The 229,669-nt window shown below is 62.0% G+C and carries 227 protein-coding genes and 1 riboswitch (2 of these 228 cut by a window edge); of the genes, 102 read left to right on the forward strand and 125 right to left on the reverse strand.

What is annotated here, in order from left to right; genetic code table 11:
• On the forward strand, positions 1-284 hold the 3' portion of the coding sequence (locus tag KYT97_RS10620; protein WP_045063896.1) for a DUF2505 domain-containing protein. It extends 217 nt beyond the left edge of the window; the window shows 284 of its 501 coding nt (coding positions 218-501); its start codon lies beyond the left edge, outside the window; its stop codon occupies positions 282-284.
• 6 nt (positions 285-290) lie between these two features.
• Positions 291-1,079, forward strand: coding sequence for a hypothetical protein (locus KYT97_RS10625; RefSeq protein WP_033235520.1), 789 nt, complete (start codon positions 291-293; stop codon positions 1,077-1,079).
• A gap of 72 nt (positions 1,080-1,151) precedes the next feature.
• On the opposite strand, the gene KYT97_RS10630 is transcribed toward KYT97_RS10625, so the two are convergent.
• The 3 genes from KYT97_RS10630 to KYT97_RS10640 form a co-directional block, all read right to left on the reverse strand.
• Positions 1,152-3,179 carry an Ig-like domain-containing protein gene (locus tag KYT97_RS10630; protein WP_116101755.1) on the reverse strand — a complete coding sequence of 676 codons (2,028 nt, stop codon included), beginning with the start codon at positions 3,177-3,179 and terminating at the stop codon, positions 1,152-1,154.
• A gap of 83 nt (positions 3,180-3,262) precedes the next feature.
• Positions 3,263-4,702, reverse strand: a complete 1,440-nt coding sequence (locus KYT97_RS10635; RefSeq protein WP_219112217.1) for an Ig-like domain-containing protein — start codon at positions 4,700-4,702, stop codon at positions 3,263-3,265.
• A 147-nt stretch (positions 4,703-4,849) separates the two neighbouring features.
• A complete protein-coding gene (locus KYT97_RS10640; RefSeq protein ID WP_092803323.1) occupies positions 4,850-5,428 on the reverse strand; it encodes a type IV toxin-antitoxin system AbiEi family antitoxin domain-containing protein in 579 nt (192 codons plus the stop codon).
• A 126-nt stretch (positions 5,429-5,554) separates the two neighbouring features.
• On the opposite strand from KYT97_RS10640, the gene KYT97_RS10645 reads away from it, so the two are divergent.
• Together KYT97_RS10645 and KYT97_RS10650 are read left to right on the forward strand one after the other, a co-directional pair.
• The gene (locus KYT97_RS10645; protein WP_033235524.1) at positions 5,555-6,325 is read left to right on the forward strand and encodes an LmeA family phospholipid-binding protein; all 771 of its coding nucleotides are present in this window, start codon (positions 5,555-5,557) and stop codon (positions 6,323-6,325) included.
• 79 nt (positions 6,326-6,404) lie between these two features.
• Complete coding sequence (locus KYT97_RS10650; RefSeq protein ID WP_219112218.1) at positions 6,405-7,913, forward strand: HNH endonuclease signature motif containing protein; 1,509 nt, start codon at positions 6,405-6,407, stop codon at positions 7,911-7,913.
• Between the two features lie 38 nt (positions 7,914-7,951).
• On the opposite strand, the gene deoC is transcribed toward KYT97_RS10650, so the two are convergent.
• Positions 7,952-8,617: a deoxyribose-phosphate aldolase gene (deoC, locus tag KYT97_RS10655; protein WP_033235526.1), complete on the reverse strand. Its 666-nt coding sequence runs from the start codon at positions 8,615-8,617 to the stop codon at positions 7,952-7,954.
• A 64-nt stretch (positions 8,618-8,681) separates the two neighbouring features.
• Here deoC and purU point away from each other — a divergent pair, with 64 nt between their 5' ends.
• On the forward strand, positions 8,682-9,569 hold the full coding sequence (gene purU / locus KYT97_RS10660) for a formyltetrahydrofolate deformylase (protein ID WP_033235527.1): 888 nt from the start codon (positions 8,682-8,684) through the stop codon (positions 9,567-9,569).
• Between the two features lie 28 nt (positions 9,570-9,597).
• On the opposite strand, the gene KYT97_RS10665 is transcribed toward purU, so the two are convergent.
• The 6 genes from KYT97_RS10665 to KYT97_RS10690 all read right to left on the reverse strand — a co-directional run bounded on the left by KYT97_RS10665 (position 9,598) and on the right by KYT97_RS10690 (position 14,866).
• On the reverse strand, positions 9,598-10,629 hold the full coding sequence (locus KYT97_RS10665) for an alpha/beta fold hydrolase (protein WP_033235528.1): 1,032 nt from the start codon (positions 10,627-10,629) through the stop codon (positions 9,598-9,600).
• A gap of 50 nt (positions 10,630-10,679) precedes the next feature.
• Positions 10,680-11,615, reverse strand: coding sequence for an AurF N-oxygenase family protein (locus tag KYT97_RS10670; RefSeq protein WP_219112220.1), 936 nt, complete (start codon positions 11,613-11,615; stop codon positions 10,680-10,682).
• A gap of 105 nt (positions 11,616-11,720) precedes the next feature.
• Positions 11,721-12,014, reverse strand: coding sequence for a DUF2516 family protein (locus KYT97_RS10675; protein WP_033235530.1), 294 nt, complete (start codon positions 12,012-12,014; stop codon positions 11,721-11,723).
• Between the two features lie 93 nt (positions 12,015-12,107).
• A complete protein-coding gene (locus KYT97_RS10680; protein WP_219112222.1) occupies positions 12,108-12,977 on the reverse strand; it encodes a heparin-binding hemagglutinin in 870 nt (289 codons plus the stop codon).
• Positions 12,967-13,476, reverse strand: coding sequence for a helix-turn-helix domain-containing protein (locus KYT97_RS10685; RefSeq protein WP_245006067.1), 510 nt, complete (start codon positions 13,474-13,476; stop codon positions 12,967-12,969). Before KYT97_RS10685 ends, KYT97_RS10680 begins: the two co-directional genes overlap by 11 nt.
• A gap of 106 nt (positions 13,477-13,582) precedes the next feature.
• Positions 13,583-14,866, reverse strand: a complete 1,284-nt coding sequence (locus tag KYT97_RS10690) for a DUF445 domain-containing protein (RefSeq protein WP_033235788.1) — start codon at positions 14,864-14,866, stop codon at positions 13,583-13,585.
• 136 nt (positions 14,867-15,002) lie between these two features.
• Between KYT97_RS10690 and KYT97_RS10695 the strand changes: the two genes are divergently transcribed.
• The gene (locus tag KYT97_RS10695) at positions 15,003-15,737 is read left to right on the forward strand and encodes a TetR/AcrR family transcriptional regulator (protein WP_033235533.1); all 735 of its coding nucleotides are present in this window, start codon (positions 15,003-15,005) and stop codon (positions 15,735-15,737) included.
• A 49-nt stretch (positions 15,738-15,786) separates the two neighbouring features.
• Positions 15,787-16,641 carry a polyphosphate kinase 2 family protein gene (locus KYT97_RS10700; RefSeq protein ID WP_033235534.1) on the forward strand — a complete coding sequence of 285 codons (855 nt, stop codon included), beginning with the start codon at positions 15,787-15,789 and terminating at the stop codon, positions 16,639-16,641.
• 29 nt (positions 16,642-16,670) lie between these two features.
• On the opposite strand, the gene KYT97_RS10705 is transcribed toward KYT97_RS10700, so the two are convergent.
• A complete protein-coding gene (locus tag KYT97_RS10705) occupies positions 16,671-16,892 on the reverse strand; it encodes a hypothetical protein (RefSeq protein ID WP_033235535.1) in 222 nt (73 codons plus the stop codon).
• A gap of 100 nt (positions 16,893-16,992) precedes the next feature.
• On the opposite strand from KYT97_RS10705, the gene KYT97_RS10710 reads away from it, so the two are divergent.
• Positions 16,993-17,571, forward strand: a complete 579-nt coding sequence (locus KYT97_RS10710) for a DUF2231 domain-containing protein (RefSeq protein WP_045063917.1) — start codon at positions 16,993-16,995, stop codon at positions 17,569-17,571.
• Between the two features lie 55 nt (positions 17,572-17,626).
• Here KYT97_RS10710 and KYT97_RS10715 read toward each other — a convergent pair whose 3' ends face one another.
• Positions 17,627-18,055 carry a DUF6292 family protein gene (locus tag KYT97_RS10715; protein WP_045063918.1) on the reverse strand — a complete coding sequence of 143 codons (429 nt, stop codon included), beginning with the start codon at positions 18,053-18,055 and terminating at the stop codon, positions 17,627-17,629.
• Positions 18,056-18,173: 118 nt separating this feature from the next.
• Here KYT97_RS10715 and KYT97_RS10720 point away from each other — a divergent pair, with 118 nt between their 5' ends.
• On the forward strand, positions 18,174-19,445 hold the full coding sequence (locus KYT97_RS10720) for a glycosyltransferase (RefSeq protein ID WP_095886755.1): 1,272 nt from the start codon (positions 18,174-18,176) through the stop codon (positions 19,443-19,445).
• 79 nt (positions 19,446-19,524) lie between these two features.
• On the opposite strand, the gene KYT97_RS31165 is transcribed toward KYT97_RS10720, so the two are convergent.
• A complete protein-coding gene (locus KYT97_RS31165) occupies positions 19,525-20,064 on the reverse strand; it encodes an STAS domain-containing protein (RefSeq protein WP_342393910.1) in 540 nt (179 codons plus the stop codon).
• Between the two features lie 355 nt (positions 20,065-20,419).
• Between KYT97_RS31165 and KYT97_RS10730 the strand changes: the two genes are divergently transcribed.
• Both KYT97_RS10730 and KYT97_RS10735 read left to right on the forward strand, forming a co-directional pair.
• Positions 20,420-20,851: an ATP-binding protein gene (locus KYT97_RS10730; protein WP_033235536.1), complete on the forward strand. Its 432-nt coding sequence runs from the start codon at positions 20,420-20,422 to the stop codon at positions 20,849-20,851.
• Positions 20,848-21,660 (forward strand): SigB/SigF/SigG family RNA polymerase sigma factor, encoded by an 813-nt coding sequence (locus KYT97_RS10735; RefSeq protein ID WP_033235537.1) that lies wholly within the window; start codon positions 20,848-20,850, stop codon positions 21,658-21,660. Before KYT97_RS10730 ends, KYT97_RS10735 begins: the two co-directional genes overlap by 4 nt.
• Positions 21,661-21,679: 19 nt before the next feature.
• Here the strand turns inward: KYT97_RS10735 and KYT97_RS10740 are convergent, their stop codons facing one another.
• The 4 genes from KYT97_RS10740 to aceA all read right to left on the reverse strand — a co-directional run bounded on the left by KYT97_RS10740 (position 21,680) and on the right by aceA (position 27,554).
• Complete coding sequence (locus KYT97_RS10740) at positions 21,680-22,720, reverse strand: NAD(P)-dependent alcohol dehydrogenase (RefSeq protein WP_033235538.1); 1,041 nt, start codon at positions 22,718-22,720, stop codon at positions 21,680-21,682.
• Positions 22,721-22,785: 65 nt separating this feature from the next.
• Positions 22,786-25,092, reverse strand: a complete 2,307-nt coding sequence (gene metE / locus KYT97_RS10745; protein WP_033235539.1) for a 5-methyltetrahydropteroyltriglutamate--homocysteine S-methyltransferase — start codon at positions 25,090-25,092, stop codon at positions 22,786-22,788.
• Positions 25,093-25,182: 90 nt separating this feature from the next.
• Positions 25,183-26,079: a 3-hydroxybutyryl-CoA dehydrogenase gene (locus KYT97_RS10750; protein ID WP_033235540.1), complete on the reverse strand. Its 897-nt coding sequence runs from the start codon at positions 26,077-26,079 to the stop codon at positions 25,183-25,185.
• 185 nt (positions 26,080-26,264) lie between these two features.
• On the reverse strand, positions 26,265-27,554 hold the full coding sequence (aceA, locus tag KYT97_RS10755; protein ID WP_003941533.1) for an isocitrate lyase: 1,290 nt from the start codon (positions 27,552-27,554) through the stop codon (positions 26,265-26,267).
• 519 nt (positions 27,555-28,073) lie between these two features.
• Here aceA and KYT97_RS10760 point away from each other — a divergent pair.
• The 3 genes from KYT97_RS10760 to ramB are packed head-to-tail and all read left to right on the forward strand — an operon-like array spanning position 28,074 to position 31,118.
• Complete coding sequence (locus KYT97_RS10760) at positions 28,074-28,361, forward strand: FmdB family zinc ribbon protein (protein ID WP_072782287.1); 288 nt, start codon at positions 28,074-28,076, stop codon at positions 28,359-28,361.
• Between the two features lie 28 nt (positions 28,362-28,389).
• Positions 28,390-29,649, forward strand: a complete 1,260-nt coding sequence (fmdA, locus tag KYT97_RS10765) for a formamidase (protein ID WP_219112224.1) — start codon at positions 28,390-28,392, stop codon at positions 29,647-29,649.
• A gap of 56 nt (positions 29,650-29,705) precedes the next feature.
• Positions 29,706-31,118 (forward strand): acetate metabolism transcriptional regulator RamB, encoded by a 1,413-nt coding sequence (gene ramB, locus KYT97_RS10770; RefSeq protein WP_033235543.1) that lies wholly within the window; start codon positions 29,706-29,708, stop codon positions 31,116-31,118.
• A 10-nt stretch (positions 31,119-31,128) separates the two neighbouring features.
• On the opposite strand, the gene KYT97_RS10775 is transcribed toward ramB, so the two are convergent.
• The 9 genes from KYT97_RS10775 to KYT97_RS10815 all read right to left on the reverse strand — a co-directional run bounded on the left by KYT97_RS10775 (position 31,129) and on the right by KYT97_RS10815 (position 40,422).
• Positions 31,129-32,151, reverse strand: coding sequence for an alpha/beta hydrolase (locus tag KYT97_RS10775; protein ID WP_245006068.1), 1,023 nt, complete (start codon positions 32,149-32,151; stop codon positions 31,129-31,131).
• A gap of 132 nt (positions 32,152-32,283) precedes the next feature.
• Positions 32,284-33,234: an alpha/beta hydrolase gene (locus KYT97_RS10780; protein ID WP_242484602.1), complete on the reverse strand. Its 951-nt coding sequence runs from the start codon at positions 33,232-33,234 to the stop codon at positions 32,284-32,286.
• Positions 33,235-33,347: 113 nt separating this feature from the next.
• Complete coding sequence (locus tag KYT97_RS10785) at positions 33,348-34,994, reverse strand: class I adenylate-forming enzyme family protein (protein WP_141484845.1); 1,647 nt, start codon at positions 34,992-34,994, stop codon at positions 33,348-33,350.
• Between the two features lie 9 nt (positions 34,995-35,003).
• On the reverse strand, positions 35,004-35,708 hold the full coding sequence (locus KYT97_RS10790) for an ABC transporter ATP-binding protein (protein WP_045063940.1): 705 nt from the start codon (positions 35,706-35,708) through the stop codon (positions 35,004-35,006).
• Entirely contained in the window at positions 35,692-36,486 is a 795-nt protein-coding gene (locus KYT97_RS10795; RefSeq protein WP_045063942.1) for an ABC transporter ATP-binding protein, read from the reverse strand. The genes KYT97_RS10790 and KYT97_RS10795 overlap by 17 nt, the downstream gene beginning before the upstream one ends.
• Positions 36,483-37,487 carry a branched-chain amino acid ABC transporter permease gene (locus KYT97_RS10800; RefSeq protein ID WP_033235549.1) on the reverse strand — a complete coding sequence of 335 codons (1,005 nt, stop codon included), beginning with the start codon at positions 37,485-37,487 and terminating at the stop codon, positions 36,483-36,485. Before KYT97_RS10800 ends, KYT97_RS10795 begins: the two co-directional genes overlap by 4 nt.
• A complete protein-coding gene (locus tag KYT97_RS10805; RefSeq protein ID WP_033235550.1) occupies positions 37,487-38,362 on the reverse strand; it encodes a branched-chain amino acid ABC transporter permease in 876 nt (291 codons plus the stop codon). The genes KYT97_RS10800 and KYT97_RS10805 overlap by 1 nt, the downstream gene beginning before the upstream one ends.
• Before the next feature lie 15 nt (positions 38,363-38,377).
• A complete protein-coding gene (locus KYT97_RS10810; protein WP_092802227.1) occupies positions 38,378-39,562 on the reverse strand; it encodes an ABC transporter substrate-binding protein in 1,185 nt (394 codons plus the stop codon).
• 116 nt (positions 39,563-39,678) lie between these two features.
• Positions 39,679-40,422, reverse strand: coding sequence for a TetR/AcrR family transcriptional regulator (locus KYT97_RS10815; RefSeq protein WP_219112226.1), 744 nt, complete (start codon positions 40,420-40,422; stop codon positions 39,679-39,681).
• A 320-nt stretch (positions 40,423-40,742) separates the two neighbouring features.
• On the opposite strand from KYT97_RS10815, the gene urtA reads away from it, so the two are divergent.
• The 9 genes from urtA (at position 40,743) to KYT97_RS10860 (ending at position 49,061) form a co-directional block, all read left to right on the forward strand.
• A complete protein-coding gene (gene urtA, locus KYT97_RS10820) occupies positions 40,743-42,005 on the forward strand; it encodes an urea ABC transporter substrate-binding protein (protein ID WP_033235553.1) in 1,263 nt (420 codons plus the stop codon).
• A gap of 48 nt (positions 42,006-42,053) precedes the next feature.
• Complete coding sequence (gene urtB / locus KYT97_RS10825) at positions 42,054-42,938, forward strand: urea ABC transporter permease subunit UrtB (RefSeq protein WP_219112227.1); 885 nt, start codon at positions 42,054-42,056, stop codon at positions 42,936-42,938.
• Positions 42,935-44,041: an urea ABC transporter permease subunit UrtC gene (gene urtC / locus KYT97_RS10830; protein ID WP_033235555.1), complete on the forward strand. Its 1,107-nt coding sequence runs from the start codon at positions 42,935-42,937 to the stop codon at positions 44,039-44,041. Before urtB ends, urtC begins: the two co-directional genes overlap by 4 nt.
• Positions 44,038-44,856 (forward strand): urea ABC transporter ATP-binding protein UrtD, encoded by an 819-nt coding sequence (gene urtD / locus KYT97_RS10835; RefSeq protein ID WP_033235556.1) that lies wholly within the window; start codon positions 44,038-44,040, stop codon positions 44,854-44,856. The genes urtC and urtD overlap by 4 nt, the downstream gene beginning before the upstream one ends.
• A 3-nt stretch (positions 44,857-44,859) precedes the next feature.
• Positions 44,860-45,552, forward strand: coding sequence for an urea ABC transporter ATP-binding subunit UrtE (urtE, locus tag KYT97_RS10840; RefSeq protein WP_033235557.1), 693 nt, complete (start codon positions 44,860-44,862; stop codon positions 45,550-45,552).
• A 1-nt stretch (position 45,553) separates the two neighbouring features.
• Entirely contained in the window at positions 45,554-46,255 is a 702-nt protein-coding gene (locus tag KYT97_RS10845; RefSeq protein WP_033235558.1) for a GntR family transcriptional regulator, read from the forward strand.
• 103 nt (positions 46,256-46,358) lie between these two features.
• Positions 46,359-47,348 (forward strand): LLM class flavin-dependent oxidoreductase, encoded by a 990-nt coding sequence (locus KYT97_RS10850; RefSeq protein ID WP_045063958.1) that lies wholly within the window; start codon positions 46,359-46,361, stop codon positions 47,346-47,348.
• A 10-nt stretch (positions 47,349-47,358) separates the two neighbouring features.
• Positions 47,359-48,531: an MFS transporter gene (locus tag KYT97_RS10855; protein ID WP_219112229.1), complete on the forward strand. Its 1,173-nt coding sequence runs from the start codon at positions 47,359-47,361 to the stop codon at positions 48,529-48,531.
• Positions 48,528-49,061, forward strand: a complete 534-nt coding sequence (locus tag KYT97_RS10860; RefSeq protein WP_033235561.1) for a carboxymuconolactone decarboxylase family protein — start codon at positions 48,528-48,530, stop codon at positions 49,059-49,061. The genes KYT97_RS10855 and KYT97_RS10860 overlap by 4 nt, the downstream gene beginning before the upstream one ends.
• Before the next feature lie 7 nt (positions 49,062-49,068).
• Here KYT97_RS10860 and KYT97_RS10865 read toward each other — a convergent pair whose 3' ends face one another.
• Positions 49,069-49,644 carry a TetR family transcriptional regulator gene (locus KYT97_RS10865; protein ID WP_116101775.1) on the reverse strand — a complete coding sequence of 192 codons (576 nt, stop codon included), beginning with the start codon at positions 49,642-49,644 and terminating at the stop codon, positions 49,069-49,071.
• Between the two features lie 68 nt (positions 49,645-49,712).
• Between KYT97_RS10865 and KYT97_RS10870 the strand changes: the two genes are divergently transcribed.
• Positions 49,713-51,311, forward strand: a complete 1,599-nt coding sequence (locus KYT97_RS10870; protein ID WP_092802254.1) for an MFS transporter — start codon at positions 49,713-49,715, stop codon at positions 51,309-51,311.
• A gap of 52 nt (positions 51,312-51,363) precedes the next feature.
• On the opposite strand, the gene KYT97_RS10875 is transcribed toward KYT97_RS10870, so the two are convergent.
• Positions 51,364-52,215 carry an SDR family oxidoreductase gene (locus tag KYT97_RS10875; RefSeq protein ID WP_172936339.1) on the reverse strand — a complete coding sequence of 284 codons (852 nt, stop codon included), beginning with the start codon at positions 52,213-52,215 and terminating at the stop codon, positions 51,364-51,366.
• Between the two features lie 118 nt (positions 52,216-52,333).
• Between KYT97_RS10875 and KYT97_RS10880 the strand changes: the two genes are divergently transcribed.
• Positions 52,334-52,747, forward strand: a complete 414-nt coding sequence (locus KYT97_RS10880; protein ID WP_033235565.1) for a winged helix-turn-helix transcriptional regulator — start codon at positions 52,334-52,336, stop codon at positions 52,745-52,747.
• A 41-nt stretch (positions 52,748-52,788) separates the two neighbouring features.
• On the opposite strand, the gene KYT97_RS10885 is transcribed toward KYT97_RS10880, so the two are convergent.
• From KYT97_RS10885 to KYT97_RS10895, 3 genes are all read right to left on the reverse strand, one after another.
• Positions 52,789-53,781 carry an iron-siderophore ABC transporter substrate-binding protein gene (locus tag KYT97_RS10885; RefSeq protein WP_095886771.1) on the reverse strand — a complete coding sequence of 331 codons (993 nt, stop codon included), beginning with the start codon at positions 53,779-53,781 and terminating at the stop codon, positions 52,789-52,791.
• Positions 53,782-53,918: 137 nt separating this feature from the next.
• Positions 53,919-55,322, reverse strand: coding sequence for a dihydrolipoyl dehydrogenase (gene lpdA / locus KYT97_RS10890; RefSeq protein ID WP_033235567.1), 1,404 nt, complete (start codon positions 55,320-55,322; stop codon positions 53,919-53,921).
• A 49-nt stretch (positions 55,323-55,371) separates the two neighbouring features.
• Positions 55,372-56,358: a dipeptidase gene (locus tag KYT97_RS10895; RefSeq protein WP_033235568.1), complete on the reverse strand. Its 987-nt coding sequence runs from the start codon at positions 56,356-56,358 to the stop codon at positions 55,372-55,374.
• 223 nt (positions 56,359-56,581) lie between these two features.
• On the opposite strand from KYT97_RS10895, the gene KYT97_RS10900 reads away from it, so the two are divergent.
• The 3 genes from KYT97_RS10900 (at position 56,582) to KYT97_RS10910 (ending at position 60,987) form a co-directional block, all read left to right on the forward strand.
• Complete coding sequence (locus KYT97_RS10900) at positions 56,582-57,628, forward strand: alpha/beta hydrolase (RefSeq protein WP_092802266.1); 1,047 nt, start codon at positions 56,582-56,584, stop codon at positions 57,626-57,628.
• A 176-nt stretch (positions 57,629-57,804) separates the two neighbouring features.
• A complete protein-coding gene (locus tag KYT97_RS10905; protein WP_033235570.1) occupies positions 57,805-58,851 on the forward strand; it encodes an alpha/beta hydrolase in 1,047 nt (348 codons plus the stop codon).
• 84 nt (positions 58,852-58,935) lie between these two features.
• Positions 58,936-60,987, forward strand: a complete 2,052-nt coding sequence (locus KYT97_RS10910) for a prolyl oligopeptidase family serine peptidase (RefSeq protein ID WP_245006069.1) — start codon at positions 58,936-58,938, stop codon at positions 60,985-60,987.
• A 4-nt stretch (positions 60,988-60,991) separates the two neighbouring features.
• Here KYT97_RS10910 and KYT97_RS10915 read toward each other — a convergent pair whose 3' ends face one another.
• Positions 60,992-61,825, reverse strand: a complete 834-nt coding sequence (locus KYT97_RS10915; RefSeq protein ID WP_033235572.1) for an alpha/beta hydrolase family protein — start codon at positions 61,823-61,825, stop codon at positions 60,992-60,994.
• 44 nt (positions 61,826-61,869) lie between these two features.
• The gene (gene ppk2, locus KYT97_RS10920; RefSeq protein ID WP_033235573.1) at positions 61,870-62,784 is read right to left on the reverse strand and encodes a polyphosphate kinase 2; all 915 of its coding nucleotides are present in this window, start codon (positions 62,782-62,784) and stop codon (positions 61,870-61,872) included.
• 138 nt (positions 62,785-62,922) lie between these two features.
• On the opposite strand from ppk2, the gene KYT97_RS10925 reads away from it, so the two are divergent.
• On the forward strand, positions 62,923-63,126 hold the full coding sequence (locus tag KYT97_RS10925; RefSeq protein ID WP_033235574.1) for a PspC domain-containing protein: 204 nt from the start codon (positions 62,923-62,925) through the stop codon (positions 63,124-63,126).
• 68 nt (positions 63,127-63,194) lie between these two features.
• Here KYT97_RS10925 and KYT97_RS10930 read toward each other — a convergent pair whose 3' ends face one another.
• The 5 genes from KYT97_RS10930 to KYT97_RS10950 form a co-directional block, all read right to left on the reverse strand.
• The gene (locus tag KYT97_RS10930) at positions 63,195-63,338 is read right to left on the reverse strand and encodes a hypothetical protein (RefSeq protein ID WP_165826256.1); all 144 of its coding nucleotides are present in this window, start codon (positions 63,336-63,338) and stop codon (positions 63,195-63,197) included.
• A gap of 59 nt (positions 63,339-63,397) precedes the next feature.
• On the reverse strand, positions 63,398-63,691 hold the full coding sequence (locus KYT97_RS10935; protein ID WP_092802275.1) for a hypothetical protein: 294 nt from the start codon (positions 63,689-63,691) through the stop codon (positions 63,398-63,400).
• An 82-nt stretch (positions 63,692-63,773) separates the two neighbouring features.
• The gene (locus KYT97_RS10940) at positions 63,774-63,917 is read right to left on the reverse strand and encodes a hypothetical protein (protein WP_165826254.1); all 144 of its coding nucleotides are present in this window, start codon (positions 63,915-63,917) and stop codon (positions 63,774-63,776) included.
• Between the two features lie 59 nt (positions 63,918-63,976).
• Complete coding sequence (locus KYT97_RS10945; RefSeq protein ID WP_045063985.1) at positions 63,977-64,168, reverse strand: hypothetical protein; 192 nt, start codon at positions 64,166-64,168, stop codon at positions 63,977-63,979.
• 220 nt (positions 64,169-64,388) lie between these two features.
• Positions 64,389-65,831, reverse strand: coding sequence for a wax ester/triacylglycerol synthase domain-containing protein (locus KYT97_RS10950; protein WP_219112232.1), 1,443 nt, complete (start codon positions 65,829-65,831; stop codon positions 64,389-64,391).
• A gap of 282 nt (positions 65,832-66,113) precedes the next feature.
• Between KYT97_RS10950 and KYT97_RS10955 the strand changes: the two genes are divergently transcribed.
• Positions 66,114-66,911, forward strand: coding sequence for an IclR family transcriptional regulator (locus KYT97_RS10955; protein ID WP_092802281.1), 798 nt, complete (start codon positions 66,114-66,116; stop codon positions 66,909-66,911).
• Here KYT97_RS10955 and KYT97_RS10960 read toward each other — a convergent pair.
• From KYT97_RS10960 to KYT97_RS10985, 6 genes are all read right to left on the reverse strand, one after another.
• On the reverse strand, positions 66,893-67,444 hold the full coding sequence (locus KYT97_RS10960) for a VOC family protein (RefSeq protein ID WP_092802284.1): 552 nt from the start codon (positions 67,442-67,444) through the stop codon (positions 66,893-66,895). The two genes, KYT97_RS10955 and KYT97_RS10960, sit on opposite strands and share 19 nt — an antisense overlap.
• Positions 67,445-67,663: 219 nt before the next feature.
• Positions 67,664-69,124, reverse strand: coding sequence for a wax ester/triacylglycerol synthase domain-containing protein (locus tag KYT97_RS10965; protein WP_219112233.1), 1,461 nt, complete (start codon positions 69,122-69,124; stop codon positions 67,664-67,666).
• A 404-nt stretch (positions 69,125-69,528) separates the two neighbouring features.
• Positions 69,529-69,723 (reverse strand): hypothetical protein, encoded by a 195-nt coding sequence (locus KYT97_RS10970; protein ID WP_219112234.1) that lies wholly within the window; start codon positions 69,721-69,723, stop codon positions 69,529-69,531.
• A 1,756-nt stretch (positions 69,724-71,479) separates the two neighbouring features.
• Complete coding sequence (groL, locus tag KYT97_RS10975) at positions 71,480-73,102, reverse strand: chaperonin GroEL (protein WP_033235579.1); 1,623 nt, start codon at positions 73,100-73,102, stop codon at positions 71,480-71,482.
• Between the two features lie 245 nt (positions 73,103-73,347).
• Positions 73,348-73,905, reverse strand: a complete 558-nt coding sequence (locus KYT97_RS10980) for a DUF6764 family protein (protein ID WP_080711786.1) — start codon at positions 73,903-73,905, stop codon at positions 73,348-73,350.
• 80 nt (positions 73,906-73,985) lie between these two features.
• Positions 73,986-74,771, reverse strand: a complete 786-nt coding sequence (locus tag KYT97_RS10985) for an HAD-IIA family hydrolase (protein ID WP_095886776.1) — start codon at positions 74,769-74,771, stop codon at positions 73,986-73,988.
• A 72-nt stretch (positions 74,772-74,843) separates the two neighbouring features.
• On the opposite strand from KYT97_RS10985, the gene KYT97_RS10990 reads away from it, so the two are divergent.
• Positions 74,844-75,989: a PucR family transcriptional regulator gene (locus tag KYT97_RS10990; RefSeq protein ID WP_116101794.1), complete on the forward strand. Its 1,146-nt coding sequence runs from the start codon at positions 74,844-74,846 to the stop codon at positions 75,987-75,989.
• A gap of 140 nt (positions 75,990-76,129) precedes the next feature.
• Positions 76,130-77,383 carry an NAD(P)/FAD-dependent oxidoreductase gene (locus KYT97_RS10995; RefSeq protein WP_116101795.1) on the forward strand — a complete coding sequence of 418 codons (1,254 nt, stop codon included), beginning with the start codon at positions 76,130-76,132 and terminating at the stop codon, positions 77,381-77,383.
• Here KYT97_RS10995 and KYT97_RS11000 read toward each other — a convergent pair.
• Positions 77,349-78,779, reverse strand: a complete 1,431-nt coding sequence (locus KYT97_RS11000) for an amino acid permease (protein ID WP_371851293.1) — start codon at positions 78,777-78,779, stop codon at positions 77,349-77,351. The genes KYT97_RS10995 and KYT97_RS11000 overlap by 35 nt on opposite strands.
• A gap of 159 nt (positions 78,780-78,938) precedes the next feature.
• On the opposite strand from KYT97_RS11000, the gene KYT97_RS11005 reads away from it, so the two are divergent.
• The 8 genes from KYT97_RS11005 (at position 78,939) to KYT97_RS11040 (ending at position 86,856) form a co-directional block, all read left to right on the forward strand.
• A complete protein-coding gene (locus KYT97_RS11005; protein WP_033235583.1) occupies positions 78,939-79,406 on the forward strand; it encodes an SRPBCC family protein in 468 nt (155 codons plus the stop codon).
• Positions 79,407-79,440: 34 nt separating this feature from the next.
• On the forward strand, positions 79,441-79,887 hold the full coding sequence (locus KYT97_RS11010; RefSeq protein ID WP_116101797.1) for a hypothetical protein: 447 nt from the start codon (positions 79,441-79,443) through the stop codon (positions 79,885-79,887).
• The gene (locus tag KYT97_RS11015; protein ID WP_245006070.1) at positions 79,877-80,899 is read left to right on the forward strand and encodes a DNA polymerase III subunit beta family protein; all 1,023 of its coding nucleotides are present in this window, start codon (positions 79,877-79,879) and stop codon (positions 80,897-80,899) included. The genes KYT97_RS11010 and KYT97_RS11015 overlap by 11 nt, the downstream gene beginning before the upstream one ends.
• A 280-nt stretch (positions 80,900-81,179) precedes the next feature.
• On the forward strand, positions 81,180-81,335 hold the full coding sequence (locus KYT97_RS11020) for a hypothetical protein (protein ID WP_181932985.1): 156 nt from the start codon (positions 81,180-81,182) through the stop codon (positions 81,333-81,335).
• Between the two features lie 87 nt (positions 81,336-81,422).
• On the forward strand, positions 81,423-82,136 hold the full coding sequence (locus KYT97_RS11025; RefSeq protein WP_033235586.1) for a phosphatidylserine decarboxylase: 714 nt from the start codon (positions 81,423-81,425) through the stop codon (positions 82,134-82,136).
• A gap of 56 nt (positions 82,137-82,192) precedes the next feature.
• Positions 82,193-83,029 carry a CDP-alcohol phosphatidyltransferase family protein gene (locus tag KYT97_RS11030; RefSeq protein WP_219112899.1) on the forward strand — a complete coding sequence of 279 codons (837 nt, stop codon included), beginning with the start codon at positions 82,193-82,195 and terminating at the stop codon, positions 83,027-83,029.
• Between the two features lie 21 nt (positions 83,030-83,050).
• The gene (locus tag KYT97_RS11035; protein WP_045064000.1) at positions 83,051-85,225 is read left to right on the forward strand and encodes an AAA family ATPase; all 2,175 of its coding nucleotides are present in this window, start codon (positions 83,051-83,053) and stop codon (positions 85,223-85,225) included.
• Positions 85,226-85,233: 8 nt separating this feature from the next.
• Complete coding sequence (locus tag KYT97_RS11040; protein ID WP_219112236.1) at positions 85,234-86,856, forward strand: amidohydrolase; 1,623 nt, start codon at positions 85,234-85,236, stop codon at positions 86,854-86,856.
• 9 nt (positions 86,857-86,865) lie between these two features.
• Here KYT97_RS11040 and KYT97_RS11045 read toward each other — a convergent pair whose 3' ends face one another.
• The 3 genes from KYT97_RS11045 to KYT97_RS11055 form a co-directional block, all read right to left on the reverse strand.
• On the reverse strand, positions 86,866-87,882 hold the full coding sequence (locus KYT97_RS11045; RefSeq protein ID WP_141484866.1) for a DUF2804 domain-containing protein: 1,017 nt from the start codon (positions 87,880-87,882) through the stop codon (positions 86,866-86,868).
• A 2-nt stretch (positions 87,883-87,884) separates the two neighbouring features.
• Positions 87,885-88,637, reverse strand: a complete 753-nt coding sequence (locus KYT97_RS11050; protein ID WP_045064005.1) for an isocitrate lyase/PEP mutase family protein — start codon at positions 88,635-88,637, stop codon at positions 87,885-87,887.
• 91 nt (positions 88,638-88,728) lie between these two features.
• Complete coding sequence (locus KYT97_RS11055) at positions 88,729-89,997, reverse strand: cytochrome P450 (RefSeq protein WP_116102023.1); 1,269 nt, start codon at positions 89,995-89,997, stop codon at positions 88,729-88,731.
• A 117-nt stretch (positions 89,998-90,114) separates the two neighbouring features.
• Here KYT97_RS11055 and KYT97_RS11060 point away from each other — a divergent pair, with 117 nt between their 5' ends.
• From KYT97_RS11060 to KYT97_RS11070, 4 genes are read left to right on the forward strand one after another with little or no spacing between them, the layout of a single operon-like run.
• Positions 90,115-90,729 carry a TetR/AcrR family transcriptional regulator gene (locus KYT97_RS11060; RefSeq protein WP_033235591.1) on the forward strand — a complete coding sequence of 205 codons (615 nt, stop codon included), beginning with the start codon at positions 90,115-90,117 and terminating at the stop codon, positions 90,727-90,729.
• Between the two features lie 26 nt (positions 90,730-90,755).
• The gene (locus tag KYT97_RS30870) at positions 90,756-91,022 is read left to right on the forward strand and encodes a hypothetical protein (protein ID WP_245006071.1); all 267 of its coding nucleotides are present in this window, start codon (positions 90,756-90,758) and stop codon (positions 91,020-91,022) included.
• Entirely contained in the window at positions 90,938-92,122 is a 1,185-nt protein-coding gene (locus KYT97_RS11065) for a hypothetical protein (RefSeq protein WP_245006072.1), read from the forward strand. Before KYT97_RS30870 ends, KYT97_RS11065 begins: the two co-directional genes overlap by 85 nt.
• A 13-nt stretch (positions 92,123-92,135) precedes the next feature.
• Entirely contained in the window at positions 92,136-93,479 is a 1,344-nt protein-coding gene (locus KYT97_RS11070; RefSeq protein WP_245006073.1) for a hypothetical protein, read from the forward strand.
• Here the strand turns inward: KYT97_RS11070 and KYT97_RS11075 are convergent.
• On the reverse strand, positions 93,436-93,849 hold the full coding sequence (locus tag KYT97_RS11075; protein WP_230590259.1) for an NUDIX hydrolase: 414 nt from the start codon (positions 93,847-93,849) through the stop codon (positions 93,436-93,438). The genes KYT97_RS11070 and KYT97_RS11075 overlap by 44 nt on opposite strands.
• Positions 93,850-94,042: 193 nt before the next feature.
• Between KYT97_RS11075 and KYT97_RS11080 the strand changes: the two genes are divergently transcribed.
• Genes KYT97_RS11080 through mnhG form a run of 6 tightly spaced genes read left to right on the forward strand, consistent with a single transcriptional unit; the run spans position 94,043 to position 100,340 of the window.
• Positions 94,043-96,877, forward strand: a complete 2,835-nt coding sequence (locus KYT97_RS11080) for a Na+/H+ antiporter subunit A (RefSeq protein WP_045064013.1) — start codon at positions 94,043-94,045, stop codon at positions 96,875-96,877.
• A complete protein-coding gene (locus tag KYT97_RS11085) occupies positions 96,874-97,491 on the forward strand; it encodes a Na(+)/H(+) antiporter subunit C (protein WP_033235595.1) in 618 nt (205 codons plus the stop codon). The genes KYT97_RS11080 and KYT97_RS11085 overlap by 4 nt, the downstream gene beginning before the upstream one ends.
• A 17-nt stretch (positions 97,492-97,508) precedes the next feature.
• Positions 97,509-99,164, forward strand: coding sequence for a Na+/H+ antiporter subunit D (locus tag KYT97_RS11090; RefSeq protein ID WP_415395517.1), 1,656 nt, complete (start codon positions 97,509-97,511; stop codon positions 99,162-99,164).
• Positions 99,161-99,730, forward strand: a complete 570-nt coding sequence (locus tag KYT97_RS11095) for a Na+/H+ antiporter subunit E (RefSeq protein ID WP_033235597.1) — start codon at positions 99,161-99,163, stop codon at positions 99,728-99,730. Before KYT97_RS11090 ends, KYT97_RS11095 begins: the two co-directional genes overlap by 4 nt.
• A complete protein-coding gene (locus tag KYT97_RS11100) occupies positions 99,730-99,999 on the forward strand; it encodes a monovalent cation/H+ antiporter complex subunit F (protein WP_202026106.1) in 270 nt (89 codons plus the stop codon). The genes KYT97_RS11095 and KYT97_RS11100 overlap by 1 nt, the downstream gene beginning before the upstream one ends.
• Entirely contained in the window at positions 99,996-100,340 is a 345-nt protein-coding gene (mnhG, locus tag KYT97_RS11105) for a monovalent cation/H(+) antiporter subunit G (RefSeq protein ID WP_033235598.1), read from the forward strand. Before KYT97_RS11100 ends, mnhG begins: the two co-directional genes overlap by 4 nt.
• Here the strand turns inward: mnhG and KYT97_RS11110 are convergent.
• From KYT97_RS11110 to napA, 5 genes are all read right to left on the reverse strand, one after another.
• Complete coding sequence (locus tag KYT97_RS11110; RefSeq protein ID WP_219112239.1) at positions 100,306-101,685, reverse strand: phosphatase PAP2 family protein; 1,380 nt, start codon at positions 101,683-101,685, stop codon at positions 100,306-100,308. The two genes, mnhG and KYT97_RS11110, sit on opposite strands and share 35 nt — an antisense overlap.
• A gap of 83 nt (positions 101,686-101,768) precedes the next feature.
• Complete coding sequence (locus KYT97_RS11115; RefSeq protein WP_033235600.1) at positions 101,769-102,893, reverse strand: glutamate--cysteine ligase; 1,125 nt, start codon at positions 102,891-102,893, stop codon at positions 101,769-101,771.
• 87 nt (positions 102,894-102,980) lie between these two features.
• Complete coding sequence (gene sodC / locus KYT97_RS11120) at positions 102,981-103,685, reverse strand: superoxide dismutase[Cu-Zn] (RefSeq protein WP_033235601.1); 705 nt, start codon at positions 103,683-103,685, stop codon at positions 102,981-102,983.
• Positions 103,686-103,774: 89 nt separating this feature from the next.
• Positions 103,775-104,344: a LytR C-terminal domain-containing protein gene (locus KYT97_RS11125; protein WP_033235602.1), complete on the reverse strand. Its 570-nt coding sequence runs from the start codon at positions 104,342-104,344 to the stop codon at positions 103,775-103,777.
• A gap of 71 nt (positions 104,345-104,415) precedes the next feature.
• Positions 104,416-104,769 (reverse strand): nucleoid-associated protein NapA, encoded by a 354-nt coding sequence (gene napA, locus KYT97_RS11130; RefSeq protein ID WP_033235603.1) that lies wholly within the window; start codon positions 104,767-104,769, stop codon positions 104,416-104,418.
• A gap of 182 nt (positions 104,770-104,951) precedes the next feature.
• On the opposite strand from napA, the gene KYT97_RS11135 reads away from it, so the two are divergent.
• Genes KYT97_RS11135 through KYT97_RS11145 form a run of 3 tightly spaced genes read left to right on the forward strand, consistent with a single transcriptional unit; the run spans position 104,952 to position 107,243 of the window.
• Complete coding sequence (locus KYT97_RS11135) at positions 104,952-105,542, forward strand: peptide deformylase (RefSeq protein WP_033235604.1); 591 nt, start codon at positions 104,952-104,954, stop codon at positions 105,540-105,542.
• Positions 105,543-105,547: 5 nt separating this feature from the next.
• Positions 105,548-106,423 (forward strand): GNAT family N-acetyltransferase, encoded by an 876-nt coding sequence (locus KYT97_RS11140; RefSeq protein ID WP_425332402.1) that lies wholly within the window; start codon positions 105,548-105,550, stop codon positions 106,421-106,423.
• 16 nt (positions 106,424-106,439) lie between these two features.
• Positions 106,440-107,243 (forward strand): exodeoxyribonuclease III, encoded by an 804-nt coding sequence (locus KYT97_RS11145; RefSeq protein WP_033235606.1) that lies wholly within the window; start codon positions 106,440-106,442, stop codon positions 107,241-107,243.
• A gap of 18 nt (positions 107,244-107,261) precedes the next feature.
• On the opposite strand, the gene KYT97_RS11150 is transcribed toward KYT97_RS11145, so the two are convergent.
• Complete coding sequence (locus tag KYT97_RS11150; RefSeq protein ID WP_371851292.1) at positions 107,262-107,657, reverse strand: GNAT family N-acetyltransferase; 396 nt, start codon at positions 107,655-107,657, stop codon at positions 107,262-107,264.
• A gap of 244 nt (positions 107,658-107,901) precedes the next feature.
• Between KYT97_RS11150 and thiC the strand changes: the two genes are divergently transcribed.
• Positions 107,902-109,527 carry a phosphomethylpyrimidine synthase ThiC gene (thiC, locus tag KYT97_RS11155; protein WP_219112240.1) on the forward strand — a complete coding sequence of 542 codons (1,626 nt, stop codon included), beginning with the start codon at positions 107,902-107,904 and terminating at the stop codon, positions 109,525-109,527.
• Positions 109,524-110,366: a bifunctional hydroxymethylpyrimidine kinase/phosphomethylpyrimidine kinase gene (gene thiD / locus KYT97_RS11160; RefSeq protein WP_092802335.1), complete on the forward strand. Its 843-nt coding sequence runs from the start codon at positions 109,524-109,526 to the stop codon at positions 110,364-110,366. Before thiC ends, thiD begins: the two co-directional genes overlap by 4 nt.
• A 5-nt stretch (positions 110,367-110,371) precedes the next feature.
• Here the strand turns inward: thiD and KYT97_RS11165 are convergent, their stop codons facing one another.
• The 7 genes from KYT97_RS11165 to thiO all read right to left on the reverse strand — a co-directional run bounded on the left by KYT97_RS11165 (position 110,372) and on the right by thiO (position 116,725).
• On the reverse strand, positions 110,372-111,229 hold the full coding sequence (locus tag KYT97_RS11165) for an adenylate/guanylate cyclase domain-containing protein (RefSeq protein WP_095886789.1): 858 nt from the start codon (positions 111,227-111,229) through the stop codon (positions 110,372-110,374).
• A gap of 42 nt (positions 111,230-111,271) precedes the next feature.
• Positions 111,272-112,729, reverse strand: coding sequence for a M28 family peptidase (locus tag KYT97_RS11170; RefSeq protein WP_172936353.1), 1,458 nt, complete (start codon positions 112,727-112,729; stop codon positions 111,272-111,274).
• Positions 112,730-112,839: 110 nt separating this feature from the next.
• The gene (locus tag KYT97_RS11175; protein WP_033235609.1) at positions 112,840-113,607 is read right to left on the reverse strand and encodes an ABC transporter permease subunit; all 768 of its coding nucleotides are present in this window, start codon (positions 113,605-113,607) and stop codon (positions 112,840-112,842) included.
• The gene (locus KYT97_RS11180) at positions 113,607-114,581 is read right to left on the reverse strand and encodes an ABC transporter ATP-binding protein (RefSeq protein ID WP_033235610.1); all 975 of its coding nucleotides are present in this window, start codon (positions 114,579-114,581) and stop codon (positions 113,607-113,609) included. The genes KYT97_RS11175 and KYT97_RS11180 overlap by 1 nt, the downstream gene beginning before the upstream one ends.
• A gap of 107 nt (positions 114,582-114,688) precedes the next feature.
• Positions 114,689-115,441: a thiazole synthase gene (thiG, locus tag KYT97_RS11185; RefSeq protein WP_033235611.1), complete on the reverse strand. Its 753-nt coding sequence runs from the start codon at positions 115,439-115,441 to the stop codon at positions 114,689-114,691.
• The gene (thiS, locus tag KYT97_RS11190; protein ID WP_033235612.1) at positions 115,434-115,649 is read right to left on the reverse strand and encodes a sulfur carrier protein ThiS; all 216 of its coding nucleotides are present in this window, start codon (positions 115,647-115,649) and stop codon (positions 115,434-115,436) included. Before thiS ends, thiG begins: the two co-directional genes overlap by 8 nt.
• A complete protein-coding gene (thiO, locus tag KYT97_RS11195; protein WP_219112241.1) occupies positions 115,646-116,725 on the reverse strand; it encodes a glycine oxidase ThiO in 1,080 nt (359 codons plus the stop codon). The genes thiS and thiO overlap by 4 nt, the downstream gene beginning before the upstream one ends.
• Before the next feature lie 175 nt (positions 116,726-116,900).
• Between thiO and thiE the strand changes: the two genes are divergently transcribed.
• Entirely contained in the window at positions 116,901-117,593 is a 693-nt protein-coding gene (gene thiE / locus KYT97_RS11200) for a thiamine phosphate synthase (protein ID WP_033235613.1), read from the forward strand.
• A gap of 209 nt (positions 117,594-117,802) precedes the next feature.
• Positions 117,803-117,934 (forward strand): hypothetical protein, encoded by a 132-nt coding sequence (locus tag KYT97_RS31075; RefSeq protein WP_255285215.1) that lies wholly within the window; start codon positions 117,803-117,805, stop codon positions 117,932-117,934.
• A gap of 140 nt (positions 117,935-118,074) precedes the next feature.
• Here the strand turns inward: KYT97_RS31075 and KYT97_RS11205 are convergent, their stop codons facing one another.
• On the reverse strand, positions 118,075-118,665 hold the full coding sequence (locus tag KYT97_RS11205; protein WP_045064023.1) for an NUDIX hydrolase: 591 nt from the start codon (positions 118,663-118,665) through the stop codon (positions 118,075-118,077).
• A 151-nt stretch (positions 118,666-118,816) separates the two neighbouring features.
• On the opposite strand from KYT97_RS11205, the gene KYT97_RS11210 reads away from it, so the two are divergent.
• Genes KYT97_RS11210 through KYT97_RS11220 form a run of 3 tightly spaced genes read left to right on the forward strand, consistent with a single transcriptional unit; the run spans position 118,817 to position 123,508 of the window.
• A complete protein-coding gene (locus KYT97_RS11210) occupies positions 118,817-120,181 on the forward strand; it encodes a hypothetical protein (RefSeq protein ID WP_095886790.1) in 1,365 nt (454 codons plus the stop codon).
• A gap of 53 nt (positions 120,182-120,234) precedes the next feature.
• Positions 120,235-121,164 (forward strand): glutamate ABC transporter substrate-binding protein, encoded by a 930-nt coding sequence (locus tag KYT97_RS11215; RefSeq protein WP_245006161.1) that lies wholly within the window; start codon positions 120,235-120,237, stop codon positions 121,162-121,164.
• A gap of 7 nt (positions 121,165-121,171) precedes the next feature.
• Positions 121,172-123,508: a serine/threonine-protein kinase gene (locus KYT97_RS11220; RefSeq protein WP_219112242.1), complete on the forward strand. Its 2,337-nt coding sequence runs from the start codon at positions 121,172-121,174 to the stop codon at positions 123,506-123,508.
• Between the two features lie 23 nt (positions 123,509-123,531).
• On the opposite strand, the gene KYT97_RS11225 is transcribed toward KYT97_RS11220, so the two are convergent.
• The 6 genes from KYT97_RS11225 to KYT97_RS11250 all read right to left on the reverse strand — a co-directional run bounded on the left by KYT97_RS11225 (position 123,532) and on the right by KYT97_RS11250 (position 129,607).
• On the reverse strand, positions 123,532-124,734 hold the full coding sequence (locus KYT97_RS11225) for an acetate kinase (RefSeq protein WP_095886792.1): 1,203 nt from the start codon (positions 124,732-124,734) through the stop codon (positions 123,532-123,534).
• Between the two features lie 2 nt (positions 124,735-124,736).
• On the reverse strand, positions 124,737-126,815 hold the full coding sequence (gene pta / locus KYT97_RS11230; RefSeq protein WP_095887950.1) for a phosphate acetyltransferase: 2,079 nt from the start codon (positions 126,813-126,815) through the stop codon (positions 124,737-124,739).
• 147 nt (positions 126,816-126,962) lie between these two features.
• On the reverse strand, positions 126,963-127,976 hold the full coding sequence (gene fgd / locus KYT97_RS11235; protein WP_033235619.1) for a glucose-6-phosphate dehydrogenase (coenzyme-F420): 1,014 nt from the start codon (positions 127,974-127,976) through the stop codon (positions 126,963-126,965).
• A 91-nt stretch (positions 127,977-128,067) separates the two neighbouring features.
• Positions 128,068-128,415, reverse strand: a complete 348-nt coding sequence (locus tag KYT97_RS11240; protein ID WP_033235620.1) for a YidH family protein — start codon at positions 128,413-128,415, stop codon at positions 128,068-128,070.
• On the reverse strand, positions 128,412-128,888 hold the full coding sequence (locus KYT97_RS11245) for an RDD family protein (RefSeq protein ID WP_033235621.1): 477 nt from the start codon (positions 128,886-128,888) through the stop codon (positions 128,412-128,414). The genes KYT97_RS11240 and KYT97_RS11245 overlap by 4 nt, the downstream gene beginning before the upstream one ends.
• Positions 128,888-129,607: a hypothetical protein gene (locus KYT97_RS11250; protein WP_245006075.1), complete on the reverse strand. Its 720-nt coding sequence runs from the start codon at positions 129,605-129,607 to the stop codon at positions 128,888-128,890. The genes KYT97_RS11245 and KYT97_RS11250 overlap by 1 nt, the downstream gene beginning before the upstream one ends.
• A gap of 173 nt (positions 129,608-129,780) precedes the next feature.
• On the opposite strand from KYT97_RS11250, the gene KYT97_RS11255 reads away from it, so the two are divergent.
• Complete coding sequence (locus tag KYT97_RS11255) at positions 129,781-130,689, forward strand: alpha/beta hydrolase (RefSeq protein WP_045066596.1); 909 nt, start codon at positions 129,781-129,783, stop codon at positions 130,687-130,689.
• 106 nt (positions 130,690-130,795) lie between these two features.
• Here KYT97_RS11255 and KYT97_RS11260 read toward each other — a convergent pair whose 3' ends face one another.
• The 14 genes from KYT97_RS11260 to KYT97_RS11320 form a co-directional block, all read right to left on the reverse strand.
• Positions 130,796-131,935, reverse strand: a complete 1,140-nt coding sequence (locus KYT97_RS11260) for an LLM class flavin-dependent oxidoreductase (protein ID WP_095886794.1) — start codon at positions 131,933-131,935, stop codon at positions 130,796-130,798.
• Between the two features lies 1 nt (position 131,936).
• Positions 131,937-132,743: a DUF1684 domain-containing protein gene (locus KYT97_RS11265; RefSeq protein WP_092802356.1), complete on the reverse strand. Its 807-nt coding sequence runs from the start codon at positions 132,741-132,743 to the stop codon at positions 131,937-131,939.
• Positions 132,740-134,110 (reverse strand): NtaA/DmoA family FMN-dependent monooxygenase, encoded by a 1,371-nt coding sequence (locus KYT97_RS11270; protein WP_045064039.1) that lies wholly within the window; start codon positions 134,108-134,110, stop codon positions 132,740-132,742. The genes KYT97_RS11265 and KYT97_RS11270 overlap by 4 nt, the downstream gene beginning before the upstream one ends.
• Positions 134,111-134,135: 25 nt before the next feature.
• A complete protein-coding gene (locus KYT97_RS11275; protein WP_219112244.1) occupies positions 134,136-135,254 on the reverse strand; it encodes an LLM class flavin-dependent oxidoreductase in 1,119 nt (372 codons plus the stop codon).
• Complete coding sequence (locus KYT97_RS11280; protein ID WP_219112246.1) at positions 135,241-136,863, reverse strand: dipeptide ABC transporter ATP-binding protein; 1,623 nt, start codon at positions 136,861-136,863, stop codon at positions 135,241-135,243. Before KYT97_RS11280 ends, KYT97_RS11275 begins: the two co-directional genes overlap by 14 nt.
• Positions 136,860-137,750: an ABC transporter permease gene (locus KYT97_RS11285; RefSeq protein WP_219112248.1), complete on the reverse strand. Its 891-nt coding sequence runs from the start codon at positions 137,748-137,750 to the stop codon at positions 136,860-136,862. Before KYT97_RS11285 ends, KYT97_RS11280 begins: the two co-directional genes overlap by 4 nt.
• The gene (locus KYT97_RS11290) at positions 137,743-138,741 is read right to left on the reverse strand and encodes an ABC transporter permease (RefSeq protein WP_219112249.1); all 999 of its coding nucleotides are present in this window, start codon (positions 138,739-138,741) and stop codon (positions 137,743-137,745) included. Before KYT97_RS11290 ends, KYT97_RS11285 begins: the two co-directional genes overlap by 8 nt.
• A 3-nt stretch (positions 138,742-138,744) precedes the next feature.
• On the reverse strand, positions 138,745-140,385 hold the full coding sequence (locus KYT97_RS11295; RefSeq protein WP_219112251.1) for an ABC transporter substrate-binding protein: 1,641 nt from the start codon (positions 140,383-140,385) through the stop codon (positions 138,745-138,747).
• A gap of 167 nt (positions 140,386-140,552) precedes the next feature.
• Entirely contained in the window at positions 140,553-140,642 is a 90-nt protein-coding gene (locus tag KYT97_RS31255; RefSeq protein WP_317823110.1) for a putative leader peptide, read from the reverse strand.
• Positions 140,643-140,651: 9 nt separating this feature from the next.
• Positions 140,652-140,746: riboswitch (SAM riboswitch) on the reverse strand.
• 87 nt (positions 140,747-140,833) lie between these two features.
• Entirely contained in the window at positions 140,834-141,367 is a 534-nt protein-coding gene (locus KYT97_RS11300) for a GNAT family N-acetyltransferase (protein ID WP_033235630.1), read from the reverse strand.
• A 32-nt stretch (positions 141,368-141,399) separates the two neighbouring features.
• Positions 141,400-142,509, reverse strand: coding sequence for an FAD-dependent oxidoreductase (locus KYT97_RS11305; RefSeq protein WP_219112252.1), 1,110 nt, complete (start codon positions 142,507-142,509; stop codon positions 141,400-141,402).
• A 10-nt stretch (positions 142,510-142,519) separates the two neighbouring features.
• A complete protein-coding gene (locus tag KYT97_RS11310; RefSeq protein ID WP_033235632.1) occupies positions 142,520-143,491 on the reverse strand; it encodes an ABC transporter substrate-binding protein in 972 nt (323 codons plus the stop codon).
• 33 nt (positions 143,492-143,524) lie between these two features.
• Entirely contained in the window at positions 143,525-144,310 is a 786-nt protein-coding gene (locus tag KYT97_RS11315; RefSeq protein WP_045064053.1) for an amino acid ABC transporter ATP-binding protein, read from the reverse strand.
• Positions 144,307-145,281, reverse strand: coding sequence for an amino acid ABC transporter permease (locus tag KYT97_RS11320; protein ID WP_095886802.1), 975 nt, complete (start codon positions 145,279-145,281; stop codon positions 144,307-144,309). The genes KYT97_RS11315 and KYT97_RS11320 overlap by 4 nt, the downstream gene beginning before the upstream one ends.
• Positions 145,282-145,789: 508 nt before the next feature.
• On the opposite strand from KYT97_RS11320, the gene KYT97_RS11325 reads away from it, so the two are divergent.
• The 8 genes from KYT97_RS11325 (at position 145,790) to KYT97_RS11360 (ending at position 152,323) form a co-directional block, all read left to right on the forward strand.
• Positions 145,790-146,557 carry a sulfite exporter TauE/SafE family protein gene (locus KYT97_RS11325; protein ID WP_033235636.1) on the forward strand — a complete coding sequence of 256 codons (768 nt, stop codon included), beginning with the start codon at positions 145,790-145,792 and terminating at the stop codon, positions 146,555-146,557.
• Between the two features lie 37 nt (positions 146,558-146,594).
• Positions 146,595-147,404 (forward strand): HAD-IIA family hydrolase, encoded by an 810-nt coding sequence (locus tag KYT97_RS11330; RefSeq protein ID WP_219112254.1) that lies wholly within the window; start codon positions 146,595-146,597, stop codon positions 147,402-147,404.
• A 287-nt stretch (positions 147,405-147,691) separates the two neighbouring features.
• Complete coding sequence (locus tag KYT97_RS11335; protein WP_033235638.1) at positions 147,692-148,276, forward strand: alternate-type signal peptide domain-containing protein; 585 nt, start codon at positions 147,692-147,694, stop codon at positions 148,274-148,276.
• Between the two features lie 12 nt (positions 148,277-148,288).
• Positions 148,289-148,873 (forward strand): hypothetical protein, encoded by a 585-nt coding sequence (locus KYT97_RS11340; protein WP_219112255.1) that lies wholly within the window; start codon positions 148,289-148,291, stop codon positions 148,871-148,873.
• 11 nt (positions 148,874-148,884) lie between these two features.
• Positions 148,885-149,541: a signal peptidase I gene (locus KYT97_RS11345; RefSeq protein WP_072782284.1), complete on the forward strand. Its 657-nt coding sequence runs from the start codon at positions 148,885-148,887 to the stop codon at positions 149,539-149,541.
• 22 nt (positions 149,542-149,563) lie between these two features.
• Entirely contained in the window at positions 149,564-150,136 is a 573-nt protein-coding gene (locus KYT97_RS11350; RefSeq protein ID WP_245006076.1) for a SipW-dependent-type signal peptide-containing protein, read from the forward strand.
• Positions 150,137-150,143: 7 nt separating this feature from the next.
• Positions 150,144-151,772, forward strand: coding sequence for a signal peptidase I (locus KYT97_RS11355; RefSeq protein WP_219112258.1), 1,629 nt, complete (start codon positions 150,144-150,146; stop codon positions 151,770-151,772).
• Positions 151,769-152,323: an alternate-type signal peptide domain-containing protein gene (locus KYT97_RS11360; protein ID WP_052683305.1), complete on the forward strand. Its 555-nt coding sequence runs from the start codon at positions 151,769-151,771 to the stop codon at positions 152,321-152,323. The genes KYT97_RS11355 and KYT97_RS11360 overlap by 4 nt, the downstream gene beginning before the upstream one ends.
• Positions 152,324-152,383: 60 nt before the next feature.
• Here the strand turns inward: KYT97_RS11360 and KYT97_RS11365 are convergent, their stop codons facing one another.
• Genes KYT97_RS11365 through KYT97_RS11375 form a run of 3 tightly spaced genes read right to left on the reverse strand, consistent with a single transcriptional unit; the run spans position 152,384 to position 154,487 of the window.
• Positions 152,384-153,607, reverse strand: a complete 1,224-nt coding sequence (locus KYT97_RS11365; protein WP_175393502.1) for an O-succinylhomoserine sulfhydrylase — start codon at positions 153,605-153,607, stop codon at positions 152,384-152,386.
• Complete coding sequence (locus KYT97_RS11370; protein WP_033235808.1) at positions 153,604-154,023, reverse strand: rhodanese-like domain-containing protein; 420 nt, start codon at positions 154,021-154,023, stop codon at positions 153,604-153,606. The genes KYT97_RS11365 and KYT97_RS11370 overlap by 4 nt, the downstream gene beginning before the upstream one ends.
• 38 nt (positions 154,024-154,061) lie before the next feature.
• On the reverse strand, positions 154,062-154,487 hold the full coding sequence (locus KYT97_RS11375) for an Rv0361 family membrane protein (RefSeq protein WP_219112260.1): 426 nt from the start codon (positions 154,485-154,487) through the stop codon (positions 154,062-154,064).
• Between the two features lie 231 nt (positions 154,488-154,718).
• Here KYT97_RS11375 and KYT97_RS11380 point away from each other — a divergent pair, with 231 nt between their 5' ends.
• Both KYT97_RS11380 and KYT97_RS11385 read left to right on the forward strand, forming a co-directional pair.
• Positions 154,719-156,113, forward strand: coding sequence for an FAD-dependent oxidoreductase (locus KYT97_RS11380; RefSeq protein WP_033235643.1), 1,395 nt, complete (start codon positions 154,719-154,721; stop codon positions 156,111-156,113).
• Positions 156,114-156,231: 118 nt separating this feature from the next.
• On the forward strand, positions 156,232-157,014 hold the full coding sequence (locus KYT97_RS11385; protein ID WP_219112905.1) for an amidohydrolase family protein: 783 nt from the start codon (positions 156,232-156,234) through the stop codon (positions 157,012-157,014).
• Positions 157,015-157,021: 7 nt separating this feature from the next.
• Here KYT97_RS11385 and KYT97_RS11390 read toward each other — a convergent pair whose 3' ends face one another.
• The 6 genes from KYT97_RS11390 to KYT97_RS31090 form a co-directional block, all read right to left on the reverse strand.
• The gene (locus KYT97_RS11390; protein ID WP_045064067.1) at positions 157,022-157,504 is read right to left on the reverse strand and encodes a DUF456 domain-containing protein; all 483 of its coding nucleotides are present in this window, start codon (positions 157,502-157,504) and stop codon (positions 157,022-157,024) included.
• Positions 157,501-158,736 (reverse strand): formate-dependent phosphoribosylglycinamide formyltransferase, encoded by a 1,236-nt coding sequence (gene purT / locus KYT97_RS11395; RefSeq protein ID WP_219112261.1) that lies wholly within the window; start codon positions 158,734-158,736, stop codon positions 157,501-157,503. Before purT ends, KYT97_RS11390 begins: the two co-directional genes overlap by 4 nt.
• Before the next feature lie 62 nt (positions 158,737-158,798).
• The gene (locus KYT97_RS11400; RefSeq protein ID WP_245006077.1) at positions 158,799-160,229 is read right to left on the reverse strand and encodes a GGDEF domain-containing protein; all 1,431 of its coding nucleotides are present in this window, start codon (positions 160,227-160,229) and stop codon (positions 158,799-158,801) included.
• Between the two features lie 173 nt (positions 160,230-160,402).
• Positions 160,403-160,528, reverse strand: a complete 126-nt coding sequence (locus KYT97_RS31080; RefSeq protein ID WP_257013114.1) for a hypothetical protein — start codon at positions 160,526-160,528, stop codon at positions 160,403-160,405.
• Between the two features lie 378 nt (positions 160,529-160,906).
• Positions 160,907-161,029 (reverse strand): hypothetical protein, encoded by a 123-nt coding sequence (locus KYT97_RS31085; protein WP_255285213.1) that lies wholly within the window; start codon positions 161,027-161,029, stop codon positions 160,907-160,909.
• A gap of 214 nt (positions 161,030-161,243) precedes the next feature.
• Positions 161,244-161,366, reverse strand: a complete 123-nt coding sequence (locus KYT97_RS31090; RefSeq protein ID WP_255285212.1) for a hypothetical protein — start codon at positions 161,364-161,366, stop codon at positions 161,244-161,246.
• Positions 161,367-161,677: 311 nt separating this feature from the next.
• On the opposite strand from KYT97_RS31090, the gene KYT97_RS11405 reads away from it, so the two are divergent.
• The 3 genes from KYT97_RS11405 to KYT97_RS11415 all read left to right on the forward strand — a co-directional run bounded on the left by KYT97_RS11405 (position 161,678) and on the right by KYT97_RS11415 (position 166,781).
• Complete coding sequence (locus KYT97_RS11405; RefSeq protein WP_033235645.1) at positions 161,678-163,411, forward strand: ABC transporter ATP-binding protein; 1,734 nt, start codon at positions 161,678-161,680, stop codon at positions 163,409-163,411.
• A complete protein-coding gene (locus KYT97_RS11410; RefSeq protein WP_095886810.1) occupies positions 163,408-165,573 on the forward strand; it encodes an ABC transporter transmembrane domain-containing protein in 2,166 nt (721 codons plus the stop codon). The genes KYT97_RS11405 and KYT97_RS11410 overlap by 4 nt, the downstream gene beginning before the upstream one ends.
• A gap of 107 nt (positions 165,574-165,680) precedes the next feature.
• A complete protein-coding gene (locus KYT97_RS11415) occupies positions 165,681-166,781 on the forward strand; it encodes a CaiB/BaiF CoA transferase family protein (RefSeq protein WP_033235812.1) in 1,101 nt (366 codons plus the stop codon).
• Between the two features lie 84 nt (positions 166,782-166,865).
• Here the strand turns inward: KYT97_RS11415 and KYT97_RS11420 are convergent, their stop codons facing one another.
• On the reverse strand, positions 166,866-167,906 hold the full coding sequence (locus KYT97_RS11420) for a class I SAM-dependent methyltransferase (protein WP_245006162.1): 1,041 nt from the start codon (positions 167,904-167,906) through the stop codon (positions 166,866-166,868).
• A 155-nt stretch (positions 167,907-168,061) separates the two neighbouring features.
• Positions 168,062-169,537, reverse strand: a complete 1,476-nt coding sequence (yczR, locus tag KYT97_RS11425) for a MocR-like transcription factor YczR (RefSeq protein WP_219112265.1) — start codon at positions 169,535-169,537, stop codon at positions 168,062-168,064.
• A gap of 325 nt (positions 169,538-169,862) precedes the next feature.
• Here yczR and KYT97_RS11430 point away from each other — a divergent pair, with 325 nt between their 5' ends.
• Complete coding sequence (locus KYT97_RS11430; RefSeq protein ID WP_219112267.1) at positions 169,863-170,333, forward strand: 5' nucleotidase, NT5C type; 471 nt, start codon at positions 169,863-169,865, stop codon at positions 170,331-170,333.
• Between the two features lie 54 nt (positions 170,334-170,387).
• Here the strand turns inward: KYT97_RS11430 and KYT97_RS11435 are convergent, their stop codons facing one another.
• Positions 170,388-171,677: an adenylosuccinate synthase gene (locus KYT97_RS11435; protein WP_033235650.1), complete on the reverse strand. Its 1,290-nt coding sequence runs from the start codon at positions 171,675-171,677 to the stop codon at positions 170,388-170,390.
• Between the two features lie 305 nt (positions 171,678-171,982).
• On the opposite strand from KYT97_RS11435, the gene KYT97_RS11440 reads away from it, so the two are divergent.
• The 3 genes from KYT97_RS11440 (at position 171,983) to KYT97_RS11450 (ending at position 173,989) form a co-directional block, all read left to right on the forward strand.
• On the forward strand, positions 171,983-172,642 hold the full coding sequence (locus tag KYT97_RS11440) for a hypothetical protein (protein WP_033235651.1): 660 nt from the start codon (positions 171,983-171,985) through the stop codon (positions 172,640-172,642).
• On the forward strand, positions 172,639-173,409 hold the full coding sequence (locus KYT97_RS11445; RefSeq protein WP_219112269.1) for a site-2 protease family protein: 771 nt from the start codon (positions 172,639-172,641) through the stop codon (positions 173,407-173,409). Before KYT97_RS11440 ends, KYT97_RS11445 begins: the two co-directional genes overlap by 4 nt.
• Before the next feature lie 88 nt (positions 173,410-173,497).
• Positions 173,498-173,989, forward strand: coding sequence for a GNAT family N-acetyltransferase (locus KYT97_RS11450; RefSeq protein WP_033235653.1), 492 nt, complete (start codon positions 173,498-173,500; stop codon positions 173,987-173,989).
• Between the two features lie 117 nt (positions 173,990-174,106).
• On the opposite strand, the gene KYT97_RS11455 is transcribed toward KYT97_RS11450, so the two are convergent.
• Entirely contained in the window at positions 174,107-175,447 is a 1,341-nt protein-coding gene (locus tag KYT97_RS11455; RefSeq protein ID WP_219112271.1) for an HNH endonuclease signature motif containing protein, read from the reverse strand.
• A 16-nt stretch (positions 175,448-175,463) separates the two neighbouring features.
• On the opposite strand from KYT97_RS11455, the gene KYT97_RS11460 reads away from it, so the two are divergent.
• Positions 175,464-175,694: a hypothetical protein gene (locus KYT97_RS11460; RefSeq protein ID WP_146153428.1), complete on the forward strand. Its 231-nt coding sequence runs from the start codon at positions 175,464-175,466 to the stop codon at positions 175,692-175,694.
• An 894-nt stretch (positions 175,695-176,588) separates the two neighbouring features.
• Here the strand turns inward: KYT97_RS11460 and KYT97_RS11465 are convergent.
• Positions 176,589-177,254 carry a TetR/AcrR family transcriptional regulator gene (locus KYT97_RS11465; protein ID WP_219112273.1) on the reverse strand — a complete coding sequence of 222 codons (666 nt, stop codon included), beginning with the start codon at positions 177,252-177,254 and terminating at the stop codon, positions 176,589-176,591.
• A 121-nt stretch (positions 177,255-177,375) separates the two neighbouring features.
• Here KYT97_RS11465 and KYT97_RS11470 point away from each other — a divergent pair, with 121 nt between their 5' ends.
• Together KYT97_RS11470 and KYT97_RS11475 are read left to right on the forward strand one after the other, a co-directional pair.
• On the forward strand, positions 177,376-178,071 hold the full coding sequence (locus tag KYT97_RS11470; protein WP_245006078.1) for a hypothetical protein: 696 nt from the start codon (positions 177,376-177,378) through the stop codon (positions 178,069-178,071).
• On the forward strand, positions 178,068-178,877 hold the full coding sequence (locus KYT97_RS11475; protein ID WP_033235656.1) for an SDR family oxidoreductase: 810 nt from the start codon (positions 178,068-178,070) through the stop codon (positions 178,875-178,877). The genes KYT97_RS11470 and KYT97_RS11475 overlap by 4 nt, the downstream gene beginning before the upstream one ends.
• 39 nt (positions 178,878-178,916) lie before the next feature.
• On the opposite strand, the gene KYT97_RS11480 is transcribed toward KYT97_RS11475, so the two are convergent.
• Complete coding sequence (locus KYT97_RS11480; protein ID WP_045064086.1) at positions 178,917-179,414, reverse strand: winged helix-turn-helix transcriptional regulator; 498 nt, start codon at positions 179,412-179,414, stop codon at positions 178,917-178,919.
• A 58-nt stretch (positions 179,415-179,472) separates the two neighbouring features.
• Between KYT97_RS11480 and KYT97_RS11485 the strand changes: the two genes are divergently transcribed.
• Positions 179,473-180,819, forward strand: coding sequence for an MFS transporter (locus KYT97_RS11485; protein ID WP_219112275.1), 1,347 nt, complete (start codon positions 179,473-179,475; stop codon positions 180,817-180,819).
• Positions 180,820-180,910: 91 nt separating this feature from the next.
• On the opposite strand, the gene KYT97_RS11490 is transcribed toward KYT97_RS11485, so the two are convergent.
• Entirely contained in the window at positions 180,911-181,591 is a 681-nt protein-coding gene (locus KYT97_RS11490) for a class I SAM-dependent methyltransferase (protein WP_033235658.1), read from the reverse strand.
• A 239-nt stretch (positions 181,592-181,830) separates the two neighbouring features.
• Between KYT97_RS11490 and KYT97_RS11495 the strand changes: the two genes are divergently transcribed.
• Positions 181,831-182,772 (forward strand): DUF808 domain-containing protein, encoded by a 942-nt coding sequence (locus KYT97_RS11495; protein WP_033235659.1) that lies wholly within the window; start codon positions 181,831-181,833, stop codon positions 182,770-182,772.
• Here the strand turns inward: KYT97_RS11495 and KYT97_RS11500 are convergent.
• Positions 182,769-183,722, reverse strand: coding sequence for a helix-turn-helix transcriptional regulator (locus tag KYT97_RS11500; protein WP_219112276.1), 954 nt, complete (start codon positions 183,720-183,722; stop codon positions 182,769-182,771). The two genes, KYT97_RS11495 and KYT97_RS11500, sit on opposite strands and share 4 nt — an antisense overlap.
• Before the next feature lie 64 nt (positions 183,723-183,786).
• On the opposite strand from KYT97_RS11500, the gene KYT97_RS11505 reads away from it, so the two are divergent.
• Positions 183,787-184,251 carry a pyridoxamine 5'-phosphate oxidase family protein gene (locus KYT97_RS11505; RefSeq protein ID WP_219112909.1) on the forward strand — a complete coding sequence of 155 codons (465 nt, stop codon included), beginning with the start codon at positions 183,787-183,789 and terminating at the stop codon, positions 184,249-184,251.
• On the opposite strand, the gene KYT97_RS11510 is transcribed toward KYT97_RS11505, so the two are convergent.
• The 3 genes from KYT97_RS11510 to KYT97_RS11520 form a co-directional block, all read right to left on the reverse strand.
• A complete protein-coding gene (locus KYT97_RS11510; protein ID WP_033235660.1) occupies positions 184,241-185,170 on the reverse strand; it encodes a cation diffusion facilitator family transporter in 930 nt (309 codons plus the stop codon). The two genes, KYT97_RS11505 and KYT97_RS11510, sit on opposite strands and share 11 nt — an antisense overlap.
• An 84-nt stretch (positions 185,171-185,254) precedes the next feature.
• A complete protein-coding gene (locus KYT97_RS11515) occupies positions 185,255-186,400 on the reverse strand; it encodes an FUSC family protein (RefSeq protein ID WP_033235661.1) in 1,146 nt (381 codons plus the stop codon).
• Positions 186,387-186,803 (reverse strand): DUF3151 domain-containing protein, encoded by a 417-nt coding sequence (locus KYT97_RS11520; RefSeq protein ID WP_033235662.1) that lies wholly within the window; start codon positions 186,801-186,803, stop codon positions 186,387-186,389. Before KYT97_RS11520 ends, KYT97_RS11515 begins: the two co-directional genes overlap by 14 nt.
• A 123-nt stretch (positions 186,804-186,926) precedes the next feature.
• On the opposite strand from KYT97_RS11520, the gene KYT97_RS11525 reads away from it, so the two are divergent.
• A complete protein-coding gene (locus KYT97_RS11525; protein ID WP_033235663.1) occupies positions 186,927-187,712 on the forward strand; it encodes an Rv0361 family membrane protein in 786 nt (261 codons plus the stop codon).
• An 80-nt stretch (positions 187,713-187,792) separates the two neighbouring features.
• On the opposite strand, the gene fbaA is transcribed toward KYT97_RS11525, so the two are convergent.
• Positions 187,793-188,830 carry a class II fructose-bisphosphate aldolase gene (fbaA, locus tag KYT97_RS11530; protein WP_033235664.1) on the reverse strand — a complete coding sequence of 346 codons (1,038 nt, stop codon included), beginning with the start codon at positions 188,828-188,830 and terminating at the stop codon, positions 187,793-187,795.
• A 182-nt stretch (positions 188,831-189,012) separates the two neighbouring features.
• Here fbaA and KYT97_RS11535 point away from each other — a divergent pair, with 182 nt between their 5' ends.
• Together KYT97_RS11535 and KYT97_RS11540 are read left to right on the forward strand one after the other, a co-directional pair.
• On the forward strand, positions 189,013-189,747 hold the full coding sequence (locus KYT97_RS11535) for a VTT domain-containing protein (RefSeq protein ID WP_219112278.1): 735 nt from the start codon (positions 189,013-189,015) through the stop codon (positions 189,745-189,747).
• Positions 189,748-189,778: 31 nt separating this feature from the next.
• Entirely contained in the window at positions 189,779-190,441 is a 663-nt protein-coding gene (locus KYT97_RS11540) for a DedA family protein (protein WP_033235666.1), read from the forward strand.
• 35 nt (positions 190,442-190,476) lie between these two features.
• Here the strand turns inward: KYT97_RS11540 and KYT97_RS11545 are convergent, their stop codons facing one another.
• From KYT97_RS11545 to KYT97_RS11570, 6 genes are all read right to left on the reverse strand, one after another.
• Complete coding sequence (locus tag KYT97_RS11545; protein ID WP_033235667.1) at positions 190,477-191,598, reverse strand: glycoside hydrolase family 76 protein; 1,122 nt, start codon at positions 191,596-191,598, stop codon at positions 190,477-190,479.
• A gap of 67 nt (positions 191,599-191,665) precedes the next feature.
• Positions 191,666-192,346: a TrmH family RNA methyltransferase gene (locus KYT97_RS11550; RefSeq protein WP_172936387.1), complete on the reverse strand. Its 681-nt coding sequence runs from the start codon at positions 192,344-192,346 to the stop codon at positions 191,666-191,668.
• Entirely contained in the window at positions 192,346-192,939 is a 594-nt protein-coding gene (locus tag KYT97_RS11555; RefSeq protein ID WP_095887955.1) for a DUF6636 domain-containing protein, read from the reverse strand. Before KYT97_RS11555 ends, KYT97_RS11550 begins: the two co-directional genes overlap by 1 nt.
• A 74-nt stretch (positions 192,940-193,013) precedes the next feature.
• The gene (locus KYT97_RS11560) at positions 193,014-193,796 is read right to left on the reverse strand and encodes an SDR family oxidoreductase (protein ID WP_219112280.1); all 783 of its coding nucleotides are present in this window, start codon (positions 193,794-193,796) and stop codon (positions 193,014-193,016) included.
• On the reverse strand, positions 193,789-194,499 hold the full coding sequence (locus tag KYT97_RS11565; RefSeq protein ID WP_219112281.1) for a lysoplasmalogenase family protein: 711 nt from the start codon (positions 194,497-194,499) through the stop codon (positions 193,789-193,791). The genes KYT97_RS11560 and KYT97_RS11565 overlap by 8 nt, the downstream gene beginning before the upstream one ends.
• A 63-nt stretch (positions 194,500-194,562) precedes the next feature.
• On the reverse strand, positions 194,563-195,243 hold the full coding sequence (locus KYT97_RS11570; protein ID WP_033235671.1) for a lysophospholipid acyltransferase family protein: 681 nt from the start codon (positions 195,241-195,243) through the stop codon (positions 194,563-194,565).
• Positions 195,244-195,307: 64 nt separating this feature from the next.
• On the opposite strand from KYT97_RS11570, the gene KYT97_RS11575 reads away from it, so the two are divergent.
• Positions 195,308-195,862 carry a TetR/AcrR family transcriptional regulator gene (locus KYT97_RS11575; protein ID WP_219112283.1) on the forward strand — a complete coding sequence of 185 codons (555 nt, stop codon included), beginning with the start codon at positions 195,308-195,310 and terminating at the stop codon, positions 195,860-195,862.
• Between the two features lie 63 nt (positions 195,863-195,925).
• Positions 195,926-196,375, forward strand: a complete 450-nt coding sequence (locus KYT97_RS11580) for a MarR family winged helix-turn-helix transcriptional regulator (protein WP_033235673.1) — start codon at positions 195,926-195,928, stop codon at positions 196,373-196,375.
• 43 nt (positions 196,376-196,418) lie between these two features.
• On the opposite strand, the gene pyrE is transcribed toward KYT97_RS11580, so the two are convergent.
• From pyrE to clpB, 5 genes are all read right to left on the reverse strand, one after another.
• Positions 196,419-196,952 (reverse strand): orotate phosphoribosyltransferase, encoded by a 534-nt coding sequence (pyrE, locus tag KYT97_RS11585; RefSeq protein WP_033235674.1) that lies wholly within the window; start codon positions 196,950-196,952, stop codon positions 196,419-196,421.
• A 56-nt stretch (positions 196,953-197,008) separates the two neighbouring features.
• Positions 197,009-197,809, reverse strand: a complete 801-nt coding sequence (locus KYT97_RS11590; RefSeq protein WP_045066607.1) for an SDR family NAD(P)-dependent oxidoreductase — start codon at positions 197,807-197,809, stop codon at positions 197,009-197,011.
• Between the two features lie 50 nt (positions 197,810-197,859).
• Complete coding sequence (locus tag KYT97_RS11595) at positions 197,860-198,813, reverse strand: type III secretion system chaperone family protein (protein ID WP_245006163.1); 954 nt, start codon at positions 198,811-198,813, stop codon at positions 197,860-197,862.
• 145 nt (positions 198,814-198,958) lie between these two features.
• Positions 198,959-199,852 carry a hypothetical protein gene (locus KYT97_RS11600; protein ID WP_245006079.1) on the reverse strand — a complete coding sequence of 298 codons (894 nt, stop codon included), beginning with the start codon at positions 199,850-199,852 and terminating at the stop codon, positions 198,959-198,961.
• A 189-nt stretch (positions 199,853-200,041) separates the two neighbouring features.
• Positions 200,042-202,594: an ATP-dependent chaperone ClpB gene (gene clpB / locus KYT97_RS11605; protein ID WP_033235677.1), complete on the reverse strand. Its 2,553-nt coding sequence runs from the start codon at positions 202,592-202,594 to the stop codon at positions 200,042-200,044.
• 224 nt (positions 202,595-202,818) lie between these two features.
• Here clpB and KYT97_RS11610 point away from each other — a divergent pair, with 224 nt between their 5' ends.
• Positions 202,819-203,997: an FAD-binding oxidoreductase gene (locus KYT97_RS11610; protein ID WP_233364085.1), complete on the forward strand. Its 1,179-nt coding sequence runs from the start codon at positions 202,819-202,821 to the stop codon at positions 203,995-203,997.
• Between the two features lie 16 nt (positions 203,998-204,013).
• On the forward strand, positions 204,014-204,760 hold the full coding sequence (locus tag KYT97_RS11615) for an FAD-binding oxidoreductase (RefSeq protein ID WP_045064105.1): 747 nt from the start codon (positions 204,014-204,016) through the stop codon (positions 204,758-204,760).
• Positions 204,761-204,763: 3 nt separating this feature from the next.
• On the opposite strand, the gene KYT97_RS11620 is transcribed toward KYT97_RS11615, so the two are convergent.
• Positions 204,764-205,924: a globin domain-containing protein gene (locus KYT97_RS11620; RefSeq protein WP_033235679.1), complete on the reverse strand. Its 1,161-nt coding sequence runs from the start codon at positions 205,922-205,924 to the stop codon at positions 204,764-204,766.
• A gap of 236 nt (positions 205,925-206,160) precedes the next feature.
• Here KYT97_RS11620 and KYT97_RS11625 point away from each other — a divergent pair, with 236 nt between their 5' ends.
• Positions 206,161-207,345 (forward strand): nitric oxide synthase oxygenase, encoded by a 1,185-nt coding sequence (locus KYT97_RS11625; RefSeq protein ID WP_172936391.1) that lies wholly within the window; start codon positions 206,161-206,163, stop codon positions 207,343-207,345.
• Between the two features lie 6 nt (positions 207,346-207,351).
• Here the strand turns inward: KYT97_RS11625 and KYT97_RS11630 are convergent, their stop codons facing one another.
• Complete coding sequence (locus KYT97_RS11630; protein ID WP_219112285.1) at positions 207,352-208,734, reverse strand: CitMHS family transporter; 1,383 nt, start codon at positions 208,732-208,734, stop codon at positions 207,352-207,354.
• Between the two features lie 95 nt (positions 208,735-208,829).
• The gene (locus KYT97_RS11635; RefSeq protein WP_219112286.1) at positions 208,830-209,870 is read right to left on the reverse strand and encodes a tripartite tricarboxylate transporter substrate binding protein; all 1,041 of its coding nucleotides are present in this window, start codon (positions 209,868-209,870) and stop codon (positions 208,830-208,832) included.
• Positions 209,871-209,983: 113 nt separating this feature from the next.
• Between KYT97_RS11635 and KYT97_RS11640 the strand changes: the two genes are divergently transcribed.
• A complete protein-coding gene (locus tag KYT97_RS11640) occupies positions 209,984-211,627 on the forward strand; it encodes a sensor histidine kinase (protein ID WP_245006082.1) in 1,644 nt (547 codons plus the stop codon).
• Positions 211,624-212,292: a response regulator gene (locus KYT97_RS11645; RefSeq protein ID WP_033235681.1), complete on the forward strand. Its 669-nt coding sequence runs from the start codon at positions 211,624-211,626 to the stop codon at positions 212,290-212,292. Before KYT97_RS11640 ends, KYT97_RS11645 begins: the two co-directional genes overlap by 4 nt.
• 54 nt (positions 212,293-212,346) lie before the next feature.
• Here KYT97_RS11645 and KYT97_RS11650 read toward each other — a convergent pair whose 3' ends face one another.
• The gene (locus KYT97_RS11650; RefSeq protein WP_095886829.1) at positions 212,347-213,021 is read right to left on the reverse strand and encodes a GntR family transcriptional regulator; all 675 of its coding nucleotides are present in this window, start codon (positions 213,019-213,021) and stop codon (positions 212,347-212,349) included.
• A gap of 273 nt (positions 213,022-213,294) precedes the next feature.
• On the opposite strand from KYT97_RS11650, the gene KYT97_RS11655 reads away from it, so the two are divergent.
• Both KYT97_RS11655 and KYT97_RS11660 read left to right on the forward strand, forming a co-directional pair.
• Positions 213,295-214,713 carry an MFS transporter gene (locus tag KYT97_RS11655; protein ID WP_219112288.1) on the forward strand — a complete coding sequence of 473 codons (1,419 nt, stop codon included), beginning with the start codon at positions 213,295-213,297 and terminating at the stop codon, positions 214,711-214,713.
• Between the two features lie 2 nt (positions 214,714-214,715).
• On the forward strand, positions 214,716-215,417 hold the full coding sequence (locus tag KYT97_RS11660) for an aspartate/glutamate racemase family protein (protein WP_219112290.1): 702 nt from the start codon (positions 214,716-214,718) through the stop codon (positions 215,415-215,417).
• Between the two features lie 115 nt (positions 215,418-215,532).
• Here the strand turns inward: KYT97_RS11660 and KYT97_RS11665 are convergent, their stop codons facing one another.
• The 3 genes from KYT97_RS11665 to KYT97_RS11675 form a co-directional block, all read right to left on the reverse strand.
• Positions 215,533-217,107, reverse strand: coding sequence for an AMP-binding protein (locus KYT97_RS11665; RefSeq protein WP_033235685.1), 1,575 nt, complete (start codon positions 217,105-217,107; stop codon positions 215,533-215,535).
• 164 nt (positions 217,108-217,271) lie between these two features.
• A complete protein-coding gene (locus KYT97_RS11670) occupies positions 217,272-219,485 on the reverse strand; it encodes an arylsulfatase (protein ID WP_219112292.1) in 2,214 nt (737 codons plus the stop codon).
• An 11-nt stretch (positions 219,486-219,496) separates the two neighbouring features.
• The gene (locus KYT97_RS11675) at positions 219,497-220,321 is read right to left on the reverse strand and encodes an SDR family NAD(P)-dependent oxidoreductase (RefSeq protein WP_219112293.1); all 825 of its coding nucleotides are present in this window, start codon (positions 220,319-220,321) and stop codon (positions 219,497-219,499) included.
• A 291-nt stretch (positions 220,322-220,612) separates the two neighbouring features.
• On the opposite strand from KYT97_RS11675, the gene KYT97_RS11680 reads away from it, so the two are divergent.
• The 5 genes from KYT97_RS11680 to bphC all read left to right on the forward strand — a co-directional run bounded on the left by KYT97_RS11680 (position 220,613) and on the right by bphC (position 225,877).
• Complete coding sequence (locus tag KYT97_RS11680; RefSeq protein WP_106939692.1) at positions 220,613-221,167, forward strand: hypothetical protein; 555 nt, start codon at positions 220,613-220,615, stop codon at positions 221,165-221,167.
• A 58-nt stretch (positions 221,168-221,225) separates the two neighbouring features.
• On the forward strand, positions 221,226-222,434 hold the full coding sequence (locus KYT97_RS11685) for an alpha-hydroxy acid oxidase (RefSeq protein ID WP_219112295.1): 1,209 nt from the start codon (positions 221,226-221,228) through the stop codon (positions 222,432-222,434).
• A 106-nt stretch (positions 222,435-222,540) separates the two neighbouring features.
• Complete coding sequence (locus KYT97_RS11690) at positions 222,541-223,713, forward strand: 3-ketosteroid-9-alpha-monooxygenase, oxygenase component (protein ID WP_033235827.1); 1,173 nt, start codon at positions 222,541-222,543, stop codon at positions 223,711-223,713.
• 52 nt (positions 223,714-223,765) lie between these two features.
• Positions 223,766-224,947, forward strand: a complete 1,182-nt coding sequence (locus KYT97_RS11695) for an acyl-CoA dehydrogenase family protein (RefSeq protein WP_033235689.1) — start codon at positions 223,766-223,768, stop codon at positions 224,945-224,947.
• A gap of 18 nt (positions 224,948-224,965) precedes the next feature.
• Positions 224,966-225,877 carry a biphenyl-2,3-diol 1,2-dioxygenase gene (bphC, locus tag KYT97_RS11700; RefSeq protein ID WP_219112297.1) on the forward strand — a complete coding sequence of 304 codons (912 nt, stop codon included), beginning with the start codon at positions 224,966-224,968 and terminating at the stop codon, positions 225,875-225,877.
• Positions 225,878-226,036: 159 nt separating this feature from the next.
• Here bphC and KYT97_RS11705 read toward each other — a convergent pair whose 3' ends face one another.
• Positions 226,037-227,377 (reverse strand): HNH endonuclease signature motif containing protein, encoded by a 1,341-nt coding sequence (locus KYT97_RS11705; protein WP_219112299.1) that lies wholly within the window; start codon positions 227,375-227,377, stop codon positions 226,037-226,039.
• Between the two features lie 272 nt (positions 227,378-227,649).
• Here KYT97_RS11705 and KYT97_RS11710 point away from each other — a divergent pair, with 272 nt between their 5' ends.
• Positions 227,650-228,453, forward strand: coding sequence for an IclR family transcriptional regulator (locus KYT97_RS11710; protein ID WP_219112301.1), 804 nt, complete (start codon positions 227,650-227,652; stop codon positions 228,451-228,453).
• Positions 228,454-228,489: 36 nt separating this feature from the next.
• Here KYT97_RS11710 and KYT97_RS11715 read toward each other — a convergent pair whose 3' ends face one another.
• Positions 228,490-229,176 carry a PadR family transcriptional regulator gene (locus tag KYT97_RS11715; RefSeq protein WP_033235691.1) on the reverse strand — a complete coding sequence of 229 codons (687 nt, stop codon included), beginning with the start codon at positions 229,174-229,176 and terminating at the stop codon, positions 228,490-228,492.
• 73 nt (positions 229,177-229,249) lie between these two features.
• On the reverse strand, positions 229,250-229,669 hold the 3' portion of the coding sequence (locus KYT97_RS11720) for a TetR/AcrR family transcriptional regulator (RefSeq protein ID WP_172936400.1). 192 nt of this gene lie beyond the right edge of the window; 420 of the gene's 612 nt are visible here — the last part of the coding sequence; the start codon falls outside the window, past its right edge; it ends in the stop codon at positions 229,250-229,252.

A 229,669-nucleotide genomic window follows, 5' to 3' on the forward strand; every position in this document is an offset into this window, starting at 1 on the left:
TCATGCGCAACGATCTGATCATCACGCGCACCGAGTCGTACAGCCCGTTCGGTGACACGGTAACCGGAACCTACGAGGCCTCCATCCCGGCCGGACCGGGCAGTCTCACCGGAACCATGGAACTGTTCGGCACCGAAACAGGATGCACCTTGCGGACGTCGTCGGAAGCCAAAGTGCACATCCCCTTTGTCGGCGGGAAGTTGGAAGAGCTGATGCTCACCAATCTTGTCGACCTGTTCCGCACCGAAGCTCAGGTCACCGCGACCTGGCTCGCCGCTCGCTGACCCCCGGTGAGGACTGCTCCACCCCCGAAGATCGAGGGTGTCATCACACGCGGCACAACCGGCATCAACCGTCTGCGGCGCAGCGACCGCTGGCTCGTGCACAACCGGGCCGTTCAACGGGCACTGCACGACGCTGCCGACCCATTGATCGTCGACCTCGGCTACGGCGCCCGCCCCGACACGACGTTCGAGATGGCCGACCGCCTCACCGCAGTACGACGCGACCGCCGGGTCATCGGACTCGAAATCGACCCCGCCCGCGTGGTGGAAAGCCGCAACGGAGTCAGTTTCGCGCGCGGCGGGTTCGAATTGGCCGGCCTGTCACCGATTTTCGTTCGCGCTTTCAACGTTTTGCGCCAGTACCCCGAAGACGCGGTGGAATCGGCGTGGTCGCACATTCAGTCCGGTTTGGCGCCTGGCGGTTTGATCCTCGACGGGACGTGCGACGAGCTGGGGCGTCGGTGCGCCTGGGTGCTGCTCGATGCGCACCGACCCCTGACTCTCACCTTGGCGTGGGATCCCTTCGACATCGAGAAACCGTCGGACATCGCAGAACGGTTACCCAAGGCCCTCATTCACCGCAATGTTCCGGGAGAACCGATTCACGCGCTACTCACGGCCGCGGATCGCGCGTGGGCCACTGCGGCGCCCCATGCGTCGTTCGGCCCCAGACACCGCTGGGCTGCGGCACTGGAAATACTTCGTGGGCAGGGCATTCCGGTTCAACCGGCGCGGCGACGCGTGCGTGACTGCATCCTGACCGTGCCCTGGCACGTTGTAGCCCCGAACCCCTGACCTCACAGACACGAAGCGCCCCGCCGCGGAGATGTTCTCCGCGGCGGGGCCTTTCGTCAATGCTGCTTCGAGCTAGGAACCGAAGATGGCGCCCAGGTCTCCGAGCGAACCGGTCGGAGCGCCGGTGCCAGGCTCTGCCGTTACTTTGACGGTGACGCCGGCCTGCGTCTCGGAACCGAGGTATCCGTCAGTTCCGCTGAACACCGCGGTGATCCGACGATCGCCGACCTCGGTGAAGGCATGCGAGAGTGTCGCCTTACCGTTCACTACCGCAACCGGTCCGCCGATCGGGGTGGCGCCGTCCATGAACTGAACCGTCCCGCCGTTGAGCGTGGGTACAACGGCAGCAGCCAGATCTACCTTTGCGCCCTTCGTGGCGGACGCCGGAGCGCTCACTGTGATGGACGTTTCCTGATCTTCTGCGGCCGGAGCCGTGACCGAAATCGTCTGCACGACCGAGGTAGAGGTGAGGAATCCGCTCGCACCCGAGTACACCGCCGTGATGTCGTGAGTACCGACGCTGCCGAACTCATGCATCATCGACGCCTTGCCGTCGACAACCACCACCGGCGAACCGAGAGTGCCCGAACCGTCCTTGAACTGCACCGTGCCACCTGACGGAGCCGGCGTGACCGTCACGGAAAGACCCACTGCCGTACCGGTTTTTGCGTTCGCGGGAACAGTCAAGACCGTCTGGGTCTGCTGATCGACGGGAGCCGGCGCGGCGACCTTCACAGTCTGAACGCTCGAGGTCGAACCCAGGAAGTTCCCCGAACCGGAGAACACTGCGGTGATGTTGTATTCACCGGCGTCGTTGAACGTCGGTGTGATCGTGGCTTTACCCAAGGCGTCTACGGGAATCGGCGAGCTCATATCTCTGGCCCCTTCCCTGAACTGCACCGTGCCGCCCGCAGCGCCGGTCGACACCGTGGCAGTAAACGACAATTCCTCTCCTGTCGAAGCGCTCGACGGACCGACGAGGGTGGTCGTGGTGCTCTGCTCGACCACGACGGGAGCGACCGTCAAGGTATGCGGCGTCGACGTCGAGGTCTGGTAAAGACCGGAACCGGAGTACACCGCCACGATCGAATGCTCACCGGCTGCATAGGAACCCGTCAGCCAGGCCTTGCCGTTGGCGTCGACGGTCGTTGCGCTACCGAGATCGGTTGTGCCGTCCTTGAACTGCACCGTGCCGCCCACCGGAACAGGCGAGACCGAAGCCTCGAGAGTCACGGACTCACCTGCGTCCGCAGTCGTTGGGCCGGTGATCGTGGTTGCCGTGGACTTGTCCGCTTCGGACACAACGACGTCGACTGCCGACGACGTCGAGGTTGCCACCTTCGTGTTGCCGAGGTACTTGGCCGTCACGGTGTGTGTGCGGACGCCGGTCGGTGTCCAGGTAAGTGTGGCAACACCATTGGCCAGCGTGCCGGCGCCGATCGTGGTGCCACCGTCCAGGAACTCCACCGAATCACCGTCGGCGCCACCGGTAACCGTCGCCTTCAGCGGAACTGACTGCCCCAACTGCACGCCATTGGCCGGGGACAACGTCGTCGTCGACACGTTCTTCGCGACGCTGATCGACGGACCGACACCCTTGAGCTGCCCCGACCCCAAAGTCCCACTCACATGCAACTCAGTCGTCAAATCCACACCACGAGCACAACCCGCACCGACCGTATAACTGAACTCAACCGTTCGGTACTTCGGATTGATCAGACCACCATCCCAGTAAACCGCCCAACTGCCAGAGATCTTCGCGTAGTCGGCAGCAACCTCGACCTTGTCACGGCCGATCGCCGAACCGTCAACCTTGGCCGAATCCGTCACATAGGTAAGACAATCCGGATGAACATCCTTGACCTGCTGCAAGTATTCGAGGGAACCAGTTCGAGTCAGTACCGACTTCACGGTAATCGTCTCACCCACACTGGGCGTTCCGTTCGAAATAGTGCGCACAACCTGGTAACCGTGCACATTTCCCTCCGCCGTCACCGGAGCAGCACCCGCGACACTGACACCCGCAGCCGCGACGAAGCCCGCAGCAACAGCAAACACACTCACACCACCGACAACACGGCGTGCAAAACCAACAGACATAGATTTTCCTTCTCGAGAATCGAGCGATATGGGTGATGCCCCACCGCTTCACGCGGACGGGGCATCACCAGGTGTCGAATGCCTTAGGAGCCGAAGATGTTTCCGAGGTTGCCGAGCGAACCTGTTCCGCCGGTACCGGGCCCTCCGCCGTCGACGGGTGCTGCGATCTGAACGGAGACCTGATCGGCCGAAGCCGTCACTGTTCCGGCGCCCGAGTACTCGGCCGTTACGACGCGCTGGCCCTGAGTTGCCGGCGTCCACGAAATGCCGGCCTTACCGGAAGAATCGACCGTTGCAGTGCCGATGACCGACTCACCGTCCTTGAAGGTGACTGTGCCACCGGCGTTCGCCGGGTTGATCTGAGCCGAAACGGTCTGCGCAACACCGACTTGACCCGCTCCGGCGCTGAGAACTGTTGTGGAATTTGTCGTTCCGACTGGTTGCTCGGCAACTGTCGTACTCGCTGTGGCGCTCGACCCGGTGACACCGGATCGGCCCGCGAACACAGCTTCAACCGTCTGCGCGCCCGCAACCGTCGGAACCCAGGCGTAAGTGGCTTCGCCATTGCCTGCGACCGGCACCGAAGCCAGAACCGTGGCGCCGACCTTGAATGTCACCGTCCCACCCGTTCCCGGCGCAGACACCGTCGCCTTGAGGGTGGTCGACTTACCCACCTGAGCGCCCGAGATCGGTGCCAGCGCGGTAGTCGACGGAGAATCAGCCTGCGAGACGTTCACGTTCAGCGCCGCCGATGTCGACTCGACAGCTCGCGCGGTGCCGGCGAACTTCGCGGTAATCGAGTGATTCCCACGAGTGGTCGGTGTCCAGTCAAGTGTGGCAACACCATTGGCGAGCGTGCCGGCGCCGATCTTGGAACCGGCGTCGAAGAACTCCACCGGATCACCGTCGGCACCACCGGTCACCGTCGCGCTCAACGTCACCGGTTGACCCACCTGGGCACCGCTGACCGGCGACACGACCGTCGACGACACGTTCTTCCGAACATTGATCGACGGACCACGACCGTTTGTCGTGTCATTCACCCAAGCCGAACCGTCGAAATGCACGGTGCTCGCCAAATCAATACCGCGGTCACACCCTGCGCCGACGCGATACTGAAACTCGAACGACTTCGTATTGTTCTGATACAACGGCCAATCGGTGATGCTCGCGCTCACGCGCACCGAGTCAGTGCTCACCGGAGTCTCCGGCGCGTACGCCTTCCCGTTCACCTTCGCCGAACCCTCGACATACGTCATGCACGACGGATGAAAATCCCGAACCGCGTACAGATAATTGACCACAAAGTCGGTCCGCTTGAATACCGTGGTGGAGGTGATCACATCACCTTCGGACGGCGTCCCGTCACTGATTGTTCGAGTGATTTTGTAACCACTCGAATTGAATTCAGCCGTCACCGGAGCAGCCCCCGCAACCCCGACCCCCGCAACCGCCACGAAACCCGCAGCAACAGCAAACACACTCAAACCACCGACAACACGGCGAACACCACTCACAGACATCCCTCTCGACGACGGAGCAGACAGGCGTCCAGTACAGGTGTCTAGGACAAGTGTCCATCTGCTTTGATGCCGTGACGTTATCCCTTTGCCTGTAACGCAACTACCCTTTTCGCCAAATTGGTGCATTTGGCACAAGGTCGGTTACCACTACAGGCTTGCGGTGAGTGCCAATTCCACGCGAACAGCCACGTCGACGGCGGCGTTCTCGCACGAGCGGTACAACTCATGGGCGTCGAGTCGACCGATCGCGACGCCGTCGGACACCACTTCGTTGAGCAGGTCCTGGGAAATGCCACCCGACGCAATGTCGAGGACAGTACGCACCGGCGTCGTAATTCGAATGGCTCCGAACTGCTCGCATTCCGATTCCGCGAGCAAGCATCGGTGCAGAGCAAGCTGACGAGTCGGCGCCGAAACGGGCACTCCGACGGACAAGTGCAGGAACCGTGGTTGTAAGTGGCCGAGACCGTGAAGTTCGGCAGCGCTGTAGTGCGAAACGGTTGCTCGGCCGGCAAACCACGTACACCATTTGGCAAACTCGTCCATCGCGGTGCGGCGCACCCGATCCAGTCGGAACAGCCCCGGACACTCCGAAATCCAGGTTCCGGATTCCAAGAGCCAGTCCCAGTCACTGCCGGAAAAACCCAGGGCGGCGGCCTGATCAGTCGCAACAAACCCACATTGGCGCAGTGCCAACAATTCGAGTGCTTCATAGTCTGGAGCCATGACCACCTCCGGTGACCGTCTGGAGCGCTTTTCCGCCAGGCTACGGCATTCTGTGTTTCAGATCACAGTATCGGATGGGCGCGTATTCACAGAGTTCGTTCAGAGTCGTCGGGAAGAATCCCTGAGATGACTGTCGCAGCAAACAACGCGCCCCCGCGCAATCGTGTGCTCATCATCCTGCTCGTCGTGATCGCTGTACTGGTCGCAGCGCTTGTCGGCGGAGAACTCTACGTTCGCAATCAAGTCAAAAGCTGCATGGCCGACCAGTTTCAGAGTGAACTCGGCTCGCAGGTAGACGTGGGCTTGAGCTGGAAGCCTGTCCTGCTTCAGGCCATCGACAAGAAGGTCCCGTACATCACCATCGACAGTGACGATTCGTCATTCGGGCCGGCAACGGGAATGCAGGTCCACGCAAAGGTCAACGACATCAATCTCCAACCGTCCGACGGAAACAGCGGAACCATCGGAAGCTCGAGCGCCGATGTCACCTGGTCCACGGCCGGAATCCTGGCCACCCTCCAGGAACAGACCTTCGGCGGACTTGTCACCGGTGTCACGGCTGATTCCGCCGCGGGAACTTTGGCCTTCGACGTCGGACCGGCAGGTCTCGCGAAGCTCACGGTCAAGCCGACTATCTCGAACGGAGTTGTCGACGTACAAACCGTCGGCGCCGAGATCCTGGGATTCGGACTTCCGACCGACCTGGTCGACGGCATCGTCCAGACTCTGACCGACAGCCTGCAGACCTACCCGTTGGACATGAAGCCCACCGAGCTCACCGTTACCGATGACGCGATCGAGATTTCACTCGAGGGCGGCGCCTACGCGATGCCCGTTGCCAATGCCTCGGCCCAGAATGCATCCGCAGTCCCTGACAGCTGCGGAATTCTCACCTGATCTCTACCTGTTCTCGGACTTTTCCGACTGATTTCGAATAACCGTTCTATTCGAACAGAATTTCGATTACGGTTGGGGAATGTTCGATCCGGGGGTGGGAAGTTTCGGTATCTCGGCACAGCTGAGTGGTACCGAAACTGATTGCGCCCTAATCGATCTTATGAGTGACTTGCATTCATGTGAGGCGATGCTGGCCGAGCGGAAACTGGCCGTGGCGGCGGAGTTCTTCACCCGCCGCAGCGCCGAGCATGTCGAGGGCGGTACGTGGACGTCGTCGGCGCACGAGTTGGCGGAATCCGAGGTCGGCGCGGTCCTGACGATGGGCCGTGCCGCTGCCGGGAAGCTCATCGGGTTGGGTTTTGCTTTGAAGACGCGGTTGCATCGCACACGGGCCGCGATGGCCCGCGGCGAACTCGACTTCTACCGGGTGGGGTTGATCGAGTCCGCGACCGCGAATGTCGGTGACGAGCTGATCGACGAGGTCGAACGCTTGCTGCTCGAGCAGGTGTTGGCTCCACCGGTGGACGGTGGTACCGGTTTGACGGGTCGCCGGTTGACAGCGGCGATCGACCGGATCGTGGCCCGCGTCGATCCGGAGGGGATGCGGGAACGACGCCGCCGGGCCCTGGCGGATCGGTTCGTGGGGGTCAGTGCCGCCGAGGACGGGATGGCCCGCATCTTGGGCAGTATCCCGGCGGAGCAGGCCCGCGCCTTTGACGGCCGGTTGCGGGAGTTGGCGATGTCGGTGTGTCGCCGTGATTCCCGTACGTATGAGCAGCGGCGCGCGGATGCGTTGGGCGCTTTGGTGAGTGGTTCGACGGTGTTGGTGTGCGACTGCGACCGCGGTGATTGCCCGCAGGACCGCAGTGGTCTGGTGATCGTGCGTAGGCCGTTGGTGCATGCGGTGATGCACGATTCCGCCCTGCGCGCAGGGTCGGATGAACCTGCGCATCTCGACGGGTACGGGGTGATCAGTGCTGAGCATGCCCGTGACATCGCGAAAGACGCCACTGTGAGGGAAGTGCGAGTACCGGAAACACCTGAGCCCGACTCGGCATCGGTGTACCGCCCCGGGGCGGCACTCGATGCGTGGCTGCGGGTCAGCGCGGGCAGCTGCCAATGGCCGCACTGCGATGTCCCCGCCTGGAATTGCGACCTCGACCATAACGATCCGTTCAACCACGCGGACCCTGCGAAGGGCGGGAAAACGGTCGCGTCGAATCTGAGTGCGTTCTGCCGCAACCATCACCGCCTCAAGCATTCCGGGAAGTGGAGGCTCCACCCGAACCCGGATCGGAGCATCACCCTGACCTCGCAGACCGGGCATTGCTACCGCACCAGAGCCGCCGGACTACTCGCCGGAATGCAGGAACCACCGCCACCGGAAGGCGGAACCAGACGACGAACACGACTCGAGAACAAAGCCGCCCACATCCGAAGTGAACGCAAACATCGCCGCGTCAAGATTCAAAACCGGGCGGCGAAGAATGCGGAACGCAAACGGCGGCAAACCTTCCCGATCTCCACACCCCGAAAGCGCGTGCCCCACAAAACCGTCGACTACGGCAACGACCCGCCACCGTTTTGAATCAGGTCTGAATCACTTCCGAATCGGGTAATCCAGTGCTACTCCCCCAGACCATCGAGCACAGCACGGGTTCCCGAAAGCCCGAGGCGGGTGGCACCGGCAGCGATCATGTCGAGTGCTGCCTGCGTCGTGCGGATTCCACCGCTGGCTTTGACTCCCACCGACGGCCCGACGGTTTTGGCCATCAACGCAACAGCCTCGACGCTTGCCCCGCCGGCGGGATGGAAACCTGTGGAAGTTTTCACGAAGTTCGCGCCCGCATGTACTGCCGCGCGGCAGCATTCGACTATCGCTTCGTCGGGCAGTGCCGCAGTCTCGAGGATCACCTTCAGCACCGCGTGCTCGCCCATGGCTTCACGGACGGTGAGTACATCGGCAAGCACAGCGTTGTAGTCACCGGCGAGTGCTGCCCCGACATCGATGACCATGTCGATCTCGCGGGCACCTTGATCAACGGCAAGACGAGCCTCGGCACCCTTCACCAAGGAGTGATGCTTGCCGGACGGAAAGCCGACCACAGCGGCGGTGATCAGACCGTCGGCCCGGATCGGCAGCATCGACGGTGAGACGCACACAGCGAGAACGCCCAATTCCCGGGCCTCGTCGATCAACGCCGTGACGTCGGCGGCCGTGGCTTCGGGTTTGAGCAGGGTGTGGTCGACCATTGCGGCAACCTGTGAACGAGTGAGCGCAGCGTGGGCCATGAAAGAAAGCTTGGCATACGACCATGCGTCGAGCGGCACTGCGACACCTGAGAGACTAGGCGGTATGACCGCTGCACCCTCGACTGATGATCGACGCTACGTACTCTCCCTCGGCTGCCCGGACACGACGGGCATCGTCGCACGCATTTCGTCTTTCCTCACCGATGTCGGTGGCTGGATCGTCGAAGCGGCGTATCACGCTGACGCGGACACCGGTTGGTTCTTCACTCGTCAGGCAGTGCGGGCATCGTCGGTGAGTATCAGCATCGAGGAACTGCGTGAGCGTTTCAAGGCCGTTGCCGCCGAGATCGGACCCGAAACCGAGTGGACGCTGCACGATTCGGGGGCTCCCAAGAAAATCGTCCTGCTGGTGAGCAAGGAAGGTCACTGCCTTCACGACCTCCTCGGACGCGCGGCCGGCGGCGAACTCCCAGCCGAAATCAGCGCCGTCATCGGAAACCACGAGGATTTGCGCAGCGTGACCGAGCGTCACGGGATCGACTTCCACCACGTTCCCTTCCCCAAGGACCCGGCCGAACGCGGACCGTCCTTCGAGAAGGTGCGCGCCCTGGTCGACGCCCATGACCCGGACGCGGTTGTCCTGGCTCGGTTCATGCAAGTTCTGCCGCAGTCACTGTGCGAGCACTGGGCGGGCCGCGCGATCAACATCCATCACAGCTTCTTGCCGTCGTTCATCGGGGCCCGCCCGTACCACCAGGCTTTTGCTCGGGGTGTGAAGCTGATCGGTGCGACGTGCCACTACGTCACCGCGGAACTTGATGCCGGCCCGATCATCGAGCAGGACGTGATACGCGTCGACCATGCCGACGATGTTGCCGACATGGTCCGCCAGGGTCGCGATATCGAAAAGCTTGTTCTTTCCCGCGGTTTGCGGTGGCACCTCGAAGATCGGGTGTTGGTACACGGCCGCAAGACTGTGGTGTTCAGCTAGCAGGGTGTTCAGCTGGCAGGGCGTTCAGCTAGAGATTGCGCAACCGCACGATCTCGCGGTCGAATTCGTCGATGCTCTCGATGGACGACATGTGACCGACGCCGGGAATCACGATCAGCCGTTCGAGGTTGCCGGCTTCGTCGAGCACCTGCGCGAGTTTGCGTGCGTGGACGGGTGGCGTGAGTCGGTCGAGTGATCCGACGAGCACGGTGGTCGGCACTTCGAGATTGTCGAGTCCCTCGTGAATGTCGAGAGTGCTCAGGGCCGCTCCCCAACCGCCGCGGATGCGCGGCTTGCACTCTCGAACGATGTTCTCGCAGAACTGAACTTCGGCTTTGGTGGCGTTGGGCGACATCGAGACGTACTGGATCGCCTTGGTCATCGCGCCCGAGGACACGAATGGCACGGGCGAGCTGAGGATGGCGCGGCCGACCGGAACCGGCACCCGCGGGAAGCGTTCCGGCAGCGGAATCACGGTGGTTTCGGCAATCAGACGGTCACTTGCCGTGCTGGCCAGCATTACCGCCGACGCGTACTTCTTGACGTCGCCGGGGTGCTTTCCGGCCCACGCGATGATGCTCATGCCGCCCATGCTGTGTCCGACGATGACGGCTTTCTTGTCTTCACGGACGGTCGCTCCGAGCACTGCCGAGAGGTCGTCGGCGAGTACGTCGGGCCCAAGCGGAAGGGTGCCGACAGTACTGCGTCCGTGTCCGCGCTGGTCGTACGTGATGACCCGGTACTCGCCGGCCAGCGCGTTGACCTGTGGGTACCAGAATTCGGTTGAGCAGGTCCAGCCGTGACTGAGAACAATGGGATCACCGTCGACGGGGCCGTATGCCCGGATGTTGATGATCGCGCCGTCTTCGGTGGTCAGTTCGCTGATGTCCGCTTTGAACGTCGGGGTCTTCAAGAGTGCGTTCGGTTCGACGTCGGCAACGAGAGTGAGCCCTCTGGTGGAGCTACGACGACGGATAGCGGCGACGGCTGCCGCAAACGCTCCGGCTCCGGCAACTCCGGCCAATACCCGGAGTGTGGTGGTTCGCGAACTGCTGGACATGCATGTACCCCTGACTGAATTCGAAAGAAAATCGATACGGATGATGGGTGTCAGATGATGTGCGCTCGGCGCAGCAACATCGTTGACGGGCCGCCGATCAGGCCGACCTCGGTAAGAAACTCGACGGTATTCGCGCATCCTCGACGCACCATGTCGTGGTAGTGGACATTGTTTTTCGCGGCGTGGATTGCCGCTTCGGCGTCGAGTCCGGCGGCTGCGTAAACGTTCTTGTTCACGAGGCTGGTGACCACGAAGTAAGCGGTGACGGCAAGGACGAACCGGACGCGGGCTTGCTGGAACCGGGTGATGTTGGCTGCTCGTCGGACGGTTTCCTCGCGGGCGAATCTGATGTGGCGGGCTTCTTCGACAACGTGGATTCTGCTGACGGTTCGGGTGAGCGGTTGTACTCGGGCGTCTCGCATGAATTCGCGTTGCATCATGTCGAGGATTTCTTCGGCGAAGAGTGTTCCGCCGTAGGCCAGGGATCCGGTGGCCGTGGCCTTGAACGGGCGCGCAGCGGTGCGGATCCAGGTCTTCGGGCGGTAGGACGGGACGCCGAATTTGGCTGCGGAGCGCGCAAACATCGTGGAGTGCCGGCATTCGTCGGCGATTTCGGTGAGCGCAAATTGCACGTGCGCCGTGGAAGGATCGTGGAAGTAGATGTCGCGGACGAGCATCTGCATGAGGATCATTTCGAACCAGATGCCGGTGCCGGCGATGCTGGCGGCCTCGTGGATGGTGAGCGTGATGCGTTGTTGCTGCGTCATCTCGTCCCACATCGGCGTGCCGTAGAGGCTGCACCACTCGGGGCTCATCCCGTACAGGTCGCCGGGGACGGGAGCTTCCCAGTCGATTTCGATCAACGGGTCGTAGGACGTGCGGGCAGCCGAGGCAAGGAGCTTGGACGCTGTTTCCTGGCGGTCACCGGCACGCGTCAGTCGGGAGGGGCGCCGATCGTTCGTAGATCGACCATGCTCGACAGACATCGCAGTTCACTCCCCACGAGGACCGGCAATCTATGTGTGACTGCCGTTAACCCACAATAGCACCGCATAGTGCCACCCCGGTGGGGACGAACTGCGAAAAACGCGCTACCAGCGCGGACCGCGCTGGATGTCGTCCACGCGAGGCCGCACGTCAACGAGATAGACGCAGATTGCGACTACCGCGATGATGCCCAGCATTCCCACCGGAGACGTCACCAACAGCACCAAAGCCGCGACGACAAGGATGCCAAGCCAGATCGGCTTGGTCAGCTTGTTGACTGCGGTGAACGCGTCGGGGCGCTGCCGCACGGCATGCACGATCGCGAAGACAGCACCTGCCAAGGCAAGCAACTTCAGTGCGAGAAAAATCAGGCCGATAATGCCATCCACAGCTACCACGTCTTACATCCTAGTTTCCGTAGTCCGACATCACGAACAGAAGGCTCCTGCACCCGAGAGCGCAGGAGCCTTCTCACTTGTCGAGCCGGCCGATCAAGCCTTCTTGGTCGGTGCAGCCTTCGTCGGTGCAGCGGTCTTGGCCGGAGCGGCCTTCACTGGTGCGGCAGCAGCCTTCGCGGGAGCAGCCTTCGCCGGCGCAGCCTTGGCCGGTGCAGCCTTGGCGGGTTCAGCCTTCTTGGCAGCGGCCGTTGCGCGCTCCTGGACATCGGATGCGGCAGCGGTCACGCGAGCTGCAGCTTCCTTGGAAGCCTCATCTGCCTGGTCGCCGAGGTCGAGGACCTTGAGCGCAGCTTCGTCGCCCACATCGGCGATCTTCTCGCCGGCGTCGGAGATCTTCTCGCCAACCTCTTCGGCGGTGTCGGAGATGCGTCCGGCAGCGCGGCCGGCCAGCTTGGCAGCCTGCTCGCCCACGGCGCGCGTCTGACGGGCAACGGTTCCGAGTGCGTCTTCGGTCAGCTCGACGGCGTCACCGAGAGCGGACTCCGCAGCGGCGATGCCCTCTTCGACGGCCGGCTGCTTGCGGATGCGCTCAACTGCATCTTCGCCGCGCTCTGCCAGCGAGTTGTACAGATCGCCTGCAACCTTGAGGTATGCCTCGGCGACCTTGCGGAGCTCCTCGGGTGCAAACTTCTCGCGCAGCTCGGCGAGCTCCTCGGGCAGCTCGGACGGCAGGCCGGCGAGACGCTCACGAAGAGCCTCAACGCTTTCCACGACGTCGCCCTGCACTGCGGCGAACTTTTCGCGTGCACCGTCGACGCGGCCGGTGACCTCGTCCTGGCTGGTCTCGGCGCGCTCACGAACCTGGGCAACAACGTCGGCAACGGCCTGGACGACGAGGTCGCCGGCGCCGACTGCGGCGTAGATCGAGGTCTTGACGTTGTCGATGGCGGTCTTATCGGTCATGGTGTTCTCCTTCTGGGAGGTCTGAGTCCGGAGTTGTGGTGGGGGCTGCGCTCTGGGCTACTGCAGCGGGCCGCGTCGAATCGTTCTCCCGACAGAACGAGTCGTAGATCTCGAGCAGCACTTGTTTCTGTCGCTCGCTGATGGAGGTATCTGCGAGCACGGCGTCACGGATCGGACTATGTGGCCGTTGTTCGAGATATCCGGCCTGGACGTAGAGGACTTCCGAAGACACTCGGAGCCCTTTTGCTATTTGCGCGAGCACGTCGGCAGACGGTTTCCGTAGTCCTCGTTCGATCTGGCTGAGGTACGGATTGCTTACACCGGCGAGCTGTGCAAGTTGGCGCATCGAGACTTGTGCGGCTTCGCGCTGCGCACGAATGAATCCCCCGATGTCGTGTGCCGCAGAGCTGACGACGCGCGCTGCCAAGTCGCTGGCTCCGGCTGCGGCACCGGATGATTCACGTTCTCCTTCATCGGAGTTCGTCGACTTCGCAGACATTGCGTCTTCCCTTTCCTGTGGACATTTCCCAGAGTAGGAGAGGGTGCTAACTATTGCAAGCACTACTGCTAGCACTGGGGTGCACGTCACATTCGAGGGCCGATTACTAGCCGAAGATCAGCGTCGACACCGTGTAGATGAACAGACCGGCTATCGCGCCGACCACCGTGCCGTTGATGCGGATGAACTGAAGATCACGACCGACCTGAAGCTCGATCTTGCGACTTGCTTCTTCGGCGTCCCAGCGCTCGACGGTGTCGCTGATGACACCGGTGATCTCGTCGGTGTAGTTCTCCGCGATGTACGTCGTACCGGCGGCCAACCACCCGTCGACCTTCCCTCGCATCGACTCGTCGTCGCGCAGGCGGATGCCCAATCCGACGACGTTCTCGGCAACCTTGGTCCGCAGGGTGCTGTTGGGATCGTCGACCGATTCCATGATCAGCCGCTTCGCGACCTTCCACGTCGCCGACGCGAGTCCGGTGACTTCCTCTCGCCCCATGATCTCGGCCTTGATGCCCTCGGCTTTTTTGATCGTCTCCGGATCATTCTGCAGATCGTCCGCAAAATCGATCAGGAAGCGATTAGCCGCCAGCCGAACCTCGTGCTCGGGATTTGCCCGCACCTTCCACGTGAACTCGACCAGTTCCTTGTAGATCTTCTCGCCGAGCATCGCATCGACAAATTTCGGCGACCACGCGGGAGAGTCCCGGACGATCACCCGGTCGATGGTCTCCTGACTGCCGAGCGCCCACTGATGAGCGCGTTCGGCCAGCAGTTCGATGATCGGCAGTTGCTTGTTCTCCTTCAGAAGCTCACCGAGTACCCGGCCGATCGGCGGGCCCCACATCGGTTCTGCCAACCGCTTGACGATCGTGTGGTCGATGACCTGCGCGATGTCCTCGTCGCGCAGCACTTCTACCAGTCCCCGCAGGATCGTCGACGTCTCCGCGGCAACACGCGCAGCGTTGTCTCGCTCGGCCATCCACGTCCCGAGCCGCAGCGGGATCTGTGCCTGCTGCACCTTCGCGGACACAACGTCCGGGGCCAGGAAGTTCTGACCGACAAACGAACTCAAACTGGCCCCGAGCTGGTCTTTCTTGCGTTTGATGATCGCCGTGTGCGGAATCGGTATGCCCATCGGATGACGGAACAGCGCCGTGACGGCAAACCAGTCCGCCAGCGCGCCGACCATTCCTGCCTCGGACGCAGCCCTCACGTACCCGACCCACTCGCCCGCGCCGCGTGATTCCTGCCATCGACAGAACAGATAGACGACCGTCGCGAAACCGAGGAGACCGGTCGCGAAGAACTTCATCTTGCGGAGGTCCCGACGCTTGGCGTCGTCGCCGAAAGTCGAGTCGAAAGCGTTAGGGCTCAATTGCTGCACCCTTGCCATTGTGCCGAAAGCTTGTCGCTGGTGCGTCGAAGCCGCAGGTGCGTGCCCACCGTAATTCCCCGGACACTAAGCTGAAACGGAATGAGACCGCTCGGACGTGGATCGCACCACAGATATGAGATACCCCGTGGCTAAGAACGCTGTGCAGGACAACGAGCAGGTAGACGGCCCAGTTGTCGCTGACACGAAGCCCGAGAAGTCCGACGGACGCAAACGACGCTGGCGCGAACACAAGATCGCCAGACGTGAAGAGCTTGTCGACGGCACCATCGCAGCGATCCGGGCGCGTGGCCGTGAAATCGGTATGGATGAGATCGCGTCCGAAATCGGCGTTTCCAAGACTGTTCTCTACCGCTACTTCACTGACAAGAGTGACCTGACGACGGCCACGATGATGCGGTACGTCGAGACAATTCTCGCGCCGCGCATCTATCAGGCCATCAGCGACGAACTCGACGATTTCGAACTGACACACGCAACGATCACCGCGTATGTCGAGACTGTTGCGTCGGACCCGGCGATCTACCTCTATGTCATGGCAAACGGAGCCGGCGCAAGTCGTGACGTCGTCGCCGAGTCGGAGCGAATGATCGCCGAACTCCTGTCCACGGTGCTGGGCAATCGTCTGCGCGAGATGGAAATGGATTCCGGCGGATCTCTGCCGTGGGCGTACGGCATCGTCGGCGGTATTCAGTTGGCGACGCACTGGTGGATCTCCAACAAGTCGATGTCCGCTGAATCCTTGATCGACTACTTGACGATGATGACGTGGGGCGGCATCACCGGTATCGCCGCCGTCAAGGGTTCGCCGGCCAAGTTCAAATCCATGCCGCATCCGCTGATCGCTCCCGAAAACGACTGAGCCTGCAGTTCCCACGGAGGCCACCTCGGCTGTGGCACAGTCTCCGGGTATGACAGACGACTCGCTGTGGGAAACACCGGCCGTGACGATCCTTCGATCACAGCCTGGCTTCGATCTCGAAGGTCTCGACCGCAACAGCACTCCGGGATTCACCGGGAAGAAAGCTGACGGCGAGCGTCTCCTCGAAGAACGCGGCGCCGTGCTGTCTGGCTTGCAGGAAATGTTGTATGCCAACGGTCGCTCGGGTGACTCGCGGTCAGTCCTCCTCGTCCTGCAGGGAATGGACACCTCGGGCAAGGGCGGAATGGTCCGCCACGTCGTGGGGCACGTCGATCCGCAGGGCGTCGACCACGCGTCCTTCGGTGTTCCGACAGACGAGGAAAAGCAGCATCACTACCTGTGGCGGATCAAGAAGCAACTCCCCCGCGGCGGTTATCTCGGGGTGTTCGACCGCTCTCACTACGAGGACGTTCTTGTGGTGCGAGTTCACGATCTGGTGCCGCCGGATGTCTGGGGAGCACGTTACGACGAGATCAATCAGTTCGAGAAGGAACTGGTCGACGCCGGCACCACCATCGTCAAGGTCGCGATGTTCGTATCGCTCGACGAGCAGAAGAAACGTCTGCAGGAGCGACTCGACCGGCCGGAGAAGTACTGGAAGTACAACCCGGGCGACGTGACCGAACGGAAACTGTGGCCCGCATATCAAGAGGCCTATCAGGCGATGCTCGACAAGACGTCCACCGAGCACGCCCCGTGGTACGTCGTGCCGTGTGATCGCAAGTGGTACAGCCGCATCGCCGTCACCGAACTGTTGATCGACGCGTTCGAGAGCCTCGACCTGTCATGGCCACCAGCCGATTTCGACGTCGAGATCGAGAAGGCTCGACTCGCCGAGTCCTGATGGATATTCAAAAACAGCCTGATGGAGAGTCAGAACAAGTGGGGCGTTTCCCGATGCACCTTGTGATCGTGCCGAACGGTTCCGCTGTACAGCGCGATCATGAGGCCTATGGACACCGCTGCCGCCAACCCCGAAACCAGCGCCCAGCCGGCGTTGCCTGATCCGGCTGCGAAGAGGAATCCGCCCAGACAGACCACAGTGACTAGAACCAGGAAGTACGACGCCCAGGCCGCAAAGAGATTGAGCTTCATGTTGGCTCCTCGGATCGGATCTCTTTCGATTCGACCGTACGCCTGAGCACACAGCCCGACAAGCGGGTTTCCCCGGCGGCACCTGGGGTAGCCGAATTACATGAATATCGGAAACCTTTTCCGCAGAATCGAATCCGCCGACCAACTGGACGGTCCGTCCACAGGGCTTCAACGCAGAATCCTCGACGCAACCTCACGCTCACCGGCTACGCGCAAAGTTGCGTCGATCCTTCGTGGATCACCAGTCGAGCACCCGCTACATCCCGCACTGGTGGCCGTCCCCATCGGAGCGTGGACTGCATCCGTTGTGTTCGATTATGTTGTGCGGGACCCGAAAACAGTGCGCAACCTGATCCTTCTCGGACTGGTCACAACACCGCCCGCCCTCATCACGGGCTGGCTCGATTGGTCTGAACGCGACACGATCGCGCGCCGGGTCGGGCTCGTCCACGCCGCGAGCAATGCGGTAGGCATCGACGCTTTCCTGGTGTCGTACTTCTTGCGCAGCAACGATTCCCCGCCTCCGCTACTCGCGCGGTTGCTTTCACTGGTCGGGCTGAGCGCCATCGGTGTCGGCGGCGCAATCGGCGGGCACATCGTGTTCCGGCTGATGGATGATCTGGACACAGAGGCGGCGTCAGCGCCGGTCCTGGATCCGGCACTGAACGTAGTGAACTAGTTGATCTGAACGTAGTGAATTAGTTGTTCTGAACGTAGTGAGTTTGCGGATTCGATCAGTTCGCGTCGTGACCGTATTGACGGAGCAGGCGCGCAGTCCGATCGGAATCTGCCAGCGGACGATCGTTGGTCCACGACGCGCGTCGACGCATCCGGGCGTCAGGAGTGCCGACGCTCGCGCCGAATGCCGCGACCACGTCCGCAGTGGGCACTGCGTCGTCCCCGAAGTATCCGAGAACGATCAGATCCTCACCCGATCGGGTTTCCACTGCCAACGCCCAACCACATGTTTCCTCCCACAGCAATGCAACTTCCCGGCCGGGGAAACGTGGCACCTCTCGATCGAGGGCGATGTACGCCTCCATCGGATGCTCACCCCGGCAGCACCATTGCTCGATTCCTGCGCCGACGCCCTCGGCCACCGACTGGATGTACCGCTGGAATCCGAGCCCCACACTCGCGTCGACTAGTACCTGTTCGGTCATCGATCCACTCCTCACCTTGCGTGTTTGAAATGTGCCCATCCCGGGGCGCAGCGAAACCCGGTTCAGATCATGCACTGGGGGTATCCGAAGACGAAACAGTCAACCGAGAGGCGCCCAGATGACTTATTCGCCCGCCATCGCACCCGGACGAATGCTTAATATCTCCATGGTGTCGGTCAATGCGGACCCACTGGCTCAGGTGGGCAATTCCGTTGCCGGACGCCAGCATCTGCACGTCGACGAGTTGTCCTCGGCGCTCGTTCGCGCGGGCCATGACGTTACGGTGTACACGCGGCGGCAAAGTGCGCACGGTCCCGACCGTGTTCGCGCACGCGGTGGTTATACCGTCGTGTATGCCGAAGCCGGTCCGCTGCATGCGCTGAGCGACAAGGAACTACTGCAGTATCTCGGCGAATTCGGTAGTGAACTACGGAATTTGTGGACTCTGGACCGGCCCGACGTAGTGCACGCGCATTTTTGGATGTCGGGTATAGCCACGGAACTGGCAACGAGGATTCTCGGCATCCCGGTTTTGCAAACATTCCATTCGCTCGGTATCACGGAACGGCGCCATCTCGGCTTGTCCGACGAAAACCCCTCGGAGCGTTCCCATCTGGAGCAGTTGGTTGCGAAGGGTGCGACGCATGTAATCGCGACGAGCTCGGACGAGGTGTTCGATCTCGTCCGGCTCGGCTCGCCTCGCTCGCGGACAACCATGGTTCCGTCCGGCGTCGACATCGACCACTTCACTCCGGAGGGGCCGCGGGCAAAACGAAACGCGCCGCACCGATTGTTGTGCGTCGGAAGGTTGGTAGAGCAGAAGGGATTCGACATCGCGATAGCGGCTCTGGCGTCGCTGCCCGACACCGAATTGGTGGTGGCCGGCGGTCCACCGTCGTCAGGTCTGCCTACCGACGAGATCGCCACGCAGTTGCAGAAGCTCGCCGAACGACTGGGCGTCGCGGATCGAGTGAAACTGCTCGGCCGCGTTCCCCACCAGTCGCTGCCGAAGTTGATGCGGTCGGCGGACGCACTGCTCTGCACGGCCCGCTACGAACCGTTTGGCATCGTCGCGCTCGAGGCTATGGCTTGCGGTGTTCCCGTTGTCGCAACACCGGTCGGCGGGCTGCGCGACACCGTGGTGGACGGACTGACCGGGCACCGCGTTCCGGTCGACAATCCGAAGCAGACCGCGAGGGTGGTTCGGCACTTGCTCGACAACGCTGAGGAAGGAGCCTTGTTCTCACGCGCGGGCAGAGCCAGGATGTGCGAATCGTATTCGTGGGAACACGTGGCCGGCGAAGTTGTGCGGACCTATGGTCGCTGCGTCACCGCGCCGCCCCGCACGCGGGCGCACAGAGTCGCTCACCGAAGCGAAGTAGCTCGGTGAGCGACCCGATTCTCCTTAAGTTCGATTCGCCTTAACGCTGTATCTCCGATACTCCTTAACGCCGTATGACTCAGCGCTTTCAGGCAAGGAAACGTTTGGTTTCGCCGAGGCCGACTGCGTGCTCCAACGAGGTGTAGCAGTCGAACATGGATTCCTGGCCGGCGGCCCTGAGGAGACGCTGAACCGGTCGACCACAGATCAAGGCAAGAGCACCACCGGCATCCCGGGTGAGCGTGGCAAGGATCGACAACGACGACAACCCGCACATACCCATGAATTCGAGATCCGACATGTCGACAACCAGGGTCCGACCCGGCACAACCTGGCTGGACAGATAATCACGGAATGCGTTGACGCTCAACAAGTCGATTTCACCGCGAACCGAAATCACGACCGTAGAGGCACTGACCTTGTTCGCGCGAAACGAGGCGGTCGACGTCGCCGATGGCGGCGGACCGTAGTCGAGCGAACCTCGACCTGCGTACGAAAAGCCCGGTTTCGAACCTACGTTCGCCTTCCCAGGGACAGACGATCCAGAGACGGACGGCCCGGAAAGAGGCGATCCTGGAACAGATGATTTTGGAACAACAGTCATGGTTCTCCCATCCCGCAACGGCATACACTGTGCAAAGAAACGGGGGACATCCACCAGGGGCGCACGCGATATCGGGCCCCATAAATAATGGATAATCCCTCATCGGCTGTGTGCTCAACCTCGGTTAGGAACAGTACCCCGAGATGACGGAGGTCACAAGCGCGGTGTGAGCGTTCGGTTCGGTCGCACGTCACGAGCTGGTGGTCGAGGTTGCGCAAAGTTGTGGTTTGAACTGCACCCTTTGGAGGTAATCCCCATTAAGCGTCTGCGCACCGGCGTAGATATTTTCTGTATAGGGGTGTCTGTGATCGTATCGGTCGGTATGGTTCACCGCACCAGCGTCCGGGGCCGGCACCTGGTACGACGATCCGGAGAACTCATGCCACATCTCAGCGCAATCGAACCCGATCAGGATCGCACTCAACCCGTCGTCGAGTTGAGAATCCGGGCAACCCTTGACCAACTGTCGATATTGCGGGCGCTCGCTGCGACCGTCGCGATTCAGGAGAGCTTCGACCTCGACGCCATCGCCGACATCAGGCTGGCCATGGATGAGATCTGTACGCATCTCATCGTCCGAGCTCTCCCCGATTCTGTACTGGTGTGCCGATTTGTCTACGCGGCGTCCCAATTACATATTTCGGTCGCGACCACGACAGCTGAGTCCGACGGTGCCGACCAGCGATCCTTCGGGTGGCACGTCCTCACCGCCCTCACCGACTCGATTTCCCTTGATCAAGAAGAAGATCCGAATGGCGCCGGGTACATCACGACTATGAAGTTCACCAAAGCCGACGGCAGGCGCCAGTGACATCGTCCGCTCGCGGGGCATCGCCCGAGCATGGCCCACCGCGGCCGCGTCGTCGGTCGACAGACGAGTATCGAGACGTCATAGCCGTTTTCGAGAAGTTGGACACCCTCGATCGTCACGGAGTTGAGTACGAGCGAGTGCGGGCCGCGCTCATCACGCGCTGCCTGCCGCTGGCCGAGCACATTGCCCGGCGCTTCGACGGCCGCGGCGAGGCACATGACGACCTTGTTCAGGTCGCACGGCTGGGTCTGGTCAACGCGGTCGACCGGTTCGATGTCAGCCGTGGATCGGACTTCGTATCGTTTGCCGTCCCCACTGTCATGGGAGAAGTCCGTCGACACTTCCGGGACACCGGCTGGGCGGTCCGCGTTCCTCGCCGCATGAAGGAATTGCACTTCCAACTCGGCCAGGCGATCAGCGAGCTGTCACAGCAGTTGGGGCACGCTCCGACCGTCGACGAACTTGCGGCGACGCTGGGTGTCGAACGCGAAGAAGTAGCCCAAGCGCTCATCGCCGGAAACGCTTATCAAACAGTGTCGGTCGACGGCGCTGCGTCCAACCACACCGACGATCTTCCCCTGGTGGAAACTCTCGGCGATTACGACGCAGCTCTCGAAAATGTCGAAAATCACGAAGCTCTGCGGCCACTGCTCGAGAAGCTACCTGACCGGGAAAGGACCGTGTTGATGCTGCGGTTCTTCGGCAATCTCACGCAGACGCAGATCGCCGAGAAGGTCGGGGTATCGCAGATGCATGTGTCGCGGTTGCTCGCGAAGACTCTCAGTAGCCTTCGCGAGCAACTCGACTAACCCGCAGTAGCGACCGCGATCAGATTGTGGCCGTGTCGATGACAAATCTGTAACGGACGTCGCTTGCGACCACGCGATCGTAAGCGACGTTGATCTCGCTTGCCGGAATGAGTTCGATCTCGGCTCCGATTCCGTGTTCGGCGCAGAAGTTCAGCATCTCCTGCGTCTGCGGAATGCCGCCGACCATGCTGCCGGCCAGGCTACGACGGTTCGCGGCAAGCGAGAATGCGCGCACCTCGATCGGCTTCTCCGGCAATCCCAATTCGACCAAGGTTCCATTGAGTGCGAGCAACGACATGTACGCGTCGATGTCGAGGTTGACCGACACGGTGTTGAGAATCAGGTCGAACTGTCCACGCAATGCCTTGAACGTTCCGGGGTCCTTGGTGGCGTAGTAGTGATCCGCACCGAAACGCAGACCGTCGTCCTGCTTGCTCAGTGATTGACTCAGGACGGTGACCTCGGCCCCCATCGCTTTGGCGATCTTCACACCGACATGGCCGAGACCACCGAAGCCGATGATCGCAACCTTCGTGCCCGGTCCGGTTTTCCAGTGCCGTAGCGGCGAGTACAACGTGATACCTGCACACAGAAGTGGCGCCGCGACATCGAGTTCGATGCCGTCGGGGATCGAAAGAACAAAGTGTTCGTTGACGACGATGGACGTCGCATACCCACCTTGGGTGCGCTCGCCGTCGCGACCCTTGGCGTTGTAAGTGCCGGTCACTCCGGTGCGGCAGTACTGCTCCTCACCGGCGACGCACATGTCGCATTCCCCGCAGGAGTCGACAAAACAACCGACACCCACGCGGTCGCCGACCTTGTGCGTCGTCACCTCGGAGCCGATCGCGGCAACTACACCCGCGATTTCGTGGCCCGGGACAACCGGGTATTTTGTTCCGCCCCACTCATTTCGGGCGGAGTGGATGTCGGAGTGGCAGATTCCGGCAAACTTGATGTCGATGAGAATGTCCAGTGGACCGAGCTCGCGTCGTTCGATGGTGGTCTTCTCCAGAGGACCGTCAGCGGACATAGCGGCGTAAGCAGCAGCAGTAACCATGGGTACATGCCTACTCGCGCAAGAAGGGACCTGCAAATTGCAGGTCCCTTCTTGTACCGATTTGTCTAGTTGTCGGTATCCTGAGCGTTCTCGGCCCGGCGACGCAGTCGTCTCGCCGCCGCAACCAAGTTGCGCAGTGACGGCTCGAGCTGCCACGGATGGCGGGTCTTGAGCCCACCGTCCGGGTTTGCCCACAAACGATCGAGAGAAATCGATTCGCTTGCCTCCGTGAGCAATTCGTCGAGTTCGTCGATATCCGGGATCCTCGCCGAACGGGACTCGTACACACCGGGTCCGACGCCGTGTGTGAGCGCGCCTTCCTTCAGTGCGTCGAGCACCCACGTGATGGAGCGGGTCGCGACGATAGCCGTCACATCGGCGTCCAACCGTTCGATGGCGTCGACCACCGACGACCGAGCGGAGTACGTCAGATGCGTGTGGATCTGTGTTTCCGGCTTCGCTCCACCTGTTGCCAGACGGAACGCGTCGACGGCCCACTCCAGGTAGGCCTCCCGGCCGTCCTCACGTAGCGGCAGCAGTTCACGAATTGCAGGCTCGTCCACCTGGATGATGGCGATGCCGGCCGCTTCGAGATCTGCAATTTCGTCCCGAATGACAAGGGCCAGTTGCTCTGCCGTTTCGTAGAGCGGCTGATCCTGACGGACGAAAGAACGGGCGATCATGGTGACCGGTCCGGTGAGCATGCCCTTGACCGGCTTGTCGGTCAGCGACTGCGCGTACGCAATCCATTCGACCGTCATCGGCTTCGGACGCGCGATGTCTCCGTAGAGAATCGGCGGACGCGTGCAACGAGATCCGTAGGCCTGCACCCAACCGTTGTGCGTGAAGGCATACCCTTCGAGCAGTTCGGCAAAGTACTGGACCATGTCGTTGCGCTCGTGCTCGCCGTGCACGAGGACGTCGAGTCCGATGTCCTCTTGCAGGCGGATGGTGCGTTCGATCTCTTCCTGGATGCGCTTGTAGTAGTCTTCCCACTCCAACCGACCCTCGCCGAGTTCGTAACGTGCCTGGCGGATTTCGTTGGTCTGCGGGAACGAGCCCAATGTCTGAGCCGGCACCAAGGGCAGGTTCAACCGTTCCTGCTGAGCCTTACGACGCTCTTCGTACGGAGCGCGGATACGATCTTCGGGCTTGACCGCGTTGACCCGAGCTCGCACGGCGTGCTTGAGCTTGAAGTGCACCTTTGTCGGACGCTTGCGCCACTTGTCCGACGGACCTTCGGTGAGGGCCTTCGCAAGTGTCACGACCTCGCCGACCTTCTGCTTGGCAAAGGCCAGACGATCCGCGACGTCTCCCGGGATGTCGTACTCGGAGAGCACGTCGTACGGCACGTGCAGCAGCGAAGACGACGTGGAGACAACAAGATCCGGGACAACGTCCTTGAGCTCGTTGAGGTAAGTCAAGGTGTTGAAACGATCGACTCGCCAGACGTTTCGGCCGTCGACCACACCGGCGTAGATCCGCTTGCGCTTGATGTGGGGAACCGCAGCCAGTTCTTCGGCCGTGATCCGGCCGTGCACGAGGTCCAGTCCGAATGCCTCGATCTTGGTGGCAGCCAGGATGTTCAGAGCCTCGCCGAACTTGCCGTACGGTCCTGTGACCAGCAGACGCGGACGCAGCGGCGCGGTGGACAGCTTCTCGTACGCCCGCTTGAGCGCATCGAGCTCTTCTGCCGAGCGATCCTCCGTCACCGAAGGCTCGTCCAGCTGAACGCATGTTGCACCGGCCTTGGCCAACTGCTCGAACAGCTTCTCGTACACGGGAAGTAGATCGTCGAGTCGATCGAGCGGCGTGAAATCGGCGTCGACCGCTTCGGTTGCCGGCCCCACCTTGGAGAGCAGAAGCAACGACACCGGTCCCATGATCACGGGACGCAGTTCGATGCCTCGTTCCTTGGCGCGCTCGAATTCGTCGAGCAACGCCTCCGAGTGGAGTGAGAACTCGGTGGCGGCGTCGATCTCGGGCTGACGGTAGTAGTAGTTGGTGCCGAAGAACCGGACCAACTCGAGGGGCGGGAAGTCTGGACGTCCACGCGCCATCGTGAAGTAGAAATCGAGTGGGTCCAAAGCGCTTTCGAGCGGCTTGAACCGCTCGGGCACTGCGCCGAACAGCAAGGCGTTGTCGAGAACGTGATCGTAGAACGAGAAGGTATTGCCGGGAACCTGACTCAATCCCGTTGCAGCCAATTCGCTCCAGGTCGATTCCTGAAGTTCCTTGGCAACCGCGAGAAGTGCGTCCTTGTCGGAATTGCCGTGCCAGTAGGACTCGAGGGCACGCTTGAGCTCCCGCCGCGGCCCGATGCGCGGGTACCCCAGGACGCTGGAGCCGAATGCTGCAGTGCTGCTGGACATGCGGTCGACCTTTCTAACCGAGGGGCGCAAGCGCCCTGTGCGCCTTTGTGGTAGCCGGAACTACCAGAAAGGCGCACAGGGCCATTGGCCTTAGCTTGCCTGCTTGGCGGAACGACCGTTGTCGGTGTACTCGTAGAACCCTGCGCCGGACTTCTTACCCGTCAGACCGGCCTCGACCATACGGAGGAGCAGCGGCGGGGCGGAGTACAGCGGCTCCTTGAACTCTTCGTACATGGAGTCGGCGATGGACTTGACGGTGTCGAGTCCGACCAGGTCCGTCAGAGCCAGCGGACCCATGGGGTGCGCGAGGCCGAGAACCGTTGCCTTGTCGATGTCTTCCTTGGTGGCGAAGCCCGACTCGACCATGCGGATGGCCGAGAGCAGGTACGGCACCAGGAGTGCGTTGACGACAAAGCCGGAGCGGTCGGCACTGCGGACAACCTGCTTGCCAAGGACGTCACTGGCAAAAGCCTCGGCGCGCTGCGACACCGTGGAGCTGGTCTTGAGCGTCGTCACCAGTTCGACGAGCGGCAGAACCGGCACCGGGTTGAAGAAGTGCATACCGATGACTCGCTCGGGACGCTTGGTCGAGATCCCCAGCTTCATGATCGGGATCGACGACGTGTTGGACGCGAGAACCGCATCCGGATCCGTCACGACCGCGTCGAGCTCGGCAAAGATTTCGCTCTTGATCTTCTCGTCTTCGACGACGGCCTCCACAACGAGCTGGCGGTCCGCGAAATCTCCCAGATCGGAGGTGAAACGCAGACGCCATGCGGCCTGCTCACGCTCACGTTCTGTGATCTTTCCGCTGCTCACGCCGCGGTCGAGCGAACGCAGGATGCGTGAACGCCCGGCTGCTGCAAGCTCGCGAGTCTGCTCGAAGACCAGAACATCGACATGTGCGCGGGCGCACACCTCGGCGATTCCGGCACCCATGATTCCGGCGCCGATAACGCCGACGCGCTGAATTTTTTCGCTGGTCACGTCAGCTCCTTGTTTGTCTCGTGGAGTTTGTCTGGTGGAGGTGTAGCTGTGGAAGCACTTCGAACCGCGTCGACGCTGATGGCCGGCGCAATCGGAACTGCTTTGAAGACGGAAGAGAAGTAGTGCGGTGATACAAGCAGGGGAGAGACCCGAAGCCGAGCCTCTCCCCCACCCGATGTCAGTTCTTAGTGGAACTGTCCCTCTTCGGTGGAGCCCTTGAGAGCTGCCGTCGAGGTGTTGGGGTCAACCGTGGTGGCGATGGTGTCGAAGTAGCCGGCGCCAACCTCACGCTGGTGCTTGATGGCGGTGAAGCCACGCTCTTCGGCTGCCTTGAACTCGCGCTCCTGCAGGTCGACGAATGCCGTCATACCTTCACGGGCGTAGCCGTAGGCCAGGTCGAACATGCCGTAGTTGAGCGAGTGGAAGCCTGCGAGCGTGATGAACTGGAACTTGAAGCCCATCGCGCCGAGCTCCTTCTGGAACTTCGCGATGGTCGCGTCGTCCAGGTGTGCCTTCCAGTTGAAGGACGGGGAGCAGTTGTAGGCCAGGAGCTGGTCCGGGAATTCGCTGCGAACGGACTCGGCGAACTTCTTTGCAACCTCGAGGTCCGGCACGCCGGTCTCCATCCAGATGAGGTCTGCGTACGGTGCGTAAGCCTTGGCGCGAGCGATGCAGGGCTCGATGCCGTTCTTGACGCCGTAGAAGCCTTCAGCCGTACGGGTTCCGTCGAGGAACGGGCGGTCGCGCTCGTCCACGTCGGAGGTGATGAGGGTTGCGGCCTCAGCGTCGGTGCGGGCGATGATGACGGACGGAACGTCCGCGACATCGGAAGCCAGACGAGCCGAGGTCAGGGTGCGGATGTGCTGCTGCGTGGGGATGAGCACCTTGCCGCCGAGGTGGCCGCACTTCTTCTCCGAAGCGAGCTGATCCTCCCAGTGAACGCCTGCTGCGCCGGCGCCGATCATGGCCTTCTGCAGCTCGTAAGCGTTGAGAGCGCCACCGAAGCCGGCTTCGGCGTCGGCAACGATCGGAGCGAGCCAGTTGCTGACGGAGGTGTCACCCTCGGTCTTGGCGATCTCGTCGGCGCGCAGCAGTGCGTTGTTGATGCGACGAACGACGGTCGGAACCGAGTTGGCCGGGTAGAGGCTCTGGTCCGGGTACGTGTGGCCCGAGAGGTTAGCGTCGCCGGCAACCTGCCAGCCGGAGAGGTAGATGGCCTTGAGGCCGGCGCGAACCTGCTGCACAGCCATGTTGCCGGTAAGTGCACCGAGGGAGTTGATGTAGTCCTCGTTGTTCACGAGATCCCAGAGGATCTCGGATCCGCGGCGAGCGAGGGTCTGCTCCTCGACGACGGTGCCCTGGAGCTTGACGACCTGATCGGCCGTGTAGTTACGAGTTACGCCCTTCCAGCGAGGGTTGGTGTCCCAATCCTGCTGAAGCTCTGCTGCGGTCTTCGGGGTGCCGGTGGTCGACATCAAGACTCCATCTCTTAGATCTACTGGTCCGGCCCGTTGTGAGCGGTACGTGCGTACTGCTTCACATCCTTGCCAGGCCCTTTTTGTGTACTCATCGAGAATGACACATCGAAAAAGTGCCGTCTACCTGTTGCTAATGCCAATCTTCGCTAGCTTTTCAACACACTTTGCTAAGACTGTGAAGATCGAGAGGGGTTCAAACCTCGCCAATCGGGCAGGTTTCCTACTGGCCGGTAGCAAGAAACTGCAGGCTGTGAACGAAATGCACGCAACCCTCTGCGACGACGTCGGTGCGCCGCCGACGGGCAACTCCAGCATCACTCCCAGCAACATTTTGTGACTCGAAGTGACCGCAATCACGCCCGTCTGGGTGGAATTCGCAGATTCCCGTGCGCAGGCGGGATTTATTGCACACAAGTTGCCTCGAAACGTGCGCTTCGGCCTGATTTCGCACACTTGTGTGCACCTGGGCTCGCCGTTCCGCTGCCGCCGACGCCAACCTCCACTAGCGTGACGGCCATGCCCCTGTACGAGTTTCGCTGCACCGGCTGCGGACCGCTCGAACGGTCGTTTGCGATGGCCGAGGTCCCCTCGTCGATTGTGTGCCCACAATGCTCCGCCGATTCCCGACGCGTGATGTCCACACCGAGATTGAGTCACGCATCCTCTGCCGCGATGGGACTACTCGACGCCACTGCGCGATCCGCCCATGAGCCGGCAGTGGTCAACGGCTCACTACCGGGCACTCGCCGCACCGTCACCCCGACTACGTCTAATCCGTTGCACCGCAAGCTACCTCGCCCCTGAGTATCACCTTCGATGATGAGGAGTTCACATGCCGGAGTTGCTGTTCCCCCTCGATTCCACCAAGAAGTTCACCGAGCAGGCCATCGTCGGCCATAACCGCTGGCACCCTGATATTCCGGCCGCAGTAACGGTGAAGCCGGGCGATGCGTTCCGTGTTCACTGCCGCGAGTGGTTCGACGGTGCCATTCACAACGACAACTCCGCGGACGACATCCTCAATGCGCCCCTCACCACCGTGCACACGCTTTCCGGCCCGTTTGCCGTCGAAGGGGCAAAGCCCGGCGACCTCCTGATCGTCGACATTCTCGACATCGGCCCTATCCCCCAAGAAGATTCGGGACCGTTGGCCGGCCAGGGCTGGGGGTACACCGGCATCTTCCCACGTAACAACGGCGGCGGATTCCTCACCGAGCAGTTCCCCGACGCATACAAAGCGGTATGGGATTTCTCGGGACAGACCGCTACGTCGCGCCATATCCCACACGTGTCGTTCACCGGCATCGTGCACCCGGGACTCATGGGCACTGCGCCGTCAGCGGCCTTGCTCGCCAAGTGGAATGCCCGCGAAGGTGCATTGATTGCCACCGATCCCAATCGCGTTCCCCCGCTGGCACTTCCACCCGAGCCCCGTGACGCCGTACTCGGCACCCTCACCGGCGACGACTACACGCGTGTTGCCGGCGAGGCTGCCCGCACAGCTCCCCCGCGCGAGAACGGCGGCAACCAGGACATCAAGAACCTGACCAAGGGCAGCCGAATCTTCTACCCCGTATTTGTCGACGGAGCGAACCTGTCCGTCGGCGACCTGCACTTCTCCCAAGGCGACGGTGAGATCACCTTCTGCGGCGCCATCGAGATGGGCGGCTTCATCGATCTGCGCGTCGACATCATCAAAGGCGGCATGGACACCTACGGGGTATCCGAGAATGCGATCTTCATGCCGGGCAACACAGATCCGCAGTACTCCGAGTGGCTGGCATTCTCGGGCACATCCGTGACGCTGGACGGTGAGCAGAAGTATCTCGACTCCCATCTGTCTTACCAGCGCGCCTGCCTGCACGCGATCGAATACCTCACGAAGTTCGGCTACGCACCGGAGCAGGCATATCTGATACTCGGCGCCGCGCCGATCGAAGGCCGGCTCTCCGGCGTCGTCGATATTCCGAACTCCTGCTCGACGGTGTATCTCCCGACCGCGATCTTCGACTTCCCACTTGCCCCGTCTGCGAACGGTCCGTTCCAGATCGATCCCGGCATGGGTGCTCCGCGTGCCGAGAACAAAGCCTAGGTTAAGTCTGCAAACACAAGTTTGCGAACTTCCTACACCCCTCGTATCCTGGCTGAATGTCGAAAACCTTCGTCGGTGTCCGGCTCCGCCAACTGCGTACCGAGCGTGGGCTGAGCCAGGCGTCGTTGGCAAAGACGCTCGAAATATCGGCAAGTTACCTCAACCAGATCGAGCACGACGTCCGCCCGCTGACGGTGCCGGTCCTGCTGCGGATCAGCGAGGTGTTCGGTGTCGACACCACCTTCTTCTCGTCGCAGGACGACACTCGACTGATCGCCGAGATGCGCGAGGTGGCTCTCGATCAGGAAATGGGGATCGACGCCGACGCGCACGAGATCGCCGAGATGGTGTCGAGCCATCCGGGGTTGGCGAAGGCCATGGTCAACATGCACCGCCGCTTCCGCAACACCACGGCGCAGCTGGCCGCGGCCACCGAGGATCGCTTTTCGGACGGCAGCGGCAGTGGTTCCATCACGATGCCCCACGAGGAAGTCCGCGACTACTTCTACCAACGGCAGAACTACATCCACGATCTTGATACTGCCGCGGAAGAACTGACGTCACGCCTGCGTTTCCACCGTGGCGACATCGCGGGCGAAATCGCCCGCCGTCTGGAAACGATTCACGACGTGCAGATCGTTCGCCGAATCGACCTCGGCGAGAACATTCTGCATCGGTACGACCCCGTGAACCGGGTCCTCGAGATCTCGTCGCACCTGTCCGGTGGTCAGCAGGTATTCAAGTTCGCCACCGAGCTCGCTTACCTCGAACACAACGACCTACTCGACTCCCTCGTCGCCGAAGGCAACTTCACCAGCGAGGAATCGGTGTCGCTGGCTCGCCTCGGGCTGGCCAACTACTTCGCCGCGGCTACCGTCCTCCCTTACGGACAGTTTCACGATGTGGCCGAAGATTTCCGGTACGACATCGAACGTATGTCAGCGTTCTACTCTGCCAGCTACGAAACGATCTGCCACCGACTGTCGACGTTGCAGAGACCGAAACTGCGCGGTGTCCCGTTCATGTTCGTCCGCGTCGACCGCGCCGGAAACATGTCGAAGCGTCAGTCCGCCACCGGTTTTCACTTCTCCACCAGCGGCGGCACGTGCCCCCTGTGGAATGTGTACGAAACCTTCTCCTACCCGGGCAAGATCATGCCGCAGATTGCCCAGATGCCTGACGGCAGACGGTACCTGTGGGTGGCACGCACAGTGGAGCGTCGGGCCGCGAGATACGGTCAGCCCCAGAAGATCTTTGCCATCGGGTTGGGCTGCGAGATCCGCCATGCCCACCGTCTCGTCTACGGCGACGGCTTGGACTTGGACGAGTCCAATCCCGGCACACCGATCGGTTCGGGTTGCCGGGTGTGCGAACGCTTGAACTGCCCCCAGCGCGCTTTCCCTCCATTGGGCAAGGCCTTGGACATCAGCGAGCATCGAAGCTCGATCTCGCCGTACGTAATTCGGTAGAGGCTCGACGCTACTGCGAATGCGCACGCAGGAATGCAACCGTGCGATCGAACGCGATCTGCCCGTCGGGAGTATCCAGATCGAACTGGTACTCGTGTTCGAGCGCCGGTTCGTAGTCATCCGGGTAGAAGAGCGCGTCGACGTCGACACCCAGACGAAGGAGTCTGTCAGCGAAAGGTTTCGACTGGCCGGCGGTCAGTTCGTCAGCATTGCCGCCGGTGATGAAGGTCGGGGGGAAAGCCGATGTGACGATGTTTATCGTCGACATCTGCCTGACCGCCGGTGAGTTCTCGAAGTCCTTGGTCCCGGTGTAGGCCCAAACGGATTCGCGGTCTGCCGTCCACCCGAATCTGCCGTCGGGATCGAGGAATTCGTACATATCGAAGACGCCACAGTCCAGGACGACGCCCCGGACCTGCTGCGGCGACAGGCTCGGCGTGACTCCGACTTCGGCGGCGTAGACCGGGTCGGTGATCATTGCAGCAATCTGGCTCGAGATCTGGCCGCCCGCAGAATCGCCGCCGAGGAAGAGTGCGTTCGGATCCACGTGCAACTGCTCCGCATTGTCGGTGATGTACCGATAGGCGTCGTTCAGTTGATGGAGCACTGTCGGGTACGTCGCGTCCGGGCCCAGAGAGTAGTCCAGGGAGATGACCGTGAACCCTTGGCCGGCAAGACTCTTGTAGTAGCCCGAGTAATCTTCCTTGTCGCCGTAGATCCAACTACCACCATGAGTCCAGATGAGTGTTGGCAGCGCTGCCGACGCCGAATCCGGGAAGTAGACGTCGAGTAGGGCATCCGGATCGCCGTCGCGGTAGGTCACATCGGTACGCGTCTCGACGCCGGACGGAGCCAACTCCGACAGCGTCGCAGAAACCGAATCTGCACTTCCTTCCGCCATCCACCGCATTGCCAACGTCCCCGGCCATGGGCTGAAGTACGTCGCCAATCCGCCGATAATCATCAGCGTGAACACCGCGCTCAACAGGCCGAGCGCCCACCTGGGCGATCGACGTGTGGACGACTTGGGCACGGCAACTCCTGGGCGTCGGAAACAGCATCGGCACAAGGCTAGCGGAGATGCGGTTCCTGGGAATTGCCTGTCAATTATCGACGACCAGATTGCCGGGATTGTCAAATTCTCAAGCAGAACAAGGGGATACGATCAATCAACCCGCGCCGACAGGAAATCCACGGTGCGCTCGAACGCCACCACACCGTCTGCACCATCGAGGTTGAACTGGTACTCATGTCCGAGCGGCGGCTCGTGATCTTCCGGAAAGAACAACGTGTCCACCTTGACGCCGAACCCAGTCAGCTTGTCGGCCAAAGGTTTCGACTGACGATCTGTCAGCGGGTCGGCATTGCCGCCACTGATGTAGGCGGGCGGGAAATCGGCCGTGACGTGATGGAGCGTCGACATCTGTTGCGCCGCTGTGCTATCGACAAAAAGGCGATCACCGGTATAGGCCCACAGCGAACGATCGACACCCCAGCCGATGATGCCGGGGCCACCTACCATGTTCGCAACATCGTAGATTCCGCAGTTCAGCACAACTCCGCGCAGTTGATCCGGATGCAAGGCCGGCTTCACACAGACAAGGTCCGCGTACTCCGGATTGGTGATGATCGTTGCCAATTGGCTCGACAACTGAGCACCTGCCGAATCACCGGCCAGAAATATCTTCGACGGATCGACGTGCAACCTCTCGGCGTTCGCGACGATGTACGCGTGTGCGTCGTTGAGCTGACCGATCGCCGTCGGATACCGATGCTCCGGTCCGATGGAGTAGTCCAGCGACACCACGGTGAAACCGCGAGAGGCAAGTAACTCGTAGTACGTGGCGTTGTTGGACTTGTTGCCGGAAATCCAGGCCCCGCCGTGTGTCCACACCACGGTGGGGAGCGCGGTCTGCGTACCTGCCGGGAAATACACGTCCAGTCGGGCGTCGGAATCATCGGTGCGATAGTACTGATCCCGAACGGCGTCGACGCCTCCCGGCGCGTGTTTGCGCAGCTTGTCGGTGACTTTTGCTGCGTCACGGCCGAAGACCCAGCGCACAATCAGCGCGCCGGGTCTCGGACTGCGAAGCAGAGTCCTGAGTCGATGGGACATCGGTGTCCTGAGTCGATGGGACATCGGTGTCCTGAGTCGATGTGGCATCGGAGTCCTGACAGCTCGGCACTAGGTCCGAATCAGACTAACCCGACACCGTCGAAGCCGCCGGATCAACAGATCGCCTCAGCCAGTTTCTCGCGCACAAGCTCCTTGACGGCGCCTTTGGCAACCTTTCCGCCGGCTGCCATAGGCAACTCCGCCAGCGTCATCACATACTCCGGAATGTATTCGCGAGTGATGCCCTGCTCACGCATCCACTCGGTGAGCTCTGCCGCGGACAGTGCCTCACTGTCCGTGGTCACGACAACGGCGCACACCTTTTCCCCGAACAGAGCGTCGTCGACGCCGACCGCGGCAACCAAATCCACCAGCGGGTGCGCACGGACGTATTCCTCGACTTCGACGGCGGAGATGTTCTTGCCACCGCGAATGATGATGTCGGCCTTACGACCCACAACGCGGACGCGACCGTCCTCGTCGATTTCGACGATGTCGCCGAGCAGCATCCAGCCGTCTTCGGTGTACAGCTCGTTGTTGGCGTCGACGTCGCCCCAGTAGCCCTGACACATCAACGGTCCGTTGACCGCCGGTTGCCCGCGGCGCATGGATCCGACCACTTCTGTTGCGGCGTCGTCGAATACCCGAACCTGCATCCGGTCGATGACGTGACCACAGGTACGCAGCCTGGTATCGGAGTCGTCGTCGACGGTGGTGACGGAGACTGCTCCGGTTTCGTTGGAACCGTAGAATTGCAGCACTGCTGCTCCGGTTCGTTCCTCGAATGCCAGCGCCTCCGAGTACGGAACCGCCTCTCCCCCGGTAAACATGACGCGCAACGTATCGAGGTTTGCGCTCGCAGCGGCGTCGGATCGCAACAGCATCTTGAATTGTGTACTCACACAGTTCAACACGGTGACGCCTTCACGTTCGATGAGATCGATCATCACCGCGACGTCGAATCGCTCCATGACCACGTTGGGGGCGCCGAGCAACGCGGGCAGGAAATGCGACGTCCACAGGCCGAAACCGAAGGGAGCCGGAACCGCCCCGAGGAAGACTTCTTCCGGTCCGACATCGGCTGCCTCTGCGCCGATCTCGGAGAATGCAACCCACCGATCTTCCGTCTGAGTCACCAGCTTCGGAAGTCCGGTCGTACCGGACGTCGAGTTCAGCATGGACACGGCAGCCGTCGAGAAGGTCGGGCTCGAGGCCTCGAAAACCCGCTTCGGCACGGGAAGAGAGACAACACCTCCCACCGCGGCGGCCCGTTCGAAACTCACGGCTCCGGTGTCGTCGGCAAACACCACGTCGAGGGTGGGATGCGCCTGTCGCAGTTGTGAGATCAACTCCGTGGTGTCGACGCCGCGCAAAGATCGCGTCGTCACCAGAACTGTGGCGTCGGAACGTTCGATCAGATGCGAGATCTCGCGGAGCCCGGATCGCGACCCGATTCCCACGGCCACCCGGCCGGTCCGGTACGCGGCACACAGCGCGGCGTGGAAGACCATGGTGTCCGGAAGCAGCACCGCTACATGCCCGTATCCCTCACTGGAAAGTTCGAGTGCCGACGCAATGGCGTCCGCGGCCGCGTCGTACTGCGCCCACGAAATTCGCGAAGTCGGGGTGATGAAGGCCGTGCGGTCCGGAATGGTCTCCGACCAGTGACGGACTATTTCACTGATACTGACGCCGGAAAATCGATCCGGATCGAGGGCAAACTCGCCGATTGCCACGTCCAACGTTGTGGGTTCCTGCATGATCGTCGTTCATCTCCCCTCGGCGCTGTGCACGCCCATCGACAATTTGTAAGCAGCATCCAGCGAAGCGGCGGAATCGCATTCGCGCACAATCTCGCCGCGTTGCATCACGTACCCACGGTCCACGACCGCCTTCAATGCTGACAAAGCGGGCTCGGCCACAATCACCGTAACCCCTTCCGATGCCAGTTGTCCTACAAGCGTGCGTAATTCAGCCACGATCTTGGGCGCGAGGCCGGTCATCATCTCGTCGAGTAGCAGCAACGACGGTTTTGCCAGCAACGCCCGGCCCAGAACCAGCATCTGCTGCTCACCACCACTGAGTACCCCGGCAAAGCTTTCGGCGCGGTCCTTCAGAATGGGAAAGCGCGCAAAAGCCGAATCCGCTGCGTCCGCGTTCAGACCTAGAAGATCGGCACCCACGCGTAGATTTTCGCGGACCGACATGCGCATGAACAACTGCCGTCCCTGCGGAACATAAGCAAAACCGCTGCGTGCGCGTTCGAGTGCCGACATCTTCTCGACACTGCGGCCATCGACGGTTATCCGGCCGGACGCCGGTACGGAACCGTAGATCGCGCCCATCAGAGAAGTCTTGCCCGCACCGTTGGGTCCGACCAGCGCGGTGACCTGACCGGGGGCAGCGACGAAGCTGACGTCGCGTACCGCGATGGCCGATCCGTAACGGACAGTGACCTTATCGACCTCGAGCATTGCTCACACCCTCTTCGTCGTCGGAACCGAAATACACCTCACGCATCGCGTCGCTGGACAGGCAGTCCTGCGGCGGACCGTAAAACGCGACGCCGCCGAAGTTCAGCAGGACAACCGTTGTCGCAAGTTCTGCGATGAGGTCGACGTTGTGATCGACGAGAACAACACCCTTGCCCTGCGCGGCAATGGAACGGACAGCGCCCGAAATAGCGTCGATGCCGTCGTGATCCGCGCCTGCAAACGGTTCGTCCAGGAGCAGCACTTCCGGACCGGTGGCCATCGCACGCGCAACCTCGACCAACCGCTGCGCTCCCAGACTCAGATCCCCGCACGCGCTTTCGGTGTCGCTGATCGAATACTCCCGCGCGAGCGCCGAAGCCTGGTCCGACGCTTTGTCCCAGTTCTCGAACGGGCCCTTGATCGCCCACCACAGCGAGTGCAGCGGCGACGAGATCCGGTGCCCGTAGAGTCCCGGGATGATGTTGTCGACGGCATTGAGTTCGAGTGCCAACTGCGGGTGCTGGAACGTACGCGAGAGCCCCTGCCTGGCACGACGTTCCGACGGGCCGCTCAGGGACTTACCGGCCAGCGTGACCGTTCCGGAATCGGCTTGTTGGGTACCGAAGATGCAGTCGACGAGTGTTGTCTTGCCGGCGCCGTTCGGTCCGACCAGACCGATCACCTCACCGCGACCGACACTGAACGACACGTCGTCGACGGCACGCACACCGCCGTAGGACTTGTGGAGCCCACGAACCTCGAGCAACGAATCGGTCATCGGGAATCACGCTCCTGGTAGGTAGCAGTCAGACGGTTGATCAACGCGCGAGACCAACCGATCACGCCGCCAGGCGCGACGATCAGGATGACCAGAACCGCACCCGCCAGCAAGAGTTCACCACTGCCCTGATAGCCGGGCATGTTGAGTGTCACGATCACCACGATGAGAGCGCCGAGCGGTGCACCCCACGCGGAACCGCGGCCACCGATGATCGGCATGAAGATGGCAAGGAAGACGATGCTGAGGGTGAAGGTTTCCGGCGTCACCGCTTGAACCGAGACGGTGAAGAGCGATCCCCCGGTCGACGCGATTGCCGCGCCGATAGCCAGTGCCACGACGGTCAGATGCATCGGGTTGACACCGGATGCCCTGGCGACGTTCCGATTGTCCCGCGAAGCTTGCAACATCAGGCCCCACACGGACTTCCGTAGTCGATCGACCGCAACGGCGATGACGCAGACGAACAGAATCGCGAAAACGACCAACGCATAACGAGGTGGTTCCCAGCCGAACATCGTGAGAGCCGCGACGCCCGAGATTCCCGCCGAACCGCCGGTGAAACTCGGTCCGTCGATGAGCCAGTGCTCGAAGGCAATTCCGAACAGTAGAGTCACAGCGGCGAGGTAGAACCCGGAAAGCTTCTGCGTGGCAAGACTGAGCAGCACTGCCACACACGCCGCGACCAGAGCGCCGATGAGCCACCCCCACCACATCGACATCCCGGTCTTCACCGACATCAAGGCAACCGCGTAAGCCCCGATCGCCGCGTAGGCGCTGTAGGCCATCGACAGGGAACCTGCCAGAACGAAGGGAACATACATCCCCAGCGCAATCAGCGAGTACGTCGCGGCCAGGAAGATAAGGTCCTGCCGGTACAGGCTCGGCCCCATCCACAGGAGAAGTACGGCAACAACTGTCACCGTAATCAGGACTTCTCGCGACACGTTGCCGAGCCGCGCTCGCGACCTGATCGCGCGAGGTGTGGTTATCGCACCCATCAGACGCGCACCTTTCTCGAGAGCAGACCTTCCGGGCGGAAGGCGAAGAAGACCAGAGCGATCAGGAGGATCGCGGTCTGTGCGGCGCTGGCACCGAAGTAGTACGGCGCGAATACCTGGACGATGCCCAGCAACATTCCGCCGATCAGCGGTGCCCAGCTACGCCCGGTACCGCCGATGACCAGAGCGATGAATGCGGTGAGCGTCCAGGACAATCCACTGGTGAACTGCACGCCGGCTTTGGGAGCGAACAACAGTCCGGCGATCGCGGCGATGACGCCCGCGAGTGTGAAGGCAATCAGTCGAACACGGTCGACCGGCAAGCCAAGTACCCGTGCTGCCTCAGGGTTGTCGCCCACGGCGCGCAGCAACCGGCCGGCGGTGGACCTGTTCAGCCACAGTCCGATTCCGATGAACACCAGCGCAGTCGCCACGATCAGAACTACAGTCGCGCTGTCGAGCGTTGCGCCGCCAACGGTGATCGGATCGAAGTCGAAGATCTTCTGCCCCGGCAACGGCGTACGCCCGAATACGGTTCCCGCAAGCTGCTGAATACCGAAGAGCACCGCCGTCACGGCTACCAAGGCCGGCAGCTCACCGCGCCCCGAACGCTTCTGAACCTGCTTCACCACCAGCTTTTCGGTCAGCACCGAAAGCGCCACTGCAACAGCAATTCCCAGTGGCATGGCCAACCACAGCGCCAACCCGTGATTGACCGCGATCCAACTGCTCGCCATAGCCGCTGCCATGGCGTACGGACCCATCGCGAAGTTGAAGAAATCCGCGCCGACCACCACGAGGTACATCCCCAGGGCGATCAACGAGAAGAAAGCACCGATCTCGATGGCTGCAAGCCAGAGTTGTGCGTCTGTCATGTCAAAGCTCCTCGGTTATCCGCACGGGGGCTGATAGGAATCCCACGGATGGGCGGGCTTGTTGTCGTCACCGAATTCGATGAGCACCAGTCCGCACAGGCTGTCCGGGGCCAAGTGGTCGCCTGGGCTGAAGGACAGTGTCAAATCGTCCTGGCCGAAACTGGAGGGAAGACCCGAAACCTGCTGGAGTGCATCACGAACGGCGGTCCGGTCCTGATGATCACCGGCAATCTCGATGGCCTTCGCCAGCATCATGACCGCGTCGTACGATTGCGCGTCGTAGGCGGTCAACTGATAGTCGGCGCCCTTGACCGCCCGGACCTTCTCGGTCAACTCCGCAGTTCGCGCATTGTCGGCACTGAGCGATCCCATGTAGACCATGCCACTCAGGGCCTTCGGATCGGCCAAAGCCCACGACGCCGGCTGGTTTCCGATGGAAGCCAGTGAGAAACGTTGCGTCTCGGGAACGATCTTCGAAAGTGTGTTGTGCGCCAGAATCTCGAAGTGCCCACCGATGCTGGCCACAAGAATGGCGTCAGGCTTCGTCTCCGCGAGTCGCGACACCTGCGCCGTGAGGTCCGCGGCGTCTACCGGAGCCTTCTCGACGGCAGTGACCGTTGCGCACTTCTCCAGCGCCGGACGCAGCGTCTTGATGATGCCGTCGATGGAAGCGCTTGCGTCACCGAGGATTCCGAGTGAGCGGTAGCCCAGCTTCTCGAACGCTCCGCAATACACCTCGGCGTATTGCTTGAGCGAGTTGGGAATCATGAACGAATAGTCGTTGCCCGGAGGGGAAGCAAACGCGTCGCTGAGGACAACGGGTGCAATCGCCGGGATCTTCGACTGCTCGAGAATCGACTTCGCCTGCAGGACCGAGCCGCTGCCGGTCGCCAGAATGACGGCACTTGCGCCCTGATCGACCAATTTACGAATGATCGACGGCGTCTTGGTGGGACTGCTCTCGTCATTCTCGACAACGAGGCGGACGGGCTTGCCGTTGATCCCACCTGCCTGGTTGATCAAGTCGACGCTGAGGCGGACCGTCTTGCCCGCGATGGTGCTGTACGACGCACCGGGGCCCGTCGAATCCTCGTCCAGCCCGATCACGATCTCGTTGTCCGGAATGACTCCAGCAGATGCACACGCACCTGCCCCGAGCACGACTGCCGCGGCTAAGGCTATTGCCTTCCCGAGTCTCACATCCCACTCCTGTCCAAACGACATTTGGTAAATCAAACAAGCGCTTGATTCACGACGCTGGGCAGAAGTATGCACTGGGTCACATAGATAGTCAAAACCGCCGTAACAGGGAGCGATCAGCCCCGTTGTTCGGCCTGCAGATCGCGAATCGCGGTGCTCAGATCACGGATCACCGACTTCAACTCGTCGACGTCCGAACGCAGTTCGGCAACCTCACCGACCGGCGGTGCAACGTCGACATCGTCAGTCTTGACCTTCACCCGAGCGAGCGCTGTGGAACCGTCTCCGCGGCGGGCAAAACCGTCGAGAAACACAAGGATCAAATTCCGCTGCAGTTCCGGCGCCAGCTCGGCCAACTGTGAACGGTATTGAGCCACCGTCGACCACACCGACTCCCGCATCAACCGATGAAACTGTTCAGGATCGATGTCTTCGCGAAACTCCCCGTCTGCAATCCCACTCGCAATTGCCGTGCGCCAGTAGCCGTGCGCCTTCTGAACCGCAACGGTGATCGGCGCGTCGGATGGCTGGGACGACAGGATCGCTTCGCCTTGATAGACCTCGGTGGCGTACGGGTGGTCGAGCGCGGTATTGAACGAGACCTCGACCATGGACGCCAACCGGTCGCGAGCTGATCCACCAGGTTCGATCGAGTCCTCGTATCTGATGTTGAGATCTTCGAGGAAACGCACGACTATTTCGTGCGCCATCGCATCCTTGGATTCGAAGTAGTGATAGAGGCTTCCGGACAGAATTCCGACCTCGTCGGCGATATCTCGCACCGTCGTTGCCGCGATACCACGCTCGCTGAACAATTTTGCCGCGTGAGTGAGTATCTCTTCCCGTCGGGTCGAACGCACTGGTCTAATCCCCTCATCAATCGTCAAGCGAATGCTTGATCGAATATCGAGGATGCTAACACCGAGCCTGCTCTGACCTGCGGAGTGAGCACTCGTTCATCCAACCGACATATCGGACACACGATGGTGATCGAGTCTATTTCTTTCAGAAACAAGTTCTCCCTACGCTCATCCGCATCGACGAATACAACGCCGTATACGCGAGCCGGATACATCACATCCGGTAGTCCGTTCCCCGAAGCCATGTACCTGTAGCCACGCCCCTGTTTGCACGTCGGCGAAAAGCAGGTACTGAAGTCATGAAGACGAAAGGCCCGTCTATGCGAACCTTCTCGAAGCGCACCCTCGCCGCTCCGGCAGCTCTTGCAGCTCTGGGTTTGGTACTCACCGGTTGCGGAAGCAAAGCCTCTGATACGACGTCGGGAGACACCACGGCAGCATCGTGCGTCGACACCTCCGGCGACACCATCAAGGTCGGTTCACTCAACTCGTTGTCCGGCACCATGGCCATCAGTGAAGTGACAGTGCGCGATTCGATTGCACTCGCAGTTCAGGAGATCAACGACGCCGGTGGCGTTTTGGGCAAAAAGGTTCAGATCGTCGCCGAGGACGGCGCATCCGAGCCGACGGTATTCGCAGAAAAGGCGGAGAAGCTCATCAGCAGCGACTGTGTCGCAGCCGTTTTCGGCGGTTGGACGTCGTCGAGCCGTAAGGCCATGCTCCCGGTCTTCGAAGACAATAATTCGCTCCTCTACTACCCCGTTCAGTACGAGGGCCTCGAGGATTCCAAGAACATCTTCTATACCGGCGCTACGACCAATCAGCAGATCATTCCGGCACTGGACTACCTGAAGGAAAAGGGCGTCAAGTCCCTCTACCTGGTCGGAAGTGACTACGTCTTCCCACAGACCGCCAATCGCATCATCAAGGCGTACGCGGAAGCAAACGGCATCGAGATCAAGGGCGAGGACTACACGCCGCTCGGTTCGACCGACTTCTCCACCATCGTCAACAAGGTGCGCACGGCTGACGCCGACGCCGTATTCAACACGCTCAACGGCGATTCGAACGTCGCGTTCTTCCGCGAGTACACCAATGTGGGGCTGAAGCCGGCCGACATGCCTGTTGTCTCGGTGTCCATCGCAGAGGAAGAGGTCGGCGGCATCGGCGTGCAGAACGTCGAAGGACAGCTGACGGCCTGGAACTACTACCAGACCATCGACACCCCGGAGAACAACAAGTTCGTCGCGGCATACAAGGCGAAGTACGGCCAGAACAAGCCGACGTCCGACCCCATGGAAGCTGCATACACCTCGGTGTACCTGTGGAAGAACACGGCCGAGAAAGCCAATTCCTTTGCTGTCAAGGATATTCAGGACAACGCCGACGGCGTCACCTTCGAAGCCCCCGAAGGCCTCGTCACCATCGACGGCGACAACCATCACATCACCAAGACCGCCCGCATCGGCGAAATCCGAAGCGATGGACTGATCTACACCGTCTGGGATTCCGGTCAGCCGATCGAGCCCGACCCGTACCTCGAGAGCTACCCGTGGGCCTCAGGTCTCGGCGCCAGCAAGTAACAACCTGACCGCAATGAAACCGACTGGTAGAGAGGTGGAACGTCTGTCATGGATGTTGTGATCGGACAGCTGTTCACAGGTTTGAGCATCGGCTCGATTCTGTTGTTGGCTGCATTGGGACTATCGCTCACGTTTGGCCAAATGGGTGTCATCAACATGGCCCACGGCGAGTTCATCATGGCCGGCTCGTACACGGCCTACGTTGTACAGCAGGTAATCTCCAATGCAACCGGTTCGTTGATCATCTCTCTACTGGTCGGTTTCATCGTCGGCGGATTGATGGGTGTGGCCCTGGAAGTGCTTCTGGTGTCACGGATGTACCACCGCCCGCTCGACACGTTGTTGGTGACGTTCGGCGTCGGACTGATCCTTCAGCAGTTGGCGCGCGACATCTTCGGTGCGCCTGCCGTCAACACCACCGCACCGTCCTGGCTTTCGGGCGGTGTCGACATCTTCGGCGCCGTAGTTCCGAAAACCCGCATCTTCATTCTGGTGCTGGCAATCGCGGCGGTGATCGCATTGTCTCTGGCACTCAAGCAGTCGTCGATGGGTAGGCGCATCCGCGCCGTAGTCCAGAACCGAGATCTGGCCGAGACCAGCGGAATATCTTCCCGCCGTACCGATATCACCACCTTCTTCCTCGGATCCGGACTCGCCGGCGTTGCCGGTGTCGCCCTGACCCTGATCGGTTCCACCAGCCCGACCATCGGGCAGTCGTATCTGATCGACGCGTTCCTGGTTGTGGTCGTCGGCGGACTCGGACAGATGAAGGGCGCAGTGATCGCCGCGTTTGCACTCGGCATTCTGAACTCCTTCATCGAGTACTCCACCACCGCATCGATTGCCAAGGTCATCTTGTTCGTCATCATCGTCGTCTTCCTCCAAGTGCGTCCCCAGGGACTGTTTGCAGTCAAGACAAGGAGCCTCGTATGAGCGTCCTGACCAATCCCCGAATCCGGGTCTGGGGCGGATTCGCGCTCGCCGCGATCATCCTGTTCGGACTTGCCCCAGCCGTGCTCTCCGACTTCCGACTCTCCCTGCTGGGAAAGTTCCTGTGCTTCGCGATCGTCGCAGTGGGCATCGGACTCGCGTGGGGCAGAGGCGGAATGCTCACCCTCGGCCAAGGTGTGTTCTTCGGCATCGGCGCCTACGTCATGGCAATGCACCTCAAGATCGCCGACGCCGAACTCAAAGGTGACGCGGTACCCGATTTCATGGCGATCGCCGGCAAGACCGAACTGCCCGGTTACTGGCAGCCGTTTGCCTCCCCGTTCGTCGCGATCTTCGCGGTACTGTTCCTGCCCGCGACCGTCGCGTTTCTCCTCGGACTCGGCGTCTTCAAACGACGCGTCAAGGGCGCATACTTCGCGATCCTCTCGCAAGCTCTCGCCGCGGCATTCGCCATCCTGCTGATCGGTCAGCAAACCATCGGCGGCAGCAACGGACTCAACCGTTTCCGCACGTTCTTCGGCTTCAACCTCAACGACCCCGCCAACAAGCAGATGCTGTTCTTCATCGCCTCCGGAGTGCTCCTCGCCTCCGTCGCCCTGATCCGGCAACTGATGAACTCACGCTACGGTGAACTGCTTGTCGCAGTGCGAGATCAGGAAGAGCGCGTGCGCTTCCTCGGGTACGACCCGGCAAACATCAAGCTGGTCGCCTACGTCACCGCCGCATTCCTGGCCGGTATCGCCGGAGCGTTGTTCGTGCCCATCGTCGGCATCATTTCCCCCGCCGACGTCGGAATCGTTCCCTCCATCGCCTTCCTCATCGGCGTGGCGATCGGCGGCCGCGCAACGCTTCTCGGCCCCGTGCTCGGTGCCATCGGTGTTGCCTGGGCCCAGTCGGCCTTCTCCGAGAAGATGCCGTCCGGCTGGATCTATGCCCAGGGTCTGATGTTCATCGTCGTCGTCGGGTTCTTCCCCGCCGGAGTCGCCGGACTCTTTGCGCTCCTGCGCCACCGCCGCAAGCGTGAAAAGACCACCCCCGAAACACCGAAAATCAGCGAACCGGAAACTGTGGAGGTGTCCGTATGACCAGCACCGGTACAACCGACACAAGCGCACCGAACCCCGTATTGGGCGGCAATGCCGGAATGTCCTCCGAATACCTGGAAGTGCGGAACTTGAGTGTCAGCTTCGACGGATTCAAGGCCGTCGACAGTGTGGACCTGACACTGATGCAGGGTGACCTTCGCTTTCTGATCGGCCCCAACGGCGCCGGAAAGACCACCCTTGTCGACGCCATCACCGGACTGGTACCGGCGACGGGTTCGATCACCAAATCCGGTGAACAGTTGCTGGGCAAGAAGGTTCACAAGATCGCCCGCCTCGGGGTCGGGCGCACCTTCCAGACCGCCAGCGTCTTCGAAGAACTCTCCGTTCTGCAAAACCTGGACATCGCTGCCGGTGCGGGCCGCTCCCCGTGGGAGTTGCTGCGCACCCGCAAATCCGTTCTCCCCGAGATCGAGGAAGCCCTCGAAACCACCGGACTCGAAGCTCTACGCGATACACCCGCCGGAATCCTCGCGCACGGGCAGAAGCAGTGGCTCGAGATCGGAATGCTTCTGGTACAGAACTGTTCGGTACTTCTGCTCGACGAACCCGTCGCCGGAATGAGCCTGGAAGAACGCGAGGAAACCGGCAACCTCCTGCGTCGTATCGGTGGTGCGCGCACCGTGGTTGTCGTCGAGCACGACATGGACTTCATGCGAGCATTTGCCACCTCGGTCACCGTCCTCGCAGCAGGCAAGGTTCTTGCGGAAGGAACTGTCGCGCAGGTTCAGGCCGATCCCAAAGTCCAAGAGGTCTACCTCGGCACCGCTGCGGCTGTGCCTCACGGCGAGGAGTGAATCATGCTTGAAATCAAGGACGTCCGCGCCGGATACGGACGCACCGAGGTCATCCACGGAATCTCGCTCACCGTTCCGGGCAACGGTGTCGCCGCCGTCATGGGCCACAACGGCGCCGGAAAGACGACGTTGCTCCGAGCCGCTGTCGGGTTGATCAAACCGACAAGTGGAACGATCCTCCTGAACGGCGAAGACATCACGACACTGCGCCCGAGCGCCCGCGTCACCCGCGGCCTCGCCTATGTCCCCCAAGGACAACAATCCTTCGGCCAACTCACCACGGCCGAGAACCTTCAGGTTGTCGCGGACGGCCGCAAACGCGGAAAGGCGCTGATTGCAGAAGCATTGGATATGTTTCCCGCGCTGACCACACTGCTCGACCGCCGAGCCGGCTTGCTGTCGGGTGGGCAGCGACAGCAACTCGCCATCGCCCGCGCCCTCATCACCGAACCGAAGATTCTGATCCTCGACGAACCCACCGAAGGCATCCAACCCAACGTCGTCGCCGAGATCGAACGCACCATCATCGACCTCACCAATCGCGGCGATCTCGGAGTCCTCCTGGTCGAACAGCACATCGGGTTCGCGCTCCAGTCAGCGCAGCACTACAGCGTTCTCGCGGCCGGTCATGTGACGTCGACCGGAGAGGGAGGCACTACATCCACCGATGCCGTCCGACGAGCGATGGCCATCTGACATGTCCGCCGTCGAACATTCGACCGGATCGCTGCGGGATCAGGTGTATCAGTCGATCCGGGCCGATCTGATGGCCGGGAAGATCACGCCGACGGAACGACTGAGCGAGGAGCGACTCGCGCAGATCTACGGAGTATCGAGAACTCCGGTGCGAGAAGCTCTGGCCCGCTTGCAATCCGACGGTTTGGTTCAACGCGGCGAGCATGGGCTGTATCCGTATCGGCCACGCCTGGAAGATCTCAACGGATTGTACGAGCTACGAATATTGCTCGAACTGCAGGGAATTCGCCGAGTCATCGACACGGAGTACGCCCGGCACGACGCAGATATTCTGGGCGCTGAACTCGAAAAGTGGTATGCGTTGCGCACCCATTCACTCGAACCGGACTCCAGCTTTGTCACCCTCGACGAGGAGTTCCACACGGCACTACTTGTATCGGCCGGAAACCCCGCACTGACGGAGGCCTTGGCAACCGTCAATGCCAAAATCCGGCCGGTACGGATGTTCGACTACCTGACACCGGCCGGGATCGAAGCGACGATCGACGAGCACATCGCGATAGCTGAACTTGTTCTCGACAACAAGTTGCCACAAGCATTCGAGTCGTTGCGGGCGCACATCGACGACGGCAGGCTCGTGGTTGTCGAGCACGCTCGGCAGGCATTGTCGTTGGCAGCACTGGCGAGTGCGGTTCGATACTGAAGGGCGCGTTTCGATTTTTCGGGTGGTGAGGAAATAGGAATGCACTCGCGGCGGTTGCACCTCACAACAACTGTTTTCTGCCGCCTCGAAAGGTGCCCACTTCATGTCGGTTCCACTCTCCATCCTCGATCTTGCGCACATCGGCCAGAACGAGACCGCCAAAGACAGCTTCGACGCCAGTGTCACGCTGGCGCAGCGAGCCGAGGAGTGGGGCTACCAGCGAATCTGGTACGCCGAGCACCACAACATGGGCTCCATCGCGTCGTCCGCGACCAGTGTCCTGATCGGCCACGTTGCAGCTCACACCACCAAGATCCGACTTGGCGCTGGTGGCATCATGCTCCCCAACCACGCACCGCTCACCATTGCCGAACAGTTCGGCACACTCGAGACACTGCACCCCGGACGCATAGATCTTGGCCTCGGACGCGCACCCGGCAGTGATCAGAAGACGATGCAGGCCCTGCGCCGCGACCCCAGTTCGTCCGACAGCTTCCCGCAGGATGTCCTCGAACTTCAGGGATATCTTGGCGACACCTCGCGCATTCCGGGCATCAGCGCGGTGCCAGGCAAGGGCACCCATGTCCCCCTCTACATCCTCGGTTCGTCACTGTTCGGCGCAAAACTTGCCGCGATGCTCGGCCTTCCCTACGCGTTTGCGTCACACTTCGCGCCTAACGCTCTTCGCGACGCCGTGACCATCTACCGCCGGGAGTTCAAGCCGTCGGAACAGTTGGCGGAGCCGTACGTGATCGCGGGCGTCAATGTCATCGCCGCCGATACCACCGAGCAGGCTCAGCAAGAGTTCCTCGAATCCAAGCGCAACCGCGTCAGCTTGCTCCTCGGCCGTGGCCGCACGTTCACCGACGACGAGGCCGACATGTTGCTCGACTCCCCCGCCGGTCAACAGGTTCTGCAAATGGCCAGGTACAGCGCCGTCGGCACACCCGCAGAAGTCCGCACGTACCTGGACGAATTCACCGAGCACGCGCAGGCCGACGAGTTGATCACCGTCTCCACCGGCACCAACCGCGCCGCGTGGCTGCGCACGTTCGAACTACTCGCCGACGTCAGCAACCTGGTGCCCGCCTAAGCTGCGGGGCATGGGCGATCCATCCCGTCGCGGGTTCATCTCGGTACTTGCCGTACTTCTGTCGACGGGGTGGGCCGCCAACCACTTTGCCTCCCTCATCCCGGTACTGCGGGAACACGAGGGACTCTCGCACGCCGTTCTCGACGGCGTGTTCGGCATCTACGCGCTGGGTCTGCTGCCCGGACTGTTGACCGGTGGTGTGCTGTCCGATCGTGTCGGACGAGCAGCCGTTGTCCTGCCAGGAGCTCTGGTGGCGTCGCTGGGCACGGTATTTCTCTTGCTGTGGCACAACACTTCCGGCCTCCTGGTTGGCCGTCTTGTGGTCGGCGTCGGCGCCGGTCTGGCAATCGGCGCCGGCACAGCCTGGGCCGCTGATCTGCGCGGCAAAGCCGGAACCGTGATGGCCGGCGTTGTCCTCACTTCCGGTTTTGCCTTGGGCCCCTTGTTCTCCGGCCTGATGGCCCAGTTCGCGGCCTTTCCTTTGGCCACGCCCTTTGTCGTCTCGGCACTGCTGTCCGTCTGTTCCGTTGCCGCCGCGGCGATGTGGAGTCGAACACCGACCTCACCTTCGGCCGTGCTCCCGTTGCCGGCCGACGGGGAACGATCCGTCCGCTCGGCCTTGATCTGGGCGCTACCGCTCGCGCCCTGGGTGTTTGCCAGTGCGACAGTCTCATTCGTGACGATGTCCGCGCGACTAGGCGATCGATACTCCGGACCACTACTCCCCGGAATAGCCGCAGCACTCACACTCGGCGCGGGCATCATCGTTCAAACCATTGCCCGTCATCGCGATTGGGGCAGGCAGGCCGGAAGCGCCGGTGCCGGATCAGCCGCGCTCGGATACTGCCTCGTCGCAGCCGGCGGAGCCCACCCGCCGCTTGCCCTGTTTGTCGTGTGCGCCCTCACGCTCGGAACCGCATACGGCCTGTGCTTGCGTAGCGGTCTCCTCGATCTCGAAACCCTTGCGCCACCGGCAGCCCGCGGAACATTGACGGGCATCTTCTACGTCGGCACGTACCTCGGCTTCGGACTGCCGGTCTTGCTGGTTGTCCTCGAACCGAGCCTGGGACCGTCGATACCGATGCTCGTTCTCGCGGCACTTGCCGCGCTGGTTGCCGCAATCCGATTCCGGGCAGTGTTAGCGTCGTATCAACCCACGACACTCGAGGAGTACGCGTCATGACCGCACGCATCCGGCCAGGCCGATTCAAAGAACTTGGCCCGATCAACTGGGGAATCTGGCGTGTCCTCTCGAAAGCCGCGGGCGCACCGGACGCACACCTGTTCAGCACGTTAGGTCGGACCGGCGGCCTGTTCCGAGGTTGGCTGCACTACTCCGGGTCACTGATGCCCGGCGGCAGGATCTCACGCCACGACACCGAACTGATCATCCTGCGCGTCGCACACCTGAGGCAGTGCGACTACGAAATGGATCACCACATCAGGCTCGGCCGAAAGGCTGGAATCGACGCCCAGGAGCTTGCCCGAATTATCGAGGGCCCCAACGCTTCCGGGTTGAGTTCTCGTCACCACGCGATCTTGACCGCGGTCGACGAGTTGGTCACCACCAAAGACGTCACCGACGTGACCTGGAACATGTTGTCCCAGCACCTCGACGACCGTCGGCTCATCGAATTCACGTTGCTGGTCACCCAATACGACGGCTTGGCTACCACTATCGCGACGTTGCGCGTCCAACGCGATTTTTCGTAGCCGGCCATCAGGGTTTGCAAATACGAATTGTCGCTTCCCGCACCACTTCACGGCGGCGCGCGAGTTCCTGCGCGTCCACGGATTGATTGTCGATGATGCCGGGTGCGACCACCCAAGCAAAGACGAGGCCGAAGATCAAGGTGATGAGGTCTTCCGGATTCCAGTGCGCTGCGATGCCGCCGTCGTCCTGAGCCTTGCGGATCGCAGCCATCCGCGGGAGCCAACTGGAGTGCTCTTCGGCTTGCTTACGCATCCGCGGGCCTTCACCTTGCAGTTGGCCCCAGATCATCATGCGCTGGATGTGCGGCTTTCGGGTCATGGCATCGAACAATTCGACAGCATGCTGCGGCATGTCCCCGCCCACCCACTCCACGCATTCCATGGCTTCGACAAAATCCGCGTCGAGCACGGCGTGAAAGAGCGCCACCTTGTCACCGAAGTACGCGTAAAGCCGTTCCTTGCTGGCGTTGCCGTTCTTCGCGATGCGATCGATCCGTGCGCCGGCGAGTCCGTAGGTGCCGAATTCTTCTAGCGCTGCGTCAAGGATTCGCTGCTTCGTTGCGGTCACATCTGTGGGAGCCATAGTGATTATCGTAACCGAACGAACTATTTCGTTTGACTCTCGAAGAAGCGCTCACTTACCTTGTAACGATGACCACCACTGACGTCGAAAGCGGCGCAACGCCGCCGTCTCCGGCGATCTCCGAAAACCCGAATCATCAACGACGTTGGCTGGTGCTCTGCATCGTCGCGTTTGCACAACTCATGGTGGTGCTCGACGGCACCATCGTCTCCATCGCCCTGCCCGCCGCGCAGGCAGAACTCGGAATCAGCGACCTCGATCGCGCCTGGGTTGTCACCTCGTACGCGCTGGCATTCGGCGCACTGCTTCTGCTCGGTGGCCGCATCGCCGACTACTGGGGACGTAAGCGTTCCTTCATCGTCGGCATGGCCGGCTTTGCCGTGGCGTCAGGCATCGGCGGGATCGCCCAGACCGGTATCGAACTCTTCATCGCCCGCGCCGGGCAGGGTGTCTTCGCGGCACTGCTCGCGCCCGCCGCGCTCTCGATGCTCACCACCACCTTCATCGGAGAAAAGGAGCGCGCCAAGGCTTTTGCCGTCTACGGCGCGATTTCCGGTGGTGGCGCAGCGATCGGCCTGCTGCTCGGCGGCGTCCTGACTCAGTACGTCGACTGGCGCTGGTGCCTGCTCGTGAACATTCCGATCGCGCTCATCGCGATTGCTGCTGCCGTCCCGATCGTCAAGGAAACCAAGGCACACGGCGACACGAGCTACGACCTTCCCGGCGCCGTCCTCATCGCACTCGGACTCGGATCCCTGGTCTACGGATTCACGCGCGCCGAGCACGGGTGGGGTCAGACCGATACCCTCCTGTTCATCGCTTTGGGCTTGGTCTTCCTGGCACTGTTCGTGGTCGTCGAGAGTCGTAGCAAGAATCCGCTTCTGCCACTGAGCGTTCCGTGGCACCGCGACCGCGGCGCCGCACTGATCGGGTCCATGCTCGTCGGCGCAGCGCTTCTCGGCGGCACGTTGTACCTGACGTTCTACCTGCAGATCGTGCTCGGATTCAGCCCCGTCATGGCCGGCGTCGGCTCGCTGCCGATGGCCTTCTTCATCGTGCTTGCATCCACCGCCGCCGCCCAGCTGTCCACCAAGATCGGCCCCAAGCCGCTCATGGTTGCCGGCCCCCTGGTTGCCGCAGTCGGACTACTCATGCTCACTCAGATCGAGGTCCACAGCTCCTACTGGACCCACGTGTTCCCGGGTCTTGCCATCTTCGGCTTCGGTTTGGGCCTGCTGATGGTGCCCATGCAGAACCTTGCACTGATCGGTGTTCCCGACCACGACGCCGGCGCAGCCAGCGCCCTCGTCAACGCAACGCTGCAGATCGGCGGCGCACTGGGAACCGCACTCTTCACCACGATCTACGCGTCGGCCAAGTCTGCATTCACCACCGACAACGCGGCGCCGATCCCCCCGGAAGGCATTCCAGTCGACATGTCGAACGCGACCGTTCCGACCGGCGACGAATTGGCTCTGCTCCCCCAGCCGGTGCAGGACTTCATCGCCTCGATGACCGACTACGTCTTCGGCGCCGAGGTCTCCGGATACACCGCCGCATTCGGTTGGGCGGCAATCCTGTTGGCGATCATCGCACCCGTCGTTGTGGTGCTCGTCCGCGCCAAGAAGGGCGACCTCCCCGCTGAGGGCGCTGTCCATATGGGGTAAACCCCTGTGCGCCTTTCTGGTAGTTCCCGCTACCAGAAAGGCGCACCGGCGGTTACGCCTTCTTCAGAACCTCAGCCACCGGCGTGCTGGCGCGGCCGATCAACTTCTGCAGATCACCGGACTCGGTGTCCAGCGCTCCCTTGGCGATTGCAGCGTCGGAATCCGCGAGAATCTCTGCGACAGGGGCGGGCAGTCCGACGCTCTCGAGAATGCCCTTGTATGCCTCCTCCGGCACAAACTGATACACGACAGGCTTGCCGGCAAATTCGCTGACCTTCTCCGCGAACTGGGCATACGTCAGACGCTCGTCACCACCCAATTCGTAGACTGCGCCTTCGTGGCCGTCCGTGGTGACGACAACTGCGGCAGCGTCGGCGTAGTCGGCCCGCGATGCAGCGGCGATCTTTCCGTCAGCGCCCGCTCCGGCCACCGCGCCGCGCTCGATAACGCCGGCCAGGTCATTGAGGAAGTTCTCCCAGTACCAACCGTTGCGCAGGAGCGCAAAGGCAATGCCGCTGGCAGCCAGAACATCTTCGGTTGCCTTGTGCTCGGCTGCGAGCTTCATCGGCGTATCCTGAGCGTCCAAAATGCTTGTGTACGCGATGAATCCAACGCCCGCAGCTTTCGCTGCGTTGATGACGTTTGTGTGCTGCGCAAGCCGCTGGCCCACCTCACTGCCCGAGATCAGCACCACTTTGTCGACGCCGGCAAAGGCCGCTTCCAATGCGGCGGCGTCGGTGTAGTCGGCCTTGCGAACCACCACGCCGCGGGCTGCGAGATCCGCCGCCTTCTCCGGATTACGAACCACGGCGACGATGTCCGACGCGGGTGTTCCCCGCGTGATCAGTGCCTCGACAACAAGTTGTCCGAGGTTTCCCGTTGCTCCGGTGACTGCGATGCTCATGCGAACTCCCGTTTTAGGTTGAAGCGTAAATGTGCTCTGCAACCATCATGCACTAATTATTCGTAAGTGCAACCCGGAAAGTTAGCGCTATCGGTATGTTTAGTAGTAACCTGGGGACATGACCAGCACCGATACCCCTGCCTGTGCTGCCGAAACAGATCAGGATCCCACCCTCGAGGCCGATGTGTTCGCTCGCGGATGCAATTCTCGGGCAGCGCTCCAGAACGCAACCGGCCGCTGGGGCGCACTTGCATTGGCAGCACTCCACGAAGGCCCCTACCGGTTCAGCGCACTACGTCGACGCGTCGACGGCGTCAGCGAGCGCATGCTCTCGCAGACCCTGCAGACACTGGAGCGGGATGGTCTCGTGCACCGTGAAGTGCTCGAAACCATCCCGCCCAAAGTGGAATACAGCCTGACCGAACTCGGCGCAGACGTGGCCGGCAAGATCACCGCCCTGATCGAATTGCTCGAATCCCGCGTGCCGACAATCATTGCGTCACAAGAGTCTTACGACGCCCGCAATCAGTGACGCCCGCAATCAGGGAGGCCCGCAATCGGTAAGCCTGAGAGTCAGTCGAGCGCCCCCGAAAGCTGAGCGATGAACTCGTCGAACGCATACGGGACGCTCAAGACCGTCGGCGCTGACGTTGCCATCGCGTAGTCCATTCCGACGAGGCGAACGATCCGGCCGTTCGACACCGAGGTCATGTTGGCAAACGGACCGAAGGCCATCAGCTTGTCGAGATTGGTGCCGTCGGCGTCAACCAGAATGAAGACGTCCGCGTCGAGGGTTTCGATGGACTCCATCCCCACGGACACCGAACTGTCGCCGGACGTGCACACCGCGTCGACCCCGGGCGAGGTCTTCAGCCCGAGTTGACCCAGCAGTCGGATGCGAGGATCGGTGTTGCAGAACACGATCAGGCCCTCGTCGGTGCGCATCGCGTATGTTGCCGTCTTGCCCTCGAATTGCGGATGCTCGGCGGCTTGCCGCTCGAAATACGCCCCGGTGTCGTCGATCAACTCCTGTGCGCGTGCGGGCTGCCCGAGCGCTGCACCGATCATGCTCATCTGCTTGTCCCAGGCGGTGTCCCAGGGCTGATCGGGAAATGCGACGGTGGGCGCGATGTCACTGAGTCGCTGATATTTCTCCGCGGTGATCCCCGAATACACGGCAAGGATCAGGTCGGGGTCGAGGGCAAGGATCTGCTCGAACGGTACATCCGGATTGGTGGTCATCAGAACCGGCGTCGCGCCGTTCAACAGTGAAGCGTCCCAAGGCAATATGTTGTTCTCGACACCGTCGCCCGAGAAGCTCTCCATCGCGACGGGCACCTTGTTCAGGGCAAGCACTGAATCTTGGCTGCTCCATCCGATGGTCACGATCCGCATGGGTTCGGCATCGATCGTGGTCGAACCGTAGGCGTGGTCGACTGTCACCGGAAAGGCGCCGGCTTCGGCGGATGCCGTCGAAGCCGCGGTCGACTCGGTACCGGCCGAGTTTCCACACGCGGTGAGACCGAGAGCCAGAGCGGCCGCGAGCAGTACACAACGAGTTTTCATGAATCGGGACGCTAGTGCGCCGTCAGCTCAGACCTGGACTCGAAGTCGCGATCTGGCGTGTTGGCAATACAAAAAGGCCCGTGCGCCTTTCTGGTTGCGTGAGCTACCAGAAAGACGCACGGGGCCGCAGGCCCTACCTAGAAGTTGATCATGTGGCCGGCGAGGCCGTGGATCGCTTCCTGCAGCGCCTCACTGAGCGTGGGGTGCGTGTGGACGTTGCGTGCCAACTCGTTGACCGTGAGGTCCCACTTCTGGGCCAAGGTCAGCTCGGGCAGCAGTTCCGAGACGTCCGGGCCGATGAGGTGTCCACCGAGCAGTTCGCCGTGTGTGGTGTCGGCGATCAGCTTGACGAAACCGGTCGGGTCACCGAGACCGTGGGCCTTGCCGTTGGCAGCGAACGGGAAGTTCGCGACCTTGATGTCGTAGCCCTCGGCCTTGGCCTGCTCTTCGGTCAACCCGAAGGACGCGACCTGCGGCTGGCAGAACGTCGCACGCGGCATCATCCGGTAGTCGCCGAGCGTCTGCGTGTCTGCGCCGCCGATGGTCTCGGCTGCAACGACGGCCTGCGCCTCCGCGACGTGTGCCAGCTGCAGCTTGGCGGTGACGTCACCGATGGCGAAGATGTTCTCGACGTTGGTGCGCATGTAGTCGTCGATCGCGATGGCGCCGCGGTCGGTGAGGGCGACACCGGTGTTCTCGAGGCCGAAGCCCTCCACGCGCGGTGCGAAGCCGACGGACTGCAGAACCTTGTCCACGACCACGGTTTCGATCTCGCCGGACTTGTTGTCCTTGATCGAAACGCTGACCTTGCTGCCGTCGTCACTGATGGACTGGACAGCGGCGCCGGTCTTGATGGTGACGCCGAGCTTCTTGTACTGCTTCGCGATTTCCTTCGAGACGTCGGCGTCCTCGTTGGGCAGTGCCCGGTCGAGGAACTCCACGATCGTCACGTCGACGCCGTAGTTCTTGAGGACGTAACCGAACTCCATGCCGATGGCGCCGGCGCCGACGATGAGGATCGAGCCCGGCAGGTCGCGGGTGAGGATCTGCTCTTCGTAGGTCACCACGTTCTCGCTCAGCGAGGTGCCCGGCAGCAGCTTGGTGTAGGAACCGGTGGCGATGATCGCGTTGTCGAACGTGATCGTCTCGGTGCCTCCCTTGCTGAGCTCGACGTTGATGGTGTTGGCGTCGGCGAACGTGCCTTTGCCGTCGAATTCGGCGATCTTGTTCTTCTTCATCAAGAAGTGGATGCCCTTGACTCGCCCGTCGGCAACCTTGCGGCTGCGATCGAAGGCGGAGCCGAAATCGAAGGACACGTCTCCGGACATGCCGAACGTCTTCGCTTCTTTTGTGAAGATGTGCGCGAGTTCGGCATTGCGGAGAAGCGCCTTGGACGGGATGCAGCCCACGTTCAGGCACACACCGCCCCAGTACTTCTGCTCGATGATGGCAGTGCTCAGGCCCAGTTGTGCCGCGCGGATAGCAGCGACGTACCCACCGGGGCCGGCTCCGAGGACAACGACGTCATAGTGTGAGGTCACGATGTAACAGGGTAGTCCTGCATCGTTTTCCTGTCCCCGGATGGTCGCCTTACCGGCCAGTAGACCAAACTTCTGCGGCAACTCGGGCGAAATTTCCGCCGTAGATCGCTTCGATCGAGGACTCGTCGAAACCGCGCCGACGCAGAACGACGTCCAAGGTGAGGGTGTCTTCCGGCGGAACCCACTGCAGCGGTCCCCACGCGGTGTACGCCTCGGAGAACGACGCCGCATGATTGTGTATCTCGTCGAGGAAGTCCTCCGCGTCGAACGAATAGTCCGAACCGATCCCGACGTGATCGACACCGACGAGTCCGACGGCTTCCTCGATGTGATCGGCCATCGCCTCGAGCCTGGCTTTGTTGTCGTCGGGGCCGTTGACGCCGAGGAAGATTCCCACGCCGTTGATCCCGATAACTCCGCCGGTGTCGGCACACGCCTTGGCCTGATCGTCGGTGATGTTTCGGGGGTGCTCCCACAATCTGCGGAGATTCGAATGGCTGTAGATCATGGGACGTGTCGTGGCAGCGGCCAGATCCAGACCGGTCCGGGTCGAGCAGTGCGAGCCGTCCACCATCATGCCGACGCGGTTCATCTCGGCCACGAGTTCGCGGCCGTACGCAGTCAAGCCTGTGTCGACGGCGTCGAGGCACCCACAGCCGGCGGCGTTGACGTGGTTGTACGTCGGCAACATCGACCGCACGCCCAGATCGTAGAAGTACGCGATGTTGTCGGGATCGCCGTCCAGTGGGTTGGAATCCTCGAGGTCGAATGCCAGCGCGATTCCGCCGGATCGCTGCACGTCGGCAACATCGAGAATCGTCGAGACCGGTGTGATTTCCGGATACTCGACGCGCGCCTGCCAGGCAAAGCTCTTGACCAGCGCGGTTGAATCCGCACGTGTGTGCGGCGCATAACCGACATTGACCGAAACGTAACTGCCCTCAGGCCGCCGGTACCGCAATAGCTCCGCAATGGAGGCATTGGACTGCAAAGGCAGGCAACAGTGCTGTTCCCAGATCGGATATGTCCGGTTCACCCGTTGAGCATATAGGTAAACAGCGAGGTCAATCCGAAACTGGTCAATCGTTCAGCAAATCTTCGGTTCACTGGCGAATAGCGCGCCGATGCTGTAGAAAGATCAAGACTTGCACGCTCTATATGCGTCGGGATGCAAAAACCCATACGGAGAAGTGTCGACGAAGGATCGTTCCACCCGGGGCGGATCTACAAGGTAATTCAGGTGGAGGGTTCTTAAGCCTATGCGTTCTCGTACATTCAAGCGCGGCCGTGTGGTCGCCGCGATTGCAGCGGTGTCCGTGCTGCCGATGCTTGTCAGTCCGGCCATGGCTTCTGCCGGTGGTGACACCGCTGGAACTCGTACCGCTCCCGCAGCGTATTCGACGGATTCGTACCTCGCGAGCCGCACCGACAACGGCCGCAAGTCCACGATCACCGTGTACTCGCCGTCGATGGGTCGCGACATTCCCCTCGAGGTCATCCTTCCGGCTGACACGAGCGAACCGCGTCCCACGCTCTACCTCCTCAACGGAGCAGGCGGCGGCGAAGACCGCGCGACCTGGCAGCGTCAGACCGATGTCATGGATTTCTTCAATGACAAGAACGTCAACGTCGTCACCCCGATCGAAGGCGCATTCAGCTACTACACCGACTGGGTTAATGAAGACCCGGCTCTCGGTGTTCAGAAGTGGCAGACGTTCCTGACACAGGAACTCCCGCCCGTCATCGACGCAGAGTTCAACACCAACAAGGTGCAGTCGATCTCCGCGATCTCCATGACCGCCACCTCCGTGCTGAACCTCGCGATCGCAGCCCCCGGCCTCTACAAGAGCGTCGGCGCGTTCAGTGGTTGCGCCGAGACCAGCACCCCGGTCGGCCAGAGCTCCATCGAACTGGTTGTCGGCATGCGCGGCGACGCGGATGTCACCAACATGTGGGGCCCGCTCGACGGACAGGGCTGGATCGACAACGACCCTGTTGTCAACGCCGAGAAGCTCCGCGGCACCGAGCTGTACGTCTCCACCGGCTCCGGTCTGCCCGGCCCGCACGACACCCTCGCCAACGAGGCAGTCGACGGCCAGGTCGGCGTGTTGGCCAACCAGATCATCGTCGGCGGCATCATCGAGGCAGCGGTCAACTACTGCACCCACAACCTCGCGTACCGCTTGAACGAACTGCAGATCCCGGCAACGTTCGACTTCAAGCCCACCGGCACCCACTCGTGGGGCTACTGGCAGGACGATCTCCACAACTCGTGGCCGATGATCGCCAACTCCATGGGCGTCTGACACCACCAGCTTCAAGCACTCGACCCCGCTCTCCTCGACTTGGAGAGCGGGGTTGTGTGCTACATGGATGCTGGAACCATCAAACGCTCCCCTGACCATGGCAATTCTGGTTTACTGACCAGTGACATCGACCCCGGACACACGCCGGGGCACACGTAGTGGAGGTTTCAGATCGTATGGGCGCTCGTACATTCACGCGGGGACGTTTGGTCGCTGCAGTAGCGGCACTGTCCGTGATCCCGATGCTGATCAGTCCCGCCATCGCCTCCGCGGGCGGCGACTCATCCGGCACAACGGCACAAGCCACATCGGGTACCTCCGGTTCGTACCTCGCGAGCCGTAGCGACAACGGCCGCAAGTCCACGATCTCCGTGTACTCGGCGTCGATGGGTCGTAACATTCCGCTCGAGGTCATCCTCCCCGCAGACAACAGCGCACCGCGCCCGACGCTCTACCTCCTCAACGGCGCAGGCGGCGGCGAAGACTCTGCGACGTGGCAGCGCAAGACCGACGTCATGAACTTCTTCCAGGACAAGAACCTCAACGTCGTCACCCCGCTCGAAGGCGCATTCAGCTACTACACCGACTGGGTCAACGACGATCCCGAACTCGGTCGTCAGAAGTGGCAGACGTTCCTGACACAGGAACTCCCACCCGTCATCGACGCCGAATTCAATACCAACAAGGTCCAGTCGATCTCCGCGATCTCCATGACCGCCACGTCGGTTCTCAACCTCGCGATCGCAGCCCCCGGTCTGTACAAGAGCGTCGGCGCGTACAGCGGTTGTGCCGAGACCAGCACTCCTGTCGGCCAGGGTGCTATTCAGCTGGTCACCGGCATCCGTGGTGGAGCTGACATCGCGAACATGTGGGGCCCGGTGGGCAGTCAGGGTTGGATCGACAACGACCCGGTTGTCAACGCCGAGAAGCTTCGCGGCACCGAACTCTACGTGTCCACCGGCTCCGGTCTGCCCGGCCCGCACGACACCCTCGCCAACCCTGCGATGAACGGTGAACCCGCCAATCTGGCCAACCAGATCATTGTGGGCGGCCTCATCGAGGCAGCGGTCAACTACTGCACCCACAATCTGGCCTACCGTCTGAATCAGCTGCAGATCCCCGCGCAGTTCGACTTCAAGCCCACCGGTACCCACTCGTGGGGCTACTGGCAGGACGATCTCCACAACTCGTGGCCGATGATCGCGCGTTCGCTGAACGTCTGAGTCCACCCACTTTTCGGCCCCGTTCCCACTGCCTTTCGGGAGCGGGGTCGAATGCTGTCGGCGGGGAGCAGTAAGAATGGAGCCATGACATCCGATCAGAACTCCCCCGTCGACAGCGATCCGTACCTGTGGCTCGAAGACGTCACGGGCGAGACCGCTCTCGACTGGGTGCGTGCGCACAACGCCGTCACCGAAGCACAACTCGCAACCGGTGAGCGCTTCGAGCAGATGCAATCGGATGTCCGCGAAGTCCTCGACACCGACGCTCGCATCCCGTACGTGCGTCGCCGCGGTGAGTATCTGTACAACTTCTGGCGCGACGGCACCAATATTCGTGGATTGTGGCGACGGACCACGCTCGAGCAGTATCAAAGCGACAACCCCGAGTGGGACGTGTTGGTCGACCTCGACGCGTTGGCCGAAGCCGAGGGCGAGAACTGGGTCTGGAAGGGCACACAGTTGCTGCGCCCCCACCGCGATCGCGCCTTGATCAGTTTGTCGCGCGGTGGAGCCGACGCCGCAGTGGTTCGCGAATTCGACATGGAGACACGACAATTCCTCTCTCCTGATGGACCCGATGCAGGTTTCTACCTTCCCGAGGCCAAGACCGACATCGACTGGATCGACATCGACACCGTGTATCTCGGAACCGATACCGGGCCGGGATCACTCACCGATTCCGGTTACCCCCGTCTCGCACAGCGATGGAAGCGCGGCACTCCCCTCTCCAGCGCCGAAACGCTGTACGAGGGCGAAAGCACCGACGTTGCGATCTCCGCATCACATGATCCGACGCCTGGCTTCGAGCGGGACTTCGTCACCCGCTCCGTCGATTTCTACAACTCACGACGGTTCCAGCTCACGCTCGACGACGAACTCGTTCTGATCGACACACCCGAAGACGCCGGCATCTCGATTCACCACGAGTGGTTGCTGATTCGCACCAAATCGCCGTGGACGGTCGAGAACACCGAGTACGCGACGGGCACCTTGCTGGCGGCTCGGTACGAGGATTACCTCGCGGGCGCTCGCGAACTCACGGTCCTGTTCGAGCCCGACGATCATTCGTCGCTCGACCACTACAGCTGGACCCGCGATCATCTGATTCTCGTCGTTCTGACCGACGTCCGGACCACCCTGCGCATTCTGACTCCCGCCGACAACACTTGGGAAGAAAGGCCTTTCGAGGGCCTGCCCGAGCTCACCACCATCGAAATCCTGGACACCGATCCCGATTCCGGCAACGAGTACTTCCTCAACGCCAGCGGATACACCTCGCCGGCAACGCTTCTGCACGGAGTCATCGGGGAATCCGAACCCACGGTCGTCAAGGCTGCGCCCGCATTTTTCGATGCCACAAATATTGTGACGCAACAGTTCTTCGCAACCTCGGCCGACGGTACCCAGGTCCCCTACTTCGTGGTCGGCACCGAAGACAGCACACCCGGACCCACTCTTCTTTACGGCTACGGCGGATTCGAGGTGTCGCTGACGCCGTCGTACAGCGGTTCCATCGGGCGGGCCTGGCTCACTCGCGGCGGCACGTATGTCGTGGCCAACATCCGCGGCGGCGGCGAGTACGGGCCAGGTTGGCACACACAGGTTCTCAAGTCCGGACGCCACAAGGTGCACGAGGATTTTGCGGCTGTCGCTCGCGATCTGGTCGACCGCGGCATCACCACACCGGAATTGTTGGCCGCCCAGGGTGGTAGCAACGGCGGACTGCTCATGGGCATCATGCTCACCAAGTACCCAGAGCTGTTCGGCGCCATAGTCTGCCAGGTTCCACTCCTCGACATGCGACGGTTCCATCTCCTCCTGGCCGGCGCATCCTGGATGGCGGAGTACGGCGACCCCGACAACGCTGACGAGTGGTCCTTCATCTCGCAGTACAGCCCGTATCAGAACATCGACGCGGACGGCTCGTACCCGCCGATCCTCATCGCGACGTCCACTCGCGACGACCGCGTCCACCCAGCGCACGCTCGCAAGATGGCCGCGTGCCTGGAGGAACTGGGCAAGCCGGTGCTGTACTTCGAGAACATCGAAGGCGGGCACGGCGGCGCCGCGGACAACGCGCAGTTGGCCTACAAGACCGCGCTGACCTACGAATTCCTGTGGCAGAAATTCGGCTGAGCGATCAGCGGTCGCGCAGCCAGGCGACGATGCACTCGGTCACAGCATCCGGTTTCCGGATCCAGCCGTTGTGACCGAGTGGTTCGTCGACGTGCACCATCGTCACCTGTGAGCCGGTGAGCTTGTCCACCAAGTTCTTTGCGGATCGACGCGGAGCAAGGTCGTCGCCGTCGATGGTGACGGACAGGACCGGCAGGTTCAGGCGGGCGATCCGCTCCTCGTAATCGATGTCCGCGCCGACGGGTTCGATGGTGCCGGTGCGCGCAAATCTGGCCCAGTCGGTGATCAACACTTTCGACTGCCGCCCGAAGCCGCCGACACTCAGGCGATCACCGGGCCAGAACCCGGCGATGTTGGCTGTCACCGACATCGCCGACGAACCCAGATACAACCCCGGAGCGCGAATGCCCGGGAAGCCCCGGTGGTACGGCGAACCGGACGCCACCAGGATCAACCCACCGAGGCGTCCGCGAATCCTCGCCGCGTACATCGTCCCCAACTGGCCGCCCATGCTGTGACCGAGCAGGAATGGTGTACTCGCCGGGAACCTTTCGCGCACCACTTCGAAGGTGGCGGGGAAATCTACCGACACCAACTCCTGATACCCGAAACTCGACGACGCACTTGGTCGCGGCCGGCTGTCGCCTTGGCCACGCAATTCCCCGATCGCCGCGTTGAACCCCGCGGTGACCAACGCTTCGGCCACCGGATCGTAGAACCCAGCAGGCACACCGAGACCGGGAAACATCACGACAACGGGAGCGTCGTCGACCGGTCCCGGAAACAGGCGGATCGGAGTGACGGTTCCATCGGGAAGTTGGATCGGCACGGTCTCCATTCGTCTCACACTAACGACCGCGACGGCATCGGTCAGCAGTCTTGCTATTCCAGGCTGCCCACAACCAGCGGATCAGGCGTTCCGACGATGTCGTGATCCTTGTTGTCGTAATCGAACTGGCTGAGGACATGCCGCATCGCGTTGATCCGCGCACGCTTCTTGTCGTTGCTCTTGATGACGGTCCACGGAGCGGTCTCCGTATCGGTGAAGCGGATCATTTCTTCCTTCGCGGCGGTGTACGCATCCCACTTGTCGAGGGAGGCGATGTCCATCGGCGAAAGCTTCCACTGCCGAACAGGATCCACCTGCCGAATCGCGAACCGCGTCCGCTGCTCGAGCGGTGAGACGGAGAACCAGAACTTGATGAGGCTGATGCCGTCGTCGACAAGCATCTGCTCGAACAACGGAACCTGCCGCAGAAAACGCTCGTGCTCCTCGTCCGTGCAGAACCCCATGACACGCTCGACTCCGGCCCGGTTGTACCAGGAGCGATCGAACATCACGAGTTCGCCCGCAGCGGGAAGATGCTGCACATAGCGCTGGAAGTACCACTGCGTCGACTCTCGCGCCGACGGCTTTTCCAATGCAACGACGCGTGCGCCTCGCGGGTTGAGGTGTTCCATGAAGCGCTTGATGGTGCCGCCTTTGCCTGCTGCGTCGCGGCCTTCGAACACGATCGCGTGGCGGGCACCGGTTTCTTTGGACCAGTTCTGCAGCTTCAGGAGTTCGATCTGCAGCAGACGCTTGGCGATCTCGTACTCTTCGCGTGACATCCGAGAGTCGTACGGGTATCCCTCGCGCCACGTGTCGACCTCGAAACCGCCTGGTGCCGTGAGCAACACGGGATCGTCGTCGTCACTGTCGTCGACGGTGAATGCCGTCGTGTCAGTCAGGTCCACCGCACTCGACAGGTCGGCGAAGGCACTGAGAAAAGGACGGCGCTCTGCTATCTCGGTCATTCCCGACAGGCTAGCCGTCAACAGCAACCAGTTGGTGACGCCCTGATGAACGGGCGAATTCGATGCTCGGTGAAGATCAGGGATAGATGGGGGTGATTCCCGATGGTCGAAGTGGCCTGGTCAGGCCAGACTTGAACCATGACATTCGAGAGCAACACACCCCGCCCGTTCACCCGATCCACCGACAACAAAATGCTCGCCGGAGTGTGCGGCGGGATTGCAGAATATTTTGGCGCCGACGTCAATCTGGTTCGCGTTCTGGCAGTAATTGCTGCCGTCTGCACCGGTGGAACTGCAGCCTTGGTTTATCTTGCAGCCTGGATGCTCATGCCATTGGGATAGCGCGCCCGTGAAAAGTATTGTGGGGCCCACGCATTTCTCGCGTGGACCCCACAATAAAAACTCTTGACCTATTTCGCGGCTTTGAGCGTTCCACCACTGAGTTCGGCAAGCGCGGTCAGGCCTTTGACAGCGATTTCGCTGACGCTGCCTAGCCCCTGGCCGATAAGAGTTCCGACGGAACCCGCAGCATCCATTACGGAGCCTTCAATCATGTTTGTTCTCCTTCTATCCGCACAGTTACGGGATGGTCAGATAATTCAGAGCTGCAAGACTACGGAGCGACAACGGCGGGTGCGAAACTGATTGCATCAAAAGATCCGGAGATCCCACCGAAGGTATCACCCAACGAGCCGAACAAGTTGGCACCCAAGTTATCCAACCCTAACAGCACATTCACCAGTGCCTGAGTTGCGGTTTCGCCATTCTCCATAACATAACCGAGGATGTTTGCCAGCGACCCCATTTTTAACTCCTCAACAGAAAACTTGCGAACATTGTCTATCAGCACGTTAGCGGCAAAACTGGAATTCAGTGGCGAAATGGAAAATTGTCTGTCAATCTCCATAATTAAGGTCAAATATGCAGGTACAGAGCATTTTGGGGCCCGCGCGACGTGCGCCCGGGCCCCAAAACCAAGCTCTTTTGTGCTACTTGGCGGCTTTCAGCGTTCCACCGCTCAGTTCGGCAAGAGCGGTGAGGCCCTTGACAGCAATATCGGCAACACTGCCCATGCCCTGGCCGATAATGGTGCCAACGGAACCCGCAGCATCCATGACGGATCCTTCAATCATGTTGTACTCCTAAATATCTGTTGAGTGAAGTGGATGTGCCAACTGCTCAGATTGCAGGATCAAGCTGGCGGGATAACTTCAGGCAGGAAACTAATCGTGTCGAGAGATCCGGAGATCCCTCCGAAGGTGTCACTCAGAGAGCCGAAGAGATTGGCACCCAAGTTATCCAATCCCATCAGCATGTTGAGAAGGCTCCCCAGCTGAGTGCCCATCCCGTCCGGTCCAAGAAGAATGTCCATCAAAGAACCCATGACTGAACTCCCTATCTAGAAGGATCCCCACTCGACCGCCAAAGAATCGGTTCCGGCGAAGGTTCACCGTTGATGTGTCGTCTACGACCTTAGTGTTAATCCTAGAACCTGTGTCCGAAATGAACGATTAACTCGATTTTCCCATTCTCGAAACAATTTACCGGACAAAATTCATTGCGATCCACAACAATTCCGGCTCGGCGGGCACCTGACCGGAAAATCATTCGACGGCGGGGACGTCGCACTCCACTGCCTGGCGCAGTTCGTCGAAACTCTCGCGCAGCAGCACGACATAGTGCTCCGGATCGGGCATCGCTCCGCGAGCGACGATGACGTTGAGCGTCAACGCGCCGCCGGCCGCGGCAATCAGGAAGTGGCGCAAAACATCTCCGTCAACCGGCGCCTGCCCACCCAACACGGCAACTGCGGGCGCACCGTCGAACACGTTTCCGTCGATCGTCACCGGGACATTACTGATCGTGGTGTGCTGCATGACCTCACGATCCGTATTCAGCTTGTTGAGGCGCCTGGCCAACCCCGTCAAACGTAGTAACGGCGCAGGTGACGTCTCGATACGTGTGCTGAATTTCCGGACAGCGAGGTGCGAGCTACGCTCCTTGGCCACTTGCGCAGAATCCCGGATCCGGGTCAGTTTCTCGACCGGATCCGCAACATCGGAGTGCAGATCGACGGTCAGGAGCGCGAGCTGATTGGCCGACTCCCATTCCGCAATCTGCCGCATCGAGCGCGGAACCATTGCCGCCAGAGGGCGTTCCGGCCGCTCGTCCTTCTCCTCGAGATACTTCTCGAGCGCCCCAGCCACCACCGTCAGGAAGATATCGTTCACCGTCACCCCGGGCACGGCGGCTCTGATCGCCTTGATGTCAGCACCGTCGAGCGTCACGAACTCCAGAGCCAGATCACCCTCCAGCACGTGGTTGAAACGCGTCGGCGGACGGTCTGCGACGTACTTCGCCAACTCACCGGATTCCTCGGCCTGTGTGATCTCTTCTGCGGCTACCTTTGTCGCCGAGAGACCCTTCCCGAACCGGATCAGTTGTCCCGGGAACCCGAGGACGCTGCGCCCCATCATCTCCACGAGCGGCAGACCCGACTCCCGTGCGGATGCCTTGGGTTTTGCCGGCCCCGAGAACAATCGGTTGGTGAGGTTCCTGATCTCCAAACCGTCGCCCGCGCTGTGATGAGTCTTGAGCATGATCAGCGTCAGGTCACCGGGTAGATCGTCGATCCCGCTGATTCCCGTCATGACCTCCAACTCCCAGGGCGGCCGCGTCAGATCCATCGGCGAGCTCAGAGACTTGCCCAACAACGCTCGCACCGGTGCCCACCCGGGCCCCGACGCCTTGTGCACCCGCACATGATCGTCGACATCGAAATCAGTTGCCGGCACCCAGTACGGATAGTCCAGGTCGAGGGGAACTCGCTGCACTCGGCTCGTGAACAGCGGCCAGTACCCGAACCGTTCCGAAATCCATTCGACCGCGTCGGCGTGTGTCATGTCGGCCAGCGGGTGGCCCGCCGTGTCGAAGAAGTACGCGCACACCATATGACTGAGGTGGCCCTCGGACTCGTTGTAGATGAACTCCGCATCCCGCGGACCCAACTGAGCTACCCCGGTTGGCAACGAGTTCCGAAAGATCATGTGTGCCCCTCACATCCGACGCTGGAAGACTGTCCGGATTGTATCGGTCAGGTGTCCAAATATCCGGGGATTGCCCAGGCTTCTCCCCCGGACCTGAGTGCACACAAGTTCCTGGCGGCAGGCACATCCGGCCGTCCCCTGACGAGTTGTGGGCAACGGTGCACACGACATGAGGCCGAGCCGCCGCACTCACTCCCGCTGGCTGGGCCGAACAATTGCCGACGCGAATCGGGCAACACTAAGGTGACTGCGATCACAGATTCGCGGCGAGGACAGGAGTTCATGGTGAGAACCACTCGCAAGGTGGACGATCCGGTGTCGGTTGTCGATCGAATTTCGGCCATCCTCGAAACCTTCGAAAACACAGGGCCACTCACGCTCGCCGAGGTAACTCAACGAACGGGGATCCCTCGCTCCACCGCTCACCGCCTGCTCGAGCAGCTCGTGACCAAACGGTGGATCACTCGGCAAGAACACCGATACGAACTCGGCAGCAAGTCGTACGAACTCGGCCAGTGGGCACTCAATCAGAACCGACTGCGCCATGGAGCGGTGCCCGTCTTGAACCGGCTAGCTCGTTCCACCGGGCTGACGGTCCATCTGGCGGCACTGAACAACAGTGACGTCTTGTACTTGGACCGCGTCCCCGGACGAACGCCACTAGCACTCCCCAGCCGTGTCGGCTCGCGACTTCCCGCACACGTCACCGCCGTCGGCAAGGCGATTCTGGCCAATCTCGAACCCGACAAGATGCAGAGCATTACTCGCGCTCCGCTTCGCAAGACAACCCAGTACAGCATCGCGTCGCAAGAACACCTCCACACAGAATTGGATCGCGTCCGCGACCGCGGGGTAGCGATGGACCGCGAAGAATCAGTGCTCGGAATTGCCTGCGTGGCAACGTCAATCGGTCCACGCGATCACTACTACGGCAACCGCGCAGCACTCTCTGTCTGCGGACCCATCGACGACATGAAAATGAATCAACTCGTATCAACGGTGCGTATCGCAGCGCGCGATATCTGGGATACCTGCGTCGCAAACGATCTTCGCTCCAAGAATCAATTCGAAGCGTCCTGATTCGGTTCCTCCATGCGCCCCATGAGTTGCGCGTAAATCGCACGATCGGTGCGCGGACCACCAGGCGTGGAGGCGCCGTACCGTTCGATCTCGGCAGCGATGTCCAGCGGTCGCGTGTGCGCAACACCAGGCACAAGTTCACCGTCGAGTAGCCCGTCCGGTACCAGCCAGGTGACTTCGAATTCGATTCCGTCGGGGTCGCGACCGTACAGGGCCTTGGTCGCGGCGTGATTGGACGCTCCGCCGAGAGCATTTGCGGCCAGCATGCGATCGCGGCATTGCGCGAGTTCGCTCAACGTCTCGACCTCCCAGGCCAGGTGGTAGAGACCAACCGCGCCATCACGCGCCCGCGGCGCGCTGGCTTGAAACAGTCCCAGGTCGTGATCGTTTGCCGAGTTCGCTCCGCGAAGGAACGCGCCGCCGGGGAAATTCACGGGAAGCTTCTCGAATCCCAGTACATCGCAGTAAAACGACGCACTCCGCTCGACGTCGGAAACGAACAGCACCGCATGGTTCAGGCTTCGAATAGCCATTCTTCTCCCTCATCTATACACAGCTGTGTCGTTATCCACAGACCAGTTTCGAAGTCTGCACAAACGCTTCGACACCGCCACTGTATCTACGTGGACGTGTCACCCGGAACCAGCTCCTCGCGCGAGGACTCGGCCGATGTGCGATTGCTACGAGACCTTCTGCGCCGGAGAGCTCGAGCGATTGTGGATTGATGTCCCGTCGGACCTCAATGATGTTTCTCAGGAAGCGAACTCCTCGGAATCGTTCCGCAGCGCAGAAATTCCAGCGGACTCCTTGAGTTCCTCGAAACTCGCTCGCAGCAGCTCGATGTAGTGATGAAGGTCTGGCATTGAGGCCGTGTCTGCAATGACATTCAGCGTGAGCCCACCGCCCGATGCGGCGACCATGAAGTGGCGCAAACCATCGCCGTCGACGGGCGGCTGGTTAGCGAGCACTGCCGCGCCCGGCGCGCCGTTCAAGGTCAACCCCTCGACGGAGAGAGGAATGTTGCTCACCATGGTGTGCATATAGCGAGGGCGGCTGAGTTCGTGCGAGTTTTTCCCTCGCGTATATGCCATCAACCGCAGCAATGGCGCCGGTGCCGTCTCCACTGCGGCACTCAAACGTCGTACTGCGAGGTGAGAAGTGCGAGTCTTCTCCGAGCGCGCAGAGTCCGCAATGTGCGCCACCCGTTCCAACGGATCCTCGACGTCGGTGTGCATGTCGATGGCCAGTGTGACCAACTGATTTGCCGACTCCCACTCCTCAACCTTGCGCATGGACCGCGGCACCATCGCGACCAGAGAACCCTTGTGCTTCTCTCCCTTTTCGGTGAGATAGCGCGCCAGTGCGCCACCGACGACTGCCAACAGAACATCGTTGATTGTGGCCCCAGGAACTGCCGCTTTAACCTGCCGAACCTCCGCCCCTGGCAGCGTGATCTGCTCCAGTGTCCCGGATCCACTCACCTTGCCATTGAAACGGGTGGCCGGAGTTTCGTGATAGCTCTCGACCCATTCGCCAGCTGCCTGGGCCGCATCTACGGCCCTGGCAGCTTCCCGATTGCCGGGGACATGCCGCGCAAATCGCAGTAATTGCTGCGGAAAGCCCAGCGCCGACTCGAGCAACATGCGTGCCTTCAAGAACGGCACTGTGGGCTCGAACTCGGCCGGCCGCAACCTATCCGAGAAAATGGTTTCACCCAGCATCTTGATGGCAATACCATCAGCGCCACTGTGATGCGATTTGAGCACCACCGCCGTCAGCCGACCAGGCAGATCATCGAGCCCCTCTATTCCGTTGAAGAAATGCAACTCCCATGGCGGTCGAGTCAGATCCATCCTCGAGGTCAACAATGCGCTGAGCGGCTTCTGCAACGGGGCCCAGCCGGACTCCGTGATATCGGTGACGCGAACGTGGTTACGGACATCGAAATCTGGGTCGGGCACCCAATGTGGATGTTCGAGGCCCAGTGGCGTGCGTTGGATGCGTTGCGTGAACATTCGATTGTGCCCGAGCCGCGCGGTCACCCATTCGACAGCCTGTTCCTCTGAGAATTCCGCTTGCGGGCGCTGCGAGGTTTCGAAAAAATACACGCCGATGAGGTGTCCCAGATGCCCGTCGGCTTCGTTGTAGATGAAGTCGGCGTCGCGTGGATTCAATTGCATTACTCTTGCAATCGAAAGGTTGGACAGTCTCATGGGCGCTCCTCACGTAGCGGTGCCTGGCGATATATTCATGCTTCTGAAACCGAAAATTCCCGAGGTCAATGGGAACCTCGGGAATCTCAGGAGTTTGGGGCGGAAGGACCAGTTCACTCGGTAGACCGACGGAGGTCGTCATTCCACCCCAGCCTGACTACTTGGCGGGCGGGTCCTTGATCATCTTGCTGCCAGTGGAGACCAGGCCGAGCACGCCCGAAAACCACGAGATCATTCCAACCATGTATTTTTCAAGCATCAGATTATCCTCTCGCTAAATTCCGGGATCTGCGGACAAGGTGTCAAAGAACTTCCCAAACGTACCTACGAGGTCAACCGATCCGAAATTGACCAGGTCAGAAATGTAGGCCAGAAATATATCGAACATTGTATTCTTCTCCTTATTACTGGCCGGCCACAGAGCCGAGGACGGTTTGGATGCTTCCGGCCGAAGCAACGGATCCACTAACCGCGACATCGATCGCAGCCGAGATGACGGAGAAAACACCCTGAATCACTACGGTCACGTTCGTCAGTACGGGCGTAAGCGACCCCACGTCAAAACTCCCGATCACGCCCATCAAACTTGCAGTATCCACTATCTCTCCACCTCGCTACGATTGTTGCAGTTCACCATTGAAAACCGAAGTCAAACGATGCCACGAATGGCATGAACGCTGCCATCCCGATTATCGTCTTGACCAAATCACCATACGGTGGCTTAAACATTTCGGCTATCGATCCCAGGTCCATCATTCACTCCTGTAGTCAAAGAACGTTCGGAAAAAACTCGTATTCTCCGTCAGCTGAGTTCAATGAATGAAACCAGCGAACCCGTGACGCCGTCGACTCCGGGCATAAATGATCCCGACCATACATTGGCAACCAAATCACTAACCAATGTAGCCGCCGTCTGGAGAAACATTGCAAGCATACCGATTCCCGCCTTTCTGTAGATCCTGGAAGGCTTATTTAGACATTGAACATCTTCCCTGGACTTTTGATGCATACACAACAACAGAAAGGTCACACATAGGAAAGTCAGTGGCGCTGCGACCACAAGTCCTGCGGGCTTACCCCTTCTGCGGCTGCGACTGGGGTAAGGCTAATGCAGGCGAGTCCGATTTTGCGAACTTTTGGCAAAGTTTTTTCGGCAATTTTGAAACCTGTTCTATTTTCGCTGGTCAGGTGTTCAGAACTGCGAAAAATCACCCGTGCGGTCGCCGAACGAAAGCATGCAAATCCGCACCCTGCAGTACTCAAGCAACCGTGCACACCCACACTCTTCACCGAGCCTCGCCCCAAGGACAGTTACTTAGACTGTCTACCAATATGTTTCGGCACATAAAATCGACTCATGAAGCATCCCACCAAGTTTGGGCCGGACACATCGGAATTAGGCCACTTCGCATCCACCGAAAGTACTAGGACTCAGGTGCACCCCAATCCAACACACCCACCGAAAGTACTAGCGCCAGTGAACACTTCGAATCGCCGGGAGCATGCGCCGCAAGATCTCCGTGAAACTTTCCGCCTAGAGAATCAACCTACACCGACTTGGTTCGCAAGACGTCGAACCCTCGCCTGCACATCGAGAAGTGGCAGCCTAGATCAGCAGTGGATTCTTTCGGTGCAACTTGTCGTAACCATGCATCGCAATTGGGCCGGGTACCCGGACTGATGCCAGCTCAGGGACAGATCTAATCGCGAAATACCCCGCCTCGGCAAAGAGATCGAACTTATTCTGAATCGTCGCGCAAATCTGTTGCCAGCACCGCGCAGACAACTACTCGACAGTAAGAAGATCTGCGATCCGAACCCAGCGAGCTTTGTTCGTAATATCACGCGGTCTATACGTCGACGGTCGCTAGCGATGTGCAGGGCTTTGTCCAGTCTACGAATCGCCCCTCTCAAATCGAACTATCGGATGGACCCGTCGGTCGGGATAAGGGTTCACTCCGCCCGTCGCCTTTCACTTCGCCGGCCGCATCGGTTTGCTCGATCGACCATGGTGCAGCCGTGCCCCGTGGAACCTTCCCGTCGCGCCCTACATTCGCCATCCGCACTGAGCAATGCTTGCGATCCAGTATCCAGATGCCCAATGCAGTCACCGACAAGGAATAGCGGTCGTGACTGTACTGTGGCTCCGCCAATATCCAGTTCTTGTGCTGGGTGGCGGATGGGATCACTCAGGCAATTCGGATGCCACAGGCTAATTGCTTTGGTCTGCAACATCGAGCCATCTTGTAGTGAACGTGGGTTCCATTTTGCGGCACACCCGCACTCGACCCCGCCCACGCAAAAGCCCGGCCCACCAAATGGTGGACCGGGCTTCTAGGAGCTAAGGGGATGGACTCAGAAGTCCATGCCGCCCATGCCGCCGGTGGGATCGCCTGCGGGAGCAGACTTCTCCGGCTTGTCAGCGACAACAGCTTCGGTCGTCAGGAACAGAGCCGCGATGGACGCTGCGTTCTGCAGTGCCGAGCGGGTGACCTTGACCGGGTCGTTGATGCCTGCAGCGAGCAGGTCTTCGTACTCGTTGGTCGCAGCGTTGAGGCCGTGACCTGCGGGCAGGTTGGAGACCTTGTCCGCAACAACGCCGGGCTCGAGGCCTGCGTTGAATGCGATCTGCTTGAGCGGAGCGGACAGTGCAACGCGAACGATGTTCGCGCCGGTTGCCTCGTCACCTTCGAGCTTGAGGTCGTCCAGGGCGGGAGCTGCCTGGATGAGTGCTACGCCGCCACCGGCGACGATGCCCTCTTCGACAGCTGCCTTAGCGTTGCGCACTGCATCTTCGATGCGGTGCTTGCGCTCCTTGAGCTCAACCTCGGTTGCTGCGCCTGCCTTGATGACTGCAACGCCGCCGGCCAGCTTGGCCAGACGTTCCTGCAGCTTCTCGCGGTCGTAATCCGAGTCGCTGTTCTCGATCTCAGCGCGGATCTGGCTGACGCGACCTGCGATGGCGTCGGCGTCGCCGGCACCTTCGACGATGGTGGTCTCGTCCTTGGTGATGACAACCTTGCGTGCCTGGCCGAGGAGCTCGAGGCCTGCGGTCTCCAAGGAGAGTCCGACCTCTTCGCTGATGACCTCGCCACCCGTGAGGATGGCGATGTCGGCGAGCTGAGCCTTACGACGGTCACCGAAGCCGGGAGCCTTGACGGCAACAGACTTGAAGGTGCCACGGATCTTGTTGACGACGAGGGTGGAGAGAGCTTCGCCCTCGACGTCCTCGGCGATGATCAGGAGCGGCTTGCCGGACTGGATAACCTTCTCCAGCAGGGGCAGCAGGTCCTTGACCGTGGAGATCTTGGAGCTGACGAGCAGGATGTAGACGTCCTCGAGGACGGCTTCCTGACGCTCTGCATCGGTGGCGAAGTACGCCGAGATGTAGCCCTTGTCGAAGCGCATGCCCTCGGTGAGCTCGAGCTGCAGGCCGAAGGTGTTGGACTCCTCGACCGTGATGACGCCTTCCTTGCCGACCTTGTCCATTGCCTCGGCGATGAGCTCGCCGATGGACGGGTCGCCTGCGGAAATACCGGCGGTAGCAGCGATCTGCTCCTTGGTGTCGATCTCCTTGGCGGTTTCGAGCAGGCGAGCTGTGACAGCCTCGACAGCCTTCTCGATGCCGCGCTTGAGGCCGAGCGGGTTCGCGCCGGCTGCGACGTTACGCAGGCCTTCGCGGACCAATGCCTGTGCGAGGACGGTGGCGGTGGTGGTGCCGTCGCCAGCGACGTCGTCAGTCTTCTTGGCGACCTCCTTGACGAGCTCCGCGCCGATCTTCTCGTACGGGTCGTCGAGTTCGATCTCCTTGGCGATGGAAACACCATCGTTGGTGATCGTGGGGGCGCCCCACTTCTTTTCGAGAACGACGTTGCGACCCTTGGGGCCCAACGTCACCTTGACAGCGTCGGCGAGGGCATTGAGGCCTCGCTCGAGGCCGCGACGTGCCTCTTCGTCGAACGCGATGATCTTTGCCATTGCGAAGTGATCCTCCGGATAGGGGGTGACACACAAGGTGACCGCTCGTCGGGTCACCTCATCGGCACAGGGCGACCGAATTTTGCTTAGGTCACCCATCTAGCCTGTGGTCTTAAGTCAGTGCCCGCGACGGACGACCGGGGGTGTCGATGGATCCCGGTCTCACTGACTCGACCTGGCACTCACAGCTCGCGAGTGCCAATTGCATTTTTAGCACTCGAGCGTGCCGAGTGCAAGGTCAAGGCTCAGCCGGCGATGCAGAACTGTCCGTTGGTGAAGTTCACAGCGAAGGACAAGTTGCCCATGCAGTTGACTCCGTTGGCGTCAGCCGTCGCTCCCGCTCCCCAACCGGCGATGGCAACGGTGAAGTTTCCGTCGGCCGCACCGGCGCGGGCGATGCCGCCACCGAGTGCATAGGCGTGCGCCTGACCGTTGCCGCGCGAAGCGCCGAGAGCCGTTCCGAAACCGTTGGCGTAAGTGTTGGTGTAGCTGTTGTCAGCCGAGACGCTGACAGCTGTTCCGCTCTCCATGGCACCGGCCTGCGAGCGTCCCGCACCAACAGCCTGTGCGCCACAGCTCGCGGTGTCCGATACCTGGATGTCGTTTACCAACGGCGGCGACACACAGGTAACGGGCGCAGCCGAAGCGACTCCCCCGCCGGCCAGCGCCAGCCCCGCAACCAAGCCCATCCCCGCGGTCACCACAGCCCCTGTTCTCGCCAGGCGGCCCCCCAACCGACTACTGGTACTTCCGTTAACTCGTGAGGACGAGCGGCGGAACCAGACTGACGAGATCAAGGGCATAGAAAACTCCTTCTTGGAACACGTTCATGGATTCGGGCGCGAGAGTACCCGCTCACATGACGTCCGTCACGCTTTGCAGGTCACGACTCGAGCAAGGTTTCCAACAATCCCGGTAGATCCGCCACGGAATCGATGACATAGTCCGGCTGTTGCGTTGCCAATTCGAGCACTGCCTGCCGAAACTTGCCGGTACGCACCAGAACTCCGGTCAACCCGACCCTTTGCGACGAAAGGATGTCACCGATCAGATCGTCTCCCACCATGACCGTCGCTTCGGCGTCGACGTCCATCAATTCGGTGGCCGCGAGAAAGCCCGTGAGCGACGGCTTGCCGACGGCCGCGATATTGACGCCGGCAACTTCCTCGAAACCCGGTAAGTACGTTCCGGTGTCGATCCTCAAGCCCGTATCTGTCTCCCACATCATTCCGCGGTGCATCGCGACCACCGGGACACCGTCGAGCAAATATTCGAGCACCTGACTCAGGGCCTCGTGAGTGAATTCGGGACCTGCGCCGCCGAGGATGACAACATCAGGGTTCTTGTCGACCAGTTCGATTCCCTCGAGGTCGCTGGACACATCGCCGTTGTTGAGCACCCAGGCCTTCGCGTCGGGATATGTGGTGCGCACGTACTCCGCCGTGAGCCTTGCTGCGGTCACAATCTGGCTGGGTTCGACCGCAATTCCCGCGTCACACAGTCCCTCCGCAATCAGGGTCGAACTGCGGGAGGTGGTGTTGGTGAGAAACCCACACGCCAAGCCCCGACTACGCACATCGCGGACCGCCTCGCCGGCACCCTCGATGGGCTGCCATGACGTGAGCAGGACTCCGTCGATGTCGAACAGAACACCTTCGATGTCAGCCATTGCACCAGCCTATAGTTGCAACCCCTACGCGTCGCACCACAAGAAACGAACCGGCTCAGTAGGCTCAGCCTCATGGACCTGCGCGACGACGATCTCTTCAGCGTCGCGGGATCCTTGGCGGAATTACTCGGAGCCCCCGTCACCATCGAGGACGAGAACTCGACCGTCCTTGCCTACTCCGGTGGTGAACAAGCCGTGGACGAGGCTCGGATCGGAACCATCCTCGGCCGGCAGGTACCCGGCAGAATTCGCGAACTACTCTCGAATGCAGGTGTTTTCGAACGCCTCCATCGCGAGACGGACCCTATCTACGTCAACCTCGACGATCCGGCGATCACTCCCCGGCTTGTCATCGCCGTGCGAGAGAACAACATTGCCGTCGGGTCTATCTGGGTGGCACTCGCCGGCGAGCCGACGCCGTCCCAGGAATCGACACTTCGCGCTGCTGTGCCCGTGGTTGCGGAGCACATCGCGTCCGAGCGGGACCGGATCAACAGCACCAGACGACGCCAGACCGAGCGAGTAAAAGCACTGATCGGCGGCGGTGAGCAAGCATTCCGCGCCGCCGAGGACTTGCGACTGCGCGGACCGCTGACCGTTGTAGCGGTTGGCGCGACAGCCGGTTTCATGCCGAGCACCGTCGCGGCGTCGTTGGGTCTGTATCTCGACACATTGGCCGTCGACGCCGTGATCGCGCAGTTGATCGACGCGACGTATCTTGTTGTCTCCGCTGACGAAGCGAACACCCGCCGATTGCTGGAGGACTTCCTCGGTCGCGCCCGCGAACGCGCACAACTTGCCGTGGCGGTGGGCCGAACTGTGAAATCCGCCAGCGAATGCCATCTATCGCGCGCCGACGCCGACCATGTTCTGGGCGCGCTGCGGCACAACCGGTCCGGCGGGATTGTCGCGGGAATGAACGACACCTTGGCGTCTGTACTGGCATTGCATGTCGCCGACATCTTCGACGGACTGGGCGATGCCACACCCCTTGGCGCGTTGGACGAGCACGACCGTCGGCACGGCAGCGAACTTGTCGCCACGGCCCGCACCTTCCTCGACAAGGGCGGTGATGTCGCGAATTCTTCCGCAGCACTGCACGTTCACCCCAACACCCTGCGCAATCGGCTACGCCGCTGCAAGGACATGTGTGGTGTTGACCTGACCGACGCGGACACTCGACTGATCCTGATGCTCCAGTTCAAACTGCGGAATTGAACGCCCGTTGTGCATATGCACAACGCCTGATCTCTACCTGTGGCCGAACGGCCACTCCTTTTGCCCTCCCCTCAGCCCATGCTTGAAACAGGCCGGTGTGACCGGCGTCTCGCATGTCAACGGAGCTAAAGGAGCAGGTCATGGGAACTCGTCAGAGCCCCGATCGTGTGGTCGTGGTCGGCGCAGGCATGGTCGGATTGTCGACGGCCTGGTTCCTCCAGGAACGTGGAGTCGACGTCACCGTCGTCGATCGAGATGGCGTCGCCGCTGATGCCAGCTGGGGAAATGCCGGCTGGCTCGCGCCCGCTCTCACGCTTCCGCTCCCCGAACCTGCAGTCCTTCAGTACGGCCTGCGCGCGATGCTCAGCCCGTCGTCGCCGGTGTATGTTCCGCTGACAACCGATCTGAAACTGATCCGGTTCCTGGTCGGATTTGCTCGCCACTGCACGCCCTCGAAGTGGCAGGAAGCGATGTCCGTCTACACGGAGGTCAACCGAACCGCGCTGGGCGCATTCGACGAACTTGCCGACGGTGGCGTCAAGGAGCACACCCGACTGGCTGATCCGTTTCTCGCGGCGTTTGCGTCGGAGCAGGATCGCGAGAACCTGGTCGAGGAGTTCCGTCATGTGGAGGCCGCCGGCGGCGAGGTCGACTTCGATCTCCTCGACCACGATGCGATCCACTCGCTCGAGCCGACCCTCGGCACCGGCGTGAAGGCCGGAATCCGGCTGCGTGGTCAGCGTTTCATCGATCCCCCGCAATTCGTGAACTCTTTGGCCGACGCTGTCCGTGAACGTGGCGCCGACATCATCACCGGCTTCGATGTGGCGTCAATCGACGACCGTGCCGACGGCGTGAGTGTTCGCTCCGCCAACGGTGATTCGCGTGCAGCAGATGCAGTCGTGATTTCCAGTGGCGCTCGACTGAACAAGCTGGCAGCGCCGTTCGGTGTTCGCAAGCTGGTGCAGGCGGGACGCGGATACAGCTTCAGCGTCACACCCGATCACCTGCCCAAGAACCCGGTGTACTTCCCCACTCAGCGGGTTGCCTGCACGCCGCTGCACGACCGCTTCCGAGTCGCCGGAATGATGGAATTCCGCAGCCCAGACGCACCGTTGGATCCGCGTCGCGTGCAGGCGATCATCGATGCCGCAAAGCCCATGCTCCGCGGCATCGACTGGACTGCGCGTGACGAGGAATGGGTCGGATCACGTCCCTGCACCACTGACGGGTTGCCGTTGATCGGTGCTACGAAGTCGCCGCGCGTCCATGTCGCGGGTGGTCACGGGATGTGGGGAATCGCGTTGGGTCCGTTGACCGGAAAGATGATGGCGGAGTCGATGACGGCAGGCACGATGCCTACTGTGATGCGCCACTTCGATCCGCTGCGCTGACGGCTGGTTTCACCCATTTGTAGTACGCGCCGGCCAGCAGCACGAGCCATCCGGCGCCCACCAGTAGGGCAACACGGGTGTCGGAAATGACGCCCAACAGGATGATGACAAACACCAGGAAACCGATCGCGAAGATCTGACCGTACGGCCACAGCGGCACTGGAAACTTCAGTGCCGCTGTTTCGTCGGCACTCATCTGGCGGCGTGAACGGAACTGCGACAGCAGAATCATGACCCACACAAAGATGGTGGCGAAGGTCGCGAGCGACGCGATCACGAGGAAAACCTGGTCCGGGATCAGGTAGTTGAGCACCACGCCGACCAACAAGGCGACGGTCATGATCACTACAGTCATCCACGGAACTCCGTTGCGGGACACCTTCTTCATGACCTGCGGGGCCTGACCGGCGTGGGACATGCCGAACATCATGCGGCCGGCGCCGAACACGTCGCTGTTGATGGCGGACAGCGCCGCGGTGATGACCACGATGTTGAGTATCGAAGCAGCGGTGCCCAATCCGAGGTTCTCGAAGATCTGCACAAAGGGACTGTTGTCGCTGGTGATGGTCTGCCACGGAATGATGATCATGATGACTGCGAGGGTGCAGACGTAGAAGAGAATGATGCGTACCGGAACGGTGTTGACCGCTTTTCGGATGGTCCGCGCCGGGTCTTCTGCCTCACCGGCAGTGATTCCGATGATTTCGGTGCCGCCGAACGCAAACATGACGATTGCAAAGCACGCGAGGAACCCGCCGATTCCCGTAGCGAAGAATCCGCCGTCCGACCACAGGTTGCTGACTCCCGCGTCGGTGTCGTGCACGCCGAATCCGAACACGATGATGGCGATACCACCCACGATCATCGCGATGATGGCGGTAATCTTGACGAGCGTGAACCAGAACTCGAGCTCACCGAACACCTTGACGCTCAACAGGTTCAGGGCGCCGATGAAGAAGACGACGGCCAGAACCCAGATCCAGCGTGGCACGTCCGGGAACCAGAACTGCATGTACAGGCCGAACGCTGTGACGTCGGCAAGACAGACGATCACCATCTCGAATGTGTACGTCCACCCCGTCATGAATCCGGCGAGCGGACCCAGATGCTGGTTGGCGTATTCGCTGAACGAACCGGAGACTGGGTTGCGTACCGCCATCTCACCGAGAGCGCGCAGCACCAGGTACACCGCGAGGCCACCGATCAGGTATGCCAGCAGAACCGACGGCCCGGCGCGCTTGATCGCTTCGGCACTGCCGTAGAAGAGTCCCGTTCCGATTGCCGATCCCAGAGCAATGAAACGAATGTGCCGCGCCGTCAGCCCCCTCTTGAGTCCGGCCCGTTCGTCGGGCAAGGCGTCGGTGTTCACTCGGTACTCCAGTCGGATGGCAGGCATGCGTGCGCCGTCTATTGTCCGCTACCGGCCGCCAGCCTCCCGCCCACCCCTGCGACCTGGCCGTAGGGTGACCTGAGGCACATCGGGTATTGACGTATCGCGTACCGTCGGCAAAAGTGTTTGTAACTCGCCGTATCATCAAATTGACTGGAGAAACCATTGTCCAACACCCTCGAAGCCAGCATCGACATCAATGCATCCCCGCAGGATGTGTGGGCCATCGTCGCCGACCTGCAGCGGATGGGCGAATGGAGCCCCCAGTGCAAGAAGATGAAGGTCATCGGTGGAACCGTCCGTGAGGGTGCCAAGACCCTGAACATCAACCGCAAGGGCCTTCTCGTCTGGCCGACAACAGCGAAGGTTGTTCGGTTCGAGCCCAACAAGTCCGTCGCGTTCCGCATCGCCGAGAACCGCACCATCTGGTCGTACAACATCGAAGCGACCGAAACCGGAACCAAGCTCACCGAGCGCCGTGAAGCTCCCACCGGAACGTCCCAGGTCTCGCAGTTCCTGGTCAAGACGGTCTTCGGTGGCAACGACAGCTTCGAGGTCGAACTCGTCAAGGGCATGAACGCCACTCTCGAGCGTGTGAAGAAGGAAGCGGAAGCAGCCAGCGTTCTCGCTTGACCCTCAACCAGGTCGAGACTCCAGGATCCCTTTCATGGATCCCGTGATGAACCGAATACTGCAGGCACAAGAAATGGCGAGCTCCGGCGATCGGGCCGGGGCTCGCTCTGCCTTCGAAAACGTGTGGCGCGACGTCGGCACTGATCCGCTGCACGTTGTCACCCTCGCGCACTACATGGCCGACGTTCAAGACGACCCTGCCGACGAACTTCAGTGGGATCTGCGTGCACTGGAAGCGGCTGATTCGCTGACCGATGCTCGGGCGCAAGAACACCATTCGACGCTGCAGGTTGCCGGCTTCTACCCGTCGTTGCACCTCAACCTGGCCGCCGACTACAACAAACTCGGTCGAGTCGCCGAAGCTCACGAGCATCTGACCAAGGCCGAAGACGCGGCCGGAACACTGACCGACGACGGATACGGCCGGATGGTTCGGGGCGGCATCGCGCGATTGCGGGCAGAATTCGATCGTGACCACTAGACCAGCGCTCCTGACCCCTGCGCTCCTGACAATCGGTGAGATGGCGAGGGCGTCGGCGCTACCGATCAGTGCGCTGCGCTTCTACGACAAGGAAGGCGTGCTGGTTCCGCACTCCGTCGACCCGCATACTGGTTATCGCTGGTACACCGACGACCAACTCCGTGATGCTCGCCTGATCGCGGGCATGCGGCGCGTCGGTGTCCCGATTCGGGAAATGACAGCCGTCCTGACCGGGCCGGACCCACACTCCCGATTGGACGCGCACTTGCGCAATCTCGAAGACGGGCTCGCCGACGCCCGCGCCGAACTCGATCGAATCCATCGGCTCATCGATTCACGGCCGACCGCAACCGGCGTCACCCTCGATTCCTGGGATGTACGACGCGCACTCGACGCCGTGCTGTTTGCGGTGGACGCCGATTCGGAGTTCCCGATCCTTCGCGGAGTACATATCGACATTCACGACGGTGTCGCGGCGTTTGTCACCACTGATCGGTACCGGCTAGCGGTCGCAGAAGTGAGCGTGCGATCCAATTTGACCGTCTCGGCAATCGTTCCGCTCGCCTTTGCGCGAAGGATGCGAGGCATCGCCGGAGTCGTGACGCTCACCTTCGCCACCCGATCGGTGACCGCGTCCTATCCCGGTGGATCGGTGTCGAGCCCACTCATCGAGGACGGTGAATTTCCGGACCATCGCATCCTGCGCGAAGACCGTGGCGCAACCGAACTGAGAGGTGACCAATTGGCGGCCCTGCTCAACGGCTCCACGGAAACAGCGATCGTAAGCGTCGACGGCAACGGAAGCGCTCGGATCGATCCGGCTGACGTGGTTCCCGCAGAGAGGTTCCGAGTGCTGGTCGATCGGCAGCGACTACGCGAGGCCGCGGCAGCGCAACCCGGTCGGGCACTGGTGATTCGGGCGAGCGGCGCGGCACTGCCTCTTGCTATCCGCACCACCGACTACGCCGGGTACTTCTCGTACTTGATGCCGCTACAGGCTGCGCACAAGTAATAGAGTTGCCTACGAGATTCCCGGTCACTTCGACGCGTCCGGTGCGGTAACCCGGTGGGATTCGAAGTGGTCGTTCCTCGGTCCGATCGGCGGAATCTGTCTCGGTCTCACTCTCGCGTTCGGGTCAGCGAGGTTCCTGATCCCCCGTGTTCCTGGGCACGCGATCAGCATCGCGAACCATCGATACTGGACGGACCCGGTCAATCGCGCCGAGTTCGATCGAAGAATTTCCGAAGACCTCGAATGGCTCGGCGCTGCCACCGCACTGTTACTTGCCTGGATGGCAGCGGTCGCGGGCACATCGACGGATGGTTCCGTCGATACCTGGCTCCTCGTCGCCCCGACCGTTCTCTATCTGGTCGGTGTGCTCGGCTACTGCGCCTACATGATCTGGGGCGGACGATACCGGGTGCCGCAACAACAGATGCCGCAGTAACGGATGCCTCACGTAATCTAGTGATGCACGACGCCCCGTAGTGTCTGTGCGGCCAGCAGTACACCGACCGAGTAGTTAGAGGAGCCTGTGGCACGCCGACCCACACCCCCCGGAACCCCGCAACCCACCGGAATCGGACATATCGTCGATCTGGTTCGGCATGCGATTCCGCCGCTTCATCCCGCCGGTCTACCGTTTGTGCTGGCTCCGCTGGGTGTTGCAGCCCTGGGTCGCAACCGTAAGTGGGTGCGCCGAGCCGGCCTTGTGTCTGCAGCTGCGTGCGCCACGTTCTTTCGTCACCCGCACCGGGTACCGCCCAACCGCATCGGCGTCGTCGTGGCCCCGGCCGACGGCGAGGTCGCACTGGTCGACAATGCCGTCCCGCCTGCCGAACTGAACCTCGGCAGCGAACCTCGCCCCCGCGTGAGCATCTTCCTGTCGGTTCTGGACGTACACGTCCAGCGCGCTCCCGTCGGAGGCACCGTCAAGACGGTTGTTCACCAGCCTGGCAAGTTCCTCTCCGCAGACCTGGCCGACGCCAGCGAGGTCAACGAGCGCAACAGCATGCTCATCGAGACCGCGAGCGGACACGACGTTGCCGTCGTGCAGATCGCCGGTCTGCTCGCGCGTCGTATCGTCTGCTACGCCGGTGTCGGCGATGCCCTTCCCATCGGTGACACCTACGGTCTGATCCGCTTCGGATCGCGCGTCGACACGTACTTCCCGGCCGGAACGACCTTGCTGGTCGAACCAGGTCAGCGCACAATTGGCGCTGAAACCGTCATCGCGCAACTGCCGTGAAGACACCGAGAATGAAGCCAGCCGTGAAGAGACCGGTGGTGACAACCAGCCCGGCCATGAAGGTGCCAAAACGCACCCAAGCCGTGCGGCTGTTGCCGTCCGTCATCACCATCCTCGCTCTGTGTGCGGGCCTGTCCGCCGTCAAGTTCGCACTCGACGGAGAGCCTGGCATCTCGCTCGCGATGGTCGGTGCTGCGGCGGTCCTCGATTCACTCGACGGCCGGATCGCCCGCCTTCTCGACGCGACCAGCAAGATCGGTGCCGAGCTCGATTCGCTGTCCGATGCCATCTCGTTCGGCGTTGCCCCGGCATTGGTCCTGTACGTGACGTTGTTGGACGACACCAACTTCGGCTGGATCATCGCGTTGGTCTACGCCGTCAGCATCGTGTTGCGCCTGGCCCGGTTCAATACCCTGCTCGACGAAGACGACGTCCCCGCATATGCCCGCGAGTACTTTGTCGGAGTGCCAGCGCCCGCAGGCGCCCTGATCGCCCTCACCCCCCTGGCTGCAACCATCCAATGGGGTGACGGGTGGTGGTCGTCGCAGGTAGTTGTAGTCATCTGGATGTTGTTCTCGGCAGCTCTGATCGTCAGCCGCATCCCGACCCTGGCCATGAAATCGGTATCCGTGCCGCCGCACATGGCTGCCACGCTGCTGGTCCTCGTGGCCTTGACCGCGGCCGCACTGATCACCTTCCCGTACGTGCTGTTGATCGTTCTCATTGCGATCTACCTGGTTCACATTCCCTTTGCCGTCCGCTCCAAGCGCTGGGTGGCGGCGCGGCCGGAAACGTGGGACATCAAGCCGTCGGAGCGCCGGGCGATCCGTCGTCAACCCACAGCGGGTGGACGACGCTCGATGGTGCGCCTCGGCTTGCGTCGGCCTCGCTAGCTCAGGACGTAGTCTCGGGGAGTGACTTCGCCGGAACTCGCCCTGACTGTCCGACTCAACACCTCCGCAGCAGATTTACGACGCGGTGTCGTGCGCCTGCATCCCGAAGCCTTGGCAGCGTTGGGTATCCGTGAGTGGGATGCCATCGCCTTGATGGGCGCACGCGGAACTGCTGCCGTGGTGGGGCGGGCCCCCACCGGCACACCGGCGGGCACGATCTTGTTGGACGACGTCACGATGTCCAACGTGGGGCTCACCGAGAACTCGTCCGTCGTGGTGGGTCCGGTGACGGTGTACGGAGCACGATCCGTCTCCGTCACCGGTTCCACCATGGCAACCCGCTCGATCAGCCCCACCGTCCTGCGCCAAGCCCTGCTCGGCAAGGTGGTGAGCGTCGGCGATACCGTCTCGCTTCTCCCCCGCGACTTGGGCCCGGGCACCAGCACTTCCGAAGCCACTCAAGCTCTTTCCCGCACCTTCGGTGTCGCCTGGACGTCGGAACTGCTCACCGTCACCGGCGTCGACCCGGCCGGTGGGCCGGTGAGTGTGCAGCCGAATTCGGCGGTGGACTGGGGAACAGCCAGTCCCGCCGGCGTTGCCCGTGTTGTTTCCAGTGCCACTGTGTCTGTCCCTGCCGAGCCCACCCCTGCCGTTCCCCTCGACCACCTCGTGGGCGCACAGGCCCAGGCCGCCAAACTCACCGAGTGGCTCGGCCTGGCGCTCGACGAACCGGAACTGCTGCGCACACTCGGCGCCTCCCCGCACCTCGGTGTTCTGATCACCGGACCCGCCGGCGTCGGAAAAGCCACACTCGCCCGATCAGTTCTCTCGGCGCGAAAGCTGGTGGAACTCGACGGCCCCGGAGTCGGTGCAACCGAAGCGAATACCCGACTCCAGCGCATCGTCGACGCCGTAGCCGGTGTGCGCGGCGGTGGGGTTCTCCTGATCACCGATATCGACGCATTACTGCCCGCCACACCCGAACCTGTCTCCGCGCTCATCCTCGAACAGCTGCGCAGCGCCGTCGCCACCCCCGGCATCGCGTTTGTCGCCACGTCCGCACACCCCGAAGCCGTCGACGCCCGCCTGCGCGGTCAAGATCTGTGCGACCGTGAACTCTCCCTGAGCCTGCCCGACGGTGCCACCCGCAAGGCACTCCTCGAACTGTTGCTCCGCAGAGTTCCCACCGGCACACTCGAACTCGACGCCATCGCCTCCCGCGCACCCGGCTTTGTGGTTGCCGACCTCGCCGCGTTGTGCCGCGAAGCCGCGCTGCGAGCCGCGACCAGAGCGTCCAAATCCGCCGAAGCGCCGGAGATCACGCAGGACGACCTCGTCGGAGCACTCGAGGTGATTCGGCCACTGTCGCGGTCCAGTACCGAAGAACTGTCCATCGGCAGCGTCACTCTCGACGACGTCGGCGACATGGTCGAAACCAAGCAGGCGCTTACGGAGGCAGTGCTCTGGCCGCTGCAGCACCCCGATTCCTTTGCCCGCCTTGGCGTCGACCCGCCCCGCGGCGTCCTCCTCTACGGCCCTCCCGGCTGCGGTAAGACGTATCTTGTTCGCGCCCTTGCCAGCTCGGGACACCTGAGTGTGCATGCCGTCAAGGGTGCCGAGCTGATGGACAAGTGGGTGGGCGCATCCGAAAAAGCGGTGCGCGAATTGTTCCAGCGCGCCCGCGATTCCGCTCCCTCGCTGATCTTCCTCGACGAAATCGACGCCCTCGCCCCGCGACGCGGGCAGAGCTCGGACTCCGGGGTGTCGGATCGCGTCGTCGCAGCCCTGCTGACGGAGATGGACGGCGTCGAGCCACTGCGTGATGTCGTGGTGTTGGGCGCCACCAACCGCCCCGATCTGATCGACCCCGCACTGCTGCGGCCAGGCAGACTGGAACGCCTTGTATTTGTTCCACCGCCGGACGCGGACGCGCGCAAGGCAATTCTCAAGGCGTCGGGTAAGTCTGTGCCGCTGGCGGAAGATGTCGACCTCGACGCGCTGGCAGTCGATCTGGAAGGTTACTCGGCAGCCGACTGCTCAGCGCTGTTGCGCGAAGCCGCCCTGGCAGCCATGCGCCGCAGCATGGACGCCGCCGACGTGACCGCCGCCGACGTTGCCACCGCGCGCGACAAGGTCCGCCCGTCACTCGATCCCGAGCAGGTAGCCCACCTGCAGGCATACGCCGACAACCGATGAGGACTGTCATGGATGCTGATCTGGTTCTGTACGGCGACATCGTCACGATGCACGAGGACGCTCCGCGCGCGAACGCTCTGGCGGTGACCGGTGGCCGGATCACGGCAGTCGGCGAGCGGACCGAGATCGACTCGCTCATCGGCGTAAACACCCGCGTGGTGGACGTCGGAACAGCCTGCGTTCTCCCCGGATTCATCGAACCGCACGGGCACCCACTCGAAGAAGCGATCGTGCTCGGACCGGCAGTGGTCGACATCCGCCCCGTCACGATCGCCGACGCAGATACCGTTGTTGCCACGGTCATCGACACCGTTGCAGCCCACGGCGCGGCCGGTGCATCGCTCAACGGTTGGGATCCTCTGCTGCAGACGGGTTTACCCGAGCCCACGCTCGAGTGGCTCGACATGATCGCACCGGACCACCCGCTCGTGATCATGCACAACTCCGGCCACGTCGCATACTTCAACTCCGCAGCAGCAGCGCAGGCCGGGATCACCCGCGACACCCCCGATCCGATCGGCGGATCGTACGGCCACGATTCCTCGGGCGAACTCGACGGCGCGGCGTACGAGACACCGGCCGTGTTTGCCGTTGCCGGCCACGCGATGACCATCGGGAGCGACTACCCCCAACTGTTGGCCGCCGAGTGCGCCCGGCTCAATGCGGCCGGCATCACCACCGTCGCCGAAATGTCGTTCGACCCACGAATGCGCCCGGCATTGAAGGCAATTGCCGACGCGGGCGGGCTCACCACCAGGTTCCGCCTCTACGAAATGTCGACACCGGAACGCGCCACGGACGCCACCCCCGGCGAGGGCGATGATCTGGTCAAGCAGATCGGCATCAAAGTGTGGTCGGACGGTTCACCGTGGGTCGGCAACGTCGCAACCAGCTTCCCGTACCTCGACACAGCCGCTACTCGCGGACTCGGCATCGCCTGCACCCACGGTCATGCCAATTACACCGGCGAGCAGATCCACGACATCAGCGCAGCCTACTTCGAGCAGGGGTGGCAGATCGCCTGCCATGCCCACGGCGACAACGCAATCACGATGGTTCTCGACGCGTGGGAGCAACTGCTGCAGGAGTTTCCGCGGTCCGATCACCGCTTGCGCCTCGAACATGTCGGCGCCATGCGCGCGGATCAGTTCCGCCGGGCAGCTGACCTGGGCGTCACCGTCAGCATCTTCATCGATCACCTGCACTACTGGGGCGACGTGTTGGTCGACGATCTGTTCGGTCCCGAGCACGGCGGAGCATGGGCGGCAGCAGGTTCTGCCCTTGCCGCCGGGCAGCGCTTCACATTCCACAACGACGGCCCGGTGACCCCGGCCAACCCGCTGCGGAACATGCAGGACGCGGTCACCCGACTCTCGCCGAGTGGCCAGGTGCGTGCGCCGGAGGAACGTATCCCCGTCGACGCTGCGCTGCGCGCTCATACCGTCAACGCCGCATGGCAGCTCTTCAGCGAGGAGAGCATCGGCGCAATCTTCCCGGGCGCCTACGCGGATCTTGTTGTGCTGTCGGCCAATCCCCTCGATGTGGCGCCCACCGAATTGGCCGACATCGAGGTGCGCGCCACCGTCCTCGAGGGGCGAACGGTATACGGAGACCTGAACACCGCCCGCTAGCGAGCACCCCTACCAGCGGTTCCGAACTTCCTCCGCAAACCCGAGGAGGTCGCGAACTTCCACCGATGTGCCGTCGTCGAGACCAACCGTGCCGGTGAACCTGCCGAACACCTGGTGCTGAATGGACCGCAGGACACCCACGTCGAATTTCGCGGCGCGATCGATGATGGGCTCGAACTTCATCTCGAACCGGCCGTCGTTGCTCGTGAAGTTCCACGGCGCACCGTCGTAGGTTCGTGGAATCTCGAACGCCAGGCGATCCAGTTTGTGCGCAACACCGTTCACAAAGACGATGTTCTCGCTGGCCGCTGTGGTGTCTCCGAATCCGTAACCGATGTTGAAGCCGAAGCGCTCGCCGTTCACCAATCCCGATGCCGAGCCCCAGTACCAAGTGTTGTCGTAGGTCCAGACTCCACGGCCCCAATCCAGCACTCCGAAGGCAACTTCCGGAGCAAACGCGAACTGCTGCGATCCGACCCGAACGGTGCCGGTAGCGGGCAGGCAGTTGACTTTCTGGTTGTAGTAGAACGACCGCGGAGCTTTCGGAAAGGGTGTGGCGATCGCGATGCGGTCATCGGCGGGGCTTTCGAGAAACAGATCGGCGTGCAATCCCTTACCATGGTCGAATGCCGGGTAGTCCACGATCAGGCGACGACAACCGTCGACATGCCTGAACTCGAAGCGCGCCTTACCTTTCGACACAACGACGTCGCCGGAATCGGCACTGGAAGGCAACCCAAGTTTGCCCATTGGGAAGGGCAGCATCACGTTTTCCGTGACCTCACCCGGAGTGGTGAAATCCAGCCACGACACCCCGAGCAACCCCATGTAGCCGTTGTCCGCGACGGTCAGCGCAATCCCGTATTCCGGTGTGAGCACGCAGTAGTAGTCCCACTCCTTGAGCCTGAACTTCGGCGCCTTGACGGCCGACCGCCGATAAGTCTTGACCTCCGACGGCGCCCAGCCCGCCTCTACGAGGTGCCCACGCGCATCGAGAAGCGGGCCTGGCGACATCACGTTCTGCATTGTTATTTCCAGCGCCCCAAAATCTCGTTGGCCCGAGTCGACAACGCCATTTGGAAGAACGGCCCGAAGCTCACGCGGGCGACGCCGAGCGGGCCGAAACTAGCCGGGTCGTCCTGATCCGGGATCCCGATTGCATTGACCGGCAACGGAAGCTCCGACGTCAGACGCCGCTGGACCGCGTCGTCGTGCCGTCCGACGGGGTAGAGAACATCGGCTCCCGCATCGGCGGCCAGTTTCAGGCGAGCAATGGCCCGGTCAACACGGTCAGCCTCGTCGCCCACCTGCTTCACGAACAGGTCGGTGCGCGCGTTGACAACAACGTGGACACCTGCGGCGTCGGCGGCCTGGCGAAGCCCACCCACAAAATCGGCGTGCTCCTGTGCCTCCCGAAGACGGCCACCCTCACTGTGCACGGTGTCCTCGATGTTGAGACCGACCGCGCCGGCATCGATCAGCCCTTCGATCAGCACAGCGGGCTCAAGTCCGTATCCACTCTCGATGTCCACGGAAACCGGAGCGTCGACGGCGCCGGTGATCTGCTTGATCCGGCGTACCAACTCGCCGAACGTGATTCCCTCGTTATCGGGCTTTCCGATGGAATCCGATACCGGGTGGCTGCCAACGGTCAGAGCTGCAAAACCGGCCGCAACCGCAAGATTTGCGGACCAGGCATCCCAGACGGTGGGGAGAATGACGGGGTTTCCTGGCTGGTGCAGCGCCAGTAGAGCGGTGGCCTTGTCGTTGATCGATGGCATACGGTGGCTCCTGAAAGTAGGCGATACGTCACCTTACTGTGCGCCTTTTTGGTAGCGCTGGCTACCAGAAAGGCGCACAGGGGCGTAGCCCCTAGTGAGCTACCGGGCAGCCTGTGCTCTTGTAATCAACCTGGAACTCCTTGATGCCGTTGATCCAACCCGAGCGCAGACGACGAGGATCACCGATCTTGGTGATGTCGGGGACATTGTCGGCGAGTGCGTTGAACATCAGGTCGATCTCCATCCGGGCAAGATTCGCCCCGATGCAGAAGTGCGCGCCAGTTCCACCGAAACCCAAGTGCGGATTGGGGTTACGGGTGATGTCGAAGGTCATCGGATCCTCGAAGACATCCTCGTCGAAGTTCGCGGAACTGTAGAGCATGACCACCCGCTGTCCCTTCTTGATGGAGACGCCGGCCAGTTCGGTGTCTTCGAGGGCGGTGCGCTGGAACGCGGTGACCGGTGTTGCCCAGCGGACGATCTCGTCGGCCGTCGTCTTGGGCCGTTCCTTCTTGTACAGCTCCCACTGCTCGGGATTCTCGAGGAACGCAATCATGCCGTGGGTGATGGCATTTCGGGTTGTCTCGTTGCCCGCCACCGCGAGGATCAGCACGAAGAATCCGAACTCTTCGGGGCTCAAGGCGTCGCCGTCGATGTCGGCCTGGACGAGAGTGGTGACGATGTCGTCGGCCGGGCAACTGCGACGCGCGTCGGCCATTTGGTATGCGTATCCGAGCACCTCGGTGGACGCGACCGCCGGATCACCCACGTACTCGGGGTCGTCGTAGCCCATCATCTCGTTGGACCACTTGAACAGCTTGTCGCGATCGTCTTGCGGGACGCCGATCAGATCTGCGATCGCCTGCAGCGGCAGCTCACTGGCAATCTGCTTCACAAAATCGCCCGGGCCTTCACCGACGGCGGTGTCGACGATGCTGCGTGCGCGCCGGTCCAACTCGTCGCGCATCCCGTTGATGGCACGCGGGGTGAACAGCTTGGAAATCAGCTTGCGAAGTTTGGTGTGCTCCGGCGCATCCTTGTTGAGGAGCAGGTGCCGCAGCATCTCGACGGCCTCGCGCGGCATGTCGTCCGCGAAGCGCGCAATGGCGGTGTTCTCCCAGCTCGAGAAGATATCGCTGCGCTGGCTGACCTCTTTGACATCGGCGTGCCGAGAAACAACCCAGTAACCCTCGTCCTGAAATCCGCCGACGGTAGGGGGCTGCTCGCACCACCACACCGGTGCGCTTCGGCGGAGTTCGGCAAATTCCTCGAACGGAATCCGCTCGCCGAGAATCGCGGGGTCCGTGACGTCGAATCCGGCTGGCAGGTCAGGTGTGCGCGTTGTATCCGAGATAGTCATGGCGTCCTCTGATCGGTCGATTGTGCCCTGCACCACAGAGTAGCTTTCACTAACGGCCTGTCAAGTGACAGACGGATAGTCTCGTGCAAATCCGCCGACAGCCGTAGGATTCCTCCAATGACAGACACTGCCGCCAAACCGACTCTGCGCGAAAAGCAGAAGCAGCAGACCCGTGCCGACCTGGTGGCCGCAGCCGACGCACTGTTCACCGAACGGGGCTACGCCGCCGTCACCGTCGAAGACATCGCCGCCGCGGTCGGGTGCAGCCGGGCCACGTTCTATCTCCACTTCCCCGGCAAACTCGACATACTCAAGGCCCTCGGGTCCAACTCCGTCGTCATCAGCACGCTCGCGATATTCCAGGACCTCGACCACGTCCTCGATTCCGGTTCACGCGCAGAATTTGCGGGGTGGATCAACCGGACACTCGACTGGTGCCGCGATCACCACCACCTGATGCGCGCGTGGGACGAGGCCATGGTTCTCGAACCCGAATTTCGGACCCTCGCCCGCGACGGCATCTCGGCGCTCCCCAATGCGATGACGTCGTACCTTGCCCGCTGGCCGCAGGAGCGACATGACGAGGCAAAACTCCGAGTTGAACTGCTACTCACCCAGATCGAGCGTTTTTTCATCCGCTGGGCCGAGCAAGGCGCCATCACCGCCGGCGCCGACGTGGCCGCCGACGTCCTGACCGACATCTGGTTTCCCGCGCTGACCCCACCGGCCTGAGAGTGAGCCCGCGATAGGTTGGTTCGATGCCAGTCGATTTCCGAGCGATCCTCACCACCCTCGCAGCACTCACGTCGGGGGCACTTGCCGCCTTCGCCTTGACCAATCCCCCGCTGCAGGACTGGGCGATTGTCGCCTCGCAGTCCGAAATCGATCGCTGGATCAGCAGCGGTCCACCTCCGTCACGCTGGGCGCTGTCGCAGCAGTCTTGGCGTGCGCGCTGTCGCAGCGGAGCGGTTCCCGCCGAGCAGCGTGGATCGTTGTCATCGCGGCAACAGCGATCATCGCACTGATCCGGGTTGCCGTTCCGGACGTTGCCGTCCTCGACCTGCTGATCACACTCGTGGTACTCAAAAGTGTTGCGGCAGGCGTCATTCTGGGCTGCGCAGTTGCCGCAAGCTGGGATCGGACCGCCGCAAGGAACGGCGTGCTTCTGGGTGTGATCGCGGGATATCTGTCCGCGCGCGCCTTCGGCACCGGGGCGGGGCGGATGAGCACCTCTGCTGTGGGCGAACCTGCATGGTTGTTGCTGGCGGCAACTGCTGTACTGGCAGTCGCCTGCGCAATAAGCGCTCAATCCGGATTCCGCATCAGACGCCCCGACGCCGGCGAAATCCGCGTCGCGCTCATTGCCGTGATCGCTTTGGCAATCGGGCACCGGATACTCGGATCCATCGTCGACCGACAGGAATTCGCGAGCAAAGGCACCGCCTGGGTGGTCATGACTGTATGCGCCGCAGCGGCATTGGCCCTCACGGCGATCGCTGCCCGCCAACTCGGCGAGCAGTCCGGCGCGGGCGGCAAGTTTCTCTGGGCCGCAACAGCACTCGCAGCGGCGTCGGCCCCGACCCTGATGCTTGTCAACGGTGGCCAATGGGCATCGCTGGAATCTCCTTGGGTTGTTGTTCTCGCCTCGGGTGTGGCCGTCGCGCTGGGGTTGCGCCTGAGCAAGCGCATTCCCGTCATTGCCGCAGTGGTCGTCCTTGCCGCGGTGCCACTATCGGAGCTTCTCCCTTTCACCACTGCACATGGAGCCGTTTCGATCGTGGTGAAAATCGCTGCCCTGGGGTTCGGCGGAGCCGCATTGCTCGGTGCGCTCGCGCCGGCCAGCCTGGTCGACGCCACCCTCGGACTCGCGATCCCGTTCGCGGCAATGACGTTCACCTCGATCGCTGTTCTGGCCTATCAACTTTCGTGGCCACCTGTGCGACTGAACTTCGCTTTTGTGGAATCCGCAACAAGCACCACGACGATTCCCGGCGACTACGTCAACGCCCAGACAATCGGGACTGCACTCCTCTTTGTCGCGATTATCGCTGTGTGCGGCGCCGCAATCAGACGAGTTCCACACAACTCCAATTCAGCAGAATCCGGCGTATCCGACGCTCATTGACTACCGTGAAGTGGTGCCCGTCATAAGCAGGACGCCCCGTCTGATACTCGGCGGCGTGACGGCATTCGTGGTCACCGTGGTCGGCTTGGCTCCCTTCCTGGAAAGCCAGTCCAGGTCGATCTGGTCGGGCGATCGATTCTGGTCCATCGGCACGATCGGGGCCGGCGTTCTGGCGGTTGTTGCTGTCGGCACCGCGGCCGGTCTGGCTCGAACTCGCATTCGGACGTCGGCGCTGGTTGCATTCGGCGGACTCCTGCTGGAATTGCCAGGTCTGTATTACCAAGCCTTCGAGGCCCTGTCCCCCGTGGGTGCGGGCGTTGCGCTCGGAGCAATAACGGTCACGATTCCCCGCATGGTGCGAGCAGCCACTGTCGCGGGTGTGCTTGTTGCCGTGTTCGTTTCGGATGCACTGCTCGACCCCACGGCAGTTCCACGTCGCTATGCGGACTACCTCGCGCAAGACACCACCCAGTTTCAGCCGCCGATCGTGGCCGCCACACTCATCGCCCTCGGACTGACTGCACTTACGGCGCTCGTTTGGTGGCGCAGCAACGCCGACCGACATCGCGACGAGCCACCGGAACGGATGGCAGTGCGGCCTGTGGTGATCTCGGCAGTGCTGACGCTCATGGGCGTGGCCGTGAACTGGTGGATCACCATCAACACGGTGTGGGCGGCGATTCCCGTCGTCGCCTGTGCCATTTTGGTCACCGTCATCGCCGCGCGTGTTTTGGAGAAGGGCGGCCAGATCCTGCTGATGTCGACGGCCGCCGCGGCCATGCTGGCATCCGCGGTGGCAAACAGCCTGTCGGCGTCCGTGAGCACCGGGGCATCGGCGCCCGTTCCGACTGCGATTTTTCTCACGGTCCTCATCATCACGGCAGCAACGCTCGCAGCGTTTCGTCCCTCACTCGTGGGCGGCTACATCGTGCTCGGTGTCCTGTCCGTTGCCGGAATTGCGAGTTACGTCGCAACAACCACGTTCTCTTCGGAGAACGCGCTTTCGGTCAGCGACGTCCTGATCCGCATCTGCGGCGCCGGCGCGGCGTACACGATTGTCAGCGCCATGCAGTCCGAACCGGCGCGGACCGGGGCGTCGCGACTGCTCGTCGGTCTCAGTGTGATCTTCGGACCCACGGCATTGGCCTTACTGGTATATCCGCAGTTCTCCTACGGGTGGACCGACTACACGCCCATCACCGGAGCTACCACGGCCAGTCGGTTCGCACCGTCCGACGACGTCTTGATCCTCAACGGCACAGCCCTCGTGATCGTGGTCGTCTGCGCCTACGCGAGCCGCCGACTGCGTCTGATCAGTCAATCAGGTCCATCGACACCAAGCGTCGAAACACTTTGAGCGAACCTGGTGCCACGTCGTCCATGGCTTCGTACTCTGCGCACGTGAAGTACCGGAACTCGGCGATCTCGCTCGTCGGACGGGGTTCGCCGTCCATCTCGGCGCGATAGCAACTCATGTGCAGCGCCGTCCCTACCGAATGCCCGAACGCCTGAGCTTCGAACACGTCGAGAAACTCGACGGTGCCGGGGACAAGTCCGACATCGAGTTCCTCACGAATCTCGCGGTGCAATGCTTGTTCGGTGGTCTCACCCGGATCGATTTTGCCGCCGGCCATATAGAACGCCGTCTTCCCGACCGACCGGGTCTGAATCAGTCGGCGATCCCGAATATGTGCAAGGGCAGCGGTGCGGATGATCTGCGTTTTCACCCGGTCCAACATACGTGTATCAGTTCACACGGTTGTAGTTCGAAGCGACGCACTGCACGGCAAATGAAGACGGGCCGGTAATATATACACCCAGACGGTGTCCTTGTGAAGGGGCTACGTCCCGAAATTACCGATAGGTTCGATTTGTTCGGACACCCCGCCGCCCGCTGAACACAACACGACGGAGTGCCTTTTGCTCAGTATTCTGCTTGCCCATGCCGTTGCCGCCCTCTTGGCTCCGCTTGTGGTGCGCAGGTTCGGGCGAAATGGATTTTTCCCGCTCTCACTGGTTCCGCTGATCAGCCTCGGCTGGGTCATCGACAAATGGGGCACAGTCGAGACGCTCCACATCACGTGGGCTCCTGGCCTGTCGATGGACATCGACTTCAGATTCGACGCGCTCTCCGCGATCATGGCCGTCCTGGTCCTGGGTGTCGGCACGCTGATCCTGATCTACTGCGCACGATATTTCAACGACGACGAACCCCGCCTCGGCATCTTCGCTGCCGAAATGGTGGCATTTGCCGGCGCCATGTTCGGCCTCGTGACCAGCGACAACATGTTGCTGCTCTACATGTTCTGGGAACTGACCACGGTTCTGTCGTTCCTGTTGGTCGGCCACTACGCCGAGCGCGCTACCAGTCGCCGCGCCGCAACCCAGGCATTGTTGGTCACCACCGCTGGTGGTCTCGCGATGTTGGTCGGCATGATCATCCTCGGCCAAGCCGGTGGCAGCTACAACCTGTCCGACCTGGTCGCCAACCCACCGACGGGATGGTTGCCGTCCGTCGCGATTGTCCTGATCCTGATTGGCGCACTGTCGAAATCCGCAATTGTCCCGCTGCACTTCTGGCTTCCCGGCGCCATGGCCGCACCCACCCCGGTCAGCGGTTATCTCCACGCCGCCGCGATGGTCAAGGCCGGCATTTACCTCGTTGCCCGTCTCGCCCCCGGATACGCGGATTCACCGCCGTGGCGCATCACCATCATCAGCCTCGGCTTGCTGTCGATGATCCTGGCCGGTTGGCGAGCCATGCGGGCATACGACCTCAAGCTCGTCCTTGCGTTCGGCACCGTCAGCCAACTCGGTTTCATGATGGTTCTGGTCGGTCTGGGAACCCGTGACGCGGCCCTCGCCGGCATGACGATGGTGGTGGCGCACGCCATGTTCAAGGCTGCGCTCTTCATGGTGGTCGGTATCATCGACCACACCACCGGCACCCGTGACCTGCGCAAACTTGCCCATCTCGGAAAGACGGCCCCCGCGTTGGCGATCATCGCGGCCCTAGCCGCCGCCAGCATGGCCGGGCTACCGCCGCTTCTCGGATTTGTCGGCAAAGAAGCTGCCCTCGAATCGGTGCTCGAAACCGACGTCCTCGGCCACTGGTCGTCCATCGCCGTCATCACTGTCATCGTGATGGGTTCGATTCTGACCGTCGGATACAGCATTCGCTTCATCTGGGGCGCGTTCGGACGCAAGACCCTGAGCAAGCCCAGTCCCGCCGTGAGCAAGATGCATGCGCCCAGCGCTCTGTTCTTGTTCTCCCCTGGTCTGCTCGCCGTTGCCGGACTGGCTGCCGGAATACTGTCGCCGCAACTCGAGAAGCTACTGACGCCGTACTCCACCACCCTGCCCGCCGGTCCGCACGCCGACTATCACCTGGCGTTGTGGCACGGCGTCAATACGCCGCTGCTGCTCACCTGTGTGGTCATCGCCGGAGGTTTTGCGCTCTACATCGCGCAACGCCAGATCAGCCGCCTGCACTTCGAGCACCCTCCGCTCGGCAACGCCGACCGTATCTACGACGCGACCCTGCGCGGCATGGACACCATCTCGATGCGTCTGACCGGAGTCACGCAGCGTGGTTCACTGCCCCGGACGCAGTCGACCATCCTCGCGACGCTGGTTGTCGTTCCCCTGGTCCTGCTGATCATCGACACCGACACGGGCGTCGATCTCCGGTTGTGGGATTCCCCCATCCAGTTGACGATCGCGCTGATGATGATCGCCGCAGCCATCGCTGCGACCGTGATGCGCAACCGTCTGGCCGCCGTGATCCTGGTCGGACTCACCGGCTACGGCTCCGGTGTGTTGTTCGCGCTGCATGGTGCCCCCGACCTGGCACTTACCCAATTCCTGGTCGAAACACTGACTTTGGTCATCTTTGTGCTCGTGCTTCGAAAGTTCCCGGCCGAGATCGACGAGAGTAAGGCGATCGGGTTCAAGTTGCCGCGCGCCCTTCTGGCCGGTGCCGTCGGAATCACGATCACCGCCATCGCGGCGTACGCAGTCAACGCTCGCAATACGCGCCCGATCTACGAACTGCTTCCCGACGCCGCGTACACCATCGGCAACGGCAAGAACGTGGTCAACGTTCTGCTCGTCGATATCCGCGCCTGGGACACTCTCGGCGAGATCTCGGTGCTGCTGGTTGCCGCGACGGGCGTCGCCAGCCTTGTGTTCCGCAACCGCCGCTTCGGTATCGCGCCCCGTGTCTCCGACGCGCCTTCGGTGATCGTCGACAAAGCGGCCGCAAGCACCGACACGACCTGGCTGCGCGGCGGCGACCTGATCGATCCGCGTCACCGCTCCCTGGTCCTCGAGGTCACCACCCGATTGGTCTTCCCGACGATCATGGTGCTGTCGATCTACTTCTTCTTCTCCGGCCACAACGCGCCAGGTGGCGGCTTTGCCGGCGGCTTGACGGCCGGGCTTGCGCTCGTGTTGCGCTACCTCGCCGGTGGACGCTACGAACTCGGTGAAGCCGTTCCCATCGACGCCGGAAAGATCCTCGGCCTGGGCTTGGCTCTCTCGGCCGGCACCGCGATCATCTCGCTGTTCCTCGGTGCCCCGGCTCTCTCGTCGGCGGTCTTCGAGTTCACCCTCCCGCTGATCGGCCACGTCAAACTGGTCACCGCATTGTTCTTCGACCTGGGCGTCTACCTCATCGTGGTCGGCCTGGTGCTGGACGTACTCCGAAGTCTCGGCGCACGCCTCGACGCAGAAATCGAGGTGAAAGCATCATGAGCGCAAATATCGGAATGCTCCTCCTGATCGCCGTCCTGACGTCGACGGGCGTGTACCTGCTGATCGAGCGCAGTATCACCCGCATGTTGCTGGGAATGCTTCTGCTCGGAAACGGCATCAACCTGCTGATCCTCACCGTCGGCGGCAGTGACGGCAATCCGCCGATCGTCGGCCGCGACTCCGTGCACGAAGAGATCGCCGATCCTCTGGCGCAGGGCATGATCCTGACCGCGATCGTCATCACGATGGGCATGGCCGGCTTTGTTCTGGCACTGGCGTACCGGTCTTACAAGATCAACACCGCCGACGCCGTGGAAGACGATCCCGAGGACACCAAGGTCTTGCTGCGCCGGTTGCCCGCCGACGCTCCCGACCACGACCGATCCGACGACCCCGTCACCGGTGCGCCGAGCATCGGCGGCGACGCATTCGACAAGGACGGCAACCCCATCCCCCTGGAACAACTGGTCAACCTCGAGGACATCGAGTGCTACGAAGATCTTCGCGACGGCGATTTCGAGGACGAACCCGTGCCCGACTGGGCCACTGACCTCGCCCGCAAGAAAGAACCTGAGAAGCGCCAGAAAGACGGTAAGGGAGGTGCGCGCACGTGACCATTTCGTCCAACCTCATGGGCGCACTGGCGCCCCTGCCCGTCTTGATTCCGATGCTGGGCGCTGCCGCCACACTTGTTGTCGGCCGACGTCCCCGGTTCCAGCGAGTCATCACCCTGATCGCACTGGTCGCCGTCGTGGCTGTGTCCGGCATGCTGCTGTATCTGGCAGACCGCGACGGCACCACCGCAGTTCAGGTGGGTGGCTGGGATTCGCCGATCGGCATCACTCTCGTCGTCGACCGACTGTCGGCGATGATGCTGGTCGTCTCCTCGATCGTCCTGCTCACCGTCATGGTGTACGCGATCGGTCAGGGTATCCGCGACGGTAACGAAGCGCAGCCGGTGTCGATCTTCCTGCCGACATATCTGGCTCTGACCGCGGGTATTTCCAACGCCTTCCTCGCCGGTGACCTCTTCAACCTGTACGTCGGGTTCGAGGTGCTGCTGTCCGCGAGCTTCGTCTTGCTGACCTTGGGAGCGAGTGCCGACCGCGTTCGAGCGGGTGTCTCGTACGTCATGGTGTCGATGGTGTCTTCGCTGATCTTCCTGGCCGGCATCGCCTTTGCGTACGCCGCGACTGGCACACTCAACATGGCCGACATGGCCCTGCGGTTCGACAACATCCCCGCCGGCACCCGCACCGCGATCTTCGGCGTCCTACTCGTGGCGTTCGGGATCAAGGCTGCGGTCTTCCCACTGTCGGCGTGGCTTCCCGACTCCTACCCGACGGCACCGGCGCCCATCACCGCCGTCTTTGCCGGCCTGCTCACCAAAGTTGGTGTGTATGCGATCATCCGCGCGCACTCACTGCTGTTCCCGCAAGGTGAACTCGACAATGTCCTGATGGTGTGCGGTCTGTTGACCATGGTGGTCGGCATCATGGGTGCCATCGCCCAGAGCGACATCAAACGATTACTGTCCTTCACCCTGGTCAGCCATATCGGCTACATGATCTTCGGTATCGCGCTCTCCACGACCTCGGGATTGTCGGGCGCCATCTACTACGTCGCGCACCACATCATCGTGCAGACGACGCTCTTCCTCGTCGTGGGTCTGATCGAACGACAAGCCGGAAGCTCGTCACTACGACGCCTCGGCGGTTTGGCCGCTGCCAGCCCGATTCTGGCTATCGTGTTCCTCGTTCCCGCTCTCAATCTTGGTGGTATTCCGCCGTTCTCCGGCTTCATCGGCAAGGTTGCGCTGCTGCAAGCCGGAGCCTCCGACGCCAGCGCACTCGCCTGGGTACTCGTCGCGGGCGGTACCGTCACCAGCCTCCTGACGCTCTACGCCGTGGCCCGTGTGTGGACCAAGGCCTTCTGGCGCGCCCGAGCCGACGCACCCGAAGGCGACCTCGCCGATGTCAGCCCGTCGGCTCTGATCGACGAATCCGAAGAGGACATCGCGTTCGACGACCGCGAGGACGTCGGCAAGATTCCCGCCTTCATGCTGATCCCGACAGTCGCACTCGTGGGCGTCGGCCTCGCGTTGACGGTGTTTGCCGGGCAGATCATCGACATCAGCGACCGAGCCGCGAAGGATCTACAGGATCGGTCCATCTACATCGACGCGGTTCTCGGCGATCACCGACCGATACCTGTAGCCGACGCCCCTGTAGCCGACACCCCTGTAGCCGACACGCCTGTGACTGACACCGAGGAGGCGCCGCGATGAAACGCTCACTCGTACTCCGCATCGGAGTCCTCCTGTGGCTCATGATCGTGTGGATTCTGCTGTGGGGCAACGTCAGCTGGGGCAATATCTTCGGTGGACTTGCTGTCGGCCTGGTCATCATGGTCCTTCTACCGCTGCCGCCGGTCCCCGTGGAAGGTCGAGTGCACGTGCTCTCGATCCTGCGTCTGATCGGCGTGATCGTGTACTACGCGGCCGTCTCCAGCATCCAGGTGGCGTGGCTTGCCATCCGGCCGTCGCCGCCGCCCGTCACCGGTGTTCTGCGCTACCAACTGGGTATCAAGTCCGATCTGGTACTCACGCTGTGCATCGACGTGCTGAACCTGATCCCGGGAACGATGGTTCTCGAGATCGACCAGAACCGCCGGATCGTCTACGTTCACGTCCTCGACGTAGGTTCACAGAAAGCGGTGAGCGCGTTCTATCGCTCGGTCGAAGATTTGGAGCGACTGTTCATCGCGTCGTTCGAGCGTGACTCCGACTGGCAACCAAGCCCGTGGCACCAACGTGACTACGAATTCGATGCGCCACGAGCGGAGGATCAATAATGAACGGATTCATCACCACCATCCTGATCATCTCCGGAGTGATGCTCGCGGTCGCCGCAGTCCTGACCACTTTCCGGCTCATCGACGGGCCGAGCTCACTCGACCGTCTGGTCGCGCTGGACACGATTGTCGCCGTTGCCATGTGTGGACTCGCAGTATGGGCCGCGTACAGCGGAGACACCACGATCGTTCCCGCGATCGTTGCACTCGCTCTGGTCGGATTCATCGGATCCGTCTCGGTTGCACGATTCCGGGTGAGTGACCGATGATCGGCAACATCCTCGACGTCATCGGCGTCCTCGCCATCTTCCTCGGCTCGGTGCTCGCCCTGACCGCAGCTGTCGGCATCGTGCGATTCCCCGACACATTGCGCCGGATGCACGCGGCCACGAAACCTCAGGTCGTCGGACTTGTTCTTGTTCTCATGGGCGCGGTGTTCCTGCTGCGCGGAAGCGTCGACATCTGGATGCTCGTCCTGGTCGGAATCTTCACCATGCTGACGGCGCCGGTGATCGCACACAGCGTCGGCCGTGTGGCCTACCGCGAGCAGCGCGAGCAGGACGCCGTCATGAAGATCAACGAATTGGAAGACCCGCCGCAGAGTCCGTAGCTGAATCCGTAGGGTCCGCGACGTCTTCGCTCCGGCCGCCCCACTGCGCAAGCGCGGTGCCAGGCTTGGCGTAGAACGTCGCGAAGAAGGCCACCGACATCGCGGTCAGAACTCCGACGAGCAGCGGCCCGAACAGTTCCGGGTACGCCGCCATCTGCACGGACGCGAACCGGTACGACAGCAGTAGTCCGACGAGTATCGCGCTTCCGCCGAGCACCAGCCTGATGCGGAACCAACCCCAACCACGTTCCGGATCGTGCAGTGCGGCATCGAGAGTCAGGCACAGAACCGCGCCGGCGATGAGGTCGACGCCGTAGTGGAACCCGAAACCCAACGTTGCCGTCAACGTCGCGAGAAGCCAGAACGTACCCAAGGTCCGCAGCCACCACGGGCCGCGGCGCGAGTGGGTGAACAGCGCAACAGCCCACGCCGTATGAAGACTCGGCATGCAGTTACGTGGTGCTGCGTCGTCGAACGGCAGCGACGCCGGCGCCGAGAAATCCACGTTCGGAACGATATTCGGCCAGAAGTCGCCGATCTGGAATCCGAACCCGCGGGGGCCGAACGCAAATACCGGACCCACCACGGGGAACAGAATGTAGAAGATCGGCCCGATCAAACCGATCAGCAGAAACGTCTGAAGAAGGTGATGCGACGGCCAGCCCTTACGGCATTGGTACAGCGCGACAACGATGATCGCGACCGGCAATTCGACGTAGATCCAGTCGAGGATCGCCGCTCCCACCGGGCCGAGCGCGTCGACGAACTGACCCATGACCCACGACGGGTTGCCCAGCGCCTGATCGGCCAGGAAGACGTACTCGTCCCACACGTCGGTGCCGAGGAGGATGGTGATCGAAAGCCAGGTCTCTGCCACCTTCGCGGCGAGGATCAGCAACGCACCCAACACCACTCCGCGAAGCACGCCGGACCGACGCTCACCGGTGAGTTTCCAGAACGCGTACACCGCAATAGCAGTGAGCACCCAGGTGCCGCCGGTGCCCATCGTGATCGGACCGCCGGCGGACCAGCGGATAACTCCGACCACCAGGTCGATGGCAACAGCCGCGGAGATCGCGTACACACGCTCCCGGGTATTGAGCCCGACCAGGGCCAATGCCAGCCCCACCCACGGCATCGTTGCCGAACGAGGAACCAGGAAGTAGTCACCGAACAGGCTTTCCACCGGACCGAGATATCCCTTGTAGGACGCAAAAGCTTGCACGCCCAGAACGAGGGCAAGCACTGCGGCACTACCGAGAATCAGGGCCTTGTGCGAAGCCGCCCAGGACTGGCCCGTCTGTCCCGTCGAAGCCCCACTTCGGGACACACTGTCTGTCAACACCGGATAATAGTAAACGGCGAGTGAACGGTGCTTGGACGGCGTCTAGACAAATGGACTGTTTGTCCGAACTGCTCAGCGGCGCGTCACGTACCCAACTCTGCAACCAACGCGTCGACCACTGCCACCAGATCTCCACCGTGAGCTTCCGCCACGCGTCGTTGACGCTGGTACGACGCTCCGCGGCGCGGAATATCGGCGACGGATGCCAACTCGTCCGCGCACCCGAGCGACACCGCGATCGGCGTGAGATCTTCGAGCAGTCGCTCCAAGTCGTCGGTGACCAGACATTCGTTTGCGGCCGAGTCCAGAATGATCTCGGCGTCGAGACCGTATCTGGCTGCGCGCCACTTGTTTTCCTTCACGTGCCACGGCTGCATGTTCGGCAACGTCTCCCCCGCGCTGAGGCGGCGGTCGAGATCAACGATGAGGCAGTGAACCAATGCGACCAGCGCGCCCAGTTCCGCGCGCGTCGACACCCCGTCGAACACCCGGACTTCGATGGTTCCCCACTTGGGCGCCGGACGAATGTCCCAATGCATGCCACCGATCTTGGTGATCACGCCGGTCTTCATCTGGTCGTCGATGAACGACTCGTACTCGGCCCAGCTCTCGAATTGGTACGGCAGACCCGCCGTCGGCAACTGCTGGAACATCAGTGCCCGGTTGGACGCATAGCCGGTATCGACACCGGCCCACATCGGCGACGACGCCGACAGCGCCAACAGATGCGGGTACCGCTGCAACAGCGCATTGATGATGGGGAACACCCGATCCGCCGAAGACACTCCGACGTGGACGTGCACACCCCAGATCAACATCTGCCGGCCCCACCACTGCGTGCGCTCGATCAGCTCGTCGTAATCAGGCGTACGCGTGACCAACTGAGTGGACCACTGGGCAAACGGATGGGTACCCGCACAGATGAGGTCGACGGCCAGCGGATCCGCGGCCCGGCGCAACAGGTCGAGGGACGCATCGAGATCGCTCATGGCTTCGCCGACCGTGTCGTGAATGCCCGTCACCAACTCGACGGTGTTGCGCAGCAACTCCTTGGTGATGTGCGGAGTCTCGGAGCCCGCAAGCTCCTCGACCGCCGAAAACACCTCGGCAGCTGTATTGGAGAGATCTCTGGTCACACGATCGACCAAGGCGATCTCCCACTCCACGCCCAGCGTCGGACGCGGCGAACCCGGAAATGGAACTACCACGCAGAGAATCCAACCACAATGATCGCGAGAACACCGTGCTGGCTACTGCGTGGTAGTTGCCGAAGTGATACAGAACTCAGAGCAGGATCAGCTCTCGGTGATGACACCACACGCAACGCGTGCGCCGGCGTCACCGGTATCGAGGGTCTGCTGATCCGGCGCCGGCGCGTAACGCGTCGGGATGTTGCCGAAGTTGTCGGCACCTGCGTGGATCATGACGGACGTGCCGCCGTTTGCCACCAGCTGATCGACCGTGAACGCGTCGGTGGTGGTCACGAGGGTGGCCGAGCCGTCCTCGAGAACCTGTACGGACGTCAGGTCGCCGCTGGCGGGATGGCCGGTGTGGCCCTCTGCCTGGAAGTGTCCGCCGGCCGAGAGGAAGTTGCCCGGCTCGCCGCCGCTGGGCGCAACCGAGTTGGTCTCGCACTTGGCAATCTGGTGAACGTGGAAGCCGTGGAAGCCCGGCGTCAGGCCCTTTGCATCGAGGGTGACCTTGACGTCACTACCTTCCTGCGTGAACGTGACAGTGCCGACCTTGCTGCCGTCTGCGCCGTTCAACGTTGCGGTAACCGTCTCGGTTGCGGAGCTACCGGCATGAGCAGTCGACGACGCTCCGTGGCTTTCGCTCTCGTGTGCGCTCGGGTCGGCCGCACCCGTCCACACAGGCGGAGTTGTACCGGGGACGTTGCTGGGCTCTTCGTTGTTACTGCAGGCAGTCAAGCCGAAAGCGGCTAGTGCGACTACGGGGGCAACGACGCGCCAGGACATACGCCGGGTGCTGCTGGGGGCCATCGAACCGCTCCTTTGGGTGGCGAGGAAGTGCAACTGATCATAACGGCGTGAGTAGTACACAGACCCGACGGGTGGTCCGAACCGACGGGTCAGTTGGACGTGACGATGACGATCACACCGGGCGACGCGCTTGCGATACCGGCAAATCGCGGCTCTGCCGTCACACCGAGTTCGGCGGCAATCTGCTGCGCCGCTGCCTTCTCTGCCGCGGAAGATCCGTAGTACACCGTGGTGGTGCTCACCGTTCCTTCGCTGTAGTTACCCGTCTCCTCGACGTTCCAACCCGCAGCGGTCAATTCTTCCGCGGTTCCTGCTGCGAGCCCGGATACCGTGCTGTTGTTGAGCACCCGGACACTGACAGTCGACGGATCGACACTCACCGACGCGCCGGCTGATGTCGTGGTCGCGGACGGGCGTGTCGTCGTGGTTTCCGCGGAGTCGGTGCCGGTTTTGGCAGCCGGTGCTGTTGTCACGGGGGCAACCGCTGTTGTGGTTGCGGCCGGCGCGCTCGTCTCGGTCTGCTCGGCCGCCGTGGTGTCGGAATCGGAACCGCCGAGTGACGCCGCACCGAGCCCGATGAACACGATCGCGAGGGCGATCAGCACCATGGCGATAGCGCGTAGGGGTGGTCCGGACGGCTGCTCTTTCGGGGTACTCACACTCTCGACCCTATCGCCAGTGGGCGGTTCGACCGTTCATCGACAGAGGTTTGTGTGCAGGTTTTGCGGCTTCAGGTCACTTCGAAGCCGAGGCGACGAGCCGCCCGGGCCTTCTGCCGGCTGGCACGCAACCGGCGCAGGCGTTTGACCAGCATCGGATCGGCCGCCAACGATTCGGGGCGATCAACGAGTGCATTGAGCACCTGGTAGTAGCGGGTTGCCGACATGTCGAACAACTCTTTGATCGCTACTTCCTTCGCGCCGGCGTACTTCCACCATTGGCGTTCGAAGGAAAGAATGTCGTGTTCTCGGCGAGTAAGCCCGTCTTCGCCGACATCGTTGATTCCGGCAGAGCTGACGCCCGCAGCATCTTCGACCTCGGCGCCATCGGTCCGGCTTCGACTACGCGCAACTGCGCTGTCCATGTCACTCCTCGACTGCTGTATTCGCCGTCAGTGAGACTGTGTCCCCCTGTTGCCCGCGTTCCCCCGGGTACGTGGCCCGACCGAGCAACAAATCACATCGTTGTTCTTCAGCAACCATTGAACCACGAGGTATCGGGCGGGCCGCGATAACCACGCGGGCGCGCCGCACTATCCTTGACGCCATGGCTATCCTCCCCATCCGAATCGTCGGCGACCCGGTACTGCACGAGCCCACAAAGCCGGTCACGCAGTCTCCGGCGGAAATCGCCGAACTGATCGCCGACATGTACGAGACGATGGACGCCGCCAACGGCGTCGGCCTCGCGGCCAATCAGGTCGGTGTTTCGCTGCGTCTTTTCGTGTTCGACTGCCCAGGTGACGATCGTAGCGACACCCGCCGACGCGGAGTTGTGGTCAACCCCGTCCTCGAGACGTCGGAAATCCCCGAGACGATGCCCGATCCCGAGGACGACTTCGAAGGCTGCCTTTCCGTTCCCGGCGAGCAGTTCCCCACCGGCCGCGCCGACTGGGCCAAGGTCACCGGAACCGACGCCGACGGCAACCCTGTCGAGTACGAAGGCACCGGATTCTTCGCCCGGATGCTCCAGCACGAAACCGGCCACCTCGACGGCTTCCTGTACACCGACGTTCTGATCGGCCGGAATGCGCGCGCCGCGAAGAAGGCCATCAAGCAGTCCGGTTGGGGTAAGCCCGGATTGACCTGGACTCCGGGTACGGTCGACGATCCGTTCGGCCACGACGACGAAGACTGAGACATTTGCCCATCTCGATCGGTAGCCGGGTGGTGCTGCGGTACAAGCTCCCACCCGGCTACTCGCATCCGATGACCGACGTGATCGGCACCCTCGAATCCGCGGACCCGATCACGGTTCGCGGCAACGACGGGCGTGTTGTCACCGTATCGGCGGATCAGGTCATCGCGCTCAAAGTTCTTGCAGCGCGGCCCATTCGGGTGGGCGACATCCGCAACCTCGAGATCGCGGCGGCCGCCGGTTCACCGGGAACCGAGCAGGCTCGGATCGACGGTTGGCTGCTGCGCATCGGGCACTCGCCCCACGACATGGACTCGGCACTCCCCCTCGGCGAACCCGGCGGCAGTGCGTCGCGAACCCCGGAAACGCTGGCGGCCATCCGCTCCTGGTTCGCAGATCGGGGACGTCCGACCACTCTGATGCTGCCCGACCGCCTCGGAATTGCCCCGCCCACGTGGATTTCCGGCGGCGAGGGCATCATATTTGCCGCCGACCTCGACAACGTAGCCCCGACGCCGCCACAGTTCACGACCACCATCGACGACGCTCGCGCCGGGGACTCCCTCACGCGCGTGGCCACCGGAACGATCGGCAGCGCCGACACGATGATCCTGGCTTCGGCACGAGTCGCCGTCAGCGACGCGCCCGACGGCCGTCGGTGGGCAGGTCTACTCGATCTCGCGGTGGCGGATGCACACCGACGGCACGGAATCGGCACTCTGATCTGCACTGACTTGCTCGGGTGGAGTCGAATCCAGGGCGCAACCCATGCTTACCTGGCCGTTCCCGAAGACAACACCGCGGCAGTCGCGACAGCCCGCTCGCTCGGCTTCGTCGAACATCATCGCTACCGGTACGCCACCGCGCCTGTCGGTGCCTGACGCTAGGCTTGCCCGCGTGCGCATAGCTACCTGGAACGTCAACTCCGTCCGTGCCCGTACCGACCGGATCATCGATTGGCTCGACCGATCCGACGTCGATGTCCTGGCGATGCAGGAAACCAAGTGCAAGGACGAGCAGTTCCCGTACGAACGTTTCGAGGAGATCGGCTACAAGGTCGCTCACGTCGGACTCAGCCAGTGGAACGGCGTTGCCATCGCCTCGCGTGTCGGTCTCGACGACGTGCAGATCGGCTTCGAGGATCAGCCGGGCTTCACCAAGGACCCCGAAGCGGAGCAGGTGCGCGAGGCCCGCGCGATCGGCGCGACATGTGGCGGGGTGCGGGTGTGGAGCCTGTATGTTCCCAACGGCCGTGAACTCGACGATCCCCATTACGCGTACAAGCTGGACTGGCTCGCCAAGCTGCGCGACGACGCCGAAGGCTGGCTGAAGCAGAACCCGGACGAGCAGATCGCCCTCGTCGGCGACTGGAATGTCGCACCCACCGACGAGGACGTCTGGGATCCCGCTGTCTTCGAAGGCAAGACTCATACGTCGCCGGCCGAGCGCGCTGCTTTCGACGCGTTCATCTCGTCCGGTTTCACGGACGTCGTCCGCCCCCACACTCCCGGTCCCGGCGTGTACACGTACTGGGACTACACGCAGCTCCGCTTCCCTAAAAAGCAGGGAATGCGCATCGACTTCATTCTCGGCTCGCCCGCACTGGCGGCTCGCGTCGAGTCAGCCGAAATCGATCGGAACGAGCGTAAAGGCAAGGGCGCCAGCGATCACGCCCCTGTGATCGCACAGCTGGGTTCCTGAAAAGCGGGAGCGGCGCGGTCAGTCCTCGACGAGCAGATCGAGATATTCGGGATGCTCGCCGAGGTATCGCTGCACGTACGAGCACACCGGGCGAACCGACCACTCACGTTCGCGGGCGCAATCCATCGAGAACTGCACCAATACGGCTGCCATTCCCTGGCCGCCGTACTCTTCCTTGACGACGGTATGCATGTACGCCACCACATCGCCGGCTTCGTCGCCGCACCCGAGGATCTCGTCTTCGTCGCGGTAGCCGAGGATGCCGACCAGTTCGTCGCCCGCGAGCAGTTCGAACCGTTCATGTGACGGGTTGTCGATCAGCGTGATGTCGGTGTTATTCATGGCGGAGTTGTTCATGGTGGAAACCTCCACTGCTGCACGCACGGTACCCAAACTGTGATCCATGACACTCATAGAAACAGTTGCCGACGACGCTGTCCCGGGATCGCCCAATTTTCGCACCGAGAACGACCCCACCGCAATCGCACCCGAGATTTTCTTTCGGTACTGAGATACAGTCGCCCGGTGCCGTTGTGAGCGCACGCGCACAAAATTTCATACAACCACCACGGGGGCTCGCACCAGCGGGCTGAGAGGACGGCTAGGGCCGTCGACCGGATGAACCTGACCGGGTAATGCCGGCGTAGGGAGCGCATTAATGCACGAGAAGTCTGTCAAAAAGACTGTCCCCAACAAGGCTGTCCACGGCGTGGCAGCTGTGACTACCGGCCCGATCGAGGGCAGCAGCAAGCACTATCTCGAATCGGATTCGCTCCGGATCCCGCTTCGACGCGTCACCCTCACCACTGGTGAGCATCTGGATCTGTACGACACGTCAGGTCCGTACACCGATACCGCCGCCACGATCGATCTCGACCGCGGCCTCCCCAGAACGCGTGACGCGTGGGAGCGGAGTGCACGAGATTCGACACAATTGGAATGCGCCAGAGCCGGCGCGATCACCCCGGAGATGCGCTATTGCGCTGTCCGAGAGGGCGTTACCGCGGAACTCATTCGATCCGAGGTAGCCAGAGGCCGGGCCGTGATCCCGGCCAACCATCGACACGGCGAACTGGAACCGATGATCATCGGCAAGAAGTTTGCCGTGAAGATCAATGCAAACATCGGAAACTCCGCCGTAACATCTTCTGTGGCAGAGGAAGTCGAGAAGATGGTGTGGGCGATCCGGTGGGGCGCCGACACCATCATGGACCTGTCGACCGGCAAGGACATCCATCTCACCCGTGAGTGGATTCTGCGCAACTCACCCGTTCCGGTTGGCACGGTTCCGATCTATCAGGCACTGGAGAAGGTCAACGGTGACCCCACCGCCCTGACGTGGAAGATCTACCGCGACACGGTAATCGAGCAGTGTGAGCAGGGTGTGGACTACATGACCGTCCACGCGGGTGTGCGAATCGGCTACATCGCTCTGACCGCCAACCGAGTGACGGGAATCGTTTCTCGCGGCGGCGCAATCATGGCCGCGTGGTGCATGCACCATCGCCAGGAGTCGTTCCTGTACACCCACTTCGACGAACTGTGCGAGATCCTGCGGCGTTACGACGTCACGTTCTCCCTCGGTGACGGTCTTCGCCCCGGTTCGATCGCCGACGCGAACGACGCCGCGCAATTCGCGGAGTTGCGCACACTGGGCGAGCTCACCCAGATCGCGAAAGCCGCGGGCGTCCAGGTCATGATCGAGGGTCCGGGACACGTTCCCATGGACAAGATCGAAGAGAACGTCCGCCTCGAGGAAGAACTGTGCGACGAGGCGCCGTTCTACACACTCGGACCGCTCGCGACGGACATCGCGCCTGCCTATGACCACATAACGTCGGCCATCGGAGCAGCGATGATCGCGCGGGCCGGAACCGCGATGCTCTGTTACGTCACCCCCAAAGAGCACCTCGGCCTGCCCAACCGCGACGACGTGAAAACCGGGGTGATCACGTACAAGATTGCCGCGCACGCTGCGGACCTCGCCAAGGGACACCCCAATGCTCAGGCCCGGGACGACGCACTGTCCAAGGCGCGCTTCGAGTTTCGTTGGCTGGATCAGTTCGCGTTGTCGCTCGATCCGGATACGGCACGAGAATTCCACGACGAGACGCTTCCGGCCGAGCCCGCCAAGACTGCGCATTTCTGTTCGATGTGCGGTCCGAAATTCTGCTCGATGCGGATCTCGGCGGACGTCCGTCAGTACGCGGACCTCCTGGAAACCGAACCTGCCCGGACCGAACTGGGGTTTCCCCAGGTCCGATCGGTAGGCTCTCCGACGTGAACCTGCTTCCCCTGACGCCCTCCGGCCAGACGCCGATTCGTGCCCTTACCATTGCCGGCACCGATTCCGGCGGCGGCGCCGGCATCCAAGCCGACTCCCGCACGATGGCAATGTGCGGCGTCCACGCGTGCGTGGCCGTTGCGGCCGTCACCGTGCAGAATTCGGTGGGCGTCAGCGGTTTCCACGAGATTCCGCCGCAGGTTGTCGCCGATCAGGTGCGGACTGTGGTCTCGGATATCGGCATCGGCGCCGCCAAGACAGGCATGCTGGCGTCGACAACCATCATCGAAGCGGTAGCTGCGGTTGCCGCGGAGGTGGGGATCGGCCGCGACCGGCCGATCCCGCTTGTCGTCGACCCCGTGTGTGCGTCGATGCACGGCGATCCTCTCCTGCACGCGGAAGCGCTCGACGCTGTCCGCAACGTCCTTATCCCCGCCGCAACTGTTGTGACACCGAACCTCGACGAAATTCGGTTGATCACCGGCATCGACGTCGAGGACGACGCCACCGCACGCCGCGCTGCCGAGGCCCTTCACGGTTTGGGCGCTCAGTGGTCCATCGTGAAGGGTGGACACCTGCGCACCTCGGACATGAGCACCGACCTGTTGTTCGACGGTGACACTTTCCTCGAGTTCAGCAGTCCCCGCATCGCGACCGGCAACGATCACGGCGGCGGCGACACCCTGGCTGCTGCCATCACGTGCGCTCTGGCACACGGTTATTCGGTTCCCGACGCCGTCGCATTCGGCAAGGAATGGGTGACCAAGTGCCTCGAGGCGTCGTACGACCTCGGAGCCGGTCACGGCCCCGTGTCACCGTTGTGGCGGCTCGAAATGTAGGAGTATCAGGCCTGCCACACGCGCCAGATACCCAGATCCTGCGGTACTCCGTTCGGCGTCGTCGCAAAGAATCCGCGGCGCCACGGACGGATCTCCAGGTTCAGCTCTTCGAGGGTTCCCGGCGCAAGTTCTTCGAGAGTTGCCGCAGACATCATGACGTTGCCGTCGCCGCCCAATCCCATCATCCGGGCGGCGATGGTGACGTCGACACCCAACCAGTCGTCGCCCAGTTGCCGGGGTGTTCCGGTGTGGAGGCCGACGCGCATCTTGGGCCGATAGCCGTCGAGGTTGACCTGCGCCAGGGCTTCCTGCGCCGCGAAGACCGCGGCCACTGCCGCGTCTGGGCTGGTGAACACTGCCATGAGTCCGTCGCCCATCCGTTTCACGACGTGACCGTAGCGATCCGTGATGGGTGTTTCGACAGCTTGCGCGACCGCCCGCAGGAGCGCGAGCGTCGCCCCGTCGCCGGCGTGGAGCGACCACGTGGAGAAACCGACGAGGTCCGTGAAGACGATAGTCAGTTCCTGATCACCACGGCCTCGGCCCATCTTCTCGAGGGCCGCCTGCCACACCTGCAACGCGCCGAGGCTCATTTCCCTGGTAGCGGCCGGTTTGTGGTCGAGAAAACGATCGGCGACGCGTGCCACCGCCCGTGCGCCGCCAGGCCCCGACAGGGAGAGCGGGTCGCCGAACCCCGGGTCGCCCGGAAGCAACCGACGTACACGTCGTAGCGCCTCGATGAGCTGCTGATGTCCGTTCAGATCCGACGCGGTGTTGAGCACCGATCCGATGACCGAGCGGACGCCGGAAGGAGCGGCATCGCGCACGTCACCGGGTACTTCGCTCGGGATCGGATCGCTCATTACTCGAGAGTAACCTAGAGCTGCTCACCGCGCGCCTCATGATCACCGGGTTCGAGCCAAGGTTCTGGCCTCGCCTACCGGAACTCCGTTGAGGCCCCCGATATCCTGCGCATACGTTGCCACCGCAAACGCCACCGCGGCGGAATTCGCGGCGAGTGCGTCCCGATCGATGTTGTCGAGATTGTCCAAGGCGGTGTGATAATTCGGATCGAAACTCACGCCGGGCTCGCCGCCCCATTTCAACGCCTGCTCGACGGTTTTCAGCTCCTCGGCTCCGCTGAACACGCCGCCTGCCGGAATTCCGATCTCGATGAACGGGCCGTAGTCAGATCGTCCGTCGAAGTCGGTTCCCTCTGCCGGAATTCCGCGACCGCCGAGATAGTCGACAAAGGTGCGTTCGATACCGGCGGAGCCTTCCGGGCCAGGACCTTCGCCGAGACCATCCGAATTGTCACCGTCGTAGACCAGATATCCGGGGTTGGGCGAGCCGAGCATGTCGAAATTCAGATACAGCGCGATGGCCGCTTGTTCCTCCGGGCTGAGCCCGGCAACGTACTCGGTCGAGCCGACGAGGCCAAGTTCCTCGGCGCCCCAGAACGCAAACCGCACCGCGTTGGTGATGTCCGGCGAACTACCGAGCTGCAGCGCCGTCTCCAGAATGGCCGCGCTGCCACTGCCGTTGTCGTTGATACCTGGCCCCTCGGGAACGCTGTCCAGGTGAGCGCCCACCATGACAACGTCGCTGCTTGATCCGGTCTTCGTCTGCGCGATGACGTTGCGCGAGCGTGTTGTGGTGGTGACCGTGTCCAGCACCAGAGTGACGTCACCGCCCTCTGAGGCAAGCTGTTGCCCCGACGACAGGCTGATGCCTCCCGTGGGAATCCGCGCAATATCCGGATCGCCCAAGGTTCCGCCGCCCAACATCGCGTCTTCGTTGTTGACCACCAACAGTGCAGCGGCGCCCTGATCTGCTGCGATGGTCTGCTTGGCGCCGAACTGGCACACCCCGCGGGTGACGAGGACGATAGCTCCCGCAGCATCGAGCCCGTCGTAGTCGGAGGCTTCACAACCTGGTGTCTCGTCTGCGGGTACCGACACGACGCGTGCGGTGATCCCGTCCGGTCCGGTGGACGTCGAGTAGGTCAATGCGCGGACCGGAAAGTCGACTCCGCCTGAGGAGGTCAACAGCTCGGTTCCCGGGTCGAAGGAGCTGAACGCGAACTCCGGGGTTTCCACGTCGAAACCATTGTCTTCGAGCAGGTTTGCGACGTAGTCGACGCTGGCGTCGTACCCCGGGGTTTCAGTGGAACGAGTATTACCGTTGGCAGCTGCGATCTTGCCGAACTGATCGAGATGGCCCATGACCGCGTCGACGGTGACCGTCCCCGAGAAGGCCTGCGGTTCGATCAGTGCCGTGTCTGCGGGCCTGGCCCCGGCCGAACATCCACCAAGCACCAGAACCCCGGCTATGCCGATTGCCAACGCGTGATGGAGTCTCATGCGCGAAAGAGTAACCGCGGGAGCCGATAAGGAAACGGCAGTGCGCCCTTATCAACCGCGGGCGGTCGACAAGGGCGCACAGTGTCAGGCGTCGAGGTCAGGCGTCGAGGTCAGGCGTCGCGGCGATTCACCAGGACAATGCTGATGCCGAAGATGACCAGCACGAACACCGCGAAGTAGATCAGGCTGCCCCACGGTCCCCAGTGGAAATCGCCGGTCGTCATTTCAGGGCTGAGGAAGTGGTTTGCGTTGTTGAAAGGCAGGAACGGCATGATCTTCTCGCCGAAGCTGCCGAACAGTGAAAAGAGGCTCTCGATGAGCAGTGGCCACAGCAGCAGCAAGGCGATCGCGCCGGCCGACTGACGAATGATCGCACCGACACCCACGGCTAGTACGACGCAGAAGAACGCGTAGATCGGGATGCCGTACATCGCGCGCCAGTCAGAGCTGCTCGACAGCGTCAAGCCGACGCTGGCGTCGGCACCGGCCAAGACCTTGGCCATCGCGTAGGCACCGAATGCCAGAACGAAGGTCAGGACTGCCCCGAATCCACCGATCAGGCCGGCTTTGGCGGCGAGAACCGATGCCCGATTGGGCACTGCCTGGAATGTGGTGCGAATCGTTCCGAAGCGGTACTCACTGGTGATCGCGAGTGCCGCCATGATCATGAGGACCATGATTCCGAAGCCCGAGATTCCGGCGGTGGCAAGTGCCGCGTCGAGTTCGGGGGCGCCTTGGGCGTCCGACGTCAGCGCAGACTTGGCTACCGTGCCCATGATGGCGGCAAATCCGAGAGCGAGAACAACGATGATGACCGAGCACCAGAGTGGCGATTTGGTCGTGGTGATCTTGATGCGTTCAGCACTGAGAACAGCCATTACAGTGCACCTCCCATGACATTCTGGTGAGCGTTCGGTTGCGCGACGGCGGGGCCTGTGACCCCGGTCGCGTGGTACTGGACATCGTCGCCGGTGAGCTTCATGAAGGCATCCTCGAGCGAACCACGCTGAGAAGCCAATTCGTGCAGCACAATTCCCTGCGCACCAGCCAAGTTACCCACGATTTCGGTGGTGGAATCGACAACGACCAGAGCGGGAACAACACTCGAACCGTCTTCGCGCACCGTCAATCCCTGCGACGTCAACACGCTGCGCAATGCATCGAGCTGAGGACTACGCACTCGAACCGTCGACTCGGACGAACGATCGACGAACTCGGCGACAGTCGAGTCCGAGATCAGTCGACCTCGACCGATGACAACCAATTGTTCCGCGGTCAAAGCCATTTCCGACAGCAAGTGGCTCGACACCAGCACGGTGCGTCCCTCGGCAGCCAGTCGCTGCATGAACTTACGGATCCAGACGATGCCCTCCGGATCGAGACCGTTGACGGGCTCGTCGAACAGGAGCACCTTCGGGTCACCCAGCAGCGCACCGGCCAGGCCGAGACGCTGAGACATACCGAGCGAGAACCCGCCGGCCTTCTTGCCCGCAACCTCGGACAGCCCCACGAGGCCGAGAACCTCGTCTACCCGAGACTTCGGAATCCCGTTCGACGCGGCCATCCACTGCAGGTGCGCCCTGGCGCTGCGGTTCGGATGAACCCACTTCGCGTCGAGCAAAGCGCCGACGGTACGCAACGGATCCTTGAGCTCGCGGTACGACTTGCCTTCGATCAGCGCCTCACCCGACGTCGGGCGATCCAACCCCAGGATCATCCGCATCGTCGTCGACTTGCCGGCACCGTTGGGTCCGAGGAACCCGGTGACGATGCCGGGGCGGACGGTGAACGTCAGATCGTCCACCGCCTTGGTCGGTCCGTAAACCTTGGTCAATCCCCTCAGTTCAATCATGAGCAGAACTCTGCCTGATCCGGCACCGCCTGCACATCGGTCGCAGGTCTAGTTCGACGTGGTACCCAGGTAGGACGTGGACCCCGGGAACCACCCCGAGAAGACCCCTAGGAGGATGCCTGCGCCCAGAATCGTTTCGGGATCCGGCCGGCGTGCCTGGCCTCGAAACCGGCAACGACGGCATGACGCATCGCCGACGCCATGAGCGCGGGATTCTTGGCCCTGGTGACCGCCGTTGCGAGAAGCACTGCGTCGCAGCCCAGCTCCATGGCAAGTGTTGCGTCGCTGGCCGTTCCGATTCCGGCGTCGAGAATGACCGGCACGCCTGCGCGTTCGACGATCATCTCGATGTTGTGCGGGTTCGCGATGCCCAGCCCGGTCCCGATGGGCGAACCGAGCGGCATGACCGCCGCGCAACCGACCTCTTCGAGCCGAAGCGCCAGAACCGGATCGTCCGTCGTGTACGGCAGCACGGTAAATCCGTCGTCGACCAATTGTTCTGCAGCGGAGACAAGTTCGATGGCGTCGGGCAGCAGGGTTCGCTCGTCGGCGATGACTTCGAGTTTCACCCAACTGGTCTCGAGCGCCTCACGTGCCAGCTGCGCCGTCAACACCGCTTCGGCCGCGCCGCGGCATCCGGCCGTGTTCGGTAGTGGTTCGATTCCGAGGCGCCGAAGCAGATCCAGCACGCCGGTACCGCCGGCAGCGTCGACGCGTCGCATCGCGACAGTGGTCAGTTCGGTGCCGGACGCGACCAGCGCTTCCTCGAGAACTGCGAGGTTGGCAGCGCCGCCCGTGCCGGTGATGAGCCGTGAGCCGAACGTACGGCCCGCGATAGTCAGGAGATCGTGTTCAGCCACCCTGCACCGCCGTGAGGATCTCGATTTCCCAACCACGCGAGACGGATTCGTCCCAGCGCCCACGCGGGAAGAGTGCACCGTCGACGGCGACGGCAATTCCCTTGCTTGGCAGTTCGAGGTGTGTCAGAAGTTCGGTCACCGTGACGGCTCGATCGAATTCGAGTTCTTCGCCGTTGACGGTGATCCCGATCGGGACCTGCTCACTCATGAATTTTCCTTCACTGCTGCGAACCGCTGGGGTTCGGTTCCTTTGACCTCGACCAATGATGTGCCGTTCAACAACGCGAGTGTCGCGTCTGCGGTGACCGGAGTCAGGAGCACACCGTTCCTGCCGTGCCCGGTAGAGATGACAACACGCTCCGAGACCCGCCCGATCAGCGGTAGATTGTCCGGCGTCATCGGACGCAAGCCGGCCGCGCACTCGTAGAGTTCGTATTCACCGATCGCCGGCATGAGCGCTTCGGCGTCGTTGATCAGGTCTCGCACACCGGCCATGGTGACCTGCGTGTCCTCGCCCGATTCGTATTGTGTTGCACCGACCACGATTCCGTCGCCGCGCGGCACGAGGTACGCGGGTCGGCCGTGGACGCTGCCGCGGATGGTTCGACTGGGCGCCGGCGTCACTCCCGGCCGGCTGCGCAAACGCAGGATCTCCCCTTTGACCGGCCGAACGGGTAATCCTGGCCACAGCTTCGGTGAGGTGATTCCCGCGCTCAGCACGATCTGATCGGTAGCGAGTTCCGCGAGATCGTGGACAGCGCGGTTGATCAATTCGACGCCCGACGCCACACACGCGGCCTGCAGAGCGGCCAGCAACACACGATTGTCGACAGCGGATTCACCGACAGCCATGAGCCCCGAGCGAATGCCGCGGCCGAGCATCGGTTCGAGTTCACGGATCTGCGCTCGGCCGAGGATCTGTAGTTCGTGCCCCTGCGCGCTGACCCATTCCGCGATGGTCGCCAGGTCCTGGGCGTCGGCGCTGTCGAGAGCGACGGTGAGTGAACTGTCGGTGGTGAACACCGACGGTCCGAACTTCTGCAGGTGCGCGCCGAAATCCGGCCACCGCTCCAACGAGGCTGCGCCGACGGTCAATGCCGTTTCCTCACCTGGCCATCCTTCGGACAGCGGGGCGAGCATTCCACCGGCGACCCAGGATGCGCCGGTTCCGATCGCCGGGTCGTACAGCTGTACTGCCCATCCGTCGCGCGCTGCGTACCAGGCAATGGACAGTCCGATGACTCCCCCGCCGACCACCGCAACCGAGCGTGCGTGCGTGCTCATGACAAATTCCACCCTTTTCTTCCTGCGCCGGCATGATCCGGGTCAGGTCTGACGGTCGGGATCTTTGCCGCGATCCCCTCTCAGCCCCACGAACTTTGCCTTCGCGACAAATGCGACAGCACAGTTTCGGGACTCCCGTGTCGAACCTTGCTTCCTAGAGGCTACCGTTTGCTTCGTGCACCCCACACATCCCAGTAACCTCTTCGACCGGCGCGAGCGCCTGGCAGCAGCACGGCTGTACCTGTGCACCGACGCACGTCGCGACAAAGGCGACCTTGCACAGTTCGCGGAAGCCGCGTTGTCCGGTGGCGTCGACATCATTCAGCTCCGGGACAAGGGCTCCGCAGGCGAGCGCGAGTTCGGGCCGCTCGAAGCCAAGGACGAGCTGATCGCGCTTGGCGTTCTCTCGGCTGCCGCGAGGCGTCACGGCGCACTCCTGGCCGTCAACGACCGCGCCGACCTGGCTATGGCGTCAGGCGCCGATGTGTTGCACCTGGGTCAGAATGACATCCCCGTCCCCTACGCGCGGACGGTTGTCGGCGACGACGTTGTCATCGGCCGTTCCACGAGCTCACGCGCGCAGGCAAGTTTGGCTGCAATCGAAGAGGGCGTCGACTACTTCTGCACCGGCCCCGTCTGGGCGACACCGACCAAGCCGAACCGCAGCGCGGCCGGCTTGGATCTGGTCCGCTCGACTGCCGATGCAACGCCGACGCGCCCCTGGTTTGCGATCGGCGGCATCGACGAGGCGCGCGTTCCGGAGGTCATCGAAGCCGGAGCCACCCGAATTGTCGTCGTTCGTGCGATCACGGAAGCCGCGGATCCGCAGGCAGCCGCGCGCCGCCTCGCCGACATGATGGTGTTCTAGTTACCTTCCAGTTCAGCTCGCGGCCAGCTGCAAGTTCCGGACTGGTCAACTTGTCCAGTTCGACAAGAAACAAGCTGCACGATTGTCCGTTAACCAGCCCGAATGATCCCAATTAGTGATTTTGGTCACAGATCTGTCCATTGGTCCCGCGTTCAGCACTCTCCTGATATAGCTTACCTTCAGCTAACAATTCGAATTTAGGAGTTTTCATGGGATCGATCGACACCGCCTCGCTGAGCACCGCTTCACTCGAAGACTTGAACCTCGGCAAGATCAGCGAACTGCTCAAGCTCGGCATCACCGCCGTTTCCTTCATCACCGCGCTGAACACGCTCAGCTGAGCGCCGTTTCGGCTGGCTGCGGACCCTTCGTTCGCGTTGCCGCCCGCGCCGAAACTACAACGAAAAGGGTCGGGCTCTGACGAGTCCGACCCTTCTTGTATTTCTCGGGAGTGTCTTACGCCTGAGCGCGAGAAGTCGTCCTACGCCTGGGCGCGAGATGCCTCCGAGGCGTCTTGTAGAGAATCCGCACTACCCGACGTCCAACCGAATCGTCCGTCCGGCAATACAACAGTCCGGGCACCGCCCTGATCCGTTCCCTCGTCCGCCGGAACCACGGACGTTCGCAAACTCGGCCAGGCCGAATGAAATCCTGGATGTAGCGGCAGGCTCTCGACGTCGTCCTCGCGCACCCACCGCAATTCGGTGCTCTCACCGTTCGCGACCGTCTCGAGTGGACTTTCGACGTCTGCAACCACCGTCGTATAGGTCCATCCGCTCTCTGCGCGCATCGTGACGACGTCTCCCCGCACACGCACCGACGACTCGTCGATTCCGGCTTCTTCGTGTGCTTCTCGAACTGCCGCATGCGTTGTGTTTTCGTGCGAGTCACGCGCGCCACCCGGCAAAGCCCAGGTTCCGCCCTGATGGCTCCACGCCGCACGATGCTGGAGCAGCACCATCGGAGTTCCGTCTACGTCAGGGGCACGCAACAACAATCCGGCGGCGCCGTGACGCCCCCAATGCCGAGTTCCGTCCGATCCGACCGACCAACCGTCACCGTCACCACGCATCGACTACCTCGCCCTGCCTTTAAATTCGCCACTATCCTGCCCCACACTAACCCGTTCAATCTGCCCTCGGTGCGGACCATACTTATATGCTCGCGAAGAGGCCGCAATCCAGTGATCCTCCAGCCCGAGTGCAGAGAGTGAGAGGTGTTCGATGGTCAGCCGCGTGACACCCTCCCTCGAGCCTCGCACCGCACCCGCTCCGCCTGACGAGGACCCGGTGGATACAGCCGCCTCCAGGCCGATGATCCAGAGCGAACTTCGCGATTTCATGACGTCGACCCCCGGGCGCCTCACCGCTGTCGGGATAGTCCTGATCTTGCTCACCCTGGCGGCGGGATTCCTGGCCGCCGCGACTATCGAGAACCGTCAAGCGCGCCTGGGCAACGTCCTGACGGAAACCGAACCGCTTGCCAACTCCGCTCAGAATCTCTACAGCGCACTGTCGGTTGCCGACGCGGCCGCAGCCACCGCGTTCATCTGGGGCGGACTGGAACCGCCGGCGGTGCGCGACCGCTATACACAGTCGATCGGCGAGGCGTCGGCAGAAATAGTGAACGCGTCCGCCGGACTCGACACTGTGGACATGGCCGGCCAAGCCGCCCTCACCTCCATCTCGACCGACCTCACTGTGTACACCGGGCTGATCGAGACGGCGCGTGCCAACAATCGCGTCGGAAACCCCGTGGGCGCCGCGTATCTCGGCGAGGCGTCGAATCTGATGCAAACGTCCTTGCTTCCCACGGCTCAGCACCTGCATTCCGCACAAGAAGCGCAGGTCACCAAGGTTCAGAATGATTTTGTCCGCCCACCGTGGTGGCCGATCATCGCATTTGCACTGGCATTGTCCATGCTCATCGCAGTCCAGATCCGCATCGCGCAACACAGCCGTCGACGCTTCAATCTCGGATTGATCCTCGCCTCGATAGCTGTTGCTGCAGCGCTGATCTGGCTGTTGACGGTCGGGTTGATCTCGGCGATCACCACCACCCGCGCGCTCGACGCGGGAGCGGGTCCGCTGCACGAGTTGACCGAGGCCCGCATCATGGCCCAGCAAGCGCGAACAGTTGAGACTCTGGGTTTGGCCCAGCGTGATTCCGACGGCGACGAGACCGACATCTTCATCAACAAGGTGAGCAACGTCGACGCCATTCTCCGTGAGCTGCAAGGCAATGGGCGGTCGGGAGTTGATACCGCCGTGCTCACGCAGGCGATCGACGCCCGTGATCAATGGGTGGCGGCGCACGATCGGATGGCTCTGCGCCTCGGCGTCGGAGATTTCACGGGAGCTGCGAACATCGCCGTCGGATCGGGTGCGGAAGATTCCGCTGCCGAGTACCGCGCGCTCGACGACGCCTTGTGGAAAGCGATAACGGATTCCCGTGAGAGCCTTCGCGCCGACATCTCACACGCCTCGCGTGTGTTGTCAGCGTCGGCTCCGGGAGTGACGATGCTGGCCATACTTGGCGTTGTCGGTATCGCCGCCGGATTCTGGCCACGGCTGCGGGAGTATCAGTGAGCGGCAGAGGAAAAGCGCGTGCGCTGGTTGCGGCAGGTGCGGCCGCGCTGTTCCTGGTTGCGTGCGGCGGCCAACCCGGCGAGGAGCTCATCTCGTCCACCACCACGCCATACACGCAGCCGCCGCTACCTGCTGAAGCGACCATCGCGCCCAGCCCTACGCCGACAACGTCGGCCGACTGTGGAGATCCGACGGCCAGCCTGCGTCCGGTCCCGTCCGACGCAAATCCTCGCCCGCCGCAGCCGAGCGTCGACAAGATTCGCGAACGTGGCCGCCTCATCGTCGGACTCGATACCGGCAGCAACCTCATGAGCTTCCGCGATCCCGCAACCGGACGCCTCGAGGGTTTCGACGTCGACATCGCCCGTGAAGTTGCCCGCGATATCCTCGGCGATCCCGAGAAGATCGAATACCGAATCCTGACATCCGACGAGCGAATCGAAGCCCTGCAGGATTCCACCGTGGACATCGTCGTCAAGACCATGTCCATCACCTGCGAGCGGCGGGAGAAGATCGAGTTCTCCAGTGAATACTTCACTGCGCGCCAACGCATTCTGGTCGTCCGGGGATCCGATATTCGCAATATCGACGACCTGGCCGATAAACGGGTCTGTGTCGCGAACGGGACGACGTCACTGAGCCGCATCCAGAAACTACAACCCGCTGCCACGGTTGTCACTGTCCCGATGTGGTCGGATTGCCTTGTGGTACTTCAACAAGGGCAGGTCGACGCCATCAGCACCGACGACACCATTCTTGCCGGACTTGCCTCGCAGGACCCGTATCTCGACATGGTCGGAAGTTCGTTGGGCACCGAACCGTACGGGATCGGCATCAACGCGGGCAACACCGATCTAGTCCGATTCGTGAACGGCACCCTGGACCGGATCCGCACCGACGGCACCTGGAACTCTCTCTACGACCGTTGGCTCACCATGCTCGGACCGACTCCTGGTCCCCCACCTGCCGCGTATCGGGATTGAGGCGGTCATGACAGAATCTCGAGATCCGAAGGACGAGGATCAGAACGGCGGGGATCGGAACGGCGAGCCCGATCATGCTGCCACACAGGCGGCGCCACGATTCGAGCCGGATTTCACCGCGGCCACTGCCCGCCCCGAGCAGACATCCGCACAGTTACGTGAGTCCGTGCCATCCTCCGTGTCGACGCCGACGGGCCGGTCCACTCGTTCCCGCCGCTCGCGCTCGACACGCAAACTCCGTCTGGGCGGCGGTCTGGTCGAGGTTCCCCCGGTTCCCCACGTAGACCCGGCGTCGGCGGTGATGAGCGATGCGACGGTTCCCGAACGCAAACGTTTCTGTTGGAAGTGCGGAGAACCGGTGGGCCGCAAGGCGGCAGGCACGTCCGCGCGCCAGAGTGGTGTGTGCCCCAAGTGCGGTTCGACTTTCGACTTCCGTCCGCTGCTCGAAGAAGGCGAACTGGTTTCCGGTCAGTACGAGGTGCAGGGGCCGATAGCTCACGGTGGCCTCGGGTGGATCTATCTCGCGATCGACCGCAATGTCAGCGACCGCTGGGTAGTTCTGAAGGGACTCTTACACTTCGGTGATTCCGAGGCACAGGCCGTCGCGGTTGCCGAACGGCAGTTCCTCGCAGAAGTAGCGCATCCCAGCATCGTCAAGATCTTCAACTTCGTCGAGCACCCTCGCCCCGACGGGACCCCCATGGGCTACATCGTCATGGAATACGTCGGTGGGCGATCGCTCCGAGAAGTACTCGCCACGTTCCCCGACGGCCGTCACATGCCGATCGAGCAGGCCATCGGGTATGTACTGGAGATCCTTCCCGCCCTGAGTTATCTGCACTCCACCGGCTTGGCGTACAACGACCTCAAACCCGAGAACGTCATGGTCACCGAGGACCAGTTGAAACTCATCGACCTTGGCGCCGTGTCGGGAATCGAAGATTTCGGATACCTGTACGGCACAGCGGGTTACCAGGCCCCCGAGATCATCGAGACCGGGCCGACGGTTGCGTCCGACATCTACACCGTCGGCCGTACACTTGCCGTGCTCACTCTCGACATGCCCTCCAAACACGGCCGTTACCTCGACGGTCTTCCCGATCCTGCCGACGAGCCGGTGCTGAGCGAGTACGAGTTCTTCCACCGGTTGCTTCTGCGCGCCACCGATCCGGATCCGAAGAAACGATTCCAGTCTGCGGACGAGATCGGCGGCCAACTTGTCGGTGTTCTCCACGAGGTACTGGCGCACCAGAGCGGCCAGGAAAACCCGGGACTCTCACTCGTATTCAGTAGACAACGAACCTCTTTCGGCACCGACGATCTGGTTGCGCAGACCGACGTGTACGTCGACGGCAATTCCCGCGACAGCGGTCTCGATCCACTCGAGGTTGCGCATGCACTCCCCATCCCCTTGGTCGACCCCACCGATCCGAGTGCACCGTTGCTGGCCGCGGCCGTCCACAGTGAGCCGTCCCAGACCCTCGACGCACTCCGACGCGCCCGTGAGGGTGGGATCGATCGGGTTGCCTCAGCAACCGAGGCGGCGTTTTCCGGGGAGTTCCGACTGGCTGAAGCCAAAGCGCACCTGGACCTGAGTGATCCCGAAGCCGCGCAGAAGATACTCGACGACCTGCATTCCACCATCGGCGACCATTGGAAGATCGAGTGGTACCGCGGGCTGGTGGGATTGCAGCAGAGCGCATTCGAATCGGCTTTCACCCATTTCGAATCGGTTCTCACGGCTTTGCCCGGCGAGTTGGCGCCTAAACTCGCACTGGCCGCAACTGCCGAATTGGTACTGCAACAATGGGATTCCGAGGATCCTGATCAATGGTGCCGCTTCGCCGGTAAGTACTACCGCACGGTGTGGCGGACCGACCACAACTACGTCAGCGCGGCATTCGGGTTGGCACGCCAACTTGCCGAACGCGGCGACACCGGTGCCGCGGTCACGGCGCTGGACGAGGTCCCCACCAGCTCACGCCATTACAACGTTGCCCGCATGACCAGCGTGCTGACGATGCTCTCGCGCACCGAGATAGCAAACCTCGACGAGGCAACTCTCCGAGAGGCTGCCAGACGCGTCCGCGCCCTGCCGGCCGACGAGGGTCGCTGCCTGCAGATGCGGACCCTGGTACTGGGCACGGCACTGGACTGGATCAGGGCCGGAAACCGAGCGCACGACGAACTCGAACCCATCCTCGATCTGCCCTTCACCGAGCGCGGTTTGCGCACGGGTGCCGAAATGTGTCTTCGGACGCTGGCCCGTACCACCCTCTCCCGAACGCATCGCTATGCTCTGGTCGACCTCGCGAACAGCGTTCGGCCGCACAGTAATTTCTGATCACGAAGCGGGCAGTGCGAGATTTACCGGAGTTCGGAAACCAGCGCCTGCGCCGCGCGCGCGATCGCCAATTCCTCGTTGGTGGGGATCACCAGCACCTCCACGGCCGACGAGGATGCAGAGATACGACGCTCGTCGCGACTCTTCGTCTCGTTGAGTACTGCGTCGACCTCGATGCCCAGACGCCTCAGGCCCGCGAGGCTGTCACGGCGGACGTCGATGTTGTTCTCCCCAACTCCTCCGGTGAAAGTGATGACGTCGACACCGCCCAGTTGAACGATGAAGGCGCCGATGTACTTTCGCAGCATGTGGATGTAGACGTCGTAGGCGAGCATCGCGTGCTGGTCGCCGGTGGCGATCAGCTCGAGCAGTGCCCGGAAGTCGTTGACACCCGAGAGTCCCTTCAGCCCGGAGCGGCGGTTGAGAAGGTCGTCGATCTCGTCTACCTTCATGCCCGAGTTCCGGTTGAGGTGCAAGATGATGCCGGGGTCGATATCTCCGCTGCGGGTTCCCATGACCAGGCCCTCGAGCGGAGTGAGGCCCATCGTGGTGTCGATTGCCTTGCCACCCTTGATCGCCGACGCCGACGCACCGTTGCCCAGGTGCAGGACAATCTGATTCAGGTCTGCCGGATCCTTGCCCAGGAATGCGGCGACCCGGCCGGACACGTACTCGTGGGACGTACCGTGGAATCCGTACCGCCGAATCTGGTTGGCTTCGGCGACGTCCCGATCGATCGCGTACGTCGACGCGGCCGCCGGCAGTGTGTGGAAGAAGGCAGTGTCGAATACGGCGACGTGCGGTACGTCGGGCAATTCCTCGCGGGCCACCTCGATGCCGATCACGTTTGCCGGATTGTGCAGTGGCGCAAGGGTCGACAGGTCGGAGATGGCCTTGACAACAGAATCGTCGATCAGCGTCGGCGCGTAGAAGACGTTCCCGCCGTGTACTACCCGGTGCCCGACAGCGATGACGCCGGCCTCGCTCAGTGGCCGCCCCACTTCGGCGACAATCTCGAGAACCATCTTCAGTCCAGCGCGATGATCCGCAATGAGCAGGTTGCGGTCCGAGGTTCCGGTGCGGTGGTTGTAGACGATGTGGCCGTCCGATTCACCGATGCGCTCGATGAGTCCGTGTGCCACCAACTCCGCCGTATCCGGGTGTACGAGTTGAAATTTGATGGACGAGGAGCCGGAATTGATGACCAGTACGGTGCCGTCGCTCATGCTTACGCTCCCTGCGCCTGAATGGCCGTGATGGCCACCGTGTTGACAATGTCCTGAACCAGCGCGCCGCGCGAAAGATCGTTGACGGGTTTGTTCAACCCCTGCAGAACGGGGCCGACGGCAATCGCCCCGGCACTGCGTTGCACAGCCTTGTACGTGTTGTTGCCCGTGTTGAGGTCGGGGAATATGAACACGGTCGCCTTGCCTGCCACCAGTGAATCCGGCAATTTCTGGTCGGCCACGCTTTGCTCGACCGCGGCGTCGTACTGAATAGGACCTTCCACCAGCAGGTCAGGGCGTCGCTCGCGCACCAGGGCGGTTGCGGCACGAACCTTGTCGACGTCGGCGCCGGAACCCGAATCCCCGGTGGAGTACGAGAGCATCGCAACGCGCGGATCGATACCGAACTGGCTCGCAGTCTGCGCAGACGAGATAGCGATGTCCGCCAACTGCTGCGCGCTCGGATCCGGGACCACAGCGCAATCGCCGTACGCGAGAACACGATCCGCCAGGCACATCAGGAAGATGCTGGACACCGTCGACACACCCGGCGCCGTCTTGATGATCTCGAACGACGGCCGGATCGTATGCGCGGTGGTGTGCGCGGCACCGGAGACCATCCCGTCGGCAATTCCCAAGTGCACCATCATGGTTCCGAAGTACGAGATGTCCGCGATCACGTCGCGGGCCCGTTCGACGGTCATGCCCTTGTGGGCGCGAAGCGCGGCGTACTCCTGCGCAAATCGTTCCGTGTACTCGGACTGCGCCGGCGCCAGGATCCGAGCGGCACTGATGTCGACGCCCAGTTCACCGGCCCGTCGGCGCACGCTTGCCTCGTCACCGAGAATGGTCAGATCGGCAACCTGACGCTGCAGAACTCGGCCGGCGGCCCGCAGGATACGGTCGTCGCCACCTTCCGGCAGGACGATGTGCTTGCGGTTCTCGCGAGCGCGGTCGATCAGCTTGTACTCGAACATCTGCGGCGTCATGACCGACGGAATCGGTAATGCCATCCGGCCCAACAAGGTTGCGGCGTCGACGTGCTGTTCCATCAAACTCAACGCGGTGTCGACCTTACGCTGCGATCCGACGGCGACGCGGCCGCGCGTTTGCGCTGCGGCACTGGCGGTGTCGAAGGTTCCGAGCTTTGTCGTCAAGATCGGCAGACGCTGCTTGAGCCCGGCCATCAGTGCGGCGATCGCCGGGTGCGGGGTAATTCCACCGTTCATGATGATGCCGGCCAGCGAGGGAAATCCTTCTGCTTCATGCGCATTCATCAATGCCAACAGAACGTCGGAGCGATCACCGGGAGCGATCACCACCATTCCCTCGGCGAGCCGTTCGAGAATATGCTCGGCGGTCATCCCGCCCACCATCACCTTCAATGCCTCGCGGTGCAGCAATTCGGAATCGCCCGAATAGAATTCGCCACCGGTGGCCTCCATCAACTCTGCCATCGTGGGCGAGATGAGAAGCGGAATCTCCGGCAGGCTCCAGGTCGGAACACCCAATCCGGCCAATGCGGCATTCACGTCGTCGAGCGTGGCGGGATCACAGCGATTGGCAACCACCGCCAGCAAATGCGCGTGGTTCGAGGACAATTCGGACGCGCACAGTTGCGCCAGCTGAAGTATTTCCGGTGTGGTGCGACGAGCGCCCTTCAGCGCCAACAACACCGGGGCACCCAGATTCGCGGCAATTCGGGCGTTGAAACCCAACTCGCTGGGACTCGCGACATCCGTGTAATCGCTGCCGATGATCACCACGGCGTCGCTGCGCTCGGCCACCTCATGGTATTTCGCGACAATGTCCGCGAGCGCCGCCTCCGGATCTTCGTGCACCTGCTCGTACGTGACACCGAGAGCATCCTCGTACGACAAATCGGCTGTGGTGTGCTCGAGCAACAATTCGAGGATGTAGTCGGTCTCGGCAGTCGACCGGGCGATGGGGCGAAAGACGCCGACGCGGGCGACCGTCGCGCACAACATCTGCATCACGCCCAATGCAATGGTGGACTTCCCGGTATCACCTTCGGGAGAAGCAATGTAGACACTCGACACGGGTGCAGGCGCGCTGGACATGCCCCACAGCTTAGTGGGGCCACCCATCCAGCTTGCTCGAATGAGTGGTGACCGTCACCGAGAATCAGCCCACCGGTGGCACCGAGACAGACGAACGGTGCCTGCCACGCGGCGAGTGGCAGGCACCGTCAAGGATGTGCTTGTCCGTCAGCCCAGTGCGCGCAACCGCGGTGCGAGATCGCGCTCGAACAGTTCGAGGAACCGGCGCTGATCGTGTCCGGGTGCGTGGAACACGAGGTGGTTGAGTCCGGCGTCGACATAGGCCTTTACCTGTTCGACGGCGTCGTCGGGATCGGACGCGACGATCCAGCGCTTCGCGACCTGCTCGATGGGCAGCGCGTCGGCTGCTGCTTCCATTTCGATGGGGTCTTCGATGCTGTGCTTCTGCTCAGGGGTGAGCGAGAGCGGCGCCCAGAAACGGGTGTTCTCGAGCGCGGCTTCGGGATCGGTGTCGTAGCTGATCTTGATCTCGATCATCTTGTCGATCTCGGCAACGTCGCGCTCGGCCTTGGCTGCGCCTTCCGCCACTGCCGGCAGCAGCTTCTCGGTGTAGAGATCCATGCCCTTGCCGGACGTGCAGATGAAGCCGTCACCGGCGCGGCCCGCGTACCGCGCGACAACCGGTCCACCGGCTGCGATGTACACGGGGATACCGCCCTCGGGAACGTCGTAGATCGAGGCGCCGCGAGTCGTGAAGTACTCACCCTCGAAGTCGACGCGGTCACCGAGCCACAGCTCGCGCATCAGCCGAACCGACTCGCGCAGCCGCGCAAAGCGTTCCTTGAACTCCGGCCACTCGCCCTGGAATCCGGTGGCGATCTCGTTGAGCGCCTCACCACTGCCCACACCGAGCATGATGCGTCCCGGGTACAGGCAACCCATGGTCGCAAAAGCCTGAGCGATAACGGCCGGGTTGTAGCGGAACGTCGGGGTCATCACCGACGTGCCGATCTGCACGCGCTCGGTCCGCTCGCCCACTGCCGTCATCCAGGCCAGTGAGAACGGTGCGTGGCCGCCGTTGTGTCGCCACGGCTGAAAATGGTCACTGACCGCAACGGAATCCATGCCGTGCTGTTCGGCGAGAACTGCCAGCTCCACCAGCTCCCGAGGCCCGAACTGCTCCGCCGAGGCCTTGTATCCGAGCTTGAGCTCCTGCGCCACTGTGTGCTCCTCTTCGTCTTTGTTTTGCTATGACGTGTAAATCGCCTTCTCTGCACACTATCCAGGCCACTCCAGGACTTCTACGTGTGGATCAGCGGGCGAGGCTCGTAACCACCGTTGCCACTCCGGCCGCAACCGCCACGGCGGCCAGTGCCAGGGCAAACAGCCAGAGCGCGTGCGGTTCCGGCATCGGGGCTCCGTCTTCGAGCGCCTTCTTCACCTGCAACCACCGACGCATCCCCACCAGTGCGGCTGCCGCCGCCAACACAATCAGGACAAGACCGAGCGTGGTGCGCACCCACCCGGTACTCCACCCCGGAACCAACTGCACTATCGCGATCCCACCGGCCAACAGCGCCAACGAACTTCGCATCCACGCCAGGAAGGTTCGCTCGCTGGCGAGGGTGAATCGTTCGTCCGGTCTATTGGGTTCGGTCACGAGTGCTCCACTCCGTGGGTAACGACGATGTCCGGATCTTGACGCCAGTCGTACACCACCGTCGTCCGCAGCACGATGTCCTGCAACGAGCGTCGACGCCGATCGATGACCGCCCAGCCGAGCCCGAAGGCAAAAAGCACACACAGCACGGCCCGAACAAGTGCCAGCGGCCAGCGAACCAGCCGATGCCCCGACGTGATGACCCGCAAGCCCATGACCACATTGCCGACAGTTCGGCCGGTGGTCGCCCAGCACACGGTCAGATACACAGTCGAGACTGTGATGAATGCCGTCGTGGACAGGAAGATCCCGGGCTGAGAGAACGTGAACGTCTGCGGCGAGAACAGCAGTCGCACAAAGGCCACCGCGAGGTATCCACCGCCCATCAGAACGAGTACGACACCCAGGTCGATCGCTCCGGCGATACCGCGGGTCACAATTCCGGCGGGACCCGAATTCTGGGATGTCGCCACTACTCCTGCCCTGCGTTCTCGTTGTTTTTGTCGGTCTTGTCGGTCTTGTCGGTCTTGTCGGTCTTGTCGCGTCCGAAGAGTCGACCGACAAAATCAGCAACTGCGTCGTCTGCCTGCATCCCCTGCACGCGGGCACCCTGGACCGCTTCGGTGGACAACGACCCAGTGGACTCGCGGATGATCTGTGGCAGATCCACGCCCTCGATGACCTGGTCCGCGATCTTCACCAGATCAACCCGGTAGATCTGCCGTTCGATGTCGACGGAATCGACGATGCCGTCGAGGTCGAGCCGATTGATCACTGCTTCGACATCCAATCGCCGCGCAATGTCGTCCACGTCGATGCGATCGATGATCGGTTCCAGCGACACACGTTCGGCGATCCTGTCGACGTCGATGGTTTCGGCAATAGTGTCGAGGTCGACGTTGTCGATGACGATCTTGGTGATGTCGACTTCGTCCAGCGCCGCTGCCACCACGGCCTTGATCACCGTCCGCAAGGTTGTGTCGGCAAACGCGGCGGTAGAGGCGATTGCGTCGTTACCGAGGGCACTCACCTGAACAATTGCGTGGTCCAATGGCTCTCCGACGATCGGAATCCGGGGAACGGAGTCCAACACGACAGTCGCCGCTCGCCGGGCCGCGGCAAGCGTGATCGACGCCAATCCGAAGCCCAGACGCACAAGATCGGGCGCAGGTCGATCCGGTTCTGCACCCACGAGACCGCCCTCCACCACTCATCCAGCTGAATAACGGACATTCGTTACTCTGCTTCGCATTGTGCCACTGTTGGTATACACAATTCGCCGGGACGAGCAGCAACCGTCAGCATCAAACGTGGGGAGACGTGATCGTGACGCGATTCGGGAAGCACTTCGGTATCCATCTCACGATGGCGGCGGTAATGGTCGCAGGCTTTCTGAGCCTGACAGCCCCTACTGCGTCGGCACAGTCCACGGTCACGAGGTTCGACGTCTATTCACCGTCCATGGACCGGTGGATCAGCAACGATGTCATCTCCCCCGCCGGCGGGGGCCCAGCGCCCACGTTCTACCTCTTGACCGGGGTCGGCGGCGGCGAAGACGGGATCTCGTGGTTCAACAACACCGGGGTTCGCGATTTCTTCGACGACAAACACGTCAACGTGGTGATGCCGATCGGCGGCAAGTACAGCATGTACACCGACTGGAATGCCGACGACCCGGCGCTCGGCCGCAACAAATGGCAGACGTACCTGACGCAGGAACTCCCCGCGGCGGTGAACTCTCGCTACAACACAACCGGGGTGAACGCTCTCGGCGGAGTGTCGATGGCCGGCGGGCCGGTACTGGACCTCGCCATTCAAGCGCCGGGACTGTACCGCGCTGTCGGTTCGTACAGTGGTTGCCCTCGAACCGTCGACGGGCTGGGACAGATGGCGGTTCGATCCATGGTGGAAGTTCTCGGACGCGGCAACGTCCACAACATGTGGGGCCGGCCGGGCGGACCGCAGTGGGCTGCCCACGACCCGTTGGTCAACGCCGAAAAGCTCCGCGGCACACAGCTCTTCATCGCCACGGGTAACGGTATCCCCGGACCGGTGGACGGCATCAACTCGATCCCCGCGATCGCCGGAGTCATTCCCGGCAGCGTGCTCGAAGGGATCACTCAACTGTGTACCGCTGCGCTGCAGGGGCGGTTCGCACAACTCGGCATACCGGCCACATTCAGCTACCGCCCCGAGGGCACCCACACGTGGGGGCTCTTCGAAGCGGACATGCGCGCGTCCTGGCCGATGATCGCGGGGGCGATCGGAGCGTAGGAGTCGGGTTTGCTGAAGAGCTGACATAGGTTCTCCGCAGTGAGCAGCCCTTCCCGCCTGCAGGAGGGGCTGCTCACTTGCCGAAACCTATGCTCACTCGCCGCACTCACGCCGCCAGCAGCGCAGGCAGTCCCCACTCCCTGGCCAACAACTGGTACGAGCGCAGTCGGTCCTCATGCCTATGAGTAACGCCGGTGATCACCAATTCGTCTGCACCGGTCAGCTTCTGCAGACGCTCGAGCCGGTCGGCAACAGTGCTGGGCGAGCCGACGAACTGAGTGATCAGCCTGTCCTCCACCAAGGCTCGGTCGCGCTCGGGCAACGGGAGCGCAGTCGCGGGATCCGGGTACGGAATTGCTCCGGCACCGCTGCGAATACTGTGTGCCCAATGCCCGAAGGTGGACGCCAACTCCCGCGCTGTGGCGTCGTCCTCCGCCGCAACGACATCCGCAGAGACCACGACATACGGCTCCGCCAGCGTGTCCGAGGGGCGGAACGCGGCGCGGTAAGCCTGCACCGCTTCGAGTGTGCTCGACGGCGCCACATGGTAATTCGCGCCGAAGGGCAACCCCAGCTTGCCCGCGAGCTCCGCACTCGGCCCGGCACTGCTGCCGAACACCCACACCTCGACGTCGGCGCCTTCGCCAGGACTCGCGTGCAATTCGATGCCGTCACGGGTGCGGTGGGTGCCGTTCAACAGGGCCAGGATCTCGCCGACGTGCTCCTCGAACTCGGGGGCCTGTGCGCCGGGAAATGCCAAGGCCTCCAGCGACGCCTGCAGACGCGGTGACGTGAGCAGTCCGGAAATATCGAACGGCGCCGGGATCACAACACCCTCACGCACCACTGTCTCCCTCGGTGCACCAGGCACGGTCTTGCCGGCGGCAACGGCTCGAAGCGCTTCCACCCGCCGTTGGCCGCTGCGGCCGATACCCAGATCGATCCGGCCCGGGTACAACGCGTCGACGGTGCCGAATGCCTCCACCACCTCGGCTGCCGTGTTGTTACCCAGCAGCACGGCAGCGGACCCGACGCGAATAGTGTTGGTGGCAGCAGCAATCAGCCCGACGAGTACTGCCGGGGACGAGCTCGCGACGCCGACAAAATGGTGCTCCGCAACCCAGTACCTCTTGTACCCCCAGGATTCGGCAGATCGCGCGAGGTCCAGCGAGTTTCGCAGCGCGTCTCGCGCCGTACTGCCCTCGCTGATCGGCGACAGGTCCAGAACTGACAGCGGCACCGTCATGTCAATGCACTTCCGGAATCTTCTCGCCGGCTTCGACCGCAAACGGAAGGCGATTCTCCGCGGGGGCTACGGGGCACGTCGCGTAATCGGTGAAGGCACACGGCAGATTCGACGCACGATTGAAATCGAGGACTACCGCACCACCGGGCACTGGTGGGCTTACGTGCAGCGAACGCGCTGCCGGATAGGTGGTCACCCCGCTGGTCGCATCGGTGAACAGAATGTGAAAGCCGTCGTCTTTGCCGGCGAACGCAATCAGAGTCCGAGTTTCACCGTCGTACTCGAAACTGATTGTTCCGCGCGCATCGTGGTGATGTTCGAGCCTCTCGACGACAGCGCCCGTCGTCACTGTTCGAGCCTCGTTGAAAGCGGTGAAGACAGCGTCGATGCGCCACTGCGGATTCGGATCGAAGGTCGGGATACCGCTGAACTGCGCCAGAGCCGGTGCAAGCGGATCGTGAATGCGCAGAGCGACCTCACCGGTGCGGCGGATGACCTCGACTCGACGGGGCCCCTGGTTCACGATCAATCCCGGCGCGCCTTCGACGGGTGTCAGGGTGACCGAACCGTCCACGGCAACACCGTCGATCGAGAGGTCGTCTGCCGGCCTCGCGGTGACGACAACAGCATCTGCGTCGGCCCGCCATGCACCCGGTAGGTCCGAGAAAGTGGAATCGGTGTCCACCAGCCAGTGCAGGGCGGTCAGGCTCAGCCAACCGAGCGGCTCGGCAAAGGTGGCGTCGCGCAACGCATGCCACGCAGTCCATTCGTCGACAAAGGTGGTGTCTCCGGTCTCGGTGACGGTCATGATGCGCGAACTCCTTCGGCCTGCTCGTGGGGATGACGCAACCCGAGGTGGCTGCGCAGAGTTGTTCCTTCGTACTCCGTGCGGAAACTGCCGCGGTCCTGCAACTCGGGTACAACGGTGTCGATGAACTCGTCGAGACCCGCCGGCGTGAGATGAGGGACGAGGATGAATCCGTCACTCGCGTCACCCTGGACGTAGCTGTCGATCTCGGCAGCCACCTCCGCTGCGCTGCCCACAAACTGTTGACGGGCAGTCACATCGATGATCAGTTCACGGATGCTGAGGTTTTCCGCTTCGGCCTTTGCTCGCCACTGGTCCGCAACGGCGCGGGGATCCTTGACGTGACGGACGCGTCCACGGGTGATGTTGACGTCGTCCGTCGGGTCTTCCTTCGGCAGCGGGCCGTCGGCGTCGTACTCGGAAAGGTCTCGGCCCCAGACTTGTTCGAGGAACGCGATAGCGGTCTGCGGTCCGACCTGCTGCCTCCGAATATGATACGCCTTCTCCTGGGCGTCAGCCGCGTTGTCACCGAGGACAAAGGTGGCGGCGGGGAGAATTTTGAGGTCGGCGTGCGTCCGTCCGTACTTGGCGAGGCGCCCCTTCACGTCCGCGTAGAAAGCCTTTCCGGCTTCGAGCGTTCCGTGGCCGGTGAAGATGGCGTCGGCTTTGGCTGCCCCGAATTCTCGGCCTTCGTCGGAGTCACCTGCCTGCAGGAGAACTGGGTGACCTTGCGGGCTTCGAGGTACTTCGAATCGTCCGGAGATGTCGAATTGTTCGCCGGTGTGCGAGAACTGGCCGACCTGCTGGTCGGTGGCAAAGATTCCGCGCTCACGGTCGACGAGCGGGCGAGTGACACTCCAACTGTCCCACAGTGTCCGCACCGCGTCGACCAATTCGTTGGCGCGGGCGTATCGCTGCGAGTGTTCCAGATATCCACCGCGGCGGAAGTTCTCACCGGTGAAAGCGTCCGACGAGGTGACCAGATTCCAGGCTGCCCGGCCGTCCGAGAGATGATCGAGCGTGGAGAACTGTTTGGCCAACTCGTACGGTTCGTTGAAGGTGGTGTTGATTGTTCCGGCCAGTCCGAGATGTGTTGTCACACCGGCAATCGCGTTGAGAATGCTGAAGGTGTCCGGGCGGCCGACCACGTCGAGATCGTGAATTTTGCCCTGATGTTCGCGCAGTCGCAGCCCCTCGGCGAGGAAGAAGAAGTCGAACAGGCCGCGTTCGGCACTGCGTGCAAGATGCTCGAACGAGCTGAACTCGATCTGACTCTTCGAGGCCGGATCAGCCCATACGGTGGTGTTGTTCACACCAGGGAAGTGAGCACCCAGATGAACTTGCTTACGAATCTTGTTCTGTGTCATCGAATTTCCTGTTCTTTTCTCGCCGCTACGCAAACTGATTGACGGGGAGTCCCAGACCCAGCCGCTCCCGCAGCGTCGGGGCGAGGTTCGGCCTCGGATTGAACGCGGGCAGTACATCGGCGGTGATCTTCGCTGCCCCGGCTGCCAGGGCCAACGGTCGCAGCACCACTCCGTCCAGCCCGGCCGAACCACTGATCTCGCGAAGCAGCGTGGTCAGTCCGCCGGCGTCGCCGCGGTAGAACACCGAGTGCGGCGTGTACGGCACTCCTGCCCACTCTTCGAGTTCGGCGAGGGCGTCGTCCGCTGCCCCGCGATCGGCACCGAGCAGAACATCGACGTCGAGCAGAACACGAACGGTACGGCCGTTCTTCGCGGCTTTGTCGTGGACCAGCCGGGCGGTAGCCTGCGCCTCACCCAGGTCGGCGGCGGAGATGCGGATGAGATCGGCTCGCTCGGTTGCCAACTCCCGCGCCTGCGGCTTGCTCGCGTCCACCACGATCAGCGGTTGTCCCTGCGGTGAGCGCGGCGTGATGGACGGCCCCTTGACCGAAAAATTCTTGCCCTCGAAATCTATGTAGTGCAGCTTGTCCCGGTCGATGAATCGTCCGGTCGGCACATCTCTGATCTCTGCGTCGTCCTCCCAGCTGTCCCATAGGCGGCTGACCACCTCGATGGCCTCCGATGCTTCCTCCCACAGCGATTGTTCGCTCTGCACGGCCTTTCGGCCGAACAGCGATGCAGCCGCGTCAGTGTCGGATACATCTACCTGCCAACCCGCCCGGCCCGAAGACGAGAAGTCGATACTCGCGATCGCTTTCGAGATGTGGAACGGTTCGGTGTGAGTGACGGTCGCGGTGGGAACCAACCCGATCCGCGAGGTCACGCCGCTCAATCGGGCAGCTGTGGCAACTGCTTCCAGTCGACCACGCGTTGCATGCTGCCCCTGGGTCTGCAGGGCAAACGAATCCGGGAAGAAGGCCAGGTCTACGCCTGCCCGGTCGGCGGCGGTCACCAGGTCCACCCAGTAGGACGAGGTGAACACTTCTTCGGCCCGCGAATCCTCGCGGCGCCACGAATAGGGGTGCACACCGGTGCCCTCGAATTCGAGGCCGATCAGAAATGCTGCGGAATTATGCTCGGACATGTTCGGCCTTTCCGGCTGCGTGGTCCCGCCCGGGGATGGCACCGAGCAGTGTTCGGGTGTAGTCGTGGCGGGGATTGTCGAATATTTCTGCGGTAGTGCCGATTTCGACCAGCTGGCCGGATTGCATGACACCGACGATGTCGCTGATCTGCCGCACTACTGCCAGATCGTGCGAGATGAAGAGGTACGTCAATCCGAGTTCGCGTTGCAACTCGTCGAGGAGCGCCAGAATCTGTGCCTGCACCGAAACGTCCAGGGCGGATACCGGTTCGTCGAGGACAAGCAGATCGGGCTTCAGTGCGAGTGCTCGCGCAATCGCCACACGCTGCCGCTGCCCGCCGGACAGTTCGGCAGGTCTGCGGCTGCCGAACTGCCCGGGCAGGGCAACCTGGTCGAGTAGTTCCGCGGCGCGGGCCTGCTGCTGAATTCGAGTGCCGACCTTGAAGGCACGCAACGGTTCCGCCACGATGTCGACTATCGAGAGCTTGGGATCGAGGGATGCGTACGGGTTCTGGTAGACGAGTTGGATCTTGCGGCGTAGTTCACGCAGATCGCTGCCCTTGACCTTGCTGATATCCGCGCCGTCGAAGGTGATGGTTCCCGAATCCGCCTGCTCCAACCGCACTGCGATGCGCGCCGTCGTGGATTTCCCGGACCCGGACTCCCCCACCAACGACACTGTCTGTCCACGCGGTACGGTCAGCGACACATCGTTGACCGCGGTGATAGCACTGCCTCGTCCGACGGTGAAGCGCTTGGTGATTCCCGCCAGAGTCAGCAACGGAGCTGCGTGCGCTCGGACCGGACGATCGACGGGTCCCGATGACAGGCTCGGCGCCGAACTCAGCAATTTCTTCGTGTAGTCGTGTCGAGGATCTCCCAGAATCGTTTCGGTGGGCCCGGATTCGACGATCCGACCGTCGTGCATCACCAGAATCCGATCCGCGCGATCGGCGGCCACTCCCAGGTCGTGTGTGATGAGGAGAACTGCGGCACCGGATTCGGCGATCCGCTCGTCCAAGTGGTCGAGGATCCGTCGTTGGACCGTGACGTCCAGCGCGCTGGTGGGCTCGTCGGCAATGATCAGTGCCGGGTTCGCGACCAGCGCGATGCCGATCAGAACTCGTTGCCGCATACCGCCGGAGAGTTCGTGTGGGTACTGCCGTGCTCGGATCTCCGGACGATCGATTCCCGCGCGCTCGAGCACCTCGATGGCGTCGAACCGCGCTTTCCGTCGGTCGGCCAGACCGTGAATGCGGAGTACTTCGGCAACCTGATCACCGATTCGGGTTACCGGGTTGAGTGATGTTGTGGGGTCCTGCGGCACCAAACCGATACGCGCACCGCGGATTTTCTGCCAGGCCCGGTCCGAGTAGTCGTCGATCCGTTCGCCCTCGAACTCGACGTTGCCCCCGGTGACGTGTCCGCTGCCGGAGAGCAGTCCGAGAATCGCATGGGCTGTTGTGGACTTTCCGGAGCCCGATTCACCCACCACTGCAACAACTTCACCTCGGCCGACCGTGAAACTCACGCCGTGTACCGCGGGTGCGGCTCCGTAGGAGATCTGTAGGTCGGTAACGGAAAGCAACTGATCCTGCGTTGTGCTCATCGCCGGTTGCTCCTTTCGATCTCGTGTCCGATGCGATGCGCCGAGATGACCACGGCAACAATGGCGAGGCCGGGAAGTGTTGTCATCCACCAGGCATTGGCGAGGAAGTTCCGCCCCTCCGACACCAGCGATCCCCATTCCGGGGTGGGCGGCACGGCTCCGAAGCCAAGGAAACTCAACGCGGACACCGCAAGTACTGCCTGCCCGAATTCGACCGCAGACAATGCGATCACGGGCGCATACGAATTGGGCAGGATATGGCGGCGCAGGACTCCGAGCCACTGCACTCCCGAGCCGAAAGCCGCCTCGACGTACTGGGCGCTGCGTACCCGCATCACCTCGGCACGCATCACCCTGGCAAAGTTCGCGACCATCGCCACACCCACTGCGATCGCGACGTTGATGGTGCCGAAACCCAGCGCCGTGACCAGTGCCAGCGACAACAGCAAGGCTGGAATCGAGAGCAGAACATCGACGATGCGCATCAGCACTGCGTCGACAACCCCACCGACAAATCCTGCAATCAGCCCGATCAACGATCCGACGATCAACGCGAGACCGACGGCCACGAGAGTCGCGGTCAGGGACAGCGCAGCGCCGTGCACAAATCGTGTGTAGAGATCTCGTCCCAGGTTGTCCGTTCCGAACCAGTGCGCCAGGCTCGGTCCCTGCAACTTGTCGGCCGGCACGCCGGATAACGGGTCGCCACTGGCAAATACGCCAGGGGCCACGGCAAAGCCTATGGCCAGAGCCACGATCAGCACCGGAATCAGCAGACCCGGCTTACTGATCCGTCGGATCACCGAAGTTGTCCGACGCGTGGTAGCCGGTGACTTCGCCTCCGGTATCGGATCGAGCAAGAGTGGTTCGATCAATGTGTCAGACATGCGCCGGCTCCAGATCTGTCGAGCTTTCGGACTGTGACCTCCCGGTGTCGGACGTCTTGGCCGAGATAATGCGTGGGTCGATCAACGGATAGAAGAGATCGACCGCCAGGTTGACGAGCACAAATGCCAAGGATGCAAAGACAACCACGCCTTGGACTACCGGAGTGTCCTGCGCCATCACCGACGTCTGAGTCAGACGCCCGACTCCGGCGCGGGAGAACACCGTTTCGACGACCACCGAACCGGCCAGCAGAGTTCCGACCAGCACACCGGCAATGGTGAATGCCGGAATGCTCGCGAGTCGCAACGCATGACGGGTCTGCACGCGCCACCGGCTTGCACCCTTGGCGTACGCGGTCTCCACGTGTGGCGAACGCAGCGTCGACTGCAGGCTGGTCGTGAGTACCTGCGCGATCACGGCGCCAGTCGGGATCGCCAGGGTGATCGCCGGGAGAATAACCGTCGCGAATCCCTTGTCTCCGAATGCGGGGAAGATGTGCAACCGGAACGAGAAAAGCTGCAGCAGAATCAGACCCACCCAGAAGGTAGGCACCGCCACCCCGAGAGGAGGCAGTGAGAACAGCAGGTTCGCGAGCCAGCGCTTACGGGTGTAGGTAGCAAAGAACGCGATCGACACTCCGAACAACACGGCAAGAACCAAACCCGTGGTTGCCAGCACCAACGTGCTCGGCAGCGCCGAGAAGATCGCATCCGTCACCGACTGACCGGTGGAGATCGACGTGCCGAAATCACCGCGCAGCGCATTGGTCAACGAAGTCCAGTACTGCGCCCACACCGACTGGTCCAGGCCGTATCGTGCTCGAAGCTGTTCGAGTGCAGCCTGATCCACCGCCACACCCTGTCCTGCCGACTCCGCAGCCATGCTGACCGGATCACTCGGCAGGAGGAACAAGATCACGAACGAGATGGTGAACGCTGCCCAGAGGACCAGCGCAGCCTGCCCCAGTCGGGCGAGTACGTATCGCGTCATGACTTACTTACCCGACAACCATGCGTCGTAGAACTGCAGACGTGAGGAGGCCTCGAACTTCAGATCCTGCACCGAGGCTCCGGCGCCGACTGCCTGCGACAGTTCGATCGTCGGAATCGAGAGTCCACGATCGATGATCAGTTCCTGTGCCTGAGCGACCAATTCACCGCGTGCCGCCGTGTCGGTGGTTGCGAGCTGCTCCGTCAATACCTTGTCGAGTTCCGGATCGGCGGTGCGCTTGTTGAGGTTTCGACCGTCGATGCCGAATGACGCCCGAAGAATGTCCGCATCTGCACGAGTGGCGTTGTAGTACACAGCATCGTAGTCACCCGAAGTCTGCTTCTCGGTGAGTTCCCCGTTGGACAGCAGGTTGAGCTTCGCATCCACACCCACCTTCCGCAGCTGCTGCTGAACCAGCTCGAGGATTGCCTGGTTGCCGGCGAACGCCGGGCTGAAGGAAATCGCGAAAGTCAGTTTCTGGCCGTCCTTCTCACGCACTCCGTCTGAACCGGCCTTCCACCCTGCCGCATCGAGTAGCCTTTCCGCTTTGTCAGCGTCATAGGTCACGACACCTGATTGATCGGCATAGAGCGGAGTGGTGTGCGCAAGTGGGCTCGTCGCCGGGAAGAACGACGGATCCAGCACCGTGTCGACAAGTTCCTGCCGATTGATGGCGGGGATGATTGCCTGGCGCACAGCCTGATCGGCAAGAACACCGCGGCTCACGTTGGGCTGGAAGAAGAAGCTCACACCAGGATTGGGCCGGGTGAGAATTCGCCCGCCTGCCGCTTCGATCTGCGGAGCGTCCTGCGTCAACGCGTCACTGACCGCGTCCAGTTGGCCGGATGCGACGCTGCCCGCACGCACTCCCGACTCCGGCACAACCGTGAAGTTGACGCCGTCCAGATACGCCTCCCCCTGGTGGCCGGTCACATCCGAGGCCCAGTTGTACCCGGCGCGCTTCTCGATCGCGACCGATCGATCCTGCTGCCAATCCGTGTAGACGAACGGGCCGGATCCGACAACGGCTGTCCCGGAGCAACGCTGCTCCGACGGTAGTGCCGTGGTCGAGTCCGCCAGAATGCCGAGCTGCGGGGTCGAAGTTGCCTGCAGGAACTGAACATTGGGACCGGAGAAATTGATCTTGGCGGTGTGGGCGTCGACGACCTCGGTGCCCGTGTACGAGGACAGGTAGCTCTTTGCCAGTGAGGCGTTCGGGCCCAGATCCTTGACCACGTCGAAGTTCTTCTTGACCGACTCGGCCGTCACCGGCGTACCGTCACTGAACGTGACATCGTCGCGCAACGTGAACGTGAAGCTTGCTGCATCGGGGCTGATGTCCCAACTCTTTGCCAGCCACGGTGTGATCTCACCCGTCTCCGGATCCTGGTCGGTCAGCGAATCAACCACGGTACGAGTGACATACACGGTCTGATTCGTGCCCGCCTGTGCGGGGTCGGCGCAGGTAGGCGCCGTCGAGAGTCCGTAGCGCAGGGTTCCACCTGACTGGGCCGGCCCGGCGTCGGCGCTGGTGTCGCCACTACTGGTGCTGCAACCGGCAAGTACGGTGCCGAGAACCGAGATAGCGCCGATACCAGCGGCGACGGTGACGCGTGAGCGAGCACCGATTGAGCGTGAAGACACCAAGAACTCCTAAAGGGGCATGCGGAAAAGCGCGCTTGTCACCACCGGAGAACGGGGCAAGCAAGCACGAATCAGCTACGAAGAGAAGAGAAAACAGGCTTACCCACGTACGGGAGCCTCGAGAGACTGACCAGGGTCAACTACGACGGCAAACATCGCGGCCATGGTCAGTGAGTACAGAACGATCCTGCTGTGCGGCACAGGTCTACGTGACGACGCGACCACGCGGTATCGAAACCGCCTTCAACTGCCTTCATTACTTCATTCCTCCATCGATCCTGGCGGTAGCACCCTCACGCGATGACACGAAGGGTTGCTGCGACTTCATTGAGCCAGGTCTCTCTGTCGCTCGAGATGGTCTTTCGCAAGTCTACGAGATGATCGCGAGTTGTCAACTCGTTCAGTAGGAATTGCAGGCTACGCCACATTTTCGGGAACGCCGCCGCGCTCATGCCGATACCCGCCGGTCGTAGTCATGTCGCACCTGCAGCTTCTTCTCGAATGGATGAATCCCCACCTCGAGCGGTGATAGTGCAGTGTCGTACAGCGGTGCGTAGCCACAGGACAAGTAGAGCGCGACCGCTTCGGGTTGGCGCGGACCGGTTGTGAGATAGACCCTGCGGTATCCCCGAGCTGCGATCTCGGACTCCAACTCCCGGACAACGATCTTTCCGAGGCCACGCTGACGAAAGGACGCTGACGTCCAGATTCTTTTCAGTTCGGCAGTGGTGGAATCGAATTGACGAAACGCACCACCGGCGATGGCTTGATCACCGAGCGTGAGAACCAGCAGCGCTCCGTGCGGAGGCGCAAATTCCTCGGCCGGATAGGTGGTGAGATCTTCGAATATCTCGTCACGCGTACCGCCGTATCGCGAACTGTATTCCAGCGCCAATTCCGCGATGAGCGGCGCTGCCAGCGGATCGTTCTGCGACACCGACCGCACCTCTACGCCGCCGATTCCCGCAATCTCGACACTCATATGATCTTCCTTTCGGTTTCCTTGCGCCGCATTCACCGCACCCCTAACTGGAATTGCTGCGGCGACAGAGCATTTCCTTCCACCAGATCAGCCACCAGCTCACCCAACGCCGGCCCGAATTTGAATCCGTGTCCGGAGAAACCTGCGGCGACGGTGATCGCACCGACCCTGTCGATCACAAAATTGCTGTCAGGTGTGCTGGTGTACAGGCAGGTCAGGGACTCGACCTGCGTCGAATCGACACCCGGCAACCAGGCTTCGGCATAGTCGACCAGACGCTGTTCGCCTGCGATGTCGGGCGTGTAGCTGCGAGTCTGCGGAGTCACCTCCGGCCCCGTCGCATGCTCGCCGATCTTGATGCCGTCTTCGGAACCGAGCCCGTAGATCCCGGCTGTGTCCAGCTCTGCACCGGGATGATGGACAAAGCTCGGCCACGCGGTTCCCGGATCGAGTGGCGCAAAGTGTGCCGGTTGTTCTTGCGTCGTGCGCAAAGTCGGCAACACGACCGATGCGCCGAGTTCGCTTCGCCCGATCAATTCCGCGGTCCACGCGCCGGCGGCAATAACGACGTGCCGCCCTCGCAGCGTCCCGCCCTCCGTGATCACGTCGACGCCGTACGACGCCTCGGCAACTGCCAGGACGCGCGTGTCGTGGCGGACGTCAGCTCCCTCGAGTCGCGAACCCGCTTCGAGGGCGACGACAGCGCGGTCCGCGTGCAGCCTGCCCGCGTCGGGGTGATGGAGGACTGTCGTGTCGAATCGCAGCCCCGGCCAGCGGGCCGACGCTTGCGCAGGAGTGAGGATCTCACCCTTGATGCCCGCTTCGACAAGTACCCGCGACTTGGTCAGTACCGCAGCGGGCAGCCCGTGATCAACGGCGCCCGTCAGTTCCAGAAACCCGATGTCCGTTGTGGTTTCCAACTCCCGCCACAGCGGAAGAGCCGACGCTGCCAGCCCGGTGTACAGGTGATTGTCGTAGGCCTGCCGGTAAATACGTGACGTGCCGTGTGACGCACCGTGCTTGTGCCCCGGCGCGAACTGCTCGAGCTGTACGACGCTGTGCCCGCGCGCCGCGAGCCGCCACGCGGCGGAGGACCCGACAAGCCCTCCGCCGATGACGATCACATCGACTATCTCACTCATCGACGGATACTCACTTGGTCTTCGGAAGACCGGGCGGGTTGATCAGCGACGTGTCGACGGCTTCACCGGTAATGTTCCAGCGTTCGAGAATCTGCTGGTACGTACCGTTCTCGATGGTGTGGTTGATGGCGTCGTTAATAGCCTTGATCAGTCCGTTGTCCTTCTTCACCAGCACAGCGATCTGACCTTGCAGGGTGTCACCCGCACCGGAGAACTCACCGACCACCTCGGTTTCACCCGACTGCTTGGCATGGAACTGCGACGACGGGTTCGGTCCGAAGTAGGCGTCGATGCGACCGGACTGCAGCGGGAGGTAGTAGTCGGTTGTGTTCTGGTAGTACGAGATGTCGGTTGGTGCCAGGCCGGCCGCGACATTCTGCTCGTTCCACTTGACCAGCAGCGCTTCCTGATTGGTGCCGGAACCCACCGCGATCTTCAGACCGGCAATGTCCTTGGGCTCGGTGATGGATACCCCGGCGCCCTTCTTGGCCTCGAATGCGAGGGTGTCCAGGCGATAGGTGGCAAAGTCGTACTTCTCCTTACGCTCCTCTGTGACAGTCACATTGGAGAGGAACGCGTCGGCTTCACCGGAGTCGATCCGGACGAAGTTCTGTGCCCAGTCAGCCGTCTGCAGGTCTATCTTCAACCCGAGTACATCACCGATCAGGTAGGCGAAGTCCGTTTCGGAACCGATGAGGGTTTTGTCATCGTCGGCGTAGAAGCGAAGCGGCGGAGCGGATCCGGCGCTACCGGTCACTCGCAGCGTGCCGCTGTCACGGATTTCCGCAGGAAGCTCGGCAGCGATGGAATCGACTTTCGCTGTGGTGATGCGATTCTGCTCGGCCGTGAGGTTGTAACCCGCGGCGGCGGTGCCCTGGCTACCCTCGGACTCTGCGTCCGCACTGCTGCACGCGGCGCTGAGCAGTCCGACTGTGGCGAGAGCCGAGATCAGGAAAGTCGCGCGGCGGGATCGGGAGAACATCAGTGTGTGCCTTTCGGAAAATGTGTCTGAGCGTCAGAGAACGCGGGAGAGAAAAGCTTTGGTCCGTTCGTGGACGGGATTGTCGATCACCTGCGAGGGCGGGCCCTGTTCGACGATGACGCCGCCGTCCATGAAGACTGCGGTGTCCGCCACCTCGCGGGCGAACCCGACTTCGTGCGTGACGATGATCAACGTCGCACCGTCACGGGCAAGCTGGGCAAGAACTTCGAGAACTTCACCAACCAGTTCCGGGTCCAGTGCCGACGTCGGTTCGTCGAAGAGAATCACAGCCGGTCGCAGTGCCAGGGCTCGGGCAATGGCAACACGCTGCTGTTGGCCACCGGAAAGTTGACGCGGATACTCATCAGCTTTGTCTCCCACACCCACTCGTTCGAGCAGAGCCCGCGCCTCTCGGTACACGTCGTCGCGATCACGCTTCTGTGCCGACAGCGGGGCTTCCACTACATTTTCCAGAGCAGTGAGATGGGGAAACAGGTTGAAGTTCTGGAACACAAAACCGATGTGCGAGCGCTGCTTCAGGATTTCGCGATCGCGCAGTTCGTGTAGCCGATTTCCCTTGCGCCGGTATCCGATCAGTTCCCCGTCGATCCGTACTGTTCCCCGGTCGACCTTCTCGAGATGATTGAGGGTGCGCAGCAGCGTGGACTTTCCCGAACCTGACGGCCCGAGAATAACGGTCACCTCACCCTTGCGGACCAGGAGATCAACGCCGGCAAGTACTTCCAGCGCGCCGAACGACTTGTGGATGCCACGCGCCTCGACGGCATAGACGTTGTCTTCGAGCAATTCCGCGGTCATCGGGTCGCGCCTCTCGGAATGTCGAGACGCGCATCACGAATCTCGTTGAATTTGTTGCGCGCCTTCTGCAGAGGCGTCAGCGGGAGAGCCCTAGCGGAGCCGCGAGCGTAATGACGTTCGACGTAGTACTGGCCGATGGAGAGCAACGTCGTGAGAATGATGTACCACAGTGTTGCAACCATCAGGAGCGGCACCACTCGTCCGTTGCGCCCGAAGATGACCTGTACTTGGTAGAACAGTTCGGCGATTGCCATGGTCGAGACGATGGACGTTCCCTTGAACAGTCCGATCACCTCGTTCGCGGCGTTGGGAAGTATTGCCCGCATTGCTTGCGGCAGAATGATCTTGAAGAACTGGCGCCGGCGCGGAATCCCCAGCGAATGAGCGGCTTCGATCTGACCGTGATCCACCGAGATGATGCCCGAGCGGATGATCTCCGCGGAGTACGCAGCCTGATGCAGCGCCAAACCGATGACAGCTGCGGTGAATCCGCCGATGACGCCACTGGTCTGGAACGTGAAGAATTCTGGCCCGAACGGTATTCCGAGAGAGAGCGTTTGGTAGAGGTAGGTAATGTTGAACCAGAAGAGCAACTGCACGATCAGTGGGATCGAGCGGAACGCCCAGATATAGGTCCAGGCGATCACCTGCAGAACCGGATTATTCGACAGTCGGCCAAGTGCCAGCACGACTCCGAGACCGAACCCGAGGATCGTTCCCCACAAGGTCAGTTTGATCGTCACCCACAAGGCGGCAAGCACCGATTTCGCGGTGAAGTACTGCGCGAACGTCGGCCAGTCCCAGCCGGGATTCACCACAAGACCGTGGATGAACTGGGCCAGCAAGATCAGCACTATCGCACTGACCACCCATTGGAACGGATGCCATGTGCGGGCAACAACAAGCTCCGAGTCGGGAAGCTGCGGCTCGGCCACTGGCTTCTCGGGGCGGACCTCGGTAGGCGCGCTCACGGCGCACTGTCTGACGGAGTGGACATCACAAAATAGACCTTTCGGAAAATGGGATTACTGCGCGACGAATTGCTGGTGCCGAGAATTTCGGTCAGCGACAGTGACACGACGCGGTACGACGCAGGTCGATGTGACGTCGACGGTGCGGTGCGTACGCGTTCGAACCGGCGCACGAAGCAATACCGGCGCAGCGAGTGATACCCATGTGATGCCTTCCATCGGTCCTGGCAGAAAGCACCCGCTCCCGATCACTCGGGGGGTTGCTGCGACGTCGATGAGCCAGGTCTCTCGGTCGCTCGAGATGGTGAGCAAAGACTAGACGCTGAATCAACGGTCGTCAAATGTTGTATTTCCCTGCGAGACAAGGGAAATAGGGATCTATGTGCGTTGAAATCAGGCTGATCGCAAGCCTCCCGAAAGCGGCGAATGCAGTGTTGGATGGATGAGCCGTATCCGATGCCCCGAGCCACCGCTCGTCCCCGAATCACCCTGCAGTACCGTCTGCGGAGTGAGCGGACTGGACGCATTTTTTATTCTCGTGGCAGGTATCGGTGCCGGGGCGATCAACGCCGTGGTGGGCAGTGGAACCCTGATCACGTTCCCCACACTCGTGGCTTTCGGTATGCCTCCGGTCACTGCGACGATGTCCAATGCTGTCGGCCTGGTCGCCGGCGGCGTTTCGGGCACCTGGGGTTACCGACGCGAATTGTCAGGGCAATGGGACCGGCTTCGGTGGCAGATTCCGGCGTCGCTGTCCGGGGCGCTACTCGGCTCGTGGTTGCTGATGCACCTACCTGAGAAGTTATTCGAGACGATCGTTCCGGTATTGCTGATCCTGGCGCTCGCTCTTGTCCTTCTCCAACCACGCATCCAGGCCTGGGCGAAGAAGCGTTCCACCGAAGAGACAACGTTGTCGACCTCGAGGTTGATGCTCCTGACCGCCGGCACGTTTGCAGTCGGTATCTACGGCGGCTATTTCACCGCCGCCCAGGGCATCCTCCTGATCGGTGTGATGGGTGCCATCCTTCCCGAAACCCTGCAGCGGATGAACGGCGCGAAGAACCTGCTCTCACTGCTCGTCAACATCGTCGCGGCGGTGATGTACATCAGCTTGGCTTTCGACCAGATCAATTGGGCAGCAGCAGGTTTGATCGCAGTCGGCTCGCTCGGCGGAGGGGTACTCGGTGCCCGCTACGGGCGACGCCTGTCCCCCACCGCGCTGCGGTACACGATTGTCGTCGTCGGCCTGATCGGACTGTGGCGTCTGCTCGCTTGATCGCCCACGTCGGACGCGGTTCCCACATACTTGAGACATGACCACAACCGCGAATGAATCCCAGTGGACCTACCTCATGGACATGGACGGAGTCCTCGTTCACGAAGAGCACTTGGTGCCGGGAGCGGACACGTTCCTCGCCGAACTGGCATCGAACAACATCCCGTACATGGTGCTGACCAACAACTCGATCAGAACTCCGCGAGACTTGCGGGCACGCCTACTCAACTCCGGTCTCGACATTCCGGAGAAGTCCATCTGGACGTCAGCGCTGGCGACCGCCACCTTCCTCGCAAATCAGCGACCGGGAGGCAGCGCGTATGTGGTCGGCGAATCGGGCCTGACCACGGCGCTGCACGACATCGGATACGTCCTGACGGACAGCGATCCCGATTACGTCGTCCTGGGAGAGACCCGCACCTACTCGTTCGAGGCGATTACCACCGCGATCAGATTGGTCGAGCGAGGCTCGCGGTTCATCGCCACCAACCCCGACGCCACCGGACCGTCGCGGGACGGCTCGCTACCTGCCACCGGTTCCGTTGCCGCCTTGATCACCAAAGCCACAGGGCGCGACCCGTACTACGTCGGCAAGCCGAATGCCCTCATGATGCGATCAGCATTGCGGTCCATCGGCGCTCATTCCGCCAACACCTTGATGATCGGCGACCGGATGGACACCGACATCGTGTGCGGCCTGGAGGCGGGCTTGCAGACCATCCTTGTCATGACCGGGATCTCGACACCGGCGTCCGTGGAGCTGTATCCCTACCGCCCCACCATTGTTCTGGAATCCGTCGCCTCCCTTGTCGGAAATACAACGGACCCTTTTCGTAGCACTAAGTAAAGATAATTCGGACATATCGCCTAAATAGAACGGGTAGTTAACCAGCCGAATGAATAACGCAAAACAAAGGAAACGTAAAACCTTTGTCGAGTTGGACAAACGGGAGAATTCTTCAAGGTTGAACTAACGGATTGGTGACTAGTCGCAGGTAGGAGGCTTTTCCCAGCTCAAACGTAAAATTTCAATTTGGGCGAAATATTCTTTTCAAAACCGGTAACGAATCGTTTGCCATGGCTGATACTCATTTCTGAACGACCCAATTCGGACTCCCCAGAAATGAGCTCTCCATGAAGAAACAGACAAAGGGTGCAATTGCGGCAGCAGCCGCGGGCGCACTACTCCTCGGCGGCGCAGGTTCACTCGCGTACTGGAGCGACAGTTCGACGATCGGCGGAAACACCATCACCGCCGGCGAGCTGCAAATCGCAGATTGCGTCGCAGCTGCAGGCACCAGTGGATGGGCGTCGACGAACCCGACGACCATTGCCATTCCCACCGCAGACCTTGCTGCATACAGAATCGTCCCGACCGAGGTGCTCGAGTACAACTGCACCACATCGATCACCGCAATCGGCGATCGATTGAACGCCGTCATCGAGGCGGATCCCGCTTCGATCACAGCTGGCACGACAGCGGCAACCGGCGCCACTGCCGGGGAGCTCCTCGCCAACATCGATGTCGAGACCACTGTCACCGTCGACGGCAATGTCGTGACCGCTGCGAGCCCCCTGACAGAAGCCAACAACGGCGACGCGGTGGCCGTCACGGTTGTCATCACATTCGCCAACGTGAACGACCTTGTTGCTCAGGGTGCGTCGATCAACTTGACGGATCTCGCGCTCAAGATCGAGCAAACAGCCATCAATCCCTGAGGCTGCGAAACCGTGAGAGCTAAAGCCTGGGGGGCACTCGCAGGTGCGTCGGTCATCGTGGTGATGTTTGCATCAGCACAACAGACCGGCGCCCTGTGGCGTGCCGAGACTCCAGTGTCCGGGCTGCAAATGACAGCAGACACGTTGGTCCTACGCCTGGGCGCAGATTACGCGAGTGCGACCGAGAGTTACACGATGACTGGTTTCGGAGGTACCGCCATGGGACCCGGCGCGTACTCCCAAAGGCCCATCACCATCGCGAACCGCACTGCGATGATCGTGCAATACGAATTGACCTCGGCAAGCCAGTCGCAGCCGGAACCGAAACTCAATCTCACGGTGTGGCAGGTCGGCAGCAATGCCGATTGCCCCACAACAGGAACGCCCACCGGCACGCAGCTCTACACCGGGACCCTGACTGCGGCCAAGTACCCAGCGACTCCGCTACCGACACCCAGGCCCACTCTTTCACCGAACACGTCGTCAACGTGGTGTCTGCGAGCGACCGTCAATGCAAGTGCCGCACAAGGTCAGTCGACTACCGCAACCTTGAACTTCAAGGGCACACAATTCGTTCCCCCACGCACGCAGCCGTAGTGAGGATTTTGATGGACGCACAGCACCGCGCACAACGAAGCGGACCTATCTGGTGGATCACTTCCATTGCCAGCTGGCTGCTTCTGCTTGTCCTCAGCGCGCTGATCATTGCAACAATCGTGGTGCCGTACCTTGCTGGGGCGCAGCGATATACGGTTCTCACAGGCTCGATGTCGCCGACCTACAAGCCTGGTTCCCTGATTGTCGTCAAGGAAGCCGACGCAAACGATCTCGCGATCGGAACTCCCATCACGTTTCAGTTGGAGTCCGGAAAGCCGACTGTCGTGACACATCGCATCATCGCCATCAGTGAGAACACCCGCGGCGAACGAGTTTTCACCACACAGGGAGATGCCAACTCCATTCCGGATGAAAAACCGGTAATCCCGGAACAGATCAGAGGGAAGGTCTGGTACAGCTTTCCGTATCTCGGATACGTGCACAGCTGGCTGACCGGGGAGCAACGCAAGATCATCCTGAGCATTGTTGTCACCGCTCTCGCCGCTTATGCCGTCTATATGTTTGTCAGTGGAACGCGTGAGGGCCGCAGAGACCGACGCAATCGCGCCGCGAATGTCGACGACGTTCAGATGTCTGACGATATCCAGCTATCCGAAACAGCCACCGCGTCACACAACGAAAGCGCCGGACATGTCACGACACTCTGAAAACACGCCCAGCAGAGTTCGAATGATGCTCGGTAGTGCGCGGGTTCGCGCACTACTCGCACTCGGGATGGTTCTGGGAACAGGTGCAGTCGGAACCATGGCCGCGTGGACCGACACAGCTACAGCCACCTCGGGCGCTTTCAGTACCGGAACCATCAATCTCCAACTGAACAATGCCGAAGGAAACCCGACCGCATACGCGTTCACAGCGCTCACCAAAGCCAATATGTCTCCGGGGCAGAGCATTGCAGCCATGCTGCCAGTTCAGAACAAAGGGTCTGTAGCCTTCACCTACACCGCCAATACAACATCGACGACGTCTACTCTCGCTCCGTACCTGAAAGTCTCGACGTACTCGGGAGGGACCGCAGCCAATGCCAGCAATGTCGGAACCTGCAGTGGAACGTCGATCATCGCAAATACGTCCCTCGTGAACGGGGGTACAAGCGCAAACATCATCGGCACTCGTTCACTGCCCGCCACCTCCGGCGTCGACGACATCTGCTTTCTCGTGACTTTGGACGCGGCAGCGCCGTCGACAGTCCAAGGCACCACTGTGACAGTTACATTCAACTTCACTGCAACGTCGGTGTGAGCGCGCCATGACCCGAGAGAAGCATTCACATCGACGCGGTCGCGTGCGGGAGCTTGCGCTCACGATCGGCGCATGCGCCGGAGTTCTGTGCATCGTGATCGCGGCGGCGGGCCTGTTTCTGGGGATCAAGCCGCTCGTCTTCCGATCGGGCTCCATGGAACCTGAAATCAGCACAGGTGCACTGGCTTTCTCTCGATCAACACCTGCCGATGAGATCGCCGTCGGTGACGTTGTCAGCGTGATCAATACTCAGGGCACTCGGATTACCCACCGCGTCGACAGCATTGCTCCGCAGGCTGCGGGCGTAGTACTGACTCTGAAAGGTGACGCGAACGCCGAGGCTGACATCGAGACGTACTACGTCACAACCGTTGATCGAGTTCTGTTCAGCATGAACAAACTTGGCTACCTCGTGTCCTGGGCATCCGGACCGATCGGCGTCTTCCTCGGCGGTGTTCTCGCTGGAATCCTGCTGATGATCGCGTTCAGGCCCGGTGGGCCTCGACCGAACCGCCCTGAGCCTCCGACTGGCGAGAGCCTCGAGACAACAAACAGACACGCTTTCTCCACACCGTCCAATACTTCTTCCGGCACAACCCGATCCAGCACGCTCGTGAAAACCGCGATTGCCGGAGCAACTCTGGCATCCGTGTCGCTGGGCATTGCACAGACGACGGGAACAGCTGCGGCATTTCAGGACACGGCAGGCGCCCAGTCGACTTTCACCGCCGCAAGCGTCATAGCTCCGCGGGTCCTGAGCGCAACCTGTGCCACCACTGGCGGTCTCTTTGGTCTGTTAACGACTGTCACTCTCACTTGGACCGCGCCTAGTGGTACCGGCCCATACACATACAAAGTCATCGTTCGAAAGAACGATACGCCGACCTCGACCGTCACCGTGGACAATATCAGCAGCCTCACCACGACGATAGCCGTCGGACTCTTCGGTTTGCTTGCTGACGGTGCATATACGGCTGAGATCTATACCAAGGTCGGCACGCAGATATCGACCGCATTCTTCCCTGTTCCTATCTCCGTTGCTTCGCTTGTCGGAACCAAATGTGTCAAAGAGGGCGCACAGACCGTTCCGGCAGGGTTTGCCGCCCGCCTGGCGCCCGCCGCGGCTCCCGAAACAACGTCGACGACTACGGCCGCACCCACAACGTCGTCTGCCGGAGAAACGACAACAAGCACGTCGACCTCCGCAACAGAATCATCTCCGACACCGACGACCCCTCCTCAAACGACAACTACCGCAACCACAACCACAACCACCGAAACAACAGCAACACAGACCACGACCTTGCCGACCACAACCACAACCACCCTGCCAACTACTTCGACAACGACTGCAGTTGTCCCAGTTGGGGATCCCAGTGACTCGGGCACCTATTTCGCTGCAATAGTGACTGGCGAATCAGGCCGGTTTGCTTCGATCACCGACTCGTCGGGAACCGAGATCTTCCGCACCGCAGTTGGCCTCGACGACGAATTGCATTGGCTCACTGGCGCTGACGAATTGTGGATACTCGGATCCAGCGGACCTCGTAAGGTCAGTAAGATCGCAGGGCAGTGGACGTCCACCTCGCCCACAGGTGAACTCCCCGCTGAAATTGCTGCGCTGGTGAGCAAATGAAGAAACAGTGGAAAGGCGCCCTGGCGGCCACCGCGGCGATTGCGGTTCTTCTCGGCGGAAGTGGCACGCTTGCTTCGTGGAACGATTCCGCAACTGTGCTCTCCAAGACGGTTACTGCCGGCACCCTTTCCCTCGGACCATGCACCGTGGGACCTGGCGGACCCACTGCAACGGGGTGGTTCTATCGCAACTACGATACTGCCCCCTATACAGCGATCCCAGACATCTCGACCTTCCGAACCTTTCCCGGCCAGGACGTCTATTACTCCTGCAATTCAAAAGTATCCGCCACCGGTCCTCGCCTGCGGGCCGACGTAGTCGCACAGACCGGAACAATCGGCGGCGCCCTGGCGCCGTACTTGGACGTGAACGTCTTCCTGTCCGACAGCGCCAACGCGGACATCACAGACTTCACGAGCGACTACAACGGACAGGTCATCAACGTCATCGTTCTGTTCCAGTTCATGCGGAGCAATGACAACGGTGGTCAGAATCAGAGCGTTTCGATTCCGTCGTTCAAGCTGGTCACGCAACAACAACCGATCGGATAACACAAAATCGCTCTGTTCGTCTGAGTGCACGAACAGAGCGATTTGGTCTTGCGTCGACAACTAGCCGAGGGCTCGCTTCAGATCAGCCAACAAATCGACAGTGTCTTCGAGCCCGACGGACAGACGCACAACGCCGTCTGTAAGACCCACTGCTGCACGGCCTTCCGGACCCATGGCCCGGTGCGTCGTGGTCGCGGGGTGGGTGATCAAGGACTTGGAGTCACCGAGGTTGTTCGAGATGTCGATGACGCGCAGGCCGTTGAGAACCTCGAACGCCCGCTTCTTGCCCTCGCCGTCAGGCGCATTGAGCTCGAACGTGACAACTGTTCCGCCGCCGCTCATTTGAGCCTTCGCGAGTTCATGCTGCGGGTGCGAAGTCAGGTACGGATACTTGACCCACTTGACGCCCGGGTGCGCTTCGAGGAATTCGGCGATCTCGAGGGCCGACGCCACAGAGTGCCGGATACGAACCGGCATGGTCTCGAGGCCCTTGAGCAACGTCCAGGCGTTGAACGGGCTGAGCGCAGGTCCGGTGTGCCGCATCAGTTCCCGAACGGGACCGCTGATGTACTCCTCGGTTCCGAGGATCGCACCACCGAGGACGCGGCCCTGACCGTCGATGTGCTTGGTGCCGGAGTACACCACGACGTCGGCGCCCAAGTCCAAGCTTCGCTGCAGGAGCGGCGTCGCAAAGACGTTGTCCAGGACTACCTTTGCACCGGCGGCATGAGCGAGTTCGGATACGCGTCGTACGTCCACCAAAGATTGCATGGGGTTGGACGGTGTCTCGAAGAATACTGCCGTGGTCGGTACCGACAGCGCTTCTTCCCACTGCGCATTGTCTTCACCGTCGACAAAAACAACCTCGACTCCCCAGCGCGGGAGGATTTCGTTGCAGACGACAAAGCAGGAACCGAAGAGGCTGCGAGCAGCGACCAATCGGTCACCGTTGCCCAGCAGTGCTCCCAACGCCGTGAATACGGCGGACATTCCGCTGGCCGTCGCAAAGCACGCCTCTGCGCCTTCGATGAGGCGCAGACGCTCTTCGAACATCTTGACCGTCGGGTTGCCGTAGCGGGAGTAGACAAAATGGTCTACTTCGCCGGTAAAGGCTTGTTCGGCGGCTTCTGCACTCTCGTAGACAAATCCGGAGTTGAGGAACAGTGCTTCGGAGGTTTCCTCGAAGCCCGTTCGCATCAATCCGCCGCGGACACCGAGCGTGCCAAGACCTACGTCGTCCGGCAACGCTCGTTGAAATGCGCCGCCCTGGGGAATTCCGCTCACTGCTGCCTCCACGGCAGGCCGATGGCCCGCCAACCTACAACTCCACGATGTCCGTCGGCATCCAAACCGCCTTCGAACCCGTCGAGCACGTTGTACGACGGACCGATGCCCGCCGCTGTCGCACTTTCTGCGGCCCCGATCGATCGCTGACCGGATCGACACAGGAAGATCACGGGTTTCCCGGAGCCGGGAACAACACCGGATTCCTTCAACTCGTCGACGAAGTTGTCGTTGCGTGCACCGTTGGGGTAGCTCACCCATTCGATCTGCACAGCCGAGTTGCCGAGGGACGTGACGTCGGGGATACCGACGTACTTCCACTCTGCGTCGGTGCGCACGTCGACGAGCACTGCCTCGGGGTTTTCGCGGAGCAGCTCCCAGGCTTGCTCCGGCGTCAGATCGCCTGCGTAACTCACGTTGTCCATGTTTTCACAAGACCGGATTGTGTGGGCGATCAGGTGCAGATATCCCAGCCTTCACCGTCGCGCGTGAGTGCCCAGACCTCGACGCGCTGATCCTGGCCGCCACCGGAGAGCCGAACATCGACAGTCGCGCGGTCGCCGCTGACCACAGATTCGTTGATGCCCTGCATCTCGACGTCACCTTCGGTATCGGCGAGTGGTCCGGTCTCCGGATCGAAGTTTGTGCAGGTAAGGCTCTGGAGCGTCTTGGTGTCGTTCTCGTTGTGAGCTGCGACGTAGTCCGCGACCACACGGCTGATGCGGTCCTCTTCGCTGACGTTTTCCTCAGCCGGGGACATCCAGGACGAAATGAAGATTCCGCCGAGGATCAGCGCGACAATTGCCACTGCCAGGATGAACGGCCCGGCCGATGCTGTCTTGCTTTCGGAATTGCCGGAATCGTCGCGCTGGTCATTCATGAAACCAATACTCCCCCACAAGCTCAGCTTGTGGCCCGTCAAGTAGCGGACCCCTACCGCTTCGAACCGCACTTGCAGGAGAATTGAAAGAAAGAAACGGTTTACCGACGCCCGTTGGGGTGAAAGTGTGAACCGGGTCGAACCGCAAACACTCCACGGTGCTTAGGTTCGGCTAAATTGGATACTTGTCGATACGTTGTCCGAACTTCGAAGAAGGTAGCTGTCTTTACGATGACTGACTCCAACCGCCCACTCCGGGTCGCGATCGTCGGCGCCGGCCCCGCCGGCATCTACGCCGCCGATGCCCTCATGAAGTCCGATACCGCAGTCTCCGGCCGCGGTGTCAGCATCGACCTCTTCGAGCGCATGCCAGCGCCCTTCGGTCTCATCCGCTACGGCGTCGCACCTGATCACCCGCGCATCAAGGGCATCATCACCGCCCTGCACAAGGTCCTTGACAAGCCGCAGGTCCGCCTCCTCGGCAACATCGACTACGGCACCGACATCACCCTCGACGACCTCCAGTCGTTCTACGACGCCGTCATCTTCTCCACCGGCGCCAATGCCGACCGCGCCCTCGGCATCCCGGGCATCGACCTCGACGGCAGCTACGGCGCCGCCGACTTCGTCTCCTGGTACGACGGCCACCCCGACGTCCCCCGCGAATGGCCCCTCACCGCAGAGAAGGTCGCCGTCCTCGGCGTCGGCAACGTCGCCCTCGACATCGCCCGCGTCCTCGCGAAGACCGGCGACGAACTGCTCCCAACGGAGATCCCCGCCAACGTCTACGAGGGTCTCAAGAACAACAAGGCCATCGAGGTACACGTCTTCGGACGACGCGGCCCCGCGCAGGCCAAGTTCACCCCTCTCGAACTGCGTGAGCTCGACCATTCCCCGACCATCGAGGTCATCGTCGACCCCGAGGACATCGACTACGACGAGGGCTCCGAGCAGGCTCGCCGCAACTCCAAGCAGGTCGACATGGTCGCGAACACGCTGCAGGACTGGGCAATCCGCGACGTCGGAAACCGCCCGCACAAGCTGTTCCTGCACTTCTTCGAATCCCCCACCGAGGTTCTCGGTGAAGACGGCAAGGTAGTGGGCCTGCGCACCGAGCGCACCGCACTCGACGGCACCGGCAACGTCAAGGGCACCGGCACCTACAAGGACTGGGATGTTCAGGCCGTGTACCGCGCCGTCGGCTACCTGTCACAGAACGTCACGCAGCTGCCGTTCGACGACCAGGCCGGCACCGTCCCCAACGACGCCGGACGCGTCGTCGCCGACGACACCGCCGAAGGCGCAGCCCGGTTCATGCCGGCCACCTACGTCACCGGCTGGATCAAGCGCGGCCCCGTCGGCCTCATCGGCCACACCAAGGGTGACGCCAACGAAACCGTCGCGAACCTCCTCGAGGACTCGGCCAACTTCACCGGCGCCGCACACCCCGACGAGAACGCCGTCATCGAATTCCTCGAAGGCAAGCAGGTGCCGTACACGACGTGGCAGGGCTGGTACCGCCTCGACGCACACGAGCGCAGCCTCGGCGAACCCGAAGGCCGCGAGCGCATCAAGGTCGTCGAGCGTCACGACATGCTGAAAGCCTCGGAGCCCGAGAAGGCATAACCACAGGCATCACAGACAGACCGGCCCGATATGACCGAAATTCGCCACGTAGCGATCCAGGTCACATCGGGCCGGTCGTCTGTTCGAGGTCATATTGACAGCGTGCAAAATGAATGACGTGTTTGACGCCCATGTTCACATCATCGACCCGCGCTTTCCGCTGGTCGAGAATCACGGTTACCTGCCCGAGCCGTTCACCGTCCCCGATTACCGGTCCAGGGTGGCGGCTCTCGAGGGGCTGAGCGTGGACGGTGGAGCAGTAGTGACGGCGTCGTATCAGGGCACTGATCAGGAGTACCTCAAAACGGCACTCGCGGAACTCGGCCCCGGCTGGGTTGGCGTCACGGCACTCGGTGACGACGTCACCGACAAAGAGATAGTCGACCTCGACGCACTCGGTGTTCGCGCAGTCCGATTCAATCTCCGACGCGGCGCAACAGATCTGCGTCAACTCGCGGACCTGGCAAACCGGGCTTTCGATTTGGCCGGCTGGCACGCCGAGTTCTACGTCGACGCGACACTACTTCTCTCGCTCGAACCAGTTTTCGCGAAGCTTCCGGCCGTGTCGATCGACCACCTGGGCATGTCGACGCGCGGCCTGCCGTATCTCCTCAACCTCGTGGACCGCGGAGTCCGAGTCAAAGCCACCGGATTCGGACGCACCACCATCTCCGACGTCGGCGACGTGCTCCGTCAAATCCACGCTGTCAATCCCCAGGCGCTGATGTTCGGCACCGACCTGCCAGGCACCCGCGCCCGCCGGGCCTTCGAGATCCACGATCTCGACGTGATCGCCGACGCCGTCGGGGACGATCTTCCGGCGGTGATGGGTGGCAACGCCCGCGCCTGGTATCGGTGTGAACGAGCCAGCGCTCACGCCCGAAATGCTGCTCACTCCTGAAATCTGCTCACACGAAAACGACTGCGCCCAACCAGAGCCCGGCCGCGATCAACGCACCGAACAACTCCACCACCATGGACAACCCCACAGCTTTCACCGCGTGAAGCGTCGATGCCCACGCGATGTTGACGTTGCGCAAGCGCACGAGTTCTGCGACATACGTTCCCACGATGAATCCCAGAAACAGCCCCACCACCGGAACGACAAAAAATCCGATGATGCCGACAAGCCCGCCCACCATGACAGAGCGGTTTGGCACTCCCCCGGCACGCATTCGCTGACCGGGCCACGTGTACTTCACGACACCCGTGATCACGAGAGCCAGCGCGGCCAACGCGAACACCGTCCACGCGGTCGCGCCACCGGTCATCAAGGCCCACACCAGAATTGCTGCCAAGATGAGCAGCGTTCCCGGAATGATCGGCACAACCACCCCGATCAGGCCGATCAGAATTGCCAGCCCGACAACAACTTCCGCAGCCGGACTCATCCGACGGGGCGAACCTTCGACGCCGCCTCGCGTGCACGGGAGCGAGCTGTCTCGACATCTGCGGCAGTGGAGACGGCAACGCCCATCCGTCGACGCGTGAAACTCTCCGGCTTGCCGAACAACCGAATGTCGGTCTCGGGCACCGCGAGAGCCTCTGCGACGCCGTCGAATCCGATTGCCTGCGCTTCGACGCCGCCGTAGATGACGGCTGAAGCACCAGGTGAGGTGAGCGTCGTGTCGACGGGGAGCCCCAGGATGGCGCGGGCGTGCAATTCGAATTCGGAGAGCCGCTGTGTGCGCAGCGTGACCAGTCCGGTGTCATGTGGACGTGGGCTCACCTCGGAGAAGTACACGTTGTCGCCCTTGACGAACAACTCGACACCGAAGATTCCGCGACCGCCAAGCGCGGACGTGACCTTCTCGGAGACCTCGCGAGCGGCCGCGAGGGCGAGCGCCGACATCTGCTGTGGTTGCCACGATTCGACGTAATCGCCCGACTGCTGCAGGTGACCGATCGGTTCACAGAACGACGTCTCGACCTCGCCGCCACTGCCCACGGCCCGGACCGTCAATTGTGTTATCTCGTAATCGAAATCGACAAAGCCCTCCACGATGACCCGGCCGTGATTGACGCGCCCACCGGCCATCGCGTAATCCCACGCGGACTCGAGTTCGTCGGCAGTGCGCACCGTCGACTGCCCTTTGCCGGAGGACGACATGACGGGCTTGATCACGCACGGAAATCCGGTGAGTTCGGTGGCAGCCCGAACCTCGTCGAGTGAATTCGCGAATGCATACGGCGAGGTGGGCAAGCCCAGTTCCTCGGCTGCAAGCCGCCGGATACCTTCTCGGTTCATGGTCAGCTGTGTTGCCCTGGCCGTCGGAATGACTACGGTCTCACCCCGCGCTTCGACGACGGCCAGCGCGTCGGTCGCGATTGCCTCGATCTCGGGCACCACAAAATGCGGCTTCTCCAGTTCGATCACGGCCAGCAGTGCATCGGGATCGGTCATGTCGACGGTGTGAGCCCGGTGCGCAACCTGGTGCCCGGGTGCGTCCGGGTACCGATCCACTGCAATAACCTCGACGCCCAATCGCTGCAACGCGATGACAACTTCCTTGCCCAGTTCACCCGATCCCAACATCATCACTCTGATCGCGTTCTCGGCGAGCGGAGTGCCGAAACGGAGTGGAAGCGACGAAGGGCGCGAGGGTGTTGAATCAAGCTGCATGGCTGCGACTATATGCCAATCCCGATGCAGGTCAGCGCATCCAGAGGACGCGATGACGGAACTCATGCGGTTCTGGTGATCCGCTCAGGCACGACGCCACTCACGATGTCACTAACGTTCTCGGCTTTCACGACATTTCGGCCTGCGTGCTTGGCTTCGTACAGGGCTGCGTCGGCAGCGACCATCAGCGACGCCAAGGTAGGCGTCGAGTCGTTTGTCCAAGCGAGTCCGACACTGACGGTGCTGTCATGCCCGGATCGTGCCGAATCGTGGACCTGAGCATGTCGGATCTCTTCGGCGACTTCGGTCGCACGGGCGAAACTGGAACCGGTGAGCAAGACCGCGAACTCCTCACCGCCGAGTCGACCGACCAGATCGGTATCGGAGACGCGTTCTGCCATCCGGGCACCGAAATCGGCGAGAACACTGTCGCCGACCATGTGCCCGTATGTGTCGTTGACGGCTTTGAAGTGGTCGAGATCGAGCATCAGCAATCCGATAGGCAACGCCGTCTGCGTTGCCTGTTGGAGTCGTTCTTCGGCCTGACGCAGGAAAGGCCCGCGCGAGAGGACTCCGGTGAGAGAGTCGTATTCGACTGCGCGGAACAGCTCACGCTCGGCAGCCCGACGCTCCTGCGTCGCACACGCCACAGCGATGGGGCCCAACGCAACCAGAGTGACCGCTATCGACGTGATCACCGCCTCGTTCACGTTTGCGCCACTCTGTTCCCCGAGAGCCAGCCTGCCGGCGTCGGCCATCATGAGCGACCACACCGACCACACTGCCGAAACCAACGCAGTACTCGGAACCGAAATCCGGGTAGCGCACCACAAAAGCGCGGGGATGGGCAGGAGAAGGGCAATCGGCCCCTCGATGCTGAGCGCGATCGGCATGCAGGCGGCGGTAGCGAGCAACGGGACTGTTATGGCGAGAACTGCCCGTACAGTCGTCTTGCTGCGGATCTCCGCAATGCTGGACGGAATGGTCATGGACAGAATCAGAGGCAACACCAGCAGATAGGCCATGAACTCCGTACTGCCCCAGTGAACAAGCGTGTCGGCAAACGACTCACCTCGAAAGACCCAATCCATCAGCCCAGCTGTTGCCGCGGTAGCGCAGGCACTGAGTCCGGCGACGACAACCATCCACATCAGAGACGTTGAGTCGACCAAGCGGAACGGGGTGCGTTTGAGGTAGTCGAGCAACAACACACCAACGGTGACCCCGACCAGGTTTGCACCGTTCAACTGAATTGCCATCGAGAGCGTGTTGCCGGTCAGCAGATCAGCGCTCACATAAGCGACGCCGGCGGCAATCCACGTGGGCCACTCGATCAGAATCGGCCACCGCACCATCATTCCCAGTAACAACGCATTGGCGCACCAGAACGTGGCGAGCAGTCCGGGCGGCCGCGTGAGAATTCCGATGAGCGCGGCGAGCAGGACAACGACAAAGACAACCAGCAGCCGCGTTACTCGGCCCATCCTTGTCATTCGTCACCTCACCGTCGCTCCAGAAAAGGCGTATCGGGCGACTGCCAAATCTTATCGTCACGTTCAGACCACATTGCCCCCTGACCGATGACGCGGTCAGAGGGCAATGCGAAGTGACCGACCATCACAGTACCGAGGACTCGGCACCTGATAGGTCTTGTTAGCGGTTGGTCTTATTCAGCAGATCCGCTGGATCCCGAGGATCCCGAGTCGCCCTCGAGCGAAGAGGTGTCTACCGACTTGAGGAAAACGCCGAGTGCTGTGAGCAGAGGTCCGAGTGCGCTGAGTGATCCGAACATAGGAGTTCTCCTGGTGCGTAGAGGTGATGTGAAATGTTCAGCGACGTTTCGGCCGCAGGCGGTGACCGAACAGTCTGGGAACTCATGCCACAGGGGTGAAATATGCGGTCGCCCCCCTGCGACATCCCGTGCTGTGATGCAGCGCACTAATTAGCGCTGACAGCATTTATAGACCGCAGAAACGTACTTGTCTAGCTACCGTGTGGCTACTACCAAAGACTCGAAGTAACACCTGTCGTCAAAACTGCAGATCAAGACGGTAATTCAATGTCAATTAGAGTACAAATTGTGATGTGCATCACAGCAGAAATGCAGAAGGTGCGGCTCGCAGTCAATTGCGAGCCACACTTTCGGGCAAACAGGACTTACTTCTCAGACCTACTTCTCAGCGGCCGAGCCGGTTCCCGGAGTGAGCGAGCCACCGCCGATGGCCGTGAGCAAGTCCTTGAGAACCGGGAAAAGGTTCTTGATAACGGCGCTGAATTCTTCTTGCGAACCCATGTCGGTTCCTCTTTTCTCAGAAATGCAGTTGATGAATCGGAAAGGCTGGAGAAATTACTCGGCAGCCGAACCGGTCGAACCCGAAGAATCTGCCGATCCGGCGTTCAGCTTGGTTACCAAAGCGAGAACGCTTTTGAGGAAGGCGTCGAGATTCTGGATCGAGGTCATGTGACTACTCCTGTGTCGTTACGAAAGATTGCCGTGCGCGCGAACGTCAGGAGTTCGAGCTGGCGGAATCGAGGCCCTGGATGGTCTTGAGCATGTTCACCAGTGGAAGGAGCTTGAGCAGACTCCAGCCCATACCGTTTGCCTCGAGAAGGTTTTCGACCGAACCCATAACTGAACTCCTTGCGTGAGATGTATGACGTGGCGCACGTTTGGTCCGCCGAGAGCCTTTGTAGTCAGGAGAAATACATACGTCCAGTTTGTTTAAGGACAAAGACTCGCGTGACAGTTCGTGGTGATCTGTAACGCCCCAGATCAAGACATGTGACTCGAACTCAACTTCAAATTCAAATGTGATCGACATCACAATCGATTGAGACAAAAGGCCGCAAAGGTAAGAGTCGGTGCCCGCTCCGACCGCGATCTGTCATACCGTGTGCATGTGATCAATCCTGAACGCGTGGCAACCAGATCGGGATCGCCGTGTTAGCAAAACTGCTCAAGGCGTACCTGCCGCCGTACCGCTGGTTGCTCGCAGGAGTATTGGCGCTGCAACTTTTCGGTGCCATTGCGTCGCTGATCCTGCCGACCCTGAATGCCCGAATCATCGACGACGGCGTCGCCCGCGGTGATACCGGATTCATCATGTCGACCGGCGGAATCATGCTGATGGTCTCGTTGGCGTCGATCATCGCCTCGGTCGCGTCGACGTATCTGGCGGCAAAGTCCTCGATGGGATTCGGTCACGACGTCCGGGCCGCCGTCTACAAGGCCGTCGGCAGTTTCTCCGACCGTGAATTCTCCGGTTTCGGCGCCCCGACACTGATCACCAGAAATACCAACGACGTCCTCCAGATCCAGACGCTGGTGATGTTGACGTCGTCGATGCTCGTCAGCGCACCACTCATGTGCATCGGCGGCATAGTCATGGCGCTACGCGAGAATCTGCAGATGTCGTGGCTCCTGACCATTTCGGTGCCGCTACTCGGCATCACCGTCGCAGTGGTCGTCGCCCGCCTCATTCCGCACTTCCGGACCATGCAGGCCCGCATCGACAAGATCAACCGCGCACTGCGTGAACAGCTCACCGGTATGCGCGTGATTCGCGCGTTCGTTCGCGAACCCGACGAAACCATGCGCTTCGATCAGGCCAACAAGGAACTGGCGGACACGGCCCTGCTCATCGGCCGATACCAAGCCGTTCTCCTGCCGACGGTCATGCTGATCGCGAACCTGACCGGCGTTGCGGTCATGTGGTTCGGTGCCCACCTCGTGAACACCGGTGACATGCAGATCGGTCAGATCAGCGCGTTCCTCGCGTACGTCATGCAAATTCTGATGTCCGTCGTGATGGCAACAATGTTGGCCGTCGTGATTCCACGGGCCGCCGTCTGCGCCGACCGCATCACCGAAGTGATCGACACGAAGCCATCGGTCCCGGCACCGTCCCAACCGCTGCGCCCCACCAACCCTTACGGCGTCGTGGAGTTCGGCGGAGCCGGATTCAGCTACCCCGGTGCCGAGACTCCGGTTCTGAGCGGTGTGACGATGCGCTGTCTACCTGGGACCGTCACTGCGATCGTCGGCAGCACCGGCAGCGGAAAATCCACCCTCGTCTCCCTCATCCCCCGGCTCTTCGACGTCACAGCCGGCGCGGTTCTGATCGACGGGCTCGACGTCCGCGGCTGGGATCAGGACGAACTGTTCACCAACTTCGGGTACGTCCCACAAAAGACCTACCTGTTCGCCGGCACGGTCGCCACCAACATCCGGTACGGAAATCCGTCAGCCACCGACGACGACATCTGGGCTGCACTCGCCGTCGCGCAAGCCGACGGCTTCGTCCGGGAACTTCCGCAGGGCCTGGAATCCCCGATAGCGCAAGGTGGATCGAATCTCTCCGGTGGCCAGCGGCAGCGCCTGGCCATCGCCCGAGCCGTCGTCCGCCGACCGCGGATCTACATTTTCGACGATTCCTTCTCCGCCCTGGACATGCACACCGACGCGGCCGTTCGCGCAGCGCTGCGCGCGATTACGACGAACAGCACCGTCATCGTCGTCGCGCAACGCGTGTCTTCGATCATCGACGCCGACCAGATCATGGTCCTCGAGGACGGCGCTCCCGTCGGACTCGGCGACCACAACTTCCTGCTGGCCAACTGCCCGACGTACCAAGAGATCGTGGCCTCCCAGATTCCCGCGGAGATGAGCGCATGACCATTCCGCAAGGCCCAAATTTCGGTCCGGGCAATCGTCAGTATTTCGACGACGCTCCTACCGTCGTATTTGCCAAGATCCCCGCGGAGCCGGACACAGCGCCGCCTGCCGAACCTGCGCCACAGTACGGTCAGCCCCTGTACGGTCCACCCCAGTACGGTCCGCCCCAGGACGATCCGCAACAATCCGGACCACCGCCTGTCGAACCGCCACCCGGCGACGAGCCCAAGCCCGATGCCCCGGCGCCGAAGCCCGCGTCCACCACACCGGCGACCAAACCCAAGCAGTTCAAAGCCACGATGAAACGGCTGTTGGGCCTGTTGAAGCCGCACAAGATCGCGGTATTCGTCGTGGTGCTCTCCACGATCGGCAGTATCTCGCTCTCCGTCGCGGTACCCAAGATCCTCGGTCACGTCACCGACCTCATCTTCGCCGGATTCATCGGCAAGAGTTTGCCGGCCGGCATCAGCCGTGACGAGGCCGCGGAAGCTATTCGTGCATCCGGTAATTCGACGTTCGCCGACCTGGTTCAGAACTCTGCCGACGTCGTCCCTGGCGTCGGGCTGAACTTCGACGCCATCGGCAAGGTCATCCTCATCGCCATCGGTGTGTACGTGATGGCGTCGCTGCTCGCCTGGGTGGAAGCGTTCCTGCTCAACATCATCGTGCAGAAAACGATCTACAAGTTGCGTGCGGAGGTCGAAGCGAAGATTCACCGACTTCCGTTGCCGTACTTCGACAGGACGCCTCGCGGTGAAGTTCTCAGCCGCGTCACCAACGACATCGACAACGTCTCGTCGACCCTGTCCCAAACTCTGACGTCACTGCTGACCTCGGTGCTGACGGTCGTCGGCGTCCTCACCATGATGTTCGTCATCTCGCCGATGCTCTCACTGATCGCACTCATCGCCGTTCCCGTGTCGGTCGTGTTGGTTGCCCGTGTCGCCAAGCGCGCGCAGGTTCTGTTCAAAGCGCAATGGGAAGAAACCGGCAAGATCAACGCGCAGATCGAAGAGACCTACAGCGGTCGCGATCTGGTGCGCGTCTACGGGCATCAGATCGAGGCCGAGCGCGAATTCGCGGTACAGAACAAGAAACTTCTCGACGCATCGTTCGGCGCACAGTTCCTGTCCAGCCTGATCATGCCCGTCATGAACTTCGTCGGAAACATCACCTACGTACTGCTCGCAGTGGTGGGTGCCCTGAAGGTGGCCAGCGGCAACATGTCCCTCGGCGACGTCCAGGCGTTCATCGTCTACTCCCGCCAGTTCAGCTCACCGCTCACCCAGATCGCCTCGATGTCGTCGAGTCTGCAGTCCGGGGCCGCGTCGGCGGAACGCGTCTTCGAACTGCTCGACGAACCCGAGCAGACTCCGGACATCGCGAACCCCGTCCTCCCCGAGCAGGCCGGCCGTCACCGCACCGTCGGCACCGTCGTGTTCGAGAACGTCTCGTTCCGGTACGACAAGGACGTCCCGCTCATCGAGAACGTCAACCTCACTGCCGAGTCCGGACAGACCGTCGCCATCGTCGGTCCTACCGGCGCAGGCAAGACCACGTTGGTGAACCTCATCATGAGGTTCTACGAAGTCGACTCGGGCCGGATCACCATCGACGACGTCGACATCGCACACATGCGGCGCGCCGACCTCCGCTCGCACGTCGGCATGGTCCTGCAGGACACGTGGTTGTTCGGCGGCACCATCCGCGAAAACATCGCATACGGACGCATCGGTGCCAGCGAAGCCGAGATCCAAGCGGCAGCCCGGGCGGCGTTCGCGGACCGCTTCATCCACACCCTGCCCGACGGCTACGACACCGTGCTCGACGAGGAAGCGTCCAACATCAGTTCGGGCGAGAAGCAGCTCATCACCATCGCCCGCGCCTTCCTGTCCGAACCGTCGCTGCTGATTCTCGACGAGGCGACCAGCTCGGTCGACACTCGCACCGAACAGCTTGTCCAGCACGCTATGTCGGCACTGCGAGCCGGTCGCACGAGCTTCATCATCGCGCACCGTCTGTCCACGATTCGCAATGCGGATCTGATCGTGGTCATGGAGGCCGGCCAGATCGTCGAGCAAGGCACACACGATCAACTCATCGCCCACGGCGGAGCGTACTTCCGCCTCTACAACGCTCAGTTCGAAGGCGCCGCCGTCTAGTGACCGACGCCTCCCTGCGTAGACACCGTGCCCCGGAGCACACCTGATCGGTCCGACAGGTTACCGTCGGGTCAGAAGTGTTGTCGCCGTCTGAATTGGGAGTTCGTGTGTCTGCAGAAACTGTGGAGAAGAAGGGCCCGCTCGCGGGCATTCGGATCGTGGAATTCGCTGGATTGGGACCGGGACCGCACGCAGCGACTCTGCTCGCCGACATGGGCGCCGACATCGTCATCGTGCAACGCGCAGGCCAGATTCCTCAGGACGCCAACGCCTCCGACCAGATCAAGCGAGGCCGTCGTGTCGTCGAAGCCAACCTCAAGGATCCCGAGGATGTCGCGAAGGTCCTGAACCTGGTCGATCGCGCCGACGTTGTCATCGAAGGCTTCCGTCCCGGCGTCATGGAACGTATGGGGCTCGGACCCGACGTGCTGTTGGAGCGCAACCCTCGTCTCGTCTTCGGGCGTATGACGGGCTGGGGCCAGGAAGGCCCCCTCGCGAGCGCCGCCGGCCACGACATCAACTACATCTCCCTCACCGGCGTCCTCAACGCCATCGGTCGCAAGGGTGAACGTCCCGTTCCGCCGCTCAACATGGTCGGCGACTTCGGTGGCGGTTCCATGTTCCTGATCTTCGGCATCCTGTCCGCCCTGGTCGAGCGTTCGATCTCCGGTAAAGGCCAGGTAGTCGACGCGGCCATGGTCGACGGCACCCTCGCCCTCTCACACATGATGTGGGCCTTCCGTGGCCGCGGCGTCTGGTCCGACGAGCGTGGTGTCAACCTCCTCGACACCGGTGCGCCGTTCTACGACACCTACGAGACCTCCGACGGCAAGTACATGGCCGTCGGTTCCATCGAGCCGCAGTTCTACGCCCTGCTGCTCGAAGGCCTCGAACTGGATCCGTCGACGCTTCCGCATCAGATGGATTCCAGCAAATGGGACGACATGAAGGCACTCTTCACGGAGAAGTTCCTGTCCAAGACTCGCGACGAGTGGGCCAAGATCTTCCTCGGCACCGACGCGTGCGTCTCGCCGGTACTGACCTTCGCGGAAGCACCGTCGAACGAGCACATCGCAGCGCGCGGCTCGCTCATCGAACTCGACGGCGTCACCCAGCACGCTCCGGCACCGCGTTTCTCCCGCACCCCGGCGAGCGTTCCGTCGCCGCCGGCGCGCGAGGCGACGGATATCGACACGGTTTGGACCTAGGGCCTTCGGCTCTGTGTTGACCTAGGGCCTTCGGCCCTGTGCGCCTTTCTGGTAGTTCCGGCTACCACAAAGGCGCACAGGGCGTCAGCCCAATCGGTAGAACCGCAAGAACTCGTGCTCGATCGGTAGCACATCCACTCGCTCGAAACCTGCTGCCAGGGCAAAACTTTCGAGTGTCGACTTACGCATGACCGTTCCCGTCCCGACGCTTCCGGGGTGGGAGAGACTGTCCGGCAGGCAGCAAGTCAGCGAATACCCGTAGAGCAGTTGCTCCACCTGCCCGGCATTGGGATCGAAAGAACTCGCTGTGCGCTCGTCCATGACGATCACCGGTGCGCCGGGCCGCGCGATCGACCGGGCGGTGGACAAAAACCCGACCGGGTCCGGCACGTCGTGCAGACATTCGAACGCAAAAACAGCGTCGTAGGTACCCGATTCCACCCGCTCCTGCTCAGGGGCCTGGCCGGCCACATCGACCAACGAGAAATGCACACGGTCGTCGACGCCGTAGTCGCTCGCATGCCGGCGCGCCGCAGCCACAGACGCCGCGTCCACGTCGAAGCCGTGAACCTCGACTTTCGGGTATCCGATAGCCAGTGCCACCGAAGACCATCCCTCCCCCATTCCGAGATCCGCGACCTTCGCCCCGTCGGTCAACGTGGCGTGCAGATCCGGAATGATCGGCAAGAACTCCTGGCACAACTGGCGCAGGAACATCGGGCGGTTCAGCAACGCCTGCCCCTCGCGCGCGTCAACGCCCATGGACTCCCAGGTCACCCCGCCGCCGTGGCGATACGCGTCGAGCAGTCTGGGCATCGACGTTGTCGTCGCCACGAACAATCGGGCCATCGGCGCCACATACAGCAGACTCTCTGGATCTACGAGTACTGCTGCGTGTGCTGCGGACAACGTATATCGACGGTCGGCATCCGTATTGACGTCCAAGTACCCGGCCACAGCCTGCTGTTCCAGCCATTCGCGGGCATACCGTTCCACGGTTGCCGTCCGATCAGCCAGTTCCGTCGACGTGAGGGGCCCGAAGTCAGCCAACGCGCGATACCAGCCCAGCCGATCTCCGAGGTAGACCGCTTGCAGTTCTGCCGCGCCGATCGCGGCCGCGAACATCCGTTCCGCCAATGCCTCCGATTCGCTGACGCCTTCTGCCCCAGCTTCCTCTGCCCCGGCTCCCTCTGCACTGACTCCTTCGACGGTTGCCATCGAAACCTCCTGGATTCACCTTCGTTTCCAGGTGGGTACCCGCGCGAGCGCAGGCTAGGCGCTCAGACGACGACGAGGCGTTGGTCTGCAGCGTCCCGATCGGTCGCAAGGGTGTCGTATGCAGCGGCGATGGACGCGACTCCGCGGATCAGATCTTCCGACGAACGTGCGTATGGCACACGGATGAACCGCTCGAAAGCACCTTCGACGCCAAATCTCGGGCCGGCTGCGAGGAGCACTCCGAAGTTGGGCGCCACCGCCGCCAAGGCAGTCGACACGGGTGCCGACATGCGCATCCATACCGACATTCCGCCCGAGCCGATCGTGGGGCTCCAGTCCGGGAGTCGCTCGGCTACCGCGTCGAGCAGAACCGATCGTTGCTCGCGCAGGACCGCGCGACGCTCCTCGAGCAGCGAGTGGTCGTCGGCGAGGAGGTATGCCGCGGCAAGCTGATCCATGACCGGGGTACCGAGGTCGACAGCCGCGCGAGCGCCCACCAGCTGGGTGATCAGTGCGGGGTCGGCCCGAATCCAGCCGACGCGCAGGCCGCCCCACAGTGACTTCGCGGTGGAACCGAGGGTTACGACATCCGTCTTGGCGGCGCCGCGTCCGTGCGCTGCCACCGGCGCGGGCGGCGGCGCATCGAGCCACAGGTCCACCATGGTCTCGTCGACGACAAGCGTCATCCGGGTCTCGTGGGCGATCTTGGCAAGCTCTGCGCGCCCGGCGGAATCCATGCACAGACCCGTCGGATTGTGGAAGTCCGGAATCAGGTAGGCCATACGTGCAGCGGTTTGCCTTGCAGCACTGCGGATTCCGTCGAGGTCCCAGGCTCCGGCGGCGGCAAACTCCGGACGCACCGGAACCGGAACGGGCCTGGCCCCGTTGCGCCGAATCGCTTCCAGCGCATTGGGATACGTGGGGTGATCCACCAGCACCCGTTCGCCGGGAGAGGTGAGCACCGACAACAACAACCGCAAAGCGTGCTGGGCGCCGGAGGTCACCATGATCTGCTCGGGTGTCGTAGGCAAGCCGCGAGCGCTGTAACGACGAGCGATGACATCCCGCAGTTCTGCGATGCCGATCGGCTCCATGCCGTGAGTGGGCAGGAACTGCGGAAGTGACTCCAGCGCAGACGCATACGCCTGCTGCACCTGCTCGGCCGGGGCAGCCATCGCGGCATAACTGAGATCTACGACGGCACCGCTCGGGCCGGGTTGGTGCTGGCGGAACATCAAGCCGTTCGGCCGCGCACCGGCAGGCAACGCCACGGTGCTGCGCGAACCCTGACGGCTGATCAGATAGCCCTCGTCCCGCAGAACCGAGTACGACGACGTGATCGTGGTGCGGCTCAGTTCGAGCACGGTTGCGAGTTCACGCTCGCTCGGCAGAGCCACGCCCAACGGAACGCGCCCGTCGTGCACGAGTAAGCGAATACCGTCGGCCAGTGCGCGGTAGGCGGGCCGTCGTCCCGATTCCTCCTGCCAGGACCCGAGATCACGCGCAAGGGAACGGGCACCGAGAACTCGAGTCATCATGCGGTCCAGTATCGAGTACTTGGCTATGTAATTCAATACCAGTGGACCTGATGATGAGCTTATGACTACCTTCGCAACGCTTATCGGCATCGGACTCTTTGTGGCCGTCGTGTACTTTTTTGCGCCAGCAGAAGGTGAAGGTACATACATTCGAGTGGAACAGTTTCGCCTGGCAGCACCGCTTGGCGGCATCTTCGGCGAGGTCGGCGAACGGTCCGGGAACAACTCTGTCGGACCCCCGTGCCACTGTGATGAGGGGGAAGAATTCACTGATCTCAGTCCAGTTCGATAAAACTGGACTCTTTCTGTTCGAAGAAAGGCGCAGATGCCTGAATCCAAGAAGATTCTTTACATCGACCTCGACAACACCCTCGTCAACTTCCAGTCCGGCATCGATCGCCTGACCGACAATGTGCGAAAGAAATTCGAAAACGACCTCGACGAAGCCCCACACATCTTCTCGCGTATGGATCCCCTCGACGGCGCGATCGACGCGTACCACCAACTTGCGCGGCAGTTCGACACCTACATCCTGTCGACTGCGCCCTGGAAGAACGCAACCGCGTGGCACGACAAGGTCTTGTGGGTCCAGGAACACCTCGGACTGGAAGAAGGCAGCGTCGCGTACAAGCGGTTGATCCTCTCGCACCACAAGCACCTCAACCGAGGCGACTTCCTCGTCGACGATCGCGGAGCCAACGGCGCAGACAGGTTCGAGGGCGAGTGGATCAAGTTCGGCACCACCAAGTTTCCCGATTGGACGACGGTCACCGAATACTTGTCGAAGCGAGCCTGAAACACGAAATCCCCGCTCCTACTTGAAAGGAACGGGGATTTCGACAAACAATTCCTAGCGGATGACCTCGCGGCGGACGATCGTCTCGTCACGGCCGGGGCCGACACCGATGCAGGACATGAACGCACCCGACAGCTCTTCGAGTCGAAGCACGTAATTCTGCGCGGCCTGCGGAAGCTCCTCGAACGTGCGAGCCTTCGAGATGTCCTCGGACCAACCAGGCATCTCTTCGTAGATAGGCTTGGCGTGGTGAATGTCGGTCTGCGACATCGGCATTTCGTCGTGACGCACACCGTCGACGTCGTATGCAACACAAATCGGTACCGTCTCGAGGCTGCTGAGCACGTCGAGCTTGGTCAGGAAGTAATCGGTGATGCCGTTGACGCGCGTTGCGTAGCGGGCGATTACGGCGTCGAACCAACCGGTGCGGCGGCCACGACCGGTGGTGACACCGACCTCACCGCCCTTGTCGGCCAGGTACACACCGAACTCGTCGAACAGTTCCGTCGGGAACGGGCCCGAGCCGACGCGTGTGGTGTACGCCTTCAGGATTCCGAGAACAGTGGTGATCTTGGTGGGGCCGATGCCCGAACCAACCGCTGCTCCACCGGAAGTGGGGTTGGACGACGTCACGTACGGGTACGTGCCGTGGTCGACGTCGAGCAGCGTTCCCTGTGAACCCTCGAGCAGGACGGTCTCGCCGCGCTCGAGAGCGAGGTTGAGTTCGAGTCGCGTGTCCGAGATACGGTGCTTGAAGCCCTCCGCCTGCGTCAGAACTTCTTCGACAACCTGCTGGGGATCAAGAGCCTTGCGGTTGTAAATCTTGACCAGCACCTGGTTCTTGAATTCGAGTGCCGCCTCGACCTTCTGGGTCAGGATCTTCTCGTCCAGGACATCCGCTGCGCGTACGCCGACGCGAGCGATCTTGTCCTGGTAGCACGGGCCGATTCCGCGACCGGTGGTGCCGATCTTCTTGGCACCGAGGAAGCGTTCGGTGACCTTGTCGATGGCCACGTGGTACGGCATGATCAGGTGCGCATCGGCGGAAAGCAGCAGGCGGGACGTGTCCACGCCGCGCGATTCCAGGCCCGCGAGTTCGGTGAGCAGCACTCCCGGGTCCACCACGACGCCGTTTCCGATGACATTGGTGACGGCCGGTGTGAGGATTCCGGACGGGATGAGGTGCAGTGCGAATTTTTCACCGTTCGGCAGAACTACGGTGTGTCCGGCATTGTTGCCGCCCTGGTATCGCACGACCCACTGAAGCTGCTCGCCCAGTAGATCTGTAGCTTTGCCCTTACCTTCGTCGCCCCACTGGGCGCCGATCAGGACGATTGCCGGCATGACGTTGTCTCCTACGGTCGACGTGCAGCAGTTGTCCCGCCGCATTGGTACTGCCTGAATCCGCGCACTCTTGTGCAGCCGAGCTGTTGCAGTGACCGAAGGAGAAGTCTAGCCCAGAGCACACGATCAAACCCTTCGGTCCAGAAATCGGCTCGTTGTTGTCGCAGTTGTCGGTCTGTACCCGACGTCGCATTAGGATCGTGGTCTGCAATTCCGACGACTGTTCCCCAGCCAGGTGAGCGGTGTCGGTGGTGCAACCACCGCCGACAAAGTCATGATCGAGCTAGGAGCGCGCGTTGACCCCAGTGGTACTCAGATGTGGCGATTCACCCGTGCCTCTCCCGTTGGGCGAGGTCACGTCGTTCGCGCTGCCGGAGGTGCCCGAGAAAGACGACTTCAGTGAGGCCCTGGCACAACTGAAGGTCGTCTCCGAACCCCGCTTGATTGTGGTCGGCACGGACGCGGCGTTTGCCGCTGTGCTGACGCGACTGATGCGTCTCGAGCTATTGGACGTCGAACTCGCCTACGTCACGGAGGATCGGTCGGACGCCACCGATGCGTACAGACTGTCCACGGGCGCAAAAGCTGCCCGCGCAGCACTCAAAGGCACCGCGCACGTCGTGCCACTGATTCGCGACGACGCCGGAATAGCGCTGGTCGGCGCTGCCACGGTCACCGGCCCAGGTGGAACCGAGGAATTGATCGGTGAGGCGTATGTCGACGACAACAAACTCTTCTCGGGCACTGTGCAGGGTGTCCGGATTGTTCCGAGCCCCAAGCTGCCAGGCATCCGGGCGTCCGTTGATCGCCGCAGTCGCTGGGCTGGGCGACGGTGGCTGGAAGGTCGAGCCGTCCAACTGGGAGCGCCCGCAGCCCACCTCGTGCGCGACGGTGTTCCGAACCCCCGAGACCTCAAACGCTCGACGTTCTACCGCCACGACAAGACCTGGCTGTTGGTCCGGTGAGAACGGGCGCTGCGAGGTCAGCCGTGCGGCCTAGCCCCGTCTTCCTCGGGGTCGTGGCCGTCGCTGTCCTCGGCGGCGTTGTTGCCTGGAGTTCCGAACGAGGTTCGGTGGCCGGCGGAGCCGGGGTTTTTGTTCTTGTTGTCGCCGGTTGGGTGGTGACTCTCTGTCTCCACGAGTTTGCGCACGCTTTTATTGCGTGGCGTCACGGCGACACCGACGTCGCAGCCCGTGGATATCTGACGCTCAACCCGTTGAAATACAGCCATCCTTTGCTCTCGATCGGGCTCCCGGTGCTGTTCATAGCTCTTGGCGGTATCGGCTTGCCCGGCGGTGCGGTTTATCTGCGCACCGGGATGTTCTCGCCCAAAGTCCAGGCCCGCATCTCCCTGGCCGGTCCGGCAACCAACGCCATCGCCGCCATAGCCCTACTTGTCGTCATACGCATTTACGGATCCGGACCAGAGCATGTGACGTTCTGGGCGGGGCTGAGTTTCCTCGCGTTCCTGCAGGTGATGGCGACCGTCCTCAACCTGTTGCCGGTTCCCGGACTAGACGGCTACGGCGCGCTCGAACCGTTCCTGAAGCCAACGACCCGAGCGCAACTCGACCAGTTAAAACCGTATGGATTACTCCTTCTGGTCGCAGTTCTCTTTGTCCCTCAGGTCAACGTGATCTTTTTCGACGCGATCTATTGGATCTTCGAACTCAGTGGGGTACCCGGGAACTACGCGGCGGCCGGCAATTCGTTGATGCGCTTCTGGACGTGACGGAGATCGCACCCTTCCGAACAACGCTGAACGCCGACATGAGAACCTGACATTTCGGTCTATTAACTTTTCAACAGGAGCACCACTGATGATTTCGGCGTCGATAGAGTGCGGCAATTCGGTGTACACCATCCGAAAGGCAGAGCTTCACGACGTAGGCACCCTGGTGGACCTTCTAGCCGACGACCCCATCGGGTCCACTCGTGAAACCACAAATCCCGACGCCCGGACGATCTACGAGAAGGCTTTCGAGAAGATCGACGCCGACGACGCACACCTGCTTGTTGTTGTCACCACCGCCGACGACAACGTGATCGGCACCGTGCAACTCACCTTCATCCCCGGACTGAGCCGGATGGGTGCAACCCGGATGCAGATCGAGGCCGTTCGGGTGCACGAGGATCACCGCAGCCAGGGAATCGGGAGCGCAATGCTGCGTTGGGCATGCGACGAGGGGGCACGGCGCGGCGCATTCCTCGCTCAGCTCACCTCCGACCAGACGAGGACAGAAGCCCACGAGTTCTACGAACGCCTCGGATTTGTCGCCTCACACATCGGGTTCAAGAAGTCCTTGAGCTAACGCAGGGCTGAATATCGCCACGGAATTTCCAAGCCTGCGCATGCCTGTTGGCTTCGCATCGTCTTACTGGTGATGCGAAGCTCTCACGCGGTGTTCGGTTCCGGCGCAGCCGGTTTTTCAGTCTCGGTGGACTGGTCCTTGACGGGTGGTGGAGCGACGGCGTCGTTGTTTCGGGTCGATCGCGGCCGGTGGGATGAACCAGGGTTTGTGATCGGTGCCCATTTTGATTTCCCAGATGCCGCGGAATCCGCTGGTGCTGTGGATCAATCGGTGGTGATTTCGGCAGAGGAGGGTGAGGTTGTCCATTACCGTCGGACCGCCCACCGACCAGGGTTTTATGTGGTGGGCGTCGCACCAAGCGGGTACGGCATCGCAGTTGGGGAAGGCGCAGCCTTTGTCCCGGGCGATCAGCGCCGTCCGCTGTTCGGGTGTGACGAGGCGTTTGTGTGGCGTCGCATCCAGCGGTGCGCCGTTGCCGTCCATCAACACGGTGGAGAGCATGCAATCGCAGGCGAGCATCCGGGTCAGGCTCACACTCAGTGGTCCCATCCAGGGCATGTACCCGACATCAAGATCTTCGACATCAGGCTCATCGAAATCCGCCGCGACATCGCTGCGCGTGGTGGCGCATTCCCGATGCTCGGCAAGATCTTTCGCGGTGATGTGCACGTTCACGTGCGGACGCTGACCACCATCAACACCGGTCATGGCATTGTCGAGGTAGCGGCGGATCAACTCCGTGAAGGCATCCGCGGTGCGCTTGGCAGCCGACCGCTGATCCGGGGTCCCGTCGGCGGCCGGTTTCGGCATCGACAAACCCGAGAGAGCCGACAACAACATTTCGCCGGTCAACGCGTCGAAATCGCCCTTGATCGCGACCCGCCCGTTCAACGTCGGCGAAATCCGCAAGACGTTGAGGTCATCGTCCTCACCGGGTGGGGTGTCGTCGGATTCGAAAATCCGCTCCAAAACCGCAATCGCGTACCGGAGTTTGATGGTGGTCGCCTCCACGCCGGATGCGGCAGCGAGCAGTGTTGCCATGCAGGACGGTAACGCTCTGTCGGGCATGCCTTTTGGTGGTGATTCGCAGAACGAGGCGATTATTGCCGCATGATCGAGCGAAAGGTCACCGGCCTCGAACTGCGCAGCAATATCCGGGAATCCCCGCAACGCGGCACCGAGGGCAGCGATCTTGTTACCGGCCGCGTTCTGCAGCATCGTATTCGCCGCCAACCACCGCCCCACACCGCGGTAGCACAGCACCTGCTCATCCGGATTGAGCGCCAACGCGTCGACAGCGGCAACCCGAATCGCTTCCAGCCGAAGAATTTCCGCAGATACACTCACGGCAACGTCTCGAACCTCCGCCGGGCGCAATTGCCACAACCTGCCACGCACACCCGCAGCCGAACCGGCTACAACATCCCCCACCGAAACAAAATCGCTGACCGTGGTCATCAGAGCCTCCCCACCCTTGACCACAATGATACTCGAACGTTCGTTCGATTCAAGAGGCATTTCGGACAGGTTCCAAGAATATTCACTCGAGCCGGACCTCTTTGCCGAACTCGAACAGTTCATCGCAACCTCCGATCTCCCCCACAACGTCAAAGACACCGCCCGACGCAAACTCGCCGACCCCACCCTCAGCTGGGAAACGATCGCCCAAAACTCGACGCCACCCGTCGTCACCTCGACCGCATAGCGCCGCCACGAAAGATTCGACACCGACCAACTCGCCGCCACGAACTGATCAAGCCAGGTTCCTCCCCAAACTGCTTAAGGTGTTTCAGGGGTGTTTCACTCCCCGAGCGGCCAAGAAAGTCGTCGCACAAGTCGCCCGGAACACCGTGTCGAGGGGAGCGACTCTACGGACTCTCCGGAAGGAACCACCATGACCGAGACCAACACCGCCTGATTCATTACAGGGCCCCGCATCGCAGGACACGGTGGATACGAAAACAAGTGCTACACCCATTACGTCCAAGACAACGGCGGCCACTACTGCCTGCACGGACCGATGGTCCAGACGGACGCAGAATGGCTCGCGAACAAGATGAACACCCAATGGGGCTAACCACCAGCGTCAAGGGTTTTCGGTGGTATTGAGCGCGAACGCGAACTCGGTCGTCGAGACAGTCGACTGTATATCCGCTGGCAAGCCAGCGCGAAGCGGCGGCGCGGCAGCCATGGACAAACAAGATTGCCTCGAGCGGTCATCCTCCACCTGAATTTTCGGGTGGTCATGGAACTTTTGATCGAGCCTCACCACAATGCAGGCTGCACGGGTGATTCATCGGATACGTTTCGGCACTTACGTTTCCGTGACAGAAGGCGCACTCCCTTCGCCACGGATCGGGCTGACACCTGGGTAGGCGACCTCTCCGTCGTGTCCTTAAATAGCGATCAAGTCACACTTCTCGATAAGCAGTCGACTGTCGAGAACGCCGCGGCGGCCATCCCTTAAACAAATCAGTGCTTTTCCAGAGCGGAGCGCAGCGGAGTTCAATTTGGGACACCGTAGGTGGCCGGATCAACCGTCACATCACAGGCAAACCACCCTTGGGTAAGAAAATGACGCGGATCACCTCTGCAATGCTCACGGCTTTTCCTCGGGCAGTCGCCGGCGGGCGTGGTCGGCGGCGCCGTTGCCGGTGATCAGCCACAGCGTGCTCAGGTCATCGATCAGTTGCTCAAGGGTGATATCGACAGTGCCGTTGAGCCAGCTCATGATCGCCTCGGCGGTGCCGCCGACGAGGAAAGCCGGCGTAACTCGGGCCAGGCTGTCTCGTTCGAGTTTTACATCGTGAACTTCGCGGGCGTGTTGAACCAGGATCGTCGCGAGGCCTTGAACGACCGCGGCCCGGTGGGCCAACACCGCAGGGGACGCGGAAACCGCGTCGAAGAGCACCCTGGCGCGACGAGGGTCCTCGACCAGGGCTCGCACCGCAGCGTCGATGCTCTGAAAGGCCCTCTCCTGCAGGGACTTCTTTGCTGACATTGCGAACGCGAGGACGGCACTCTCGCTTACGTGACGTGCGGTTTCCTCGACGACGGCCGCCGCCAGTGCATCGAGGGTGTCGAAGCTTTCGTAGAAATAGCGTTTGTTCAGCCCAGCGGTGGAACACACCCTGGCGACCGTCACGGTGCGCCACTGGTCAGTGGCCATGATTCCCAGCGCGGCGTCGATGAGCTGGTTGCGGCGAACCCGCACCCGCTCGCCGGCATCGATTCCGCCGTAGCTCCGCGCAGGCTGGGCACTCATGACAGCCATAGTGGCATTCACCTCGTCTCGTTCGCTGCGTAGGGCCCTTGACACCTGTCGACCATATTTGGCACAGTTTGGTACCAGAATAGTTCATCGGCTACCGAGAGGACGTTCATCGATGTCACCCACACCGCCTGCTGCTACCGGTGCCACCCAACTTCCCTCCACCGTCACAGCGGTGATCGGGCCGATACTGGCCGAGTTGCGTGAGCTCTCCAAACACGCGCCGGGTCGAGCGCGAGTAGAGGGATGGCGGTACCTGCGTGAGCTGAGTAGGGCCGACCGCCGCGACCAGATCGGCGCGTTGTTTGCCGCCGGAACACGGCCCGCGCAGCTCGACGGTGCCTACGAAGGTTTGATCGTGGGCAAACTCTTCAATGTTCCCGAGGCCGCGTTGGCCAATCCGCTGCTCGCGATCAACCCGACGTGGCAGGGCAAGACGTTCAACGCCGAGTCAGGTACGGGGTTCAATCGACTGATCCCGTTGGCGCGCTATGCGATGCGGGTGATCGCGCCGCTCTATCGCGGCCTGCGTCGGGCCGGCCCGGAGATTGTGGGCTTCGACTTTCGCTACAGCGCCGATGTCGGACTGGTCACTCCCAAGATTCCCGTGATCGCGCTGGACTACGGCATCGAGGAGTACTGCAATCCGAGTGTGCGGACCTTCCCGATCAAACGCACCCGTGACGAGATCGTCGAGTTGCTACCAGGGCTGTACCTCGGTAGAGCGTTGCTCACGATGCACACCGGTGAGATTCGTACTATCGCCCACTTTGCGTTGCGCCACTTCGAGAACGAGGAGGTGCGGTCATGATCGAACTCGACGGGGCCGTCGTCTGTGTCACCGGCGCAGCCCGCGGCATCGGACGTGCCACTGCTGCTGAACTTTCTCGCAGGGGAGCACTAGTGTGGATCGGTGACCTCGACACTGAGGAGGCCGCCCGCACCGCTGCTGAAATCGATGCCAAGTCAATGCATCTCGATGTCACCAAAGGGGAAAGTCTGCGAAAGTTCTGGGCTGCCGCCAGCGCCGACGGCCCGGTTCGGATGCTCGTCAACAATGCCGGAATCATGCGGCTAGGTCCGTTCGTGGACCAAAGCCTCGAAGGCCATCATCAGGAGGTGGCGGTCAACCTCGGCGGCGTCATCAACGGCATGCACGTCTTCCTCCCCGACATGTTGGCCCGCAACTGCGGCCACATCGTCAACGTCGCATCAATGGCCGCCAAGGTGACCACACCAGGAATCGCGGTGTATTGCGCCACCAAGTTCGCCGTTGCCGCCCTGTCGCGGGCTGTGCGCGCCGAAATTGCCCACACCGCAGTCACGGTCACTACGATCATGCCTGCGGCAGTCAACACCGAACTCACCTCTGGTGTTTCGCTCGATCTGCAACCCACGCTGCAACCCGAACAGGTAGGTCGCGCCATCGCCGACACTGCACGCCGACCAGGTCGCGAGGTCACAGTCCCGCGCTGGCTGGCACCGATAGGAACGCTCGAGGAAGCTGCACCTGAACGTCTCTTGCAAGTCGCTAAGCGTGTCGTCACCCGCAACCGGCCACCCGGGGATTACGACGACACCCAGCGCCGCGCGTATCTCGACCGAATCCTCCGATGACCACCTTGCTCAACAGGATCGCCAATCGATATTCGACGATTAGCTGTTGCCGCGCACCCGAGCGCCGTTCACGGACACCCGCAACTCCCCCAGTGGCACGACGTGGCCGGATTGGTTGCGCACGTCGACCGTCACGGGTTCACCAGTGCTGTCGTCGGCAACGTTGAGCGGCCCACCCCTGCCCCCGTGCAGGTACTTGTCGCCCCACTGCATGAGCGCCAACACCGCCGGCAGTAAATCCCGGCCCATCTCGGTGAGCACGTACTCATGCCGAGTACGCTTCCCCGGCTCCTTGTATGGCTGACGCTCGAAGATGCCGGCAGCAGTGAGATCCTTCAGGCGCGCCGACGCTACCGCTTCGGTGATACCGACCCGCGACGCAAAATCATCGAAACGGGTTGTGCCGTAATAAGCCTCACGCAGGATCAGCATCGCCGACCTCGTGCCGACCACTTCCATTGCGCGGCCGATCGAGCAATGCGTGGCTTGCCACGCGTCCCGATCCGCCAAGACTCCGGTCAGTCGCACTGCGTCCATACTCATCACCTTACTCCCTGACTTGCCATTGCCATAGCCAGGGTTTAGGTTCCTGACTATGGAACTCAACAGTCAGCCCGTCAGGACGGGCCCACTTCTGGCAATCCTGTCGGGAGCACCATTTGTTGCGAGCCTCGATCTCTTTGTCGTCAATGTGGCCTTCGGCGACATCGCGAAGAGCTTTCCCGGACATTCACTCGGCGAGTTCAGCTGGATCCTCAACGGATACGCAATCGTCTACGCCGCACTGCTCATCCCACTCGGGCGTTGGGCTGACCGCATCGGCCCCAAACGAGCGTTCATCGCCGGTCTCGCACTCTTCACTCTCGCCAGTGCCGCTTGCGCTTTCAGCCCGTCACTGTGGATGCTCGTGGCATTCCGCATCGTCCAGGCCGTGGGCGCGGCAGCACTCACCCCGGCCAGCCTCGGACTTCTGATCAACGCACTCCCGGCCGCTAAACGCCAATCCGGCGTTCGCATCTGGGCCGCTTCCGGCGCTGCGGCAGCGGCATTCGGCCCCGTTGTCGGCGGCATGCTCGTGGAGGCGTCGTGGCACTGGGTGTTCCTGATCAACGTTCCCATCGGGATCGTGCTGCTCTACTTCGCCGTTCGACTTGTCCCGGATGCCGCGGAGAAGGACCCCGATGCAGGAATGGACCTGGCCGGCGCCGCACTCCTCACCGTCGGCATCGGTGCTCTTGCTCTCGCCCTGGTTCAGGGTCCTGACTGGGGATGGACAGACCCGCGCATCGTTACTGCCTGTGCACTCGCCGCGGTCACTCTGATTGCCTTCTGGTGGAGCAACTCCCGCCACTCCGCTCCGCTGATCGCGCCGGATCTCCTGAAAGTCCGCTCGTTTGCCTGGTCGAATATCACCGCCATCTTGTTCAGCGCCACATTCGCGGCCGGACTTCTCGCGAATACCCTTTGGTTGCAAGAAGTCTGGGGATACTCGGCACTGCGAACCGGATTTGCCGTCGCTCCCGGTCCGATGATGGTTCCGTTGTTTGCCATCGTGGGCGGAGCCCTCACCCGCAAATACTCCGCCGGCCGAGTAGCCGCTCTGGGCAGCGCGCTCTGGGCTGCGGGCACGCTTTTTGTCCTGCTGTCGGTGGACACGACACCGCACTACGCCACCCAACTGCTGCCGGGGTGGATCATCACCGGGATCGGCGTCGGCCTCGCTCTGCCCACCATCCTCTCGCAGGCAACAGCCGACCTGCCCGCTGCGCGATCGGCCACCGGCAGCGCCGTCATCAGCATGAGCCGTCAGATCGGTACTGTGCTTGGCGTGAGCATCCTGATCGCAGTCCTCGGAAGCGCGGTCGACTACAGCACCTTCCGACAAGCCTGGTGGGTCATCGTCGCAATTGCTGTTGCATCCGCAGTCGCATCACTCGGATGACTCCCACCTCCAGCACGGATACCGCCAGCACGAAGTCGGTGCCGCGGCAAGGCATACCCGTCGAGTAGTCCGGCAAGGTCCGGACCGTCAGTCAGTGACCCAACGCCGTCCATTCGGGATCCGGCTTGCTCGCCACTACTCGGAACACGACCCCGCCCCGTCCGCTGCGCTGCACTTCGTCGATCAGGAAACCCGCGTCCTCGAGGTATCCGATGGGATCGCGAGTGAGGTGGTCGGAACCGAAACGCACAAAAAGCGGTTCCACCACCTTCATCACGGCCCGCGCAAAAACATTGGTGCTCGGCCCGTGTTCCGCCAGTACAAATCGACCGCCGGGCACCAAAACGCGGAAGGCCTCGACTGCAGCTCGGCCCGGATCAGGAATCGTGCAGAACGCGTAGGTGGACAGCAGCGTATCGACGCACTCGTCGGGGATATCCAGTTCCTGCACGTCTCCGTACCGAAGGTCGACGCTTGTGCTCACACCCTCGGAGACCCTGGCGCGGGCCTGATCGAGCATCGCTTTCGAGATGTCCACTCCGATGACATAGTCGACGTCCTTACCGTAGAGCGGCAAGTTCAGGCCGGTACCGACGGCAATCTCGACGACGCGGCCGCGCGCTTTGTCGACTGCCCATCTACGTGCGTCACCGAGTGCAAAGCGCTCGAAGCGTCCGATCTGTCGGTCGTAGTGAGTCGCCATCGCGTCGAAACTCTTGGCGACCTGTGCTGTGTCCGGTTCGCGCATGATGCCCCATTCGGTCGATCCCATTCGGTCGATCCCCTGTGCAGTCTCGCACGCGAACAACTAGCCCGGAAGCCCTTAACGCAACGATCTCTGCAGAGTTGACGTCGGGTCTGCGCTACTCACGCTGCGAAGTCGCCGGTATCGTTCGAGGTGACCTGCCGCCGCCTCCGACGTTCATGGGATAGAGACTTCGTGCGATCAAGCAACTGCGTTACCGGATCCGTCCGGCCACCCCTTTCCACTGATTCCACTGGAGGTTTGTGATGGCCGGCGGACTGTTTGCCCTGCTCGACGACGTCGCCGCTCTGGCTCGGATGGCAGCAGCGTCGATCGACGACGTAGCTGCTGCAACCGGTAAGGCAACCGCCAAGGCTGCCGGCGTCGTGATCGACGACGCGGCTGTCACTCCGCAGTACGTGCGCGGCTTGGCGGCTGAACGCGAACTGCCGATCATCAAGCGCATCGCGATCGGGTCGTTGCGCAACAAGCTGCTGATCATTCTGCCGATCGCGCTGCTGCTCAGCCAGTTCCTCCCCGGGCTACTGACTCCCCTGCTGATGGTGGGTGGCTGTTACCTCAGCTACGAAGCTGTCCACAAAATCTGGGGAGCGATTTTCGGCCACGGTGACCACCACGAGAGCGCAGACGAGCATCCTCGTGACGAAGAGGCCGTTGTCTCCGGCGCCGTGCGTACCGATCTGATTCTGTCGGCCGAGATCATGGTGATCGCACTCAACACCATCGCGGGTGAAGGTTTCTGGAGCCGACTGATCATTCTTGCCGTCGTCGCTGTGGTGATCACCGTTGTCGTCTACGGCGTTGTCGGATTGATCGTGAAGATGGACGACATCGGTTTGCGCATCGCCGAGTCGTCGTCCGGTTTCACTCACAAGGTCGGGCGCGGGCTCGTTCGCGGCATGCCGCACGTGATGTCGGTGCTCTCCGTGGTGGGCACCGCCGCAATGCTGTGGGTGGGTGGCCACATTCTTCTGGTCGGCATCGACGAACTCGGCTTCCATCCCCTCTACGACGCCGTTCATCACGGCGAAGAAGCGGTCAAGGATATTGCCGGTGTCGGCGGAGTCCTGGCATGGATCGTCAACACTCTTGCATCTGCAGCTCTCGGCCTGGTGGTCGGTGCGGTGATCGTCGCAGCGCAGTTGGGCATTACGAGCGTGCTGGCAAAGCGATCGGCGACGGCCTAGTCGATGTGCCTGTGGCGCGCCGCCATCTGCTCCGCCACCGCGCACACTGCATCGCGCAGCGACAACGGTTCCAGCACTTCGACGTCCGCACCCAAACCGATCAACTGAGAGAGCGCAACTTCAGGGCTTTCCAATCTCAATTCGACGTCCATCCATCCGGCCGAATCAGGTGGACCTGGCACCACTCGCGACGCCTCGACTCCCACCGCATCGGGGAGTCTTCGCCAACCGTTGGGCGACAATCGAATCCGACAGCTGAAACGCAACAGCGAACGGTCGAACTCCGCCATGGATGCCGCCCACCATGTCGCCAAATCGAAATCCGCAGGCCTGTCGGATAATTCGTCACACACCACGGGGCCGGTGATTCGGCCGACCCGAAACGACAGAGTTCGACCGCCCAGACGTGCCACCAGATACCAGACCCCGGCCTTGATCACGAGACCGAGCGGATCAACCGTCCGTTGTTTGTCACGGTAAGTGAAATGTACCCGGCGTGAATCCAGCACCGCGGACGCAATAGTCGGCAGTGCCGAGATATCGTCGCTGCCACCGAACCATCCGGGGACGTCCACAAGAATGCGGTCCTGCCACAACCGCGCGCCTTTCTGCAGGCTCGGCGGCATCGTATCCAGCAGTTTTGCGGCCGCGGCGTCCGCGGAATCCGTCCGGCCCAGATCGGCGGCGATGGACGGCACGCCCAGCAGCATCAGCGCCGACGTCTCGTCGTCTGTCATTCCCGATAGCTTGGACTGCCAGCCGTCGAGCAAGCGGATACCGCCGCCCGGGCCACTTTCGGTCCAGATCGGCACACCGGCAGCGGACAACGAGGCCACATCGCGGTAGATCGTCCGTACCGACACCCCGAACTCGCCGGCCAACTGCTCGGCTACAACTCCTCGACTGCCCTGCAATCGCAACATGAGTTGAAGCAGGCGCGCGGATCTCATGGAGCGAACATTACCGAGAATCACTGACAGAAGTTGTCAGGAATAGGGGTGCAGAATGACCGTCATGGTCACCTGGAAGCAGTTCTCCGAAGAAGTTCCCGCCCTAGCCACAGCCGTCGAAGCTCGATTCAAGGCCCACAAGCATCACGTGCTCGCAACCCTGCGCAAGGACGGTTCACCGCGGGTCAGTGGCACCGAGGTGGAAATGCTCGACGGGCGTCTGGTGCTCGGATCGATGTTCGGCGCTCTCAAGGCAAAGGACCTCATCCGCGACGGGCGCTACGCCCTCCACAGCAATCCCGGCGAGCACACGATGGAGGGCGGCGACGCGAAGATCGCCGGAACCGCACGAGAGGTGACCGGCGAGGAGTTCGAGACTGTGCTTGCCAGCTATACCTACGAGGTTCCGAAACCCCTGCACCTCTTTGTCCTCGACATCGAGGAGGTGGTTCACACGACCGTCGACGACGAACATATGTACGTGGACCTCTGGAAGCCGGGAAAGGAGATCACCCGGTTCACCAAGTGACGTTCTTCTCGCAATGCTCGCCGTTGGCGCACGATTCCACCTGCACTGTCGCGTGTGAAAGCCCGTGACTTTCCAAGACCGCGCGGGCGGATTCGAGAACGTGCGAAGAATCGGCGTCGCTGGTCAAATGCACTGTGGCAACATCCATCCCCGTCGTCAGGGTCCAGATGTGCAGATCATGCACGCCCTTGACATTGGGTAGCGCGGCCAGATCGGCTTCGACGGTTTCGACATCGACATCGGCCGGCGACGCTTGCGTCAGAATGCGCAGCGACGCGGCCGCCAACTTGAGTGCGCGGGGAACCACCCACAGCGAGATGAGCACACCGACAACGATGTCTGCCCACGTCCAGCCGAACAGTAGGACCACAGCGCCGGCGATCAGAACGCCAACGCTGCCAACGGCATCCGCGAGCACTTCGAGGTAGGCGCCGCGCACGGCGAGGCTGTCCTTGGAGTCGCCACGCAACATGAGCATGACCACGATATTGGCGAGCAGACCCGCTGCGGCAGTGATGATGAGGGCACCGCCGGGAATCTCGGGTTCGTCACCGATGCGGCCGATGGCCTCGTACATCACCCACGCCGCCACGGCCAAGAGCATGGCCGCGTTGGCCATCGCTGTGAGGACCTCGGCGCGATGCCAGCCGAAAGTCCGTGCAGCGGTGCTGCTCCCCTTCTTGGCGAGCAGAAGCGCTGTCAACCCCATGGCCATGCCGACAACATCGGTGAGCATGTGGCCGGCGTCGGCGAGCAGAGCCAGTGAGCCGATGAGCAAGCCGACGGTCGCCTCGAGAACGAGGAAGGCAACCAGGATCGCAAGTGCGATCACCATCTTCCGGATGCGCGTCGGACTCGGTCCTACTCCGACCGAATCTGCCGCCGTGTGACCGTGAGAATGACCGTGCCCTGACCCCATATGACCGCTTACCTCCTGAGTTCTCCCGATCATATGCATACATTCGCATATATACAACGGGTTGCTCGGTGAGCGGGACAAAGGTCAGTGTTCAGGCTGGTACGCCGGTTTCTCCACAGTGGGCGGCAACGTAGCGATTGCCGAAATACGCTTCATCCCCGCCACCTGCAGTAAGTCGACAACCAGCGAGCGGATCTGCGCGAACACCACCGTCGCAGACAGGCCGGCCGTCTCCACAATTGCCGGCTTCAGTTCTTTGGCCACCGAACGTAGCACCCGAGCGGCCTCCGCCTGATCAGGCTGCTCCCCCGGTTCCGCCAGGATCATTTCCCTCAAGACGTCGACGGCCTTGGACAATTTCTCCACCTGGGTCACCAGACGTGGATCAAGAATTTCGTCGTCCCTGACCAACGTCAGGGAACGCCGCGACAGAACTCGAATGTTGCGCATCGCGTTGTCGATCGGATCGGCTGTCGCCATGAGTCGTTCGAGCCGCGGGCGAGTGTTCCAGTACAGCGGCGAGATCCGACTGATCTCCTGCCCGCCTTTGAGATTGGTGCGCAATCCGTCGATCGCCGACTGCGTCGCGCGGGCCTTACGGAGAGCCTTCACTATCGGCTCCGGATCGTTGGCTCGCAATCCGTCGGCCACCAACGCCAGCACCTCCGACGACGTCGCGAGAATCGCCGCCGCGTCCTTACGAGCGCGTCGCACGGGATGTGTGGGGATGATCGCGACCACCGCGATGCCCACCAAACCACCGACCAGTGCGTCGATCATGCGGTCGATTCCGCCGGTACCCCCTGGCGGAATCAACGTCGCCACCAGCACAGCCGAGTTACCGGCCTGCATCGAGAAGATGGGGCCGCTGTTCAGCAAGACCGCCACCGACATCGCCAGCACCACCACCAGGCTGATCTGCCACGCGCCGCTGCCGATACCGGAAATGATCAGATCGCCGATACCGATGCCGACCGTCACACCGGCCACCAACTCGAACGAGCGACGCAGGCGAGCACCCAACGACAGCCCGAGCGACACGACAGCGGCAATGGGCGCAAAGAACGGCGCGTGGTGCCCGATCACCGTGGTGGCAACCCACCACGCCAACCCTGCGGCCAGTGCGCATTGAAGAATCGGTAGCGCCGACGTTCTCAGTCGGCGCCCCGACTTGCGAGCGCGGTCCTTGATGCTCGACGCGCTCGGACGGAAACTGCTAACCGACGCCAAGCGCTTCGGCAGCGTTGGGGTCGCAATCCTCGAGCAGGTCCAGGCAGCGGGCGTACTCGTCTGTCTCACCGATCGACTGCGCGGCCTTGGCCAGCACTGCTACACAACGGAGGAAACCGCGATTGGGCTCATGGCTGTACGGGACGGGCCCGAAGCCCTTCCAACCATTGCGACGAAGCTGATCGAGTCCGCGGTGGTAACCGGTGCGCGCGTAGGCGTACGCGGTGATGGTTGCGCCGCTCTCGAATGCGGCCTCGGCCAGATAAGCCCACGCGATGGACGCAGTGGGATGATCAGCCGCTACCTGAGCCGGATCAGCGTGGTTGAGCAGGGCCGATTCCGCGTCGTCGTCGCCGGGAAGCAGAGTGGGCTTGGGTCCGAGCAGGTCACCGAATTGGGTCATGGGCTTATTGTGCCCGCTGCGGTCCGTGGGCACCGGACCGCCTCACCCGTGGTCGCCGTTACGACCGGATTCGACCGATCGTTACGCTGGGGACGTCAATTGCCCCAGACCGAAGGATGACCGGTGCCGGACTCGAAAGACGACAACTCGACAAAGGGCGCGCCGGAAAAACAGGGCGCGCCGGAAAGTTCGACGCCGACTGAACCCGCCACCGTCGCGATCCCCAAGGCGTCTCCGAAGCCCCCGGCGCCTGAGCCCGCAACCGTAGCCATTCCCAAGGCACAGCAGCCCCAGATGCCGCCGCCCCAGGCACCGCAACGTCAGTCGCCGCCACGTCCGTCGCCGCAGCCCAAGGCACCACAGCCGGTCCGCGCCGCGCCGCAACGCGTCGGAGTAGCAGCCGGAATTCCGCCGCAGCAGCCTCTTCCCACTCGAATCGAGCCGGCCGCGCCGGAGCAGACGAAGCGCGGTGGCAAGGGGTGGTACATCGCCGCGGGAGCAGCCGCTGTCGCCATCGTGGCCGCGATCGGCGTCGCTCTGTATGTCTCGTCCGAGAGCAGCAGCGGGGAAAACTCACCGGAAGCTAAGGTCCAAACGGCGATCAGCACGTACGTCGACGCTCTCGCGTCCGGTGACATTGCCGCTCTGCGCACCGCAACGTGTGGTTCTCTCGCCGACTACTACCAGTCCGTCCCGGACGACGCTTTTGCCCAGGTCCACCAGAATGCGGTAACGCAGAAGACGATTCCCCAGGTCAGCGCCGTCGACGCCGTCCGAATCACCGACGACACTGCTATCGCCCAAGTTGAGGCGAGCATCCCGGCAACCGGGGAACGGTCGTGGCGAACCTTCGATCTGGAACGCCAGGACGGAACCTGGAAGGTCTGCGACCCGAGCCAGACCGGTTAAACACTCGAACCGTAACCAACTGTGCGCGCCCACGAAGTCTTCGACTTCGTGGGCGCGCACAGTTTTTCGATCGAGCAGTTCTAGCCTCCGGACACCGAGCGGCCGGCCGACTTCAGGTCGTTGCACGCCTCGATGACACGAGCAGTCATGCCTGCTTCGGCCTTCTTGAGGTAGCTGCGCGGGTCGTAAGCCTTCTTGTTTCCGACCTCACCGTCGACCTTGAGGACGCCGTCGTAGTTGGTGAAGAAGTGACCCGCGATCGGACGCGAGAACGCGTACTGCGTGTCGGTGTCGACGTTCATCTTCACGACGCCGAAGTTCAGCGAAGCCTCGATCTCGGACTTCAGCGAGCCCGATCCACCGTGGAACACGAAGTCGAACGGCTGCGAGCCGGCAGCGAGGCCGAGCTTCGCTGCGGCAACGCGCTGGCCCTCGTCGAGAACCTCGGGCTTGAGCTTGACGTTGCCCGGCTTGTACACACCGTGCACGTTGCCGAAGGTGGCAGCGAGGAGGTACTTGCCCTGCTCGCCGACGCCCAGAGCGTCGACCGTCTTCTCGAAGTCTTCCTTCGAGGTGTACAGCTTGTCGTTGATCTCGGCTTCGACGCCGTCTTCTTCGCCGCCGACAACACCGATCTCGACCTCGAGGATGATGTTTGCAGCTTTCGACAGTGCAAGCAGTTCCTTGGCGATCGCCAGGTTCTCGTCGATCGGGACAGCCGATCCGTCCCACATGTGGGACTGGAAGAGCGGGTTACGGCCGGCGTTGACGCGTTCCTGCGAGATGGCGAGCAGTGGACGCACAAACGTGTCCAGCTTGTCCTTCGGGCAGTGATCGGTGTGCAGCGCGATGGTGACGTCGTACTTGGCGGCAATCACGTGCGCGAACTCGGCGAGTGCAGCAGCACCGGTAACCATGTCCTTGATGCCCAGACCGGAACCGAACTCGGCACCGCCGGTCGAGAACTGGATGATGCCGTCACTGCCGGCGTCTGCAAAGCCCTTGATGGCTGCGTTGATGGATTCGGAGCCGACACAGTTGATAGCGGGGAAGGCAAAGGAATGCTCCTTGGCCCGACTCAGCATCTCGGCATAGACCTCGGGAGTTGCGATAGGCACGGCGGGAGTCCTCCATTTACGTGTCGTTCGGAGCGCTCGACGATGTATAAAGCGCTTCGTGTGGTCCTAGCAGTATGGCAAGTCGTGGTCGCCACGTCTCTTTGCGGTCTCGCCGTGACGTGGACGACGCGGTGACCTGCAGCAGTGGGAAACACTCAGACGCTCCCGGTAGTCTGGCCTCCGTGAATGCGCAGGCAGCAACTGAATCCGTGACGAACCTGGCCTTGCTGCCCGGCTTCCTCGATCCCGTGAACCTCTTGAACTCCTTCGGAACGTGGGTTCTGGTGGGATTGCTTCTGGTGGTCTTCATCGAATCCGGCCTACTGTTTCCGCTCCTGCCCGGCGATTCCCTCCTCTTCACCGCAGGGTTGATCGCGGCGTCCAAATCCACCGAGATCGAGCCGTTCGCGCCGTTGTGGGTGCTGTTGGTGACCATTCCGATTGCGGCGATCCTCGGTGACCAGGTCGGTTTCTACATCGGCGCCAAGGGTGGAACTGCGCTGTTCAAGAACGACGACGCGAAGTTCTTCAAGAAGAAGTACATCGACGAATCACACGCGTTCTTCGAAAAGCACGGCCCGATCACCATCATCCTGGCCCGCTTCGTGCCGATCGTGCGCACGTTCGCTCCGGTTGTCGCCGGCGCATCGAAGATGAAGTACTCGCTCTTCCTCACCTACAACATCGTCGGTGGCATTCTGTGGGGTGCCGGCGTCACGATGCTCGGCTACCTCCTCGGTCAGATCGAATTCATCCGCGACAACGTCGACTACATCTTCATCTTGATCGTCCTGGTGTCTGTCCTGCCGATCGTTTTCGAAATCGGAAAGCGCCTTCTCGCGTCACGACGCGGTGAAACGGCGAATACTTCAACTACGGACAATTCGGAATCCGTGACCGAGGAACCGACTCACTGATCACCAGAACCGAGGCAAGAAACTGACCACCATGACACTCGCGTCCGGCAGTTTCGGTCCCCTCGAAACCGCTGGTCCTGCGCTGGTGTGGATCATCGTCGTGACATTCGTCTTCATCGAATGCGCGATCATTCTGGGGTTGTTCCTTCCCGGCGATTCTCTCCTCATCACTGCAGGAATTGTGCTGGCCGGCCACGAATCCGGCGCCGGACACGTGTGGGCTCTCTCGGTGGGCGCCATGATCGCCGCCATTGCCGGCAATCAGGTCGGGTACGTCATCGGTCACCGAACGGGCAACCACATCAAGGCCCGCAAAGGTGGCAAATACTTCACCGAGAAAAACCTGCACCGGGTCAACATCCTGCTGGAGAGACACGGCTTCTGGGCTGTCCTGATCGCCCGGTGGATCCCCTGGATACGCACCCTGTGCCCCATGGTCGCGGGCGCAGCCAAGATGAACCACACGCGATACACCGTGGCCAGCACCATCGGCGCAATCATCTGGGCGCCGGTTCTGCTGCTGATCGGCTTCTACGGCGGCTCGTTCCTCGATCGTGTCCCCTGGCTCCTGCCGGCGGTCCTGATCGTGATGACCGTGAGCCTGGTCGTCGGCACCGGTCTCGGCATCTGGCAGTACCGCAAGGAAATGGCCCGCCCCGCCGAGGACGTCGAGGTCGAGGAAGTTCTGGACTGACGCCTTTAGCGTTTGCCCGGCTGAGGCTCTGGCGCTCAGCGTTTACGCGGATATCCCGCCGCTGAGACGACGTATGCGGCTTCCATCAGCATCCAACCGCCCAACTGCACTGACAGGTCACGCTCCGGGACGCTCGACGATCGCACCGAACCTCCCGTGAACGTCGCCAGTTCCCCGGAAAGCCTCGGCAGCGTGGCGTCGCGGGTCCAGTCGTGACCGAACAGCGGTAACCCCTCCACCTCGAGGCGGTTCTTCCAGGCGGCTTCCGCCGACGCCAGCACGATCTGCGCGGCGATCTCCTTCGCCCGAATGTCCTCGTTGCTCTCCCAGGTCAGGTTGACCACGACAAACGCCAGATACCGCACCAGGATCGCGTTGAACAGGCCACCGTCGCCGCCGCCGCCTCCGATGATGACGCCGCGATCGGTCAAACCGTCGTAGACCGCGTTGACGAGGGCATGAACCCGCTCGCGGTGCCTCGGTTCACCCAACCGTGTCGCCAGTTCCGTCTCCAGGCCGAGAGTGACTCCTTGGCAATACGAGTAAATGGCCCGTTCGAGCGTTCCGTCGCGGCGGATACCGTCGAAGATCAGGCCTGATTCGGGATCACGCAGAGTCTCCTCGATCCAGTCGGCGTGCGCCTGAGCTCGCCACAGCTTGCCAGTCCGAGCAAGCATGATCCCGGCGGGGCCGTTGGCCGGGGTGTTGTAGAAATCGGAACCCTTGCACCAGGGAATTCCGCCACCGTCCTCCGGCGACCACGAGTCGAAGAGTTGAGATTCGAGAGCTTGTACGGCGCTGCGATGGTCCAGTGCAAACAGCCGTTGGGCGCGTTCGAGCGACAACCCCAGCCAGGCCATGTCGTCGTAGTAGCTGTTGGTCCAGGACCTGACGTTGCGGACCCGGACGCTGCGGGCAACCTTGGCAATCCGACGACGACGCTTGGGCGTCGGGTCACGTTCGAGCGCGTCGACGGCAGTATCGAGCAGATGCGCCTGCCACCAGTAATGCCACGGGCGGAACATGCGCTCGCGGCGCACCGCCGGCCACGCCACGACACCCAGCGCTGTTCTCGGCATTGCCCACAACCGTCGCAGATGCCGACTGACAATGGCTCCTTCGGCCGCATCTGCGCGTTCCGCCCACACTTGCTGCATAAGACATATCCTGTCCCCTCGGAGCCTGCGGCGCTAGCGCCTACCCAGCTAACAGACTCCGGCAAGGTCAGCGGGAGTTACGAAGATCCGCGTGCTCCCGCACCCAGGCATGCATCGCGATACCTGCCGCGACGCCGGCGTTGATGCTGCGGGTCGAGCCGAATTGTGCAATCGATACCGTCATGGACGCAACCTCTTTCGCCAGTTCGGTCACTCCTGGACCCTCCTGGCCGAACAGCAGAATGCAGTCTCTCGGCAGGCTCGCGGTTTCGAGTGGTACCGATCCGGGGGTGTTGTCGACGGCAACGATAGTGAGCGAATTCTCACGTGCGTACTCGACCAACTCGCCGATGTCAGCATGGTGAACGATGTGTTGGTACCGATCGGTGACCATGGCGCCGCGGCGGTTCCACCGTCGCCGGCCCACGATGTGCACGGCCGCTGCGGCAAACGCGTTGGCGGTACGAACCACGGTGCCGATGTTGGCGTCGTGGGCAAAATTCTCGATGGCCACGTGCATCGGATGACGCCGCGAGTCGATGTCATCGACAATCGCCTCGCGTGTCCAGTACCTGTACTCGTCCAACACGTTTCGACGGTCACCCTCCAGCAGAAGCAGCGGGTCGTAACGCTCGTCGGTGGGGAGGTCCGTCCCGTGAAACTCCGCCCACGGGCCGACGCCGTTCGGGTTTTCGCCCCATTCTGTCGGACCGACCTCGTCGGCCGGTTCTACACTCACGTCGGACATCAGAACACCTCGTTGGAATCGGCAGCCACGGTGAATCCGTGTGTGGTCTGCTCGTTGACACACGAGACATCCGTCGCCGTGGTAGTACATGTGAAGCCCAGCTTAGACAGTGGCGTTCCGGGCGGAAGCACCGGATCCGCTTCGGGTCCGCCGGACATGTACACCGGGCCACCAGAGCACATGAAGGCACCTTCACCCTCGTCTTGAACACGAATTCCGTTGCCCCAGTTCACCATACAACTGTCCGGGCGCGGCGGCACCGGAGTTGTCGTTCCCTCACACCCGGCTTCGATGCGGGTGGGCAATCTGATGATGCCGCACTGGAAGTTCCCGTCCGGAGTAGTGAAGTAGTAGGACTCGTTGCGCTCGAAGTGCACGTCCGTCAATGTGGTTGTCGGCGGCACAGTTGTGGGCGGGATCGTCGTCGTTGTGACAGGTACCGGAACGGTCGTCGTCACCTGGGGCGTGGTCGAGACTGCCGTACTGGATTGCGTGGTCGGCGTCGGCGCAGACTGCGCGTCACCGCCACAACCAGTGAGCAGTACCGCCGAACCCACACTCAGACACAGCAATCCCACCCGGACACGAACCACCGCGACTACCTCCACCCATGTCTTCTGCCTCAACCCGGCCCACAAAACGATTCCGAACTATATCGCGAGTTCGATTACGTTCCGGTTAAACGTTTGTTCGTCAACCTCGACAACCACGCAGGCGAGAATCGCGACGCGGCAAGAAGCACTTTCGCTTGCCCTCCCACCGGATAGTGAACCTTGGGCATGCGTCCGGCGCCGCGCGTCGCATCCCAGAGTTCCTGCGCGACTTCCGTTGCAGTGAGCTTGATTCCAAGTGATCGCGTCGAACCGGTATCCATTCCGGTGACCATGGCCGTCTGGACGAAGAGAGGCCACAGTGCAATCACTCGGATGTCGTGTTCGGCCCATTCGAGGTCGAGTGCCTCCGTCAGCCCCCGGACCGCGAACTTCGTGGCCCCGTATGTCGCCAGTTCAGGCTGTCCGTAAATGGCCGATGCCGAGCACATATTCACGACCTGAGCACCCGGCGTATCGCGCAGATACGGAAACGCCGTGTGTGTCCCATTGAGAACGCCGGTGACGTTGATATCGACCATGCGGCGATGCGCAGCAAGGGAAATACTCTCGAACTTCCCCGACGACAGAACACCGGCGTTGTTGACCAGGATGTCGAGTCGACCCGACGCACCGACAAAGTGAGCCAACTGTGTCGACCACTGCGCCGGGTCCGTCACGTCGAGTGCGCCGGTCACGGCCACACCCCCGAACCCGTTGATCTCGGCGGCCAGAGCCGTCAACCCGGACTCGTCGATGTCATAGCAGCCAACCCGATAACCCTTGCGCGCAAACAACAACGCGGCCTCACGGCCGATTCCCGACGCCGCCCCGGTGATGAAGATGCTCCGCTCAGGCATTTTTGCGACCGAGAGCAAGCATTCCCTCGACAAGCATCAACTGAGCAGCCGCATACGACGCCAGAATCACACCCTCAGCGGCCGCGCGGCCGGCCTTGCCGCGAATGAACAAGCGTCGCACCACAATCAGACCGTCGGATGCGGTGAACAGCACGCCGCCCACACCCAGCCAGGATCGCCGCTCCTGGCCAGGCACCACCACGTCCAGCACCGTCTTCTCCCCCGGTGCCAAAGCCGGATCTGCGGACAACGTCGACGTGGTTCCCAGCAGCAATCCGTACGCGGTCAACGGCATCGAGACCTCGGGAGCTTTTGCACGCAGCAACCCGGAAGCCGTGGACCACCCGCTCATCCGAGGCTTGAGCGCAGCCCTCGTCGGCCTGGCACCACGACGCAACAGGAGCGCCGAATAGCTCGACTGCATGACGGCAAACGAAGACGCACCCTTCACCAGGCGAGCATCGTTATCCGGGTCGATCATGAACACATCACCGATCGTTGCCGCAGCAAGACCTGCCAAGAGCAGCGCAGTATCGGCGGCATCGGTCTCGGATCGCTTGCGCAGCACCCTGACCGCGAGCGACGGCGCAATCAACGGCTTGGAAATCTGCTGAACCCGCTCGTTGCCGAGCACCGCCCCAGCCACCGTTGCCGCCGTTGCCGCCGCAAAAACCGCGTGCTCGATGCCCCACTTGCCTGCCATGCCCAGTCCTCCTGTTGGTTGCGCGCTGTTGGTTACGCGTCCAAGACGACCGTACTGGGTAATTCAGAGGGAATCACGAGATTTGACGTCAGCCCCGTACAGGTCGACGTATTCCTGCCCGGACTGCTCACACAGTGCCGCCATCAACTCGTCGGTTGCCGCGCGCACAACAGCCTGATGGGTCCGCAGTTCTCGGTAGCGGGAGAAGTCGATCGGCTTGCCAACACTGACGTGCACCTTGCTGAATCGCCACATCCTGGTGCCAGGCGGGTTCACCGCGTCGCCTCCGTGAACAACAACCGGGATAACGGGGACACCCGTTTCCAGCGCAACCCTGATCACCCCCGTTTTGCCTTTGTGCAGGCGACCGTCCGGCGATCGTGTTCCCTCGGGATAGATCGCCCACACACCACCCCGTTCGAGGATTCCGACGGCAGTATCCAGTGCCGCGCGCGAGGCGTCGGCGCCACTGCGGTCGATGGGAACTTGACCTGCGCCGCCGAAGAACCAGCGCTGCAACGCGCCCTTGATGCCGGAACCGGTGAAGTACTCACTCTTCGCGACGAAGGTGATCCGTCGGCGCACTTTCAGAACCAGGAAGAACGAGTCGACGACAGCCCGGTGATTACCGGCAAGTATCACCGGCCCCTTTCTCGGGATGTTGCGGTGCCCCTCGATCGTGGGGCGTCCGAAGACCCACAGAACCGGTCCTATCAAGATGTACTTGAACAGTCGATACAGCACGCCAACACCCCAATCAGTGAGAGTAGACACTGTCTACCGTCCTAGATGGTAGACACTGTCTCCCATGTCTGCCACCACACTCCGCGACACCCTCGTCGCCACGGGCGTCGACATTCTCGACACCGACGGCCTCGCCGCCCTGACGTTACGAGAGATAACCCGTCGAGTCGGCGTGTCACACGGGGCACCCAGACGCTATTTCCCGACACACAACAGCCTACTTGCGGCAATTGCCTCACAGGGCCTAAGTGACTTGGGGGCAAGGCTCGCACCGATACTCGATGCACCCACGCCCGCGCGACACCGATTGATCTCTGCCGCAATCGAATACGTCGCTTTTGCGCAGGGGCGACCGGCGATGTTCGAGCTGATGTTCCGCCACGATTTACTCGAAGGCGCCGGCGCGAACCTCCGGGCAACGTCGCTTCCACTCTTCGAGGCTCTGCGGACTCTGGCCGAAGCAGACCAAGCCTCGGATCCGAACGCGACTGCACTGAAGATCTGGACGGGAACGCACGGAATTGCAGTGTTGGCCGCGAACCGCAGTCTGAGCCTCGTGACCCCTGACCTCGTCATCGAAGAATTGGTCAGGTCGACTGTGGTTGCACATCTCCCCTGAACGAATGCCAACTGTCGCCAAAGACTCGTTTACACAATCATTACCTTATGGAAGGATTCGAACGTGCCCGATCAGGAACAGAGATTGCACGACCTACTGGTCGACTTGGTGAGCAATACCCATCGCTTCACAAAAATGGCGACGTCACTTGCTGCCGACCGTTACCCCCGGACCTGGCTCCGCGCGTTGGCGTTGCTCGAGGAATACGGCGAAATGCGGATCAGCGACTTCGCCAAGATCGATCACTGCTCACAACCCTCCGCAACTGCGGTGATGCGCACACTCGGTGAGCGCGGGTTGGTCGAGCGGCGCCCGGATCCGGACGACGCCCGCGCCGTACTGGTCGCGATGACCGATGTGGGACGAAAGACCCTAGCCGACGGTCGACATGCCATCGCTGATGCCCTGATTCCGCATTTTGCGGACCTCGAACCCGAGCAGATCGAACGCCTGACCGTGGGGTTGGCCGAGCTGCGATCGATGATCACGTCGGCAAGGCCTTCGGCCCTGTGAGCCTTTCCGGTAGCGCGAACTACCAGAAAGGCGCACGGGGGCGCTAGCCCAGGTTGAGATCGTCCAGGCCCAGAAGCGAGCGGTATTCCACGCCCTCTGCACCGATTACGGCGTCGGCGCCGGTCGCGCGATCCACCACGGTTGCCACACCGACCACGATGGCGCCCGCTTCACGAAGTGCCTTCACCGCGGTGAGCGGAGAGTTGCCCGTGGTCGTGGTGTCCTCGACAACCAGAACACGCTTGCCGACCACATCGGGTCCCTCGATCTGACGCTGCATTCCGTGGGCCTTGGCAGCCTTGCGGACGACAAACGCGTCGATCGGACGGCCGGGCGCGTGCATCACTGCCATCGCGACCGGGTCTGCACCCATCGTCAAACCGCCCACGGCGTCGAAATCCCAGTCTGCAACAAGTTCACGCAGCAGCGAGCCGATCAACGGCCCTGCCTTGTGGTGAAGCGTCGCGCGGCGAAGATCCACGTAGTAGTCGGCTTCCTTGCCCGAAGACAACGTCACCTTTCCGTGCACAACAGCCAGTTCGCGCACCAGCGCAGCCAAATCCTCACGATCGCTCATGAGTGCTCAGCCTACCGACCACAGCGCCGAGGCAATAATCTCCGCGCGACCTGTATCTACGTCCTACCCCGCCCACGTCCGACAAGGTTGGTCATCTTGCGAACCAAGCCCTTCGGAACCAGACGCCCGGCAGTGGTGAGGATCTTGTACTGAATCCCGGGAATGCTGATGACCTTGTTGTCGCCGAGGTCCTTCATCGACGTCGCGACCACCTGATCGACGCTCAACCACATCGGCTTCGGGATCGATGACATTTCGATTCCGGCTCGCTCGTGAAACTCGGTGCGGATGAACCCCGGGCACAGCGCTTGAACCCGAACACCGGTTCCGGCCAGCCCGCCGGACAATCCTTCGGTGAACGAAATCACGTACGCCTTGCTGGCCGAATACGTCGAACCGCGCCCGGACAGCAATCCCGCCACACTTGCGACATTGACGATCGTCCCGTTCGCCGACGCGATCATGCTGGGCAACGCCGCACGGGTCAGGCGCATCACCGCGGTGACGTTGACGTCGAGTTGAGCTTGCAGAAGTGCTGGATCAGCGGTCCAGAATTCACCGGAGGTACCGAACCCAGCGTTGTTGACCAGAACGTCGACGCCGCGGGCCAATCGGTCGGCGACCGCGTCACGGCCAGGTTCCGTGGCGAGGTCGGACACCAGAATTTCGGATTCGGTACCGAACATCGCGGACAGCTCGGAGGCAAGATCACGCAATCTCACTTCGTCTCGGGCGACAAGCACCAGGTCGTAGCCGAGCGACGCATATTTCTTGGCAAACCCGGCACCCAGACCTGAGGTGGGACCGGTGACCAGGGCTACAGGACGCGCAGGGCGATCCGAGTTCGATGACGACATACCGGCCACGCTAGTGCGTCGCGCCTCGAAAGGTGAGGCTTACACGCGGCTCAATCGACGGGGCGTACGGTTCCCGAGCGCTGTGTGCCGGGGTTGGGTTTCGGCGTGGTCGACGGGGCGGGAAACTCCCGGCGGGGCAATTCCGGGGCGGTTCGACGGGGCACGTCCGACTCCTCGCGGCGCTGCGACTCCGGAGCTTCTCGACGCTGCGACTCCGGAGCCTCTCGGCGCTGCGACTCCGGAGCCTCCCGGCGTGGTGTCTGCTGTGCGCCACGAACGACCGGCGGTGCCTGCGGTGCACTACGAACGGCCTGCGGCGCTTCGCGGTTCAGCGGTGCATCGGATTTGTCGCTGCGGGGGCGGGGCCGGGTCGGGTCGTGATCGACTTCGAGTTCACGCGGATCCGTGACGGGAGGGAGTACGTGCAGGATGCCGGACAGCCGTGCGACAGCTTCGATGGCAGCATCCCAATCGCGGCCGGTGCTCGAGACCGGAAGGGAGCCGAGGGTCCAGCGACCTTCGCTCCACAGCATGCTGATTGCCGGGGGTACTGATTCGGTGAAGGCGACCATACGCTGGTCACAGACCCGGCGAGCGATTTCGAGGTCGGTTGCAAACACGACGCGCGGACCGATTGCGCCCAGGAGGTTGAGGTCGCCGTCCTTGGGCGGTGCCGTCGATTTGAGCCGTAGATCGATGTCGACGTCAGACCCGACTTCGCGTCGAACTGCCACGATGGTTGCTGTTTCCTCGAGGTCGAAGAGCACAAACTGCTCACCTCGTCTTGTGCCACGCACAACATCGGTTGCGGTCAGGTAGTCCTGCTTGGCCATCGCTGCGCGATGCCACTCGCCGGCAAGCTGATCATCAGCACCGGTGTACGTGTAGCCCTGCGCCTTTGCCCAAATCTGACGTACGCGGCCGGATTGATCACGTCTTGTTCTATCGACGTACAGAAGCGCACCCGCGCCTGCGAGTGCCACTAATGCGAGTCCGAACCACATTCCAGTCATCACAGCCAGCCTAGCGACTTCCGACGACAACCTCCCGCAACACCCCGAGAACTGTCACCTGATCGGTGTGGCGGCGTTACCTTCGGTGCGGCGAAACCCCTCGATCCAAGTCTCATAAGCGCGACGACACGCTGGCTCAGTTGCCGAACGACGGCAATGAAGTATCGAGAATCGTCTTTGCGGTCATCGTGCCGTTCTCCACCGGGGTGCCGTCGACGACGATGTTGTCACCCGGTTGCAGGTCAGCGACAGATGATCGGTTGAACGCGATCAGCGTCGTCTCAGGTGTGGTGAGAATGGTGGTCTGAGATCCACCGATCGAGTTGATGACCAGGGTGCCGCCGTCGTTGGACACCACTGTTCCGACAGCACCGCCGGCTTGGCCGATGACATCACCGAGTCCGCCAGGCAGGTTTTCGAGCGGCGAGGATGTAGGCGATGGCGCAGGTGCGGTGGTCGTAGGTTTGGGCGTCGTCGGCGCCACCGTGCTGGTTGGCGGAACAAATGCCGTCTGCGTTCCCGATTCACCCGAGGAACCGAACAACGAAATCCCGATGATCGCGACGACGGCAACCAGGATGCCGACGACTCCCGCGGCGATCCAGGTCCCGAGCTTGCGTCGCTTCCCACCATCCGGCGACCCACTGTCCAAGAATGGTTGCTCCGGTGGCACCCCGCCGCCACTTCCGCCCGCAACCGGATACTGCTGAGTCTGTCCGTACTGCTGCGCGTTGTATGTCGGGTACGCCTGCGTCGCGCCGGGCGGCGGGGCCTGCGGATCGAACTGCGGGTTGTAGGGCGGAAACGCCTGCGTCGGGTTCGACTGACCCTGCTGGTTCGGCTGGCCCTGCTGGTTCGGCTGGCCCTGCTGGTTCGGCTGGCCCAGATACTCGGTGTTCTGATCCGGCCCACCGTACGGATACTGCTGCTGCCCCTGGTTCTGGTACTGCTGTGGGTTCTGGTACTGCTCGGGAATCTCGAAATGCTCGGTCGGCTGGTCCGACTTACGCGGATCGTTCTGATCAGTCATTCCTGGCCACCTTCATTTCGGACGTACGGGTGCGCACATCTGCCGTACGAGCATCCAGCCGTTCAGCGTAGACAAAAACAACGTCGACAAAACCAGCGTCGACAAAACCAGGGTAGAGAAAACGCGAATGCCCCGCCGATCCGCATGGATCGACGGGGCATTCGCTTAACGCATCAGCGGCAGAACCGGTCAGGACAGAACCAGCTGGTCTGCGTCCTCGCTGACACCGACGTTCACGGTGTCTCCGTCCTGGACTTTGCCGGCCAGGAGCAGTTTGGCGAGCTGGTCGCCGATCGACTGCTGGACGAGTCGACGCAGTGGCCGAGCGCCGTACAGCGGGTCGTAGCCGCGCACCGCGAGCCACATCCGAGCCGCCCCGTTCACCTCGAGGGTGAGTCGACGCGCGGCCAGACGCTTCTGCAGCTGCTCGAGCTGGATGTCCACGATGTGCTCCAACTGCTCTTCGGAGAGCGAGTCGAAGATGACCACGTCGTCGAGACGGTTGATGAACTCGGGCTTGAACGCGTGGCGTACCGCGTCCATGACCTGCTCGCGTGTTCCACCGGATCCCAGGTTGGAGGTCAGGATCAGGATGGTGTTGCGGAAGTCCACCGTGCGGCCTTGACCGTCGGTGAGTCGGCCTTCGTCGAGCACTGCGAGCAGGACGTCGAATACGTCGGGGTGTGCCTTTTCGACCTCGTCGAAGAGGACCACCGAGTACGGGCGTCGCCGAACTGCTTCGGTGAGCTGGCCGCCGGCTTCGTAACCGACGTATCCCGGAGGGGCACCGACGAGTCGGGCCACCGAGTGCTTCTCACCGTATTCGCTCATGTCGATGCGGATCATCGCGCGCTCGTCGTCGAAGAGGAAGTCCGCCAAGGCTTTGGCGAGCTCCGTCTTACCGACGCCGGTCGGGCCGAGGAACAGGAAGGAACCGGTAGGCCGATTGGGGTCGGCAACACCTGCTCGGGCGCGGCGAACCGCATCCGAGACCGCGACGACGGCATCAGTCTGTCCGACGACGCGCTTGCCGAGTTCGGACTCCATTCGGAGCAGCTTCTCGGTTTCGCCTTCCAGCATTCGGCCGGCCGGAATGCCGGTCCAGGCTGCGACCACGTCTGCGACGTCGTCCGGCCCGACCTCTTCCTTGAGCATCACGTCGCCGTCGGAGGCGGCGCCGGAAGCCTCTGCTGCGGCTTCCAGTTCCTTCTCCAACGCGGGGATGCGGCCGTAGCGCAGCTCGGCTGCCTTGCCCAGATCGCCGTCACGCTCAGCGCGTTCGGACTCTCCTCGCAGGGATTCGAGCTGTTCCTTGAGCACCCGCACCGAGTCGATGGCCTGCTTCTCGTTCTGCCAGCGAGTACTGAGCTGACTGAGCTTCTCGCGGTCGTCGGCAAGTTCTTGGCGCAACTTTTCGAGCCGCGCCTTCGACGCGTCGTCGGTTTCCTTCTCGAGTGCCACTTCCTCGATCTCGAGTCGGCGGACGGTACGTTCCACCTCGTCGATCTCGACGGGACGCGAGTCGATCTCCATACGCAGACGCGATGCGGCTTCGTCGACGAGGTCGATGGCCTTGTCCGGCAGGAACCGCGACGTGATGTAGCGGTCGGACAGCGAAGCGGCTGCTACCAGCGCGGAGTCGGTGATGCGCACGCCGTGGTGCACTTCGTAGCGCTCCTTGAGGCCGCGCAGGATGCCGACGGTGTCCTCGACCGAGGGCTCACCGACGAGTACCTGCTGGAAGCGACGCTCGAGTGCGGCGTCCTTCTCGATGTACTTGCGGTATTCCTCGAGCGTGGTGGCACCGACCAGCCGCAGCTCACCACGGGCGAGCATCGGCTTGATCATGTTGCCTGCGTCCATCGCGGATTCACCGGTGGCTCCGGCGCCGACGATGGTGTGCAGCTCGTCGATGAAGGTGATGACCTGTCCGGCGCTGTTCTTGATGTCGTCGAGAACTGCCTTGAGGCGCTCCTCGAATTCACCGCGATACTTGGCACCGGCCACCATGGACCCGAGGTCCAGGGAGATGACGGTCTTTCCGCGCAGCGATTCCGGGACGTCACCCGCGACGATGCGTTGGGCAAGGCCCTCCACGATCGCGGTTTTGCCGACGCCTGGCTCACCGATGAGTACCGGGTTGTTCTTGGTACGACGCGAGAGCACCTGCACAACGCGTCGAATCTCGGTGTCGCGGCCGATCACCGGGTCGAGCTTGCCGCTGCGTGCGGCTTCGGTGAGGTCGGTGGAGTACTTTTCCAGCGCTTGGTAGGTGCCTTCCGGCTCCGGGCTGGTGACACGCGCGCTCCCGCGAACTGTGGTGAACGCCTCACGCAGTGCAATTGGTGTCGCACCGTGATTCTTCAGCAGGGTCGCGACGTCGGAATCACCGTCGGCAAGTCCGTACAGCACATGCTCGGTGGAGACGTACTCGTCGTCCATCTCGGTGGCGAGGTGCTGCGCGGAGGTCAGCGCCGCGAGTGCTTCACGCCCGAGCTGGGGCGTCGAGCTCGCACCGGTGGTTTTCGGCAGACGATCCACCATGCTCTGAGCTTCGCGATGCACGACGGTGGGATCGACGCCCACTGCTTTGAGCAGCGGGCCGGCGATGCCGTCGGTTTGGTCGAGGAGTGCGACCAGCAGGTGTGCCGGTCGAATGTCGGGGTTACCCGCCGACGACGCCGACTGCAGTGCAGCCGTCATCGCAGCCTGGGTCTTGGTTGTTGGTGTGAACGAGTCCACTTGTCACCTTTCTGGCCGGGCTCCGGTCGCCACAAGCGCGTCGAAGTCGAAGTTGTGGGCCGCTCCGGGTGGTGGTGCGGCCGTGTCAATATGCTCAACGCGGACAAACTTGAGTCTATTCCGCTCAAGTTTGATTTGGCCAGGCGGGTTCGCCATCGTTTGTAACAATTCGAGCCGTACTAGAATTGGGACGAGAGTTGCAGCTGTTGCGAAAGGGGTGTCGATTGGATCCGACGGTGATCGCCCGCCTGCAATCCAGCCTCGACGCTCTGGCCGACGACGACGACTCTCGCGCCCACTTTTCAGCTCTGTTCTACACGGCCCTCTTTGCCGAACATCCTCTGTACCGCTCATTGTTCCCGGCCGGGATGGAATCCCAAGGCCACAGGTTTGTCACCGCTATCGAATTTGTCGTGAAGAACCTGCCGCAGCAGCGCAGGATCCGGAAATTCCTGACTCAACTCGGCCTCGACCATCGTCGCTACGGTGTCGAACGCGAGCACTACCGGGCTGCCGGAGTTGCGATGAGGCGCGCCGTGAAGTCGATGCACGGGACCAGCGCCCACAGCCGGTACAAGTGGACACCCGAACTCGAAGAAGCCTGGTCCGAGTTCACCGAGTTCGTCGTGAGCACGATGGCGGAAGGCGCCGAGTCCGATACCACCCCGGCGCTGTGGGGCGGAACCGTCGTCAGCCACGAACGCGTGCTCGACGATCTTGCGATAGTGCGCCTCGAAACCGACCCGCCCATTCCGTACGGCGCTGGTCAGTACGTCGGGGTGCAGGTACCCCAACGCCCCCGAATGTGGCGGTACTATTCCCCCGCCATTCCGACCAATCCCTTCGGCCAACTCGAGTTCCATGTCCGCAAGGTCTCGGGCGGCTGGGTGAGCCCGGCAATCGTCACTGAGACCAATGTGGGCGACCAATGGGTCATGTCCACTCCGCTCGGCGGACTCGAGGTGGATTTCACGCACGACCGCGACGTCCTGATGATCGGTTCGGGCACCGGGATCGCGCCGCTGCGCGCTCAGGTGATGGAAATGTCTCAGCGAGCGCAGAATCCGCGTGTTCATCTTTTTGTCGGCGGACGCTACCCGTGTGATCTCTACGATCTCGAGACCTTGTGGCACATTTCGCTCAGCAACCCGTGGCTGACCGTCGTACCGGTGTCCGAGGAAGCCGAGAATCCGTGGTGGCACAGCGGGCCGGCACTCGAGCCGCCATTCGGTATGCATTCACGCCTGACCGGCCCTATCGGTCGGGTCGTTGCGCGGTTCGGTTCGTGGGCGGACCGTCAGATCCAGATCTCGGGGTCACCGTCGATGATCAAGACCACGATCTACGCGTTGCGGGCCGGTGGCACTCCGATCGACCAGATCCTGCACGACCCGCTCTACTGACTTTCAGGAGACATCCATGACTTCACGATCCTGGACCAGCACTGTCGTCGAACATCACCGCCTGCGTGAGGATCTGGCCGTGGTTCGCCTGATCGGCGACGTCGTACCGTTCCGGCCGGGTCAGTACGTGGATGTGAGCGTGCCGCAGAATGCCCGCTTGCTTCGCCGGCTGTCCCCCGCTCTGCCACCGTCGCAGGACGGGAAGCTCGAGTTCCACGTCAAGACGGTTCCCGGCGGTTGGGTGAGCGGTGCGATAGTCAAGGACACTCAACCCGGCGACATCTGGACGATCATCGATCCGCGCGGCAATCTTGCCGTCGACGAGAACGGTCCGCCCGTCATCATGATCGCGGGCGGAACCGGTTTGGCGCCGATGCGGTCGATCATCCTCGATCTGGCCCAGTCGCCGAATCCGCCGCTGGTCTACCTGTTTTTCGGCGGTCGAACGCTTCGCGATCTGTACGCGGCGGACATGCTGTGGATACTCGCCCACGAACTGCCGTGGCTGCAACCGATTCCCGTCGTCGAAGATCTCACGGACGCCGGCCCACCCGACGGCTGGGCCGAAAGGCTCGGCGTCGACATCGGTTTCGGCGAGGATCATCTGGTGGAGGGAACGCTTGCCGACGTCGTCTCGTCGTACGGGGCCTTCACCGAGCACCAGGTGTTGGTGTGTGGGTCGGCTGCGATGGTGCGTTCGACGCGAGATCGGCTGATTGCGACGGGCACGCCGGCCGAGGCCATAAGCTTCGACCCTTACTGACGGTCAGTACGTGGGATCACTGCGGACGGTCGCGGCGTCGATGCCGACGGCCCGGAGCCGGAATTTGGTGCTGTTCACGACGGATTCGTTGCCGACGACTTGAATGTCGCATCCCGCCCAGTTCCCGAACGATGTGACGACCTTGCCGACTTTTCCGGTCATGCGCTTCGGCATTCCGATCGGTGACAGCGGTTCGGTCTCGGTGTGCCACCACGGATTGGTGTCGTCTTCCGAGACCGGGACGATGGTGAGCCAGGGATGTCGCTCGGCGAGGGCCCACAGATGTGGGAGGTCGTACAGATCGCACGGATGCGCACCGGAGTAGAACAAGTGAACCTTGCGAGTATTGCCGCGACGGATCAGTTCCAGAATCTGTGCGCGCAGCGGTGCAACGCCGGTTCCCGACGCGATCATCAGGAGGTCTTTGGTGTTCTCCGGAATTCCGAGGCCGCCGATCGGTGACCCGATCACCCAGATGTCTCCGACGGTGGTCTGCGTGACCATTGCGGGGCTGACCCAGCCGCCGGTTACCTGACGGATGTGGAACTCGATGATTCCCGATCCGTCCGGCGGATTGGCCGGGGAAAGGTATCGCCACATCCGGGGCCGCGCGCCAACCTGCACACTGACGTATTGACCGGGTCGGTAGTCCATGGGCTGATCGAGTTGGAGTCGCACGATCGCGACTCCTCTGATCGCGGTGCGCGTCTCGATTACCGTGGCGCTCCAGGCGGGCGGTCCGTCTTCTGCGTTTGCCGCGTCCATCATGGCTGCGGAGATGACAGCCAAGGCGTTGCGCCAGGCGCTGTCGACCTCGTCGGTCCACATCTCGGCGCCGCCGAACAGCTCGAAGGCTTCGATCATCGAATTGCCGACGGCTTGGTAATGCTCGTCCGTTACACCGTATTTGCGATGATCGCGGCCCAATTGCGCGAGATATTCAAGAATTTCGTCGGTCTCGTCGAGTCGTTCGACAACGTAAGCTATCGCCGTGAACAGACGGTCACGCTGCACGTCCATTGCAGCCGGAAAGAACTCGCGTGTCTCCGGCGAGCGCGCGAACAGCAGCGAATAGAAGGTCCGGGCAAGCCGCTCCGGGCCGCCTTCTTCAGCGACGATGGACTTGAAGCTCGACCGGACCAGAGAAATTGCTTGCGAATCCACGCTTATCCTCGTCCCGATTTTTCGCGGCAGACCAGCCGCAAACTTTCCGAGGGGAGCTTATGTCACAAATGTCCAACTCGTAAATGTTTGGCCGTATATGTCACACGTCACGTCGATTTTTTCGGTACGCCCGTCCCTTTTTCGCCGGGGGGTGCAAAATAAGCAAGGGTTTCGACACGCTCGACAGTTGAGCTAACGTCCAGCGAAATCCGAACCAGCCAAACAGGAGTCGTGCCGTGGATATTGTTCGACCGGATGCATTGCCAACAGGTAGCGCTCCTTCAACTCCGCTCGCATCACATCCTCCGGTGCCTACCGATCTTCAACGCCGCGAACTCGAGTGCGTGGAGTTCTTCGACTCTCCGGAACTGAGCCACCTGCCGACGTCGAGAAGACACGAAGCGCTGCGGGAACTGCATCGGACCGGAACGTACACCCACACCGCCGAAGAACTTCTGGTCGGAGCCAAACTCGCGTGGCGCAACCACGCACGGTGCGTCGGACGCGCACATTGGCGCACCCTCAAGCTCATCGACGCCCGCGATGCCGTCACCGCATACGCACTGGCGGAAGCCTGTTGGGAACACCTGCGACTCTCGACCAACGGCGGCGCACTCCAGTCCGTCGTCACCGTCGGACCACTTCCCCGCGAGGACGGGCAGGAGTACCGCATCCTCAGCCCGCAACTGATCCGCTACGCCGGCTACCGGCAGCCGGACGGCACAATTCTGGGCGACCCGTGGCACGTCGACCTGACAGAACAGGTTACGTCGATGGGATGGAAGGGCGCCGGAACGCCGTTCGACGTTCTACCCCTGCTCATTTCGGTTCCGGACGAACCACTGCAGTACTTCGACGTGCCTGCAGACCTTGTCCTCGAGGTACCCATCGAGCATCCCGACTACCCATGGTTCGCTGACCTGGGCCTTAAATGGCACGCCGTTCCGGCAGTCTCGGACATGAATCTCGATATCGGCGGAATCGTCTACCCCTGCACTCCGTTCAGCGGTTGGTACGTCAGTACCGAAGTGGGCGCCCGCAACTTCAGCGACACCGATCGCTACAACATGCTTCCCGCCGTGGCATCGCATTTGGAACTCGATACGAGCCACGACCGCACTCTGTGGAAGGACCGTGCTCTGGTCGAATTGAACCGCGCAGTTATTCACAGCTATCGCAAGGCCGGCGTCATCATGGTCGACCACCACACTGTCGCAAAACAATTCATCGACCACATCGCGCGCGAAGAGAAGGCGGGACGCAAGTGCCCGACGGACTGGTCCTGGGTGAACCCGCCGATGTCCAGTTCTCTCACTCCGACGTTCCATCGCCTCTACGACGAGCCAGATCTCTCGATCCGCCCCAACTTCGTGACGAAGAAAAAGGGCACCGACCAAGGTCGATGCCCCTTCCACACGTGATCACGCTCAGAACGGGATCTGCCCCAACGCAACTCCGACCACGAGCATCGTGATCGAGATGAGGCCGGCTCGCCACAGGACCTTCTTGTGGTGATCCGCCAAAGACACACCGGCTAACGTCACGAGCAGCAGAATCGCCGGGACCAGCGGGCTCTGCATGTGTACTGCCTGCCCGGTGATCGACGCCCGAGCCATCTCCACCGGCTCGATTCCGTACTGCGCCGCCGTCTCCGACAGCACCGGCAGTACGCCGAAGTAGAAGGCGTCGTTGGTCATGAAGAACGTGAGCGGAATGCTCAGGACGCCGGTGATGACGGCCAGGTGGGAGCCCATCGCGTCGGGAATGACCTGCAGGAGCCATTCGGCCATTGCCTCGACCATGCCGGTGCCCTGAAAAACGCCGGTCAGCACAGCTGCCGCTAACACCATCGCGACAACGGACACGATGCTCGCCGAGTGCCGGGCAATCGCCTCACCCTGATCCTTGACGGCCGGGAAGTTCACCGCGAGAGCGATCGATGACGCGATCATGAACAGCACCGGGATGGGCAGCACATCCATGACGAGAACAACCAGAAGGACAGTCGTCAGCGCGGCGTTGAACCACAGGAGCTTCGGCCGCAAAGTATCCCGCTTGGGGTCGAGGCCGTCGATGAAGCGTCCGGTGTCGCCGCCGTCGTCACTGTCGTCGGCGTTGCCACTGTTATCGCTGTCGGCGCTGGAAGTTCCTCCGTTTCCGACCTTTTCGAGGATGCGTTCAGAAGTGAGGACCAAAGTCCCGATCCGGCGACGCTCCATGATCCCGAGATGAACCGAAAACCCGAGCACCATGATCAATCCGACGATCAGCGACGGCACCATCGGAACAAAGACATCGGACGGCGAAAGTCCCAAGGCGCTGGCGGCCCGGACGGTAGGACCGCCCCACGGAATGATGTTCATCGTCGCGTTGGACAGCCCGGCGACCACTGTCAGCACAACCGGACTGACTCCGAGTTTGAGGTAGAGCGGCAACATCGCGGACGTCACGATGATGAACGTCGTGGAACCGTCGCCGTCGAGGGAGACCACCATCGCCAGAACTGCGGTGCCGACCACCAAGCGCATCGGATCGTCACGCACCAACCGGAGAATGAACTTCACGAGCGGATCGAACAACCCGACGTCGATCATGATGCCGAAGAAGATGATCGCGAAGAACAACAGCGCCGCGGTGGGGGCAAGCGATTTGATGCCGTCGGTGATCATGTCGCCGATCCCGAGGCCCGCTCCGGCAAGTAATCCGAAGGCCACGGGAACCAGTGTCAGTCCCACCACCGGTGTTGCACGTTTGGTGAGGATGAGAAACATGAACACCGCAACCATGAGGAAGCCGAGTGTGACGAGCATGGTGAGCTCCTTTGCGTACGGAACGAGGAGAAGAAGGCACAGCAAATCCAGCTGATGTCCTACTGAGGGTGAAACGAAACTTCTGTGTTGACGCCCTACCGGTCCAAAGTCGCAGCAACAAACCGGGATTGATCTTGCAGGAACTCGGAGAACTCGGGTTCGGTGAGAACTGCACTGTTCCAACCGTTTCGGCGGGAAAGCTCGTTCCATCGCGGGCTGGCCGTCAAGTCCGTCACCAGCGTCTGCAGACGCAGTCGCTGATCGTCGGTCAGCCCCGGCGGCGCCATGAGGCCTCGCCAGTTCGTGAAGGTGACGTCGACGCCCAGTTCAGCCAAGGTGGGCGCGTCCACCGCCGGCGAGCGCTGCGGTGAACTGACCGCAAGAACCCGAACCGTTCCTGCCGCAATCTGATCCAGGTATTCACCGAGACCGGTTGCCGCGACATCGACCTGCCCGGTCAATAGCGCTGGTAGCAGTTCACCGCCGCCATCGTACGTGCGCGACGGGGACAGCGACGGATCGACGCCGACGGCCCGCGCCAGGAGAAGCCGGAACAGCCCGTCCGGTCCGCCTTCGCTCGAACCCCCGCCTATCGAGATCGACGACGGGTCTTGGGTCCACGCCGATGTCAGATCCGCCAGGGTTGTGAACGGCGAATCTGCCGGAACCAGAACAGCTTCCGGTTCGTCCATCAACCGTGCGATCGGGGTCGCGTCGGCAAGCGAGTGCTGGGACGGCAGAATCTCCACGGATCCGAGCACACCGAGCCCCATCACCATGAGGAGATCGGGGTTACCCCGTTCGAGAACCAACCGGTTGAGTCCGACGATGCCACCCGATCCGGGCAGAACCACGACGTCGGCGGTGGCGGTTCCCTCGTCGGCAAGGGCTTGCACCATGGTTCGGGCGGTCAGGTCGTAACCGCCACCGGCAACCGACGGCACCAGGATGCGCAATTCCTCGGAACTGGCTCCTGCCTGGCCACCAGCGAGGAAGGACTCGATCGGAGTGCATCCGATCGCCGCCGCGAGAGCCATCGCGCAAGCAGCCAGCAGGGCGATATGCCGGCACAGCCGCGTCGATGCACTCATGATGTTGTCCTTTCCTGCCTGGTTCGATGTGTGAACAGATTTCATACTGGCGCACTTTGTGACTGGAGTCACCATTGGGAACGCAAAGTGCTTTGTGCTCATTGTGCTCACAAACAGCCACTTTCCCGGCGCCCGACTACCGCGCTATGGTCTGGCAGGTGTCCACAGGAAACGCGCAGGCCGAACGCATACCGCTGCGCGCTCGCTTCCGTCGTCGACGACAGACATTGGCGACACAGCTACTCGAACTGCAACTCCTGATCGTCGTGGCGGTTCTTCTCTGCGTGACCGCACTCTCGCTTGCGCAGTCGTCGGCGAGTTTCCAGCGCGAGGAGGGGCGCCGCGCACTCTCGGCAGCAGAGTCGCTTGCCGCCAATCCGGCAGTGCGAGAACTACTCCCCGGGGCTCAGACCCGTATCCGCTCGGGGCTGCAGGGATCTGTCGACTCGGTGCGCGCAATCTCCGGCGTCACGTACGTGTCCCTTGCCGATCGAGAGGGCACCGTTGTCATTTCCACCCGCCCCGGCGATGTCGGCACTGCCCTGCCGCAGACTCAGGGCCGGTCCGAGACGGGACTGGTCGACACGTCCTCCGGCAAGGCCGTCGAAGCGCAGGTTCCGATTCTCGGCAACGAGGGTTCAATCATCGGCAGCGCCGTAGTCGGGATCGAGTACCCGTCGATCTGGACCCGCCTACTGCAGTCGGCGCCGAACCTCCTGGTGTATCTCGCAGTTGCTTCGGTGATCGGCGCAGTCGGCTCGATCCTGTTGGCCCGCAGGGTCAAACGGCAGACGCTCGGCATGGAACCCGGCGAGATCCTCGATCTTGTCCGCCACCGCGAGGCAATGCTGCGCGGCCTCAAGGAGGGAGTCATCGCCTTCGACGCGCAGGGGCGTGTAGTGCTGATGAGCGAGAGCGCCCACCAACTTCTCGACATCGCCTACGGCAGCGCGGGCAAATCCGTCCGAGATCTAGGACTCGACGATCGCTTGCAGAGCGTTCTGACCTCCGGGACAACGGAATCCGATCAGTTGGTTCTGGTCGGCGATCGGCTGCTAGTTCTCAACACCGTGCTCATCGAGTCCAAAGGCCGCACCATCGGGTCGGTCACCACGTTCCGCGATCGCACCGAATTGCGGGCTGTGGAGGAAGAACTCGACGTCACCAAAACCAGCACCGACGCACTGCGCGCTCACATTCACGAGTTCGACAATCAACTGCACACCATTTCCGGTCTCATACAATTGGGCGAATACGACGAAGTTGTCGGCTACGTCGAAGGGTTGAACATGGAGCGGGCGCAGATCAGCGCGGCTGTCACCGACAAGATCGCCGATGTGGGCACCGCCGCTCTTGTCATTGCCAAGATCGGCGCGGCGGCACAGGGGTTGGTGACCGTCGACCTGTCTGCCGATTCACATCTGGGCACTCTCGAACGCGCGCTCGGACGCGATGTGGCGACGGTGGTCGGAAACCTCGTCGACAATGCCGTCGATGCCGTCGCTGAAATGTCGGAGACGGAGCGGCGCACGGTTCGATTGTCCATTCGCAGCTCGGGCGCCTCCGTCGAAGTGCGTGTCGAGGACGCCGGCCCCGGTGTCGCGCCCGAAAATCGAGAGCGGGTGTTCAGCCAGGGCTGGAGCACCAAGGGACAATCGAGCGACGGTCACGGATTCGGGTTGGCGTTGGTGCGGCTGACATGTCGGCGGCGCGGCGGTGACGTCTCCGTGAGCACCCGCGCGGCGGAGGGTCTCGAGTGGACCGTCTTCACCGCAGTCCTACATGACGGAGAGAGCGCATGATCCGAGTTCTGGTAGTCGACGACGACTTCATGGTCGCGCGTGTGCACAGCGGATTTGTCTCGCGGATAGACGGTTTCGAGGTATGCGGTGTTGCGCACTCCGCCGAGGCCGCGCTGGCTGCCGTCGGAGACCTGGTTCCCGATCTGGTGCTTCTCGACGTCCACCTGCCCGGAACAACAGGACTCGATCTGATCGCTCCGTTCCGGGAACTGGTGCCCGAACTCGACGTTCTGGTGATCACCAGCGAGCGCGAGGCAGGCTCGGTGAAGAAGGCACTACGCAGCGGGGTCGTGCATTATCTGATGAAGCCGTTCACATTCGACGTTCTCCGTGACCGTCTCGAGCGGTACCGATCGACGTACGCGAACCTCGACAGCGCGGGTGAAGCCGAGCAGACCGCCGTCGACGAAGCGTTCGGTGTAGCCGGCGTAGTGGCAGCACCCCTGCCGAAGGGCCTGAGTCCCGAGACCCTGCAGTTGGTCGAGACCGCACTGCGCGGAGAAGCGGAACCTGCCTCGGCGACAGACATTTCCGAACGCGTCGGCATCTCGCGGGCAAGCGCGCGTCGCTACCTCGAGCACCTGTGCGCGAGCGGGCAGTCCACCACGTCCCTGAAGTACGGAGTGGTGGGCCGCCCGGAACGACGCTACGTCTGGAAACGCTGAGACCTGGAAACGCTGAGGTCGGAAACGCTGAGGTCGGAGACGCTGAGGTCTGGGCTACTGATTCGGATCGTATCCCGGTACCGAGGATAACGTCTCGAAGGTGCGCGCCCTCCCCCATTCCACGTGCGAGTAAGCAACTGCCGCAGCTAGTTCGACGTCGGCGTTGGCAATGGCTTCGACCAAGGCGACGTGCTCGCCGTGACGCTTGGCTGGATCCCGTTCCATGTTTGCCACGTTCAGTCGCTCGCTACGTTCTCGCAACGGTTCGGTGATGGTCACGTAGAGCGTGTTGCCTGCCAGCGCTTCGATTCCCTTGTGCACCTGCCCACTCGAGAAATGGAATGCGTCGAGATCACCGACGTCCAAGGCGGCGCCTGCCCGTTCGAGCGCCCCGAGCAACAACGACGCGTCCGCGCCACGCACCACCGCTGCGGCCGCTTTTCTTGCGATCAACGGTTCGAGCGCCGATCGGATGTCGTACAGTTCGTCGACTCCGCTGCGCGTGACAAAGGTGACCACTGCCGGACGACGCTTCGACAGCTTCACCAAACCGGCGGCTTCCAGTAGTGGAAGCGCCTCACGGATCGGAACCCGGGAAACGTCGAGTTCTGCGCTGATGTCACGTTCAGGTAGCGGCTCTCCAGCGCGCAAGCGACCGTCGAGAATCCGCGCCCGGATTTCGTCGAACACAACACGTGACAGGCTTTCCGGTCTCTCTGGTGCGCCCACGTGGTTACGACTCCTCTTTCGTTGATGTTCCCTCACACGATATCCAGCACCCCAACTCAGCGTTCTTGGTATACCAATTCCCCTCTGTGCTCCATATAGGTACCCGCGGCCAACTCCGCCGGACGGTCCAGTTTCGTTGAATATACGCACTTGGAAACACAATCTTTACCGCCAAGCAATCGCATCGCCGAAATCTGGACATAGATTCCTGACCGAGCTCAGGTATACCAATCAACCCATTCTTACCGTCCTTGAACAACGAAAGGCACCGCAATGGTGACTGTTGATCCACACATGAAACCGCACGGCGAAACACCCATCGAACGCACCAGCCTCAGCAACCAGATCGAGGCGTCGTACAGCAGGATCGGCATCACCTCCGCCCATATCGGCATCGTCGCGATGGTCTTGTTCGGTGTCTTCTTCGACGCGATCGAGCAGAACACCGTTGGTATCGCTGGTCCGGCCCTCAAGGAACAGTGGGGAATCGGTGGAACCCAGATCGGTCTGCTGAACACCGCGACGTTCACCGCAGTCGCATTGGGCCGCCTGCTTGCCGGGGCGTTGATGGACCGCTTCGGACGCCGAACCCTGCTCGGAGCCAACCTGTTGGTGTTTGCCGTCGGTTCGTTGCTGTGTGCGCTGGCACCGAATTACGAAGTCCTCGTTGGCGCGCGGTTCTTGGTCGGACTGGGCCTGGGCGGCGAAATCGCCACTGCTGTGATCATGCTGTCCGAGTTCTTCTCGGCAAAGCACCGCGGCACCGCTGTCGGCCTGATCAACGTTGCCGCAGCAGGTTTGGGAAATATGCTTGCCCCATTGTTCGGAGTCATTGTCTTTGCCATCTTCTCCGGCGACAACGCGTGGCGCTGGCTCTTCGGTGTGCTGATCCTGCCGGCCCTAGCAGTTGTCGTCTATCGGCGGGCTTTGCCGGAAACACCTCGCTATCTTGCCGCGACCGGACGGATCGACGAAGCAAACATCGTGATCAATCGCCTTGCGCAGGGCAAACTTCGGGGCGAAATCGAGGTTCAGGAGCAGTACCTCGTCGACGCGTCGACGGCTGCAGAAGTCACCACTACCACGACCATGCGGTGGACCGAGATGTTCGGGAAGCGGTTCCGCCGCGCAACACTCTCACTGGGCACTGCAGTCTGCATGTCCTACGCGGCTCAGATCTCGATGCTGACCTTGATCCCCGTCATTCTCACCGAGCGCGGCATGTCGATCACCAGCGCCCTCTGGTACACGCTGGTCATGCAGACCGGTTCATTGGTGGGTGCGCTGACAGCGGCCATGATCGCGCGTCGGCTACCTCGTAAAGTCACGCTGACCGCGGCGGCGATCTTCGGTGTCGTCGCAGGTCTGGGGTTCGGGTTCTTTGCAGTCAATATGCCGCTGGTCCTCATCTTCGGAGCACTGTTCAACTTCTGCGTCATCGTCCTCAACACCACCATCTGGCTGTTTGCGCCGGAGCAGTACCCCACCCGCATCCGCGGCCTGGCCACGTCGGTCATCCTCGCCCTTGGTTCACTGTCCGGCGGGTTGTTCCCGTTGATCGCCGGTGCGGTTCTCGATTCATCCGGTGTCGGAGCCATGTTCGCGATGCTCGCCGGCTTGTTCGCAGTCTGCGCCATCGCCGTTCAGTTCCCCAAGGAAACCGTGGGTCAGCCCATGCCGGAGGATGACTGATCATGTCCACCGATACCGATCGCCGTCGCACCATCCTGCTCGTCAATCCGAACACCAACGCAGACACCACCGATCGCATGGTAGCCAAAGCCAACACGGTATTGACCGGCACGGGTTTCCGCACGGTCGGTGTCACTGCGGCGCGCGGTCCGAAGATGATCGTCGAACCGCAGGCTTTGGAAGACTCGGCGCGGTGGGCGGTCGACGCAGCGATGGTGGGTATCGATCGGTATCGACCGGTCGCGGTGATCGTCAGCGCGTTCGGCGATCCCGGCGCCGACGAATTACGTTCTCGCGTCGAGATCCCCGTGATCGGCATCGGACAGGCCTCGATACTGGAAGCCGCGCAAGACGGTCGACGATTCGCCATCGCCACCACCACGGGACTGCTCGCGGACGCGATGAACGACCTTGTCCAGTGGTATTGCCCGACAGGGGATTATGCCGGACTGTGGTTGACCGAAGGCGATCCCCTGACCCTGGCGCAAGACACAACTGCCAGTGTCAGCCAGTTGGGGAGCGCGATCGACGGTGCAGTCGCGGCGGGCGCGCGAGCCGTGGTGATCGGCGGCGGACCGTTGAGCGAACCCGCACAAGTGCTCTCGCTGCGCACCGACGCCACGGTGATCGAACCTATTCCAAGCGCAGTCCGGAAAGCGCTGGCGGAGTTCAGGGTGTCGGAGTGCAGTGCAACTCGAAGCTGACACAGGTTTTGCGAAGTGAGCAGCCCTTGCATCCTGCTGCAGGGGCTGCTCACTCGAGGAAAACTGTGCTCACTCCTACTGCCAGCTCACTCCTACTGCCAGCTCACTCCTACGACTACACAGCGCGGTCGCTGGTCTCCCAGTACTGCGCACGCAGAGCCTTTTTGTCGAGCTTGCCGAGCGGTGTCAGCGGCAGGCTGTCCACGAAGTCGATGCTCTTGGGCGCGTGTACTGATCCCTTGGCCGCCTTCACCCGCTCGACCAGCTCTTCGGTACTGACGGTGAGCCCGCCGCGCAAAACCACGCACGCCTTGACGGCTTCGCCCCACTTGTCGTCCGGCACACCCACCACGGCCACGGACGCGACGGACGGGTGCGCGGAGATCACGTCCTCGATCTCTCGCGGGAACACGTTGAAACCGCCGGTCACGATCATGTCCTTCTTGCGATCGACGATGGACAGGAACCCGTCGACGTCCTTGCGCGCGATGTCGCCGGTGTGCAGCCAGCCACCGCGGAAGGCTTCTGCAGTCTCGGCGGGCTTCTTCCAGTACCCCTTCATGACCAAAGGACCTCGGACGCAGATCTCACCGAGTTCGCCCTGCGGCACCTCGTTCAGATCGTCGTCGAGCAGCCGGACGTCGAGCCACGGCACCGGGCGGCCACACGTGGCAAGTCGGACCGGGTCGTCGGCGAGGTGCTCTTCCTTGCGGAGCACCGAGATGGTCATGCCGCACTCACTCTGACCGTAGAACTGGAAGAAGATCTGACCGAACTTCTTGATGCCTTCCTGCAAGCGGGCCGGTGACATCGCGGATGCACCGTAGAAGAGCGTCTGCAGACTCGAGACGTCCCGCTTCTCGAAATCCGGATGGTCCATGAGCATGTAGATCATGGTGGGCACCAACATGGTTGCCGTGATCTTGTACTTTTCGATCGCTTCGAGAACTGCTCCGGGCTCGAAGGCGGGCAGCACGATCAGCGCGCCGCCGCGCAGGAGCGTCGGAGTGAAGAACGCGGCACCGGCATGGGACAGCGGCGTGCAGATGAGGAAGCGATTCTCCTCGGGCCACTGCCATTCCGACATCTGGATCTGGTTGAGCGCCGCGCCCGAACGGAACGACCCGATAACACCTTTCGGCTTTCCGGTTGTGCCGCCGGTGTACACCATGCTGCTGGCGTCCTCGGCGTCGACGTGCGCGGCTTTGAGCGGCTTCGGCTCGAAAGTTGCCGCGAGAGCCAGAATGTCGATGCCGATCTCCGACGGGCCCATCGACAGGATCGTGGTCAACGACGGCGACGACGCCTTCAACTCGGCGGCCCTGTCCTCGAAAGCGTTGGGGTCGAAGATGAGGGTCTCGATCTCGGCGTCGTCGACGATGTACTTGTGGTCGTCGAGTGAGCCCATCGGATTGAGAGCGCTGGCGCGACAGCCGGTGATCATGGTGGCGCCCATGCTGATGAGTACTTCGGGTCGATTCTTGGAGAGCATCGCCGTGCTGGTGCCCTGGGTGATTCCGAGCGACGCGAGTGCCTGGGCGAAGCAGCTGATCTGATCGCGCATCTGTCCGCCGGTGAGAACAACGTCGCCGATGTACAGCGCCGGCTTGTCGTGGTTCCGTTCGAGGGCGGTGATGAGCAGGTCCGGACCGTAAATCGGTCGGTGGAGGTCAGCAAACTCGTCTGTCATCTGGTCTTCCTTCTGCTTGGCCTGCCGTCATCGAGATGTGCTCCCGGTCACGAATACGTTATCCACAATCGCACAAAACTGGAACAGGTTCCAGAGGGGCCTCCGTCCCCTGTGCGCCTTTCTGGTAGGCCCGACTACCAAAAAGGCGCACAGGGCCGAAGGCCCTACTGCACCGCAAATGCAATCCGCGCGAGATCCGCTTCCGTTTCGCGCGGCGGCAGATCATCCAGATCGACCCGAACGGATCGCACCGTCCCTACAAAACGATCTCGGTCGGTGTAGTCGGAACTGATTGCGACGCCGTGGCATCGCCCGATTGTCAGCAGGCCGGTTCCGCCGATGTAGAACGGTGTCGTCCGCTCGATCCGATCCGACGCAACAACGGCGCCGTCCACCAGAAGCACGATCTGCGCGCCGGAGCCCAATCCGTCGCCCTCGTAGTGCAGTTCCATCCGCAGGTCGTGATGGCCGGGTTCGATCACCACCCGGCTACGAACGTGCTGCACATGCAGATCGGCGACGTTGTTGCAGTACGTCAGGGCGCCGTCGTGCACATACAGACTCCATCCGCCGTCGGCGCGAGCACCCTGAGCCACGACAACGCCGGTTCGCCCCGCCTCCGACAGCTCGACGTTCGCCGTGATCGCGTGCGAACGATTGAACAGTTTGGGTGCCGCGTCCGGCAGCAAGGGTGGCATCGACCCGGGATAGGTGTGCGAACTCGGCGCCGGCTTCACCGACCCCTTGCGCATCCTCTGCATGCGAGTGTTGTCGAGCAGGACCTGGTTTCGGACCGCCTCGCGTTCGAATACCGCTTGAAGCTCGGCAAGTTTGTCCGGCCGGGTCGACGCCAGGTCGGCGGCCTCGGTCCAGTCGGTATTCGTGTCGTACAGCTCCCACACATCGTCTTCGAATGGCTTGTCACCGGATGCCGCCTGCATCGGTACGCGGTGAGCGGTACACGCCACCCACCCCTCGTGGTAGATCCCGCGGTTGCCGAATACTTCGAAATACTGCGTGGTTCGCCGATCGGGCGCCGACGGGTCGTTCAAGCTGTAGAGCATCGACACTCCGTCCATCGGCTGCTGCGCCACGCCGCCGACAGTCTCTGGCTGCGCAATTCCCGCAGCCTCGAGAACTGTGGGAACGACGTCGGACACGAAGTGCCATTGCTCGCGAATCTCGCCACCCGAGTCGATGCCGGACGGCCAGTGCACGATCAACGGATTTCGCGTGCCGCCGTAATGCGACGCGACCTGCTTCACCCACTGGTAGGGCGTATCCATCGCCAGCGCCCACCCGATCGGATATTGCGGAGCTGTGGTCGGTCCACCCAATTCCGCACTCTTGTCGATGATCCGCGCCGACGTGTCCTTCAGGCCGTTGAACAGGATGCCCTCGTTGGCGGTGCCGAGCATGCCGCCTTCACCGGCCGCACCGTTGTCGCCGAGAATGTAGAAAACCAAGGTGTTTTCGAGCGCGGCCATGTCGTCGAGTGCGTCGATCACCCGTCCGACCTGAGCGTCGGTGTGCTCGGCAAAACCTGCGTACAGTTCCATGAGCAATTCCGCCGCGCGACGGTCTTCGTCGCTCATCGAATCCCACTGGGGAATGAAATCCAGCCACGCCGTCAGCTGTCCGTCTTCCGGTACGACGCCCAACTCGTGCTGGCGTGCCACGGTGATGTCGCGCTGACGGTTCCACCCGTGCGCGAACTTCCCGGCGTATTTGTCTCGCCACTGCGCCGGGACCTGAAGGGGTGAATGTGTCGCTCCCAGAGCCAGATACGTGAAGAAGGGTTTGTCCGGCGCGGCCGCCTGCTGGTGGCCCACCCAGTCGATCAGGCGATCGGCGAGATCTTCGGAGAGGTGGTAGCCCTCCTCCGGACCTGCTGGGGCGTCAACCGGGGTGATGCCGTTGTAGAGAGCCGGGTAGTACTGGTCGGTGGATCCGCCGAGAAATCCGTAGAAGTGCTCGAACCCCTCCCCGGTTGGCCAACGATCGAACGGTCCGGCCGGTCCCGTCTCGACACCCGGAGTTTGGTGCCATTTTCCGAATGCTGCTGTGTTGTATCCGTTCTCACGCAGAGTCATCGCGAGCGTTGCGGCACTGTCTGGCCTTGTGCAGTTGTATCCGGGGTCTGTGCTCTCGAAGTTGGTGACAGTACCGAACCCCACCGCGTGTGGATTTCGGCCGGTCAGCAGCGACGCTCTGGTCGGCGAACATAGTGCGGTGGTGTGAAACCTGTTGTACTTCAAGCCGTGATCTGCGAGCCGCTGCGCCGTGGGCATGTCGATCGGCCCACCGAACGGCGAGGTGGCTCCGAATCCCATGTCATCGACCAAGACGATCAGTACGTTAGGTGCCTTGTTCGTCATAGCAGTACCTTTCAGTTCCGGCCGTCGAAAAGTGCGTCCGGACGTAGTTTTCCGGTCAGAACCTGGGCCCGCTTTGCGGCCAGACGGTCGAACGAATCGGGGTGCGTGAGTATCCAGAACTCTTCCTGCGCAACACCGTCGAAGTAGATTTTGGCCGCCTCCGCGGGCGACATACCCTCTCTGATGTTCTCGCGCCAGAACTCGGTGTCCGACCCGGACTGCGGGCGCACCGCGACGTCCTCGAAAATCCTGGTGGCAACCTGTCCCGGACTGAATACCGAGACGCGGATCTGCGGAAACTGTTCGGCACATTCGAGATACAGGCTTTCGGTGAGCGCCTGCACGCCGTGCTTCGAGGCCGCGTACGCCGTCATCTTCGGTGTGATCGCCACACCGCCGACCGAGACGGTGTTGACGACGTGGGAAGGCCGCGGGTCGGCTCCCATTCTGGGGACGAACGAGCGGATGCCGTGAAAAACCCCGGTCAGGTTGACGTCGATGACGCGGCGCCATTCGTCCGCCGGAATGTCCCACGTGAACCCGACGGATTCGAGGCCTGCATTGTTGGCCAGGAGTGTCACGGCACCGAACTCCGCGAAGGCCGCGTCGGCCAGTGCGTCCACATCTGCGGCGACGGTGACATCGGTCGGGACGGTCAGCACGTGGGCTCCGTCTGCCCGAAGATCGGTCGCCACAGCCTCGAGGCGCTCGGCGGAGATGTCCGCCAGGACGACATTCATTCCGAGGTTGACAGCTTCGCGGGCCAGACCCTCGCCGATTCCACTTCCGGCTCCCGTGATCACTGCTGTTCCGTCGCGCAATTCTTCGAGTTTCATCACATTCCCTTCGCAACCTGCAGTGACGCGTTGCTCTGCCGAATTTTCGGGTGACACTATTCGGCCTACAGCCCGCTCGACAGAGGATCTCCCGCACGGTGGAACGAGCGCAATACCACCAGAAACTGATGTCTCGCCCACCGAAACCGCGGCTACGTCCCAGCCGCACTACAGGGCACTTCTGCACATATTCCCGATCAGCGGGAGCAAATGCTGTGGTAGCCGCGATGGTCACTAGCGTTGCCATCACCCACTCGAACGGCCGACTGGCCGGGGGAAACGGAGGTTATCGTGACTGCAATGCTTGTCGACGAGAATCCCTTGGCGCACGCGGTGCTGCCGACATTTTCGACGCTGTACGACGCATCCGCCGGCTTGATCGACGCGTCGACAGACGAACAGGATGTGGTGTTCTTCGGCCCGCCACGCCCCACGGACACTGTTGTGGGAAGTATCCGTTCACTCGAACGAATCCCGTCCACCGACGGCGGCCCGTCGCGGATCGCCCGGACCATCGACTACCGCGACGTGTACGGGCACTTGGTTGCCGAGGTGTACGCGTCGGGAATCGCCTGCGACATCAAAGGTCCTGTCGCCGCGAGCACTTCGTCCGCGCTGGCCGCGCACGTCGACGCCTCGTTCGATGCCGACAGCGTCCGTCGATTCCGCACCCGAATCTTCGTCTCGGATGCCTCGCGTCTCACGTTTACCCGCACTGCCGTCGCCCGGTATCTCAAGGATTCGGAGTATGTTTCCGATTTCATCGTGAGTGCAACCGATGACGCAGGCGTAACCGCGGGCAGGGCGTGGGTCACCGTGGCGGAGACTGCTCACTCGGATCGGTAAGTTCCACCGAGCGGGATCAGGCAGCAACCGGGCGATTCTCCGGTGATTGAGTGGCTCCATGTCGGCCATTGCATTCACTCTGTCCTCACGTACGTCACCGATAACCGTCGCTGACTACCGCGAACGTGCCCGCAAAGCACTGCCCGCGATGATCTGGGCGTATGTCGACGGCGGCGCCGAGGACGAGCTGACGCTGCGCGCCAACGTCGATGATTTCGACAAGTGGGCGCTTCGCTCCCGGGTTTTGACCGGAAACGAAGGTCAAGGGCTGTCCGCCAAAGTGGGGAACACAGCGCTCGATCTCCCGGTTTTCCTCTCTCCCACCGGAATGACCGGACTGATCCAGTGGACCGGTGAACGAGCTGCCGCTCGGGCAGCCGAACGCGTTGGCACGCGAGCGGTTATCTCGACGGCATCCAGTTACACAGTGGAGGAGATCGCGGACGCCACCTCCGAGAACCACTTCTTCCAGCTTTACCCGTGGACCAGCATCCGCACCGGGGAATCCTTGGCGAAGAAATTCATCGACCGCGCACACCACGCCGGGTACAGCGCGTTGTTCGTGACGGTTGACGTTCCGGTGACCGGAAACCGGGAGGGAGAACGTAAGAAAGGCATGGGGATTCCGCCCACTCTCTCGCCGTCCCGCGTCCTCGACGCGGCCCGCAAACCCCGCTGGGCCTACAACTTCCTCAAACACCAGCGAATCTCGTCGCGCATGTTGGTCGACGAGCGAGGCGCCGCCGCCGCAGTGCGATCGGCGCAGAAGCAGGTCAGTCTCCTGCGACCGGAACTGTGCTGGGACGACTTGGCGAAGATCCGCGATCTGTGGGACGGTCCGATGTACGTCAAAGGCATTCTCGATCCGGATGATGCCGCTGCTGCTGTCCGACTGGGTGCCGACGGAATTGTCGTGTCGAATCACGGTGGACGCCAACTCGACAGCGCGCTCTCGAGCATCGAAGCACTGCCTGCGGTGGTTGATCGAGTGGGCGGATCCGGCGGTGTTCCCGTCTACCTGGACGGCGGCATTCGTCGTGGCAGCGATGTGGTGAAGGCACTTGCACTCGGCGCGACCGCGGTCGGAATCGGCCGACCGTACGTCTATGGACTGGCGGTTGGCGGTGAGGACGGCGTCGCGCACGTTCTCGAGATTTTCCGCGAGGAGATCGCTCGGACTCTGACGCTCATGGGCGTACGTGACATCGCCGAACTCGATCGCTCCCACATGATGCGACGCGGGGCGAGTTTCCGGTCCCAAGAGTAAGTGTTCCATCCAGCGGGAATGCCCGTATCCGAGGCAACCACGCCAACGGTTCTATGGGGTGGATCACATCACTGACAGCGTCGTCGGACGCGGCTCGGAGGAAGACATGTCGCTCAGCACGGACTCACCCACAACGGCAGACGAGGAAATTCGCGAAATCGAGGCGGCGGCTCCCCCGGCGCGATTTGCTCGGGGGTGGCATTGCCTCGGACTCAGCAAGACGTATCGCGACGGAACGCCACACCAGATCGAAATCTTCGGCACCAGCCTGGTTGTTTTCGCCGACAGTAAGGGCGACATCAAGATCCTCGACGCCTATTGCCGTCACATGGGCGGCAACCTGGCGCAGGGCACGGTCAAGGGCGATTCGATCGCGTGCCCGTTCCACGACTGGCGTTGGGGCGGCAACGGAAAATGTACGGATATTCCGTACGCACGACGCGTTCCGCCGCTGGCCAAGACCCGTGCATGGACGACACTCGAGCGTAACGGCCAGCTGTTCGTCTGGAACGATCCCCAGGGCAACCCCCCACCCGCAGAAGTCACCATCCCCGAGATCGAAGGCTTCGGAAGCAGCGAGTGGAGCGACTGGAGCTGGAACACGCTCACCATCGAAGGCTCGCATTGCCGCGAGATCGTGGACAACGTCGTGGACATGGCGCACTTCTTCTACATCCATTACTCCTTCCCCCGGTATTTCAAGAACATCTTCGAAGGCCATGTCGCGAGCCAGTACATGGAGTCGGTGGGACGTGAGGATGTCATCAGCGGCACGAACTACGGCGATCCCAACGCTGTTCTTCGTTCGGACGCGTCGTATTTCGGTCCGTCGTACATGATCGACTGGCTCAAGAGCGAGGCCAACGGTCAGATCATCGAGACCGTTCTGATCAACTGCCACTACCCGATCTCGAACAACGCCTTCGTGCTGCAGTACGGCGCCATGGTGAAGAAGCTTCCCGGAATGAGCGACGAGGACACTGCGGCTATGGCCGCGCAGTTCACCGAGGGCGTCGAGACGGGATTCCTTCAGGACGTGGAGATCTGGAAGAACAAGGCTCCCATCGACAATCCACTTCTCTCCGAAGAAGACGGCCCGGTATATCAGTTGCGGCGTTGGTACAACCAGTTCTACACCGATGTCGAGGACGTCACCGAAGACATGACCAAGCGCTTCGAGTTCGAGATCGACACCACCCGAGCGGTGGCGAGCTGGAAGCAGGAAGTTGCCGAGAACGTCGCAGCCCGGGAAGCCCAGGCACCTCAGACCACGTCCTGATCAGAGCCCGTGCTGACCGAGACCACACGACACAACACAACATAGGGTGACCATGAGTTACGAAGTGCTCGAACAGATCAACTTGATGGCCGACGACATCTTCCAAGAAGGTATCGAGGCCGAGAAAATCGGACGGTTGGCAGACGATACCGCCAAGAAGATGAAGGCCGCCGGGTCGATCCGGATGTTGCAGCCCAAGGAATACGGCGGCATGGAGGCACATCCGCGCGAGTTCGCGGAAACCGTAATGCGGATGGCGTCGCTGAATCCGTCGGCTGGTTGGGTCCACGGGATTGTCGGAGTTCACCCGTGGCAGTTGGCGTTTGCCGATCCGAAGGTTCAGCAGGAAATCTGGGGTTCCGATCCTGATACCTGGATGGCCTCTCCCTATATGCCCGGCGGCATGTGTATTCCCACCGACGGTGGGTACAAGTTCTCCGGCCGCTGGCAGTTTTCCTCCGGTACGGACCATTGTGATTGGGCGTTCCTCGGCGCTATGGCCTGCGACAAGGACGGCAACATGGAAATGCCGCCCCGCATGCTGCACGTGATCATTCCGCGCACCGACTACGAGATCATCGAAGACTCGTGGGACGTCATGGGTTTGCGCGGCACGGGGTCGAAAGATCTTGTGGTCAAGGACGCGTACGTTCCCGATTACCGCGTCATGGATTGCGACGAGGTCATCGACGGTACCGCTGTACGCAAGTACGGACGCACCGAGACGCTGTACCTGATGCCGTGGTCGAACATGTTCCCACTCGGGATCACAGCCGCGACCATCGGCATTTGCGAGGGAATGCTGTTCCACGCCAACGAATACCAGGCTGATCGCATCAATGCCCAGGGCACCGCGATCAAGGATGATCCGTACACGCTCTTCGCCATCGGCCAGGCAACGGCCGATATTCGCGCGGCGCGAGACACCTTGCTGGCCAATGTCGATCGCATGTGGGATCGCGTGGACGCAGGCAAGGAAGTGACGTTCGAGCAGCGCGCAGAAGGTCGGCAGACCCAGGTACAGGCTGCATGGCGTGCCATCAATGCCATCGACCAGGTCTACCCGCGGTGCGGCGGCAACGCCCTTCGCATGGACAAGCCACTGCAGCGCTTCTGGCGCGACGCCCATGCCGGCCAGCATCACGCAATCCACGTCCCCGGCACCGTATTCCACGCTGCCTCCCTCAGCCGCCTCGGCGCCGATCCGCAGGGCCCGCTGCGGGCGATGATCTGACATAAGGAACAACACACGATGACGCACACCGACATCAAGGGACTTGGCTACGTCAAGATCTCCACCAACGACATGGACCGTTGGCGCACTTTTGCATTCGACGTTCTTGGCTTCGCCAAGGGCAGCGGACCGGACGAGAACGCGCTGTACCTGCGACTCGACGAGCGCGCCGCCCGCATCGTCATCGTCGAGGGCGAGCGCGACGAGATCGTCAGCATCGGCTGGGAGGTGGCCGATCGCAACGCGCTACGACGCGTTCAGGCCGCGCTGGAGAAGTTCGGCACCGTGGTCGAGCAACTTCCCCTGGCCGAGGCCGACGCACGCCGAGTCGAAGAGGTCATCACCTTCACCGATCCCGGCGGCGCAAATGTGGAAATCTTCCACGGCGCGATCCTCGATCACAGCCCGGTCGTCACGCCGTTCGGCTCTCGATTTGTCACCGGCTCACAGGGCCTTGGCCACGTTGTTCTCCCGGTCATGGACAGTGCTGCGAGCTTCGATTTCTACACCGATGTTCTCGGCTTCTATCCGCGTGGCGCATTCCGCCTGCCCGCGCCGCCGGAGTTCGGCCCCCTGCGCATCCGCTTCCTCGGGGTCAACGAACGCCACCACAGCTTGGCGCTGTGCCCTGCCCCGCACGGCGGCGCGCCCGGCCTGATTCACATCATGGTCGAGGTCGACACACTCGACGCCGTCGGCCAGGCACTCGACCGGGTGGTGAAGGACGGATTCTCGGTGTCCTCGACCCTGGGTCGACACACCAACGACAAGATGGTCTCGTTCTACGTCCGGGCACCCGGCGGCTGGGACATCGAGTTCGGCACCGAGGGATCGAAGGTGGATCAGGACTCCTACTCGGCAGAGGAGATCACCGCCGACAGTTACTGGGGCCATGACTGGTCGGGCAGCGAACCGCTGGCAGCGATGTAAATTTTAAGCGATGTAAATTTTCACAGGGAAGGGCTTGCGCACATTTGTGCGCAAGCCCTTTTCCTGTGTCCGGACCCCGTAGGCATGCGGGTGGGCTTCGCATCGTCTTACTGGTGATGCGAAGCAAACGCGCAGTGTTCAGTTCCGGCAGGGCCGGTTTCAGTCTCGGTGCACTGGGCCTTGGCGGGTTGTGGAGCGTCGGCGTCGTTGTTTCGGGTCAATCGCAGCTGGTGGGATGAACCACGGTTTGTGATCATCGCCCATCTTGATTTCCCAGATCCCGCGGAACCCGCTGGTGCTGTGGATCAATCGGTGGTGGCTACGGCAGAGGAGGGTGAGGTTGTCCATCACCGTCAAGCCTCCGGTTGACCAGGGTTTTATGTGGTGGGCGTCGCACCAGGCCGGTACGGCATCGCAGTTGGGGAAGGCGCAGCCTTTGTCCCGGGCGATCAGCGCAGTCCGCTGTTCGGGTGTGACGAGGCGTTTGTGCGGGGTCGCATCGAGCGGTGCGCCGTTGCCGTCCATCAGGACGGTGGAGAGCATGCAATCGCACGCAAGCATCCGGGTCAGGCTCACACTCAGTGGTCCCATCCACGGCATGTACCCGACGTCGAGATCCTCGACATCAGGCTCATCGAAATCCGCCGCGACATCGCTACGCATGGTGGCGCATTCCCGATGCTCCGCAAGATCTTTCGCGGTGATATGCACATTCACGTGTGGACGCTGCCCACCATCAACACCGGTGACGGCATTGTCGAGATACCGGCGAATCAGTTCCGTGAACGCGTCGGCGGTGCGTTTGGCTGCCGCCCGCTGATCCGGGGTTCCGTCGGCGGCCGGTTTCGGCATCGACAGACCCGAGAGAGCCGACAACAGCATTTCGCCGGTCAACGCGTCGAAATCGCCCTTGATCGCGACCCGACCGTTCAACGTCGGCGAAATCCGCAAGACATTGAGGTCATCATCCTCACCGGGCGGTGCCTGGTCGGATTCGAAAATCCGCTCCAGAACTGCAATCGCGTAGCGGAGTTTGACGGTGGTCGCCTCCACGCCGGATGCGGCAGCGAGAAGGGTCTTCATGCAAGACGGTAACGCACTGTCGGGCATGCCTTTTGGTGGTGATTCGCAGAACGCGACGATTATTGCCGCATGATCGAGCGAGAGATCGCCGGCCTCGAACTGCGCAGCAATGTCGGGGAACACCCGCAGCGCGACGCCAAGGGCAGCGATCTTGTTACCGGCCGCATTCTGCAGCATCGTGTTCGCCGCCAACCACCGACCAACACCCCGATAACACAGGACCTGCTCGTCCGGATTGAGCGCCAACGCGTCGACAGCGGCAACCCGAATCGCTTCCAACCGAAGAATTTCAGCAGACGCCCTCACGGCAACGTCCCGAACCTCCGCCGGGCGCAATTGCCACAACCTGCCACGCACACCCGCAGCCGAACCCGCTACAACATCCCCCACCGAAACAAAATCGCTGACCGTGGTCATCAGAGCCTCCCCACCCTTGACCACAATGATACTCGAACACTTATTCGAATCAAGAGACATATCGGGCACATCTGAAACCGAAGCGACACGCATGCGCGCCGGATCGCCCAGTCGACAGGAATGGCGCCCACAAAAACCCGAACGCGCCACGCCCCTACGCCCAGATGCAGGACGTTTACGTGATTCACTTCACAAATCGCGAGTCATATGACACTATTTCTAATTGAAATAGCCAGCTCACAGATTTTCATCGAAGAGGAGTAGTGGACGCGATGACTATGGCACTGGAGTCCCAAGTAGCGACCGTGAAGCTAGATTCCGCTGACCTGGGGGTTGACTCGACACCCACTGCCGTTCTCGACCGCGTCTCACTCGTCCTCGACACCTTCGACGGTCCTGGCCGCCTCACACTCGCCCAGATTGTTCGCCGCACCGGCCTTCCTCGGTCGTCCGCCCACCGCCTACTCGAGCGGCTGGTCTCGATGCGCTGGCTACGGCGCGACGGCCGCGACTACGAGCTCGGTATGCGCCTGGTCGAGTTGGGCTCTCTCGCCGTGCACCAGGATCGCCTGCACACAGCTGCGTTGCCACTGCTGCACGAGCTGTATCGCGTCACTGGATTTGTTGTTCACCTCGGCATTCTCGACGGCTCCGATGTGGTGTATCTCGAGAAGATCGGCGGGCGCCTGGCCGCCGCGGTCCCAACGCGCGTCGGGGAACGGCGTCATGCTCCCACGACCGCCTTGGGGCAGGCGCTGCTCGCATTCGAGTCACAATCCACAACGCATCCCCAGCGTGCCCGGATTCGGGAGGCCGGTGTGGCCTTCGAAAGTGGGAGTGGGTTGGCCGGCTTCAGCTGTCTGGCGGCACCGATCGGACTGCCCGGACGGGCAGTTGCCGCAGTGTCGATTTGTGGGCCGACGACGGCGCTACGTAACGATCACATCAGTGCAGCACCCGTCCGCATGGCCGCGTCTGCGATCTGGCGTGCCATCGACGGTGGATCTCACACTGTCACACCGACTTTGCAGCGTCGGCAGCTGCTGCGAAACCTGCCAACCGCTGCCAGGGCGTGAGCAACACGTTGGTCATGACCGAGGGCAGCTGGTTACTCAGATATCGCGCTGATCCTGGGTGAGTGAGAGGACATGATCTTCGATGTCCTTCCATCGGCCAGGCGACACCGGGATCGGTGACCCGAGGGGATCATATTCGGCGACCTTGGCAAATTCTGCCGACGCCCGGTCGATATCGTCGAGTAGTTCACGCGCAAGGTCGATTTCAGCCCGGAAGTAGCGTACCGACCAACGCAATGTCATGACGGAGTACGCCCACGCGGGCTCGTTTTCTGCGTGGTCTGCGTGAAGTTCCGCGCGTCGTAGTTGCTCCTCGACATTGGCGATATGCGCACCGACAAGTGCCTTGAGCCGTGGCGGGTCATTGAGATGCCCCATCCAAAGTCGAAGCATGACACCGTGTTTGAGTACGGGAACCTCCACAGGAGCTTCGCGTGACCAGGTGCGCACTGCCTCGGTTCCGGATTCGGTAATCGCATACAGGCGCCGACCCCGCACTCCCGGTTCGGATACGACCCGCGATTCCACGAACCCGATTTTCTCGAGTTTCTTGAGCTCGGCATACACCTGACTGATGGACGGACTCCAGTAGAAGAACCCGACACTCCAGTCGGCCCATTTCTTGAGATCGTTGCCTGTCAGCTCCTCACCGAACGTGAGCGTTCCGAGGACCGCCCAACTCGTTGCGGGAAGTCCTCTGGACACGTCTTCGGTTGCGGACACGGACAGGAGTCTAACAATCGAACGACCAGGTGAGGTGCATCACAAACCGAGGTGCCCGCTTAGCGGGAGAGTTTCACGAATTGGCGGTCAAGGCTGCTGTCGTCATGTCGATGACGTTCACTTGAAAGTCCGCCGCCGAGAGCGGCAATCGGCGGCGCCCGGTCAGATCACGTGCCCGGACGGCAAGCATTGCGGTGGCAAGCAGAATTGCGCCGCGCACACGCTCGTCCACCAGCGGGCCGGGCAGGTGGCCGATGGATTCGCGTAGCAACTCGATGGATCTGACGAGGCTGGGATAGTTCGGCGGTACCTGATCTATCTGCTCGGGTTCGAGCTGATAAATGGTCTGGCCGAGAATGCGCAGGTACCTGCGGCCCGCTTCGCTGGTGAGCATCTCCCCCAGCGGCGCCACGATCAGTTCGACGCACTCGCGCGGGGTGACATCGCCTTGCCAGTTTGCCAGCATCACGGTTCGTCGAGACTCCAACTGCAC

The sequence above is a fragment of the Rhodococcus globerulus genome (assembly GCF_019334125.1).
In the GTDB taxonomy this organism is placed as follows: Bacteria; Actinomycetota; Actinomycetes; order Mycobacteriales; family Mycobacteriaceae; genus Rhodococcus_F; species Rhodococcus_F globerula.

Excerpts from the sequence above, each read along its gene's own strand:
- metE (WP_033235539.1), bottom strand. The coding sequence starts at position 25,092 with ATGTCCAGCAGCACTGCAGCATTCGGCTCCAGCGTCCTGGGGTACCCG.
- KYT97_RS10955 (WP_092802281.1), top strand. The coding sequence starts at position 66,114 with ATGGTGAGAACCACTCGCAAGGTGGACGATCCGGTGTCGGTTGTCGAT.
- KYT97_RS11180 (WP_033235610.1), bottom strand. The coding sequence starts at position 114,581 with ATGATTGAACTGAGGGGATTGACCAAGGTTTACGGACCGACCAAGGCG.
- KYT97_RS11595 (WP_245006163.1), bottom strand. The coding sequence starts at position 198,813 with ATGTGGTTCGGACTCGCATTAGTGGCACTCGCAGGCGCGGGTGCGCTT.
- KYT97_RS11660 (WP_219112290.1), top strand. The coding sequence starts at position 214,716 with ATGTCCACCGATACCGATCGCCGTCGCACCATCCTGCTCGTCAATCCG.
- KYT97_RS11450 (WP_033235653.1), top strand. The coding sequence starts at position 173,498 with ATGATTTCGGCGTCGATAGAGTGCGGCAATTCGGTGTACACCATCCGA.
- KYT97_RS11095 (WP_033235597.1), top strand. The coding sequence starts at position 99,161 with ATGAAACGCTCACTCGTACTCCGCATCGGAGTCCTCCTGTGGCTCATG.
- KYT97_RS10945 (WP_045063985.1), bottom strand. The coding sequence starts at position 64,168 with ATGGGTTCTTTGATGGACATTCTTCTTGGACCGGACGGGATGGGCACT.
- KYT97_RS11355 (WP_219112258.1), top strand. The coding sequence starts at position 150,144 with ATGACCCGAGAGAAGCATTCACATCGACGCGGTCGCGTGCGGGAGCTT.
- KYT97_RS11710 (WP_219112301.1), top strand. The coding sequence starts at position 227,650 with ATGACTATGGCACTGGAGTCCCAAGTAGCGACCGTGAAGCTAGATTCC.
- KYT97_RS10985 (WP_095886776.1), bottom strand. The coding sequence starts at position 74,771 with ATGGCTGACATCGAAGGTGTTCTGTTCGACATCGACGGAGTCCTGCTC.
- KYT97_RS10715 (WP_045063918.1), bottom strand. The coding sequence starts at position 18,055 with ATGACCGAACAGGTACTAGTCGACGCGAGTGTGGGGCTCGGATTCCAG.
- KYT97_RS11475 (WP_033235656.1), top strand. The coding sequence starts at position 178,068 with ATGATCGAACTCGACGGGGCCGTCGTCTGTGTCACCGGCGCAGCCCGC.
- KYT97_RS10790 (WP_045063940.1), bottom strand. The coding sequence starts at position 35,708 with ATGCTCGAGGTCGATAAGGTCACTGTCCGTTACGGATCGGCCATCGCG.
- KYT97_RS11665 (WP_033235685.1), bottom strand. The coding sequence starts at position 217,107 with ATGACAGACGAGTTTGCTGACCTCCACCGACCGATTTACGGTCCGGAC.
- KYT97_RS10740 (WP_033235538.1), bottom strand. The coding sequence starts at position 22,720 with ATGGTTACTGCTGCTGCTTACGCCGCTATGTCCGCTGACGGTCCTCTG.
- aceA (WP_003941533.1), bottom strand. The coding sequence starts at position 27,554 with ATGTCGACCACCGGCACCCCGAAGACCGCAGCAGAGCTTCAGCAGGAT.
- KYT97_RS11645 (WP_033235681.1), top strand. The coding sequence starts at position 211,624 with ATGATCCGAGTTCTGGTAGTCGACGACGACTTCATGGTCGCGCGTGTG.
- KYT97_RS11695 (WP_033235689.1), top strand. The coding sequence starts at position 223,766 with ATGAGTTACGAAGTGCTCGAACAGATCAACTTGATGGCCGACGACATC.
- KYT97_RS10630 (WP_116101755.1), bottom strand. The coding sequence starts at position 3,179 with ATGTCTGTTGGTTTTGCACGCCGTGTTGTCGGTGGTGTGAGTGTGTTT.
- KYT97_RS11400 (WP_245006077.1), bottom strand. The coding sequence starts at position 160,229 with ATGACAAGGATGGGCCGAGTAACGCGGCTGCTGGTTGTCTTTGTCGTT.
- KYT97_RS10885 (WP_095886771.1), bottom strand. The coding sequence starts at position 53,781 with ATGAAAACTCGTTGTGTACTGCTCGCGGCCGCTCTGGCTCTCGGTCTC.
- KYT97_RS11470 (WP_245006078.1), top strand. The coding sequence starts at position 177,376 with ATGTCACCCACACCGCCTGCTGCTACCGGTGCCACCCAACTTCCCTCC.
- KYT97_RS11590 (WP_045066607.1), bottom strand. The coding sequence starts at position 197,809 with ATGTCGTCATCGAACTCGGATCGCCCTGCGCGTCCTGTAGCCCTGGTC.
- KYT97_RS11310 (WP_033235632.1), bottom strand. The coding sequence starts at position 143,491 with ATGTTCTCCCGATCCCGCCGCGCGACTTTCCTGATCTCGGCTCTCGCC.
- KYT97_RS11315 (WP_045064053.1), bottom strand. The coding sequence starts at position 144,310 with ATGACCGCGGAATTGCTCGAAGACAACGTCTATGCCGTCGAGGCGCGT.
- KYT97_RS11260 (WP_095886794.1), bottom strand. The coding sequence starts at position 131,935 with ATGACGGTGCCGCTGTCAGTTCTGGACCTGTCGCCGATCAGCGAGGGC.
- KYT97_RS11685 (WP_219112295.1), top strand. The coding sequence starts at position 221,226 with ATGTCGGCCATTGCATTCACTCTGTCCTCACGTACGTCACCGATAACC.
- KYT97_RS11380 (WP_033235643.1), top strand. The coding sequence starts at position 154,719 with ATGACTGACTCCAACCGCCCACTCCGGGTCGCGATCGTCGGCGCCGGC.
- KYT97_RS10635 (WP_219112217.1), bottom strand. The coding sequence starts at position 4,702 with ATGTCTGTGAGTGGTGTTCGCCGTGTTGTCGGTGGTTTGAGTGTGTTT.
- KYT97_RS10980 (WP_080711786.1), bottom strand. The coding sequence starts at position 73,905 with ATGCCCTTGATCTCGTCAGTCTGGTTCCGCCGCTCGTCCTCACGAGTT.
- KYT97_RS10870 (WP_092802254.1), top strand. The coding sequence starts at position 49,713 with ATGACCACCACTGACGTCGAAAGCGGCGCAACGCCGCCGTCTCCGGCG.
- KYT97_RS11505 (WP_219112909.1), top strand. The coding sequence starts at position 183,787 with ATGGTCACCTGGAAGCAGTTCTCCGAAGAAGTTCCCGCCCTAGCCACA.
- KYT97_RS11545 (WP_033235667.1), bottom strand. The coding sequence starts at position 191,598 with ATGCAGCAAGTGTGGGCGGAACGCGCAGATGCGGCCGAAGGAGCCATT.
- KYT97_RS10710 (WP_045063917.1), top strand. The coding sequence starts at position 16,993 with ATGAATATCGGAAACCTTTTCCGCAGAATCGAATCCGCCGACCAACTG.
- KYT97_RS10730 (WP_033235536.1), top strand. The coding sequence starts at position 20,420 with ATGCCACATCTCAGCGCAATCGAACCCGATCAGGATCGCACTCAACCC.
- KYT97_RS10900 (WP_092802266.1), top strand. The coding sequence starts at position 56,582 with ATGCGTTCTCGTACATTCAAGCGCGGCCGTGTGGTCGCCGCGATTGCA.
- KYT97_RS11000 (WP_371851293.1), bottom strand. The coding sequence starts at position 78,779 with ATGCCTGCCATCCGACTGGAGTACCGAGTGAACACCGACGCCTTGCCC.
- KYT97_RS11485 (WP_219112275.1), top strand. The coding sequence starts at position 179,473 with ATGGAACTCAACAGTCAGCCCGTCAGGACGGGCCCACTTCTGGCAATC.
- KYT97_RS10700 (WP_033235534.1), top strand. The coding sequence starts at position 15,787 with ATGACAGACGACTCGCTGTGGGAAACACCGGCCGTGACGATCCTTCGA.
- KYT97_RS10915 (WP_033235572.1), bottom strand. The coding sequence starts at position 61,825 with ATGGAGACCGTGCCGATCCAACTTCCCGATGGAACCGTCACTCCGATC.
- KYT97_RS11305 (WP_219112252.1), bottom strand. The coding sequence starts at position 142,509 with ATGAGTGAGATAGTCGATGTGATCGTCATCGGCGGAGGGCTTGTCGGG.
- KYT97_RS11350 (WP_245006076.1), top strand. The coding sequence starts at position 149,564 with ATGATGCTCGGTAGTGCGCGGGTTCGCGCACTACTCGCACTCGGGATG.
- KYT97_RS10705 (WP_033235535.1), bottom strand. The coding sequence starts at position 16,892 with ATGAAGCTCAATCTCTTTGCGGCCTGGGCGTCGTACTTCCTGGTTCTA.
- KYT97_RS10805 (WP_033235550.1), bottom strand. The coding sequence starts at position 38,362 with ATGACAGACGCACAACTCTGGCTTGCAGCCATCGAGATCGGTGCTTTC.
- KYT97_RS10845 (WP_033235558.1), top strand. The coding sequence starts at position 45,554 with ATGTCCGCCGTCGAACATTCGACCGGATCGCTGCGGGATCAGGTGTAT.
- ppk2 (WP_033235573.1), bottom strand. The coding sequence starts at position 62,784 with ATGACCGAGATAGCAGAGCGCCGTCCTTTTCTCAGTGCCTTCGCCGAC.
- KYT97_RS11375 (WP_219112260.1), bottom strand. The coding sequence starts at position 154,487 with ATGAATGACCAGCGCGACGATTCCGGCAATTCCGAAAGCAAGACAGCA.
- KYT97_RS11630 (WP_219112285.1), bottom strand. The coding sequence starts at position 208,734 with ATGCTCGTCACACTCGGCTTCCTCATGGTTGCGGTGTTCATGTTTCTC.
- KYT97_RS11635 (WP_219112286.1), bottom strand. The coding sequence starts at position 209,870 with ATGAAATCTGTTCACACATCGAACCAGGCAGGAAAGGACAACATCATG.
- KYT97_RS11435 (WP_033235650.1), bottom strand. The coding sequence starts at position 171,677 with ATGCCGGCAATCGTCCTGATCGGCGCCCAGTGGGGCGACGAAGGTAAG.
- KYT97_RS10960 (WP_092802284.1), bottom strand. The coding sequence starts at position 67,444 with ATGGCTATTCGAAGCCTGAACCATGCGGTGCTGTTCGTTTCCGACGTC.
- KYT97_RS10720 (WP_095886755.1), top strand. The coding sequence starts at position 18,174 with ATGACTTATTCGCCCGCCATCGCACCCGGACGAATGCTTAATATCTCC.
- KYT97_RS10965 (WP_219112233.1), bottom strand. The coding sequence starts at position 69,124 with ATGAGACTGTCCAACCTTTCGATTGCAAGAGTAATGCAATTGAATCCA.
- KYT97_RS11135 (WP_033235604.1), top strand. The coding sequence starts at position 104,952 with ATGGCTATCCTCCCCATCCGAATCGTCGGCGACCCGGTACTGCACGAG.
- KYT97_RS11040 (WP_219112236.1), top strand. The coding sequence starts at position 85,234 with ATGGATGCTGATCTGGTTCTGTACGGCGACATCGTCACGATGCACGAG.
- urtB (WP_219112227.1), top strand. The coding sequence starts at position 42,054 with ATGGATGTTGTGATCGGACAGCTGTTCACAGGTTTGAGCATCGGCTCG.
- KYT97_RS10940 (WP_165826254.1), bottom strand. The coding sequence starts at position 63,917 with ATGATTGAAGGATCCGTCATGGATGCTGCGGGTTCCGTTGGCACCATT.
- KYT97_RS10995 (WP_116101795.1), top strand. The coding sequence starts at position 76,130 with ATGGGAACTCGTCAGAGCCCCGATCGTGTGGTCGTGGTCGGCGCAGGC.
- KYT97_RS10925 (WP_033235574.1), top strand. The coding sequence starts at position 62,923 with ATGACATTCGAGAGCAACACACCCCGCCCGTTCACCCGATCCACCGAC.
- thiC (WP_219112240.1), top strand. The coding sequence starts at position 107,902 with ATGCACGAGAAGTCTGTCAAAAAGACTGTCCCCAACAAGGCTGTCCAC.
- KYT97_RS31085 (WP_255285213.1), bottom strand. The coding sequence starts at position 161,029 with ATGGGTTCGCAAGAAGAATTCAGCGCCGTTATCAAGAACCTTTTCCCG.
- KYT97_RS11560 (WP_219112280.1), bottom strand. The coding sequence starts at position 193,796 with ATGCCTGAGCGGAGCATCTTCATCACCGGGGCGGCGTCGGGAATCGGC.
- KYT97_RS11675 (WP_219112293.1), bottom strand. The coding sequence starts at position 220,321 with ATGAAACTCGAAGAATTGCGCGACGGAACAGCAGTGATCACGGGAGCC.
- KYT97_RS10860 (WP_033235561.1), top strand. The coding sequence starts at position 48,528 with ATGACCGCACGCATCCGGCCAGGCCGATTCAAAGAACTTGGCCCGATC.
- mnhG (WP_033235598.1), top strand. The coding sequence starts at position 99,996 with ATGATCGGCAACATCCTCGACGTCATCGGCGTCCTCGCCATCTTCCTC.
- KYT97_RS31090 (WP_255285212.1), bottom strand. The coding sequence starts at position 161,366 with ATGGGTTCGGTCGAAAACCTTCTCGAGGCAAACGGTATGGGCTGGAGT.
- KYT97_RS10950 (WP_219112232.1), bottom strand. The coding sequence starts at position 65,831 with ATGATCTTTCGGAACTCGTTGCCAACCGGGGTAGCTCAGTTGGGTCCG.
- bphC (WP_219112297.1), top strand. The coding sequence starts at position 224,966 with ATGACGCACACCGACATCAAGGGACTTGGCTACGTCAAGATCTCCACC.
- KYT97_RS11600 (WP_245006079.1), bottom strand. The coding sequence starts at position 199,852 with ATGACTGATCAGAACGATCCGCGTAAGTCGGACCAGCCGACCGAGCAT.
- KYT97_RS11280 (WP_219112246.1), bottom strand. The coding sequence starts at position 136,863 with ATGAGCACAACGCAGGATCAGTTGCTTTCCGTTACCGACCTACAGATC.
- KYT97_RS10880 (WP_033235565.1), top strand. The coding sequence starts at position 52,334 with ATGACCAGCACCGATACCCCTGCCTGTGCTGCCGAAACAGATCAGGAT.
- KYT97_RS11030 (WP_219112899.1), top strand. The coding sequence starts at position 82,193 with ATGAAGGTGCCAAAACGCACCCAAGCCGTGCGGCTGTTGCCGTCCGTC.
- KYT97_RS11060 (WP_033235591.1), top strand. The coding sequence starts at position 90,115 with ATGACAGACACTGCCGCCAAACCGACTCTGCGCGAAAAGCAGAAGCAG.
- KYT97_RS11220 (WP_219112242.1), top strand. The coding sequence starts at position 121,172 with ATGACAGAATCTCGAGATCCGAAGGACGAGGATCAGAACGGCGGGGAT.
- KYT97_RS11100 (WP_202026106.1), top strand. The coding sequence starts at position 99,730 with ATGAACGGATTCATCACCACCATCCTGATCATCTCCGGAGTGATGCTC.
- KYT97_RS10670 (WP_219112220.1), bottom strand. The coding sequence starts at position 11,615 with ATGTCTGTCGAGCATGGTCGATCTACGAACGATCGGCGCCCCTCCCGA.
- KYT97_RS11480 (WP_045064086.1), bottom strand. The coding sequence starts at position 179,414 with ATGGACGCAGTGCGACTGACCGGAGTCTTGGCGGATCGGGACGCGTGG.
- KYT97_RS31080 (WP_257013114.1), bottom strand. The coding sequence starts at position 160,528 with ATGTTCGGATCACTCAGCGCACTCGGACCTCTGCTCACAGCACTCGGC.
- KYT97_RS11705 (WP_219112299.1), bottom strand. The coding sequence starts at position 227,377 with ATGACCACGGTCAGCGATTTTGTTTCGGTGGGGGATGTTGTAGCGGGT.
- KYT97_RS11540 (WP_033235666.1), top strand. The coding sequence starts at position 189,779 with ATGACACTCGCGTCCGGCAGTTTCGGTCCCCTCGAAACCGCTGGTCCT.
- KYT97_RS11055 (WP_116102023.1), bottom strand. The coding sequence starts at position 89,997 with ATGACTATCTCGGATACAACGCGCACACCTGACCTGCCAGCCGGATTC.
- KYT97_RS11420 (WP_245006162.1), bottom strand. The coding sequence starts at position 167,906 with ATGTTCGCGGCCGCGATCGGCGCGGCAGAACTGCAAGCGGTCTACCTC.
- KYT97_RS11020 (WP_181932985.1), top strand. The coding sequence starts at position 81,180 with ATGGCAGCGGTCGCGGGCACATCGACGGATGGTTCCGTCGATACCTGG.
- KYT97_RS10650 (WP_219112218.1), top strand. The coding sequence starts at position 6,405 with ATGTTCGATCCGGGGGTGGGAAGTTTCGGTATCTCGGCACAGCTGAGT.
- KYT97_RS10780 (WP_242484602.1), bottom strand. The coding sequence starts at position 33,234 with ATGTCCCATCGACTCAGGACTCTGCTTCGCAGTCCGAGACCCGGCGCG.
- KYT97_RS11275 (WP_219112244.1), bottom strand. The coding sequence starts at position 135,254 with ATGTCCGAGCATAATTCCGCAGCATTTCTGATCGGCCTCGAATTCGAG.
- urtD (WP_033235556.1), top strand. The coding sequence starts at position 44,038 with ATGACCAGCACCGGTACAACCGACACAAGCGCACCGAACCCCGTATTG.
- KYT97_RS10905 (WP_033235570.1), top strand. The coding sequence starts at position 57,805 with ATGGGCGCTCGTACATTCACGCGGGGACGTTTGGTCGCTGCAGTAGCG.
- KYT97_RS11455 (WP_219112271.1), bottom strand. The coding sequence starts at position 175,447 with ATGACCACGGTCAGCGATTTTGTTTCGGTGGGGGATGTTGTAGCCGGT.
- KYT97_RS10850 (WP_045063958.1), top strand. The coding sequence starts at position 46,359 with ATGTCGGTTCCACTCTCCATCCTCGATCTTGCGCACATCGGCCAGAAC.
- KYT97_RS11360 (WP_052683305.1), top strand. The coding sequence starts at position 151,769 with ATGAAGAAACAGTGGAAAGGCGCCCTGGCGGCCACCGCGGCGATTGCG.
- KYT97_RS11500 (WP_219112276.1), bottom strand. The coding sequence starts at position 183,722 with ATGAGATCCGCGCGCCTGCTTCAACTCATGTTGCGATTGCAGGGCAGT.
- napA (WP_033235603.1), bottom strand. The coding sequence starts at position 104,769 with ATGGACAGCGCAGTTGCGCGTAGTCGAAGCCGGACCGATGGCGCCGAG.
- KYT97_RS11165 (WP_095886789.1), bottom strand. The coding sequence starts at position 111,229 with ATGAGCGATCCGATCCCGAGCGAAGTACCCGGTGACGTGCGCGATGCC.
- KYT97_RS11615 (WP_045064105.1), top strand. The coding sequence starts at position 204,014 with ATGACTTCACGATCCTGGACCAGCACTGTCGTCGAACATCACCGCCTG.
- KYT97_RS11430 (WP_219112267.1), top strand. The coding sequence starts at position 169,863 with ATGCCTGAATCCAAGAAGATTCTTTACATCGACCTCGACAACACCCTC.
- KYT97_RS11090 (WP_415395517.1), top strand. The coding sequence starts at position 97,509 with ATGGGCGCACTGGCGCCCCTGCCCGTCTTGATTCCGATGCTGGGCGCT.
- KYT97_RS11495 (WP_033235659.1), top strand. The coding sequence starts at position 181,831 with ATGGCCGGCGGACTGTTTGCCCTGCTCGACGACGTCGCCGCTCTGGCT.
- KYT97_RS10875 (WP_172936339.1), bottom strand. The coding sequence starts at position 52,215 with ATGAGCATCGCAGTCACCGGAGCAACGGGAAACCTCGGACAACTTGTT.
- KYT97_RS11410 (WP_095886810.1), top strand. The coding sequence starts at position 163,408 with ATGACCATTCCGCAAGGCCCAAATTTCGGTCCGGGCAATCGTCAGTAT.
- thiO (WP_219112241.1), bottom strand. The coding sequence starts at position 116,725 with ATGAGCACGCACGCACGCTCGGTTGCGGTGGTCGGCGGGGGAGTCATC.
- KYT97_RS10990 (WP_116101794.1), top strand. The coding sequence starts at position 74,844 with ATGGACCTGCGCGACGACGATCTCTTCAGCGTCGCGGGATCCTTGGCG.
- KYT97_RS11550 (WP_172936387.1), bottom strand. The coding sequence starts at position 192,346 with ATGTCCGACGTGAGTGTAGAACCGGCCGACGAGGTCGGTCCGACAGAA.
- KYT97_RS11270 (WP_045064039.1), bottom strand. The coding sequence starts at position 134,110 with ATGACACAGAACAAGATTCGTAAGCAAGTTCATCTGGGTGCTCACTTC.
- KYT97_RS11210 (WP_095886790.1), top strand. The coding sequence starts at position 118,817 with ATGGTCAGCCGCGTGACACCCTCCCTCGAGCCTCGCACCGCACCCGCT.
- KYT97_RS11510 (WP_033235660.1), bottom strand. The coding sequence starts at position 185,170 with ATGGGGTCAGGGCACGGTCATTCTCACGGTCACACGGCGGCAGATTCG.
- KYT97_RS31165 (WP_342393910.1), bottom strand. The coding sequence starts at position 20,064 with ATGCCGTTGCGGGATGGGAGAACCATGACTGTTGTTCCAAAATCATCT.
- KYT97_RS11290 (WP_219112249.1), bottom strand. The coding sequence starts at position 138,741 with ATGACGCGATACGTACTCGCCCGACTGGGGCAGGCTGCGCTGGTCCTC.
- KYT97_RS10680 (WP_219112222.1), bottom strand. The coding sequence starts at position 12,977 with ATGACCGATAAGACCGCCATCGACAACGTCAAGACCTCGATCTACGCC.
- KYT97_RS11255 (WP_045066596.1), top strand. The coding sequence starts at position 129,781 with ATGGCGGCGGTAATGGTCGCAGGCTTTCTGAGCCTGACAGCCCCTACT.
- pta (WP_095887950.1), bottom strand. The coding sequence starts at position 126,815 with ATGTCCAGCGCGCCTGCACCCGTGTCGAGTGTCTACATTGCTTCTCCC.
- deoC (WP_033235526.1), bottom strand. The coding sequence starts at position 8,617 with ATGGCCCACGCTGCGCTCACTCGTTCACAGGTTGCCGCAATGGTCGAC.
- KYT97_RS11265 (WP_092802356.1), bottom strand. The coding sequence starts at position 132,743 with ATGACCGTCACCGAGACCGGAGACACCACCTTTGTCGACGAATGGACT.
- KYT97_RS11690 (WP_033235827.1), top strand. The coding sequence starts at position 222,541 with ATGTCGCTCAGCACGGACTCACCCACAACGGCAGACGAGGAAATTCGC.
- KYT97_RS11655 (WP_219112288.1), top strand. The coding sequence starts at position 213,295 with ATGGTGACTGTTGATCCACACATGAAACCGCACGGCGAAACACCCATC.
- KYT97_RS10760 (WP_072782287.1), top strand. The coding sequence starts at position 28,074 with ATGCCCCTGTACGAGTTTCGCTGCACCGGCTGCGGACCGCTCGAACGG.
- KYT97_RS11490 (WP_033235658.1), bottom strand. The coding sequence starts at position 181,591 with ATGGGATCGACCGAATGGGGCATCATGCGCGAACCGGACACAGCACAG.
- fmdA (WP_219112224.1), top strand. The coding sequence starts at position 28,390 with ATGCCGGAGTTGCTGTTCCCCCTCGATTCCACCAAGAAGTTCACCGAG.
- KYT97_RS31075 (WP_255285215.1), top strand. The coding sequence starts at position 117,803 with ATGGGATCGATCGACACCGCCTCGCTGAGCACCGCTTCACTCGAAGAC.
- KYT97_RS11465 (WP_219112273.1), bottom strand. The coding sequence starts at position 177,254 with ATGAGTGCCCAGCCTGCGCGGAGCTACGGCGGAATCGATGCCGGCGAG.
- KYT97_RS11050 (WP_045064005.1), bottom strand. The coding sequence starts at position 88,637 with ATGCCATCGATCAACGACAAGGCCACCGCTCTACTGGCGCTGCACCAG.
- KYT97_RS11170 (WP_172936353.1), bottom strand. The coding sequence starts at position 112,729 with ATGAGACTCCATCACGCGTTGGCAATCGGCATAGCCGGGGTTCTGGTG.
- KYT97_RS11300 (WP_033235630.1), bottom strand. The coding sequence starts at position 141,367 with ATGAGTGTCGAGATTGCGGGAATCGGCGGCGTAGAGGTGCGGTCGGTG.
- KYT97_RS11010 (WP_116101797.1), top strand. The coding sequence starts at position 79,441 with ATGGATCCCGTGATGAACCGAATACTGCAGGCACAAGAAATGGCGAGC.
- KYT97_RS11285 (WP_219112248.1), bottom strand. The coding sequence starts at position 137,750 with ATGTCTGACACATTGATCGAACCACTCTTGCTCGATCCGATACCGGAG.
- KYT97_RS10935 (WP_092802275.1), bottom strand. The coding sequence starts at position 63,691 with ATGGAGATTGACAGACAATTTTCCATTTCGCCACTGAATTCCAGTTTT.
- KYT97_RS10785 (WP_141484845.1), bottom strand. The coding sequence starts at position 34,994 with ATGCAGGAACCCACAACGTTGGACGTGGCAATCGGCGAGTTTGCCCTC.
- KYT97_RS11205 (WP_045064023.1), bottom strand. The coding sequence starts at position 118,665 with ATGCGTGGTGACGGTGACGGTTGGTCGGTCGGATCGGACGGAACTCGG.
- KYT97_RS10800 (WP_033235549.1), bottom strand. The coding sequence starts at position 37,487 with ATGGGTGCGATAACCACACCTCGCGCGATCAGGTCGCGAGCGCGGCTC.
- KYT97_RS11175 (WP_033235609.1), bottom strand. The coding sequence starts at position 113,607 with ATGGCTGTTCTCAGTGCTGAACGCATCAAGATCACCACGACCAAATCG.
- KYT97_RS11520 (WP_033235662.1), bottom strand. The coding sequence starts at position 186,803 with ATGACCCAATTCGGTGACCTGCTCGGACCCAAGCCCACTCTGCTTCCC.
- sodC (WP_033235601.1), bottom strand. The coding sequence starts at position 103,685 with ATGGCCCCCAGCAGCACCCGGCGTATGTCCTGGCGCGTCGTTGCCCCC.
- urtA (WP_033235553.1), top strand. The coding sequence starts at position 40,743 with ATGCGAACCTTCTCGAAGCGCACCCTCGCCGCTCCGGCAGCTCTTGCA.
- KYT97_RS10685 (WP_245006067.1), bottom strand. The coding sequence starts at position 13,476 with ATGTCTGCGAAGTCGACGAACTCCGATGAAGGAGAACGTGAATCATCC.
- pyrE (WP_033235674.1), bottom strand. The coding sequence starts at position 196,952 with ATGAGCGATCGTGAGGATTTGGCTGCGCTGGTGCGCGAACTGGCTGTT.
- KYT97_RS10930 (WP_165826256.1), bottom strand. The coding sequence starts at position 63,338 with ATGATTGAAGGCTCCGTAATGGATGCTGCGGGTTCCGTCGGAACTCTT.
- KYT97_RS30870 (WP_245006071.1), top strand. The coding sequence starts at position 90,756 with ATGCCAGTCGATTTCCGAGCGATCCTCACCACCCTCGCAGCACTCACG.
- KYT97_RS10640 (WP_092803323.1), bottom strand. The coding sequence starts at position 5,428 with ATGGCTCCAGACTATGAAGCACTCGAATTGTTGGCACTGCGCCAATGT.
- KYT97_RS11670 (WP_219112292.1), bottom strand. The coding sequence starts at position 219,485 with ATGACGAACAAGGCACCTAACGTACTGATCGTCTTGGTCGATGACATG.
- KYT97_RS31255 (WP_317823110.1), bottom strand. The coding sequence starts at position 140,642 with ATGAAGGCAGTTGAAGGCGGTTTCGATACCGCGTGGTCGCGTCGTCAC.
- KYT97_RS10665 (WP_033235528.1), bottom strand. The coding sequence starts at position 10,629 with ATGTCCAGCAGTTCGCGAACCACCACACTCCGGGTATTGGCCGGAGTT.
- urtC (WP_033235555.1), top strand. The coding sequence starts at position 42,935 with ATGAGCGTCCTGACCAATCCCCGAATCCGGGTCTGGGGCGGATTCGCG.
- KYT97_RS11335 (WP_033235638.1), top strand. The coding sequence starts at position 147,692 with ATGAAGAAACAGACAAAGGGTGCAATTGCGGCAGCAGCCGCGGGCGCA.
- KYT97_RS10910 (WP_245006069.1), top strand. The coding sequence starts at position 58,936 with ATGACATCCGATCAGAACTCCCCCGTCGACAGCGATCCGTACCTGTGG.
- purT (WP_219112261.1), bottom strand. The coding sequence starts at position 158,736 with ATGCAGCTTGATTCAACACCCTCGCGCCCTTCGTCGCTTCCACTCCGT.
- groL (WP_033235579.1), bottom strand. The coding sequence starts at position 73,102 with ATGGCAAAGATCATCGCGTTCGACGAAGAGGCACGTCGCGGCCTCGAG.
- KYT97_RS11345 (WP_072782284.1), top strand. The coding sequence starts at position 148,885 with ATGGACGCACAGCACCGCGCACAACGAAGCGGACCTATCTGGTGGATC.
- KYT97_RS11085 (WP_033235595.1), top strand. The coding sequence starts at position 96,874 with ATGAGCGCAAATATCGGAATGCTCCTCCTGATCGCCGTCCTGACGTCG.
- KYT97_RS11150 (WP_371851292.1), bottom strand. The coding sequence starts at position 107,657 with ATGAGTGTCATGGATCACAGTTTGGGTACCGTGCGTGCAGCAGTGGAG.
- KYT97_RS11045 (WP_141484866.1), bottom strand. The coding sequence starts at position 87,882 with ATGCAGAACGTGATGTCGCCAGGCCCGCTTCTCGATGCGCGTGGGCAC.
- yczR (WP_219112265.1), bottom strand. The coding sequence starts at position 169,537 with ATGATGACTCGAGTTCTCGGTGCCCGTTCCCTTGCGCGTGATCTCGGG.
- KYT97_RS11225 (WP_095886792.1), bottom strand. The coding sequence starts at position 124,734 with ATGAGCGACGGCACCGTACTGGTCATCAATTCCGGCTCCTCGTCCATC.
- KYT97_RS10645 (WP_033235524.1), top strand. The coding sequence starts at position 5,555 with ATGACTGTCGCAGCAAACAACGCGCCCCCGCGCAATCGTGTGCTCATC.
- KYT97_RS11575 (WP_219112283.1), top strand. The coding sequence starts at position 195,308 with ATGTCTGCCACCACACTCCGCGACACCCTCGTCGCCACGGGCGTCGAC.
- thiS (WP_033235612.1), bottom strand. The coding sequence starts at position 115,649 with ATGAGTGAGCAGGTCCCGATCGGGATCACCGTCAACGGCGAAGAACTC.
- KYT97_RS10865 (WP_116101775.1), bottom strand. The coding sequence starts at position 49,644 with ATGGCTCCCACAGATGTGACCGCAACGAAGCAGCGAATCCTTGACGCA.
- KYT97_RS11330 (WP_219112254.1), top strand. The coding sequence starts at position 146,595 with ATGACCACAACCGCGAATGAATCCCAGTGGACCTACCTCATGGACATG.
- KYT97_RS10795 (WP_045063942.1), bottom strand. The coding sequence starts at position 36,486 with ATGACCGATTCGTTGCTCGAGGTTCGTGGGCTCCACAAGTCCTACGGC.
- ramB (WP_033235543.1), top strand. The coding sequence starts at position 29,706 with ATGTCGAAAACCTTCGTCGGTGTCCGGCTCCGCCAACTGCGTACCGAG.
- urtE (WP_033235557.1), top strand. The coding sequence starts at position 44,860 with ATGCTTGAAATCAAGGACGTCCGCGCCGGATACGGACGCACCGAGGTC.
- KYT97_RS11565 (WP_219112281.1), bottom strand. The coding sequence starts at position 194,499 with ATGGCAGGCAAGTGGGGCATCGAGCACGCGGTTTTTGCGGCGGCAACG.
- purU (WP_033235527.1), top strand. The coding sequence starts at position 8,682 with ATGACCGCTGCACCCTCGACTGATGATCGACGCTACGTACTCTCCCTC.
- KYT97_RS11390 (WP_045064067.1), bottom strand. The coding sequence starts at position 157,504 with ATGAGTCCGGCTGCGGAAGTTGTTGTCGGGCTGGCAATTCTGATCGGC.
- KYT97_RS10855 (WP_219112229.1), top strand. The coding sequence starts at position 47,359 with ATGGGCGATCCATCCCGTCGCGGGTTCATCTCGGTACTTGCCGTACTT.